The organism is Brevundimonas sp. SGAir0440 (assembly GCF_005484585.1).
GTDB lineage: Bacteria > Pseudomonadota > Alphaproteobacteria > Caulobacterales > Caulobacteraceae > Brevundimonas.
In genome coordinates, this window is the sequence record NZ_CP039435.1 from 2918160 (window position 1) to 3136236 (window position 218077).

Consider the following 218077-nt stretch of genomic DNA (forward strand, 5'->3'; position numbering starts at 1 on the left):
GCCAAGGCCGGGATGATCGGCTTCACCAAGGCGCTGGCGCTGGAAAATGCACGCAAGGGCGTGACCGTGAACTGCATCGCGCCGGGCTATATCGACACCGAAATGGTCGGCGCCATGGACCCCAAGGTGCTGGAGGGCATCATCAGCCACATCCCCGTCGGTCGCCTGGGCAAGGGCGAGGAGATCGCCGACATGGTGTCCTGGCTGGTGGGCGAGCGTGCCGGATATGTCACAGGCTGCACACTGTCGCTGAACGGCGGTCAGTACCTGGTGGGTTGAGGCGGGCTTCGCCCAAAATCCGCCGCGCGCGGGTTTCATCAAGTCTGTCATGAAGTTGTTGGGATCGGTCAGGGCGAAAAAATCGCCACGCGTGACCGCGATGGCGGTCGCCGCCATCGCGGTCATCGGCGTGGGCGTCGCCGCGCCCGTGGTCGTCCCGACCGAAAGCCAGGCCCAGTCCCGTCGGACCGTGCCGCCGACCGCCCGCTACGTCAGCAGCAGCGGCCAGGGGTTCATTCTGGACACCTCCGGGTCGCGGCCTTTGATGCGGCTGGAGCGCTCGACCGAGGTCTGGGTCTTGCGGCCGACGCCCGCGCCGCGCGGCGACATCATCTATCGCAACGACAATGGCGATCAGGTGCTGCGCGTCACGCCTGACGGCGCGATCACCCTTTACACGACCACCGCCCCGCAAGGCTCGCCCGCCTCGCGCGTTGGCGAGGCGCCGGGCTTGGCCAGCGCGACCATGACCGGGGCCCAGTTGGTCGATTATTTCATGCGTCAGAGCTACCGCGCCAGCCAGGCGATGGGCCGGCTGATCGTCATCGACGTGGATATCCAGCCCGGCTCGGAACAGGTCGCAGCGGACACCGTCTCGGCCGCCAGCGACGCCATTGTGCGCATGGCGCGGTCCTCCAACCTGCGCGCCCAGGTCGAGCGGGTACGTCGCGTCGTCGTGTCGGATCAGGGGCGTCCGGGCGTCAGCCTGGTCCAGGGCACGCTCCGGATCGTCATCGACGCCGACGCCGGCATCGCCGGCCGCCCGTCGTCGGCCCGGATCGTGCGGGTCGTGGGCGGGGACGCCCTGAACCGCTAGCCCTGGAAGCTGTCCTTGGCCGCCCGGCGCGCGGCGAACTGATCCGCATCCGTCGCGGTCAGGAACGGGTTGAACCGCTTCTCCACCCCCAGCGTCGTCGGCACGGTCGGCTCGCCCCGCGCGCGCGCCTCGAAGATCGCCTCGGCATGGGCGGCGGTCTCGGGCCGGTCATCCAGGCTCAGGGTGAAGCGCGCGTTGGACGCCGTATATTCGTGCGCGCACCAGATCACGGTCTGATCGGGCCAGGCCTTCAGCCGCTGCAGGCTTTCGAACATCTGCTCCGGCGTGCCTTCGAACAACCGGCCGCAGCCCAGGGCGAACAGGGTGTCGCCGGTAAAGGCCAGATCGTCCCCCGGCGCATGAAACACCACATGGCCCAGCGTATGGCCGGGCGTTTCGACGACCTCGAACCGCGTCTCGCCCACCATCACCACATCGCCGTCAGCGACCAAGCGGTCCAGCGGCGCGATCTTGCGCACCTCTTCCGGCCCGACGATTTCGCAGGCCCATTCGGCCTTCAGCCGCGCATTGCCGTCGGTGTGGTCGGGGTGCCAGTGGGTGTTCAGGATCAGGTCCAGCCGCCCCCAGCCCAGGCCTTCCAACGCCTCCAGAATCCGCGCCGCATCCGGCGTATCGACCGCCGCGACCACGCCGGTCGCCGCATCGCGGATCAGGAAGCCGTAGTTGTCGGCGCGGCAGGGAAACAGATGCACATCCAGGGTCATGCGCCCATCCTAGCAGCAGGGCCGCCGACAGGCCTATAGTGGGTCCATGCGGCGCAGCATCGACGAGCTTCGAACCTTCTACGGCGAGCCGACCGGGGCGCTGGCGCGACGGCTGGTGGCGCGACGGCTGGACGACGCCTGGGGCGAGGCGACCGATTGCGACGTGCTGGGCGTCGGTTACGCCACCCCTTGGCTGGACGCCTTCGTCGGCGCGCGGCGCGTCGTCGCGGCCATGCCGGGCGGACAAGGCGTCGAGCATTGGCCGACGGTCGGTCGCAACCGCACCCTGCTGGTGGACGACCGCCGCCTGCCCTTCCCCGCCGGATCGTTCGATCGCATCCTGCTGGTCCACGCGCTGGAAGAGGCCGACGACCCCGCCGCCCTGCTGCTGGAGGCGGTGCGCGCGCTTTCCCCCACCGGGCGGATCATCCTGGCGGCGGCGGCGCGCGGCGGCCTGTGGGCGCGGGCGGACAACACCCCCTTTGGTCACGGCCGACCCTTCACCCGGCGCCAGCTGGAACGACTGGTGCGCGATGTCGGGCTGGAGCCGATGGCCTGGTCGCAGACGCTTTATGTCCCACCCTGGGGGCCGATGCTGCCGCTGGCCGAAGGGTTCGAACAGGTCGGTCGCCGGGTCTTTCCCGGAACCGCAGGCCTGATCCTGCTGGAAGCCTCGCGCCACAGCTACGCCCGCATCCGCCCCAGCGGCCATGCCCAGCGCGTCGCCGCCCCCGCTCTGGCGCCCCAACCCGCCGCCTCCGTCTCTTCGCGGGGCGAACATCGCGACTGACGGCGAGTTGACCGTCGCCCCATCTGGCGGGCCGGGCGAAACCGCCTTATGGCGAAGGCCATGCACCGACTGATCCTGATGCGGCACGCCCAGGCCGAAGCCTCCGCCCCCTCCGGCGGCGACGAAGCCCGCCCCCTGTCCGCCGCCGGCCGCGCCGAGGCCCTGCTGATGGGGCGCGCCCTGGCCGAGCGGGGCCTGAAGCCGGACCTGGCCCTGGTGTCCACCGCCGTGCGCACCCGCCAGACCTGGGAGCAGATGCACGATGCCTTCGGCGATGTGGAAGTCCGCGACGAGGACGCCCTCTACAACGCCCCCTCCGATGTGATCCGCCGCTTCGTCGAGGCCAGCGAGGACGAGGCCGGCTGCCTGCTGATCCTGGCCCACAATCCAGGCGTCCATGTGCTGGCCGCCGAATATCTGATCGAAAGCGCCGCCTCGCCGGCGGTGGTGGACAAGCTGTCGGCCGGCTTCCCGACCGGCGCGGCGGCCCTGTTCAGCGTCGATGTCGCGGGGCGGTGCACCTACGAAGGCTTCCTGACGCCGCGGTCTCTGGGCGCGCCCTCGGCATGACCGACATCGCCTACAAGATCGTCGACGCCGCCGAATGGCGCGCCGCCGTCGCCGAGGGCCGATACGACGGCGCCCCGGTCGATCTGGCCGACGGCTACATCCATATGTCGACCGAGGCGCAACTGGCAGAGACTGCACGGCGGCATTTCGCCGGGCGCGGCGACCTGCTGCTGCTGACCGTCGATCTCGGCCGGTTCGGCGACGACCTGATCTGGGAGCCGTCGCGCGGCGGCGATCTGTTCCCGCATCTCTACGCCCCCCTGCCCGTCGCCGCCGTCACGGCTTCGCGCCCCTTTTCGGTCACGGCCGACGGCGAGATGGCCTTCGAGGACAGCCGATGAGCTTGGCTGATGTGGGCGCCGCCCTGTTGCGTCGGCTCGATCCAGAGCAGGCGCACCAGCTGGCGATCAAGGGGCTGGCGCTCGCCCCCCTGCCCGCCCCGCCCGCCGACGATCCGATCCTGAGAACACAGCTGGCGGGGCTGGACCTGCCCAATCCGGTCGGTCTGGCGGCGGGTCTGGACAAGAACGCCGACGCCCTGCGCGGCCTGTCGCGCCTCGGCTTCGGCTTCGTGGAATGCGGCTCGGTCACGCCCCGGCCCCAGCCCGGCAATCCCAAGCCCCGCCTATTCCGCCTCAGCGGGGACCGGGCCATCATCAACCGGATGGGGTTCAACAACGCCGGGCTCGACGCCTTCGCCGAGCGGCTGGACCTGCGCCCGACGAACGTCGTCGTGGGGGCCAATCTGGGGGCCAACAAGGACACTGAGGACAGGGCGGCCGACTATGTCGCCGGTCTGCAACGCCTCGCCGGCCGCGCTTCCTACTTCACCGTCAACATCTCCTCGCCCAATACGCCGGGCCTGCGCGCACTTCAGGGCCGCGAGCAGTTGGACGACCTGTTAGGTCGCATCGACGCCGCCCGTCCCGTCGCCGCGCCTGACCGCATACCCGTCTTCCTGAAGATCGCGCCCGACCTGATCGCAGACGAGATCGGCATGATCGTCGAGGCGTCTCTGGCCCACCGGATCGACGGTCTGATCGTGTCCAACACCACGCTGGAACGGCCCGAGACCCTGCGCTCGCCGGACGCTCACGAGACCGGCGGCCTGTCTGGCGCGCCTATCCGTCCGTTCGCGGAAAAGGCCCTGCGCGCGGCGGCCGACGCCGCCGCCGGCCGTCTGCCGCTGATCGCCGTCGGCGGCATCGACAGCGGGGCCGAGGCCTATGCCCGCATTCGCCTGGGGGCTTCGGCGGTCCAGATCTATTCCGCCCTGATCTACGAGGGGCCGGGCCTGGTCGCCCGCATCAAGCGTGACCTGGCCGCCCGCCTGCGCGCCAACGGCTTTTCCACAACGGCCGAAGCGGTCGGTTCCGCCCGTTGACGGAGCGTTAGTGTCGATAGGCCTAGGGTGACCGATGCGAGCGATCTGCGTTCGTCATTCGAGGGCCTGAATGAAATCGACCGCCGTCGATATCGCTGAAAGCAGCTGGACCGCCGCCGTTCGTCAGCGCACGGGCGCGGCGGTGCAACGGGTCGTGGCGGCGGCGGCTGTCGCCCTGGTCGTGACCCCGATGGTCGGGGTGCGGTTCACCCTCGGCTGGGTCGTCCTGTATATGGCGGTCCAGGCCATGGAGGTGGTCGTCTATCGACCGATCCTGAAAGGTCCCGACGAGCTTTCGACAGGCCGCAAGCTGGCGATCCTGGCCGTCGTCTTCGCCAATTCGACCGTCTTCTCCTCGCTTTCCCTGGTACTGTGGTGGATCGGCGGCGCGTTCGGCGGTGTTTGCGCCGTCCTGATGCTGACCGCGGTCATGCTGACGGCGATCGTGAACGCCACCCGATGCCAAGCCGTGATGGTCGCCGGCCTCGCACCCCAGGTCGGCTTCCTCTTGGCGACCCCCTTCTTCGTCTATGCGCTGCACGCCCCCGGCCCGCTGGTCATGTCGGCCGCAGCGGCCGTGGTGCTGTTCACCTTCTATGTCGCCATCACCGGCCAGCGCATGGTCGAGGCCAGCGTCACCGTCGTTCGCGCCCACGCCCTGGCCGAAGAATCCCGTCTCAGGGCCGAGCGCAGCCTGGCCGACCACACCACCTTCCTGGCCGCCATCGGCCATGACCTGCGCACCCCGATCGGCGCGATCCTGGCCGGCGCCGCCGAGTTGCGCGCGCCCGACGCCCAGTCGCGCAACAGCGCCAACCTGATCACCGACGCCGGCCTGATGATGAAGGCCCTGCTGGACGACCTGCTGGACCACACCCGGATAGGCGCCGGACGGATGACGGTCGAGGCCAAGGATTTCGACCTGCGGCAAATGCTGGCCCAGACGCTGATGCTGTGGCGCGGCGTCGCCGACGCCAAGGGTCTGAAGCTGCGCATCGAGGGCGCCTCGGCTATGCCCCGCCACGTCAAGGGCGACGTCATGCGCATCCGTCAGGTGCTGAACAACCTGATGTCCAACGCCATGAAGTTCACCGAGCAGGGCCAGATCACCCTGCGGGTCCAGGCCTGGCCCGAGGAACCGTCGGGATACGCCCTACTGTTCGAGATCGTGGACACGGGTCCGGGCATGACGAGCGATCAACTGGCCCGCCTGTTCACCCCGTTCGACCAGACCGCGGACGGCGTCTCCGCCCGCTACGGCGGCTCGGGCCTGGGGCTGGCGATCAGTCGCAACCTGATCGACTTGATGGGCGGCCGACTGACCGTGCGCAGCGCGCCGGGTCAGGGCTCGCGCTTCACCGTCTCACTGATCCTGCCGCGCGGCGACGAGGCGGCGCAGATCGTCGAGGTCGTCGACGAAAGCCGCCTGGACATCGCCCGCTCGCTGACACCCTCGGTCGCGCCCGCGCCCCAGCCCGCGTCCGTCGCCCCTTCGCCCGCACCTGAGCCCGAGCCGGTGGCCGCGACGCCTGCGGTCGCCGAAGAGGCCGAAGAGGCCGAAGATCAACCGCTGCGCCTGCTGGTCGTGGACGATCACGACATCAACCGCCGCGCGGTGCAGCTGATCCTTCAGCCGCTGGGTTGTGAGATCACCACCGCCGCCGACGGCATGATCGCGCTGGAACGCTGTCAGGAGGCGGTGTTCGACGTCATCTTCATGGATGTGCGCATGCCCGAGTTGGACGGGCGCGAGACGACTCGTCGCCTGCGCGCCGGCGGCGGACCCAACGCCGCCACCCCGGTCGTCGCCGTCACCGCCGACACCGCGCCCGAGGACGTCGCGGCCTGTCAGGCGGCCGGCATGGCCTATTTCGTCTCCAAGCCCCTGACGCCGCCCGCCCTGATCGGCGCCTTGCAGCACGTCCTGAACGACACCGCCGCTCAGGCTGCGACCGAGGCCGCCTGACCCCGGACGGCCGCGATAAGGCGCGCGGCGAAATCAGGCTGTTTCATCTCACATTCCCAGACGACGACCACGCGCCAGCCTGACGCCTCCAAAGCCGTTACGGCGGCGGCGTCGCGCGCGCGGTTCCGGTCGATCTTGGCGATCCAGTAATCGGCGTTGGTCTTGGGCTGGCGTGAGCCACGGGCGCAATCATGGCCGTGCCAGAAGCAGCCGTGGACGAACAGGGCGACCTTGCGCCCCTTCATCACCACATCCGGGCGGCCCGGCAGACCCATACCGCCCAGCCGATAGCCGATCCCGGCCGCACGCAGGATCCCGCGCACGGCCAGTTCCGGCGACGTATCCCGCCCCTTCACGCGACGCATCACGGCGCTGCGCTTCTCGGGGCTGAACACATCCGCCGTCATTGTTTGTCGATCCAGGCTATCGCTTCGCTACTTGAGCCTGGATCGACGGATTTCAAACCAGCTTAAAGCTGCGCCAGCAGATGCTCGGCGGAGGACACCTTGAACTCGCCGCCCTGTTCGATGTTCAGTTGCTCGACCACGCCGTCCTTGACCAGCATGGAATAGCGCTGCGAGCGCTCGCCCAGGCCGAAGCCCGAACCGTCCAGCACCAGACCCAGGGCGCGGGTCAGTTCGCCGTTGCCGTCGGCCAGCATGACGATGCTGTCGTCGGTGATGCCCTGGCTCTCGCCCCAGGCCTTCATGACGAAGGCGTCGTTGACCGAGATGCAAGCGACCGTATCGACGCCCTTGCCCTGGATATCGGCCAAGTGATCCTTGAAGCCCGGCAGGTGGCGCGCCGAGCAGGTGGGGGTGAAGGCGCCGGGCACGGCGAACAGGGCCACGGTCTTGCCCGTGAAGATGTCGTCGGTGCTGACGGGCTTGGGGCCCTCGGCGGTCGCTTGGGCGAGGGTTGCGTTCGGGATGCGATCGCCGATCTGAATGGTCATGTCTGTCTCGCTGAGGTTTGAGGCCGGCGCGGTTTGAACGGCCGTGTGCGACACATAGACACCACGGGCGACACCGCAAGCGCTGGTTCGGCTTGCTTGCGCCGCTTTCCGGACGGATGATGCCAGGATCATGAGCCAAGCCTCCACCCTGACCGGCCGACTGCTGGTCGCCATGCCCGGGATCGACGACGCCCGGTTCGAACACGCCGTCATCCTGATCTGCGCCCACGGGCCGGATCACGCCATGGGCCTGCGGCTGGACCGGCCTGCGCCGGGCGTGGATCTGAAGACGGTTCTGGACAAGCTGGATGCGCCGGCGCCCGATCAATCCATCGGTCGCGCGGTCCTGATGGGCGGACCGGTCGAGCGCGAGCGCGGCTTTGTGCTGCATACCGACGACTGGACGGTGGGCGACGACACCCTGGCTTTCGGCGACGGTCTGGCGATGACCGGTACACGCGAGGCGCTGGCCGCCATGACCGACGAGATCGCCGGTCCGCGCCGCTCGGCCCTGCTGCTGGGCTACGCCGGCTGGGGCGAGGGGCAGTTGGAGGAAGAGTTGGCCGACAACGTCTGGCTGACCGCCGACGCCGATCTGGACCTCATTTTCGACGGCGAACACACGTCGAAATGGACACGCGCCCTCGCCCAGTTGGGCGTGGACGCGGCCATGCTGTCGAGCCAGGGCGGCCGGGCCTGAGGCCAGACCGCCCGCTTGGCGATTAGAAGCGGTAATTCATGCCAATGCGGAACATGTGGGTTCCGAACTTGCCGTTGCCGCGCACCATGTCCGTGCCCGTCGTGTTCGGCGCCAGGACGAACGGGTTGGTGGCGGGCGCCGTGCCGCGGCCGACGCGGATCACCGGGCTATCGACGTCCAGCGAGGTGTAGAGGTATTCGCCGCTGACCGTCAGGCCGCGACCCAGGGCGTATTCCACGCCGCCGCCGGCCTGCCAGCCGTCGCCGTCATCGCCCTCGCTGGTTTCGGTGAAGCTGTTGGCCAGGTTCGAGGTGCGGAACTTGTTCTCGAACTTGCCGTAGGCGTAACCGCCGGTGCCGTAGATCAGCGCCGGGCCGACTGCATAGCCCAGCTTCAAACGGGCGGCCGCCGTGCTCTGCAGCTCGCGCGTGAAGGTGTAGAAGGCCGGGGTGGTCGAAAAGCCGGTCACCGAATCCTGAACATTGTTGACGCTGTATTCCGCCAGGGCGCCGACGACGAAGTTGCCGAACTGCATGTCATAACCGGCGCGAACGCCCGCTTCGACACCATCGTTGTCATCACGGCAGCCGGTTCCCGGCGCGGTGCTGGTCGCCATGCCGCCGCAGAAGCCGGGGCTGAAGGCGTTGGTTCCGACGGTGGCGGGGGCGACAGGCGCAGTGGTGATCTGGTCGCCATAGTTGCCGTCCAGATTGCGGTCGAAGCGCAGGATCTCGTCGCCGTCATCGTTCGACTGGTTGTAGCCGCCGAAGATGCCGATGTAGGGGCCGGACCAGTCGGGGGCGACGGACTGCGCCAGGGCGGGGGTGGAAACCATGGCCAGGGCCAGGGCGCTGGAGGCGAGGGTCTTGATCATTTGGGGAGGCTTTCGTGCCGAAAGTGCGGGCGCGACATCCCCGCTCGCCGTCACAAAAGCCGAAGGCGGCCACAGGTTCCCTCCAGTTCCCATCGCCAAATGTCGCACATCCAAAGGCTTCGGTTGAACGTAGGCCGCCCTAGCGCGTCGCCATCGACACCAGAAAAGCGATCAGCAGGACCAGGCTGACCCCCTGCCAGAACCGCACCGGATCACGCTCGATCAGGGACAGCTGACGCGGCGGCGGGGCGGCGACGGCGCTGCCGGTTTCCAGCACATGGATCAGTTCCTCGACATCCTCGAACCGCTCGTTCGGATCGATGGCGATGGCGCGCATGATGGCCGCCTCCAGCCAGGCGGGCATGTCCGGACGGTGTCGCGTCGGCGGCGCGGGCGCCCGGTCAAAGCGCGGCGCATCGGCCGGATCCACCTCGCCCCACGGATAGGTGCGGGTGAACAGGCGATACAGCGTCACCCCCAGGGCGAACTGATCGGTGGCGGCGTTCCCGCTCTCGCCCCCATACATTTCCGGCGCCTTGTAGCCGGCGGTGCCCGGCGCCTCGGCCTCGGCGAACTCCTCGGCCAGCCGCAGGCGCGCAACGCCCAGATCGACCAGTTTCAGCCCGCCCTGTGTCTCCAGGATCACATTGTCCGGTTTGATGTCGCGGTGCGTCACCCCCGCCCGGTGAAGGGCCGAAACCGCCCGCGAGAGGCGCAGCGCCACGCCGATCCCCTCGCCGATCTCGAACGGCCCCTCCTGCGCCAATCGCGCATGCAGGGTCTGACCAGCATGAAAGGGCTGGGCGATATAGAGCCGGCTCTGGCGACCCGCATCCAGGCTCAGCACCTTGCCGACGAAGGGGCTGTCGATGCGCCGCCCGATAAAGGCCTCGCGCAGAAAGGCGGTGCGCGCGCCGCGCTCGGACACCACGGCGGGCTTGGGAAACTTCAGCACCACCATGCCCGCGTCGCCCAGCGTATCCTTGGCCAGGAACAGGGTCGTATAGCGCCCGTCCGCCACGACCCGCTGAAGCGCGAAGCCGTCAACGTTGTCGCCGACGGCGGGCGGCGGCAGGATGGCCAGCCCTTCCGCCTCCGCTGTGATCGCTTCCCAGTCGGGCGCGCCGGTGCGGACCACGTCGATGACGATGGCGGTGGCGTTGTCGCGCGGCCCCGCCGCCTCGACCTCGGCCAGGATCGCCTTGGCGTCCGCATCGGGTGAACTGCGCCGCCCCAACAGGCTCGCGATCGCCGCATCGGCCAGCACCCCATGCACCCCGTCGGTGGTCAGCAGCAGCCGGTCGTGCGGCTCCAGCCGCACTTGTCGGACATCCAGCTTCACGTCCGCCTCGATACCGACGGCGCGGTACAGCACATGGCTCAGCCCCTGCTGGGCCCGCGTGTGGTCTTCGGTCAGCCGCGTCAGAACCCCGTCGCGGAAATGCCAGGCCCGGCTGTCGCCCACATGAAGCGCCGTCGCCTCGCGCCCTCGCAGGATCAGGGCCGTAAAGGTTGTCGCCGCCCCCTCCATGGCCGGATCGATGCGTCCGCGCGAATGGAGCCAGCGATTAAAACCCCTCAGCGCCTTGACGCCGTTGGCGGCGATGCCGTTCAGCGGGTTCTGATCCAGATAGCCGTCGATGAAGCTGCGCGTCGTCAGCTCCGCCGCCATCCGCCCGGCCTTCGATCCCGACACCCCGTCGGCGATCACCGCCACGACCCCGTGTTCGCGCTGCTCGGCCGCCGTGCCGATATGGACGCCGCCGAAATCCTGATTATCCGCCTTGGGCCCCTGCAAGGTCGCAAAGCCGGCGGCGATCTCCAGTCTGGCGTCGGTCATGGGCGCAACTGTCGTCGAAAGACGGCCCGCTGAACAGAGGTCTCAGAGCGCCAGGATCGCCCGCACCGCGACATAGGCGGCGACCACCAGGATCAGGCCCGCGAACAGGATGCGCCCAAGCCGGGCGTTCGACCCCAGCCGGCGCGCCAGCGGCAGACCCGCCGCCGTCCCGGCGACCCCGCCGACCGCCATGGCGGCGACGAGGCCCGGATCGACCCAGCCCGACAGCGCATAGTTGCCCGCCGTCGTCGCCCCGAACGCGGCGACACTGAGCAAAGACGTCGCTTGGGCGGTCGCCAGGCTCATGCCCGTCGACGCCATCAGGCCGGGCACGATCAGAAAGCCGCCGCCGATGCCGAAGAAGCCTGCGGCCGAGCCGACGCCGGCGCCCGCCATGCCGACGCGCGGCGACATGGACCAGTTCAGCCGGGGCTCGTCCCGCGCGACCGCCGCCTTGGGACGCAGCATCGACACGCCCACGGCCGCCATGGCCACGGCGAAGATCAGCAGCAGCTGATGGCCGTCGATTATCTTGGCCAGGGACGAACCGAACCAGGCCCCGGCCGCGCCGGTGATGGCGAACAGGGTCGCGCAGGGCCAGCGCACCCGCCCTGCCCTGGCCTGACCGGCCAGAGCCGTCAGGGCGTTCAGCGCCACCCCCGCCGCCGACACGCCGATGGCGACATGGGGATCGGCGACGCCGACGACATAGAGCAGCAGCGGTACGGCCAGAACCGACCCGCCGCCGCCGAACAGGGTCAGCAGCAGGGCGACGACGCCGCCGCTGAAGGCGGTCAGGACCAGCGGGGTCAGTTCGGTCGTCATCGGATCAGACCGCTCTTGTCACGGGCCGGGTCGCGGTTCTGTTCCACGGCATGACGGCCAGCAGCCGCGCCATGCCGCAAAAGCCCGTCGCGCCCGCGACGAACAAGCCCGCGCCGACGAAGGCTGACAGACCCCAGAAGGCCGGATGCACCAGCAGGCCCAGCGCCGCGCCGAGCAGGATCAGGCCGCCCGCGACCATCTGCACCTGACGCATCAGTTCGATCGGCTTGGAGCGGTCGGCGTGGGTGGCCAGGCCCTGCGCCTTCCACGCGTCCAGCCCGCCCTCCAGAACAAAGGCTTGGCCCGTCGTCTTGGCCGCCAGACGGTCGCAGTTGACGCCCGTCCGATTGCCGGTCCGGCAGGTGAAGATGACGTCGCGGCTGTCGACGCCGGCGGGCGTAAAGGCGTCGAAGGCCGACAGCGGCGCATGGACGGCGCCGACGACATGCTCTCTGGCGAACTCATCCGGCTCGCGGATGTCGATCAGCACGGCTGTATTCTGCTTCAGCCGGCGCGAAACCTCGGCGGGGGAGAGGGGGGTCAGGACGCTCATGGGAGTCATGCCTTTTCGGAGGAAACAGGGGGACAATAAATTTCGGCCAGCACGGCGATGACCTTCAGGACGGCCGGATCGGCGATGCGGTAGAAGATGGTCGTGCCGTCTCGACGCGTGCTGACCAGCGCCTCTTCGCGCAGCTTTGCTAGGTGCTGGGACAGGGCCGATTGCGACAGGCCGACCTGGGGCAGCAGTTGGCCTACGGACATCTCGCCCTCGCCCACCTGACACAGGATCATCAGCCGCTTCTCGTTGGACAGCGCGCGCAGCAGCGCCGCCGCCTCGCCGGCGCTGGCCTGGAAACGCTCAAGTCCGATGGTCTGAAGGTCGATCATGGGGCGCAATATATGCGCACTTGCTAAATAAGCAATGCCTAATATATTGGATCGCGAAAGGAGCGTTCTCCATGGCCCAATCTCCCGACGTCCGCGGCTTTTTCGATCCCGCGACCCACACCGTCACCTATCTGGTCAGCGACCCCGCGACGGGTCAGGCAGCGATCATCGACCCCGTCCTGGACTTCGACGCGGCTTCGGCCCGCACCTCGACGCGGTCGATCGACGCCGTCATGGCGGCGCTGCGGTCGGAAGCGCTGACCTTGGCCCTGGTGCTCGAAACCCACGCCCACGCCGACCACCTGACGGCGGCGGCGCACCTGCGTGCGACGACGGGAGTGTCGATCGGCATCGGCGGGCGGATCACCCAGGTTCAGTCCGCCTTCGGCCCCCTGTTCGACGCCGACGACGTGCGCCCGGACGGCGCGGTTTTCGATCATCTCTATGCGGACGGCGACGCGTTTGCCCTGGGCGATCTGAAGGTCGAGGTGATCCACACGCCCGGCCACACCCCCGCCTGTGTCAGCTATCGGATCGGCGATGCGGTCTTCACCGGCGACACCCTGTTCATGCCCGACTATGGCACGGCGCGAACGGACTTTCCTGGCGGCGACGCCCGGACCCTGTATCGCTCGATCCAGCGCCTGCTGAGCCTGCCCGACGGGACCCGCGTCTTCGTCGGCCACGACTACCTGCCACAAGGCCGCACCGACTACCGGTTCGAGACCACCGTGGCCGAACAACGCGCGCACAATATCCACATTGGCGGCGGCGTATGGGAAGACGCCTTCGTCGCCATGCGCGAAGCCCGCGACGCCACCCTGGGCGCGCCGCAACTGATCCTGCCCTCGCTTCAGGTCAACATCCGCGCCGGCGACCTGCCGCCCCCCGACGCCAACGGCCAGCGCTACCTGCGCCTGCCGCTAAACGCGATCTGAGCCTTACGCCGACCGCTGCTTCAGCGGCGCGGTGCCGTCGGCCAGGCTTTCGGCCAGATAGACCTCGGCCTCCTGCGCCGGCAGGGCGGGCGCATAGCCGAAGCCCTGACCATAGTGGCATTGCGCGTCCAGCAGCAGGCGGGCCAGTTCGGCGTTCTCCACCCCCTCGGCGACGACCTCCAGCGACAGGTCGCGACCCAGGTTGACCACCGACTTGACGATCTTGGCAGAGCCCTCGTCCTTGTTCATCGTCAGCACGAAATAGCGGTCGATCTTCAGCGTATCGAACGGCAGGCGCGCCAGATAGGACAGGGACGAGAAGCCGGTGCCGAAGTCGTCCAGCGCCAGCGAGGCCCCGACGTCTTTCAGCGATTGCAGCACCTCGGCGGCGCGGGCGGTGTCGCGCATGATGTCGCCTTCGGTGACTTCCAGCTTCAGCGCGCCCCTGGGCAGGCCCGTTTCCTTGATGATGCGCGCCACGTCCTCGCACAGATGCGGGCGCTCGATCTCGCCGACCGACAGGTTGACGCTGCAGAACAGCTTGCCGGCCAGCGGATGGCGTTCGATCCATTCGGCCAGCTGCCGCGCCGACTGGGTCATCATCAGCAGGCCCAGGTCGTTCATCATGCCCAGGTCGGCGGTCAGACCCAGGAACTCGTCCGGCGGCACCAGACCCCGGCGCGGGTGACGCCAGCGCGCCAGGGCCTCGAAACCGGCGACGGCGCCGGTGTTCAGGTTCACGATCGGCTGGAAGAAGGGCACGATCTCGCCGCGCACGAAGGCGTTCCTCAGATCCGCCTCCAGCGCCAGACGGCTCAGGCTGTCGCTTTCAAGCGCCCGGCCATAGGCGGCCGATCCGCCGCGCCCGGCGCCCTTGGCCGATTCCACCGCCAGCTCGACCCGGCGCAACAGTTCGGCGGCGTCGGGCGCATCCGGCCCGCCCTCCACCATCACCGCCCCGATGGAGACGGTCGGATAGATGTCGAAGCCCGCGACCCGCAGCGGCTGCTCCAGCGCGTCTCGAACGCGGTAGCTGGTGTGCGAGGCGGTCTTGGGCACGATGATGGCGAACTCATCCTCGCCGATCCGCGCGGCCGAGGCGTCCTTGTTGAAGGCGGCAGCCAGACGCGAGCCCAAGGCCGACAGCACCAGGTCGGTCCGCTCGTGCCCCAGCGCCTCGTTCAGGCGCCGCAGCCGGTCCACGTCGCCGACAACGATTTCGTATTCGCCGGGCTGGGTCAGCACCTCGCTGACGCGGGCCAGAAAGGCGCGACGATCCAAAAGGCCCGTCAGCGTATCACGGTCCGATCCGGCGAACTTGGTCTCCAGCGCCACGACGCCGGCGGCGCGCAGGCCGTCCTCCAGCCAGACGCCACGCCACAGACAGGTCTCGGACCCACGCATGCGCAGACGTACGGCGATCTCGGCGCCCTCGTCCTGGGGTTTGAGCATCCGCTCGGCCAGGCTGCGATCCTGCGGCATGGCCAGGGCGACAAATCCGGCGGCCGTGCATTCCGGCGCCAAAGGTCCCAGGCCCAGCGATCGTGTAGCCCCGGTGAAACGCAGTTCGTCCGCCGCGGGCGTCCAGACCCACAGAGCCGTTTCGGCGGCGGCCAGCGCCTCGATGGCGGTCGTGGCGTCCCAGGCCAGCGATCGGGATCGTGGTGTCACGCGTCTCGCCCTTCCAGACGGCCCCCGGCCGTCAACGCTCGTCCTCGACCAGGCCGAACAACAAATGGTCTGCCCACTCGCCGTTAATTTTCAAATAAGCGCGAGCCCGACCTTCGTTGCGAAAACCGGATTTCTCCAGCACCCGTCGCGACCCGTGGTTGGTGGGCAGACAGGCCGCCTCCAGCCGGTGCAGCTTCAGCTTGTCGAAGGCGTAGCCGACGACGGCCCGAACGCCCGCCGTCGCCACGCCCTGACCGGAAAACGGCTGACCGATCCAGTAGCCCAGCGTCCCCGTCTCGGCGACGCCGCGCCGCACGTTCGACAGGGTCACCGCCCCCGCCAGGGCCTTGCCGTCCTGCACGAAGACGAAGAAGGGCCAGGCGTTGCCTAGCTCCATCTCGCGCGCATAGATCGACAGCCGGCGCCGGAAGGCCGCCTTGGTCAGGTCGTCCTCGGGCCAGGCCGGCTCCCACGGCTGCAGATAGTCGCGCGAGCCGTCGCGCAGCGTGGACCAGGCGGCGTAATCGGCGGCGCGCGGCGGGCGCAGCATCACGCCGTCCCCCCGGATTACGGGGCCGGCCACATCGCTCATCCAGTCCAGAAGCGCCATCGATGGAGACTATAGCATCAAGATTCGGCTCTGAACCTTACGGTTCGGCCAAAAGTGTCGCGGTCAGCTTCAGCGCCAAGTCGCGTCCGAACCCCTCGGGCGCGCCCAGCATCGGCGTCAGGATGTCCCCGATCAGCCCCTCGGCGAAGGCCATATAGGCCGCCGTCACCACCAGGGCCTTGGCCCGCTCGGCCGCCCTGGGATCATCGGGCGCCATGGCCGCCAGCCGTTCGGCCAGATCGCGCACCACCTCGGCGAAGCTTTCCGCCCGGCCCTGCTCGCGCGCCAGCGCCAGCCAGGCCGCCATCTGCGAAGCCCCGCCCGGCCCGAAGGCGTCGAACACCACGCTCATCAGCCGCCCTGGCTCGACGCCGTCGCGCCCTTCTCCCGAGCCCTCGTTCAGGCCCGCCTCGATCCGTTGCGCCAGATCGCGCACCATCGCATCCATCAGCGCGCCCTGAAGCCCGGCCGCCGAGCCGAAATGGTGAATCAGATTGGCGTGACCCACCCCCATCCGCTCGCCCACCGCCTTCAGCGTCACCGCCGCTGGCCCGCCCGACAGCAGCAGGTCGCGCGCCGCCTCCAGCGCCTCTTCACGCGCCACCGCCCCGCGTCGTCGCTTCACCGGACCATTAGTTGACATTGATGTCAGTTAACTCCATCCTCCGCTTGAAATCGAGGAGCAGAACCATGGCGAAATCCGCCACACCCGCCGACCTCCAGATCAAGCCGCGCGACCTGCATATCGACCGCGAGGCTCCGACGCCACGCTGGTGGCTGAACGGCGACCCGTTCGGCACCGCCGTGATGAACGCGCTCAGCCTGACCTTCCCCGACGGCGAGCGGTTCTTCATCCAGTCGGTCAAGCGGTTCGCCAAGGACGCGCCCCCGGCCCTGACCGCCGACATCCGCGCCTTCACGGTCCAGGAAGGCGCCCACACCCGCGAACACATGGCCTTCAACGCCATCACCGAACGCGCCGGCTACGACACCGCCGAGATCGAGGCCTATGTCACCGCCCGTCTCGACATCGCCCGCGCCCGTCCGGCCCTGGCCCAGCTGGCGGCGACCATGGCGCTGGAGCATTTCACCGCCGCCTTCGCCCATCGGCTGCTGGCCGATCCGGAGCTGCTGAAGGGCTCGCCCCACGACCTGGCCCGCCTGTGGCGCTGGCACTCCATCGAGGAGATCGAGCACAAGGGCGTGGCCTATGACGTCTTCCTGCACGCGACCCGGGACCTCAGTCCGCTGAAGCGCTGGCGCATCCGGCGCTGGGCCATGTTCCTGACGACCCTGCTGTTCACCCGCACGGTGCGCGAGACGACCTTCATGCTGCTGAAACAGGACGGCATCGTCGGCTGGCGCGCGCGTCTGGGCCTGTTCCGCTGGCTGTGGCTGAAGCCGGGTCTGTATCGCCGGATGATCGGCGACTACCTGGCCTTCTACAAACCCGACTTCCACCCGTGGCAGGTCGACGACCGCGACCTGATCGCCGACGCGGAGGCCGGTTTGGCCCAACCGGCCTGATTGGCCGCCTACCCTCAAATCCGACCCCGCGACGGAGTTTTCGCCCAAAGGCGTTACAGTGTGCGGGGGACGGACGAGGAGAAAGCCATGGCTTCATCACCGACCGACGCCGCCGTCGCCCTGACGCGCCTGGGTCTGGGCGCCCGGCCCGGCGAGATCGACCGCGTCGCCGCCGATCCGCGCGGCTGGGCCATGGGCCAGATCCGGCCCCAGGGCGCGCCCCAGCCGACCGGCCAGTTCGCCGACACCGCCGAACGCGTCGCCCAATATATCGACTATCAGAGCGACGCCGGCCTGATCCGTCGCGACCGACGCGCCGCCGCTCCGGCGATGGCCGAGGCCGCCCCCTCCCCTGCCCCCGCTGCCGGCATGCCGGACGCGGCCGATCCGCAGGCCGTCGCCCGGCGCGAAGCCCGTCAGGCCGCCCGCCGCGATATCACCCAGGACACGGCGCAGGAGTTCCTGGCCCGCGCCCAGCTCGGCGCGACCACCGACGACGGCTTCGCCGAGCGCTGGGCCCTGTTCTGGTCGAACGCCCTGACCGTCTCGGCCGCCAAGTTCGCCAGCGGCGCCTTTGTGGGTCAGTATGAGCGCGAGGCCATCCGCCCCCACGTCTTCGGCCGGTTCGAGGATCTGGTCCTGGCCGCCGAACAGCACCCCGCCATGCTGCTCTATCTGGATCAGGCCCGCTCTGTCGGTCCCGACAGCCTGGCCGGCGCACGCCGCAACACCGGGCTGAACGAAAACCTCGCCCGCGAGATGATGGAGTTGCACACGGTCGGCGCCGACGGCGGCTATACGCAAGGCGACGTGACCGAACTGGCGCGCGCCCTGACCGGCTGGTCCGTCCCCGCCGCCCGCGACCAGCGCCAGCCGGCTCGCCCTCAGCGCGCGCGCAGGATGGCCGCCCCGGCCGAGCCCAGTCCCGACGGCTTCGTTTTCCGCGCCAATGTTCACGAACCCGGGCCCCGCACCGTGATGGGCAAAACCTATCCGGCGGCGGGCCTGGCCCAGGGTCAGGCCATCCTGCGCGACCTGGCCCGGCATCCGGCGACGGCCAAACGCCTGTCGCGCCGTCTCGCCGCCCATTTCGTCGCCGACGATCCGCCGCCCGCCCTGGTCGCCCGACTGGAAGCGGCCTGGACCGGCTCAGGCGGCGATCTGGCCCAGGTCGCCCGCGCCCTTGTCGACGCGCCTGAGACCTGGACGCCCCAGCCCGCCAAGATCAAGACGCCCTACGACTTCATCGTCTCAGCCCATCGCGCGCTGAGTACCCAGCCCCAGCGCGTCCAGCCGTTGCGCCAGGCCCTGCTCGACATGGGCCAGCCGCCGTTCGCGCCCCCGTCGCCCGAGGGCTGGCCGGACACGGCCGCCGACTGGGCCGGTCCCGACGCCCTGGTCAAACGGCTGAACTGGTCGCGCACCGCCGCCGATCTAGCGCAAGCAAGCGACCCCAATGCGGTCGCCGCCTCCGCCCTCGGCCCGCGCCTCGGCGAACGCACTCGCCTCGCCGTCGCCCGCGCCGAAAGCCGGCCCGAGGCCCTCACCCTTCTATTCATGTCGCCGGAGTTCCAACGCCGATGACCGCCCTCAATATCAACCGCCGCCATCTGCTGGCCGCCGCCTCGGCCGGGATCGGTCTGGCCTTCGCCGGCCGCGTCGCCGCCCAGACCAACGGCCAGGCCAACAAGATGGTCGTCGTCATCGCGCGCGGCGCCATGGACGGCCTGTCCGTCACCGTGCCCTACGCCGATCCGAACTACGTCCCCTTGCGCGGCGGTCTGGCCATCGCCGCGCCCGGCGAGGCGAATGGCGCCCTGGCCCTGAGCGAAGGCTTCGGCCTGCACCCGGCGCTGGCGGGCCTGCACGCCCTCTATGGTCAGGGCCAGTTGCGCTTCGCCCCCGCCGTCGCCCTGCCCGTGCGCATCCGCTCGCACTTCGACGCCCAGGACGTGCTGGAGAACGGCGGCGAAGGTCTGCGCCAGCAATCCGACGGCTGGCTGAACCGCGCCATTGTCGCGGCCGGCGGAACGTCGCTGAAGGGCCTGTCGATCGGCGCCCAGACCCCGCTGATCCTGCGCGGCGACGCGCCGGTGTCCAGCTGGGCGCCCGGCGGTCTGGTGCGCGACGGCGACCGCATCGCCTCCCTGCTGCAGGACCTCTATGTCGAGGATCCGATGCTGGGCCAGAACCTGGCGCGGGGTCTGGCGACCGAGCAGCTGGTCAGCATGGAGGGCGGCGACCAACGCCTGCGTCGCAACGACGTGCAGGGCCTGGGACAGGCCGTCGCCAGGCTGATGACCGGACCGGAGGGCGCCGACATCGTCGCCGTCTCGCTGGACGGCTGGGACACCCATGCGGGCCAGCGCGCGCAACTCCAGACCCGGCTGACGGGCCTGGATCAACTGGTCACGGGCCTGAGGGACGGTTTGGGCGACGCCTGGTCGCGCACGGCGGTCATCGTCGCCACCGAGTTCGGCCGCACCGCCCGCGCCAACGGCACCCAAGGCACCGACCACGGCACCGGCTCGTCGCTTCTGCTGGCAGGCGGCGCGGTCAAGCAAGGCGGCCCCATCGGCGACTGGCCGACGCTTGCCGACAATCGCTTGTTCGAAAACCGCGACCTGGCCCCGACCCTGGACATCCGTTCAATCTTCAAGGGCGTGTTGCGCGATCACATGGGCCTCGACCGCGCCGCCCTGGACGCCCGCGTCTTCCCCGGCAGCGCCGCCGAGGCCCCGACGATGGACGGTCTGGTCTAGCCGCCACGCTTGCTTTTTGCGGCGCAACATCGCATCAGGACGCCATCACCTTGGACCCGGCCCTGTTCGCAGGCGACGGGTGGCTATCCCCGCCGCCGATCCGCTGGGAAACCGAGCCGCCGGAAACCGAAGCATCGGTCAGGCTCATCCAGATGAAATCCTGAAATGTCCATCATCGCCTCCGCGCGCCAGCAATGGCTCGCCAATCCTCGCCGCGATCTTCTGGCGGGGACCGTCGTGGCCCTGGCCCTGATCCCCGAAGCCATCGCCTTTTCCATCATCGCCGGCGTCGATCCCGCCGTCGGCCTCTACGCCAGCGTGGTCATCGCCGTCACCATCGCCTTCGTGGGCGGGCGGCCGGCCATGATCTCGGCCGCGACCGGCGCCATGGCCCTGCTGATGGTCACGCTCGTGCGCGACCACGGGCTGGAATATCTGTTCGCCGCCTCGATCCTTTGCGGCGTGTTCCAGATCGTCATCGGCCTGCTGAAGCTGGGGCGCTACATCAAATTCGTCAGCCGCAGCGTCATGACCGGCTTCGTCAACTCCCTGGCCATCCTGATCTTCCTGGCCCAGATGCCTGAGTTGATCGGCCGAGGCTGGATCACCTACGCCCTGGTCGCGGCGGCCCTGGTCGTCATTTACGGCTTCCCCCGCCTCACCAAGGCGGTGCCCTCGCCCCTGGTCGCCATCGTCGCCATCAGCGCCCTGGTGATCGTGATGAAGCTGGACGTGCGCACCGTCGGCGACATGGGCCAGATGCCGACCAGCCTGCCGATGTTCCACCTGCCCGCCGTCCCTCTGACGTGGCAGACGCTGGTCATTATCGCGCCCATTTCGGCGACCCTGGCCTTCGTCGGCCTGCTGGAAAGCCTGCTGACCGCGAACCTGATCGACGACATCACCGACACCCCGTCGGACAAGGATCGCGAGACGCGCGGCCAGGGGATCGCCAACATCCTGTCGCCGCTGTTCGGCGGCATGGCGGGCTGCGCCATGATCGGCCAGTCGATGATCAACGTCACCTCGGGCGCGCGGGGCCGACTATCGACCCTGTGGGCCGGGTTGTTCCTGCTGTTTCTGATGCTGGCGCTTCAGACCTGGGTCGCTCGGATTCCGATGGCTGCTCTGGTCGCCGTAATGATCATGGTCTCGATCGGCACCTTCGACTGGTCCTCGGTCATGAAGCTGCGCTCCACCCCGCTTCAATCGTCCATCGTCATGATCGCCACCACCGTGACGGTCGTCGCCACCCACGACCTGTCCAAGGGCGTGATCCTGGGGGTGCTGCTGTCGGCGATCTTCTTCATGCGCAAGGTCGGCAAGACCATCGCGGTGACAGAAGTTCCGACGCCGGAACCGGGCGTCTTGCGCTACCGCGTCTCAGGCCAGCTGTTCTTCGCCTCGGCCGATCTATTCGCCGCCAGCTTCGAGCATCACGGCCAACCCACGCGCGTCGAGATCGATCTCAGCGACGCCCATCTGTGGGACCTGACCGGCGTCGCCGCCGTGGACAAGGTCGTCTTCCGCTACCGCCGTCAGGGCGCGGACGCTCAGGTCACGGGCATGAACGACGCCGCCCGCACCCTGGTCACGCGCGTGGGGCGGTTCGAAAAGATGCATCTGCCGGACGGCGCCGGCGCGCATTAGGGCTCAGGCGGCTTCGGGCTTCGGCATCTTGCAGATGCGGTTCAGGTCGGCGCGGATCGAGCTGCCCTGGAAGTGCGAGATTTCGGCGCCCGAATAGCCCTCGCCCGACAGCGCCTTGACGACGTCGCCGGTGTTCAGACAATCGTTGGTGCGGGCGAGCTGATAGGCGCGCTCGACGACGTGGGTGCGGTTCATGGGAATGGCCTTTCGTGCTGTTCGGTAACGCACCCCAAGCTAAACCGTTCCGATCATTGGATTTTCGGACCCGTCGCCCCAAGCTTGCATCCGCAACCAATATCTGCGCACATACGGCTCGTCGATCTCTCTGCGTAACGCCCACTCTCTCTGCGAACGCACGAGTCAAGGCCGCTCCCATTCAGACCCGACAGGCCGCAGGGACGTTCCCTCGGTCAATTTCTAACGGAGGTCTCAAAATGGCTACCGGCACTGTCAAATGGTTCAACGCCACCAAGGGCTACGGCTTCATCCAGCCTGAGGACGGCGGCAAGGACGTCTTCGTCCACATCTCGGCTGTCGAAGCCGCCGGCCTGCGCGGCCTGGACGAAAACCAGAAGGTTTCCTACGAGCTGGAACGCGACAAGCGTTCGGGCAAGGAATCGGCTGGCCAGCTCCAGACCCTCTAAGGTCGGACAAATCCGATAAGGGAAACGGCGGCTCCTGACGGAGCCGCCGTTTTCAATTGCCTATCTCCCCAAGCCGTTCGCGCGGGTCCGCATTCAGCGGCCTTGGATCGTCGATCCCGCCCTGGGTCATCGACACACCGTCGCGGGTGACAGCGTTCACGCCCGGCAGCGTTTGATAGAAGGCGATCTCACGATCGACATCGTCGCCGTCCTTCACCCGCAGGGCTACGACGTTCATGTTGGTCAGATCGTAGAAGACGCGCGCACCACGCGCCTGCGCCGCCGCCTTGATCGGGCCGGATTGTCCGGAGTGATAGATGATCAGACTGCGACTGGCGCCGGCCGCCGATATGTCGGGTGTGCGTTCGACCGGCGTCACGCAGGCGCCCAAGGTCAGAACGCCGGCGCTTAAGGTCAGGGTTCCGATAAGGGCGACGATGCGGTTCATGAACGCTCCTTGGCTGAAGCTTGACTTGTGACGGACCTCGGTGACGCCATTGGGGCGCTTGAATCTTCGAGATCAGCCGCCCGCCCTACGCCTTCGTCTTGTCAATCCAGGCGGCGAAGGCGTCGGTGAAGCTTTTCAGGAAGGCCTTGGTGTCGTCCTTCTTCAGCTTGCCGTTCTGGTCCAGCAGGTCGGCGACATTGCCGATATAGGCCTCAGGCTGCTGCATCGTCGGCATGTTCAAAAACACCAGCGGCTGGCGCAGGTGGTGGTTGGCGCCGAAGGCCGCGACGGCGCCGGGCGAGACGCTGACGATGGCGGCGGGCTTGCCCTGCCAGATGCTGTGGCCATAGGGGCGAGAGCCGACGTCCAGGGCGTTCTTCAGCGCGCCGGGGATGGAGCGATTGTATTCGGGCGTGACGAACAGCACCGCCTCGGTCGTCGCCACCTCCTCGCGGAACCGCTCCCAGGCCGGCGGCGGGTTGTCGGTCTCCAGATCAGGATCATAGAGCGGCAGCCCGCCGATCTCGACCGGCTCGATCTCCAGCCCCGGCTCGGCCAACGCCTTCAACGCCATGCCGATGGCGCGCGAATAGGAGCCTTTGCGCAGGCTGCCGACGATCAGGGCGACGCGGACGGTCATGGAAGGTCTCCGGGCTGGACGGGTTCAAGCGCCAGCATAACCGATACCGGCGCTCGGATGTTCAGTTAGGCCGGCCACTCATCCGCGCGCGCATGAAGCGGACATTGCGACGTGCCGTTAGAAGTGGAAAGCGGACACTGACTGAGGCAACTAAGCTATCTCAGTTGGAAGAAAGGCATCGTGGCCATGAGGCTAAGTATTGCTCAGCTAACGGCGGGTTTAGTCATCGCGTTGCTTTTGTCAGCTTGCGTGCCCTCAGTTTCATACACTCGCTCGGCTCCGAATGCCGATTCGGCGCTCAAAGCTTTGGCGGCAGAGCGTAATCTAACGCACTATCAAGCACAGCTTTCTAGGCAGATCGATCCTGATTTCACCGAGCTTTCGTTTTGCTCGGCAGATGGCAGCCGGATTGTAATTCATGCGGTTAGGGTCACAGACGACGGGGTGTGCGGTAGAGAGATGCGCCTCGAAACAACGGAATCCTCTGAGCAGAAGCCAGAGCGATGCTGGGAATTCAAAGAAATCTCGACTGTCGGACAGCCTCGGGACGCTATGGTTGTCGGATATTATCCTGTAAGGGGCTACCTTCGCTGCCCAAACGGATAGGCCGCAGCAGCTCGTCCGCACGTCGGCTTTGGGTCGTGGAGAGATCTTAGCCCCATCCCCTGATCCGGACATTCAGACGGCCGCCGCGGGATAGTCTGTTGCGCTGAGCCTCCGCGCGAGAGTGATCGGAACTAGGAACGAACAACCGACACCCTAGCCCGCGAACAGGGCCGCCGCGAAGGCTTGGCCCGCCGGTGCGGCCGGCTTCGGGCCCAGGACGGCGCTGGCCGCCTGCCCTGAGGCCAGCAGCCGGCCGCCGACCGCGCGCACGTCATCGATCGTTTGGGCTTGCAGTTGTTCGGTCATCGACAGGCTGGAGCGCGGGGCGCCGAAGATCAGGGTCTGGGCGGCGTTGCGGCCGGCCCGGCTCATCGGGTTCTCGTCCGACATCCACAGGCCGGCCTTCATCACCGCCTTGGCCCGCGACAGCTCCTTGTCGGTCGGCCCGACCTCGGCCAAGGCCCGCACCTCGGCCGCGGAGACCTCGGCCAGTTCCTTCGCCCGGTCCGCCGCCGCCCCTGCGTAGATGCCCAGCACGCCCGTATCCTCGTACGGCTCCTGATAGGCGTCGATGGCGTAGGCCAGGCCCCGCTCCTCGCGCGCGCTCTGGAACAGGCGCGAGGCCATGCCCCCGCCCAGGATCTCGCCGAACAGCCGCATGGCCGACAGCGCCGGATCGGTCGCGGACAAGGCCGGCAGCTGGAACACCAGATTGGCCTGCTCGATCTTGCGCGTCAGCTTGGCATGGCCGCCGACGAAGGCGGCCGGCGCGGGCGCATCGGCCGGCGTCGCGACCGCATCGCCGAACCAGCGCTCGGCCAGGGTCAGCAGTTCGGTCTCGTCCACCGCGCCCGAGACCGACACCACCATCCGGTCGGGCGAATACAGCCGCGCACGCCACGCCTCGACCGACGCCTTGTCGGCCGGCTTCAGGCTGGCGACCGAGCCCAGGATGGGGCGGCCCAGCGGCTGTTTGGCGAAGGCGCGCGTCTGGACCATCTCGAACACATGGTCGTCGGGCGTGTCGAAGGCCTCGGCGATCTCCTGGGCCACCACGTCCTTCTCGCGCTCGATCTCGGCTGGGTCCAGCATGGGGCGGAACACCAGGTCCGACAGCACCTGCATGGCCAGCGGCAGCGAACCGTCCAGCCCCCGCACCTCGAAACTGGTCCGCTCATAGCCGGTGGAGGCGTTGATCGTGCCGCCCTCGGCCTCGATCCGCTCGACGATCTCGCGCGCGGCCATGTCGCCGGCGCCCTTGAACACCAGATGCTCCAGCAGGTGCGACCAGCCGGACCGATCCAGCGGCTCCCACCGCGCCCCGCCCTTGACGGTGACGACGACGGCCAGGGTCTTCAGCCCCGGCATCGGATCGCAGATGACGCGAACGCCGTTGGACAGGGTGTGCAGAGAAGAAGTCAGGAGATGCCTTTCTTCATTCGACGGCGAAGCAGCGCCACATAGAAACCCGCAAGCGCGATCGCCAGTCCGAACCACGTCAGGGCGTATCCGAAATGGTTGTTGGAAAAGGCCGCAGGCGGCGCGGACGGCCTCAGCGCCGGGAACTCGGGATTGACGGCGGTGATGGCGAACACGGCCTCAGGCCGGACCGGTCCCGCGACGTTCAGCGCCCTGGCCATCGCCGCCGTGTCGCGGGCGTAGAAGCGGCCGTCGCGCGGCGCGGGGCTCATGGCGCCGGGCTTGTCGAAGGTGCGGAACTCTCCGACCATGACCAGCGGCAGGGTGGTCTCGACCACGCGCGGACGCGCCGTTACGCCGTCGCCGACAAAGCCGCGATCGACCAGCAGGGTGAAATCCGCCCCCGCCGGCTTGCACGCCGAGATCAGCCGCACCCCGGCCTCGCCGTCATGGATGCTTTGAAGCTCGACGAAGGGCGCGCTGGCCAGGCCCGGACAGACGATCAACGCCTTCCTGAACTCCAGATTCCCTTCCGCCAGCACCTGCTCCAGCGGCGCAGGCGGTTTCGCCGCCGCCGCATCGGCCGCCGCGATCAGCCCTTCCTTCCACTTCAGCCGCTCGACCTGCCACACGCCCAGCCCGATCAGCAGGATCAGGCCCAGCACCGTCAGCACGGTCAGGATCCAGGGAAAACGCTTCATCGCTGGTTCCGATATTGCAGTCCGATCATCAGTCCCCGCCCCGGCCGCATCAGGGCCAGTGACAGGGCGACCACCAGCGGCAACCAGACGATCAGATGCACCCACATGGGCGGATGGTATTTGATTTCGACGAACAGGGCCGAGAAGCCGACGATGAAGCCGGCGATCTGCATGATGAAGCTGGCGGGGCCGTCGCCCGTCTGGATGGTGGAATAGTCCAGACCGCAGGCCGTGCAGCCAGCCGCCACCTTCAGAAAGCCCGCGAACAGGGCTCCCTGGCCGCACCGGGGACAAAGCCCCCGCAGCGCCCATCGCACCGGCGTGTCGAAAACGACGACGGCGCGGGACGATGGCTCGTCCCGCGCCGCTGCGATGTCTTCAGGGCCGTCTTGGATCAACCGAAAACGACATAAACGAAGGCGAACAGGAACAGCCAGACCACGTCCACGAAGTGCCAGTACCAGGCCGCGGCCTCGAAGCCGAAATGCTTCTGCGGGGTGAAGTCGCCCTTCAACAGGCGGATCAGGCAGACCGCCAGGAAGATGGTGCCGATCAGGACGTGGAAGCCGTGGAAGCCGGTCGCCATGAAGAAGATCGAGCCGTACAGGCCCGAGTTCACGGCCTCTTCGTTGAAGAACAGCTTCTCGTGCAGGATGTGGTTATACTCATAGGCCTGGACGCAGGTGAACAGCACGCCCAGAGCCACTGTGATGATCAGGGCGATCTTGGCGCCCTTGCGGTCGCCGACCTGGATCGCGTGGTGGGCCCAGGTGACGGTGCAGCCCGACAGCAGCAGGGTCACGGTGTTCAGCAGCGGCAGTTGCCACGGCGACAGGACCTCGACGCCCTTGGGCGGCCAGGTCGACCAGGCCTTGGCGGTATCGGCCCAGGTGCCGACTTCCGGCGTCAGCGCCCGCGATTCATGGAACAGGGCCATGTCGAAGAACATCCAGAAGAAGGCGACGAAGAACATCACCTCCGACGCGATGAACAGGATCATGCCGTAGCGCAGGCCCAGCGACACGACCGGCGTATGGTCGCCCGCCTTGGATTCCTTGATGACGTCCGCCCACCAGCAGAAGGCCGAGATCAGAACGCCCGCCAGACCGGCGAAGAAGACGCCCGGCTTGCCTTCGGCCAGGAAGTTGGCGGCGATCGGGCCGCCGTCCGCCGGGGCTAGGCCCTTCATCCAGATCACCGCGCCGATGAACATGATGGTCGCAGCGACCGAGGACACCAGCGGCCAGGGGCTGGGCGCCACCAGGTGGTAGTCGTGCTGCGGAGTGGCGTGGGCGTCAGCCATGAATCGCGTCTCTTCGTCGGCCAGAGTCGGTTGTTATAGCGGCTATAGCGTTCGATTTTCCCCGACGCCAGAGCCGTGCCGCTATTCCGCCTTGTTCAAGGCTCTGAACGCCTTGGCCGAAAAGGCCGACAGCGGCTGGGGCAGGTCGTCCAGCGCGAACCAGCCGATCTCCGACAGCTTGTCCGGCTCGGTTAGCGTCGGCTCGCCGGTGAAGTCGCGGGTGACATAGATCAGCGACACCCAATGCTGGCCGTCGGCGGGAATGATCTCTTCGGCCAGGCACAGGAAATCGACCGCGCCGATCGTCAGCCCGCTCTCCTCCTCGGCCTCGCGCCGCGCGGCGTCGATGGAGCGCTCCATCAGGTCGACCTTGCCGCCGACGATGTTCCAGAACCCGGCCTCGGGCGCCTTCAGCCGCTTGCACAGCAACACCCGCCCGTCGGCGCGCTGGATCACCAGGCCGCAGCCGACGCCGGGAAAGTCCACGCCCGGCTTCATGGTCACGCCTTGGGCGCGTCCACGGACGGATAGAAGGTGTAGCTCAGGGTGATGTCGCGCGCGCCCTTGGCTTCACGGTCGGTGGCCAGTTCGGGGGCGATGAAATACTGGACCGGGAACTGGCGCGTCTCGCCCGCCGCCAGCGTCTGGTCGGTGAAGCAGAAGCATTGCAGCTTCTGGAAATACGGCCCCGTCTGCTCGGGCGAGACATTGTAGCTGGCGCGCACCTGGATCGGCTTGTCCGAGGTGTTGGTCACGTCGAAATAGGCCAGGCCCGTCTCGCCGATCCGCACCCGTTGGGTCGACTGTTCGGCGCGGAAGGTCATCGGCAGGCCGCGCACATTGGTGTCGAACCGCACCATGACCGTCTCGTCCAGCACGGTGTCGGAGGCCTTGTCAGCCTTCATCGTCGTGCCGCCAAAGCCCGTGACCTGGCAGAACATCCGATAGAGCGGCACCGCCGCGAACGCCGCCCCGGTCATGCCCATCACCCCGAATACGCAGATGATGGCGATCAGATTCTTGCGGCCCGCCTTCATGGCTGGGACGTCTCCACCGCCGTGGCCAGCGCGCGCTCGGCCGCCTGGTTCTGTTGCAGGCGCAGCACCGTGGTGGCGAAGACCAGCACGATGAAGGCCACCAGCGCCGAGGCGATCCAGACGTTGCGACGCTTGCGCGCACGAAGTTCCTCAGGCGTCAGACGCATGGTTTTACGCTCCCAGACCGGACAGGGCCTCGACCAGCAGCGCCGAGAACAGCGCCATCAGATAGAGGATGGAAAAGGCGAACAGGTCCCGCGCCGGTTTGGCCTGGACCTTGACGTCATACAATGCGGCCTCGCGTCCCACGGCCTCGGCCTTGTCCGGCTCGTCGCCCGCGCGTGAGCGATAGAGACGCACCGCCAAGCCCAGGAAGCCCAGGCCGCCCGCGACCGACACGACCAGATAGATGATCCCCCCCAGGCCCGCGAAGGCCGGGGCGATCGCGACCGGCACGAAGACCAGGGTGTAGAGCAGGATTTGCAGCCGCGTGGACTTGGCGCCGCGCGCCACCGGCATCATCGGAATGCCCGCCTTGGCGTAGTCGCCGGCCGAATAGAGCGCCAGCGCCCAGCTGTGCGGCGGGGTCCACAGGAAGATGATCAGAAACAGCAGCCAGGCCTGCCACGGCGCATGGCCCGTCGCCGCCGCCCAGCCGATCACGGGCGGAAAGGCGCCCGCCGCCCCGCCGATGACGATGTTCTGGGGCGTCCGGCGCTTCAGCAGCAGGGTGTAGAAGCCGGCGTAATAGACGATGGTCATGGCCAGCAGACCCGCCGCCAGCCAGTTCGCATTCATCCCCAGCAGCATGACCGAAAACAGGCTCAGGATGACGCCGAACGCCATGGCGTCGTTCTTGCGCACGCGTCCCGCCGCCACCGGCCGGCCGCGCGTGCGCCGCATCAGGGCGTCGGTCTCGCCTTCCAGCGCCATATTCAGCGCCCCGGCCGCCCCGGCCCCAACGGCGATGCACAGGATGGCGATGGCTGCGACCAGCGGATTGACCGATCCGGGCGCGACGATCAGCCCGGTCGCGGCGGTGAACACCACCAGCGACATCACGCGCGGCTTCAGCAGCTGGAAGAAATCCTCCGGCTGGGCGGTCGAGATGGCGGGGCGGGTCTGAACTTCGGTCATCGGTGAGGGCCGCATAGCATACCCGAATGAAGAAGGCCGCCCCTTCCGACGGAAAGAGCGGCCTTCGATTTCAGATCGCTGGAAAGGCTTAGTGCTCTTCCGCCTTGATGACCGGCAGTTCGTTGAACTGGTGGGCCGGGGGCGGCGAGGACAGGGTCCACTCCAGGGTCGTGGCGCCTTCGCCCCACGGATTGGCGACGCCCGGACGACGACGGATCGCCGCCTCGACCAGCATGATCAGGAAGACGATCACGCCAACGACGGTGACGGCATAGCCGATCGACGAGACGTGGTTCCACAGGGTGAAGGCTTCCGGATAGTCGATGTAGCGACGCGGCATGCCCTGCAGACCCAGGAAGTGCTGCGGGAAGAACACCAGGTTCACGCCCACGAACATGATCCAGAAGTGGGTCGCGCCCAGGAACTCGTTGTACTTCACCCCGAACATCTTCTCGAACCAGTAGTAGAAGCCCGCGAAGATGGCAAAGACGGCGCCCAGCGACAGCACATAGTGGAAGTGCGCCACGACATAGTAGGTGTCGTGCAGGCTGTAATCGATGCCGGCGTTCGACAGGACCACGCCGGTCACGCCGCCGACGGTGAACAGGAAGATGAAGCCGATCGCCCACAGCATGGGCGTCTTGAAGCTGATGGACCCGCCCCACATGGTGGCGATCCAGCTGAAGATCTTCACGCCCGTCGGCACCGCGATGATCATGGTGGCGGCGATGAAATAGGCGCGCAGATTGATGCTCATGCCGACCGTGTACATGTGGTGCGCCCACACGATGAAGCCGACGAAGCCGATGGCCACCATGGCGTAGGCCATGGCCAGATATCCGAACACCGGCTTGCGGCTGAAGGTCGAGACGATGTGGCTGATGATGCCGAAGCCCGGCAGGATCAGGATGTACACTTCCGGGTGACCGAAGAACCAGAACAGGTGCTGGTACATGATCGGGTCGCCGCCGCCGGCGGGATCGAAGAAGTGGGTGTGGAAGTTGCGGTCCGTCAGCAGCATGGTGATGGCGCCGGCCAGCACGGGCAGCGACAGCAGCAGCAGGAAGGCGGTGATCAGCACCGACCAGGCGAACAGCGGCATCCGGTGAAGCGTCATGCCCGGCGCGCGCATGTTCAAAATGGTGGTGATGAAGTTGATCGCGCCCAGGATCGAGCTGGCGCCCGCGACGTGCAGGGCGAAGATGGCCAGGTCGAAGGCGGGGCCGACGTGGCCCGTGGTCGACAGCGGCGGATAGGCCGTCCAGCCCCCGCCGAAGCCCTTGCCCGGTCCGCCGTCGGTGAACATCGACAGGATCAGCAGGCACCAGGCGGCGACCAGCAGCCAGAACGAGATGTTGTTCATGCGCGGGAAGGCCATGTCCGGCGCGCCGATCATGATCGGCACGAACCAGTTGCCGAAACCGCCGATCATGGCGGGCATGACCATGAAGAAGATCATGATCAGGGCGTGGGCCGTGACGACGGCGTTATAGCCGTGCTTGGATTGCTCCACGAGACCCAGCAGCTGGATCGACGAGCCCTCCTTGAAGATCTGGATGCCCGGCTCGGCCAGTTCCCAGCGGATCAGACCCGACAGGGCGCCGCCCACGATGCCCGCCATGATGGCGAACATCAGATACAGGGTGCCGATGTCCTTGTGGTTGGTGGACAGGAACCAGCGGGTGAAGAAGCCCAGCTTGTGGTCGTGATGGTGGTCGTCGTGAGCGTGACCGATGTGGGTCGCGTCGCGGGTTACGGTAGCGTCAGCCATGTGTCTCTGTTCGCCTCTTACTGGGCGGCCGGCGCGGCGGACGCCGCGGCGGGAACGGGTTGGTCGGCGGTGGCGCCGACGGGGGCGGCGACCGGGGTCGCGGCGTCGGCGGCGGGCGCAGGCGCGGCTGCGGCCGGAGCGGCGGCTGCGGCGACCTTGGGCGTCATCGAGCCGCCCTTGGAGGCGATCCACTGTTCGAACTGGGCCTGGGTCACGACCCGGATCTCCAGCGGCATGAAGGCGTGGTCGACGCCGCACAGTTCCGAGCACTGGCCATAGAAGACGCCGGTGCGCTCGGCCTTGAACCAGGTGGTGTTGATGCGGCCGGGAACGGCGTCGGTCTTCAGGCCGAACGCCGGCAGGGCGACGGCGTGGATGACGTCCGAGGCGGTGATGACCAACTGCACCGTTTTGCCGACCGGCACGACCATCGGCTCGGTCGCGGCCAGGCGATAGGGCACGCCCTTGGCCTTGGCTTCCTCTTCCGGGAGCATGTTGGAGATGTATTCCGCGACGCCCTGGTCCGGATACTCATAGGCCCAGTTCCACTGGTTGCCGGTCACCTTCACCGTCAGGTCCGGCGACGGCATGTCGTGATAGGCGAACAGCAGGCGGAACGAGAACAGGGAGATGAAGACCAGGATCAGCACCGGCAGCACGGTCCAGATGATCTCGATCGTGGTGTTGTGGCTCCAGCGCGCGGGCGTCGGATTGGCCTTCTTGTTGTAGCGGAACACGATCCACGCCAGCAGGCCCAGCACCAGCAGGGTGATGGCCGTGATGATCGGCATCAGGATCACGTCGTGGAAGAAGTGCGCATCATGCTTCAGCGGCGAGGCCGCCGGTTGCAGCGTGATGCCGCCCGGGGTCGGCTGACCCATCAGGTCCTGCGCCCACGTCGGCGCCGCAGCGAACATCGCCAGTCCGGCGCCCAGAACGATGGAGGACGCGCAAGTCGCGGCCTTCTTCAACGTCCCTTGGGCTCGCTTGCCCATCCCCATATGAGACTTCCCCATAAAACCGTTATGCAGCAGATACTTGCGAATGGCTCGCAAGAGATCACGCTGGCGCGATTCCCACGCCCGGCGTTCTCGGTCACCTATCGGATCGCTTTCGGCTTGCCAAGCGATCAACGGCGCCCACGCCGCAAAGCCGCCTTCAGCCGGCCTCGATTAAATCGCTGTCATGTTTCGACAGCTACCTTGCGTCACAAGATACCTTGCCGTAGTCAATGGCTATCAACGGGAGAGCCGAGGTGCCAGAAACTATCGAGATACAGCTGAAGAAGGGCGTGTTGGGGCTTTGCGTCCTGGCCCTTCTGAACCGGGCGGACAGCTACGCCTATGAGATCGCCAGCCGCCTGTCGGACGCGATCGATATGGGGGAAGGCACGATCTACCCCTTGATGCGCCGCATGCAGTCCGAAGGACAGGTCGAGACCTATCTGGTCGAATCCTCCGCCGGGCCGTCACGCAAATACTATCGACTGACCGAAGCGGGCCGGGGGGCCCTCGCCGCCCAGACTGCCGAATGGTCCGCCTTCACCAAGGCCGTCGACGCCATCGTGGCGAACGACGCCGATCAGGGAGCCGCTCAATGACGCGCGCCGAATTCATCGATCGTCTGAAGGAAGGCCTCGTCGGCCTGCCGACCACGACCGCCAACGACATCATCGCCGACTATCAGACCCACTTCGACGACGGCATCGCCGCCGGCCGCACCGAGGCCGAGGTCGCCTCCGCGCTCGGCGATCCGGTCCGCCTGGCTCGCGAACTGAAAGCCGAGGCCGGCATCCAGCGCTGGCATCAGGAGAAGAACCCTTCCGCCGCCGCCGGCGCCGTCTTCGCGGTCTTGGGCCTGGGGGCGCTGGACATCCTGATCCTTCTGCCCCTGCTGATGGGCGTGATCGGGACCGTGTTCGGCTTCTTCCTCGCCGCCATCGGCCTGTTCATCGCAGGCGGCGTGATCATGGTCGCCGGTCCCTTCGCCGGCTTCCCCGGCGGGCCGTTCGCGGCGATCCTGATGGGGTTGGGCCTGATGGCCGGCGCCGTCTTCATCGGCGCCCTGCTGACCATCTTCACCATCTGGCTGGTCAACGGCGTCGTCTGGTTCGCCCGCCTGCACTACCGCCTGCTGAAGCCGGCGCTTGAGCCGACCAGCGTTCAATCCAACTCGACCTCGGGAGTCTCGGCATGATCCGCACCCTGTTCATCATCGCCGGCGCCGCCCTGGTGCTATGCCTGGTCACCGTCGGCGGCGCGCTGGCGATCGGCGGCCACGACCTCCAGCGCCACGGCTGGGCCTGGACCATCAAGGACCAGGACGGCGAGACCATCCGGTTCGAGCGGGTCAAGGGCGGCGGGACCGACGATCTCGGCCCGCTCACCACCCGCACCCTCCCCTGGACCGGCGGCGAGACCCTGACCGTCGATTCCAGCATCGACGTCGAATACATCCAAGGCGACGCCAACACCGTCGTCATCACCGGGCCCAAGGGTCTGACCGACCGGGTCCGGCTGGTCGATGGCCGCCTCGATCTGGGCGACGGCGACGAGCGGGTCGTTTTCGGCTGGAGCAACGGAAACTTCTCCGCCCGCTCCGAGCGCGACGAACTGAAGGTCGTCATCACCGCGCCCAAGGTGAACCGCTTCAACACCAAGGGTTCGGGCGACCTGCAGATCACCGGCTATGACCAGCCGTCGCTGACGCTCGACATCGCCGGCTCGGCCGAGGTCACCGCCTCGGGTCGCACCGACGAGCTGAAGCTGGACATCGCCGGCTCGGGCGATGCGTCCCTCGGCGACCTGGCGACCCGCGACGCCTGGGTGGACATCGCCGGCTCCGGCGACGCCCGCATCGCCCCGACCGGCGACGTCAAGGTCGCCATCGCCGGCTCCGGCGACGTGGCCCTGGCCACCCGCCCCGCCAACCTGAACAGCACCGTCTCCGGCTCCGGCGACGTCTATCAGGACTGACGGTCACACCGATCAGCGTGGAAAGGGGCTGGATCCGCCAGCCCCTTTTTCATACGCCATCCTTCGAAACAGGGAGCGACGCCTTCACCCCTCGGGCCCTACGCGCTAAGTCAGCCGTATGACTTTCGCTCCCCTCCCCGACGCCGGCGCCAACTGGGTCGACCGCCATGCGCCGGAGGGGCTGAAGCCGTGGTTGAAGCTGGGACGGTTCGACCGGCCCATCGGCATCTGGCTGCTGCTGCTGCCCGGGTGGCAGGGGATCGCCCTAGCCCTGGCGCAATATCGGCAGGCGCCGGGTCTCTATGATCTGTGGCTGTTCGTCGGTTTCGGCATCGGCGCCTGTCTGATGCGAGCGGCCGGGTGCGCCTTCAACGATATCGTCGATCGGGATTTCGACGCCCAAGTCGCCCGCACCGCCCAGCGCCCCATTCCGTCTGGCCGCATCTCCGTGAAGCAAGCCTGGGCCTTCGTCGTCGCGTGCAGCCTGATCAGCCTTTTGATCCTGCTGACCCTGCCGACCGTCGCCATCGGGCTGGGCGTCGCGTCGCTGGGCCTGGTCGCGGCCTATCCGTTCATGAAGCGGATCACCTGGTGGCCCCAGGCCTGGCTGGGCCTGACGTTCAACTGGGGCGCCCTGATGGGGTTCGCCGCCGCGCTGCCCTTGGCGGCGGCCGCCTTGCTGCTGCCCGCCGATCTCGCCGGCGAGTTCCGGCCCTTTCTGTGGTCCCCGGCCAGCGACAGCGGTCATGCGATCGCCTTGGCCTGGCAGGCCTATCTTCCCGCCGTCCTGCTGTGGATCGGCGGCGTCTTCTGGACCTTGGGCTACGACACCATCTATGCGCTTCAGGACATCGAGGACGACGCCATGATCGGGGTAAAATCCTCGGCCCGCCGCCTGGCCTCGGCCGTGCGACCCGGCGTGGCGGTCTTCTATGGCCTGACCGTAATCCTGGCCGCCCTGGCCGGCTTCGCCGCGGGACTTGGGCCGCTGTTCGGGCTCTGCCTGGTGATCTACGCCGTTCATCTGGCGTGTCAGGTCATCCGACTGGACCGCAACGACGGCGCCCTGGCGCTGAAACTGTTCAAGTCCAATCGCGAGGCCGGCCTGATCCTGCTGGCCGCCATCGCCCTTGGCTCGATCTCCCTGTGATCCCCCCCGATGATGGAGTTTCCCATGTCGCGCACCGCCCGCATCCTGCTTTTGTCCGCCGCCATCGCCGCCACCCTGGCTGCCTGCCAGCGCACGGAAGACAAGGCCCAGGCGCCGGCCGCACAGGCCCCGGCCGCTGCGCCGGCCATGTCGAACACTCCCGTCGGCTATGACAGCAAGACCCCCTATGCCGCCGTCAAACTGACCCTGCCCCAGGCGATCAAGACCTCGCCCGCCCTGCACGCCGCCCTCTATGCCGACACGGTGCGCGATCTGAAGCAGTTCGAGGAAGGCGCCCAGGCCGATCTCAGCGAGGCCGGCGGCGGCCCCAACCCCTATGAGAAGACCATCGCCTTCGCGCCGGGCGCCGAGACCGGCAAGCTGGTCAGCCTGGCCCGCACCGATTTCGAGTTCACCGGCGGCGCCCATCCCAACACCAGTTTCGACGCCGTGATCTGGGACAAGACGACCAACAAGCGGCTGGGCTTCGCCGACCTGTTCCGGCCGGGCGCCGACCTGTCGGTTCTGGACAAGGCCCTGTGCGCCGCCGCCAACGCCGCCAAACAGGCCCGGTCGCCGGGCTCGGAGGCCGCGACCCTGGACGGCAAGATGTGGACCTGCCCCAAGGCCGTCTCGACCCCGTTCGTGCTGACGCCGGGCACGACGCCGGGCAAGGCGGGCGGCGTGACCTTCCTGATGGGGCCGTATCAGATCGGCCCCTATTCGGACGGCCCCTACTGGATCGCCCTGCCGCAGAGCGTCTTCCGCGCCCTGCTCAATCCCGCCTACGCCGACCAGTTCGACGGCGCGCCGGTCAAGGCCGGCGACGTGACGCCGAAAAACGGCTGAACCAATCCTCCCCCGCCTGCGGGGGAGGATCGTCAAGGCTCACTTCGCCAGAAACGCGTCCACCAGTTCGGCGAACCGCTCGGGCTGATCGGCCATGATGAAATGCCGCGATCCATCGACGCGGATCAGGGTCACGCCGGGCAAGGCCGCATACTCTTTCGTCCACATCGCATCGGCCACCGCCGCCGGCGCCCCGCCGTCTGCATCGGCGGCGTAAAGCGCCGTCACCGGCGTCGTCATGTCCGCCAGCCCCGGCCGCGCATCGGTGGTCATCACATCCTTCATCGCCGAGGCCATGGCGTGTCGGTCGGTCGCCAGCGACCACGCCATGATCCGAGCCTGTTCCGACAGGGTGCGCGACAAGCCCTGCGCCGTCGCTTCCTGCTGGGCGCGGAAGCTCGCCGTGTCCGCCGAAAGGATCATGCTGGCCGCCTGATCCGCGAAAGGCCTTGCGCTCTCTGCCGTCGCGGTCGGCCCAAACATGGCGCTGTAGAAGGGCAGCGAGTCGACCGTCATCACCCGCCCGACCAGATCAGGCTGCTGTTGCGCCAGCAGAAGTCCGCTCAGACCGCCCATCGAATGGCCGATCACCGCGGGCCGATCCAGCCGCGCCTGGCGGATGTAGCGCGCCAGTTCATCCACCTCGGGCTGGACGAAGGCGCCGTCGCCGTGCGTCCAGGGTTCGCCGGCGAACCCGGCCAACTGCATCAGATGCACGCGGTGCGTCGCCTTCAGCCGATCCGCTGTCGCGCGCCACACTTCACGCGAAGACGCCAGTCCGGGGATCAGGATCACGTCAGGGCCTTGGCCCACCACCTCGACCGACAGCCGGTCCGACACGAAGGGCGCGGCGACAGACGCGACAGGGGGCGCGGCTTGGGCGCGGGCCTGGTCTCCGGCCACAGCACAGGCGATCACGACGCCCAGGATGACGGCAAGGCGCGACGGGGCGAAGACGCCCCAGCAAGGGCGAATGAGGTTCGACATCACAGTCTCCAATTGTAAGGTTATTCTGACTTTTCGCTCAGCCCGCGTGCGGGTTCTCGAATATCTCTTCGACTGGCCGTTCGAAGACGGCGGCGATCCGGTAGGCAAGGTCCAGCGACGGATCGTGCCGCTCGGTCTCCAGCGCGATCACCGCCTGGCGCGACACCCCCAGCGCCTGCCCCATCTGTTCCTGGGTCCAGCCGCGCTCGACGCGTAGAAGCTTGAGGCGGTTCTTCATCGGCTGCTCCGGATGAAGGGCGAAACGAGGCCGTACAGCGCCCAGAAGACCGGCACGATCAGCCAGGTCTGCATGTGCGGCGCGCCGGCGAAACTCTCGCCGAAGCCCCAGAAGGCGGCGACGGCCAACGCCAGTCCGGCCGCGATGATGAACTGTTTGGCCGTCATGCCGCGCACGAACTCGTCGCTCTCGCGCATCAGCGCCAAGGTCGCCCAGATCTGCCCGATCACCGGCGCAGACACCGCCGCCGCCAGGATCCAAGCCGCCGGCTTGCCCATCAGTTCGTCGAAGGCGTCTGTCGTCATCATCGCCACGCAAATCGCGACGTATGGGACTGTGAACGCCATCGTGCGGATAAGATAGCGCCGATAGGCCGGTGTGCCGCTATTCCATGCTTTCATCATGCGTTGTCTCCCTCTGTAAGGACAACCTGACATCATGCCCATGTCATGTCAACCTGACTTTTTGTCAGGCGCGCCCAACATTTCTCGGTTGCTTTTCCAGAGGGGCTTCCGCGGCTAGACTCGTCTCATGTCCGCCGCCCCACGCATCGCCCCGTCGGCCTTGTTCACACCGCAGGAGTGGAAGCCTTTTCAGAGGCGCTCGGCCTGGGCCGGCCCGTTGTTGGTGGTCCACTGCTGGGCGGTTATTGCCCTGGCTGTTCTCGTCGGCGTGCTGATCCCATGGCTGATCCCGCTGTGCATCATGATCGTCGGCGCACGTCAGCTGGGCCTCGCCATTCTGATGCACGAAGCGGCGCATGGCGGGCTGTCGAAGTCGAACCGGCTGAACGATTTTCTTGGCCACTGGCTATGCGCCGTGCCGATCGGCGCCAGCCTGAAGGCCTATCGCCCCTATCATTTGACGCATCATCGCTTCGCCCAGCAGGCTGAGGATCCCGATCTGATGCTGTCGGCGCCCTTTCCCGTCAGCCCGACCTCGCTGCGCCGCAAGCTGATCCGTGACCTGACCGGGCAGACCTTCTTCAAGCAGCGGGTGCTGCTGCCGCTGGCCAAAGCGCGCTCAAGCGGCCCCCGAGATGATGGCGCCCCTGATTACGACTCGATCGTGACGGGCCGATCCGTCCTGCCCTTCCTCGCCTTCAACGCGGTCCTGCTGGCGGGCTTCATCGCCGCCGGCGTCTGGTGGGCCTTTTTCGTGTTGTGGCTGCTGCCGATGGCGACGTGGTTTCCGATGGTGACCCGCCTGCGAAACATCGCCGAACACGCCTGCGTCGAGGGTTCGTCGGCCGACCCTTTTCGCGCCGCTCGCACTACCAGGGCCAGCCTGTGGGAACGCGCCTTCATCGCGCCCTACTGGGTCAACTACCACGCCGAGCATCACCTGTTCATGCATGTGCCCTGCTGGAAGCTGCCGCGCCTGCACCGCGCCATTCATGCGAAGCCGCAGGCCGGGGCCATGGAGGTCGCGCCCGGCTATGCCAGCGTGCTGAAGGCTGTTACGCGCCAGCCGGAATGACCGTTCTCGATCCCGCCGCCTTCATCCGTGAGAACACCCGGCTTCAACCCGTGCCGCACGCGCCGGAGATTTGCTTGTGGCTGGCCGATGAGATCACACCGATCTGGCGGCTGACGGAAGAAGAGCTGGGCGAGATGGGCGTGCCGCCGCCCTTCTGGGCCTTCGCCTGGGCGGGCGGACAGGCGCTGAGCCGGTATTTGCTGGATCATCCGCAGGAGATAGCCGGCAAGCGCGTCTTGGACTTCGCCGCCGGTTCGGGCCTGGTCGGCGTGGCGGCGATGAAGGCGGGGGCGGCCCATGTCCTGTGCGCCGACATCGATCCCTTCTGTCAGGCCGCCGTCGCCGCCAATGCGACGGCGAACGGCGTGACGCTGGACTTCACCCAGACCAATCTGCTGGACGCCGCCCCGCCGGATGTGGAGGTCATCTGCGCAGGCGATATCTGCTACGAGCGTCCGATGACCGACGCCGTTCTGTCTTGGCTGGCCCAGGCCCGCGCCAGGGGAACGCGGGTCCTGATCGGCGATCCGGGACGCACCTATTTCCCACGCACGGGCCTGGATTTTCTGGCCGAGTACCGCGTCCCGACTTCGCGCGAGCTGGAGGACCAGGAGATCAAGCGATCCTCCGTCTGGGCGATGCCTTAGGCTGCGGCCCTCCTTTAAGCGGCGGCCTGCCCCTCGTGGCGGCCTTCGGCGAATTCCTCGATCATCTTGGCGTTGAAGGCCGGAATGTCGTCGGGGCAGCGGCTGGTCACCAGGCCCTGATCCACCACCACCGCCTCATTGACCACGTTGGCCCCGGCGTTCTTCAGGTCGGTGCGGATACTTTCGAACGACGTCATGGTGCGCCCCTCGACCACGCCCGCCTCGATCAGCAGCCAGGGCGCGTGACAGATGGCGGCGACCGGCTTGCCGGCGTCGAAGAAGGCCCGAACGAACTTCACGGCGTCCTGGTCCGCCCGCAGCAGGTCCGGGTTGGCCACGCCGCCCGGCAGCAGCAGGGCGGAATAGGTCGAGGCGTCGACCGCCGCCACGGCCTTGTCGGCCGTGACCTTGTCGCCCGGCGTCAGATGGTCGAAGCCCTGGAACTCGCCGGCCTTCAGCGACACGATCTCCACCACCGCGCCCGCATCCTTCAGCGCCTTCATCGGTTCATTCAGCTCGACCAGCTCGACGCCGTCGGTCGCCAGGATGGCGACGGTCTTGCCGGAAAGGGATTGGGCCATGAGGAATGCTCCGTTCGTGAAAAGGGTTCGGCGGGATGAACCCACAAAGACTCAAAGGGTTGCGGTTCCGCTTGGCGATGATGACCCGCGCCCCCACATCGTATCCATGCGATCGCTCCTGACCCTGACCGCCCTGTTGGCCGCTGCCGCTACGCCGGCCTTGACCCAGACCTATCCGCAGGCCGGCCGCCCCTACGGCGCCTATCCGGGGGGCGTCCCCGCCGCCATCGCCGACCAGCACCGCTATGAGAACGACCGTCTGCGTTCTCAGGCGCAGTCGAACGCCGATCAGGCGCGTCAACAGCAGATCGAGACCCAGCTTCGCCTGCGCGCCATCGAAGGCGCACGCGAACCGACCGTCGCCCAGACCTTGCCGCCCCGCCCGCTCTACAGCCCCGAGCAGGAGCGGGCCCTGCGCCAGTCCGCCGCCGAACGCCGCCAGCAGACAGCCCAAGGCATGAGCCAGATCGACAACTGGCTTGCCCGCCCCCAATGAAGCGTCCGAACTGACGCATCCCTTCCCTTGCACCCGCGTTCCTGCCTAGCTTAACCAGGATCGGGCGGAGGATAGGGCATGCGCTGGCAGGGTGGACGGACGGGCGGCGGCGTCGAGGATCGACGGGGTCTAGGAGGCGGAGCCATCGCGGGCGGCGGCCTGGGCGTCGGCGTTCTGGCCATTATCGGCTATCTGGTCTTCGGCATCGATCCTTCGACCACGACTCAACTCGCCAGCCAATTCGGCGGCGTCGGCGCCGAGCAACAGCAGGGTCAGGTCGGCACGCCGAAGGATCAGGCCGGTCGTTTCGTCGATGTCATCGGCGCCAACATCGATGATGTCTGGTCGCAGAAGCTTGAAGGCTATCAGCGGCCCAACGTCGTCATCTACGAACAAGGCACACCCACCGGCTGCGGCTATGGCCAGTCGGCCATGGGCCCCTTCTACTGCCCGACCGACAAGACGGTCTATCTCGACCTCGGCTTCTGGCAGGAGATGGAGAACAAGCTCGGGGCCTCGGGCGCCGACTTCGCCCGCGCCTATGTCATCGCCCATGAATTCGGCCATCACGTCCAGACCCTGACCGGAACCTCGGATCAGGTTCGCCAGGCCCAGCAGCGCGCCTCCGGTCAGGCCGAAGCCAACCAGTATTCGGTGGCGCTGGAGCTTCAAGCCGACTGCTACGCCGGCGTCTGGGCCCGGAACGCCTCGGCCGTTTCCAACGGTCAGGTCGCGCTCGAGCCCGGCGATATCGAAGAGGGGATGAAGACCGCCCAGGCCATCGGCGACGACACCCTGCAACGGCGCAGCGGCGGCCGCGTCTCTCCCGAGAGCTTCACCCACGGCTCTTCGGCGCAGCGCGTCGAATGGCTGCAGCGCGGCTATCAGTCGGGCGACCCTGCCTCGTGCGACACCTTCAGCGGCGCCTGATCGCCGCGCCCCTTCAGAACGATTGATTGACTGACGATGCATGACCGCGCCGGCACGACCGCACGCCCCGAAGACCTGATCGATCTCGACGCCCTGCTCGGCGCCTATGAGACGACCCGTCCCGACATGGGCGATCCTCAGCAGCGGGTCGTCTTCGGCACCTCGGGCCACCGGGGATCCAGCCTGGACGGCGCCTTCAACCAGGCTCACATCCTGGCCATCGCCCAGGCGATCGCCGAATACCGCGCGGCCCAGGGCGTTGATGGCCCGCTGTTCCTCGGTCGCGACACCCACGGCCTGTCGGAGCCCGCCTTCCGCACGACGCTGGAGGTGCTGATCGCCAACGGGGTCGAGGTGCTGATCGACGCCCGTGACGGCTTCACCCCCACGCCGGCCGTTTCGCACGCCATCCTGACCCACAACCGCACGAATAGCCGGCAGGCGGACGGCGTCCTGATCACCCCGTCGCACAATCCACCCCGAGACGGCGGCATCAAATACAATCCCCCCTCCGGCGGCCCGGCCGGAGGCGAGGCGACCTCCGCCATCGCCGCCCGCGCCAACCAGCTGATCGAAGGCGGCCTGACCGAGGTGCGCCGCATTCCCTTCGCCCGGGCGCATGCGGCGGCGGGCCGGTTCGACTACCTGTCCGCCTATATCGACGACCTGCCCAACGTGCTGGATCTGGACGCCATCCGCAACGCCGGCGTCCGTATCGGCGCCGATCCTCTTGGCGGCGCGGCCGTGGCCTATTGGGGCGAGATCGCTGAGCGCCACCGACTGGACCTGACCGTCGTCAACGACGCCGTCGATCCGCGCTGGGCCTTCATGCCGCTGGACGCCGACGGCAAGATCCGCATGGACTGCTCATCGCCCAGCGCCATGGCCGGTCTGATCGGCATGATGAAGGGCGGCTCGGCCTATGACGTCGCCTTCGGCAACGACGCCGACGCGGATCGCCACGGCATCGTCACGCCCGACGCGGGCCTGATGAACCCCAACCATTTCCTGGCCGCCGCCATCGCCTATCTATTCGCGAACCGACCCGGCTGGGGCGCGGACGTGGCGGTGGGCAAGACCCTGGTCTCATCGTCCATGATCGACCGCGTCGTGGCCGGCCTAGGCCGTCGCCTGCTGGAAGTTCCCGTCGGCTTCAAACACTTTGTGCCCGGCCTCTTGGACGGAACAGTCGGTTTCGGCGGCGAGGAATCGGCCGGGGCCTCCTTCCTGCGCCACGACGGCACAGTCTGGACGACCGACAAGGACGGCATCCTCCTGTGCCTGCTGGCCGCCGAAATCCAGGCCCGCACCGGCCAGAGCGCCAGCCAAATCTACGACGGCCTGACCGACCATTACGGCGCCCCCGCCTACGCCCGCGTCGATGCTCCGGCCAATCGGTCGGAAAAGGCCCGGCTTGCCGCCCTCAGCCCCTCGGACGTGTCCGCGACCACCCTGGCCGGGCAGCCGATCACCGACATCCTGACGAAGGCCCCCGGCAACGGCGAGGCCATCGGCGGGCTGAAGGTCGTCACCGCCGACGCCTGGTTCGCCGCCCGCCCCTCGGGCACTGAAGACGTCTATAAGATCTACGCCGAATCCTTCCTCGGCCCCGACCATCTGGCGACCGTTCAGGCCGAGGCCAGGGCCGTGGTGGCGACGGCGCTGGCGGGCTGATCGCCTAGCCGACCCTAATCTCCATCGGCCGTTCGACGAACAGGCCGGGGCCGCCCAGGTCCAGCGCAAGACGCCGGTTCTCGAACGCGGCCATGCCGACCAGGGCCTTGGGGAAGCCCGGGACCGCGACGTCGTCATAGATGGCGACCGTCGCCTGACGATACAGTTCGTCGCCGATGGTCAGGGTGCGCACGACGACGGTCTCTGCGCGCACCGTGCCGCCCAGGACGATGCTCTGGCCCGGCGTGCGTTCGCGGCCGTCCAGCAGCCCGGCGGCCTCGGCCGTCTCGCGCGTCACGGCCAGCACAGCCGAGGCGCCGGTGTCGATCACCGCATTGACCGTCGCCCCTTCCAGGGTGATGCCCGCCTGCAGGGCCTTGCCGGCCCGCGTCACCGGCACGGGCTTCAGCGACGACGGCGGCGCCCAGCCCTCGCGCGGTAGGAACCGGACCCGATGCTCGGCCGTGTCCAGCTCCAGCACCAGTTCGCGCAGCACGTCCTGTCCCAGGATCAGCGCCGCGCCCAATCCCTGATCGCTGGCCAGCGGCCCCAGGCCGAGGATCGCCGCGCGCAATCCGGTCAGCCGCAAGCCGCCGATCGCCACATCCAGCGTCGTCCCCCGTCCCACTTGGGCGTCGCCGCCGACGCCATAAGCCACCATCGGGATGTCAAAGACGTTGGTCAGGCCCAGCCGCTCGACCAGCGACCGGTCGATGACCGAATACTGCGCCCCCGAATCGATCAGGGCCCGCACCGGTTGTCCGTTCACGGTCACCTCGACCGTCGGGGTCGGCGCGCGCGGCTCGGCATAGGGCAGCCAGCCGCTGGAGCCGTTCGCTGCGAAGGCGACCGTCGGCCCGCGCCAGACCACATGGTCGCGCAGCCACCAGGCCCCGCCCACGCCGCCGGCGACCAGCCCCAGCCGGATCAGAAGATCGCGTCGTCTCATGGCTCCTGACATGGACCGTCGCGGCGATCCGCGCCAGCGGGGCGATGTCGCAACCATTCTTGCAGGACCGATGACGTTGCGGCCGAAGCGGCAAAAATGTGCGCCTGAACCACCACTTCTAAGCTCGGAAGCGGATTGTCCGGCCACAGCCCGCGAAAACCCGACAAAATCATCCAAAAAGCGGGTGACGCCGCCGCCTCGTCTGGCTACGACCATCGGCGTCATGAGCACCTCCAGCGCCCGCTACGTCTCGACCCGAGGCCAATCGCCCGAAACGGATTTCACCGACGCCCTGCTGCGCGGCATCGCGCCCGACGGCGGCCTCTATATGCCGACCGCCTGGCCCAGCCTGTCGCCCGCCGCCTGGACCGGAAAGGCCGACTACCAGTCCATCGCGCTGCAAGCCATCGCCCCCTTCATCGGCGACGCCCTGCCCGACGGCGCGCTGGAGCGTGCGCTGGACCGACTGACCGCCGGGTTCGACCATCCGCTGGTCACGCCTCTGGTCGAGCTGGAGCCGGGGCTGTTCGTGCTGGAGCTGTTCCACGGCCCGACCGCCGCCTTCAAGGACCTGGCGATGCAGCTGGTCGCCAGCCTGACGGACGACGCCCTGGACGCCTCGGGCGAGCGCCTGACCATTCTGACCGCCACCTCGGGCGACACCGGCGCCGCCGCCGTGCGCGCCTTCGCCGGCGCCAAGTCAGTCGATCTGGTCGTGCTGCACCCGCTGGACCGCGTCTCGCCGATTCAGCGCAAACAGATGACCACCGTCGAGGCCGACAATGTCCTGAACCTGGCCGTCCGCGGTGATTTCGACGACTGCCAGCGTCTGGTGAAGGGACTGCTGGCCGACGAGGCCTTGCGCGAACGCGGCCGCCTGTCCTCGGTCAATTCGATCAATTGGGCGCGGCTGGCCGGCCAGATTCCCTACTATGTCTCCGCCACGGCCCAGTTGGGCGGGGCCGCGACCTTCGTCGTGCCGACCGGCAACTTCGGCGACGCCTTCGCCGGCATCGCGGCCACGAAAATGGGCCTGCCGTCGAACGGCTTCGTCGCGGCCGTGAACCAGAACGACGCCTTGGCCCGCGCCCTGAATGACGGCCTGTATTCGCGCCGTCCGGCGGTCGAAAGCGGTAGCGTTTCCATGGATGTGCAGGCGCCGTCCAACTTCGAGCGGCTGGTGTTCGAGGCGACGGGCCGCGACGCCGAGGCGACGCGCACCGTGTTCGAAACCTTCGCCCGCGACGGCGCCATCGCCTTCGGTCCGGACCTGCTGGCCGCTCTTCGCGCCCAGGTCTCGGCGGTCTCCATCGACGAGGACGAGACGCGCGCCGAGATCACCCACGCCTATCAGGCTTGGGGTCGTGTCATCTGCCCGCATACGGCTGTGGCGCTGGCCACCGCGCGTCGCCAGGACCGCTCGAAAGGCCCCGTCGTCGTTTTGTCCACCGCCCACCCGTCCAAGTTCGGCGACTTCGTCTCGAACGTCCTGGGCTTCGAACCGGAACCCTCAAACGTCATCGCCGCCCTGGGCGACAAGCCCGAGCGGTTGACGATCGTCGATGGGACGATGGACGCAACGCGTGACGCCGTGGCGGCCTTTTCAGACCGCCACTAAAACGTCTTAGCGACGACCGCCGCCGGTCAGGGCGCGCAGCAGAAGCAGGCCGACGCCGGCGACCGACAGGGTCGTGACCAGGGGACGCTTGCGCGCCTCGGCCGCGACGGTACGGGCCTTGTCGCGGTAGTCGGCGGGGACCTTCTCGACCAGGCGATCGACCGAATCCATCGCCTTGCCGAAGGTTTCCAGCGAGCGGCCCTTGGCGTCGTTATAGGCGCCTTCGACCTGCAGCTTCTGGTCGCCGACCAGCTTGCCGACGCCTTTTTGGAACTTGCCTTGCGCCTGCGAGGCGGCGCCGTTGATGGTTTCGTCAGTCATGATCTTCGTCCTCGGGGAGCGGCGGACTTCGCCGTTGCACCATCAAAATCCCGGCCAAGCTTTCGGTTCCAGCGACGCGCGGACGCAGGGCGTCTCAGCACCATACCCCTCACTCTCGCCGTCATCCTCGGGCTCGACCCGAGGACCGGACGCAGATCGGGCTGTGCATCACCATTGGCGCAAAGCGGCGTGGAGCCCGCCCCTCGGATCAAGCCCGAGGGTGACGGATTATGTGACATCCATCCTATTCTTCCGCACATTGGCATTGTGCATACAATCACTTGCCGACCACCAGCGACAATCGACCATACAGACCCAAAACCGTGAGACACTGCCGCTCCGGTCTTTGACATCACAGTCCCGCAAGATTGCACTTTCTTACACTTTGCACCTGTTTTCCCGGTGCAGCGCAATTTCCCGATTAAGACGAAGTGCACACATTGCACTCTGTTTCTTGGCCCGCCTCAGGCCGGCTCGACGGCCCGCCAGTGGTCCATCCGACGCAGGAAGACCGCCGGATCCTTGGGCGTCACCAGATTGGCGGGATCGTGGAATATCCGGTCGTGCAGCCGCGTCACGGTGAACCGCAGGGCCGCCGCTTCGCCCAGGCGCGGCAAGGCCGCTCGCTCGGCGGCGTTCAGCGGCCGCACGGATTCATAGCCGCGCTGAAACGCCGCCAGCGCGTCAGGCATGGCCCGCCCCTCGGCGTCGAAGCCCCAGGCGGACAGGGCGATGGCGAGGTCATAGGCGAAGGCGCCCGTGCAGCCGAAATAGAAGTCGATCACCGCCGACACGGCGCCGTCCTCGAACAGCACATTGTCGGGGAAATAGTCGGCATGGATCGCCCCGCCCGGCAGATCGGCCGTAAAGGGATCGCCCAAGCGCGCCAGCGTCGACTGGACCTGTCCAATCAGCGCGCGATCCGCGTCGGACGCCCGCCCTTCCCCCTCGACGCAGCGATCAGCCAGCCGACGCCACATGGCCGGCTCGACCGGATTGGCGCGTTCCAGATCAAAATCAGCCGCCGTCAGATGAAGCCGCGCCAGAACCGCGCCCGCCGCCGCTTGATCGGCCGATGACGGCGTGCGCAGCCAGGCGCCGGTCTTCCATTCGATCACCGCCGCCGCCCGGCCGTTCAACCGCCCGAGCCACGCTCCCGACCGGTCCTCGATCGGCGTCGGGCAAGGAAAGCCGCGCGCCGCCAGATGCGCCGTCAGCCCCAAACAGAAGGGCAGCGAGGCTTCGTCCGTCCGCCCCTCGAACAGGGTCAGCACAAACCGGCCGCGCGTCGTGTCCAGCCGATAGTTGGTGTTCTCCACCCCCTCGGCGATGGCCGTCAGCTCGACCATCTCGCCGATGTCGTAGCCGGCCAGGAACGCGTCAGCGTCGGCGGTGGAAACGGGGGTGAAGACGGCCATGGCCTTAGTTTAGGCCCGCATCGGCGCGCCGTGCACGCACGATCTCGGCCAGGTCCGCCATGATGCTCTCGGTCGTGGCCCAACGCCCGGCGCCCCGGCCCCGGCAGCGCCACACGCGGCCGTCGGCGCCGTAGACCTTCAGCGCATTGCCCTCGCCGCGCAGGGTCGAGAACAGCGGATCGCCATGATCGGCGTTCAGAGACACCGACGGGCGGATCACCCCGTCCTTCAGATGGGCGGCGCCGATCTGGCGCACGCCGCCTGCGGCCGAGGTCGTTTCCGTCAGGTGATCGCGCGGCACCTCGCCGTCGGGCGAACGGCCGAACGCCTCATGGCACAGCAACCGCACCTTGGCCGCCGCATCCAGGCCTTCCAGATCCGAGGAGGGATCCTCCTCCGCAAAGCCCGCCGCACGGGCGTCCGCCAGGGCTTCGTTGAAGGCCGCTCCGTCGCCCAGCCGCTCCAGCATGAAGTTGACCGTGCCGTTCAGCACCGCCTCGAAGCCGACCACCTCGCCGGCCGCACGGGCCGCGCGGACCGTCTCGATCATCGGCGATCCGCCCCCGACCGAGGCCGACCAGAAGATGCGCCGTCCGTTGGCTTTCGCCAGTTCTTGCAGACCGCCCGGATCGCGGCTGACCGCCTGTTTGTTGGCGCTGGCGACATCGCAGCCGGCCTCGAGCGCGGCGCGGATCACCGCGTGGCCCGCCTCGCCTTCCGACAGGGCCTCCAACACGATGTCGGGCTTTTTGGCCCACAGGTCCGCCGGGTTCGAGGTGAACAATGACGCCGGACAGTCCACGTCGCGGGCCTTTGTCGGGTTGCGCACCAGCACGCCCACGACCTCGTAGCGAGGATCGTCGAGCAGCCTGGCCAGCACGCCGCCGCCGACCACGCCGCATCCGGCGACCGCGACCTTCAGCGGCGGCAGGGCGGGCGCGGGGCCGGGCGGCGCCGATTTGTCGCCGATCACCGTGCCGTCGGCGCGATCCAGCGCCGCCACCTCGATCTCGACCCCGCGGCCTTCGCCCAGGTCGATGGCGTCATGCTGGACCAGAGCGCCGCCCAGCTTGCGCGCCACGTCCCACGACGCGCGGCGATAGCGCAGGGCCGGGGCGGTCTTGTCGTTGGGATCGTGGTCGTAAAGGCCGTCCACGTCCTTGACCAATCGCACCTTCTTCAGCCCCAACTCGGCTGCGAGGAAGACCGCCGTCAGGTCCGATCCGCCGCGTCCCAGCAGGGCCACCTTGCCGTCCGGCCGCACCGCGCCGAACCCGGGCACCACCACCACCTCGTGCCGATCCAGCGCCTGTTTCAGGTGGTCGGGGCGCAGGCCGCAGGGGCGCGAATGCTCCGGCTCGCCCTCCGCCACGATGCCCAGTTCCCGCACCGACAGGGCGCAGGCGTCCAGCCCGATACGGTCGCAGGCGATGGCCACCAGGGCCGCCGACTTTTCCTCGCCCAAGGCCACATAGCCGGGCAGCAGGTCGTTGGAATGGGCCAGACCCAGCGCCCTCGCCTCTCCCAACAGTCGGTCCGTCGCCCCGCCGAAGGCCGAGACCACCGCCACCACCTTTCGGCCCGCCCGCACATGGCCATAGACGGCCGAGGCGACCAGCGGCGCCTCCGCCGGGCTGCGCAGGATGGACGAGCCGAACTTCAGCACCACGACCTCCGGCGCAGGCTGACTGCTGGGATCGAGGCTTTCGGATTTTTCTACGACGGCGAGTTGGGCGGACATCGGGGTTCTCGGGAATAGTCGGGATGGGGTGGGGTGAAAAGAAAAACCCCGCCTGGCGGACCGGGCGGGGTTCGGGTTCTGCGGTTGCCGGGGTTCGGCGCGCTAAACTCGTCCCGCCCGTTCGGGCATGGTGGTGGTGCCGGTGGTACCGCCGATAATCGCGCCGCCGAGGATCATGCCGAAACGCGTCGCGGCGAGGCCGGCGACGGTCGAAACTTCGGCGATGAGCGAGCGCTGTTGCACAGGGCAGGTCCGGTTGAAATCTGATGTCAGGGTGATCGGACGACCCCCGCTCTGTCAAGTCGTCGTGGATGATTTTTTCACGACAAGACGCTTATGGTGCGTTTTCACCCCCACGGTGTCGACAGATGCCGTCAATGAGGTTGAATTTTTCGCTTGACCGGCGCCGCCTCGGTCATCAACGTAAAGTCACTCATCAAGACCAGCCGAGGGATTAGGCCCTTTGACGCTGGGGCAACCATCGGGTCTCACAGCTCGAAACGGTGCCAACTCCTGCGGGGTCCTTCGGGGTCGCGAGAGATGAGTGGAGCATCGACGAGACGACGCTCCACGCTCTGTCACCGCATCGAGACTTGCTGAGCGAGAACGATGCGGAACGACGATGACACTGGCCGAAACCACCCTGCTCGAAGACCCCGACTGTCGCCGCGCGACAGCCATCACCCCTGTCCGCGAACCGCCGCGTGAGCGCGGCGGCGCCCGCGACGTCATCGTTCCCATTCCCGCCGACTTCCGCCTCGCCTCGGGCGAAAAGCTGAACCAGCCCAATATCGTCGGCCGCCTGCACGGCCGGATCGGCGCCCCCGTCGTTGTGGTCGCCGGCGGCATCTCGGCCGGCCGCTTCGTCCACCGGACGGAAACCAACGGCCTGGGCTGGTGGTCAGGCGCCGTATCGGTGCGCGGGCCCATTGATCTTAGCCGGCTTCAGGTCCTGGCCGTCGATTTCGCCCCCGGCGCCGAGTTCCTGGACAAGCCCGTCACCATCACCACCCAGGATCAGGCCCGCCTGCTGGCCCTGGTGCTGAACCATCTGAAGATCGAGCGCGTCGCCGCCTTCGTCGGCTGCTCGTACGGCGGCATGGTCGGCCTGGCCTTCGCCGAACTGTTCCCCGATTGGGCCGAGCAGCTGATCATCGTGTCGGCCGCCCACCGCGCCCATCCCCAGGCCACCGCCTGGCGTGGCATCCAGCGCCGCATCCTGCAGTTCGCCGTCGCCGCCGGCCGTCCCGAGGAGGGCGTGGCCCTGGCCCGCGAACTGGCCATGACCACCTATCGCACGGCCGAGGAGTTCGACGACCGCTTCGACACCACCGCGCCCACAGCCGTCGGCGGCGCCTATCCCGTCTGCGACTATCTGACGGCGCGGGGCCAGGCCTACCGCACCCACACCACCCCGGCCCGCTGGCTGTCGATGTCCGACTCCCTGGATCGCCACAGCGTGACGCCCGAGGCCATCAAGACCCCCGTCACCCTGATCGGCTTCACCTCCGACCGGCTGGTGCCGATCGACGACATCCGCGAACTGGCCGCGCGGTTGCCGACCCTGTGGCGCTTCGTCGAGGCGCCCTCCCTGTATGGCCACGACGCCTTTCTGAAGGAGGACGCCTTCGTCGGCGACATCCTCCGCGCCGCCTTGAAGGATATCAAAGCATGACCGCCCGCCCCGCCAATCCGCACACCATCGCCGCCCGCACGGGCGTGGATACGGACACGGCCCATGGCGCGGTCATGCCGCCGCTGTATCTTTCGTCCAACTATTCCTTCGCCGGCTTCGATCAGAAGCGGAAATATGACTACAGCCGTTCGGGCAATCCGACCCGCGACGTGCTGGCCGAAACCCTGACCGAGCTGGAGGGCGGCGCCGGCTGCGTCATCACCGCCACCGGCATGGCGGCGGTTGACCTGCCGCTGACCCTGCTGGAGCCGGGCGACCTGCTGATCGCGCCGCACGATTGTTACGGCGGCACCTGTCGCCTGCTGAACGCCCGCGCGAAGAAGGGGCATTTCGAACTGCTGCTGGTCGATCAGGGCGATCCCGTCGCCTTCGAGGCCGCTTTGGCCCTGAAGCCGAAACTGGTTCTGGTCGAGACCCCGTCCAACCCGCTGCTTCGCCTGGTCGATGTCGCCGACATCTGCACCCGCGCCCATGCGGCGGGCGCCAAGGTGGTCTGTGACAACACCTTCCTGTCGCCGGCCTTGCAGAACCCGATCAAGCTGGGCGCCGACTTCGTCGTCCACTCGACGACCAAGTTCATCAACGGCCATTCCGACGTGGTCGGCGGCGCCGTCATTTCGGCCGACGCCGAGGATCACCAGACCCTGGCCTGGTGGGCCAACTGCACCGGCGTGACCGGCTCGCCCTTCGACGCCTATCTGACCCTACGCGGCGTGCGCACCCTGTTCGCGCGTATCGAGCGGCAACAGGCCACGGCGGGCAAGATCGCCGAAAAGCTGGCCGCCCATCCGGCGGTCAAGGCTGTCCATTATCCGGGACTGAAGTCCCACCCCAACAACGCCCTGGTCGCGGCCCAGCAGGCCGGACCCGGCGCCATGCTCAGCTTCGAACTGCAGGGCGGTACGGACGCCGTGCGCGATCTGGTCGAGACGCTGGAGATCTTCACCTTGGCGGAATCGCTGGGCGGCGTCGAAAGCCTGATCGCCCACCCGGCCACCATGACCCACGCCGCCATGACGCCGGAACAGCGGGCCACCGCCGGCATCGGCGATGGTTTGGTGCGCCTGTCGGTGGGTCTGGAGCATGTCGAGGATCTGATCGCCGACCTGTTCCCGGCGCTGGACGCCCTCGTGCCCGCAACCGCCGCGGCCGCGTAACTTTTTGCTTGCAGGAGGGGCCGAACCGGGGCAAATGCGCCGCCCCGGCCGCGGTCCCTTCGTCTATCGGTTAGGACGTCAGGTTTTCAACCTGAAAAGAGGGGTTCGACTCCCCTAGGGACTGCCACCGGCGGCGCCTTTTCAGCGCCCTTCCCGGACATCGTCGAGCGAACGCTCCGACCCCGGATTAAGATTTTGGTAACCATTTTGTCCGGAAACAGGCAGTAAGCCTTTCGATTCATGGACTTTTTTCGGACGCAGTCAGGAACTATCCACAGGCACTGTGGTTAACCCCTCGTTAGCTCGGCGCAGAAGCGCCTCTTCCTCCTGCACCGAGATCCTTATGTTCATCGCCATCGCCCGCCCGGCGGTGGAGCCCAAAGGCCCCGACGCCGTCGCCGTCCCCGGCTCTCCCGCCATCGCCGAACTGTCGCCCCGCGCCCTGCATGCGCGCCTTCTCCAGAACGCCGCCCTGCGCCGCCTGCGCGGACTGGAGCGCCGCAGAGAGCAGCGTCTCGAAGACGCCGACTACTGGCTGCATGCCGCACCGATCGCCGTCCGGAAAGCCAGCGCCCTGCGCGAAGAGCGCAGCTTCTCGCCAATCCCCTGAGGGTCGCCGCACACCCCTGAATACATGCGCCGGTGATTTGGGGTTGATTTACCGACCATTGGTATCCGACAAGGGCGGATGGGCGAAGTCGGATCGGCGCTGACATCTGCGAAGACGATCCTGGTCACAGGCGGGGCGGGTTATATCGGCGCCCATGTGTGCGAGGCCCTGGCGGCCGCCGGCTATCGGCCCGTCACCTATGACAATCTGTCGACGGGCCGACGCCGGTTCGTGCGTTGGGGACCGCTGGTCGAGGGCGATGTCTAGGACGCGGACAAGGTGCGCCACACCCTGATCGCCCACGACATCAGCGCCGTCATGCATTTCGCAGGCTCGTCAGTCGTCCCAGAATCCGTGCGGGCGCCGCTGGACTATTACCGCAACAATGTCGGCGGTCTGTTCGGCCTGCTGGGCGGGATGCGGGCGGCGGGCGTGAACAGGCTGGTCTTTTCCAGCACCTGCGCCGTCTATGGCGATCCCGGCGACGATCCGATCACCGAGGCGACGCCGCTGGCGCCCGTCACCCCTTATGGCCGTTCCAAACTGGGCTGCGAACAGATTCTGTCGGACGCCTGCGCCGCGCACGGGCTGAATGTGATCGCGCTGCGTTATTTCAACGCCAGCGGCGCCTCTGCGTCAGGCCTGATCGGCGAAGATCGGCCGGTGGAGACCCATCTGATCCCGCGCGCCATGATGGCCCTACGCGGCCAGGTCGACAATTTCGCCGTTCATGGGACCGACTATCCGACGCCCGACGGCACGGCGGTGCGCGACTATGTTCACGTCTGCGACCTGGCCCAGGGCCACCTCGCGGCGCTAGATCAGTTGCTCGGCGACCGACGCAGCTTCTTCGCCTGCAATCTGGGCGCAGGTCGCGGCCATTCGGTGCGGCAGGTGCTGGAAGCGATCATGGCGCACAGCGGCCTTCGACTGCCAGACGCAGCCGGGGCGCGCCGCGCGGGCGACCCGCCGCATCTGGTCTCAGACATCACCGTGGCGCGCCACGCGCTGGGCTTTGCGCCCCGCCGGTCGGACCTGGCCTCCATCGTCGCCAGCGCCTGGGCCTGGCACGGCCGGCTCAGCGCAGTTCGGGCATCCGGCGGCGCAGCGAGGCTTTCAGCTTTTCGAACTTCTGCCCCGCCGACTTGGGCCTTACCCGCCGACGCAGCTCCAGCCCGCCACCCCACAACGCATGGACCGGCGCTTCAAGATGCGGATGGCGATCATGCTGATGGACGATGGGGCTGACGCTGGCGTCGGGATTGACGACCTTTCCGCCTTCGAACCTCAGCGTTTCGCCGGGCGTCAGGCCCAGGGTCGCCACGCGCCCGTAGTTGGGACGCACGGTCATCGCCGTCAGACCCTGATTGATCGCCATGTTAAAGGCCGCCTGATCGGCGCCGAACGCCCCGCCGATCTCGGATCTCGGCGTCGCCGCCAGCGACAGGATCAGTCGCGACAGGCGCGAGACGTCGGCGCGCGGCCCGACGATGGTGCCGACGCAAAGACAGGCCTTGTCAGCCAGTTGCCGCGCCTGCGCCTCACCGAACAGGGCGCGCAGATACTTCATGTTGAAGGCGTGATCGGCCAGCGGCGTCTCCGCCTCGACATAGGCCTCAAGCCCCTCGGGCGCCGGATCGAAGGGCGGCGCCTGGAAGATCACGTCGCGCACGTCGCAGGCCAGGGCCGCGCCGGGTCGGTCACCGAGAAGACCGGCGAAGGCCACGAACCGCTGCATCACCGGATGCGGCGCCCATCCGCGCCAGACCGGCGCATCGACAGCGGTCACCCGATGCTGTGCCAGAAAGGCGCGCAAATCCGGGTCGGCGTCGACCACCAGGGCCACAGGACCGTCGAACACGGCCCGCAGCGACAGGACGAAGGGTGCGATGTCGGCCGCGTCGTATCCGGTGGCGTAGCCGACGACGACATCGCCGTCCGGCAGGGGCGTAAACCGGCGACCGACCTCGAACGCCTCGGCCAGCCAGTCCAGATAGTCCGACCGAACCGCCCCCTGCTTCATGGCCTCAGCGCGCGCCCATCAGATCGGCGAACCGGTCGAACAGATACAGGCTGTCGGTCGGCCCGGGCGAGGCCTCGGGGTGGTGCTGGACGCTGAAGATCGGCTTGTCCTTGACGGCGATGCCGCAGTTGGTGCCGTCGAACAGGCTGACGTGGGTCTCGGTCACGGCGTCGGGCAGGCTGTCGCGATCGACGGTGAAGCCGTGGTTCATCGACACGATCTCGACCTTGCCGGTGGTCAGATCCTTGACCGGATGGTTGGCGCCGTGGTGGCCCTGATCCATCTTCACCGTCTTGGCGCCGAGCGCCAGGGCCAGCATCTGGTGGCCCAGGCAGATGCCCATCAGCGGCTTGCCGCTGGCGACCAGCTTCTGGATTTCAGGTACGGCGTATTCGCCCGTGGCGGCCGGATCGCCCGGTCCGTTCGACAGGACCACGCCGTCGGGATTGCGGGCCAGAACCTCTTCCGCCGTCGTCGTCGCCGGGACCACGGTGATGCGCGCGCCGGTCGAGGCCAGGGCGCGCAGGATGTTGCGCTTCACGCCGTAATCAATGACCACCACGTCCTTGCGGCCTTCGGTCTTGGGGTGCCCTTCTGGCCAGTCCCACAGACCCTCGTTCCATTCGAACGCCTGCAGCGTCGAGGCGGGCTTGGCCAGGTCCAGACCGACCAGGCCGGTCCAGCCCTTGGCCTGGGCGACCAGGGCCTCCAGGTCGAAGTTTCCGTCCGGGTCGTGGGCGATGACGGCGTGGGGCGCGCCCTTGTCGCGGATGATCTTGGTCAGCGCGCGGGTGTCGACGCCGGCCAGACCCACGACGCCGCGCCGCTTCATCCAGTCGTCAAAACTGGCGTCCGAGCGATAGTTGGCCGGATCGGTCGGCACGTCGCGGAAGATGGCGCCCCGCGCCGAGGTGTCGGACCCGCCGCCCATCTGTTCGATGTCCTCGACATTGGTCCCCACATTGCCCACGTGCGGGAAGGTAAAGGCCAGGATTTGGCTCATGTAGGACGGGTCAGTCAGGATTTCCTGATAGCCGGTCATGGCGGTGTTGAAGACCACCTCGCCCAATGCCGAGCCTACGGCGCCCACGCCAATGCCCTGCAGGATCGTGCCGTCCGCGAGCGCGAGAACGCCGGTGGCGCCCGGAAGAATCTTCGTCGTCATGGGCGCGCTCCTAAAATCGAATCCGGCCGATACGAAGGCCGAAGGCAAACGGCGGCGTCGTTAAGCCCTGCCGCCTGCCCCGTCAACGTGGCGCGCGTCACCGCCCGTCGGTGATCGACGCCGGACCGATCAGCTGGAACGTCGCCTTGGCCCCGCCCTGGGCGTGCGGCGCCAGCCACACGTCGAACAGACCGGGCTCGATGCGCCAGGTCTCGTCCGCGCCGATGAAGCCCAGTTGGCGGGCGTTGAGTGTGAAGGTCACCTTCGTGCTCTGGCCCGGCTTCAGCGACACGCGCTTGAAGTCCTTCAGCAATCGGCCCGGCTGGGTCAGGCTGGCGACCCGGTCGTGGATATAGAGCTGCACCAGCTCCTCGGCCGGATGCGATCCGGTGTTGGTCACGGTCACGGCCAGATCCAGCGTGCCGGCCCAGGCCAGCTTGTCGCTCTCCATCTCGACCGGCCCATAGCTGATCGCGCCATAGGTCAGGCCATAGCCGAAGGGATACAGCGCCGTATTGGTCGTCTCGCGATAGCGGGCCTTGTATTCCTCGCTCGCCAGATCGGGATTGGCCGGGCGGCCGGTGGTCTTGCGGTCGTAGGAATAGGGCTGCTGGCCCGACTTGTGCGGGAAGCTGACCGGCAGGCGCGCCGACGGGCCGTGATCGCCGAACAGGACGTCGGCGACGGCATGGCCCATCTGTTCGCCCAGGAACCAGGTCACGACGATGGCCTGGGCGTTCTTCACATTGCCTTCCAGCGCAAGCGCCCGGCCGTTCCTCAGCAGGATGACCATGGGCTTGCCCAGCGCCGCCATGGCGTCGACCAGGGCGACCTGTGGGGCGGGCACCACGATCTCGGTGCGCGACTGGGCCTCGCCCGACATGTTGGTCGCTTCGCCGATGGCCAGGACGATGACCTCGGCGTCGCGGGCGGCGGCGACGGCCTGCTCGATCCCGCCGTCCAGCGGCGTCTCGACGCCCGAGCCGCGTGCAAGGGTCAGGTTCTGCGGATCGCTCATGGCCGCGCGGAAGCCGGCTTCCAGCGAAACACGTCGCTCGGGCGCGCCCCAGATGGTCCACGGCCCCCAGACATTGTCCACGTCGTCGGCGAACGGGCCGACCAGGGCGATCTTCTGGCTCTTCTTCAGCGGCAGCAGGCCGTCAGCGTTCTTCAGCAGCACGACCGACTTGCGGCCCGCCTCGCGCGACAGCTCGACGTGCTCGCGCGACCCGACCACCGCCTTTTCACGCACCGGATCGGTGCCGCGATAGGGATCGTCGAACAGGCCCAGCGCCGCCTTGGTGTTCAGGACGCGGCGCACCGCCTCGTCCAGACGCGCCATCGACACCTCGCCCGAGGCGACCAGGCTGGGCAGATGTTCCAGATACAGACCCGACACCATCGACACATCGACCCCGGCGTTGAAGGCCAGGCGGGCGGCGTCGCGGCCGTCCTCGGCGAAGCCGTGGGCCACCAGCTCCTGCTCTGAGGTGTAGTCGGAGACGACGAAGCCCTCGAAGCCCCATTCGCCGCGCAGGATGTCGGTCAACAGCTTGCGGCTGCCCGACGCCGGCACGCCGTTGACGTCGTTGAAGGCGCTCATGATCGACAGGGCGCCGGCGTCCACCGACGCCTTGAACGGCGGCAGGAAGACCCCGCGCAGCGTCTGCTCGCTCATGTCGGTGGTGTTGTATTCGACCCCGCCCACGGCGGCGGAATAGGCGGCCATGTGTTTGGCGGTGGCCAGGACCGCGTCACGGTCGTCCAGACCCTTTTCACCCTGGAAGCCGCGCACGCGGGCGGCGGCGAGCAGGTTGTTCAGCAGAACGTCCTCGCCTGCGCCCTCGACGTTGCGGCCCCAGCGCTGGTCGCGCGCCACGTCCACCATGGGGGCGTAGGTCTGGTGAACGGCCGACGCCGCCGTCTCGACCGCCGCCGCCCGCGCGGTGCGCCGCGCCAATTCGGTGTCGAAGGCCGCCGCCTCGGCCAGGGGCACCGGGAAGATGGTCGACAGGCCGTGGATCACGTCCGCCGCGAACAGCAGCGGGATCTTCAGCCGGCTCTCCTCCATCGCCACGCGCTGGATGCGACGGCCCGCCTCGGCGCCGATGCCGTTGAACAGGCTGCCGACCTTGCCTTCGCGGATCAGGGCGGTGACGCGCGCGGGATCGCCCGTGCCGTCCAGCGGGTTCACCGCCGTGGGCATCCAGCGGAACGGATCGGCCAGCAGGTTCAGCTGGCCCGCCTTCTCCTCGACCGTCATGGCCGCGATCAGATCCTCGATCTTCTGGCGGTGACGGGCGACGGTGCGGGACGCTTGGGCGGAAACAGGCATGGGGAACACTCCGGCGCCCATCAGGGCCAAAAGCCCCAGGCCAGACAAGAAATTTCTACGGGAAGCCGCAGGCTTGAGAGGTCGCGTCATTTAGGCTGGCGCTCCTTTCGGGGGACAATCGAGCAGCGAAGCGAGAGGCCTAGCCTCTCGGCCCCGACGGCTTCAACCCCCGCCCGCCATGTAAATCGATGTAACGCCCCGCTGCGCGGTCACGCCGCGTTTCGCCTGCGTCATCCCAGGGCGATGTCCAGGAACATCATTCCGACCAGACCGATCATCAGGCCGATCATGGACCCCTCGCCCTTGGACTTCTCGCGGGTTTCGGGAATGATCTCGGCGGTGACGACATAGATCATGGCTCCGGCCGCCAGGCCCAGGCCCCACGGCAGGGCGCTGGGCAAGAGATCGACCACGCTGGCGCCGATCAGGCCGCCGACCGGCTCGACCAGGCCCGAAGCCAGCGCCGCCGCGAACGCCGGCCAGCGGCCGTATCCCAATTTCGCCATCGCCGCCGACACCGCCAGCCCCTCGGGCATGTTCTGGATGCCGATGCCGAGCGCCGTGGACAGCCCTTGATGCATGTCGCCGCCGCCGAAGCTGACGCCCACCGCCGCGCCCTCGGGGAAGTTGTGCAGGGTGATGGCGATGATGAACAGCCAGATGCGCCGCGACAGGTCGCGCGATCCCGCCGGCCCGATGGCCAGCATGTCTACCGGCGCGAACCGGTTCATCAGTCCGATCACCGTCGCCCCGATCAGCACCGCCGCCCCCATGACGCCGGCCGCCGCCGCCTGGCTGGCCCCGCCCGCCTGCAACACGTCCACGCCGGGGATGATCAGCGAGAAGAAGGAGGCCGCCAGCATGACCCCGGCGGCGAATCCCAGCAGGGCGCTCTGGGTCTGCACCCCCGCCTTGCGGAAGAACAGCAGCGGCACGGCGCCCACCGCCGTCATCATGCCCGCCGCCAGACTGCCCAGACCGCCTGCGGCGATGGGGGAAAGGGATTCCATCATCCGTCTGCATTGCGGCGAGACACGGCAAGAGACAAGCCCGAACCGTGGCGTTACAGAAAGCTTCATGTCCCAGCGCGCCCCCCTCCCCGTCGGCCCGAACGCTGCGTCGGCGCTGGGCGCCGCCCGGCGGGTCGTGGTCAAGATCGGATCCTCCCTGCTGATCGACGCGGCCACGCGCCAGCCGACGCGCGCCTGGCTGGCCGCCATCGCCTCGGACCTGGCGGCGCTGAAGACCGAGGGGCGCGAGGTCATCGTCGTCTCATCCGGCTCGATCGCCCTGGGCCGGGGCCGGCTGCCCGCGTTGGGCGCACGGCTGGAGGACAAGCAGGCGGCGGCCTCGGTCGGGCAATCGCTGCTGATGGCGGCCTGGTCAGGGGCGCTGGACCCTCATGGCCTGATCGCGGGCCAGGTGCTGCTGACGCGCGACGACACCGAACGCCGTCGGCGGTGGCTGAACGCCCGCGCGACCGTCGAGGCCCTGTTGACCCACGGCGTCATCCCCATCGTCAACGAGAACGACACGGTGGCGACCGAGGAAATCCGTTACGGCGACAACGACCGGCTGGCGGCGCGCACGGCCCAGTTGGCGCGCGCGGACCTGCTGGTCCTGCTGTCGGACGTGGACGGCCTGTACACCGCCGATCCGCGCCGTGATCCCAACGCCGTCCACCTGCCTCTGATCAAGACGCTGAGCCCCGACATCCTGGCCATGGGCGGGGGCGCCAACGCCGATGCCGGCGTCGGGACAGGCGGCATGGCGACCAAGCTGGCGGCGGCCCAGATCGCGCGCTCGGCGGGTTGCGCCACCATCATCGCCTCGGGCCAGACGCTGTCGCCGCTCAGCGCCATCCGCGACGGCGCGCGCGCCACATTGATCGCCGCCCCCGACGGACCGATGGCCGCCTATAAGCAGTGGATCGCCGGCAGCCTGTCGCCGACGGGGGTCCTGACGCTGGACGCCGGGGCGGTCACGGCGCTGAAGGCGGGCAAGAGCCTGTTGCCGGCCGGGGTGACGGGCGTGTCCGGCGCTTTCGAAAAGGGCGACTGCGTGCGTCTGATCGACCCGGACGGTCGGGCCGTCGGCGTGGGTCTGGCCGCCTACGCCGCCGACGAGGCCGCGCGCCTTTGTGGCCGCCGCTCGGACGAGATCGAGACCCTGCTGGGCTATCGCGGGGCCTCGGTTCTGATCCACCGCGACGACATGGTGCTGGACGACGGATGACCGACCTGAAGACCCGTATGTTCGATCTGGGCCAGCGCGCCCGCACCGCCGCCGCCGCCCTGCGTGAAGCTCCCGCCGCCGCCCGCACCCGCGCGCTGGAAATCCTGTCCGCAAAACTGACGAGGGCCGAACCCGACATCCTCGCCGCCAACGCCCGCGATGTGGAGGCCGCCCGCGTGAACGGCATGACCGAGGCCCTGATCGACCGGCTGTCGTTGAGCCCCGCCCGTATCGCCGGCATGGCCGAGGCGGTGGCGACCATCACCGCCGTGCCCGATCCACTGGGCGTCGAGACCGAACGCTGGACCCCCGCCAACGGACTGGACATCGCCCGCGTCCGCACCCCCATCGGCGTGCTGGGCGTCATCTACGAGAGCCGCCCCAACGTCACCGCCGACGCCGCCGCCCTGTGCATCCGCTCGGGCAATGCCGCCATCCTGCGCTGCGGTTCGGACTGTCTGCATTCGTCCCTGGCCATCGCCGCCCTGATCGCGGAAAGCCTGGCCGAGGCCAGCCTGCCCGCCGACGCGATCCAGTTGGTGGACACCCCCGACCGTGAGGCCGTGGGCCTGATGCTGACCGGGCTGGAAGGGACGATCGACGTCATCGTGCCGCGCGGCGGCAAGAGCCTGGTCGCCCGCGTCCAAGCCGAGGCGCGAACGGCCGTGCTCAGCCACCTGGAAGGCCTGAACCACACCTATCTGCATGAGGCAGCGGATCTGGAGACCGCCCGCGCCATCGTTCTGAACGCCAAGATGCGCCGCGTCTCGGTCTGCGGCGCGACCGAAACCCTGCTGGTGGACCGGGCGGCGGCCCAGCGCCTGCTGCCCCCCGTCGCCGCCGACCTGATCGCCGCCGGTTGCGAACTGCGCGGCGACGCCGACGCCCGCGCCCTGGTCCCCGTCATGACGCCCGCGACCGAGGCCGACTGGACCACCGAATATCTGGCCCCCATCCTCGCCGTCCGCGTCGTCGAGGATCTGGATGCCGCGACCGACCACATCGCCCGCTACGGCTCGGGCCATACCGAGGCCATCGTCACCACCGACGCCCAGGCCGCCGAACGGTTCGCCGCCAAGGTCGACAGCGCCATCGTCCTGATCAACGCCTCGACCCAGTTCGCCGACGGCGGCGAGTTCGGCTTCGGCGGCGAAATCGGCATCTCCACCAACCGCCTCCACGCGCGCGGCCCGGTCGGGGCGGAGCAGCTGACCACCTACAAATACGTGGTGCGCGGCCAAGGCCAGATCAGGCCCTGACTTGCCGCCGGTAAGGAAATTCCTTACTCTAAAGCCATGATCAAGAGCCGCCTGACATCGAAGGCCCAGACCACCATTCCTCAGGCCGTGCGCGCCGCTCTGAGCCTGCAGGACGGCGATGAGCTGCAATACGACCTGGACGGCGACCGAGTGATCCTGCGCAAGGCCCGCAGGGCGTCGGCCGAAGACCCCTTCGCGGCGTTCGACGAATGGGACAGCGACGCGGACCGCAAGGCCTATGCCGGACTTTAGGCGCGGCGACGTCGTCCGCGTCCCCTTCCCTTACACCGACCGCAGCACCCGACAGCATCGTCCGGCCCTGGTCGTGTCCGATGGCCCGCTTGGCGATGGCGACAGGCTGTTGTGGGTCGTAATGATCACCAGCGCCGACAACCGGTCTTGGGCCGACGATGTGTCATTGGCGGAAACCTACGCCGACGCCGGATTGCCCGCGCCCTCCGTCATTCGAGCCGCCAAAATCGCGACAATCGACGTCGCCGTTGCGACCCGTCTTGGACGCGTCGACGACGAGCGGTTGGCGCGGACGATGCAAGCCATCCGCGCCAACCTCTGACGTCCAATTCGGCCTCAAGCAGCGCGAAGCGCGATAGGCCCGGCGAGAGAGCCTATGCTTTGCCCTTGGGCAAAGCATAGGCGATCACGTAATCGCCCTCAGGCGTTTCCATGAAGTGATGGCCCGCCGCCACGATCACCAGATACTGGCGGCCGTTCTGCTCATAGATCATCGGGTTGGCCTGACCGCCGGCGGGCAGGACATCGGACCAGACGGTCTTGCCCGTCTCGATATCGATGGCGCGGATCAGGTCGTCGGTCGCGGCGGCGATAAAGATCAGGCCGCCCGCCGTGACCACCGAGCCGCCGTTGTTCGGCGTGCCGATCTCCAGCGGCAGCATCGAGGGGATGCCGAACGGCCCGTTCTTGCGCGCCGTGCCGAATGGACGGTCCCACAGGGTCTTGCCGCTTTGCACGTCGATGGCCCGGATGCCGCCGTACGGAGGCTCCTTGCACAGCAGGCCGGTGAAGGGCATCCGCCAGCCGGCGTTGACGTCGATCGCATAGGGCACGCCCATCTGCGGATCGCCCGCGCCCTCGGCCTTGGCGCCCTCGCCGTTCGTCTCGGCCTGATAGCGAGGGTCGTCGCGGGGGAACCAGCCCCGCTTGTTCGCCTCGGCGCGCGGCACCAGACGGTTGTAGTTGGGCATGTCGTTATAGTTGGCGATGATCACGCCGCGACGCGGATCCAGCGCCACGCTGCCCCAGTCCGAACCGCCGTTGTAGCCCGGATATTCGATGAAGCGACGGTCGGCGGTCGGGGGCGTGAACTGGCCCTGATATGACGCCTTCTTGAACTGGATGCGGCAGATCATCTGATCGATCGGCGACATGCCCCACATATCGACTTCGCGCAGATCGGGCTTGGCTAGGGTGTTGAACAGCGAATACGGCTGGGTCGCCGCGCGTTGGGCCGGTTCGACGCCGCCGCGCGGGGCCGGACGATCCTGAACGCCGTGCAGGGGCTGGCCCGTGCGGCGATCCAGCACGAAGATTTCGCCGCGCTTGGACGGCAGGATCACCGCCGGCGTCACGCCCCCTGCGGTCGGCATGTCGACCAGCGTCACCTGTGAACCCAGGTCATAGTCCCAGACGTCGCGGCGCACGGTCTGATAGCTCCAGCGCGGCTTACCCGTCGTGACGTCCAGCGCAACCAGGGCGCTGGAATACTGGTTCTCCTGAGGCCGGCGCAGCGACGAATAGTAGTCGGCGGCCGAGTTGCCCATCGGCAGATAGACCAGGCCCAGGGCTTCGTCGCCCGTCGCCGTCGTCCACATGTTCGGCGTGCCCGGCGTATAGGTCTGGCCCGCCGGCGGGGCGGTGGTGATGTCGGGACGCATCATGTCCCAGGCGAAGCGCAGCTGACCCGTGACGACGTCATAGCCCTGGATCACGCCCGAGGCGTTCCAGCGTTTCTGGCCGTCCAGCACCTGATGGCCCGTGACGATGACGCCGCGCACGACGACGGGCGGCGAGGTGATCGACACCATGCCGGGATAGGGATTGCCCATCCCCTCCTTGATGCTGACGGCGCCGTTGGTTCCGAAGGCGGGACAAGGCACGCCGGTGCGCGCATCGACCGCGATGATGCGCCCGTCCAGCGTGCCTTCGATGATGCGCGTCGCGCAGGGCTGAGCCTGATCGACGTTGGGCGCGGCGTAATAGGTCACGCCCCGGCAGGCGGCGGTGTAGGGGATCTGCTCGTCCGCCACCTTGGGATCATAGGCCCACTTCTGCCGGCCGGTGTTTGCGTCGAGGGCGAACATCTTGTTGCGACCCGAGCAGAGATAGACGGTGTCGGCGATCTTCAGCGGCGTGGTCTCGGCGCCGAACCGTTCGCCGGGCAGGTCGCCGGTGCGGAAGGTCCAGGCGCGCTCCAACTGGCCGACGTTGGTCTTGTTGATCTGGTTCAGCGGCGAATAGCGCTGGGCCGCATCCGAGCCGCCATAGGCGGGCCAATCCATGCCGGCCTTGATCAGGGCGGGGTCGCCGAACGGTCCGCGCGCGCCGGGCACTGGGCTGTCGACGCCGGGCGTGTTGATCTGACCGACCACCAGGCCGAACACGATCGTCAGCGCCGCCAGCCCGAGCGCGCCGAAGCCCGCCGTCTTGCCGCCGCCGCGCGACCGCAGCACCGGCAGCGTCGCCAGCACCAGGAACATCAGCACCAGCGGCCCGACCAGGCGTGGGATCATGGCCCAGCCGTTCAGGCCCTTCTCCCACAGCGCCCAGATCACCGTGGCGACGAAGACTGCTCCATAGAGCCAGGCTCCGCGCACGTCGCGCCAGACAAGCAGAAGGCCCGACACGATCAGCCCCAGGCCTGCAATCAGATAATACCAGGAGCCGCCCAGCATCGCGAGCTGAACGCCGCCGACCGTCAGCACCAGACCGATCACGGCCAGCAGCACCCCGAGCAGCAAGGTCAGCCATCCCCCAAGGCCGGTCGGGGTTGTCCATCGGGGCATGGGCGCACTCTCTGTAGTCGGCTGAAATCCGTCTTTCGAACGCCTCGAGGCCGCGCCGGTTCCTATTGTCGCACCCCTGGAACAAAATCCTGTTGCGGCGCAAACGTCCACCATCGGCAACTTTTGACGACGAAACGCGTCCGATTGGATGATTTATTCTTTTTGTTTCGCTGAGAACACCGCGCGGCAATAATATTTGCCTCTAACGCGTCGTTTGCGGCATATGCGAGATATGCATAAGACCCTGAAGCAAGGCGGGACATTCGTCGTCGAACCTCGCCGCCTGTCCAAGGCCTCAGCCGAACTGCGCGCGCGCGGTTTCGGCGAGATCACGATTCCGCCCTCGACCGAGACGGCCGAGAAACAGGCGTCGCGCTGCACCGACTGCGGCGTGCCCTTCTGCCAGAACGCCTGCCCGCTTCAGAACAACATCCCCGACTGGCTGCGCCTGTCGGCCGAGAACGAGCCGCGCGAGGCCTGGCGCGTCGCGTCCCTGACCTCGACCATGCCCGAAATCTGCGGCCGCATCTGCCCGCAGGACCGGCTGTGCGAGGGGTCGTGCACCTTGAACCAGTCCGGCTGGGACGCCGTGACCATCGGCTCGGTCGAGGCCTGGCTGGGCGATCAGGCCTTCGCCAACGGCTGGGTCGAGCCGATCCGCCCGGCGGCCGAACGCGGCGAAACCGTGGGAATCGTCGGCGCCGGCCCGGCCGGTCTGGCCGCCGCCGACCGCCTGCGCTGCGAGGGCTATCAGGTGACGATCTATGACCGCCACGACCGCGCCGGCGGGCTGCTGATCTACGGCATCCCCGGGTTCAAGCTGGAGAAGCACGTCGTCCAGCGCCGCGTGGACCGGCTGATCGACGGCGGCGTCCAGTTCGTGCTGGGCTGCGAGGTCGGCAAGGACGTGACCCTGACCGAGCTGCGCGAGCGCCACGACGTGGTCCTGTTGGCGATGGGCGTCTATCAGCCGCGCCTCCTGTCCGCGCCCGGTCGCGGGCCGGATTCGACCGTCGCCGCCCTGTCCTATCTGACCCATCAGAACCGCCGCGACCTGGGCGACGCCGAACAGGACGGCTGGCACGAGGCGCGCGGCAAACGGGTCGTCGTGATCGGCGGCGGCGACACCGCCATGGACTGCGTCCGCACCGCCGTGCGGCAAGGCGCGGCCAGCGTCACCTGCCTGTATCGTCGTGACCGCGACAACATGCCGGGCTCGGCCCGCGAAGTCGTCAACGCCGAGGAAGAAGGCGTCGTTTTCGAATGGCTGGCCGCGCCAAAGGCCCTGCTGTCGCAAGGCGACCAGGTCACGGGCGTGCGCGCCGCGCGCATGCAGTTGACGGAAGCCCTGCCCGGCCAGCGTCGCGACATCGTGCCGGTGCCCGGCGCCGACTTCGACGTGCCGGCCGATATCGTCATCGAGGCGCTGGGCTTCACGCCCGAGCCATTCGCGGCGCACGAGCCGAACCTGCGCCTGCGCGACGACGGCACGATCAAGGTCGGCTCTGTCAGCTTCGCCACCAGCCTGCCCGGCGTCTTCGCCGCCGGCGACGCGGTGCGCGGCGCCTCGCTGGTCGTCTGGGCCGTCCGCGAAGGCCAGGACGCTGCCGCCGAGATCGACCGCTACTTCAAGACCCGCACCGAGGAGGTCGCGGCATGAGCGCTCATGCAGGCCAAGGGCCGATAGCGCCCCAAAAGGGTGACTGGTTAGACAAGTACACCGACACCCGCGACCGGCTGGAAGCCGGTAACGCCTATGACCGTAGCTCGGAGCGGGACGCCTGCGGTGTCGGCCTGGTCTGTTCGATCGACGGCACGCCCCGCCGCGACGTGGTCGAATATGCGATCCGCAGCCTGAAGGCCGTGGCCCACCGGGGAGCGGTCGACCCTGACGGCCTGTCGGGCGACGGCGCGGGCATCATGGCCGAGCTGCCGCAAGCCTTCTTCGCCGAACAGGTGGCCTCCATCGGCCAGTCCCTGCGTCCTGGGCCCATCTGCGTCGGCCAGGTCTTCCTGCCGCGCACCGACCTGGGCGCCCAGGACCGCGCCCGCGCCATCGTCGAGACCGAGGCCCTGCGCGCCGGCTTCTGGATCTATGGCTGGCGCCAGACGCCCATCGACCTGTCCGTCGTCGGGACCAAGGCCGGCGCGACCCGGCCCGAGATCGAACAGATCATGCTGGCCCCGCCGCTGGACGACGCGGGCCAACCGCTGGACGGCGAGGCTTTGGAGCGCGAACTGTATCTGTGCCGCCGCCGCATCGAGAAGACGGTCAAGACCGAGAACCTGGCCGGCGTCTATATCTGCACCCTGTCCGCGCGCTCCATCGCCTACAAGGGCATGGTGCGGGCCGAACTGCTGGGCGACCTGTATCCCGATCTTGAGGACCCGCGCTTCGTCTCGGCCTACGCGGTCTTCCACCAGCGCTATTCGACCAACACCTTCCCGGAATGGAAGCTGGCCCAGCCCTTCCGGATGATGGCCCACAACGGCGAAATCAACACGCTGAAGGGCAATCTGAACTGGATGAAGTCGCACGAGATCCGCATGGCGGCCGGCGCTTTTGGCGACCGCGACGGCGAGGTCAAGCCGGTGGTCCAGCCGGGCGGATCGGACTCGGCGGCCCTGGACAATGTCATGGAGGTGCTGGTCCACGCCGGTCGCCCTGCGCCGATGGCCAAGGCCCTGCTGATCCCCGAGGCCTGGGCCAAGGACGACGTGGTCATGCCCGCCGAACACCGGGCCTTCTACGCCTATTGCAATGCGGTGATGGAGCCGTGGGACGGCCCGGCCGCCATCTGCGCCGCCGACGGCCGCTGGATCGTGGCGGGCAAGGACCGCAACGGCCTGCGTCCCCTGCGCGCCGTCGAGACGGTGGACGGCCTGCTGATGGCGGGCTCCGAGGCCGGTCTGGTGCCGATCCCCGAGAGCCGGGTGAAGCGCCGCCTGCACATCGGCCCCGGCAAGCTGATCGCCGTCGATATGAAGCATGGCCGCGTCTATGACGAGCACGAGGCCGTCGACGCCCTGGCCGCCGCCCACCCCTATGAGGCGTGGCTGGACAATATGGTGGATCTGGAGCCGATCATCGGCCCCGGACCCGAGCCGCGCTCGGCCTCGGGCGAGGCCCTGACCCGCCGCCAGATCGCCGCCGGCTACAGCCGCGAGGATCTGGACCTGCTGCTGGACGCCCTGGTCCGCGACGGCAAGGAGGCGGTCGGCTCCATGGGCGACGACGCCCCGCCCGCGGTGCTGTCGGCCCTGCCCCGCCCGTTGAGCCACTACTTCCGCCAGAACTTCTCCCAGGTCACGAACCCGCCCATCGACCCGCTGCGCGAAGCGGGGGCCATGAGCCTGAAGACCCGGTTCAAGAACCTGGGCAACATCCTGGCCGAGGAAGAGGCCCAGACCGACGTCTTCGTGCTGGACAGCCCCGTCCTGACCAACGGCATGTACGAGCGGATGATCGACACGGTCGGCGCCGGTTCGACCGTGGTGATCGATTGCAGCTACGCCCTGCCGTCCGACGACGCCCGCCCGGGCGCGGCCCTGCGCGCCGCGCTGGACCGCATCATGGACGAGGCCGAGGCCGCCGCCCGCGACGGCGCCGCCTTGATCGTTCTGACCGACCAGGCCGGATCGGCGGATCGTCTGGCCGCGCCCATGATCCTGGCCACCGCCGGGGTCCACGGCCGTCTGACCAAGGCGGGCCTGCGCTCCTACTGCTCGATCGTGGTGCGCACCGCCGAGACGCTGGATCCGCACGGGTTCGCCGTCCTGGTCGGGGTCGGCGCCACCACGGTCAACGCCTGGCTGGCCCAGGACCTGTTCCAGGAGCGTCTGGATCGGGGCCTGTATCCCGGCCTGATGCTGCGTGACGCCTGTCTGAACTACAAGGCCGGCATCGAGGCGGGCCTGCTGAAGACCCTGGCGCGCAAGGGGATCAGCGTCATCTCCGCCTATCGCGGCGGCTGCGAGTTCGAGGTGCTGGGCCTGTCGCGGGCGCTGACCGCCGAGTTCTTCCCCGGCGCCCCGTCGCGCATCTCCGGCATCGGCCTGGCCGGTCTGGAGCAGGCGGCGATGAAGCGGCACCGCATCGCCTGGGGCGAGGCTGTCCCTTCCCCGGCCATCGGCGGCTTCTTCAAGATCCGTTCGGGCGGCGAGGCTCACGCCCACGAGGCCAGCACCATCCACCTGCTGCAGGACGCCTGCAACCGCGGCGACTACCGCCGCTTCAAGCAGTTCTCCGAGGTCGTTCGCGCCCAGGCCGACCTGTCCCTGCGCGATTTGCTGGACTTCCGCGAAGGCACGCCCATTCCGCTGGACCAGGTCGAGAGCGTGTCGGACATCCGCCGCCGCTTCCTGACCCAGGCCATGTCGCTGGGCGCGCTTAGCCCCGAGGCGCACGAGACGCTGAACATCGCCATGAACCGCATCGGCGCCCGCTCGGTCTCGGGCGAGGGCGGCGAGGATCCCGAACGCTATCACCCGCGTCCGAACGGCGATGACGCCAACTCGGCGGTGAAACAGGTGGCCTCGGGCCGGTTCGGCGTCACGGCCGAATATCTGAACCAGTGCCGCGAGATCGAGATCAAGGTGGCCCAAGGCGCCAAGCCCGGCGAGGGCGGCCAGCTGCCCGGCTTCAAGGTCACGGAATTCATCGCCCGGATGCGCCACGCCGTGCCCGGCACGACCCTGATTTCGCCGCCCCCGCACCACGACATCTATTCGATCGAGGATCTGGCCCAGCTCATCTACGACCTGAAGGCCATCAACCCCGATGCGCGGGTGACGGTGAAGCTGGTGTCCGCCTCGGGCATCGGCGCCATCGCTTCGGGGGTAGCCAAGGCCAACGCCGACGCCATCCTGATCGCCGGCCACAACGGCGGCACCGGCGCCTCGCCCCAGACCTCGATCAAGCACGCCGGCCTGCCGTGGGAGATCGGCCTGGCCGAGGCCCATCAGGTGCTGACGCTGAACAATCTGCGCGGCTCGGTCACGCTGAGGACCGACGGGGGCGTCCGCACCGGCCGCGACGTGGTCATCGCCGCCATGCTGGGCGCCGAGGAATACGGCGTCGGCACCGCCGCCCTGATCGCTATGGGCTGTCTGATGGTGCGTCAGTGCCATTCCAACACCTGCCCGGTCGGCGTCTGCTCCCAGGACGAGCGGCTGCGCGAGAAGTTCACCGGCACGCCTGACAAGGTGGTGAACCTGTTCACCTTCATCGCCGAGGAGACGCGAGAAATCTTGGCCTCCATCGGCGCGCGCACGATGGACGAGATCATCGGCCGCACCGACCTGCTGCGTCAGGTCCGTCGCGGCGGCTCGCACCTGGACGACCTGGACCTGAACCCGCTGCTGGTTCAGGTGGACGAGGGCGCGGCCGGCAGATGGGCCGACAAGACGACGCGCAAGCCCATCGCCGACAGTCTGGACGCCGCCGTGCTGAAGGACGCCGTGCGCTTCCTGGATCGCGGCCAGACGCTGGAGCTGTCCTATCCGCTGAACAACACCCAGCGCACGGTTGGCGCGGCCCTGTCCTCGGCCATCGTGCGCCGCTTCGGCGCGCAAGGCCCGGCGGGCCGTCTGAAGCTGCGGTTGGAAGGCATCGCGGGCCAGAGCTTCGGCGCCTTCGCGGCCAAGGGTCTGGAACTGCACCTGACGGGCGAGGCCAACGACTATGTCGGCAAGGGGCTGTCGGGCGCCGAAATCTCGATCCGCACGCCCGAATGGCGCGAGGATCAGCTGATCTGCGGCAACACTACCCTGTATGGGGCGACCTCCGGCCGTCTGTTCGTCGCCGGGGCGGCGGGCGAGCGGTTTGCGGTCAGGAACTCGGGCGCCGAGGCCGTGGTCGAGGGGCTGGGCGCGCACGGCTGCGAATATATGACCGGCGGGCGCGTGGTCGTCCTGGGGGCGGTCGGCTGGAACCTGGCGGCGGGCATGAGCGGCGGCGAGCTGTTCGTGCTGGACCAGCCGGGCCATGCCGAGCGCGCCCTGAACGGCGACCTGGCGGGGGTCACCGACATGGACGCAGAGGCGGCCGATCGACTGAAGCGCCTGATCGAGGCCCATCTGGCCGCGACGGCCTCGCCCCTGGCGCGGCGTCTGCTGGCGGATTGGGACAACAGCCTGAATCGCTTCGTCCGCATCGTGCCCCTGACCGACATCGTCGCCCGCACGGAACGCCTGAAGACCTCCGCCTGACACCGAACCGCCTGCCTTAGAAAGCCGCCATGACCCGATCCGCCGCCCTCGCCGTCACGCTCGTCGCCGGGGCGGCGGCCTTGGCCTCACCGGCCCTGGCGGCCTCAACCCTGGCGGACCCGGCCCTGCTGGCGCATCAGGCGCCGCTGGTCATCGACACGGCGGCGACGGCGTGGATCCTGACCTCGACGGCGCTGGTCCTGCTGATGACCCTGCCGGGCCTGGCCCTGTTCTACGGCGGCATGGTCAGGAAGAAGAACATCATCAGCGTGGTCGCCCAGTCGGCGGCCGCCTTCGCCATCGTCTCGGTCCTGTGGTTCCTGGTCGGCTACAGCCTGTCGTTCGGCAAGGGACCGGACGCGATCAACGGCTTCATCGGCGGCGTTCAGGCGGCCTTCCTGAACGGCGTCACCGCCCAGACGGCCCACAGCCTGCTGCCCGGCCTGCCTGAGCTGCTGTTCGTCGCCTTCCAGATGACCTTCGCCATCATCACCCCGGCCTTGATCGCCGGCGCCTTCGCCGAGCGGATGAAGTTCTCGGCCAGCCTGCTGTTCTTTGGCCTGTGGCACCTGATCGTCTATGCGCCGATCTGTCATCAGGTCTGGGGCGGCGGCTATCTTGGCGGTCTGGGCGTGCTCGACTTTGCGGGCGGGGCGGTCGTCCACGTCAACGCCGGGATCGCCGGTCTGGTCTGCGCCCTGGTGCTGGGGCCGCGTCACGGCTTCGGGCGCGACAACATGGCCCCCGCCAACCTGGTCTATAGCGCCATCGGCACCGGCCTGCTGCTGGTCGGCTGGCTGGGCTTCAATGCGGGGTCAGCAGGCGCGGCGGACGCGCTGGCCGCGACCGCCGCGTTCAATACGATCCTGGCCGCCGGCAGCGCGGCTCTAGGCTGGATGACCATCGAATGGTTCGATCGCAAGCGCCCGACCCTGCTGGGCCTGCTATCGGGCGTCGTCGGCGGTCTGGTCGCCATCACCCCCGCCGCCGGTTTCGTCGACCCCAAGGGCGCCTTCTTCATCGGCCTGATCGGCGGTCCGGCCTGCTATGCGGGCGCGGTCTGGCTGAAGCACGCGCTGAAATACGATGACAGTCTGGACGCGTTTGGCGTGCACGGCGTCGGCGGCATCGTCGGCGCCCTGCTGACCGGCGTCTTCGCCACAACGACCGTCAACGCCCTGTCGGAGGGGGCGACCGTGTGGAAACAGGCCGTCGGCCTGGTCGGCGTCATCGCCTGGAGCGCGGCGGGCACCTTCGTCGTCCTGATGATCTGCAAGTTCACCACGGGCCTGCGCGTCACCAAGGACGAAGAAGTCGAGGGGCTGGACTATACCCAGCACGGCGAGGCCATCCACTGACCCCACAGGCGCTGCCGGTTGATCCCGCCCTCGCCAGCCCCCATCTTCATCTGTGACGGACGGTCTTGCCGATTGCGGGAGACCGACCGCTCGGTCGCTGACGCAAGGACCCCAGATGACGACGACGCGCACCCTCCTGTTCGACAGCCCCTTTCTGCTGGGCTTCGACCACACCCGCGCCCTGATCGACCGCGCCGCCAAGGCCGCGGCCGAAAGCTATCCGCCCTACAATGTCGAACAGATCGGCGATGCGGGCGTCCGCATCAGCCTGGCCGTCGCCGGGTTCGCGCCCGAAGAACTGGCCATCACCCTGGACGGCCGCCAGCTGACCATCGCCGGCAAGCGCGACGATGCGGGCCGAGGCGAACAGGCCTTCCTGCATCGCGGCATCGCGGCGCGCGGCTTCGTGCGCAACTTCGTCCTGGCTGACGGGCTGGAGGTCGAGGGCGCCCGGCTGGAGCATGGCCTGCTCCACGTCGATCTAATCCGGCCCGAGGCCGAACGCCAGGTGCGACGCATTCCGATCACGGCTGGCTGAAAACTACAGCCATTCGAACCGCCCGGCGATCCGGGCGTTGTCAAATATGAAGGAGGCGGTCCTAATGACGCCGATGACGATGACCAAGGAAGACTTTGCCGGACTGGGCGCCCCCGACCTGGTGTATGTGCGCGAGATCAAGGCCTCGGACCTGCTTGAAGAGGCGGTGGAGATCAAGGACGTGGATCTGAACCCCGGCCAGATGCTCTATGCCGTCCACAGCGCCGACGGCGAGCGTCTGGCGGTCATGATCGACCGCGACACCGCCTTCGCCGCAGCCGTGGCGCACGAGCTGGAGCCGGTTTCCGTTCATTGATCTGATGAATGGCGGCGTGCAGGCGCCGCCGTTCAGGCCGCCGTCGCGGCCGTGGCGTCCTTGACGAACAGGGCGCGGATCGCATCGGTCGTGCGCGCCTGTCTCAGCTGCTCTCGCAGTTCGGGCGACCGCAGCGCGCGCGACACTGCCGCCAACGCCCTCAGATGCTCGGCGCCCGCCTTGGGCGGCGCGAACAGGCCGACGATCAGATCGACCGGCCGGTCGTCCACCGCATCATAGGCCACAGGCGTATCCAGTCGCACGAACACCGCCGTCACCTTCTCGACCTCGGTGAGACGCGCGTGCGGCACCGCGACGCCGGCCCCCAGCCCGGTCGATCCCAGCGTCTCGCGTTCCATCAAGGCGTCGAAGATGCGCGCTTCGTCGAGGCCCAGCGCATGCGACGCAGCCTCGGCCAGCGCGTGGAGCGCCTGTCGCTTGGACGACGCGCCGCTGCGCAGCACCACGCCCTTGGGCGCGAGCAGATCACCGATGTCCATTACACAACCTCGATACACGCAGCAGACAACGGCGCGGCCGCCCGTTTAGAGACAACCGCGCCGAAGTCAAACTGAGGCTTAGTTCACAGAACCGTTGGACTTGGCTGTCCGCTCGGGATCAATCCATCCCACATTGCCGTCCGGGCGACGATAGACGACCGCCAGACCACCGTGGGCCGCATTGCGGAACAGCACGACAGGATAGCCCGTCATGTCCAGCTCCAGCACGGCCCGTCCGACCGTAATGGTGCGGATTTCGTGCTCCGTCTCGGCGATGACCATGCCCACCGGCGGCGGGCCGTCGTTCTCGCTCGCGTCGCCGAAGACATCGTCCTCCACGCTGTCGGGATCACGCAGCACGATGCTGCGTGCGACTTCGCGGGCGGCGTTTTCGGTCTTCTCAGGCGACAGACCCTTTGGCCCGATGTGGTGGTCCTTAAGCCGGCGCTTGTAGCGACGAACCCGCTTTTCCAGCCGATCCAGCGCCTCGGTGAAGGCCGAGTGGGCGTCGCCGCCCATGCCGGTCGTCACCAGGGTCTGGCCCGACGCGAGGCGGACCCAACAGTCCACCTTGAAGTTGTGGCCGTCCTTGGACACCACGACCTCGGCGTCTTCACCGCCGCGGGCGAAGTATTTTCCGACCCCGTCTTCGAGTTCCTGGGAGATGCGCGAGCCTAACGCTTCGCCGACATCCACTTGCTTGCCGCTGACTTGGACTTGCATGCCGATAGAACGCGCCCGACCCGATTTGGTGTCAATCCAGATCACCGATTTGTGGTCACGCTTGGCTGTGGATTTCAGCCCGTCTTCATCATCCGGCGGCGCTCGACCGAGGACGGAATTCTCAAGGCTTCCCGGTATTTGGCCACGGTGCGCCGCGCGATGTCGATGCCCGTTTCCTTCAGGATTTCGACGATCCGATCGTCGGACAAAACGTCGCCCTCCAGCCCCTCACCGTCGATCATGGATTTGATCTTGTGACGGACGGCTTCGGCCGAATGGGTCGATGCGCCGTCCACCGACTGGATGGCGGCGGTGAAGAAGAATTTCAGCTCGAACACGCCCCGCGGCGTGGCGATATATTTGTTCGAGGTGACGCGGCTGACGGTGGATTCATGCATGCCGATGGCGTCGGCGACGGTCTTCAGATTGAGCGGCCTCAGGAACTCGACACCGAAGGCCAGGAAGGCGTCCTGCTGGCGCACGATCTCGGATGAGACCTTCAGAATGGTCTTGGCCCGCTGATCCAGCGACTTGACCAGCCAGTTGGCCTGGGCGGCGCAGTCGGCGACGAAGGTCTTTTCGGTATCCGAGCGCGCGCCGGCCTGAACCAGGCCATGATAGCGTTTGTCGACCAACAGGCGCGGCAGGGTGTCGGCGTTCAGTTCGACCCGCCAGCCGCCGGCGGGATCGGGCCGCACATGCACGTCGGGCACGACCGTCTGCGCCGGCTCGCCGCCGAAGCCTGCGCCCGGACGCGGCGTCAGCGCCCGCAGTTCGGCGATCATGTCGGTCAGGTCCTCGCCATCGACCTCGCAGACACGGCGCAGGCCCGCCAGATCGCGCTTGGCCAGAAGGTCCAGATTGTCCAGCAGCGCCGCCATCGCCGGATCGAACCGGTTGCGCTCGATCAGCTGCAGCTTCAGGCATTCCGGCACCGACCGCGCCATGATCCCGGTCGGCTCGAAGCCGTGACAGACGCCCAGCACCGCCTCGATCCGCTCCAGCGGCACGCCCAGCCGGTCGGCGAACTCGGTCAGTTCCCCGCGCAGATAACCGCCCTCGTCCGTCGCATCGATCAGGGTCAGGGCGATGCCGTGGTCGGCCGGCGACAGGCCCGCACTCGACGCCTGCGCCTGAAGATGCTCCCACAGGGTCAGCTCGTGCGCGTCGGGCCGCTCGCCCTCGCCTTCGAACATCTGGCCGCCCTTGCCAGCGCTGGACCAGTCCGACAGCCCCGGCTGGGCCTCGTCGGTCATCCGGTCGCTGGTGCGCTCGCCCGGCGCGGCGTCGCCGTAGACATCGTCGGAACCGGCGTCCATCGACGACGCCGCTGCGTCCGCGACCCCGTCGCCGAACGACATTTCGCTATCCGAAGCCGCCTCGACGCGCTCGACCGGTTCGGGCGTCTCGCTTTCCGGCTCCTCGCGTTGCAGCAGCGGATTGCGTTCCAGCTCGGCCTCGACGAAGTCCTCCAGCTCGAGGTTCGACAGTTGCAGCAGCTTGATCGCCTGCTGCAGCTGGGGCGTGATGACCAGCCCCTGCCCCTGCCTGACCTCTAACCTTTGCCCGATCACGTCCGAAATCTTCCCGCCCGGCCGTCGAGTGGCCCGGAACTTGCTGGGACAGAATGTCGCCGAACCGGTTAACGCGAGACGAACGCGCTTTTTGTCTCCTCCCCATTTCATGGGGAGGTGGCGCGGCGCTTCCTTCAAGCGCCGTGACGGAGGGGTCTTCAGCGCATCGCTAGCGCCGCCGGTGGGATTCAAAGACCCCTCCACCACGCTGCGCGCGGTCCCCCTTCCCGCATCGCAGGGAGGAGACGCTAATCGTCAGATGTAGTTTTCGCCCAGATAGACCCGACGCACTTCGGCGTCGTGGATCGCCTCGTCAGACGTGCCTTCGAACAGCACCGCGCCGTTCGAGATGATCGACACCCGGTCGGTGATGTCCAGGGTCTCGCGCACATTGTGGTCGGTGATCAACACGCCGATGCCCTGGCTGGCCAGATAGCGGATCACGGTGCGGATGTCGGCGATGGCCAGGGGGTCGATGCCGGCGAAGGGTTCGTCCAGCAGCATGAAGGACGGCCGCCCGGCCAGCGCCCGCGCGATCTCCACTCGCCGACGCTCGCCGCCCGACAGCGCGGTGGCCCGCGCATGGCGTAGATGGTCGATGTGCAGTTCGTTCAGCAGCCGGTCGGTCTCGGCGCGGATCTGGTCGCGCGGATAGTTCAGCTCGACCACCGCCTTGACGTTCTGCTCGACCGTCATGCCGCGAAAGATCGAGGCTTCCTGCGCCAGATAGCCCAGGCCCATGCGGCTGCGCTGATACATCGGCTGGCCGGTGATGTTCTCGCCGTCCAGCCAGATCGCGCCTGAATCCGGCGGGATGAGGCCGGTGATCATGTAGAAGCAGGTCGTCTTGCCGGCGCCGTTGGGACCCAGCAGGCCCGCGACCTCGCCGCGCTGCACCGTCAGGGATACGTCGCGCACCACCTGACGCTGGCCGAACGACCGGGCCAGGTTCATCACCCGCAGGCCCTTTTCCGCAGGCGCGGGCGCCACGGCGGCCGGTTGCGGCCGCTCGTCCAGGTTCAGGGCTGACAGTTCCTTGCGCGCCAAATGCTCAGGTCCGTGACGGCCAGACGGCCTCAGTTCGAGTTGGGATAGAAGACGCCCTGCACGCGGCTTCCGGCGGCGCCGCGCGGCGCGCCGTCCATGCGGGCGGTCTCGGTGTTGATGTTGTAGACCAGGCGCGAGCCGGTCAGGACGTTCTTGCCCTGGGTCAGGATGACGTTGCCCGTCACCACGATCTCGCCGTTGCCCAGGTTGTAGACCGCGCGGTCGCCGCGCATCGATTGGTCCGGCGTCACGAAATAGACCGTGCCGCTGGCCTCGGCGCGTTGCAGATCGCCGCCCTCGCCGCTGACCAGGGTCAGGGTGTCGGCGCGAAAGCGGTTGCCGCCCTGCGTCGCCTCGGCCCTGCCGCGCAGGATGATGCGGTTGGGCGCGTATTCGACCGAGTCCGCGCCATAGGCGACGGGCTGATTGGTCGCCTGAGCCTGGGCATCGACCAGGGCCGGCATGCCCACGACGGCCGCCGCCGCGACGACGGCCAGCGTCTTCGAAATCTTCGTCACGATCATCCGCCTGACCCCTTGGGCGTCAGAACGCCCTTCACCTTGTTGTCGCCTGCGCCGTCGAACACGACGCGCTGTCCCTGATCGTAGATCGCATAGGACGATGCGTTGATGGTTCCAATAGGGCCGGAACCCTGAACGCCCTTTGAACCGGTGACGTTTCCGGTCGAGGTGTCAACCACCGCCTCGGGCGTGGTCAGGACGAAGCCCGTGCCGCCGTCCGAAATGCGCACGTTCGGACCGATCGTCACCGTCTTGGCCTGCTCGTCATAGATGCCGCCGTCGGCGGTCAGTTCGGTGACCTTGCGCCCGCCCAGGTTCAGTTTCAGCGCTGGGCCGATCAGTTTGAACTTGCCGGTATTGGGGTCGCGCACAGCGCCTTGCGCGCCGACGGTGAAGGCGCGGCCTTGCGCGTCCTGACCGTGGAACAGGGGGGCGTCCAGGCGAACCTCCTGGCTCTGGCTGGTCTTGCGCTCCACCCCCGACATGACGGTGCGGAACACCGTCCAAGTCAGGGCGCCGCCCGCCAGCACCAGAATGATGATCGGCAGGACGCGGCGATACAGCTTCACCCGCCGCGAGCGCGCACGCCACCGCGCCCCGGCCAGGGCGACCCTGGCCTCGTCGGCCTCGATGCGGGACTGTTCGCCGTGTTCGGTCAAGCGCGCCTCAGCTGTGGGCGAAGATGTCGGTCTCGTCCCAGCCGGCCAGGTCGAGCGCCGACCGCGTCGGCAGGAAGTCGAAACATTCGGCGGCCAAATCGGTTCGCCCTTCGCGCGCCAGCATCATGTCCAGCTTGGCCTTGGCCGCATGCAGATAAAGAACGTCCGACGCCGCATAGTCCAGCTGCGCCTGGCTCAGCGTCTCGGCGCCCCAGTCCGAGGACTGCTGCGCCTTGGACAGGTCCACGCCCACCGTCTCGCGCACCACGTCCTTCAGCCCGTGCCGGTCGGTGTATGTGCGCGCCAGCTTGGAGGCGATCTTGGTGCAATAGACCGGCCGCGTCTCGACGCCGAGGTGCAGCAGGAACATGCCGATGTCGAACCGGCCGAAATGGAAGATCTTGGTCACCGCCGGATCGGTCAGAACCCGCTTCAGGTTCGGACAGTCATAGGCGGGCCGGTTCAGCCGCACGACATGGGCGTTTCCATCGCCCGACGACAGCTGCACCACGCACAGCGGATCGCGGCGAAAACGCAGGCCCATCGTCTCGGAATCGATGGCGACCTCGGACCCCAGGTCCAGATCGTCGGGCAGGTCGCCCTCATGCAGGTAAACGGTCATGCTCAGGCTCTTACACGGCGAACACGGCGCGCGAAACGGGCAAGCTTATTCCCGAAACGGCCTCAAGCAGGAATGCGCCGCGCGCATTCCGATAGGCCACAAAAAATCCCGTCGCGCGCGAGGCGATAGGCCAAAACAAAGAAAGCGCCGCACCGTTCGGTGCGACGCTTTCTGAAAAATGGTGCCCAGAAGAGGACTCGAACCTCCACGGCCGTTAAGCCACTGGCACCTGAAGCCAGCGCGTCTACCAATTCCGCCATCTGGGCCCCGTCGGCAGCGCCTTGCGGCGTTTCCATCGGGAAGGCGCGGACCTCTAAGGGAGGCTCCGGGCGGGGTCAACAAGGATTTTTCGCCTTTGCGAGATTTCTTGCGCACGCGGCGCGGCAAGCCTGGCCGCACGTCGTTTTCGATCCGCGTTCGACGACGACTTAATGGGCGCTAAGCCTGTTTTCTAACCCCGTCTTGAGGCCAGCTCGCCTACAAGCGCCGCATGGCGGACCCGTCTCTCAGCTCCTCTGCGCCGGAGCGCTTCGTCACGGAGCGCCGCGTCCGGCCGCGCGCGCCGTTCCGCCAGAACCGGCGCGCCTACGAGCGAGTGACGATCCTGGGTCAATCGATGGATCTGGTGAAGCCGGAAGAGGTGCTGCACCACATTCAGCAGGCGGTGCGACAGGGCGCAAAGAGCCTGATCGCCAATCATAATCTTCACAGCCTGTATCTGATGCAGAAGCGGCCTGAACTCGGCGCCTTCTACGACAAGGCCGATCTGATCGAGGTCGATTCGACGCCGCTTCTGGCCTTCTCGCGCGCCCTGGGCCTGCACAGCCGGGGCTTTCACCGCTGCACCTATCTGGACTGGCGCGACCATTTCTGGAGCGTGGCGAACCGTCAGGGCTGGCGTGTCCTGTCCGTCGGCGGCGCGCCCGGCGTCGGCGACGAGGCGGCCCGCCGGCTGAAGCTCCGCTATCCCGACGCCGACATCGCCATCCACCACGGCTTCTTCGACGCCCGGCCCGGGTCGTCCGAGAACGCCGCCGTCCTGGATCGGATCACGGCCTTTAAGCCCCATATCCTGTTCGTCGGCATGGGGATGCCGCGCCAGGAGCTATGGATCGCCGACAACTTCGAGCGCCTGCCTGATTGCGTCATCCTGTCGGTCGGCGCCGCTTTCGACTATGAGGCGGGGGTTCAAAGCGCGGCCCCGCGCTGGATGGGACGCGCGGGCGTCGAATGGGCCTATCGCCTGCTGCACGACCCGAAACGGCTGTTCGTCCGCTACTGCGTCGAGCCTTGGACGCTCCTCCCGCTGGTCCTGCGCGACATCCTAAAGGCCAGGGGTCGCAACCGCTGATCACGTTATTCCTACTGTCAGATAGATATTTATCGCCATGATCCCTCTGGACCGCCGCGTGTTATCGACAGCGACGGAAACGAACAACGGGGGTGCGCGTGCCGCAGCAGAATGGACCGCATGTCGCCATCGTCGGCGCGGGTTTCAGCGGCCTGCTGACCGCCGTCAATCTGCTGAAGGCCTCGCGCGATGTGCGCGTCACCCTGATCGAACGGCGCGGCGTTTTCGGTCCCGGCACCGCTTATGACACCGGAAATCCCGGCCATCTGCTGAACGTCCGCCTGGACAATATGAGCGCCTTTCCCGACCAGCCCGCCCACCTCGCCGACTGGCTGGCCGAACAGCCGTCGTGGCGCGCCCAGGACGGCTTCATCACCCGCGGCGTCTATGGCGACTATCTTCAGGCCTTGCTGGACGAGGCGCTGGACGACGCCCCCGACCGACTGAACCTGATCGGCGCCGAGGCTCAGTCCATCGATCGCCAGGACGACGGCTGGCGTATCGTGACCAGCGACGGAGAGGTCGCGGCCGATCAGGTCGTGCTGGCGCTGGGCAATCTGGAGCCCGCCTCGCCCCCCGGCGTCGATGACGCGGTGCGCGCCTCCCCTGCCTATGTCGAAAACCCCTGGCGGTTCGATCCCCAGACGGCGCGCGACGCCCGCAATGTCCTGCTGATCGGTTCGGGCCTGACGATGGTGGATGCAGCCATCACCCTGCGCCGACCCGGACGCCGCCTGACCGCCCTGTCGCGACACGGCCTTTTGCCCCGCGCCCACGCGACCGTTCCCCCCACGCCCTATCTCGGCGCCTTTTCAGGCAGCCCGGCCGAAATCCTGCGTCAAATCCGCGCCGCGACGGCCGAGGCCGACTGGCGCGCCGTGTTCGACCGCCTGCGCCATTCCGCGCGCGACATTTGGCGCGGCTGGTCGCGGATCGAGCGCAGTCGCTTCCTGCGCCATCTGCGCCCCCTGTGGGACGTGCATCGTCATCGCCTGTCGCCCGGCCCGGCGCGCGACATCCATTCCATGCTGGCCGGCGGCGAGCTGACGATCCTGGCCGGCAAGCTGACCGAGCTGAAGGCCACCGACGTCATAGAGGTCTCGTGGCGTCCGCGCGGAAAGAAACGCGCCATCAAGGCGCGGTTCGATCTGGTCGTGAACTGCACCGGGCCGCTGGGCGTGATCTCCAAGAGCACCGAACCGATGATCCGCGACATCTTGGACAAGGGTTACGGTCGCCCCGATCCCCTAGGCCTGGGCCTGCAGGTCGATGACGAGGGCGGTCTGCTGGACGGGGTGGGCGCGCCCGCACGCGGTCTTCACGCCATCGGCCCCCTGACGCGCGGCGCCTTCTGGGAAATGACGGCCGTGCCCGACCTGCGCGGCCAGGCCCGCGATCTCGCCGCCCGTATCCTGTCGGACCGCCCCTAGACCCGAACAACCGACGCGTTTAGCCTTCACACCCGAAACGATCGGGGGCGATGACATGGGGGCAAGGACAGGCATCGGCCTGCTGATCGCGATCCTGTCGCTGGGCCTGACGGCCTTTGCGCCTCAGAGCGTGTCGGACTACCGCCTCGCCTCCGGCGACAAGGTGCGCATCGATGTCTTCGGCGAGGCGGCGCTGGGCGGCGAGTTCGTGATCGACGCCAACGGCCGGATCGCCCTGCCGTTGATCGGCGAGGTCCAGGCCGCCGGCCTGACGGGCGCCCAGCTTCAGGGCGCCGTCGCTCAAGCCCTGAGCCAGGGCTATCTGAACCAGCCGCGCGTCACCGCCCAGGTCCTGACCTATCGGCCGATCTACATCCTGGGCGAGGTCAATCGGCCGGGAGAATACCCCTATCTGCCGGACCTGACGGTGCTGAACGCCGTGGCGACGGCCCAAGGCTTCACCTATCGCGCCAACACGCGCCGTGTCTTCGTGCGTCGCGCCGGATCACAGGTCGAAGAGGCCCAGCCGCTGACCGCCGATGCGCGTGTTTCGCCCGGCGACACCCTGCGGATCGGCGAACGCTACTTCTGACCCGCTGTCAGATCGGCATCGCCATGATTTCCTTATAGGCGGAAATCACCTGATCGCGGACCGAGATCACCGTCTCCAGCGACGCCTCGGTCGAGCTCAGCGCCGTGACCACGTCGATCAGATTGCCCTGGCCCTGGACCGAGCGGGTCATCTGGGTTTCGGCCGCGCGCGACTGCTGGGTCATGTCGGTCATGGCGTTCTTGACCAGGTCGGCGAAGCCGCCGTCCCCGACGCCGGGCGCCTGGGCGGCGGTCGGCATGGCGCCGCCCTGAACGGCGGCATAGGCCTTGGCGGCCATCATCGGATTCATGGCCTAGCCCTCAGCGTTTGATGATGTCGAGGGTGCGGCTGTCCATCGACCGCGCCGTCTCGATGACGTTCAGATTGGCCTCATAGGCGCGCTGCGCCTCGCGCATGTCCATCGCCTCGACCAGGGTGTCGACATTGGGCCGCATCACATAGCCCTGCGCGTTCGCGGCCGGGTGCGACGGATCATAGTCCATCTTGAAGTCGCCCTGGTCAGGCCGCACCTCGGCCAAGGTGACGCCGGTCGCCCCATCGACCTCGCGCGCCTGGAAGACCGGGATCTGGCGGCGATAGGGTTCACCGCCCGGCGTGCGCGCCGTCGACTGGGCGTTGGCGATGTTCTCGGCGATCACGCGCATGCGCGACTGCTGCGCCTTCAGGGCCGAGGCCGCCACCGCCATGGCGCTGTTCGAAGGGGGGATGGGATCAAGCATGGGTCAGTCCTTCTCGGCCATCGGCTCAGGCGCCCGGCCGCTTGGCGGCCATGCGGATCATGGACATGGATTTCTGGTAGAAGCCGATGGCGGCGTCATAGGCCATGCGGCTCTCGGCCATTTTCAGCATCTGCTCTTCGACCACCACCGAATTGCCGTCCAGAGTGGTCTCCGAATCGGGCGCCTTGGTCGGAGCGAACCGCACCGGTGAACCGGCCGGCGCGATATGGGCCGCATTGGTGCGCACCATCTGCAGCCCCCCGCCCGAGCGCATGGCGGCGGCGAAGTCGGTCGGCTGTTTCAGGTCGCGCCCGACGAAGCCCGGCGTATCGGCGTTGGCGACGTTCTCGGCGATGACCCGCTGGCGGGCGTCCAGCCAGCCCAGCCGGCCCTTGATCTGCCCCAGCAGCGGAATGTCGGCGACGCCCATGGCGGTCTCCCGTGCGACGCGGATGCGCGCGATGGGCAGAAAATGCCGCCTGGATGGTTAATAGGGGGTTATCTCAACGGCTCGTTAACCGTGCTGGTTAACATTCAGGGTCTAAGCGCGGACTGCGCGGGGCCTTTGCAGCGTCATGAATTTCCTCGATCTCGCCCGGGCGGTCTTCGGCCTGGCCTTCACCCTCGGCCTGATCGGGATCGCGGCCTGGGCTGCGCGCCGCTATGCGCCGCAAATCCTGGCCCGGCTGAATGCAGAGCGCGGCGAGCGCCGGCTTCAGGTCGTCGAAACCCTTGTGCTGGACCCCGCCCGTCGCCTCGTTCTGGTCCGCGTCGATGACGAGGAACGGCTGATCCTGCTGGGCGAAGGCCGCGAACTGATCGAACCGCGTCAGCCCTCTCTCGGCAAAACAGGAGGCGGCCAGTGAAGCCCGCCGTCTTCGTCAAGCCGACCGGCGCCGAGCTGAAGCGCGCGGCCCTGCTGTCGCTGTTCACCACCCTGGTCTGTCTGGCCTGGCCCGTCGCGGCCCTGGCTCAGCAGGCGGCGCAAAGCGGCTCGGCTCTCAATATCGATCTGGGCACCGGCGCCGGCCTGACCCAGCGCGTGGTCCAGCTGGTCGGTCTGATGACCGTCCTGTCGCTGGCGCCGTCGATTGTCATCATGACGACCAGCTTCGTGCGGATCATCGTGGTCCTGTCGCTGCTGCGCACGGCGCTGGGCCTGCAACAGTCGCCGCCGAACGCCGTCCTGGTTTCCTTGTCGCTCTTCCTCAGCGCCATCGTCATGGCCCCGACCTGGCAGGACGCCTATGATTCGGGCATCCGTCCGCTGATGGATCAGCAGATCGAACTGCCCCAGGCCTTCGATCAGGCGTCCGAACCCGTAAAAACCTTCATGCTGGCCCAGGTGGACCGCGGGGACCTCGCCCTGTTCACCCGTCTGTCGAAGATCGACCCGCCCCAGAACGTCCAGGACCTGCCCCTGCGCGTGGTCACGCCGGCCTTCATGATCAGCGAGTTGAAGAAGGCGTTCGAAATCGGATTTCTCCTTTTCGTTCCGTTCCTTGTGATCGATCTGGTGGTGGCCAGCGTGCTGATGTCGATGGGCATGATGATGCTCCCTCCGGTGGTGGTCTCACTCCCCTTCAAGTTGATCTTTTTCGTGCTGGTGGACGGCTGGCGATTGGTCGCCGGAAGCCTGGTCGAGAGCTTCCAACGGGCGTCCGGTACCGGATAATCCCCCGCCCCATATGGCTTTAAGCGTCATCGGCGCTTGCAAAGCATAGGGAAATCCGTGTTGATCCCCCGGTCCTCGCTCGGAATCGGGCGACTAACACTGGAAACGCTTCTTATGACCACTCAAGCCGAACTGATCGCCGCCGTCGCCAAGGACGCTGGTGTTTCGCAGGCCGACGCCGGCAAGGTGCTGACCGCGATCGTCGAAAACATCCACTCGACCCTGAAGTCGGGCGGCGACATCCGCATCTCGAACCTGGGCGTCTTCGACACCGCCGACCGCGCCGAGCGCGAAGGCCGCAACCCGGCTACCGGCGCGACCATCAAGATCGCCGCCTCCAAGGCCGTGCGCTTCCGCGTCTCCAAGCCGCTGAAGGACGCCGTCAACGGCTAAGCCTTTTCGGTCCTGCGATGCAGGACCGGCAATGCTCGACGGGCGGGGGTCGCAACGCGATCTCCGCCCGTTTCAATTTCAGGCAGCGCTCTTGGCGTCAGCTTCTTTTCTGAACGCCTGTTTGGCGCTGTTGACCCAGCCGACGAAGGTGTCGGCCTGGCTGGACAGATTGGCGAAGTCGCCCGTCCCCGCCACGCCTGACAGATTGTCGTCCAGCGCGACCCGCAGCGCCGCCGCCGACCGCGCGCCGGGAACCATCGGCCCAAAGCGCCCGCTCAGCCGCTGCAACGCCGCCCGATCGCCCGCCAGCGAATAGCCGACGCCCGCCCGGATCAGCCAGCTTTCCTCGGCCGGCGTCAGCGGCGTGGTCGCGGTCTTATAGCGATCGCCCAGCCGCGCCTCATAGATCGGCGCCGCCTCGCCCCACTTCTGCTGCTTCCAGAAGATGTCGGCCCGCACCTCGCGCGCCGGGTTCGACTGATCCCGGTCCAGCACCTCCAACGCATGGTCGAACCGGCCCAGATCCATAAGGGCGCGCGCCTCCAGCGCCCGGCGCTCGCTGTTCATCGCATTGGGCAGCAGGGTGGTGCGCGAGCCCCAGATGGCCTGCAACGCCTTCTCCGGCTGGCGGTCCATCAGATAGACGGTGGCCAGATTGGTCGCGACCTGGGCCTTGGCCACCCCGTCCAGACGCTCGTCCACCTGGTGCTTCAGCAGTTCGGCGGCCTGATCCAGCAGGTCCACGTCGATCAGCCGGCGCGACAGACGCCGCACCATCTCGTCGCCGTCCGCCCCGATGGGGGTCAGTTCGCGGAAGTCATAGAACAGCGCCAGCGCCTGCACCGGCTGCAAACCGTCCGCCGCCCCGTCCAGGAAAAGGGCGCGGAAGGCGTTGGCCTGATCCGCCTGCACCTCGGCCGCGCCCGGCACGCCGGCCATCCGCTTGCCCGCGCCACGCAGGGCGTCCAGCGCCTCGCGGTATCGCCCCTGCTGCAGATAGATGCCCGACAGTTTGCGCACGACCGCCATCTCGGTCGCATCCCCGCGCCAGCGCCATTTCAGCTGTTCCAGCTGGGCCGTCGCCTGATCCGGCGTGATCGCGCCCTTGTCCAGCTCCAGGCTGATGGCGCCCAGTTTCGCCGGCGTAGCGATCCCATCCAGCGGCGCGCGCGCCACGGCCTTATAGACCGCCAGCGCCCGGTTCTTGTCGCCGTTCAGCTCGAACATCCGCGCCTGCACCAGCCGCGCCGTCAGTTGATCCACCGCCGGCGCATCCTGGCTGAACACATAGGCCAACAGCTGCTGGGCGGCGGCGAGATCATTCAACTGGATCGCGGCCATGGCGTGGGCCGCGCCAAACCGCGCGCGCCATTCCTTGGGGAAGCTGTCGATGGCCGGAGCGCCGGCGGTGAAGTTGCGACGCGCCCCCTCCCAGTCGCCCATTTCCGAGGCGATATAGCCCAGCCAGACCTTGGTCGCCGGATCGTTGGCCAAGGCCGCGCCCGCGAAATCGACCTGGGCCTCTTCCAGCCGCCCGACGCCGACGCGCGCCACGCCGCGCAGGCCGCGCACCTCGGGCTCGCCTTGCAGGTTGGGCGCCTTGGCGATCAGGGCGTTCAGCACCCCGATGGCCTCATAGTTCAGGCCCGACCCGACCAGGAACCGCGCCAGCGCCATCCGCGCCTCGATCGGCGCGCGCGGATTGTCCGCCGCCGCGATCGTCTCCAGCCCGGCCGCATCCTGCAGCCGGCGATAGCGGTCCGAGAAGCCTGCCTCGCCGGTCGCGGCCCAGGTCTCGTCGATCAGCGCCGGATAGGCCGCCCGCTTGGGCGCATCCGCATTGTGGTCGCCCGTCTCCAGCCCGGCCGCCGGCGACGACAAGGCCAACCCCTTGGGCCGGCTCAGGGTCACCAGGTCGCCCGCCGCCTCGATCTTCAGGTCGTCGACCGACGTTTCGACCGCCAGGCCCTGCGCGGTCGGGATCAGGCTTAGATCGACCGTGCGCCGTCCGCCGGCGTAGCCCTTGCCGGGCGCCAGGGCCGTCACCGCCGCGAAGCGGTCGCCAACCAGCGGATCGGTCAGCCAGACCGCCTTGGTCGCCCCGGCCATCCGCGCCACCAGCACCGGCGCGCCGTCGTCGGACCGACCGACCTCGACCCCGCCCGCCGCGCCGTCGGGACCGCCCAGGGTCACGGTCCAGGTCCCGCCCTGGCCCTGCGCCGAGACGCCCAGCCCTTCGGGTTCGGCGATCCTCAGGGCCGTATAGCCCGGCCCGGCCGCCCACTGGGCGTTCTTGGCCGACCCCAGCGCCTTGGCGCCGCTCATATCCATGCGCGCGGCCGTGTCGAACACGACCCAGACCGCATCGCCCCGGCGGAAGACCGCCGCCCCTACCGGCGCGCCCCAGTCGAAGGTCAGGACGGTCTTGCCGCCAGCCGTCTCGGCCCGCACCGGCACCACGGCCTTGGTCGTCTGCGGCTTGGCGGCGTCCCCGCCCTCCGGCGCCTTGCCGGGCGCATAGAGGTTCAGCCACACCGCCCCGTCCGCGACTCCCGAGCGCGCATCCGCGCCCTGTTCCAGCGTCAGGATCAGGTCCGTGCCGCCCGCGCCCCGGCTCGGCCGCGTCTCGACCGACTTCACCCCCGCCGGCGGATCGACCTTCAGTCGCGAGACATCCGGCGCGGCGGTGGTCCCCAGCCGCACGACGACCTTGTCGCCCTCGCGGCTCACGCGCGAGCGCACGCCGATCACGCCGCCGAACTCGACCCGCGTGAACTCGGCGTTGGCGCCGATATTGATGGACAGCGGATCGCGCGACCTGCCGACTTCCTGGGCCAGCGGCGCCATCGGCGCGAACACGACGGCGCCGGCCGTGGCGGCGGCCACGGTCGTCTTCAGGATGCGCTTTGTCGGCGAGGCCCCGTACATATCTCCCGACCCATGCCGCACAAGGCCTTTAATCGCAGTTAACCGCCGTTCACCGTGATGATTGATGGCGTTAGGACAACCGGTCCACGCGACAGCGCCGTTTTAAGCGCCCATAGTCGCCGCATGACCGATTATCCGCGCCTCAGCACCCTGAAGACCGGCCTGGCCTGTCGCTGCCCCCGCTGCGGCAAGGGACCGCTGTTCAAGGGCTATCTGACGCTGCAGACGGAATGTCCGGCGTGCGGGCTCAGCTACGCCTTCGCCGATCCGGCGGACGGCCCGGCCTTCTTCGTCATGACGGCCGTCGGGGTGGTGGGGATGATCCTGCTGATGGTGTTCGACTTCACCGTGCATCCGCCGATCTGGGTGCATCTGGTCGTGACCCTGCCGATCCTGGTCGCCCTGTGCCTGGGGTGTCTGCGCCCCTTCAAGGCCTGGCTGGTCGCCGAACAATATGTCCACAAGGCCGCCCCGCCCGAGTTCTCCTCGAACGGCAAGCACGGCCCCTTCTAGGGTTCGATCACCGTCAGCTCGGGCCAGCGCGCCCGCGCGCTGTCGACGGCCTTGGCCCAGCCCCTGGCCACCGGCCGGTTCGGGTTGGGCCGGATCGTCAGGGCGAACACGTCGTCCAGCCCGAACGGCGCGGCGACGCTGAGGCTGTCGTCCGCCTCCAGCCGCACCCCGACCGCAAAGGTCGGCGCCACGAACCGCCCCAGCGCCTCGTCCGTCGATCCGAGCGCCTCATAGGGTTCGCCGAACCGGTTCTGGAACCACAGGCGCACCCGCGCCTGGTTGCGGACCTCGACCTGGCTGCGGAACGGTTCGTCGAAGGCGGCGGCGACGCGTTTGATGACGACGTCCTCGGCCTCGTAGGACAGGTCCGACGCGTCGAAATAGGCCAGGTCGTAGTCCTTGACCCCATAACCCGCCGGTCGCCCCGTCCGGGCGTTCCAGACCGCCTGATAGACCGCCCCCGACACCAGCCGCCAATCGGGCAGGTCCAGCGCCCTGACGGTCGTCAGCACATGCATCAGCCCGGCATCGGCGCGCACGATGGCGGCCAGTTCCGCCTCCAGCTCGCTCATCCTCGCACCGGCCAGCCGTGATCCAGCGGGCCGTGTCCGCCGCCCAGGCCCGGCGCCCGGCGGATCGCCTCGCCGACATAGGCCCAGGCCTCGGCCACCGCGACCTCCAGCGGCCGCCCCAGCGCCAGCTCGGCGGCACAGGCGCTGGCCAGGGTGCAGCCGGTGCCGTGGGTGTGGCGGGTGTCGACCCGCTCGGCCTCCAACACCGTCTCGCCGTCTGCGGTCATCAGCAGGTCGATCACCGTCGGCCCCGACACATGCCCGCCCTTCATCAGCACCGCCCGCGCCCCCAGGGCCAGCAGCGCCTCGCCCGCCCGCCTCTGGCCACCTAGGTCGTGGACCGCAAAGCCTGTCAGGGCCTCGGCCTCGGGCGCATTGGGCGTCAGCAGGGCTGCGCGCGGGATCATCAGGCGCTTCACCGCTTCGACCGCCGCATCGGGCAGCAGCGGGTGCCCCCCTTTGGCCACCATGACCGGATCGACCACCGCCGGGGCGTCGGCTTCGTCCAGCAGGGCCGCAACCGTCTCGACCACCTCGACCGAGCCCAGCATGCCGGTCTTAACCGCGTCAGTCCCGATGTCCTCCAGAACCGCGCGGCCTTGCGCCGCTATCAGATCCAGCGGCAGCGGATGGACGCCGTGGACCCCCAGGGTGTTCTGCACCGTGATGGCCGTGATCGCGGTGGCGGCGAACCCGCCCATCATGGTCACGGCCTTGATGTCGGCCTGGATGCCCGCGCCGCCGCCGCTGTCCGACCCGGCCAGAATGAGCACCCGACCTTGATGACGCGCGCTCATGCCGCCGCTCCCGAAAACAGTTTCAGCCCGACGATGCCCGCCACGATCAGCAGGATGCACACGGCCCTGACCGCCGTCGCCGGCTCGCCATAGACCAGGATGCCGACCACCGCCGCGCCCACCGCCCCGATGCCGGTCCAGACCGCATAGGCCGTGCCGATCGGCAGCTTCTGCGTGGCGACCCACAACAGGATCATGCTGCCCGCCAGCGCGATCACAACCCCCAGCGAGGTCCACGGCCGGCTGACGCCCACATTCTTGAGGCCCGAGGCCCACAGGACCTCCAGCAGACCGGCGACGACCAGCGTCGCCCACGGATTGATCGACATCACCCAGGACATGGCGACCAGATGGAACAGGCCGCGGTCCGGAGCAAGCCGCGATCAGCCGCCCAGCGGCCCCTTGAAGATGAAGAAGGCCCCAAGCGCGATGAAGGCGAAGCCGACCAGGTGGTTCACCGTCAGCTTCTCGCCCAGATACAGGACCGAAAACCCGGCGAAGACCAACAGGGTGATCACCTCCTGCATCGTCTTCAGCTCGGCCGGCGAATAGACCTGGATGCCGATCCGGTTGGCTGGCACGGCCAGCCAGTATTCGAAGAAGGCGATGCCCCAGCTGGCGATCACCAGGATCCACAGCGGCTTGTGGTCGAACTTCAGATGGCCGTACCAGGCGAAGGTCATGAAGACGTTCGACAGGCACAGCATGACGATGGGGGCGATGTAGGCGGTCAGGGGCATGGGGCGCATCAAGGCTGTTGCAGACCTGTCCTCTACACCGGCTGCGACCGTCCGTCGCGGACCTTTAAGCCGCCGCCTTCACCGCCGCCTGAACCTTCAGCGCCTGCACCGTCTCGCGCACGTCGTGGACCCGCACCATCCGCGCCCCGCGTCGCGCGCCTTCCAGCGCCAGGGCCAGCGACCCGCCCAGCCGGTCGGTCGCCAGGGTCGCCGTTGGATCGATGGCCTGGATCGTGCGCTTGCGGCTGGCGGCGTAAAGCACCGGAAAGCCCAGATCGACCAGCGCGTCCAACCGCGCCGTCAGCGCCATGTTATGCGCCAGCGTCTTGCCGAACCCGATGCCGGGATCCAGCCAGATCCGCTCGCGCGCCACGCCCGCCGCCATCGCCGCCTCGGCCCGGCTGCGCAGATAATCCCGCACTTCGCCCACCACGTCCTCATAGCGGGGGTCAGACTGCATCGTCCGGGGCTCGCCCTTCATGTGCATCAGCACGACGTCGCAACCCAGTTCGGCCGCGACCGCCGCACTGTCGGGCGCGTGGCTCAGCGCGGTCACGTCGTTCCACATCGTCGCCCCGGCCGCGACGGCGGCGCGGGCGACGGCGGGCTTCATCGTATCGATGCTGATCGCCCCGCCCCAGCGCGCGCGGACGCCGGCGATGACCGGGGCGACCCGCGCGATCTCCTCGGCCTCGCCCACCGGCTCGGCGCCCGGCCGGGTGCTCTCGCCGCCGATGTCCAGCACGTCCGCTCCGTCCGCGACCAGACGCATGGCCTGATAGATCGCGCCTTCGGTCGAGGCCCACCGCCCCCCGTCCGAGAAGCTGTCGGGCGTCACATTGACGATGCCCATCACCTGCGGAATCGACACGGTCACGCCCTCTTCTGCGGGTGGGGCGTCTCGCCCCGTTTCAGCATCTCCACCAGGCGGGCGATGGCCTTGACGCGGCCCGCCGGGGTCTTCGGCGCCTCGGTGCGATAGGTCAGGGCGAACCGGTTCTGCGCCGTCAGGGTGTCGAACGTCGCCCGAGCCTGCGGCTCGGCGTCGATGGCGGCCATCAGGTCGTCGGGCGCGGTCGAGCCCTTGATGCGGTAGGCCGCGTCCCAGCGCCCATCCGCCTTGGCCGCCTCGACGTGTTTCATCCCGTGCGGCGTCATCCGCCCTTCCTCGATCAGGCGCGCGACATTGGCGACGTTGATCTGGCTCCAGACGCTCTTCTTACCGCGCGGCGAGACACGTTGCAGGAAGCTTTCAGCATCCAGGCTTTTCTTGATCCCGTCGATCCAGCCCCAGCACAGGAGCACATCCACCGCCTCGACCCAGGTGATCGAGGCGACGCCCGACTTGACCTTGAAGATGCGGATCCAGAGCTCGGTCTCGCGGTCGTGGTTCGCCGCCAGCCAGGCCTCGAACGCATGGGGCGTCTCGAACGCCTGCACCTTGTGCGGATCAACGACCGGCGGCGCCATCAGGCCGACCGCCCGATCAGGCCGCCCAGCGCCTCCAGATAGGCGGCGAAGGCCTTTCGCCCTGACGGAGTGATGGACACGCGGGTCAGGGGCTTGTTGTTAACAAAGCTCTTGGCCACGGCGACGTATCCCGCCTCCTCCAGCTTCCTGATGTGGACAGACAGATTGCCCTGCGTCGCCTCTAGCACCGTCTTCAGCTCGGTGAAGTCGGCGGCCTCGGCGTCGGCCAGATAGACCATGATCCCCAGCCGCATCCGGCCGTGGATGACCTCGTCGATCTTGCCGAGCGCGTCCAGCCCCATGGATCAGCCGGCGTCCGTATCGACGGCGCGGGCCTTCAGCGCCGCACGCGTCATGATCCAGCCCGGTCCTGCGAAGAGCACGAACAGGCCGAGGGTGCAGACGTAGAGATAGACCACCGCGTCGCGCACCAGCACGCCCAGCGCGACCGCCGTGATCCAGCCGCCCAACGACGTCGCCAGCATCCATGGCTTCTTCTTCAGACTGTAGGCCACGAACCAGGCCGCCGACTGCAGCGCGAAGATCATCGCCGGATAATAGAGCCAGACCGCGAAGTCCTGATCGCGGCGCGCGCCCACGCCGAACACGATGATGATCGCCAGATTGGCCATGCCCGCGCCGCTGAAGGCGGCATTCAGCGTGCGGGTGACGATCGGGCCGGCCGTCCCAGCCTTGCGGTCCTCACGCACGGCCCAGGTCAGGACGATCAGGAAGGCGACCGTAATGGCGACCACGAAGCTGAGATTTCCAAGCGGCGGCCAGCGCACGATCCCCCACACCTGACCGATATGGAACAGGCATTGCAGACCGTAGAGCAGACCGCCCGCCAGATAGGCGACGCCCAGCGTCAGGGTCGCCCTGGGATTATTGCCGCCCTGAACAATGGCCTTCATGAAGGCCAGGTCGGCCTCCGGGCCGGTGCGGGACTTGTCGGACATCGCTGTGTGATTCCTGTGCGACGGGCGCGTCCCTCGGATGGACGCCGCCGGAAGGGTTTGCAAATTATTCGGCGGGGATCAGGGCAGGCGCAGGCCGGTTGCGCCACGGCACGCGCCGGCCATTCAGCCACCGCCCCATGAAACTGTGACGGATCAGCAGTTCGTAGGACGCCAGGCACACGGCGAAGACGCCCGCCGACACGCCGATCAGCTTCACCCACCACGGCCCGGCCCAATCCTGCACCCAGACCTGGGCCAGCATGACCAGCGGCAGGTGAACGATATAGATCCAGTAGGAGGCGTCGGAGAGGTAGCGCCGGGCTGGACTGTGGCCCGAGGCGAACCGCAGGCACAGTCCCATGGCCGCCAAGGCCGAGGCATAGATGGCGACCGCCGTGACGGCGGCGGCCAGGGCCTTTCGGGCCGCCGGCTCGCCCATGGGCGCGATGTTCGGTCCGCCCGCCAGCACATAGGCCGCGACGCCCGAAACCAGCGCCATGCTCAGGAACAGCGGCGACGCCTTGGCGATACGGTCTAGCAGATCACGCCGCCGGTCCAGCACGAAGCCCAGGCCGAAGGCGAGGCCGAATCCGACCAGGGCGGAGGTGTTCGGGATCACGCCCGCGTCCGGCGTCGGCACGGCGAAGAAGGCGATCCACTTCGGATCCAGCCATAGCGCAAAGGCGAGCGGGGCCGCCAGCACGGCAGGCGTCCACGGGCCGATCAGCGCGCCGGTGATCCTGTCCACGACCGGGCCCGCCCGTCCCTTGCGATCCAGCACAGCCAGCGCCGCCCGCACGATCAGGACGACGGCGTAGAACAGGGTCAGCACCCACAGAAACCACAGGTGGGTCAGTGGAAAGTTGGTCCAGTCATAGGTCGGCGGCGGAGGCGGCGGCGCGCCGGGCGTCACCAGACCATTGGCATGAGCGTTCCAGACCAGGGCCGTGACGATCCCTGCCATGACCGGAAACCAGAAGGCCGCCAGCGGCCCGGCGATCCGCACCACCCGATCCTTGGCGAAGGCGACCCAGCCCTGCCGCGTCAGCATCCTGCGCGCGAACAAGCCCGCGATGAGGAAGAAGGCCGTCATGCGAAACAGATGGCTGGCGAAGAATAGCCAGGCGGCGCCGATCGACCGGCTGTCGTCCGCCACGATCCAGATCTGCTGCGGAAAGAAGGACAGGCTGGCGTGAAGCAGCACCCCCAGCAGCAGCGCCCCGGCGCGCAACGCATCCAATCCGTGCAGCCGCTCCTCCTGCTCTGCTCTCGATATCAACATGACGTCCCTCCCACGATTGAGACCGCCATATCTCACAGACATGTTTGTGATGCAAACTTGTTCGTCAGAATGGTTGTTGCTCCGGCCAGTGGGTCAGCAAGACGCCCAAAGAAAAACCCGCCGGGAGATGGCTCTCCCGGCGGGCTTTCCGCATTCAGATCAGGCCTGGGTTCAGTGAACCGTCGGCACGCTCGTCGCGGCCGGCGCGGCGACCGGAACCTCGATGTCCGTGCCGTCGGACACCGGCGTCACCGGCACCGAGACCGAAGGCCCGGCGTTGGGGAAGTTGTTCTCGTCGCGGTTCGGCGCGACGCCCTTCTCCAGCAGGTCCTTGATCTCCTCGCCCGAAAGGGTCTCATATTCCAGCAAGGCCTGAGACAGTTTCTCGTGGTCCTCGGCCTTGGTCGTCAGGATCGTGCGCGCCTCGTCCCAGCCCGAGGTCACCAGGCGACGGACTTCCTCATCGATGGTGCGCGCCGTCTCTTCGGAGATGTTCTGGCTGCGGGCGACCGAGTGGCCCAGGAAGACCTCTTCCTGGTTTTCGCCGTAGGCCACAGTGCCCAGTTTGTCCGAGAAGCCCCAGCGGGTGACCATGGCGCGGGCCAGCTTGGTCGCCTGTTCGATGTCCGAGCTGGCGCCCGAGGTGATGTTCTCCGGCCCGAAGATCAGCTCCTCGGCGACGCGGCCGCCCGCCATGATGGCGATCCGGTCGATCATCTGCTGATACTTCATCGAATAGCGGTCGCCCTCCGGCAACTGCATCACCATGCCCAGCGCCCGGCCGCGCGGGACGATGGTCGCCTTGTGCACCGGGTCGGCCATCTTGACGTTCATGGCGACGATGGCGTGACCAGCCTCGTGATAGGCGGTCAGGCGCTTTTCTTCCTCGTTCATGGCCATGGAGCGACGTTCCGAGCCCATCAGCACCTTGTCCTTGGCGTCTTCGAAGTCGCGGTGGGTGACCATGCGACGGTCCTTGCGCGCCGCCATTAGGGCCGCCTCGTTAACCAGATTGGCCAGGTCGGCGCCCGAGAAGCCGGGCGTCCCGCGCGCGATGGTCTTGACGTTGACGTCGGCGGCCAGCGGCACGTCCTTCATGTGGACGCGCAGGATGCGTTCGCGGCCCGAGACATCGGGGTTCGGCACCACCACCTGGCGGTCGAAGCGGCCGGGACGCAGCAGAGCCGGATCCAGCACGTCGGGACGGTTGGTCGCGGCGATCAGGATGATGTTCTCGCTGGCCTCAAAGCCGTCCATCTCGACCAGCAGCTGGTTCAGCGTCTGCTCACGCTCGTCATTGCCGCCGCCCAGACCCGCGCCACGGTGACGACCCACGGCGTCGATCTCGTCAATGAAGATGATGCAGGGCGCATTCTTTTTGGCCTGTTCGAACATGTCGCGCACGCGGCTGGCGCCGACGCCGACGAACATCTCGACGAAGTCCGAACCCGAGATGGAGAAGAAGGGCACGCCCGCCTCGCCCGCGACCGCGCGCGCCAGCAGCGTCTTGCCGGTGCCGGGAGGGCCGACCAGCAGGGCGCCCTTGGGGATCTTGCCGCCCAGACGCTGGAACTTGCCCGGATCCTTCAGGAAGTCGACGACCTCCTGCAGTTCGTCCTTGGCCTCGTCCACGCCAGCGACGTCGTCGAAGGTCTTGCGGCCCTTGTGCTCGGTCAGCAGCTTGGCCTTGGACTTGCCGAAGCCCATGGCGCCCTTCGCCCCGCCCTGCATCTGGCGCATGAAGAAGATCCACACCCCGATCAGCAGCGCGATCGGCAGGATGCCCAGCAGCAGGCTCATCCAGATCGACTGGCCGCCCGACTTGGCGTCGATCTCGACGCCCGCCTGCAGCATCTGGGCCACCAGCTGTTCGTTCGGATAGACGGTGGTGGAGGTGAAGCGTTCGCCGTTCTTCAGCTCGCCGTTCACCTTGTCCAGGCGGATGGTTACCTGTTTGACCTCGCCCGCATTCACGCGCTGCACCAGCTGGGAATAGCTGATGGCCTCGGGCTTGCCGGCCGGCTGGCCCGTCACGCCGTTCATGGCGCCGCCCTGCGACAGCGCCGCATAGCCCGCCAGCAACGCCAGAATGATCACGCCGGTGATCGCCAGATTACGCAGGTTCATTGAGGTCCTCGGTCGTCCGCGACCCGGGTGGGATCGACGGTCTGGATGTGTCTGTCTGGGAAAATAGGGGCTTAATCAGCGTTACGCTATCGGGTGGCGGAAATCAGGTCGTCTTCGTGCGTCGTTTCGTCCAGCGCCAGCCTGAGCCGTTCCGCGACAAGACCGCGCCGTTCGACCCCTTCGCCTGCAAGAACCGGGGCCACAGCGCCGTCCCTGATCAACACAGGCCAGGCCCCGCGCGTCGCCGCCGGCAGCCGATTGATCTCGGTCCTGTCGGCGTCCGACAGGCTGGCCAACCGCCCCCGCGCCGCCACGACGGACCAACCGGCACGATCGGCGCAAAAGACGAACCGGCCGTCCCACACCGCCTCGACGCCGGGCCTCAGCGCCAGCGGCGAAATGTCTCGTCTGCCCAGCTCGCCGGCCTCGCGCATCAGCCGCACCGCCGGCCCGACAGCCTCGATCCGCGCCCCGCACAGGGTCGCCGCGAAGTCCTGACCCGCCTTCAGCCGCGCCGTCAGGGCGTCCAACCGCGCGCCCCGAGGCGGCGTCGATCCGCCGCCGACGCAGACCAGAGCCGCCGCCATCGCCCGCGCGACCACGCCCCGGTCCACGCGCGCCATGGCCTCGCCGTCCATCGTCGGCCGCGCCCCGGTTTTTAGCGGCGACTGATCGACCGGTTGCGGCGCCGCGCCCGCCAGCGCCTGCCGCGCCCGGCTGCGGCCGAATCGAGGATCGGCGTTGGCGGGGTCCTCGATCCAGTCCGCCCCCTGCCCCGCCAACCAGTCGCGCAACCCCGCCCGCCGCTCGCCCAACAGTGGCCGCAACAGCATCAGGCCTCGTCCCTCGGGCCAGGCCGGCGACGGCGACCATTCGCGGACCCGCCCCAGGGTCGAGCCTTCGCTTCGCATCAGGTCGGCCTCGGCGATGTCGTCGGCGGTGTGGGCGAACAGGACGACCGACGCCCCCGCCTCGCGCGCCGCATCCGCCATCAAACCATGCCGCGCCGCGCGCGCCGCCGCCGTCAGCCCGGTCGCGGGCTTGTCCCCATCCCAGCTCAACCGACGCCAGTCGGCTCCGGCGTCCCGCGCCGCCCGGCCCGCAAAGTCGGTCCAGCGGCCGCTGTCCGCATTCAGCCGATGATCGACGGTCAGGGCCAGCACCGAACGCCCGCGCGTCCGCGCCCACTCCGTCGTCAGCCGCAACAGAGCGATGGAGTCTCCGCCCCCCGACAGGGCGAGCGCCAGCGGCCGGCCCGTGTCCCGCGTCAGTCGCGCATCCAGCCGCGCGAACGCTCGCGCTCTGAGATTCGGGTCAGCCGTCAGGCGCAGGAACCCGTCGTCTTCAACTGGGCCGCCCGCGCCTTTTGCGGGTCGGAGGCGGCGGGCGCATAGCGGCGCGTGAACTCCGCCAGGGCCGCGCACCCTTGCGGCTTCCGCTGCGTCGCGAACAGGGCGTCGGCAAGTTTCAGCGTCGTATCCGCCGCCCAGCCGATGCGCGGCCAGTCCTTCAGCGCGGCGGCATAATAGGGCACCGCCCCGGCCTTGTCGTTCGCCGCCACCCGCAGGTCGCCCAGACGCGAGTTGGCCTCACGCGATTGCGGCGTATCGGGCCAAGCCGCGATCACCGTTTCCAGCGCCCGCTCGCCGCGCGGCTTGTCGGTCGCCAGCAGGGCCGCCGCCGCCGCCAGATCGCGCGTCGCGTCGCCGGTGGGCGAGGTCGCCTCGATCGGCGCATTCAGTTCGGCCTGGGTTTCCAGCTTCTGCAACCGGCCCTCGGCGTCCGCCAGACGCGTCTTCAGCGTCTCGTTCTCGCGCGTGGCCTCGTCCAGCTGAAAGGTCAGCCGCTCGTTGTCGCCGTTGATCCGGCGCACCGTGGCCTCCAGGTCGCCCAGGCGTCGGTCCATCAGGGCGAACTGCCCCTGCAGCGTCACCACCTCGGGGTCCGGCTCGACCAGCACGGGCTGGCCGACGGCGTTCCTCTGGGTCAGGGCGCGCTCAAGCCGGCGCACATTGCGGTCCAGCTGGTCCAGGCGGCGATTGTCCCACTCGGTCCGCTCCATGATGTTGGGCTGGACCTGCTGGGCGACCGCGCCGCCTCCGATCAGGACAACCCCGAGGGCGGCGGCGGCGAGCAGATGAACGCGAGAAATCGAGAGCTTGGTCATGCGTCTAGCTTTCACCGATTTGGGGCCGCCGCAAGGCCGAGCTAGTGCCCCAGCCCCAGATAGACCATGGCCGCGATGAACAGGCCGACCACGATGTTGCAGAACACCAACAGCGCGATCGTCCGCCACAGGGCCGAGAACCAGGACAGCGAATAGGCGCCCTTCATCTGGGCGAACATGTGCACCGGGATCGATAGCGCCGCCAGATTGATCACCACCAGGCCGAATGTCCCCCAGAAGGTTCCGGCGATGACCATCAGCATCAGCAGCATGGCCATGAAGGTCAGCGAATACAGAACGAACACCCCGTGGTCGTACAGGGTGAAGCTGCGCTTCCACAGGAAAAGCAGGGCCACGAACGGGATCGACAAGGGCACCAGCAGGAAGGCGAACTTGTACACCGTCTGCTGGAACTTATAAACCGCCAGGTCCGGGTTCTGCAGCTTCTTCAGGACCGTGGCGCCGATGCCGTGCCCCTCCTTCTCGGCGTCCTTGCCCATGACCTTCAGCTTGGTTTCGCCGGCCTCTTCGGTCGCCATGTCCTTGATCCCGGCCTGCCAGCTGCCGGGCTTCAGACCGTCGGCGCGACCGTCGCGCTGCTCGGTCTCCAGCCGGGCCAGGGCCGCGCGGCGATCGTCGACCAGCTTCTGTCCGGCGTTGATCGCCATCTGCATCGTCGGGTCCGGCTGGGCGCCGCTTTCGGCCCGCATCTGGATCAGGGCCTTTTCCGCCTCGGCCAGACCGACACGCTGGGACGCGATCCGTTCGGCCATCTCGGCGCCCTCGGCCTTGGATTCCGGGTGCGGCGCAAAGCTGAGCGCGAAGAACATCACGAACAGGGTGAACAGGAAGATCGCCAGCGGGGAGACGTAGCGCGTGCGCTTGCCCTCGACCCACTCGCGCGTCAGCTTTCCCGGGTTCAGCCACAGCAGCGGCAGGGTGCGCCAGATCCGGGCGTCGAAATGCATGACCCCATGCAGCAGCTCTTCGCCAAGGTGCAGCAGGCTGCGGTGGACGTGGGTCGGCTGGCCGCAGTTTGCGCAGAAGTTGCCGCTCGTTTCGGCCCCGCAGTCGGAACAGACGCCGTGGGCGTGGGCCTCGCCGGCCTTGCCCGTCGGCTTTTCGATCGCGCCTGCGACCAGTCCGGCCGTGACGACGGCGCCCGCCCCTTCGATATCCATTCGCTGATCCCCCGATCCCTGTGACGACGGTTCTGCCGCCAGCCCGGCGTCAGGACAAGCGCGGAAACGAAAAGAGGTGCCTACCCTGCGGCCGGCGCCTCCTTCAGATCAGCCGATCAGCCGGTCGTCAGCGCGGCGCGCCCGAAACGATGGCGGTGTGGGCGTTGCGGTTGCGGGCGAAGGCGTCTTCGTTCGAACCTTCCGCGATCGGCCGCTCCTTGCCGAAGCTGATGGTGTCGATCCGGCCGGCCGGAATGCCCCGATTGATCAGATAGGTGCGCACTGATTCTGCACGGCGGGCGCCCAGCGCCAGATTGTATTCGCGCGTGCCGCGTTCGTCGGCGTTGCCTTCGATGCGGACCGTCACGGACGGATAGCGCTGCAGCCACTGGGCTTGGGCGTCCAGGCGCGGCATGGCCTCGGGACGGACCTCATAGGAATCCAGGTCGAAATAGATGCGGTCGCCGACGTTGACGACGAAGTCCTGTTCGGTCCCCGGCGCGGCCGAACCCATGTTGCCGCCAGTCACCGGGCCGGTGGGCGCGGTCGGATAGGCCGGACCCGTCGGTTGCGTCGTGCCGTCGTTCGGACCGGGCACGCCGGTCTCGACCGGGGGCTTTCGGGTGCAGGCGGCCATGGCGGCGACGGCGCAGCCGACCATCGCCAGTTTGAGAATGCGGGAAGTCTTCATGGGGTCGTCTCCTGACGTATCGTTTCTGGCGAGGGGCGGGCCTCAAGCTTGGCTTTACTGTCTGCCTCGGCCGATTTTTCGACGCTAGAGGCGATAACGCACAGTTGAGCTTTAAGGCTCCGACGGTGTCGGTGCGGCGTTTAGGCGGGGCAGCTGTCGGCGCCCTGGTTCACGCCCAGATTGCTCGGGCCACGGTCGAGCAGCGGCGACCAGGCCGGGTCGGTCCCGCGCCCGTTATAGCCCGCCTGCGACACCACGCGCCCCGACAGGTCCACGGTCCACAGACGCGTGTCGCCGCCCGGCGTCTGGCGCGCGAACATGACGTATCGACCGTTCGGCGCCCAGTTCGGGCCTTCCTCGAAATAGCTGGAGGACAGGATGCGCTCGCCCGAACCGTCGGCGTTCATCACCCCGGTCGAGAACCGGCCGCCGCCCTGTTTGGTGAAGGCGATCAGATTGCCGGTCGGGCTCCACGACGGGGCCGTATAAATGCCGCCGCCGCGCGAGATCGGCCGCTGGCCCGATCCGTCCGACCGCATGACATACAGGCGCGCCGAACCCGAACGGTCCGAGGTGAAGACGATCTGGCTGCCGTCCGGGCTGAACGACGGCGAGGTGTCGATGCCCGGATCGCTGGTCAGACGCGTGATCTGACGGCTTCTCAGGTCCATCACATAGACGTCGGTATTGCCGCCCCGAATGATCGAGAACGCGATCTTGTTGCCGTCGTTGGAGAAGCGCGGCGCCAGCACCTGACCGTCGAACTCGCCCAGGCTCTCGCGCCGGCCGGTGGTCAGATTATACAGATAGATGCGGCTGTAATCCTTGCCCAGCGCCACATAGGTGATCTCGTCCGGCTGCGACAGCGAGAAGCGCGGCGACATGATCACCTCGTCGCCCTGCGTCAGATAGGTCGGATTGAACCCGTCCTGATCGGCGATGGTCAGGCGGTTGATCCGGTTCAGTTGCGTGCCCTCCTCGGACACGAAGATCACGCGGCTATCGAAGAAGCCCGCCTCGCCGGTCATGCGCTGATAGATGACGTCGGAAATCTTGTGCGCGATCCGGCGCCATTGCTCCTGGGTCGCGGTGAACTGATAGCTGACCAGCTGGCACTGACGGTAGGGATCATACAGCCGGAAGCCGACGTCCAGCCGCCCGTCGCCGCGCAGCGTCACCCCGCCATACAGCACCGCCTGCGCGCCGATCTGGGTCCACTGAGGGAAGTTCGGCGCATTGGCCAGGGTCAGGCCGGTCTCGATGAAGCTGGACGGGTTCAGCGGCTCGAAGAAGCCCGACCGCTTCAGATTGGCGCTGACCACATTGGAGATGTCCGACCCGTGCGTCCCGGCGAACGGCACAACCGCGATCTGAAGGGGACGCAGCACGCCGTCATCAACCACCACATCCTGCGTCTGCGCGTTCTGAGGCGCAGCTTGGGCGTTTAAGGGATTAAGCGATACTGGCCCAGCGACTAGGGCGACGGCGGCGGATGCCATCAAAAGGTTCAGACGCATAATTTGCTCCCAAGCATTGGAAAGACAGTCTCGCCCTTATCATCGGACGTTATGACAACCGCCAGCTTCATGGCGATTGGGGCGACATTCGGTCGGGAACAGGCCTCTTTACCTGACCTCTATCGATTTCCGCATTTTCTAGCGGTTTCAAACCGGAAGGGCACTTCTTGTGCCTGAAAACCTGCGGGCACCCTAAACGGAGAGGCAGCGCGCAATGCTCTGAGCATTGCGTCCGATGCTGCACGCCACGACGCATCACTTTGTGGATTCTGCAAAGTGGGAGAACCCACAATATTTCCATCTGCCGTCAAGCGAACAGTCACCCTGATGACCATTCTGTCCATGCCCGGCATTTCACAGTTGATGTTCCAGTGCGGGCTTACTTGACCAGCAAGCGCGGATAGCTGCGGGCCCGTGGCCTGGGACGCCGCGCCTGCCCCCTGCTGACCCGTCGCCGGTCGGCCGCGATTGTTGGTCGGGCGCGTCGGTCCGGCCAGGGCGTCCAGATCCAGGCTCGGCTCTGTGCGCTGGGGCGCCGGGCGGGCGGGCGCGGGCGTCGCCGGGCGCGGAGTCGGCTGGGCCTTGGTCGGCGGCGCAGGCGTTGGCGGCTGGGGTCGAGGCGTCGGACGCGGCGGCGTCGGGGTCGGCGTGGGCTTCGGCGTTGGCGTGGGCGTCGGCGCCGGGCGCGGCGGCGTGGGCCGCGGCGGCGTCGGGGTCGGGCGCGGCTGGGGTTGCGGCGGCGTCGGTTCCGGCGTCGGCGGCACGGGATCGGGCTGCTGCACCGGGGCGGTTGCGGCGTCGTCGGGCGAGGGTTCGGGCTGCGGATTGTCCGCCGGCGCCGCCTGGATCACCTCTTCCGACACGATGGTCACCGGCACCGAGGCGACCAGCGGCGTCTCGTCCTCGTCCGTCTTGTGCGACACCATCACGAAGGCGAGCGCGATCACCCCGGCGTGCAGGGCCAGTGATCCGAGGATGGCGGGGCTCGGCCGACGCAAAGGATTCAGGCCTCCGGCGCCGTGTCGGTGATCAGGTTCAGCTTGGTGAAGCCCGAGGCGCTCAACCGCGCCATCACCCGCGCCACCGCCTGATAGGGCGCGCGCCCGTCGGCCCGCACGAACACCGGCCGCTCGGCCGCCTTGTCGGCGCCGCCGGCCTCGGTCAACAGGCGCGTGGACAGGGCGTCGAACGCCGTCTCGCTGTCGCCGACGAAGATCGCGCCCTGCTGATCGATGCTGACCGACAGGGGTTCGGACTTGATCTCGACCGCGCTGGCCTCGGTCTTGGGCAGTTCGACGGGCACGCCCACCGTCAGGAGGGGCGCCGAGATCATGAAGATGATCAGCAGCACCAGCATCACGTCCACCAGGGGCGTGACGTTGATCTCGGTCAGGGGGCCTTTGCGCCCCCTGCGCCCGCGGCGCCCGCCGCCGCTCGCACCACCACCGCCCAGGGCCATGGCTCAGACGCCCCGCTTCAGGCTGAGGTCGCTGGACGGCGGGGGCGGAGGCGGCGGGGCCGACGGGCTGCCCAGGCGGCGCGCCACGGCGGCCTGCAGATCGTCGGCGAAGGCCTCCAGGCGCCCCGTGAACTTGCCCGCGTCGATCGAAAACTTGTTGTAGGCGATATAGGCCGGGATGGCCGCCGCCAGGCCGATGGCCGTGGCGAACAGGGCTTCAGCGATGGCCGGCGCCACCGTGGTCAGATTGGTGTTGCCCGCCGCCGCGATCCGCCCGAACGCATTCATGATGCCCCACACCGTGCCGAACAGGCCGATGAAGGGCGAGGCCGTGGCCACCACCGACAGCACGCCCAGGCCATTCTCGATCCGCTGGCCCTCGCGCGAGATCAGGCTGTTCATCGCCTTGTCGATCCGCACCAGCAGCAGTTCGCCCTGATGTTCGTTCAACACCCCGCGCTGACGCGCCTCGCGCCAGTCCGACAGGGCGATCACCAGCATGCGCGGCAGGGCATGGTCCGGCTCGGGTCCGGCCTGGGACGCCACCTCTTCCAGCGACCGGCCCGATTGAACCGACTTTTCGAACTCGTCGGCGCGCTTATTCAGCGCCGTGAACCGAACCGCCTTGTCGATGATGATCGTCCACGACCAGACCGAGGCCGCCGCCAGCCCGATCATCACGCTCTTGACCACCCAGTCGGCGGTCAGGAACAGCTCGACCGGGTTCATCATCGCGGCGTCGACAGGCGTGGTCATTCAGGCGCTCCGGGCGGAATCGAGATCGTCACGTCCCCTCTTCGACCGAGCGGACGTGACCATTGTGTGGCGTCCGGCCCGTTTAGCCCCGACCCGTCCGCCCGTCATCTGACAGGCGCGTCATAAGGGTTAACAGCGAGTTACTCGGACGCCGTCCGCCCCGCGTTCGGATCGACCGCGACCGACACGGGTGCGCCGACGCTGATGATGACGCCCTCGTGGCCTTCCTTGGCGATGGAATAGGTGGCGGCGTCCTTCAGCAGCTGCTCCTCGCACTGGCGATCGCCCGCCCGGCCCAGTTCGGCGCAGCCGCGCTTGGCCGCATCGGTCCAGCCCAGGACCCGGCGCGTCGCCGCCTCGGCCCGCTTGATCGCCGCCTCGTCCTCGGCGGCGGCCTGCGCGATCAGGGCCTGGCGCGCGCCCTGCTGGTATTGCAGCTCGGCCTGGCCCGCCATCTTGCGCTCCCAGACCTTGTAATAGGGACAGCCCACCAGCCCGCCGCCGATCAGCAGCACGAACAGCAGGATCATGACGATCACCGCGCTGGCGGACATCTTGTAGGTTTCTGCGGCCATGACGTTTCCCCTCGTTGGCGCGATCCTAGTCGGCGGTCCCGCCGGCCGCCAGCCACGGCGTGACCTTCTCGACCAGACCCTTCGACGGCCGTCGCGGCCGCCCGTCCAGATGGATGCACACCGCCGTCACCTCGGCGCGGCACAACACCTCGCCGGCCCGCTCCACGCTCTGGCGGATGATCAGCCGCACGCCTTTCACCTGCTCATAGACGGTGCGCACCACCAGGGCGTCGTCGATCCGCGCGGGCTTGAGATATCTGATATTTAACTCTGACACCACGAAGGCCAGCGGCTCGGCCTCCTCCAGCAGATCGGCGTGCCCCACCCCGATGGCGCGAAGAAAATCGGACCGCCCCCGCTCGAAATAGCGCACATAGTTGGCGTGATAGACCAAGCCGGTGAAATCGGTGTCCTCGTAATAGACGCGCACCGGCAACAGGTGATCGCGCCCCTCGAAACGGCCGGCGGTGGGTTGGTCGGAGATTGCGGTCACTGAAACCTCGTGCGTCGTGCAGTCGCCATAGCCAGTCCGATCGCGACAAGCCATCCGATCACCGGCGAAGCGCCATATCCCACCACCGGCGCCGGATAGGCGCCCAGCAGATTGCCCGCCGACAGACCGATCCAGAACCCGGCCATGGCCAGTCCGACGGCGGCTCCGGAGCCGCGCGCGCGCCATCCCATCCAAAGAAACGGGGCCGACAGGACGACCAACGCCAGGCCCGCCGCCACGCCGAGGATCGGCGACATGGCCCAAACCGTCGGCACGACACCCTCGACATAGGGAACGCGCGGCAGCGCCTCCGAACGCGTCAGGCTCCAGAGCGCCAGAATCCAGGACAGGGCCGCCAGCGGCGCCAGCGTCTTCCACGACCCTCTCGCCGCCGTCAGCAACCCGGTCGTTCCCACCGCGAAGGCCAGGCTGGCGGCTGCGTCGAAGCCGACTCCGAACGTCAGGATCGTCAGGGCGGCGACGCCTGCCGTCCACACATCGTCTGCGTCCTGCGCCACGAGCCAGAGCAGCGGCGCGCCCAGGACTGAGGCGGGGTGGATCAGAACCGGCCCCAGCGCCAGCCAGCGATGCGCGCCCTGCATCTCCACGCCCATCGTCAGCATCAGGACGGCGACGACCAGGATCGCCGCCGCCGAGATCAACCTCGGGCCCCGGCCCGGCCGCGCCATCCGCGACGCCGCCAACAGCGCCACCGCCCCGATCAGAAACGCCGCGGCCTGGACCGCAATCGACGCCGTCCCCGCCCCGGCCGCCCGGATCGCCAGCAGGCTGATCGCCGCCGTCGCCGCGATCTGGGCGATCAGGGCGAGTGCTGGCCCCTTCAAACGACGACGGATCACGGCTGGCGGTTCGGCGCGGCCATAAAGCCGGGGCAGTAGCTTTGGCGCATTTCGCGGAACTCGGTCGGCAGGGGGTCGTCGCTGAACAGGATGCGGTTGGGGATGGAGACGAAGCCCACCGCCGGTCCGCCCGCGACGCGCCCGACATAGCCGCACACCGATCGCCTTTCGCCGTTCTCGGCGTAGCGCAGCTCGGCGCCGCGCCCCGCCTGGGTGCGGATCTGGCGCATCACCCGCGCATCGGCGGGCTCGGGCGACGGGGTGTTCGCCGGCTGCATCAGCACCCAGACGCCGACCGCGCACAGGGCCAGAACCAGCGCCGCCGCGATCATCAGACGCTGCTGAAGCGGGCTGCGATGGCGCATCACCCTCATGCGGCGGGCGCTTCCAGGGTGAAGTCCAGCGGCGTGTCGGCGGCGGGCAGGCAGGTTCGATCCACCGGCCTGGACGGATCGCGCAGGAAGTCGCGCGCCATCTTGCGCGTGCAGGGGCTGGCGTTGATGACGCCGTGGGTCGCATTGGTCACGATCACGACCTGGCTGTTCGCATAGCCCTTGGCGGCGGCCTCGGTCAGCGGCGGCGGACAGCCCGGATCGATCTCGGCGGCGACGAACAGGGTCGGGATGTCGGTCTGGACCGGCAGGTTCTCGATCGGCGCCGCCGGCCGTTCGCCCACCGCCGCGCAGACGTCGAACAGCCGCGACAGCGACGGGACCAGCACCTCGGCGACCGGATCGCCCGCCGCCCCGGCCGCCAGCCGCGCCTTGGATTCGAACGGCAGTTCTTCCTTGCACAGATGGGCCATGTGCTGGCCCTCGAAATAATAGGTCCGGTCCTCGGCGATCTCGGCGACCGGCGTCAGGTCGCCGGCGATGATCTTGTCCAGATCGACCGGCAGGCTGCGCACCCCCGCCGCGCTATAGGTCGTGTCCATCAGGAAGGCCGACAGGTCGTCGACGTTGAAGTTGCGCCGGTCCTTGCCTGTCACCGGACCGGCCAGCCATTTGCGCGCCTCGGCCTCGAACCGCGCCTGAAGGTCCGGATGCTGCGCCGCGCAGGCCGGCTGGGCCGCGCATTTGGCCAGGATGATCTTGACCGCCGCCGACACCTGTTCGGGCGTGCCGACGGCCCAGTTGCCCTCTGGCGGCCAGGGGCTGTCCATCACGGCGGCGCGCACGATCTGGGGCTGATGGGTGATGACCGCCGCCTCGATGCGTGGCCCGTACGATCCGCCCCACAGATCGATCTTGTCCAGACCCAGGGCCTGGGCCATGTCCTTCACATCGTCGGCGATGGCGGCGGCGTTGTACTGGTTCAGGTCGATCCCTTGCGCCTGATAGCCCTTCAGACAGGCGATCAGCCCGTCGCGATCCTTGTCGGACGGCGGCCCCGCATCGGTCAGCTCGACGCCTGGACAGTCCATCGACGGGTTGCTCGCGCCGCCGCCCCGCTGGTCGAACAAGATCACGTCCTGATCCACCGCAAAGGCTTCCGGATTGCGACGCAGCGCCGCCAGCATCCGTCCCGCCCCCGGCGTCAGGGCGCCGCCCGGCCCGCCGTGGAACATCACCATCGGCGGCAGCGTCTGACCCGAGGCGTCCTTGTAGGGCGCGCTGGCCTTGAAGATGACCACCGCGATATCGATACGCCGATCGCTGACCGAGCCGTCGCGCGCCTCGTCCACCGTCAGGGTTCCGCACCGCACCTCGCGCAGACCCGTCGGCCAATCACCGGGACAGGGCTTGTCGGTGAAGACGGGGGCCGCCGCCCTCGCAGGCGGCGCCAGACCGGTCAGGCCGGCCGCAAACGCCATCACGGCCAGGGTGCGCAGGATCATGGGACGACGGCTCCGGTTCTCCCCCAGCAAACCCCCGCCCGCCTCGCTTGGCAACGCCTATTCGAACAGGTCGCCCGGCACGGGTCCGGCGGCGAGTTGCGCCGGCGCGCTGAGGCCGAGATGCGCATAGGCCTTGGCGCAGGCCATGCGGCCGCGCGGGGTGCGCATGATGAAGCCCTGTTGCAGCAGATAGGGTTCGATCACGTCCTCGACCGCGTCGCGCGCCTCGGCGATGGCGGCCGCCAGGGTGTCCATCCCCACCGGCCCGCCGCCATAGTTCTCGATCAACGCCTTCAGGAACCGCCGGTCCAGGCTGTCCAGCCCGGCCTCGTCCACCTCCAGCCGCGCCAGCGCCCGCGCCGCCACCAGTTTCGAAATCGTCTCGGCGCCTTCGGCCGAGGCGAAATCCCGCACCCGGCGCAGCAGACGCCCGGCGATGCGCGGCGTGCCGCGCGCCCGCGACGCGATCTCGCGCGCGCCGGCCTCGTCGATCCCCGCGCCCATCTTGCGCGCCGTGCCGCGCACCACCGCGGTCAGTTCGTCGGGGGTGTAGAACTCCAATCGCAGCGGAATGCCGAAGCGGTCCCTCAGCGGCGTGGCCAACAGGCCCGCCCGCGTCGTCGCCCCCACCAGGGTGAACGGCGCCAGATCGATCCGCACCGAGCGCGCCGATGGCCCCTCGCCGATGATCAGGTCCAGCACATGATCCTCCATGGCCGGATACAGGATCTCCTCGACCTGGGGGCTCAAGCGGTGGATCTCGTCGATGAACAGGACGTCGCGCGGCTCGAGGTTGGTCAGGATCGCCGCCAGATCGCCCGCCTTGGCCAGGATCGGCCCGGAGGTCGCACGGAACCCCACGCCCAGCTCGCGCGAGACGATCTGCGCCAGCGTCGTCTTGCCCAGTCCCGGCGGTCCGAACAGCAGCACATGGTCCAGCGCCTCGGCCCGCCCGCGCGCCGCATCGATGAAGACCTTCAGATTGCCCTTGGCCTGCGACTGGCCGACGAACTCCGACAAGGTCTGCGGCCGCAGCGCGCGATCGAAGGATTCGCCGGTCTCGGCCTCGGGGGAGATGACGCGGGTCATGGCTGGCCCGAGTGGCGAGTGGCGAGTGGCGAGTGAAGAGTGAAGAGTGAGCCGGGAAGTGAGCGCAGAGGTGAGCCGATCCGAAAGACCGCAGACGCGTCGCAGCTCACCTCTTGCTCACTAGCACTTCTCACTTCTCGCCACTCGCCACTCGCCACTCGCCACTCCCTTCTCACCGCCCCAACTCCTGCAGCGCCGCGCGGATCACCGCCGACAGCTCCGCCTCTTCGCCCAGACGAATCAACGCCTGATCCACGGCCCGACGCGCATTGACCTCGGCGACGCCCAGCCCAAGCAAGGCCGACACGGTCTCGCCGGTGATGGACGGAACGGGCGGTGCGATCTCGACGTGCATGCCAGGTGCGACGGGTGCAAAGCTGGCGTCGCCCAACGCCTTGCCCTTCAGCTCGGTCACGATCCGCAGCGCCAGCTTGGGCCCCACGCCGTTGGCCCGCGCCACCGCCGCCTTGTCCTCGCGCGCCACCGCCGACGCCAGTTCGCCGGGCGGCAGAACGTCCAGCACGGCCAACGCCGCCTTGGGCCCCACGCCCTGAATGGCCAGCAGGGTCGTGAAGGCCCGCCGCTCATCGCGCGTCAGAAATCCATACAGGCGCGGCCCCGCATCCTCGCTCCACTGCGAATGGACATGCACCGTCGCCTCGTCGCCCGGCGCCGGCAGCCGCCCCAGCGTCCGCGCCCCGCACGACACGACATAGCCCACGCCGGCACAGTCGATCAGGCATTCCGCCTCGCCGACCTCGGCCAGCACGCCTCTCAACCGCCCGATCACGCCGCCCCCCGGTGCATCGCTTCCAGCAAGGACCGCTTCCTCAGTTGCGCATGGGTGATCGCAACCGCCAGGGCGTCGGCCGCATCCGCCTTCACCTCGCCCGCGGTCGGCAGCAGCCGTTTGACCATGAAGGCGATCTGGCTCTTGTCGGCATGGCCTGCGCCCACCACCGCCTTCTTGATCAGGTTCGGCGAATATTCCGCCACCGTCAGACCCGCCTTGGCCGGGGCCAGCATCACCGCCGCCCGCGCGTGACCCAGCTTCAGCGTCGAGGACGGGTTCACATTGACGAACACCTCTTCCACCGCCGCCTCCTCACAGCCGTGGTCGGCGCAGATCGCTCCCAGCGCCTCGAACAGATGCAGCAGCCGCTCGCTGAACGGCGCGGCCTCGGGCGGCGCCACGACCCCGTGCGCGATCCAGCGCAGGCGCGCACCGTCGGACGTGATCACGCCCCAGCCGGTGCGTCGCAGACCGGGGTCCAGGCCGATGATTCTGACAGGTTCGTTCGCCATCCGTTCCCCTCATGCCGCAAAGAGGGTTATCGGGCAATAAACGGTTTCAGTCGTCGCGCGGGTCCAGGCTGTAGGCGACCACGCCCGGTATGGCGCACAGCTGTTCCGCCAGCCGCTTCAGCTGGCTTTCCTCGGCTGCCTTCAATCGCCAGGTCCGTCGAACGGTCTGGCCATCGATCAGCTCGAACCGGTCGTGTCGCGCGTCCGCATCGATGGCTTTCAGCGCCGCCTCGATCGCCGGCTCGGGCGAAGCTTCGCGCCGTTCCCAGCAGACTTCGGCGTCCACGACCGTGCGCGCCGGCAAACGCCCGCTGATCAGCTTCAGCCCGATCAGGATCAGGGCCGTGACCACCGTCGCCGCCGCGCCCAGCGCATAAAGGCCGGCCCCGAATAAAATGCCGATCGCCGAGGTGATCCACAGCGACGCCGCCGTGGTCAGCCCATGGATCGAAAACCCGGTGCGGAAGATTACCCCGGCGCACAGGAACCCGATCCCCGTCAGCACGCCGTGCGCCATCCGCGTCGGGTCTGTGACGATGTTCTCGTCGGGCAGGGCGCGGAACGCCCAGTCCGCCTGCGACATGGCCGCCAGCATCAGCAGGGCCGACGCCAGGCTGACCAGGATGTGCGTTCGCAGGCCCGCCGCCCGGCCTCGCCATTCGCGCTCGAAACCGATGACCCCGCCCGCGATCACCGCGCCGAGGATCGGCAGGACGGCGCCTTCCAGACTACCCAGATTCATCCGCGCTCAACGACGGGCCGAGCGCGGATGTTCCTTTCACGGACGATGCTGCGACATCGTGGTCGCAGCGACCGCCTCAGCCGTGCTTTTCGATATAGGTCTCCGGGTCCTTGTTCACCGGCTTGACGCCGGTGATGTACTCGGCCTCGAAGGCGGCGAACTTGACCGCCAGCGCATGGCGCGTCTCGACGTCGGCGTTCATGCGGAAGTCAGTCAGCCCCTGCCGCTCTTCCTCGCCCATGTGTTTGGAGTTGACGACGTTCGCCTCGCCCACGGCGTCGAACCAGGCCTTGGTGCCGACCTTGTGCTTTTCGACCGCCTTGACCGCGTCGCGCAGCTTGTTGTGATCCTCGATGGCGTCTTCGGTCTCGCCCTCGACCGTGCCGTCCTCGGCGTCGTTGGCGCCCTCGCCCTGCTTCAGCAGCTCGGGATAGAAGAGCCGCTCCTCGGCCTCGGCGTGCACATCCAGGAACGCCGACAACCGCGACCAGACGGCGCTCAGCGCATCGGTGTCCTTGGGGTCGATCTGTTCAATGATCGCAAACAGCCGACGCTGTTCGGCATGGTCGTCGAGGATCAGCTGGGTGATGTCCATAGGGGGCTCCAGGCGTAACGGTGAAGCCTCGTTACGCCCGGCGCACGACCCGGTTCCGTGCGAACGACTCGCGGTCGTTCGGGATCAGCCCGCGTATTTGGCCGCGTCCTCGTCGGAGATGTCCTCGTTCGAATAGACCGCCGACACGTCGTCCTCGGCGTCCAGCGCGTCCAGCAGCTTGAACAGGGTGCCGACGGCCTCGCCGGTCACCGGCACTTCGGACTGCGGCTTCCACACGATGGCGGTGGACTTGGGATCGCCCAGCACCTTGGACATGGCCTCGGCCACGTCGTTCAGGTCTTCGAAGGCGGTCCAGATCGTGTGGCCCGGCGCGTCCTCATAGATGTCGGGCTTGACCAAGTCGCTCTCGACGTCCTGGGCGCCGGCCTCGATGGCGGCCTCCATCACGGCGTCTTCAGAACCGGCCTCGGCGGCGTAGGTGATCTTGCCGACCTTGTCCCACATGAAGGCGACCGAGTTCATCTCGCTCAGGGCGCCACCGTTCTTCTTGAAGGCCGCGCCGATGTTGGACGCCGCGCGGTTGCGGTTGTCGGTCAAGGCTTCGACGATGATGCCCACGCCGCCCGGACCCCGGCCCTCGTAGCGGACCTCTTCCATCGTATCGACGTCGCCGCCGGAGGCCTTGTTGATGGCGCGCTGGATCACGTCCTTGGGCAGGCTTTCGGCCTTGGCGTTGTTGACCGCCAGGCGCAGGCGCGGGTTGGCCGCCGGATCCGGCAAGCCCGACTTGGCCGCCACGGTGATGTCGCGCGACAGTTTGGAGAACAGCTTGGAGCGCTGCGCATCGGCGCGCCCCTTGCGGTGCATGATGTTCTTGAATTTCGAGTGGCCGGCCATGGGATCGTCTTTGAGCGTTCTGAACCTGAGCGGGCGGTCCTAAACGAAGAGCGTCATCCTGTCACGATAGGCAGCGGGGGTGGAACCTCGACCGTTTGGGCGTATTGATCCGGGCGAGACAGACGGAGCGTAAAGTCATGACCGCCGACGACACCATCTATGAAGCCGAAGGCTATATGGACGAGGACCTGCACGAGGCCGACATCGTCGAGTGGTACGAAGCCCGCCCGGTGACCGTCTCCACCGCCGTCGCCACCGGCGCCATCGTCACCGCCTTCACCCTGGGCGCCCTGACCGCCGTCGGCGCCCTGTTCCTGATCGGCCGCCTGGACGACTGAGGCGCTAGACGCTCAAGCGTAAGGCCAGGGCCGCAAGGGCGACGCCTAAAACCGGCAGGGTGAGCACCATGCCCACCTTGAAATAATAGCCCCACCCGATCTTCACGCCCTTCCGCGCCAGGACGTGCAGCCACAGCAATGTGGCCAATGAGCCGATGGGCGTCATCTTCGGCCCCAGGTCGCTGCCGATGACATTGGCGTAGATCATCGCCTCCCTCGCTGCGCCGGTCGCGCCCGAAGCGTCGATCGACAAGGCGCCAATCAGGACCGTCGGCATATTGTTGGCGATAGCCGACAGGAAGGCCGTCAGGAACCCGGTTCCGAAGGCCGCGCCCCAGACCCCGCCCTGCGCGAATCCGTCCAGAAGGCCGGCGATCTGGCGTGTCAGACCGGCGTCGCCCAGCCCATAGACGACCAGATACATCCCCAGTGAGAAGATCACGACCTGCCACGGCGCCTCGCGCAGCACCTTCGTCGTGCTGACGACCGCGCCGCGCCCCGCCACGACCAACAGGACGACCGCCCCCGTCGCGGCGACGGCGGACACCGGGACCCCTCGCGGCTCCAGCACGAAGAAGCCGATCAGCAAAAACGCCAGGATGATCCAGCCCCAGAGGAAGGTCGCCCGGTCCTTGATCGCGCTGGACGGCGTGGCCAGGCGCTCCACGTCATAGGCCTTGGGAATATCGCGCCCGAACACCACAAACAGCACCATCAGCGTCGCCGCGATGCTCGCCAGGTTCACCGGCGCCATGACCGCCGCATAGCGGTCGAAGCCGATGTCGAAGAAGTCGGCCGAGACGATATTGACCAGGTTGGACACCACCAGCGGCAGGCTGGCCGCATCCGCGATGAAACCCGCCGCCATCACGAAGGCCAGCGTCGCCTTGGGGCCATAGCCGAGCGCCAGCAGCATGGCGATGACGATGGGCGTCAGGATCAGCGCCGCCCCGTCGTTGGCGAAGACCGCCGACACCGCCGCGCCCAGCAGGACGAACAGGACGAACAGCCGGCGCCCATGGCCGCCGCCCCATCGCCCGACATGCAGCGCCGCCCATTCAAAGAAGCCGGCCTCGTCCAGCAACAGGCTGATGATGATGATCGCGACGAAGGTCGCCGTGGCGTTCCAGACGATGTCCCAGACCACGGGGATGTCGGCTAGGGTGACGACGCCAAGCAACAGCGCCGCCGCCGCACCGCCCATCGCGCTCCAGCCGATCTGCAGGCCCTTCGGCTGCCAGATCACCAGGGTGATGGTGACCGCGAAGATCAGAAAGGCGACGATCATGGGCGGCTCCATCCCGGTCGACCAACGACCGCAGCACCCCTCTAGCTTGCACGAAACCATATTTCCAGTATCTTGGAATAATGGAATCCGAACCGGCTATTCTCGCGCTCGCCGCCCTGGCGCAATCCACGCGACTGGACGCCTTTCGGCTGCTTGTCCGCCATGCGCCGGACGGACTGCCGGCCGGAGAGATCGCGGACCGGCTCGCCGTTCCGACCAATACGATGTCGGCGCATCTGGGCGTGCTGTCGCGCGCCGGACTGATTGTGTCCCAGAGGCGCAGCCGGTCGATCATCTACCGGGCTGATCTGGATCGACTGGGCGAGGTCGTGCTGTTCCTGCTCAAGGACTGCTGCCAGGGCCGCGCCGAGCTTTGCCAACCCCTGCTGGCCGAACTGGCCCCCTGCTGCGACTGAGGCCAATGGACGTCGTCATCTATCACAACCCCGCCTGCGGCACGTCGCGCAACACCCTGGCCCTGATACGCCACGTCGGGATCGAGCCGCATGTGATCGAGTACCTGAAGACCCCGCCCAGCCGTGCGCTGCTGGCCCAACTGGTCGAACGGATGGGCGGATCGGTGCGCGATATCCTGCGCGAAAAGGGCACGCCCTACGCCGACCTCGGCCTGGACGACGCCGCCCTGTCGGACGACCAACTGCTGGACGCCATCGCGGCGCATCCGATTCTGATGAACCGCCCCATCGTCGTCTCGCCCCTGGGGGTGAAGCTGTGCCGCCCGTCCGAGGCGGTGCTGGACCTGCTGCCCGACACTCTCTCCAAGCCCTTCGTCAAGGAAGACGGCCAGGTCATTCTCGACGCCTAGGGGCGGGCGCGAGGTCTATGACGCGCGTTGCCCGTCCAGCCAGTCCAGGCGGCTGAGCTGCAGACTGATCGCCAGTTCGATGCGGGGACGCTCGATCGGGTCCAGCGACACCACATACTGACGCAAGGCGGCGATTTCCGCCTCCACCGTGCGCCTCAGGGCCGCCAGGGCCTCAGCCTTTCGGACAGGCGGCAGACGGTCCCACATGCCTGAGCGCAGGCGGAAGGGGTCTAGACCGACGCTGGCGGCGCGCTCGGCGTCGCAGATCCAGTCTTCCATCACCGCGACTCCCTGTGGCGTCAGGGACAGAAGAACCGTGCCCCGGCCCGAACCCGTCTCGGCCGCGTCGATCACGCCACGATCCGTCAATCGTCGAATGGCCGGATAGACGGCGCCCGCGCTGCCCCTCCATTCCAGAGACATCGAATCCTGGAACGCCTTGCGGACCTTGAAGGCGGTCGAGGCGCCGCGATGATGGATTTCCGACAGGATGGCGCCTTCCAGCTCCGTCAGGCTTCCTTGCCGATTGTTCATTTGACCCGATCCGACTCGATAGTCCTAATCGGACTATCGACGTCCATGGAGGAATGCATGATCCGGTCCTTGTTCAAACGCGCCACGGCAGCGGCCTGCCTGGCCGGAGTCAGCCTATCGGCTGGCCTTGCTGCGGCGCAAGCCGCGCCTGTCTCTCAAGCGCCCACTCAGGCGCCCCCTCTGGCGACCGCCCCCGCGCCGGCGGCCGCTGTGGCCCGCATCCCGCTCTATGTTTCGGACGGCCGGGCGCTTCTGATGATGCGGATCAACGGCGGCCATCCTGCGCCCGTCGTCTTCGACACCGGCACCAACGGCAACCTGATCTACAAGTCTTACGCCGACGACATGGGCATGCCGAATGTGGGCCCGTCCCAGTCCAGGGACGGCAGCACGGGCCTGATGGTGCCCGGCTATACGACCAGTCTGAAGGGGGTGACCCTGGGCGGCTATGCGATCACCGAGGGCCCCGCCACCGTCTTCGAGTTCAGGGACGAGGACGAAGTCGGCATCTTCGGTCCCAACAGCTTCCCCGGGAAACTGGTCGAGATGAACCTGGCGAAGGGCGAGCTTCGCATCATGGCGCCCGATGCGCCCCAGCGCCCCGAGGGCCCCGGACACGCCTATTCCGACGACGAACGCCTGCCGGTCGTCGCCTTGGACCTGCCGGGCGCCTCGGTCGAGGCCACCCTGGACACCGGCAACGACAGCGCCTTCCTGCTGCCGCTGTCTCTGGTCAGCCAGATCAAGTTGAAGGGCGAGCCGCGCAAGATCGGCATCGCGACCTCCGCCGCCGGAACCCAGCCGGTGTACGAGGCCCAGGCCGACGGCCCGGTCAAGGTCGGCGGCGTCGTGGTCGACAGCCCCAAGCTGCGTTTCATCGAGGGCGGAACCCCCAATGTCGGCCTGCCCATGATGCGCAAGTTCCGATTCGTCTTCGACCCCACCAACGAACGCACCTGGGTCCTGGCGGGCGACTGACGGTCAGGGCGGTCCGATGTCGTCAGGCGTCGGACCGTTCGGGCGTCTGCGGAATACGGTCCGTCAGCAGTTTCAGGACCTTGGCGGTAATGGCCAATTCCTCGTCGGTGACGCCGGCCAGCAGTCGGGTGCGATCCTCACGCGCCACACGATCGGAGGCGTTCAGCGCCTCCAGCCCCTTGGGTTCCAGCCGGATCAGGTTGGCGCGTCCGTCGCCGCAAAACGGATGGCGTGACACCAGCCCCTCTTCGATCGACAGCTTGATGCGGCGCGACAGCGACGCCTCCGATATCCGCAAGATCGCCGCCAGCTCCGACTGCGTCAGACCCTTGGGCTTGGACGCCAGAACATACAGGTGCGCACGCTGCGCCGCCGTATAGCCTCGGCCGCGAAACAGCGCATTGGCCCGCGTGATCCACGCCCGGGCCACGAAGGCGATGCGCATCGACACGACCAGTTCCAGGCTTCCGCGCGGATCGTCCCCGGTCGTCGCTGCATCCGCCTCCGTAAAGCTTAGATAGAAGGCGTCATCGAGATCGGCGGGGTGGGAAGACATGGGCGTCACGCAAACAGGCGCTGGATATCAGGCGAAGAGCGAAAGCCTTTACCCCGCGCGCAGGTTCTCCACCACGCTTCTCAGCCGCGCCGGCAGCGGCTTGGGCCGGCGGGTTTCGGCGTCGACATAGACGTGGACGAAATGGCCGATGGCGGCGGGAACATCGACGCTGCGCTTGAAGACCGCAAAGCCGTAGGTAACGCTGGAGGTGCCGATCGCATCGACCTTGATCCCGACTTCGATCACATCGGGAAACTTCAGCGACGAGGTGTAGCGGCAGCCCGAGTCCACCACCAGGCCGATCGATTCCGTCAGCGCATTGGCGATCAGCAGGTGGGCGTTCACCGCAGAGTCCACGAACTCGTAGAATTTGGCGTTGTTGATATGGCCGTACTGGTCGTTGTCGGCCCAGCGGGTGGAGACCATGTGAAAGGCCTTGTAGGTCGCCCGTTGCGCCAGCGCGCCCTCGTCTCGTTTCGGCATCGTCGTCTCCCTCGGCGACGCGAACCGTCGCTCTCGATCCCGACGCTCTAGCTTGGACGACGTTAGGTCAAGCGCCTATCGGTAGGAGTCTGATCACGAACGCGCTGGCCGACAGCGCCCCAGAGGGCAGACCGATATGAGCCTCCAGACCCGCGCCGCCGTCCTGTCCCGCATGGGCGCCGTCCACCCTTACGCTGACAGCCGCCCCCTGTCGGTCGAGACCGTGACGCTGGACCCGCCCGGCCCGGGCGAGGTGCTGGTCGCGATCAAGGCGGCGGGCCTGTGCCATTCGGACCTGTCGGTCATCAACGGCGACCGCCCCCGTCCCCTGCCTATGGCCCTGGGTCACGAGGCGGCGGGCGTGGTCGAGGCGCTGGGGGACGGCGTCACCGATCTCGCCATCGGCGATCACGTCGTCATGGTCTTCATGCCGTCCTGCGGCCATTGCGACCCGTGCGCCGGCGGCCGTCCCGCCCTGTGCGAGCCCGGCGCCGCCGCCAACGGCCGGGGCGAACTGTTGTCCGGCGCCCGCCGCATCTTCCGCGAGGGCGAGCCCGTCAACCACCACCTGGGCTGCTCCGCCTTCGCCGAGCGGGCCGTCGTCTCACGCCGCTCCCTGGTCAAGATCGATCCCGACCTGTCCTTCGAGGAGGCGGCCCTGTTCGGCTGCGCCGTCCTGACCGGCGTCGGGGCCGTGGTGAACACCGCCCAGGTCCGCGCGGGTCAGAGCGTCGTCGTCATCGGCCTGGGCGGCGTGGGCCTGGCCAGCGTGCTCGGCGCCCTGGCCTCCGGCGCCAGCCCCGTCGTCGCCGTCGACCTGTCCGAGGACAAGCTGGCCCTGGCCCGCACCCTGGGGCCCGTCCACACCGTCAACGCCGCCGACCCCGACGCCGTCGATCAGGTCCGCACCCTGACGAACGGCGGCGCCGACGTCGCCTTCGAAATGGCCGGCGCGGTCCGGGCGCTGGAGGCGGCGTGGAAGATGACCCGGCGCGGCGGAACCACCGTCACTGCCGGCCTGCCGCCGCCCGATTCGGCCCTTGCCGTCAATATCGTCTCCCTGGTCGGCGAGGAGCGCACGCTGAGGGGCTCCTACATCGGAACCTGCGTCCCCAGCCGCGACATCCCCCGCTACGTCGCCCTGTATCGCCAGGGCCGCCTGCCCGTCGATCGCCTGATGAGCGGCATCATCCCCCTCGATGACATCAACACCGGTTTCGAACGCCTCCACGCCGGCGAGGTCGTGCGGCTGATCGTCAGACCCTGACGACACTGTAATCCCGCCGCCCGCTTTCGGCCGCAAATCCGCAGACCAATGTCCGCTCAAGCTTCAGCGGAGATCTTCCATGCGCCCGTCTCGCCTGTCCTGCGCCGCCGCGATGTCGGCCGTCGTCCTCGCCTTCGCCGTTCCGGCCTTGGCTCAAGAGACTCCGCCTCAGAACAACGCCGAGATGGCCGCCATCTTCGCCGCCGATCAGGCGATACGGCAGAACCTGACCCCGGACTTCTTCAAGGACCGCGCCCGCGTCACAGCAATGCTCGCCGAAGACGCCGCGCGCCGGGTCCAGACCCGCGCCCTGCTGGACGCCGGCGCGCTCAGCACCGGCGAGGACTATCGCGCCGCCGCCTTCGTCTTCCAGCATGGCTCCACGCCCGAGGATTATCTGCTGGCCCATAGTCTGGCCGTCGCCGCCGTGGCCAAGGGCTCGCCCGAAGGCGCCTGGATCGCCGCCGCGACGCTGGATCGCTATCTGCAGATGACCGAAAAGCCGCAGATCTACGGCACCCAGACCCGCAAGACCCGCGACGCCCCGGCCACCCTCGATCCCTATGATCGCGCCCTGATCCCCGACAGCCTGCGCGCCGTCTTCGGCGTCCCGCCCCAGTCGGAGCAGGACGCGCGTCTCGCGGCCGTCAACGCCGCGGCGGAGGCCGCGGCGTCCCAGCCCTGATCGCTCAGTTCGCCGCCGGCTTCGGCGGGGCGTTCTTCACATACTGGTCCAGCCAGCGGGTCATTTCCCACAGGGTGTGGCCCACCGATTCCCGCGCGCGGTATCCGTGCGCCTCCAGTGGCAGGATGACGTAACGCGCGGTCGCCCCCAGCCCCTTCAGCGCCGCATAGAACCGCTCGGACTGGACCGGGAAGGTGCCCGAGTTGTCGTCCGCATCGCCGTGGATCAGCAGGATCGGCTCGTTCAGCTTGTTCGCATAGGTGAAGGGCGACATCTCGGTATAGACCTCGGTCGCCTCCCAATAGTTGCGCTGCTCCGACTGGAAGCCGAACGGCGTCAGGGTGCGGTTATAGGCGCCCGACCGCGCGATCCCGGTCCGGAACAGGTCGGTGTGAACCAAGAGGTTCGCCGTCATGAAGGCGCCGTAGCTGTGGCCGCCCACGGCGATCCGGTCGCGATCCGCCACCCCCATCGCCACCACCGCATCCACGGCGGCCTGGGCGTCGGCGGTCAGCTGCTCGACATAGGTGTCGTTCGGCTCGGCCCCGTCCTTGCCGATGATGGGCATGGAGGGGTTGTCGAAGATTGCATAGCCCTGGGTCAGCAGGAACAGATGGCTGGACCCGCCCGGCCGCACGAAGCGGTTCTGCACATCCACTGTCTGGCCCGCCACCGCCGCATCGGTGAACTCGGCCGGATAGGCCCACATCAGCATCGGCAGCGGCCCGTCGCGGTCCTTGTCGTAACCGGCCGGCAGATACAGCGTCCCCGACAGCTTGACCCCGTCGGCCCGCTCATAGGTCACCAGTTGCCGCGTCGCCTCGGCCAGCTGCGGCGCCGGATCAGGGAAGTTGGTCAGCCGCGTCGTCTGGCCCGTCGTCAGGTCGCGGATCTGCAGGTTGGGCGGATCCAGCCGCGTTTCGCGCTGCGTCACCACCCGCTTGCCGTCCGCATCCAGGAAGCCGACCACATATTCGTAGTCCGTGTTGGCCGAGGTCCACAGCCGTTCGCTGCGTCCCGTCGCCGGGTCCATCGCGGCCAGGAAGGGGAACTCGCCCTGCGGCGTCGCGCCCGCGCCCGACATCAGGATGCGCCCCTGCGGATCGAAGCGGATCACCGACCGCCCTTGAGCATTCGGCTGGGTCACCGGCTGGCCCGGATTGTCGTAGCGGGCCTGATAGTTCCGCTCCAGCAGCACCCGGCCCTCGCCGGGGTTGGACGGATCGACGACGAACCGCGTCTCGTGCCGGGTGTTGAACCAGCGGCTGTTGACGATGGCCAGGTCGTCCTTGCCCCACACGATCCCGCCGAACCGTTCCTTCAGGTCGATCAGCTTGACGGGCTCGCCCGTGAAGGGCGCAGCCTGCATGAAGACCCGATCCCGGAACTCAGCCTCGCGGCGGATGTCGCCGCCGTCCAGCGCCTCGACCCAGGTCAGGGTCGCCGGCGCATCGGCGCGCCAGCCGACCGCGCGCGGCCCCGGCGCCACCGCGTCGAAGGCGGTCGGCACATCGTCCCGCAGCGGCAGGTCGGCGACCGTGCGCACCACGCGACCGTTCAGATCCGTCACCACGATCTCGGTCGGGAACAGGTCGTCCGGCACCGCATAGGAATAGGGCCGCTTGGCGATCTCATGCAGGATGTATTGACCGTCCGGCGACACCGACGCGTCCAGATAGACCGCCGGCGACCCGATCGTCCGTGCACGGCCGTTCAGCGGAACCAGCGTCAGCTGGCTGGTGAAATAATGGTCGAACAGGGCCTCGTCGCCGGGGTTGGACAACAGGTCCTGATAGGTCCGCACCGGCGCGACCCGCCCGGCCGTCTCCTCGATATTGGGCCCCGTGGGCGCCGCCGTCACGTCCGGCGCCGGACCGCGTCCCGCCGGCACCGCCTCGACCAGCAGGCCCGAACTGTCGGGCAGCCACTCATAACCCGTCCCGCCCGTCATATTGACCACCGGATCGGTCAGCTTCCTCGCCCGCGCCGAGGCCACGTCCACCACCCACAGCTCCAGCCCCGTCGGACGATCCAGCACGAAGGCCAGCGACTTGGCGTCCGGCGAGAACCGCGGCGCCGTGAACCGCGCGCCGTCGGGCAGGGCCACGACGCGAGGTTGCCCCCCGTCCACCGCCTGCAGGCTCAGCCCCGTCAGCCACGCCACCCGGCTTTCGGCCGCGCCGTTGTTTCTCGGATTGATCCGCGTCCCCGCCAGCCTCAGCATCGGCTCGGCCAGGGCCTTGATGCTGGGTAGGTTGGACCGGTCCATCAACACCAGCGTCCGCCGATCCGGGCTCAGCATCGACGACGGCGTCGGCTTGGCGTCCAAGATGTCCGCGATCGGCGCCGGCGGCTGCTGATAGACCATCGGCCCCACAGCCGGCGCCGCGTTCTGGGCCCCCGCGTTCTGGGCCAACGCCCCACCCGCCACGCCGCTCATCAGCACCGCCGCCAGAACCAGCCCAACCCCACGTCCACGCATCATCATCGTCTGAAGTCCCCACAAATCCCGAACCCCAGACCTACCCCCGCCGGCACGCCGACGCCAACCCGTTTTGGGGTCAAGCAGTCATTAGGTCGCTGGCGGCGTCAGACGACGATTTCCCCGAATGCCGGTTCAATCCCTCGCGTCGTTTCCAACCGCAGAACATAGGCGCCGGGCCTGAGCATCATGGTTCCCCGCGCCTGGCCCGCCTCCAGCAGAAAGTGGTCTGCCGGGATGACCATGCCTTCCTGCATATGCAGCGCTTGCAACAGGGCCGGGCCTTCAAAAGCCGGGATCGAGACCTCGACCGCCTTTCGCAGGGGGTCAGCCGCCAGCCAGCCCGGCCGTCCAGCCACGCGCTCCAGTCTCGGATGAAAGACGCTCAGGTCCACTCGACCTTCGAAATCGCTGTTGGCGAAGGCGATCCCGTTGCGCGACACAACGATAGGCGCGGTCGGCTGGAAGCGCTTCAAGACAGCGGCGACATGCGGCGCATCGGCTTGCGGCCGCGTTGCAGGCCAGTTCCAGGACTGCTCGATGGTCAGGGGATCGATGCCGGTCAGCGCCTTCAGCCGAGCGGCGAACCACAGGCCCCCGCGCCCTTCAAGCTCCATGGCATGACTGTAGCCGCACAAGACGAAGATCCGCGCATCCGGTCGGCCCTTCAGCACAGTTTCGACCAGATTTCCGGCCTGTGCCGCTTCTCGCGCGGCGATCTGCTCATCACCTGACGCCGTCGCCGGCGGCCTTTGGTCCCACCGCCATTCGTAATCCGCGAACGTATAACCGAGCTCCGCCGCCTCCCTTACGGCCTCCGCATAGACCGGGTCGGCGATGTAGTATCCGAAACTGGAATGCAACGGATCTCCCCGCCTGTATCTGCGTATGCTAGGCGCCGCCTCTTGCTGTGGCTGGAGGAAGGTTTCGGCGGCGAAGGTGTCGAAACCCAGCGGGCTCAAAGCCCGCATGACGCGCGTCGCGAAACCGCGATGGCCCGATATGTTGTGGGCCTCGTTGAGTATGACGATCTGCCTGTCTGTCGCGGCTTCGACGATGGCGGACAGGGCATCACGGCTCTCGGCGTCCGACAGGTCTGGCAACTCGGCGTCGGCCGGCCGATCCTTTTCGTCGCCGCCGATCGCCGTCGTCTCGTCGCCAAGGAAGGCGGCATACTGCGCCAGAAAGCCTCCAGCCGCCGGACGGCCCGCAGCCGCCTGCGCCTTCAGCTCGAGATACTGCGGCAGATACCGCCCTTCGACCATGAACTGCTGCTCGGCGCTCAATGGCGTCTGCGACCAAGCAGGTCGCACAGCCAGCGCGCCCGTCGCAACGGCCGCCAGCCCTAATCCTCGTCGTGTCAGCATTCGCCCCTCCATCTCCCTTAAATCGCAGGTTGTGCTGGGCGGAAGTATGGCGAGCTGTCGCCGCGTCGAAGGTTTGCGTGTGAACGGCGCCTCTTTCGGCCTTGTTGCGCATCGTTCCGATTTTGACTGCCACAAGAAAATCGTAGCGGCCTGCGGCGTCTTCGGAGTTTCCGCTCTCGGCGCCTTTGCCTAGGAACGACAGGCATGTCCGTTCGGCGCCAATCCATGTCTCTAAATCTCGATCGTCTCACCGCCCAAGAACAGGACCTGCTGCGTCTTCTGGCTCAGGGTCATACCGCCAAGACCATAGCCAATCTGACGGGCCTGTCGGTCAATAGCGTCAACGAAAGGCTCCGATCGGCACGGCGTAAAACCGGCGCAGTCAGCAGCCGCGAGTTGGCGCGCCGTCTCGCCGATCAAGCTCCACAGCCGCCACAAGAAATTCGGCCCAAACTATTCGGTGTTGGCCGCCAGACGCCCGAGCGGCACTGGTCGGGCTCGGATCGAGCGGCGACCGGCAAGGTCAGTTTGCGGAGAACAGCGATGGCGTTCGCAGTAATTTTTGCGGCCGCATTGGCGGGCCTTGTCACCAGCAGGTTTCAATATCCGGCTGTCTCATCCTCTCAACCCACATCACCGCCAGGGTCGGCTGCGCATAGCTCTGGAGGGGAGGAATGGAGAGGACTCTTCAGTCCCAACGTTCCGGCCGTCGCCTTCCTGGTTCCCGATCCGTCCAAACCGTACAGTGCGACCCCGCAGGTCATGCTAATCTGCGAAGGCCTTTCCATGACCACCATCGTGCGGGGATTTTCACCGCGCGATGCATGGCCCCAACCTGAAATGGACCTGCGGGTCGGCGATGTTGTGGTCAGAACAGGCTCGCCTCAGGTGAAAGGCGATGCTGACGATCCCGCCCTTGAATACGCATTTTCGATCGCAGACGAAATTTTGGAGCCCTTGGCGCAGGGCGCATCCATCGCCTTCACCTTTGATGGCCAGACCATTTCAGCGCCGACAATTTCTGAACCCTGGCGCAGCCGTTTCGTGAAGGCGTGCGGTGATCTGGTTCATCCCGGCATGCGCCGACGCGGCGCCGTCAGCGCCCGCGTCTATTGAGCGTTGAGCAGCGCCTTGACCTGATCGCGCTCCGGCGCCGAGGGTTGCGCACCCGGGCGGGTTGCGGCGAAGGCTCCGGCGGCGCAGGCGAAGCGCAGCGCCTCGGCCGGGTCCATGCCTTCCAGCAAGGCGACGGTGATGGCGGCGACGAAGGCGTCGCCCGCGCCTGTCGCATCGACCGCCTCGACGGCGGGCGGGGTCGCCCAGGCCATCTCGACGCCGCGCTGATACATGGCCGCGCCTCGCGCGCCCTTGGTCACCACCACTCGACCGCCGCCCCGATGCAGTCCATCGCCATAGAAGGCCGCCTCGGTCTCGTTCACGACGATCAGGTCGGCGCGGCGCAGCAGCAGTTCCGACACCGGCGCGGCGGGCGCCAGATTGGCGCAGACGAAGCCCGTCGCCCGGCCCACCGCCGCCTCGACCGTCTCGATCGGCAGCTCCAGCTGTACGATCAGCGCGCCCTCGATCCGCTGCGGCAGCTGTTCAGGGGTGACCATGTGGTTGGCGCCGGCCGCGACCACGATCTGGTTCTCGCCGGTCGGATCGACGGCGATCAAAGCGACCCCCGTCGGGGCCGCCACATCCACCTCCACCCCCGCCAGATCGACGCCCAGGCCCTCCATCAGGGCCAGGGCCTCGCCGGCCATGGCGTCGTCGCCGACCCGCCCGATCAGACAGACCTCGGCCCCCAGCTTCTCGGCCGCGAGAGCCTGGTTGGCGCCCTTTCCGCCGGGATGGCGCGCCAGGGTCGCCCCGGTCACCGTCTCGCCCGGCGCCGGCAGTTGGGGCGCGGTGGCCACCAGATCCAGATTGATCGAGCCGACGACGGTGATCCTCATGCGCCGGCCTCCAGCGCCTGAGCCTTCAGAGCTTGGGCCTCCAGAGCTTGAGCCTTCAGCTTGGCGACGATCAGATCGAACACCCCTTGCGCGTCCGCCGCGACCGCCCAGCGATGCCGCGCCGTCGCCGGATCGATCCGGAACTCGACCGCCGTATGCCCGCGCGTCAGGTCCGAACCCGTCTCCACCTCGATTCGGCAGGGCTTCGTCTCGAACAGGTCAGGCTGGATCAGCCAGGCGATGGGACACGGGTCATGCAACGGCGCTGCATCCCAACCCACGATTTCGCGCTCCACCCGCTGCGAGAACCGCAGCGTCGACGCCGCCGCCCGCGCGGCCTCGCTGTCGATGGCCTCTATCGCCGCGATCCGGTCCTCGGTCGCGCGCACCTGATGGGTCGCATCCAGGCCGAAGGCGACGACCTGACAGCCCGATCCGAACACCACCGCCGCCGCATCCGGATCGGCCCAGATGTTGAACTCGGCCGATGCGGTGACATTGCCGCCTTCCGACCGCGCCCCGCCCATGACGACCACCGGCCCCAGCCGTTCGGCCAGCCGCCGTTCGCGCCGCATCGCCAGCGCCAGATTGGTCATCGGCCCCAGGACGGCGATGGCGACCGAACCTTCGGGCCGGCTCATCACCAGATCGACGATGGCGTTGGCGGCCGGTCCGTCGCCGACGATCCCCGTCGGTTCGAACGGCTCCAGATCGCCCAGACCCTCGACGCCGTGAAACTCGCCCGCCCCCGCCGGCGGACGTTTCAGCGGCCGCTCCGCCCCGCCGAAAACCGGCACGTCCTCGCGCCCGGCGATCTGGCGGATGATCCGCGCATTGCGCTGGGTCTTGGCGACGGGGACATTGCCCCCGACCGTGGTGACGGCCAGCAACTCCAGCTCGGGCGCGGCGAAGGCCAGAAACAGCGCCACGGCGTCGTCCACGCCGGGGTCGCAATCGATGATCAGGGACTGAATAGACACCGCCCATGACTAGGCAGGCCGGCCGCGCGGAGCAAGCCGCAACCGCGCCTCAGACCCGACACGCCGTCACGCACGCCTGGGCCAGCACCTCGGCCGAATCCGTCAGCGGGATCGGCGCATCCTTGGCCCTCAGCAGCAGCGGCACTTCGGTGCAGCCGGCGATCAGCCCGTGCGCGCCCGCATCCGCCAGGGCCTGCGCCAGCCGCAACATCCCTGCCCGCGCCGCCTCGCCGACATCGCCGCGCTTGACCCCATAGACCAAGCCCATGAAGGCCTCGCGGTCCGCACCCTCCAGCAGCACAGTGTCGACCCCGCGCGCCGCCAGCGCCTGCGTGTACAGCCGCTCGCCCCCCGGCGTCGCCAGCACCCCGATCCGCTTGGCTCCAGAGGCCGCCGCCGCATCCGCCGTCGCCGCAATCATGTCGATGAAGCCCAGCCCCTTCGCCTCGCACGCCGCGCGGATCGCACCCGCCTGGGCGTGGGCGGTGTTGCAGGGCATGGCGATCACCTCGGCTCCCGCCGCCGCCAGCCCCTCGGCCATCTGTCCCAGCACCAACTCGGCCTCGCCCGGCCGCGTGTTGCGATCGGGAACGTGGGGGTTCAGGTCCATCACGACCCGGATATGATCGGCGTCGCCCTCCGCCGGCGTCAGCGCCTGCACCCGCGCCAGAAACGCCACGGTCGCCGCCGGCCCCATGCCGCCGATCACGCCCAGGATCTTGCTCATCGCATCACGCCCCATCCCACGACCGCCGCGGCGGCCAGAACTGCCGGCACGGCGTAGCGGCTCTGCCAGGCCCACGCCACCGCCAGGGCGCCCGCAAAGATCGCTGCAGCCGCCGCCATCGACGGCGCCCGCTGCAAGGTCGCCCAGCCCAGCTCCACGCTGGTCGCGGCGATGATCCCTACGACGGCGGCCGCGACCCCGGCCAGACCGTCGTGCAGCCGCCGGTCCTCGACCACCGCCTCCAGCCGTTCATAGAAGATCATTGAAAAGGCGAAGGCGGGCGCGAACACCCCGGCCGTCATCGCCAGCGCCCCGCCCCAGCCCGCGACCACGAAGCCGACAAAGGTGCAAAAGATCACCAGCGGCGCCGGGATCACTCCCGCAAAGGCGATCCCGTCCAGAAACGCCCCATCGTCGATCAGCCCGCGCCCCACCGTATCGGCGCGCACATAGGGAATGGCGGTATAGGCGCCGCCGAACGTCAGCAGCCCCGCCTTCAGCCCCGTCCAGAACATCGCGACCCAGCCGCCATCGCCCGCCGGCCCCGCCGTCTGTCCAAATACCGGCCCGCCGTCCCCCAGCCCGTGCATCGCCAGGGCTGCGAGAACCGCCAGCGCCACGACCCCGACGGCCAGGCCGACCCGCCCGACCCGGACCAGCAGATAGGCCGCCCCGCCCGCCGCCAGCACGATCCAGAAGGCCGCTCCCGCCAGGGTCGCCGCAAAGCCGACGACGGCGACGGCCCACAGCCAGCGATCCTCCAGAATATGCGATCCGATCTTGCAGACGGCGCGCACGATCACCGCGACCACCGCCGACTGAACCCCCAGGAACGCCCCGGCCAGCAGGCCCACGACCGGCGACAGCGCCACATAGGCCCAGCCGATCCCCAGCATCAGGATCAGCCCCGGCAGCATGAACCCCAGGCCCGCCAGCAGACCGCCCATCCGCCCCCGCGCCCGCATGCCCATATGCACGCACAGCTCGTGCGCCTCCGGCCCCGGCAGGATCTGCAACACCGCCAGCAGCCGGTTGAACCGCGCGCTGGACATCCACCGGCCCTGATCGACCAGCTCGCGCCGGATCATCGCGATCTGCGCCACCGGCCCGCCAAACGCCAGCAGCCCGAACCGCAGGAACCGCAGAAACACCGCCGTCAAGGACAGCGCCGGCGGAACAGGTTCGATCTCGCGCACCGTCACCCGCCGCCCCCGTCTTCACCGCTTCGAGCCCGCGCGATCCGATAGGGCCCCGCGCGCAGCGCCAGCGGCCGTCCCTTCCAGCTCAGTCGCACCGCGCCCTCGTCCACCAGGGCGTCCACCGCCGCGTGAACGTCAGGCATCGCCTCGCGCCACGCGCCGTCTTCGCCCGCGACCGCCCGCGCAACCTCGCTGGGGCAGACAGTGGCGTCCTCGGCCCGGGCGGCCAGAAGCGCCAGCGTGGCCTCGCGCGGGTCCATGACGGACGGCGCGCCTACAGCGCCCCTTCGATCTCGGTCTGATAGCCGAACAGCCCCTGCGCTCCGCCAGTGTGCAGGAAGACCACTGTCTCGCCATTGAATTGTCCGGCCCGCGCCAAGGCGATCAGCCCCTTCATCGCCTTGCCCGAATAGACCGGGTCCAGCACGATCCCGTCCAGACGCGCGGCCAGGGTCAGGGCGTCGATCACCCCCTGGTCGATCAGGCCATAGCCCTCGCCGACATAGTCGCAATCGGCGACCACCATCTCGCGCGTCACCCGGCCCGGTTGGCCCAGCAGGGCGGCCGTCTCCTCGGCCAGTTTGAAGACGTTCGCCTCCTGCCTGTCCTTGGGCGCCCGCACCCCGATGCCCAGCACGAGAATGTCCGCCCGCATGACCGCCAGCCCGGCGACCAGGCCCGCGTGGGTGCCCGCGCTGCCCGTCGCCGTCACGATGCGGTGGACCTCCAGATCCATCTCATCGGCCTGGACCAAGATCTCGCGCGCGCAATCGACATAGCCCAAAGCCCCGATCGGGTTCGATCCGCCGCCGGGAATGACATAGGGCTTGCCGCCCCGCGCCCGCACCTCGTCCGCCGTCTTCTCCAGCTCGGCGACCATGTCCGTCCCGCCCGGCACGGTGCGCAGGGTTGCGCCGAACAGCCGGTCCAGCAGCACATTGCCGTTGCCGACATAGTCCGTCGCCTTGGACCCCGTCCGCTCTTCCAGAATGATCTCGCAGGCCAGGCCGTGGGCGGCGGCCGCCGCCGCCGTCTGGCGCACATGGTTCGACTGCACCGCCCCTTGCGTCACCAGGGTGTCGGCGTCCTGTTCGAACGCCGCGCCCAGCAGGAACTCCAGCTTGCGGGTCTTGTTGCCGCCGCCGGCCAGGCCGGTGCAGTCGTCGCGCTTGATCCACAGATCCAGACCCAACTCCTCCGACAGGCGGGGCAGCGGCTCCAGCGGCGTCGGCAGATGGGCCAGGCGGATACGGGCGAAACGGGCGAGATGCATGGGACGGTTTCCTGTTCGCCGTCTTGATAGCCCGCGCCCATGACATTCAAAAGCGTCCAGCCCCAGCCGCCCGCCCCTTCGCGCGCCCTCGGCCTCAGCCCGGCGCGCCGGCCTCGGCCACACGCGTCGGCGCAACGAAGGCGGCGTCGCACAGGGCCTGGGCGAAGGCGTGGGACGTGACCGCCTGCCGGTCCATCAGGGCGTCCAGCACCCCGGCCCCCGCATCCACCGTCACGACCAGCGGATAACGCCCGACCACCTGACCGCCCTGCGCCGGGTCGCGCAATTCGGCAGTCGCCCGCATCCGGTGTTCGGCGCGATCGCCCGCCAGAATGGCCAGGCGCGGCGCCCGGCTCAGCGCCTCGACATGGATGTTCAGGTTCAGCCGATGCCGACCACCGGCGCACAGCCCCATTTCGTTCAGCACCTCGTCGTTGAAGGTGTCGGCGAAGTCGTCCTCGGCGTCCAGCCAGCCGGTCGTCGTCGTGACGCTGCCGATCCGCGCCTGTTCGGCCATGGCGGGCGACAGGGCCATCGGCTCGCCGCCGACCTCCACCGAGGCGCAGGCCGTCAATCCCGCGCACACCATGACCGCCAGGATGGCGGTCGTCTTGATCTGTTTCATCGTTCCCTCTCCCTCGATGACGCGACTAAGCTTGGCTGCGAATGAACGCCGCCTGAACGCCGTTCGACAAGCGGTCCGGAGCCAAAGCCGGCGTCCAAGCGTTGCCGCCGCATGACCGCCGCCGCGCCGCCCTTGGATCTGCAACGCGAGCGCGCCTATGTCCGCGATCTGGGCCGCGCCTTCGCCGGCGCCCTGGTGTTCAACATCCCGCTCTTGATGACGATGGAGATGTGGGCGCAGGGCGTGATCATGGACCGTTGGCGGCTGCTGACCTTCATCGTCGCCGGCCTGCCGCTGCTTTACGGCCTGGCCTATTACGCCGGCTTCTCCAAGCGACGCGGGCCGGTCAACGATGCGCTGGACACCGCCGTGGCCCTGGCCGTCGGCTTCATCACCGCCTCGGTGCTGCTGATTCTGTTCGGCGTCGTCGAATGGGACGCGCCGCCGCGCGAGGGCCTGGGCATGGTCGCGCTTCAGGCGATTCCCGGCGCCATGGGCGCGCTTCTGGCCCGGCGTCAGCTCAGCGGGGATGGCGGAGGCGACACCGATGAAGATCAGGCCTCCTATTTCGGCGAACTGTTCCTGATGGCGGCCGGCGCCCTGTTCTTCGCCCTGAACGTCGCTCCGACCGAAGAGATGATCCTGATCGCCTACAAGGCGACGCCCGCCCACATCCTGACCCTGATCGCCGTCTCCATCCTTCTGCTGCACCTGATCGTCTTCAAGGCCGGCTTCGCCGGTCAGGAAGAGGCCGAACATCCGATCAAGGCCTTCCTGCATTTCACCTTGCCCGGCTATGCCATCGCCCTGGCCGTCAGCCTGTTCACCCTGTTCCTGTTCGGGCGCACCGACGGCCATGCCGTCGCCGGCGTGGTCCAGACGATGGTCGTCCTGGGCTTCCCCGCCGCCATCGGCGCCGCCGCCGCCCGTCTGTTGGTCTGACCCCATGCCCACAAAGAAAAAGCCCGCCGCGTCGACCCGCCCTCTGTTGCAATGGGGCATGGCCCTGCTCGGCGCCGTCATCACCCTGACCGCCATCGGCATTGTGGTGTGGGAGGCGCTGCAGCCCACGGCCCCGCCCGCGCTCAGCGCCCGCATCGTCGCCGTGGACGTCACCGCCGCAGGCCAGGTCGCAACCGTCCGGGTCCAGAACGACGGCGACGACACCGCCGCCGCCGTGGATATCGAAGGGGTTCTGGGCGACCAGACCGCGACCGCCAGCCTGGACTACGTCCCCGGCCACGGCCACGCCAAGGCCTTCCTCCGCTTCGACGCAGATCCGCGCGCGGCGGTCGTCTCGGTCAAGGGCTGGTCGGCGCCCTAGGGGGCGTTCAGGCCGCCTGGGCCAGCACCGCGTCCTGCATCCGCTCGACGGTCTGCTGGGGCGCGCCGGCGCCGTCCACCGTGGCCCGCAGCGTCTCCTCCAGCGCCGGGGTCACGCGCACGCTGGCCATGGCCCAGCCGGAAAAGCCGCGCGCCGGGATCGACTTACGCTCGATCACCACCACCTCGTCATGGCGCGGATCGCTCGCCAGCCGCGTCATCAGCCGATCCAGATCCTGCGCCGCGCCCTCCAGCACCTGCAGGAACCGCCCGTCGTGGATCAGCAGCGCGCCGGTCAGGTCGTCGCGCGCATTGTTCCGCTGCGAGGTGGCCAGGATGTCCACCTGCATCATCAGGCTGTCCGAATTGCCCCGCGCGCGGCTGGTGTAGAGGACGCGTTCCAGGTTCAGGCTCATATCCTCGTTTCACTCACGCGACGCCGGCGCCCGGCCCAGGCTTTGCGCATAGCCCAATAAATCCATCGCGCCTACAGAGACTTATGTGCGGTGTCGGACAACTCGACATCCGCCGCGACGCGGGTTAGCCTGCAGGCGTTCTCCGGGGGGTCGCAATCGAGCGGCTGAGATTGGCGTAGCCGCCTGACCCGTCGAACCTGATCCGGGTCATGCCGGCGAAGGGATGAGTAACGCTACCGGTCCTGACGTCACAGGACCCTCGCGCCCGACGTCGGCGGACCTCAAACCGTTTGAGGCCGCCATGAACATCCAAGTCACCCCGCCCGCCCTGCCCGAAGAACCCAATGTCGAGTTGGCTCTGAAAGACGCCCGCGAGCAGGTCATGCGCGAGACTGGGACCATCCCGACCGGCGAACGGGCCGGCTCGCGCAAGGTCTATGTCGCCGGCGAACTCTATCCCGACATCCGCGTCCCCTTCCGCGAGGTCGCCGTCCATCCCAGCGCCAACGAGCCGCCGGTGACCATCTATGACTCGTCCGGCCCCTACACCGACCCGACCGTGACCATCGACATCAAGCGCGGCCTGCCCCACGTCAAATCCAGCTGGCAGCGGGATCGCGGCGACATCGCCCCGGTCGCCAATCCGCGCGAGGTCAAGCCCGAGGACAACGGCCATGCGTCCGGCCGCCATCTGGCCCCGCGCTTCGACACCTCCAACCACCGCGTCTTCAAGGGCGTCGAGGGCCGCCCGGTGACCCAGTACGAATACGCCAAGGCCGGGATCATCACGCCCGAGATGGAATATGCCGCCATCCGCGAGAACCTGCGCCGCGAGCAGAACAGCCCCTGCATCCGCGACGGCGAGGACTTCGGCGCCGCCATCCCCGACTTCGTGACGCCCGAGTTCGTGCGGCAAGAGATCGCGCGCGGCCGCGCCATCATCCCGCACAACATCAACCACCCCGAGGTCGAGCCGATGATCATCGGCCGCAACTTCCTGGTGAAGATCAATGCGAACATCGGCAACTCGGCCGTCCTGTCCTCCGTCGACGACGAGGTCGACAAGCTGGTCTGGGCCACCCGCTGGGGCGCCGACAACGTCATGGACCTCAGCACCGGCCGCAACATCCACAACATCCGCGACTGGATCATCAGGAACTCGTCCGTCCCCATCGGCACCGTGCCCATCTATCAGGCGCTGGAGAAGGTGAACGGCGTCGCCGAGGACCTGACGTGGGAGGTGTTCCGCGACACCCTGATCGAACAGGCCGAACAGGGCGTGGACTATTTCACCATCCACGCGGGCGTGCGCCTGCCCTTCGTGCCGATGACAGCCAAGCGGGTGACGGGCATCGTCAGCAGAGGCGGCTCCATCATGGCCAAGTGGTGCCTGGCCCACCACAAGGAGAGCTTCCTCTACGAGCATTTCGAGGACATCTGCGACATCATGCGCGCCTATGACGTCAGCTTCAGCCTGGGCGACGGCCTGCGCCCCGGCTCCATCGCCGACGCCAATGACGAGGCCCAGTTCGCCGAACTGCGCACCCTGGGCGAACTGACGAAAATCGCCTGGGCCAAGGGCTGCCAGGTCATGATCGAGGGCCCCGGCCACGTGCCGATGCACAAGATCAAACAGAATATGGACGAGCAGCTGAAGCACTGCCACGAGGCGCCCTTCTATACGCTCGGCCCCCTGACCACCGACATCGCCCCGGGCTATGACCACATCACCTCCGCGATCGGCGCGGCCATGATCGGCTGGTTCGGCACGGCCATGCTCTGCTACGTCACGCCCAAGGAGCACCTGGGCCTGCCGGATCGTCAGGACGTCAAGGACGGCGTCATCACCTACAAGATCGCCGCCCACGCCGCCGACCTGGCCAAGGGCCACCCCGCCGCCCGCCTGCACGACGACGCCCTGTCACGCGCCCGGTTCGAGTTCCGCTGGGAGGATCAGTTCAACTTGGGTCTGGACCCCGAAACCGCCCGCAAATACCACGACGCCACCCTGCCCAAGGAGGCCCACAAGACCGCCCACTTCTGCTCCATGTGCGGCCCCAAGTTCTGCTCGATGAAGATCAGCCAGGACATCCGCGACGCCGCCGCCGCCCAGAACGACGCCGGCGCCTCCCTGTCGGAAGCCGAAGCCGGCATGGCGGAGATGAGCGCGAAGTTCCGCGCCGGGGGCGGGGTGGTGGAGGTGAAACTACCCTAGCCCTCTCGCCTGCATTCGCTAACTATGGGTAGTGATTCGGGGAATCCTATGAGCGACACAACCTATTCAAGCCTCTTGATGGACGAACGCGTCCACTGTTGGTCCTTGATGACCACAATGGTGGTTGGGGATTACATCAACCTTGTCGAAAACGCCTATCGCGCCCGGGGTGGCATTAAGTACCAACGCGAGGCCCTGAAAACTACATCTGGGCGGCGTATTCGCGAACGTATGATCGACGATATCAAGAAGGGTGCCATTCTACCGCCTGTCGTCATAGGCGCGGTTGTGAATAGAGACGACATGGTCAGCCTGAAGGATTGGCCTGCGAACAAAATCCTCGATCACGTCAAGGACGAATGGTCGGGAAGCATCTCGATTATTGATGGTATGCAAAGAACGACAGCGTTGATGGCGGCCGCTGAGGATGAGAATAACGTATACAATCAAACAGTACGCATAGAGTGCTGGATATCAGAAAGTACTGACAGTCTGATATACCGGATGCTGGTCCTCAACACGGGACAGGTCCCATGGAACCTAAAACGTCAACTTCAAGTAGTATATGCCCCTTTGATTGAAGAGATGAAGCGGCGCATCACTTTTGAGCGTCTCCTTACCATGGAGAAAAGTGAACGACGGTACAAAGGTGGCGAATTTAGTGCTGACAGTTTAGTCGAAGCATACTTGGCTTTCGGACTTCGAAAGACTGAAATAGACACCCAAGAATCTCTGGCCGATGAGTTCTCTCGCCTCGATATGGCGGAGGCGATTACAGCCTCAAAGTACAATGATTTCTTCTATCCCATTGTACAAGTCCTAGTGGATATCGACAAAGCGTTCTCTCGACACGATACTGTTGCTGAGCAGATGGAAGGCGCGGACATTAATGATGGCGTGACGCCCTCCAAATTCCGTTTCGGTCGCAACATCTTCGACAGCCAGCCCGCACGCGTCGGGTTCATTGTCGCGTGTGCTGTCGGCGTTCTCGGACGTCTAGGAATGGATCGTGACCCGGCGGCCAGCGCTGCAGCGATGGACAGACTCAAGGCAGGCTCGTCGGCCTTGGTCGCGCACCTGGAAACCCTTAGCCCAGCGGAACTGGGCCAATTCCTCAGTTTGGACGTCCTAAGCGAAAAAATAGGCGTCCAGAAACGGTCGGGCGTGGGCCGGCAGGAACGAGCATTCTTCGAAACTGCATTCAAAGCGCTCATCGACGAGAATTTCGCCATACCCCGAATGGAGGTGTGCTGGAGAGCCTGATGTGGCCCGGAACAGAATGGCTATGAGCAACGTAATTTTCGGGCGGCTTATCGCGTTTGCAGACGCGCTCGGCGTACCGATAAACGACCCCACGACGACTAGGTTTTTGGCTCGCCATTCGGATGAAGATGCCGACCTTATGGCCAAGGCCAAAGTCACTTTCTACGACGTGACGCGAAAAATACGGCTATTCAGGTTGGTCCATAACGAATGCGTATACTTCTGCGTCTTCGGCTTGCCCAAACTCGAAGAGTTGCCAACCGGCTTGGACGAACACCCGTTGACGCCTGGCATACTTCAATCATGCATCGTTGAAGGCGATATTCAGCCTCGCCGAACAGTCAGCGGCTATGACATCAAGGATGCAATAGAGATAGTTCCTTTAAATGATGAGGGAAGATATGTCGGGCATGACTTCGCGCCGGTAGCTGCGCTTTTTCCGCCTGCGGCCGTATTCAAAGCCTCCACAAATGAAGATTTTCATTCGTCAAACCTGCGGGTTATTTCGGCACTGATCGCCCAGTCATATGAAGACGGTCCTCTGGAACTCGGCGAACAGAATATACGCAGCTTGGTTGGAATCATTGAGGGCGGATCGCCACATATTCCGTTCGAAAACTTACTTCAAGGGATGCTCTCAATATATTGGAGCAGCCTGTTCCTAGAGTTGTATAGATGCATCGAACAGCTTTACGCAGCTCCTCGCATAATAAAACTGTGCGAACATTGGCCGTCTAAATTGCCAATCCACGATCTCGCAAGACAAATTGAGAAGTCATTGGGATGGCGGCCGAAGGAAGATGAGGCGTTGGCGGGGTTGCTCGCGGAATGTGACACAAGCACGGTTGAGGCCGCCTGCTCTGCCTTCAACGTTTTAGAGGCCGATGAAGATCAGAAGAGCACGCCCTCGGAACGGCTCGCGAAAACCATTTACAAGCTGAGAAATAGTATTGTCCACTTTCGACCTGCGACGAAGGTCGAGAAGAAGGGTGATGCCGAGTGGCGCGTCATCACCGATGCAATGATTAACTTGGTGGACGAACTTTACGCGAAGCACGGCGAACGATTTTTCCCACCGTTGGCCGCCTAGTTATTCAACCATCCCCCGAAACACCTCCTTAAGCACCGCCGCAGGCTGCTCGCCCCGCCCCTCCCCGCATGCCCACCCTCGCCCTCCTCGCCGGACCAAACGGCACCGGCAAGACCACCTTCATCAAACGCTTCCTGCGTCAGCGGCGGAGGCGTTTCGGTTCGTGGACCCGGACGCGTCCTCCCTCTCCTGTTGGGAGAGGGCTTAAGCGCCTGAGAGCCTTCAGACGATCAGACTTGCGCGAAAGGGTGAGGGTCGGACCTCGCCGCAGACGCACGACCCTCACCCTTTTGGCTGGCGCATCGCTGACGCTCTGCGAGCCTCAAGCCCTCTCCCAACGGGAGAGGGAATGCACAGCTAGCCCTCCTACCTATGCACGACGTCCCTGCCCCGTCCGTTGAAATCCCTCGCCTTTCGCGAAATCGACGCCCTCTACCCTATCACGGTTCGGTGCGGCCTTAGACTGGCGGGGCGTCCTGTGTCGGGCGCGGGCGACAGGCCGGGGATGGGATGGACGACGACCACAGCTATGACGACGGCGGGTTCGAGGGGCCGCGCGATCCGTTTTACGATGCGATGACCCAGCAGGCGCTGGATCAGATCCGCATCCTGCGCGAGGCGGGTCTGGAGCAGACGTATCGCGACGCCCTGCATCATGATTCCTCGCCCGAGGCCGAGGCGGCCTTCTGGCGCGCGCACGGCCTGCCGATGCATCTGTTGCGGCTGCCCGATCTGGTCACCTCGGACCCCGCCGCGCGCGCGGCCGACCGGGTGCAGAACCGGGCCTATCGCCGCCTGTCGAAAGAGGCGTGGGAAGCAGCGGGCACGGCCTATCTGGCCGGCTCCACGGCCGAGGAGGTCAGCGCCGTCTATGGCATGGCGGTCAGCACCTTTCGCGCCCGCGCCAAGGACGCGGGCTGGCGGCGCGAGGATCAGCCCGATCCGCTGCGCGAGCCGATCGACCTGGAGGCCGAGACGGCCGACGGCTTGCCCGACTACGGCGCCATGGCGGCCCACGCCCTGGTGCGGCTGAACCGGGCGCTTCAGGCCGGGCGCGCGCTGGAGGCCGCGCGCTGGGTGCGGCTGCACGCCGACCTGACCCGGATGGCGGCCGCCCCGCCCGCACCTTCGTCTGCGCCCCCGCCGAAGCCGCCGGCGCCGCCCCCGGTGCCGGCCAAGGAGCCCGACCTGGGCGAACGCGCCGCCGCCGTCGCCGAACAGGTCGGCCAGATCGCCCGCGAGGCCTGCGCCCTCAAACGCGGCGACTACGCCGGCCGCGACACCCTGATGGCCCGCCTCAAGGCGCTGGACGACCTGAAACCGGCCCCAAGATCAGACGAATTAGACGAAATAGACGGTGTTTTTTCAGGGGCAGTGGCGAGTGGTTAGTGGCGAGTGGCGAGAGCGCCGCTAACCACTCGCCACTAACCACTCGCCACTCTTCGCTCACACCTCCGACGCGATCTTGCGCAGGGCCTCTTCGAACACCGAGGCCGGCTGGCCGCCCGAGATCAGGTATTTGCCCTCGACCACCACGGCCGGGACCGAGGTGATGCCGCGTGCGCGCCACAGGTCCTCGGCCTGGCGCACGGCCTGGGCGTAGCGGCCCGAGGCCAGCACCTCGCCCGCCTCGGCCCGGTCCAGCCCGGCCTTTTCGGCGGCGGTGGTCAGGACCCCGGCGTCGGTCAGGTTCTTGTTCTCGGTGAAGTGGGCGGTGAACAGCGCTTGTTTCAGGGCCTTCTGTTTCTCAGGCGCGGTCTCGTGCGCCCAGTGCAGCAGCCGGTGGGCGTCGAAGGTGTTCCAGATGCGGCTGTCGTCGGTCATGCGCATGTCGAAGCCGACCTCGCCCGCCCGCTCGCGGATCATGGCGCGGTTGGCGGCGGACTGCTCAGGCGAGGCGCCGTATTTGCGGCCGATGTGTTCGACGATGTTCTCGCCCTCGGGCGCGATCTGGGGGTTCAGCTCGAACGGCTGGAAGGCGATGTCGGCGGCGATCCCCTCGTCCTTCAGCGCGTCCAGGGCCGTGTCCAGCCCGCCCAGGCCCACCACGCACCAGGGGCAGACGACGTCGGAGACGAAGTCGATCTTCAGGGTCTTGAGCGGAGCGTTCATGGCGCGGCCTTCTGGAACAGCGGGTGTTGCTTTCCGGATATGGCGACGCTGCGCCGACCGGCAAGGGCTAACCCAGGCTGAAATCCCGGGGCGGACGAATGCGGCGCCAGCGCGCCTCCACGAAGGCGAAGGCGCCGAAGGCCATCAGCCCCGCCGCCGTCAGCCCCAGGATCCACGATCCGCCCGGCTGGGCCTCCAGCGCATCCAGCGCCGCCGCCGTCGTCGTCACCTCGCCCGAGCGTGCATGCAGCCCCGCCAGAACCACGAACACGCCCAAGGGCAGGTAGGCGAACCCGCGCGCCGCATAGCCCGCCCGCGCCAGCGCCGTCGCCGTGCCGCAGAAGGCCTTGGGGCAGGCCAGGGCGTCGTCGAAGTCGTCGCGGATGGCCCTGACGATATTGCCGACGCCGACGCCCAGTACCACCAGCCCCGCTCCGATCAGCAGCACCTCTCCGAACGGCATCCCCAGCAGCATGGCCGCCTTCTCCTGGTTCTCGGCCACGCTCTCGGCTTGGGCGGAGGATGCGCTGGTCGCCTCGCCGAACTCGTCCAGATATTCGAACACCCCCGACGCCAGCACGCCATAGAACAGGCCGCTGACGGCCTGGCCCGCCCGGGTCGTCCACCCCTTCAGGTCCGTCCCTTCATGGTCCGCGTCGAACACCGCCTGCAACACCCGCCAGCCGACGAAGGCCCAAAGCCCCAGCCCCAGCAGCACCAACCAGACCTTGCCGAACGGCTGCTCGGCCAGCCAGCCCGCCGCCCCGCTGGTCCCCACAGCATCGCCGATCCGGTCGGTCGCCGCCAGCAGGGTCAGCGCACCGGCCGACAGGTAAACGAAGCCCCGCGCCCCATAGCCGACCCGCGCCGCCCATTCGATCAGGGTCGCCAGCGGCGGCAGGCGAAGGGTCTTGGCGGCGTTCATGATGTCTCCCACGTCAGGACGCCCTCAACGCGTCGGCCTCGGCAAAAGCTCCGCTTAGACCCTGTGTCGACATCCGACAGACTCCGACGGGCGTATGCCGCTAGGGTTCGCGCCCTTGGGGAGCCGTTCGCTTGAACATCTACGAGTTTCACTTCTTCGACGAGGCGGATCGCCGTCCGATGCTCGACTTCTTCGACGGCGCCGACGATGCGGCGGCGCTGGAAGCCGCGCGGTCTCAACTATCGCGTCACGCCTCCTGCACGGGTGTCGAAGTGCTGGAAGCTGGCCGCCTGGTCGGCCGCGTCACCCGCTGAGCCTCGATCACCCTCTGCCCGATCGCGTACACAACGCGGTAAAGACACGACTTTTCCCCAGAAAGCCGCGTGATATATAGCAACGCTGTGTCGAGTTTCGACAGACGCCACGCTCAGATCGCCTTATGCGCGAACTCATGAACCGCCTCTCGCCTGGCAACCGATTGATCCAAGGGCTGAACCCCGACGATCGCGACGCACTCCTCGCCATCGCCACCCCGGTGGACTTCGCGCCCGGCCATGTGTTCAGCGAGCCTGACGACCCCATCGAACACCTGCATTTCATTGACAGCGGCTTCTGCTCGTCGGTCGCAGTGCTGGAGGACGGCCGGACCGTGGAGACTGTGATGATCGGGCGCGAGGGCGTGCTGGGCGTCGTCGCCTCGGTCGTGCCGCACCATGCCCATACCCGGAGCGTCGCCCAGGTCGCTGGTACGGCCCGCCGGGTGGACGCCGCCAAGTTCCGCGCTCTCTCGGCCCAACGGCCGGGCGTGCGCGACGCCGTCGCCGACTATATGGCGCGGCTTCAGGGCGAGTTGGAGCAATCGGCCGCCTGCAACGCCCTGCACCACGCCGGGCAGCGGTTCGCCAAATGGCTGCTGCGCTGCCACGATCGGGTCGAGGGCGACACCCTGAACCTGACGCAGGAGTATCTGGCCTCCATGCTGGGCTCGCAGCGGACCACGGTGAACGAGGCGGCGCAGGGGCTTCAGAAGGCGGGGGCCATCGCCTATTCGCGCGGCCGGATCACGGTGCTGGATCGCGCCGCCTTGGAGCGGGCGGCATGCGAATGCTACCGCCGGGGCGACGACCTGCAGCCCTAGTCGACCTGGGCGGCCGGCAGTTCGAGCACCGCCTTCAGCCCGCCCATGTCGCTGTCCGACAGCATCAGCCGACCGCCATAGGCGCGCGTCAGGTCGTCCACGATCGACAGGCCCAGGCCCGAACCCGGCGCGCTCTCGTCCAGCCGCGCGCCGCGCTGCATGACCGTGTCGCGCTGATCCGCCGGCAGCCCCGCGCCGTCGTCCTCGACCACCAGGATCATCTGCCCCAGGCCGCTGCCGCCCGCCGAAACGCGCACCCGGCGTTCCGAGAATTTGGCGGCGTTCTCGATCAGATTGCCCAGGATTTCCTGCAAATCCTGACGCTCGCCCAGGAAGGACAGGCTGTCGGGCGCACGCCAGTCGATCTCGACGTTCTTGTCGCGGAACACCTGTTCGATCATGACCGCCAGTTCGTCCAGCACCTCGGCGACGGGCGTGGTCTCGCCCAGACCGTGGGCGGCGCGGGCGGCGGCGCGGGCGCGGCGCAGGTGGTGATCGACCTGGCCCTGCATGATCTTGGTCTGGCGCCGCACCAGTTCGGGCAGATCGCCCTCGCTCGTCCCCGCCTCGGCCAGCATGACCGAGATCGGAGTCTTCAGCGCATGGGCCAGATTGCCGACGTGAGTGCGCTGGCGATCCACGACTTCCTGATTGTGATCCAGCAGGCGGTTCACCTGCTCGGCCAAAGGCTGGATTTCCTGAGGATAGGAGCGGCCGATCCGGGCGGACTTGCCCTTGCGTACGTCCGCGATCTCGTTGCGCAGGTCGAACAGGGGACGCAGGCCGATGCGCACCTGGATGAAGACCGCCGATACCAGTCCGAGGCCCAAGATGAGGAAGGCGATCCAGGTCACGCGCGCGAGCTGGCGCGTGTCGGCGTCGACGTCGGAACGATCCAGCGCGGCGATGAAGATGACCGGATGTTCGTGCCGCGGGATGGACTTCATGCTGGCGGCGACGCGCAGCGGCTCGCGCGTCTCGGCGTCGTCCTTGGGGCCGGTGGTGTTGAAGGTGATGACGTCGCCGAAGGCCGCATCCAGACGCGCGGGCAGGTCAGCGGGCAGAGCCAGGTCATAACGCCACAGCGAGGTCGAACGCGCCAGGCTGACCAGCCGTCCGTCGGGGCGAACCTCCATGATCTGCCAGTATTTGCCCGACAGCAGACGCAGGGTTCTGGCGTCCTGGATTTGCGGAATGGCTTCGCCTTGCGGCGTGCGACTGGCGCCGACCACGATCTCGTCGATCGTCTCGTTCAGCATCGCGCCCAGACGCCGCAGGGCGGATTCCTGAAACGCCTGGGTCAGCACCAGCGCCGAAATCACCAGAGCGACGAGGATCCAGGCCGAGGCCAGCCAGATCAGCCGGCGCGTCAGGGAGCGACCGGGACGACCGAACCAGCGACCCCAGTCGTGGAGCCCGTCGGCATTGGGTTTCGAAGCCGTCGCCTCGGTCACGCCGGGTCGGATTCGCCCGCCAGCGGCGTCAGCCGATAGCCGAGGCCCCGCACGGTCTCGATGCGGTCCGATCCGACCTTCTTGCGCACCCGGCCGATGAAGACGTCAATGGTATTGGAATCGCGGTCGAAGTCCTGATCGTAGAGGTGCTCGACCAGTTCGGTGCGGCTGATGACGCGGCCCTGATGCATCATCATGTAGTGCAGCAGCCGGTATTCCAGCGAGGTCAGGCGCAGGGGCTCGCCATTGACGCTGGCCCGCGCCGCGCGCGGATCCAGCCGCAGGCCGCCGCACGACAGGGTCGCCGAGGCGATGCCAGCCGAACGGCGCAACAGCGCCCGCAGGCGCGCCAGCAGCTCTTCGGTATGGAAGGGCTTGGTCAGATAGTCGTCGGCCCCGGCGTCGAAGCCCGCCACCTTGTCCGACCAGGCGCCGCGCGCCGTCAGGATCAAAACCGGCGTCGTCTTGCCCTCGCGCCGCCAGCGCTCCAGCACCGACACGCCGTCAATCTTGGGCAGGCCCAGATCCAGGACGATGACGTCATAGGGTTCGTTCTCGCCCAGATAATGGGCTTCCTCGCCGTCCGGCGCATGGTCCACGGCATAGCCCGCGTCGCCCAGCGCCGCCTTAAGCTGACGCGACAAATCCGCGTCGTCCTCGACCAGAAGCACGCGCATCAGTTCGGCCTGCGACGTTGATTGTTGTTGTCGGGACGCGCCTGTCCGGTCTGGCCGTCGACCACGACCTCGCGCACGCGTCCGTCGCGTTCGACCAGGACGGAATAGTTGCCGTCGCGGCGCGGTTGGGTGTCGATCGGGCGACCGCCGCCGGCCTCGCCGCCACGACGACGGGCCTCGTCGGGACTGACGCGCGGACCACGGTCCTGCGAGCGCTGATCCTGGTCGCGCGACTGGGCCTGCGCCGACGTCGTCATGACGGGCGCAAAGGCCAGACCGAGAGCCAGAGCCAAAGCCGGAGGGGCGATCAGGAGAGGGGCGGGTTTACGAAACATGGCGACCGATCTAGTCCCGATCATCTGAACGGGCGCTGAATACGTCGTATAGTTTAAAGCGAACGCTGCTCCAAACCGGAGACCAAATCCGAAGACGGCGGCGTGACGTCCTTTTCATCCAGATGAACCGAACCTGATCGATCCTGTTCAGAACCGGCTCAGTCGCCGGGTGCTCAAATGCCTTCATCGCTGGTCACCCCGACCGGCAGAACATTTGAGGAGATCGCCATGCGCAAGCTCATCGTCCCCGCCATCGCCCTGGTCGCCGCCTCGGTCGCCGCGCCGTCCTTCGCCCAGTCCTACCACCGCCCGGCCCCGCCCCATCACGCGAGCTATGGCTCGTGGCAGTCGATCAACGCCCGCCAGGCCAACCTGGATCGCCGCATCGATCAGGGCGTCCGCAACGGCCAACTGAGCCGCCGCGAAGCCACCCGTCTGCGCGGAGAGTTCAACAGCCTGCTGCGCCTGGAGGCCAACTACCGCCGCGGCGGCCTGACCGCCTGGGAGCGCCAGGACCTGGACCGTCGCTTCGACCGCCTCTCGGCCCAGATCCGCTACGAACGCCGCGATTACGACAACCGTCGCGGCTGATCATCTCGACGAAGACAGTTGGAAGCGCGGCCGCAAGGCCGCGCTTTTCTTATTTGATCTGAAGCCGCACGGCCGGGGCTGCGCGGCGCATCCTGAAGCGCGTCCCTGCATTGGAAAGTCCGCCCGCCGGCCCTTCACACGTCGCCCGCGCTGCGACCGACCCAGCTTCTCTGTTTTATGAATCCTTTAGGTCGGCGGCCCGGACTCGCATCGCGCCATTATGCCGCCCGGTGGTCTGTTCCCGCTCGAACTTGAGCGAGGAGGCCGGATTGGCCGATGTGATTTTTCTGGCGGTGGGTGCGGGGGCGTTCGCCGTCTTCGCCTTGCTGGCCACAGCGTTGAAACGGGTATGACGATGATCGCCATGCTCTGGGGGGCGGGGGCGCTGGTCGTCGCCGTTTATATGGTCGCGGCGCTGCTGCGACCCGAGCGGTTCTGAGGAACCGGGACGGATTTCATGAACATGCAAGGATGGGGCGAGATCGCCCTGACCCTTGGGCTGGCCGTAATGCTCGGCTGGCCCATCGGCGTTTATATGTCGCGCGTCTGGAATGGCGAGCGGACCTGGCTGGACCCGGTGCTGAAGCCGGTCGAGGCCGTCTTCTACGGCGCCGCCGGCGTCGATCCGAAACGCAGCCAGGGCTGGCTGGGATACGCCGGCGCCCTGTTGGCCTTCAACCTGGCGGGCTTTGTCCTGCTGTATGCGATCCTGCGTCTGCAGGGCGTGCTGCCGCTGAACCCGCAAGGGTTCGCGGGCGTGTCGCCGCATCTGGCCTTCAACACCGCCGTCAGCTTCGTGACCAACACCAACTGGCAGAGCTATGGCGGGGAAGCGACGCTCTCGACCTTCACCCAGATGGTCGGGCTGACGGTGCAGAACTTCGTCTCGGCGGCGACGGGCGCGACGATCGCAGCGGCCCTGGCGCGCGCCTTCGTGGCCAATCGCGGCGAGGGGGTCGGCAACTTCTGGGCCGATCTGACACGCACGACCCTGTACGTCCTGCTGCCCGCCGCCCTGATCCTGGCCGTGGCCCTGTCGGGTCTAGGCATCGTCCAGAGCCTGGCGGCCCATGTGATGGCGACCGGCGTCGAGGGCGGATCCCAGACCTTGCCGCTGTTCCCGGCGGCCAGCCAGGTGGCGATCAAACAGCTGGGCATCAACGGCGGCGGCGTCTTCAACGTCAACGGCGCCCATCCGTTCGAGAACCCGAACGCCATCACCAATCTGCTGACTGCCGTGGCGATCAACGTCATGGGCTGGGCGGCCTTCTTCGCCTTCGGCCGTACCGCCATGGCAGGACGCGACATCCGCGCCCTGGCGGCGGCCGCCCTGATCCTGCTGAGCGCCGCCAGCGCGGCCATGTATGTGATCGAGACCCAGCCGGCCCCCGCCCTGGTCGCGGCCCAGGTCGACGCCTCGGTCAATATGGAGGGCAAGGAGGTCCGCTTTGGCGCGCCGGCCTCGACCGTCTGGTCCGTGGTCACCACCGGCGCCTCGAACGGCTCGGTCAACGCCATGCACGCCAGCTTCATGCCCTTGGGCGGCGGGTTGCAGATGTTCCTGATGCAGTTGGGCGAGATCCTGCCCGGCGGGATCGGATCGGGCATCGCCATCATGGTGGTCATGGCCCTGCTGTCGGTCTTCGTCGCCGGCCTGATGGTCGGGCGCACCCCCGAGTATCTGGGCAAGAAGATCGAGGCGCGCGAGATCCAGTTCGCCATGATCGCGGTGCTGATCCTGCCGCTGGCCATCCTGGGTTTCACCGCCGTGTCGGCCGTCTTCCCGACGGCGCTGGCGGGCCTGCTGAACAAGGGGCCGCACGGCCTGTCGGAGATCCTCTACGCCTACACCTCGGCGGCGGCGAACAACGGCTCGGCCTTTGCGGGCCTGACCGCCAACGCCCCCTGGTGGAACACGACCCTGGGTCTGGGGATGCTGTTCGGGCGGTTCATTCCGGCCGTCGCCGTTTTGGCCATCGCCGGCAGTCTGGTGGCCAAGCCCAAGCTGGCGCCCAGCCCCGGCACCCTGCCGACCGACAATGGCCTGTTCATCGGCCTGCTGATCGGCGTGATCCTCATCCTTGGCGGCCTGCAGTTCCTGCCCGCCCTCGCCCTGGGACCGATCGTCGAGCACTTCCAGGTGCTTGCGGCGGTCGCCGGCGCCTGATCCTTCGGACATCCTGACATGACACAAATAACTCTGGATCCGCGCGAGGGCGGCCGTGCGTCGCCTCTCGCGGGCGGCCTCTCGGGACAGATGATCGGACGCGCCGTCGGCGACGCCTTCGTCAAGCTGAACCCCGTCAAGCTGGTCAACAACCCAGTCATCTTCACCACCTGGATCGTGGCGCTGCTGTCCACGCTCTCGGCGGCGGCGGCCATCGCGGGCGGTCAGTCGGCGGGCTTTGCGGTGCAACTGGCGCTGTGGCTGTGGGCCACGGTTCTGTTCGCCAATGTCGCCGAGAGCATCGCCGAAGGGCGCGGCAAGGCGGCGGCCGATTCCTTGCGCGCCACCCGCGTCACCACCAAGGCCAAGCTGATCGTCGATCCGAAGACCGGCAGCGTGGTCCCGACCAACGCCTCGGAGCTTGAAGTCGGATCGATCATCCTTGTCGAGGCCGGCGACGTGATCGCCTCGGACGGCGAGATCGTCGAGGGCGTCGCCTCGGTCAATGAGGCCGCCATCACCGGCGAGAGCGCCCCGGTGATCCGCGAAAGCGGCGGCGACCGTTCCGCCGTCACCGGCGGCACGACCGTCGTCTCGGACTGGATCAAGGTGCGCATCACCGCCAAGCCCGGCTCGACCTTCCTCGATCGCATGATCGCCATGGTCGAGGGCGCGGATCGCAGAAAGACGCCGAACGAGCTGGCCCTGGCCGTGCTGCTGGCCGGCCTGACGCTTATCTTCCTGATCGCGGTCGTGACCCTGGTGGGCCTGGGCGCCTATTCCGGCGTCGATCTGGATCCGATGGTGCTGGGCGCTCTGTTCATCACCCTGATCCCGACCACGATCGGGGGCCTGCTGTCCGCCGTCGGCATCGCCGGCATGGACCGGTTGCTGAAGGTGAACGTACTGGCCACCTCGGGCCGTGCGGTGGAGGCGGCAGGCGACGTCGACACCCTGCTGCTCGACAAGACCGGCACCATCACCTTCGGCAACCGCATGGCGACCGAGGTCATCCCGGTTCCCGGCGTGCGCCCCGAGGCCGCCCTGGCAGCCGCCGTCATGGCGTCGCTCGCCGACGAAACGCCCGAGGGCCGCTCCATCGTCGAGCTGGGCCGCAACGCCGGCGTCTCGGTCGATCAGCCCGCCGGCGCCGTCGCCATTCCCTTCACCGCCGTCACCCGCCAGTCGGGCCTGGACGTCGGCAAGGACAGTTGGAGGAAGGGCGCGGTCGATGCGGTGCTGAAGGATCTGAACCTGACCGACGGCGCGGCCCCGGCCGAGTTCCGCCAGGCCGTCGACCGGATCGCCCGCTCGGGCGGCACGCCCCTGGCCGTGACCCAGAATGGCGTCCTGGTCGGCGTCATTCACCTGAAGGACGTGGTCAAGCCGGGCGTGAAGGCGCGCTTCGCCGACCTGCGCCGCATGGGCCTGCGCACCGTCATGATCACCGGCGACAATCCGGTGACCGCCGCCGCCATCGCTTCGGAGGCCGGGGTGGACGACTACCTCGCCGAGGCGACGCCCGAGGACAAGATGCGCCTGATCAAGGCCGAACAGGCCAAGGGTCGCCTTGTCGCCATGTGCGGCGACGGCGCCAACGACGCCCCGGCCCTGGCCCAGGCCGATGTCGGCGTGGCCATGCAGACCGGCGCCCAGGCCGCACGCGAGGCCGGCAACATGGTCGATCTGGACAGCGACCCCACCAAGGTCATCGAGATCGTCGAGGTCGGCAAGCAACTGCTGATCACGCGCGGCGCCCTGACGACCTTCTCGGTCGCCAACGACGTGGCCAAATATTTCGCCATCATCCCGGCGATGTTCGTGTTGGCCCTGCCATCGCTCGGCGCGCTGAACGTCATGCGTCTGCACAGCCCCGAGAGCGCCATCCTGTCGGCGGTGATCTTCAACGCCCTGGTCATCGTCGCCCTGATCCCGCTGGCGCTGAAGGGCGTCAAATACCGGGCCATCGGCGCCGGCGCGCTTCTGGGTCGCAACCTGCTGATCTACGGCCTGGGCGGCCTGATCGCCCCGTTCGTCGGCATCAAGCTGATCGACCTGCTCATCTCCGGCCTGGGTCTGGCGTGATGCGTCGGGAGGTCTCTCGCATCCTGCAACTCGTCGTGGCGGTGCTGGTCATCGCCGTGATGTGGGGCGTGGCGACGCTGCAGCAGACCAATCCGCGCACGCGCTCCAACCCCATGGCCATTCATCCTGTTCGAATAGAGAAATCCAATGCGTAAATCCTTCTCCAAGGCCTCGGGCCGCAACGACGCCTGGTTCGCCGCCGCCTGTATCGTCGGCCTCGCCGGTCTGGGCCTGTGCAGCGAAGCCAAGGCCCAGGACGTGTCGGCGAACGTCGCCGTCACCTCCGACTACGTCTTCCGCGGGGTCAGCCAGACCCAGGAAAACCCCGCCCTCTCGGCCGGCGTCGATCTGACCAGGAACGGCTTCTACGCCGGCGGCTGGGCCTCCAACGTCGATTTCGGCGACGACACGGACGCCGAGGTCGATCTTTATGCCGGCTATCGGCCCGAGGTCGCCGGCTATGCGCTGGACTTTGGCGTGATCGGCTATCTCTACGCCGGTCAGCCCGACGGCGCCGACTATGACTATGTCGAGTTCAAAGCCGCCGCCTCGCGCGCTTTTGGCCCCGCGACCCTGGGCGCCGCCGTCTATTATTCGCCCGACTTCTTCGGCGCGGCCGAGGACGAGGCGACCTATGCCGAGGTCAACGGCGCGGTCAGCCCGGCCGACAAATGGACCGTCTCGGGCGCCGTCGGGCGTCAGTGGGTGTCGTCGGACCTGGACTACACCACCTGGAACCTGGGCGCGGCCTATCAGCTGACCGACACTCTGGCGCTGGACCTGCGCTATCACGACACCGACCAACACGACTTCGGCGACATCTACGGCGCGCGCGCCGTAGCCACGCTGAAGGCGACCTTCTGAGGCGACGACCATGGTCAACCAACTTCGCCCGGCCCTCGTCATGACGGCCCTGTTCACCCTGCTGCTGGGCCTGGCCTATCCGCTGGCCGTCACCGGGATCGCTCAGGTCGCCTTCCCGGACCAGGCCAACGGCAGCCTGGTGCGCGACGCCAGCGGGCGGGTCGTCGGCTCGTCCCTGATCGGCCAGCCCTTCGTCGGCGCCACCTATCTGCATCCGCGCCCGTCGGCGGCGGGCGACGGCTATGACGCCGCCGCCTCGTCCGGCTCCAACATGGGGCCGCTGAACCCGGACCTGATCGCGCGCGTCGCCGAAAGCGCCCAGACGATCCGCGCAGAGGACGGCCCAGGCGTCATCCCGGCCGATGCGGTGACGACCTCGGGTTCGGGCCTCGACCCGGACGTGTCCCCGGCCTACGCTCGGCTTCAGGCCGCGCGGATCGCCCGCGCCAGAGGCGTTCCCGTGCAACAGGTCCAGAGCATCATCGACGCGCACATCGAGGGGGCCTTCCTGGGCTTCATCGGCCAGCCGCACGTCAATGTCCTGCTGACCAATCGCGCGCTGGACGCCCGATTCGGGGCGGGGGGCTGATTGCCCCAAACGGCGCCCGAAACGCCCGCGACTTCAGCCGTTCCGCGCCGCAAGCGCGGGCGGCTGAAGGTGTTTCTGGGCATGTCGCCCGGCGTGGGCAAGACCTATGAAATGCTGCGCGCCGCACGCCGTCGAAAGGCCGAGGGGCTGGACGTCGTCGTCGGCGTGGTCGAGACCCACGGCCGCAAGGAGACGATGAGCCTGCTGCGCGGGCTGGACGTCATGCCGCGGGCGCCCATCGAACACCGCGACCGCGCCCTGATGGAGTTCGACCTCGACGGCGCCTTGGCGCGACGGCCCGAACTGCTGCTGGTCGACGAATACGCCCATTCCAATGCGCCCGGCTCGCGCCATCCCAAGCGCTGGCAGGATGTGGAGGAGCTGCGCGACGCCGGCATCGACGTCTGGACCACGCTGAACATCCAGCATCTGGAAAGCCTGTCCGACGTCATCCTGCGCATCACCGGCGTGCGCCAGCGCGAGGCGGTGCCCGATAGCGCCCTGACCGGCGCCGACGACATCGAGGTCATCGACATCACGCCCGAAGACCTGCGGGCGCGTCTAGCCGAGGGCAAGGTCTATGTGCCCGAAACGGCGCGGGTGGCCTCCGAGAACTTCTTCAAGATAGAGAATCTGACGGCGTTGCGCGAACTGGCCCTGCGGCGCGCGGCCCAGACGGTGGACGACCAGCTTCTGACCCACCTGCGCGAGCGAGGCGTGTCGGGGCCGTGGGCGGCGAACGAGCGGATCCTGGTTCTGGTTGGCGGCGACGCCATGACCGCCTCCCTGGTTCGGACCGGTCGGCGGATGTCGGACATGATGATGGACGCCCCCTGGTCGGTCGCCCATGTCGAGCGGCCCAGCGGATCGCGCGCCGACGCGCGGTCGGCGGGACGGTTGTCCGAGGCCTTCAAGCTGGCCGAGCAGCTGGGCGGACGGCCCGTGACGATCAGCGGCGATGACGTCGTGCGCGCCGTTCTGGACCACGCCCACCGCAACAATGTCACCCAGATCGTCATCGGCAAGACGCGCGGCGGGCGCTTCGCCGAATGGACCGGCCGGGCGCTGGCGACCGAACTGCTACGCAAGGCGCAGGGCGTCGCCGTCCACGTCGTGACCGAGGGCGATCTGGCTGCCCCCGAACCCGCGTCCAAGTCGGGCGTCCGGGCGGCGCTGGACTGGCGCGGTTATCCGGCCGGGGCGGGGTTCGTCCTGGCGGCGACGGGGGCGGCCCTGTTGCTCGATACCCGGTTCGAGCGGGTCGATTTGGGCGTCATCTATCTGGCGGCGGTGGTGGCGGCCGGGGTGCTGAACGGTCTGCGGCCTGCGCTGGCGGCGGCGACCCTGGCCTTTTTGACTTACAACTTCCTGTTCCTGCAGCCGCGCTACAGCTTCCTGATCGGTTCGCCGACCGACTTTTTGACGCTGCTCCTGTTCTGGGGTGTGGCCCTGGGCACCGGCGCCCTGGCGGGGCGAGTGCGCGAACAGGCCAGAGCCGCCCAGCGCCGCGCCGCCGCCGTCTCGGCCCTGTTGGCCGCCAGCCAGACCCTGTCGGCCGGCCAGGATCGCGCGACCACGGCCCGCAGCCTGGCCGAACAGGCCTCGGCCGCCGCCGGCGCGGGCGCCGTCGTCCTGCTGCCCGACGGCGAGGACATCGTCCTGGCCGCGGCCAGTCCCGAAGGCGTGACCCTGGCCTCCGACGCCATGGCCGCCGCCCGCTGGGCCTGGACCCACGGCGAGGTGACGGGACACGGCACCGGCACCCTGCCGCAGACCCACTGGCGGTTTCAGCCGCTGCAGGGCGTGCGCGGCCGGGCCGGCGTGGCGGGCGTCGACGCCTCGGCCGTGGCGGCGGGCTCGGACGAGGAACGTCTGGCCATGGCTCTGCTGGACCAGGGCGCCGTGGCGCTGGAGCGCGCCGATCTGGCCGGTCAGGCGCTAGAGACCGAGACCCTGCGCCGCGCCGACCGTTTTCGCGCCGCCTTGATGAACTCGGTCAGTCACGACCTGCGCACGCCCCTGTCCACCGTCCTGGGCTCGGCGACGACCCTGATCGACTATGGCGCGACCCTCAAACCCGAGGTCCGCGACGACCTGCTGCTTAGCATCCGCGAAGAAGCCGAACGCCTGTCGCGCTATGTCGGCGACTTGTTGGACATGACCCGGCTGGAGGGTGGCGGCCTGAACGTGCGCACCGACTGGACCGATGTGCGCGACATCCTGAACACCGCCGCCGACCGGGTGTCGCGCCGCCTGGGCCAACGCAAGGTCACGCGCGATTTTCCGGCTCAGCTCAGCATGGTCGAGGCCGATCCGGGCCTGCTGGAACAGGCCGTGGTCAACATCCTGGAAAACGCCATCGCCTACAGCCCCGACGGCACGACCATCGAACTGGCGGCCTATGAGGATCGCAGCGCGGTCGTCATCTCCATCGAGGACGAGGGACGCGGCATCCCGACCGCCGAGCTGGAACGGGTGTTCGACAAGTTCCGCCGCATGGAAGAATCCACCGACCGCGCCAAGGGGGCAGGTCTTGGTCTCGCCATCGCCAAGGGCTTCGTCGAGGCCATGCGCGGCCGTATCGCCGCCGCCAGCCCGATCCAGGACGACGCCGACGGCAAACGCGGCACCCGCATCCTGATCAGCCTGCCCAAGTCCATCGCCACCCACCCGGATCTGCTGTGATGTCCGCCGTTCGCCCCCAGGTTCTGGTCATCGACGACGAGCCGCAGATCCACCGCTTTCTGGCCCCCGCCCTGGACGCCGCCGGCTATGAACCGCGCCGCGCCGACAGCGGTCAGGAGGGCCTGCGCGCCATCGCCCTGTGGAGTCCGGACGCCGTAGTTCTGGACCTCGGCCTGCCCGACATGGACGGCAAGGACGTCCTGACGCGGGCGCGCGACTTCTATCAGGGGCCGATCATCGTTCTGTCCGCTCGCGACCGCGAGGCCGAAAAGATCACGGCCCTGGACCTCGGCGCCAACGACTACGTGGAAAAGCCGTTCGGCGTCGGCGAACTGCTGGCCCGCATCCGCGCCGGTCTGCGTCAGGGCGCGCTGACGCCGGTCGCGGGCGGAGTGGTCACGGCCGGCGATGTCGTCATCGACCTGGACCGCCGCATCGTCACCCGCGCCGGCGAGCGGGTGAAGCTGCGCCCCAAGGAATACGACGTCCTGGCCTACCTCGCCCGCAACGCCGGCAAGGTCCTGGGTCACGCCGACCTGCTCAAGACCATCTGGGGCGCCGGCCACGCCGACGACGTGCAGTATCTCCGCGTCGTCGTCGGCCAACTCCGTCACAAGCTCGAGGCCGACCCGGCTCAGCCCGTTCTTCTCGTGACCGAACCGGGCGTAGGCTATCGGCTGGCGGACTGAGCCCTTCGACGAGAGGGTTCGGCTGTCTTTTGAGATGCAGCCTCATAATGGCCGGCGCGTTGTCTGCGAAACCCATGTATAATCCAGGCCCCCTCCCCCCGATCGTCTTTCACCCGGCCTACAGCGCCGAACTGCCATCGGGTCATCGCTTTCCGATGCAGAAGTATGCGCGCCTGGTGGAGGTGCTGAGAGAGGAAGGGCTGATCGGACCGGAGGGGCTGTGGGAGCCCGAACCTGCGGACTATTCACTACTCGCCGCCGTGCATGACCCCGACTATGTGCGCCAGGTCCTGGACGCCCGCGTTCCGCCGAAGGTCGAGCGGGTCATCGGCCTGCCCATCACCCAAAGCGTTGTCAAACGCACGCAGACCGCCGTCGGCGGCACGCTGACGGCGGCCCGTCTCGCCCTACGCCATGGCCTCGCCTGCAACACGGCCGGCGGCAGCCATCATGCCGGCCCCATGGGCGGCGCCGGCTTCTGCGTCTTCAACGACATCGGCGTCGCCGCGCGAGCCCTGATCGATAATGGCGAAGTCGGACAGGTCCTGGTCGTCGATCTGGACGTCCATCAGGGCGATGGAACCGCCTTCATCTTCGAGCACGAGCCCCGCGTCTTCACCTTCTCCATGCATGGCGAAAAGAACTTTCCGGTGCGCAGGGGGCCCAGTGATCTGGATATCGACCTGCCCGACGGAACCGGCGACGCAGCCTATGTCGCTAGGCTCAAAGCCGTTCTGCCCGACCTGCTTCGACGCGTTGCGCCGGATCTCGTCTTCTACATCGCCGGCGTCGATCCGCACGAAAGCGACCGGCTTGGGCGGCTGTCGCTGAGCGACGCGGGCTTGGCTGAGCGCGACGCCTATGTGCTGGAAACCTGTCTGGCGGTCGCGCCGGTCGTCGGCGTCATCGGCGGTGGATACGACCACGACATTGATCGTCTGGCGCGCCGCCATGCGACACTCCACCGCGCGGCCGCCCAGGCCTGGCGGCGCAGTCTGGCCCGGCGGGAGGCTTGATCGTGGCAGACCCGGCGCCGCTCATCATCACCGCAGCCCTGGACGACGGCGCCTTCGACTGGTTCGACGGCTTGCGCCAGGCGCACTTTCCCCGCCACCGCAACGTCGTCCCGGCCCATCTGACCCTGTTCCACGCCCTCCCCGGCGCGCAGGAAGACTTCGTGTTGGAGACGCTGAAGTCTGCGTGTCGGCGACAGGCGCCCATCCGTCTCGATGTGCGCGGCCCGTGGTCCCTGGGGCGCGGCGTGGCCTACCGCCTGGCGTCCGCCGATCTGGACCGACTGCGTGGACAACTCGCGGATGCCTTTTCGCCCTGGCTGACCCGCCAGGATCAGGCCCCGTTCCGACCGCACATCACGGTCCAGAACAAGGTTGAGCCCGCAGACGCCAAACAGCTGCTTGAGCAGCTTCAGCTAGAGTTCGAGCCGTTCGACATTCTCGCTGACGGCCTGCTCGTCTGGCGCTACCTGGGCGGCCCGTGGGAAGTGGTCGACAAGATCCCGTTCAAGGGCAAACCGACATTTGACGACTAAAATGCACCGACAGTGCGTGTTCATACAATTTAAGACCAAGCATCGTAACTAGCTGAATCGGCACTTTCTAAAGTACTTAATTCAATTCAGAGCCAACCTAAGACTTTCATTCACTCAGTTTTCCGTCATCGCGCCGTTGTCAGACATTCATGCTGCGCCGAAAAACCGTCATTTGGACATCGGCCTTCGTCACCACCCTGCACGTATGCGACTACGCTATCAGAGCCTCACGTCAGCTCAGACAGGTGCAAACCTCGGTTCGGCCCAGCCAGCATGGAAACAATCCTCTGATCCCCTTTGAGTAACTTGATCGCGAAGCGGTAGCGTTCCGCGCCGACGTCAGTGGTAGGGACGGACCTGGACATCGGGGGGCGGCTCAGCGTCAGCAGCGGACTTTTTTTGGGAACACGGATTTCAACGTCGAATCTTGAAGGAAAATAATATACCCCAAGTTGTGAACTGATGACATGCTTCCAGATCTGGAGGAGTGGCTCATGATCAACGCCATGGCCGAAGGGCTTGCGAAATCGAAGGAGACGACAGGTGTCTCAGAAGACTTCGATCGCGACTGGATGATCCACGCCGTCGAGTCGATGCTGCGCCAAGCGTTTCCAACCCTCATTGTCGTCCGCGCCGGGGCGTCCATCTATTTCAACGACGCATGTCGCGCTTTGCTGCCCCTGTCGGCGGTGCAGGGCGGGGTATTCTCTGAAATGGCGCCCTCGTTATCGACGCAACTTGCAGCAACTGTAGCCAAAGCTTGGGGCGGGGATGCAGGAACGGCGGACGATATCAAGATTCATATCGACCGACCCGAGGGTGCTCGAGAGGTGTGGGTGACTGCCGCTGTCACCCCTATTGCTCGAAACGGCAAGGTTCACGCTGTGCTTTGTGTTCTTCGCGACGTCACCGAAGAAAGAAGTCTAAGAGCGCGTCTGCTGACCGCGGAGTCCACTCTCGATTCTTTGGCGAGGCTTGCTCCCCTGTTGCTGTGGCGTTTGGATAGCCGCGGTGTAATCCGATGGATGAATGAGCGGTGTCGGACGTATCTAGGTGCTGATCTGCGCCAAGCGCGGACAGACGGATGGATGGACTGGCTGCACCCCGCTGAGAGAGACCGTATCATCGCCGACTGGGGTCGCGCTCTCACCTTGGCCAGACCCTTCGAAAGCCGGCATCGACTTCGCAGCGCGGACGGCGCTTACCGCTGGTTCACTGTACAGACGCTTCCCCAGTTCGACGCGGGCGGGGAGTTGTCCGGATGGCACTCGGCGGCTGTGGAAGCGCTGGATGCTGAGACAATCGCGCCCGAACGCCGCTTGCTCTGGACCGTCGATGTCTCCGATTGGACTCGTCGCTTCCTCAACATCGACACCCAGGCCGCCTGGTCCAGTGATCGCCCCTCCGTCATGGCTTGGAGCGATCAACTCGCTGCGGTCCTGGAGGAGGATCGCCCCGCGTTCCGGGCCGCACTCGAGACGCTTATGACAGGCAGGTCCACGGAGGCTGCCTATCGTGTGCGTGACAAGAGCGGGAGCCTGCTGTCGGTCGAGGACACGGCCTTCCCGTTGATCGAGGCGGACGGAACCATCAGTCGGTTCGTCGGCGAGTCCCGGATCCGCACCCAAGCTGGCAGGGCGGTTCTGTTCATCGATCCTGCTCGTCGGGGTTGTCAGGTGCGTCGCGCGCTCGAGCGAGAGGAGATTCGCGTGGATGTAGCCGGCGCGCTGGATCAGACGCTCAGGACACGCACCGGCGTCCAAACCGTCGTCTATTGTTCCGACTCGACCGTCGTGGACATTCTGCGAGTGACCGAGGTGGTTGGTCGCGAACTGCCAGATACGCCGCTGGTCATACTGGGGGATCCGCTGGCCACGCCGCGCGAAATTATCGCCCTTCACAACGCTGGGGTCGCAGACCTGCTGTCCTATGCAGATAGCGATGACACCAATGTTTGCGCCATTTTAGCGCACTGCAAATTGACTACAATAGACAATGACTTATCCCTACCTAGTAGACCTACCAAGCAGGCCTTGGCACGGTTGTCCCGCCGTGAACAAGAGATCCTGGAACTGGCGGTTGAAGGCGGTACGTCCAAGACGATCGGACGGGCGTTGGGGATCAGCCCCAGGACCGTGGATTACCATCGCGGCAAGGCGCTTGATAAGCTCGGTTTGAAGTCGGTCAGCCAGGCGGCTGACCTTTTCACCCCCGCTCCGGTCCGACTCCAGCGCCGATACTAAGCACGCAAAGTATGTCCCTCGCGCAAGCGCCAGGGAATCGCAAACACGTCACGATTGTGTCGAAGCCCGCATTAGCCTCTCTGTTCGGGAGCCGTCGATGAGCTCCCGCCGCTGGGAGGATCACGATGCACACCCGCCCGACGACCGACCGACGGCCGTCTATCAGCAGCGCCACTTTGGCCACGCGCCTGCTGGTCGCCGCCGTCTACGCCCTGGGCGTGATCGCCCCCTTGGGTCTTTTCACCGTGGCCGGCCCCGCTAGGGCGCAGACGAGCATCGTCGATGTGTGCACAGGCGTGGCCCTGCCGCGCTCAGCGGTGACGGAGATCATGCGCCCGGTGATCACCGGGATCGCCACCCCTCTGGAGACGTCGATCAACGGTCTGCTCTCGGTCCTCGCGCCGCGTCTCAATCTGAACGCGACCACCCTTCTGAACAACGCGGCCAGCGGTCAGGATATTCGCTTGGGCGTCCTCGATGTGAACGGCAATGTCGTCAATGCGCCGGACGCCTGCATCAATCAGGCCGACGCCTTCACCCTGGCGGACGAGCAGGGGATTTCGATCGGTGGCAATCGCATCACCGGCTTGGGATCCGGCGGCGCCGTGGCCATCGCCGGCGAACTGAACTCCATCGCCTTTGGCAACGGCGCCCTGACGGCCGCCACGGCGGTCGATGCGATTGCGCTCGGCCGCGAAGCGGAGATTCTGGGCGGGGCCTCGGGCTCCATCGCTCTGGGCGCGGACGCGTCCGTGGCGGTCGCCAACAGCCTGGCCCTCGGCGCCAACAGCGCCGCCCTGCGCGGCGCCTTGGCGAACTATGCCGCCCTGGGGCTTTCGACGCCGCAGACCTCCGTTGGCGAGGTGTCCTTCGGCGCGGTCGGAGCGGAGCGCCAACTGACCAACATCGCGGCCGGTTCGGCTTTGACCGACGCGGTCAATGTCGGTCAGCTTCAGGGCGTCTCCACGAGCCTTCAGGCCCTGGCAGACCTGGCCGTCACCTATGACGACGCCACGGCCGCCACCCTGACCTTGGGCGGGACAGGAGGCACGCGCATCACCAATCTTTCGCCGGGCCTTCTGGCCCTCGGCTCCGCCGACGCCGTCACCGGCGGCCAGCTGTTCGGCTTGGGCTCGAGCCTGGCGGCCGAGATCGGCGGCAGCACCGTTTTCAACCCCGCCACCAGCACGATCGACATCGGCCTCACCTATGACGGTGTCATCTACGGCAGCGTCCAGGAGGCGCTGGACGCTATCTTCACGACACCCGGCGGCGGGACGCCCTTCCTGTCGGTAAACTCTAGCCTCGGCGGCGCCTTGGCCGGCGGACTGAACTCGACCGCCGTCGGCCCCGCCGCCTCAGCCAGCGCCGACAACAGCGTCGCCCTGGGCGCATCCAGCACGGCCGACCGGGGAGCCCTGATCGGCTATGCCGCCCTCGGCTTGGATGCGGTTCAGACGTCGGCGGGCGAGGTCTCGATCGGGGTTGCGGGCGGCGAGCGTCAGCTGACGAACGTCGCGGCCGGCTCGGCTCTCACCGACGCGGTCAATGTCGGCCAGCTGTTGGGCGTCTCCGATGACCTGCAGGCCCTGGCCGACATCGCCGTCGCCTATGACGACCCCACGGCGTCCAGCCTGACGCTGGCCGGCATCGGCGGCACGGTCATCGCCAATGTGGCGGCGGGCGACCTCAGCGCCGGCTCCACCCAGGCCGTCAACGGCGACCAGCTGTTCGCCACAAACACCCAGGTCGGCTTGAACACCACAGCCATCACCAACCTCACGACGGACCTCGGCGTCCTGTCCGACACGGCGGTCATGTATGACGATTTGCTGGCCGGTCGCGTGACCCTGGCTGGCGTAGACGGCACCGTGATCGGCAATGTCGCCGCCGGCGCCCTGTCGGCGACGTCGACCGAGGCCGTCAACGGATCTCAGCTTTTCGCCACCAACACTCAGGTCGGCATCAACACCACGGCGATCACCAATCTTACGACCGACCTCGGCGCCCTGTCCGACACGGCCGTGATGTATGATGATCTGCTGGCCGGTCGCGTGACCCTGGCCGGCGTCGATGGCACCGTCATCGGCAATGTCGCCGCCGGCACCCTGTCGTCCACGTCCACAGAAGCCGTCAATGGCGCCCAGCTGTTCGCCACAAATGCCCAGGTCAGGATCAACACCAATGCCATCACCAATCTGACGACGAACCTTGGCGAACTGTCCGACACCGCCGTCATGTACGACGATCTTCTGGCAGGCCGCGTCACCCTGGCCGGCGTGGACGGCACCGTCATCGGCAACGTCGCCGCCGGCGCGCTTTCGGCGACGTCGAGCGAGGCCGTCAACGGCGCACAGCTGTTCGCCACCAATACCCAGGTGGGCATCAACACGACGGCGATCGCCGACATCGCCGCCGTCTCGGCGCTGGCGGTCGTCTACGACGATCCCAGCTTCGACACCCTGACGCTGGCGGGCGCTGCGGGCACCACGATCAGCAATGTCGCGGCCGGGAACTTGAGCGCGGGCTCGACCGACGCCGTCAACGGCGCCCAGCTGTTCGCGACCAACGCTCAGGTCGCAGACAACACCGCTGACATCATCACCAACACGACGGCCATCACCACCATCACCAACAACCTGAACAATGGCGCGATCGGCGTGGTTCAGTATTCGAACGCCGCAAACCCCACGGTTCCCAACGGCGGCGTGGCGACCAATGACGTGACCCTTGTCGGCGCCCTGACCGATCCGGTCGGTCTGCATAATGTCGCCGCCGGTCTGATCGCCTCGGGGTCCGCCGACGCCGTCAACGGCGGCCAGGCCTTTGCGCTCGGCCAGAGCCTCGCAACCAGCTTCGGCGGCGGCTCGATTTTCAACCCGCTGACCAACACCCTGGACGTCGCCATCATCTACCAAGGCGTCCAATACGCCAGCATCCAGGCCTTCCTGAACGCCCTGTCGGCGGCTCCGGTCGGGGGCGGGTCGAGCGTCTATCTGGCCGTCAATTCGAACCTGGCGCCGGCGACCGCTCAAGGTCAGGACGGCGTCGCCGTCGGCCCAGAAGCCCAGGCCAACGCCGACAACAGCATTGCCCTTGGCGCAGGCAGTGTCGCCGATCGCGCCGCCCAGACCGACTATGCGGCGCTGGGCGTCACGGGCCTTCAATCGTCGGTCGGTTCGGTCTCATTCGGCTCGGCTGGCGCCGAACGGCAGCTGACCAACATCGCTGCGGGCACGGCCGCGACGGACGCCGTCAATGTCGCCCAGTTGCAAGGCGTCTCCGACAGAGTGGACGCCCTGGCCGGGACCGCCGTTTCTTACGACACGACCACCCGCGACACCCTGACTCTGGCCGGCGCCAACGGTACGACCATCACCAATGTCGCCGCAGGACAGGTCAATGCGACCTCGACAGACGCCGTCAACGGATCGCAGCTGCACGCGACCAACACTCAGGTCGCGCTCAACACCACGGCGATCACCAATCTGACGAACAACATCGCCAACGGCAGCCTGGGCCCCGTTCAATATAGCGACAGCGACGACCCCGAGACCCCGAACGGCGGCGTGCGCTCCGACGACCTTACCCTGGTCGGCGCCAGCGGCGGCGCGGTGGGTCTGCACAATGTCGCCAACGGCCGGATCGCCGCCGGCTCGACCGACGCCGTCAACGGCGGCCAGATCTACGAGCTGGCCTTCGCGGCGACCAATGCGGTCCAGTACGACACGGACGCGAATGGTGCACGCACGAACAGCATCACCTTCCAGGGCGGCGACGTCTCGGCGCCGGTGACGCTGAACAATGTCGCGGCCGGCGCGGTGACGGCCACCTCCACGCAAGCCGTCAACGGATCGCAGCTCTTCCAGACCAACCAGGCCGTCGCAACGGCCCAGGCTACGGCCGACAACGCCCTGGCCCTGGGTCAGAACTCGCTCCAGTACGCCGACCAGGGTCAGACCCGCGTCGTCCTGGGTCGCAGCAACGGGCCGGCGGTCACCGTCAGCAATGTCGCCGCCGGGGTCGCCGACACCGACGCCGTCAATATGCTGCAGCTTCGGGAGAGCATGAACGAAGCGATCCAGCAGTCGAACACCTACACCGACATGCGGCTGGCGGCGGTCAACTACAACGTCCAGGAGGTGCGAAAGCTGGCTTTCGCCGGCACGGCGGGGGCTTTGGCGGCGGCCGGGATGCCGCAGATCGCCGAGCGCGGCAAGTCGATGTTCGCGGTCGGCTACGGCACCTACGAAGGCCAATCGGCCATGGCGATGGGCTACTCCCGCGCCCTGGGCGACGGCTCCATGGTCTTCCGGGCCGGCGCGACCTTCGACACCCAGAACCATGTCGGCGCGAACGCCGGCATCGGCTGGAGGTTCTAAACCGGAGTGGGGGAGCTAAACCTCCCGCTGCCTTCAGGCCCAAGATGGATCAAGCCCGATATGCAGACCTCCCCTTCTGCCACAATGAGCGATGACGATTTTGAGGAGATGAAGCCGCGTTTCATTGCTGCGGGCGACAGACTGACGGGTCTGCAACTGTTGGATCTGGCTGACTGTTATCACACGATGCTCAGGCAAAGACGCGCCATCTGCGCACGTCATCCCTCGCTTGCGCCGACTGCGGTCTTGGGTATCGCAGACGAGCGTCGGACGTTCTGAACCCCTGCCGCTTATCGAAAGCCGCCGTCTCTGGTCAGTCGCAACCGGCGCTTCTGAGGCCGCCTGCTATGATGGCGACTCCACATTCGTCGGCCTGCGTGTCAGGGTTCGGCCGGGAGGACCGACTGATGGCGACACGCAAGACCCTCATCAGATCGCGCGCCGGCGTTCGCCTGCAACGCATCGAGCATCTGGCCCGGCAGCAGGTGGTCCAGTCGTCCTGGCGGCTTTCGACCCTGCGCCAAAACCCGCCACGCTCATTTGCCGATGAGATGGAAGCGGAGGACGCCTTCGACATGGAGGTCATCGCTTCGCTGACCGATCCCATCATCATGGACATGCAGCGTCGCGGACTGATCGACTGACATGGCGGCCAAGCTGAAGGTCTTCACCTGGTCCGACGGCTTCCATGCCTTCACCGTCGCCACAAGCTCGCGACCCAAGGCTTTGGAAGCCTGGGGCTCAAAGCAAGATCTGTTCGCAACCGGCCTGGCGAGCCAGCTTTCCGGCGGACCGGATTACGAGGCCGCCCTAGCCTCTCCTGGCGAGGTCATCGAGCGCGGGCTTGCGATCGATGTCGGCAAGATCGGCAAGGCGAAACCCGCGAAACCTCGGGGACCATCCAAGGCGAAGGCCGCCAAAATCGAAAAGCTGCAGGCGGCGCTAGCCGATCTGGATCAACGCCATCAGGCGGTAAGGGCTGATTTCGAAGAACAACAGGCCACGCTGAATCAGGCGCGTCAGGAGGCGGAGACGACCTATGAGGCGGAGCGCAAATCCCTGGCTGCGGCTCTGAAAAAGGCCAGAGCCTGATGTGCAACCTGTACCGCCAACGCTCCGGCCCCCAAGCCATATTGGATGCGGCGAACGCCATGCGGTCGACTGTCGGCAACCTCGCGCCAAGCGACCTCTATCCCGACTATCCCGCGCCGATCGTGCGCTGGGAGGGCGCAGAGCGCATTCTGGCTTCGGCGCGCTGGGGCATGCCGTCATCCCAGAAGATGATCTTCGACAATGCCACAAAGCGCGCCGACAAGTTGCGCGCAAAAGGCGGCGAAGTCGACTTCCAGAAGATCCTCGAGTTCGAACCCGACAGCGGCACGACCAACGTCCGCAACACCAGCTCCGGCCATTGGCGCCCATATCTGTCGCCGGCATCTCGATGCCTGGTGCCTTTCACCGCCTTCAGCGAACCGGGCCGGGACGCGGCCGGAAAATACCGGCCCGTCTGGTTCAAGCTCGCGGGAGACGAACCCGAGCCGCTCGCCTTCTTCGCCGGCATCCACCTCCAGGCCCACACGAGCGTCCGCAAGATCAAGACCGGCATGGAGACGATCGACGTCTTCGCCTTTCTGACGACCGAACCTAACGCCGAGGTCGGCGCGGTTCACCCCAAGGCCATGCCGGTGATCCTGACGCAGTCCGACGAGATCGAGGCCTGGATGACGGCGCCGTGGGAGACGGCCAAGGCGCTGCAGCGCCCGCTGCCCGACGGCGCTTTGTCAGTTATCGACGCCTAGGCCACGTAAAGCGGCCGATATTTGATTAAAGACGATCCGGTCCCGCCCTGGCGATCGACACAAGTTCTGCGGTCAACGGATCAGGCGAAAGGCCCCAACGTGCGAGCGCCGCATCGAACACACTCGGATCGGGCGCCACGGCGGCAAACAGGGTCATCGACGAGCGGAATTTGAGGTCATCGGGCGATCCGAACAGCTGATGCACCGAAACCGCCGGCGCTGTGGTCGCGCTCTGGGCAGCGCGGATGAGACGCGCCCCTAGAACGGGATGCAGCAGATAGGCTTGCGCCTCCGCGAGCGATCCGATCCCATACAAGGCAGCCGTCGAAGACAGTCCCAACGACCGCGCCTGGGGGAAGACGAACCACATCCAGTGGCTTGTCTTGCGACCCGCCGCGAGCTCGGCCATCGCCGTTTCGAACACGGGGTCTTGAGCTAGGACGAAACGGTCGAGTGCTGTGGTCATTCGCCTGTCTCGCCCAGACCGGCGAACCAGTCCGCATAGGGGGTGTTTCGCGCCATGTGTCGATTGAGATCCGGCGAGCCGTCGGTCCACCACACCGGGCCCCGCTCTCCCAATCCGACCTTGGCCTTGTCAACGTTTCGCCGCGCTGCGGCCAGGGCGTCCGTATCCTCAGCCGCCAGGGCCGTCCGCACCGCCCGGCGCGCCGACATCAGATCACGCACCCGTTCGTCCCTTTTCTCAACCGACAAGGCTGGATTGGAGCACCGCCACAGCCGGCCTCGCACCACGAAATAACGGCCGTCCGGAGTCGTGGGGTATCGGAAGGGCTGCATCATCGTCGGGCTAACGCGCAGCGGGCCGGGATGGCGCCGCCCACAGGGCGATCCACAACGCCGTTGCGATCCGGCTTGACTCTCGCTCGCTCGAATAAGAACAAATGCGGAACATTCAGACCGCGATCGGTTTCAGGAGATCATGTCCGCCGCCTCCCCATCCTTCCAGGCGCTCCGCGCGGAGATCGCCCGCATCGAGGCGGGGCGACGTTCGCCAAGCGGCGTGCTGCCGTTCGGCCTGGCTGCGCTTGATGGGCGGCTGCCCGCCGGCGGCCTGGCGCTCGGGGCGCTACATGAGGTGGCCGGCGGCGGCGACGGGGCCATCGACGGCGCGGTCGCCGCATTGTTTGCGGCCGGTGTCGCAGCGCGCACCCAGGGACCGGTGCTCTGGTGCGTAACACGCCCGGACCTGTTCGCGCCGGCGCTGGAGCAGGCGGGACTGTCCTCGAACCGGGTCATTTATGTGGAGGCCGGTGACGAGGCCGGATTGCTGGCCGCCTTCGAGGACGGCCTGCGTCACGGCGGGTTCGGCGCGGTCGTCGGCGAAGTGGCCCGCCTGTCCATGACGGCGTCCCGGCGGCTGCAGTTGGTCGCCGAGGACACCGGCTCTCTTGGTCTGGCCGTGCGACGATGGCGTCGTCAGGCCGAGGCGGCGGACTTCGGCCAGCCGACCGCCGCCGCCACCCGCTGGCGGGTCACCGCCCTGCCCTCCGCCCCCCTGCCCGTGCCCGGCGTCGGCCGCCCGCGCTGGTTTGTCGAACTGATCCGCTGCCGCGCCGGAGCCTGCGCGGATTTCGAACTGGAAGCCTGCGATGAGACGGGTCGTCTCGCTCTACCTCCCCACCTGGCCGACCGATCGGCTGCGACGCCGGCTTGGACCCGACGCGCCGTCGCCTGATACGCCGATGGTCCTGATCGGGCGCCAAGGCCGCAAACGCGTGGTGCTGGCCGCCGACCCCGCCGCCCGCGCCTATCGTCTGCATCCCGGCATGGCCGCGACCCAGGCCCGGGCTTTGGTCGCAGATCTCGTCGTTCATCCCTTCGACCCCGCAGGGGATGCGGCCGCTCTGGACGAGCTCGCCCTCTGGGCGCTGCGCCGCTATGCGCCGATCGTCGCCGCCGACCCGCCGGACGGCCTGGTGCTCGATGTCACCGGGGCCGGTCACCGCTACGGCGGCGATGAGGGCCTGCTCGAGGATCTGATCGCCCAGACCGCCGCTGTCGGCCTGGGCGCCCACGCCGCCCTCGCCGACACCTGGGGCGCCGCCCATGCTTTGGCCCGCAACCTCGCCGAACCAACGATCGTCGTCGCGCGCGGAGGGCCTGCCATCCGTCGCCTGCCTTTGCGCGCCTTGCGCCTGCCCTCTGACATGGTCGATGGCCTGGGACGTCTGGGGATCGACACCATAGGCGAACTGGAGGCCAAGCCTCGCGCGCCTCTGGCCCTGCGCTTCGGGCCGGAACTGATCCGTCGACTGGATCAGGCCTACGGTCGCGCCCAGGAGCCGATCACCCCGATCGACGCTCCGGAACTGATCCAGGTCCGGCGGGTCTTCGCCGAGCCGATCGGCGCGCCCGAGACCCTGGCACGCTACACGCTGAAACTGGTCGAAGCCCTGAGCGAGGCGCTCGAAGCTCAAGGGCTTGGCGCGTCGCGACTCGACCTGCGGTTTGAACGGATCGACAACCGGACCGAGGCCATCCGCGTCGGCCTAGCGCGCCCCGTCCGCGATGTCGCGCGGCTCACACGCCTGCTCTGCGACAAGATCGAAAGCATCGATCCTGGCCTCGGCGTGGAGGCCATGGTCCTGGCGGCGCCGGTCGTCCTGACGCTGGACTGCTCGCCCGCCGCTGGCGATCTAAGCGGCCCGGCGACGCCGGACATCGGCGATCTCGTCGATCTGCTGGCCAATCGCCTGGGCCCGCAGAACCTGTATCGGATGGCCCCGGCGCAGAGCGACGTGCCCGAACGCTCGATCCGCAAACTGCCGCCGACCGCGCCGCCGGTGCCGGAAACCTGGACGCGTCGCTGGCCGCGCCCTTCGCGTTTGCTCGCCCGTCCTGAAGCCATCGAGGCTGTCGCGCTCCTGCCCGATCAGCCGCCGGTCGCCTTCAGCTGGCGCGGCGTTCGTCATCGCGTCAGGCGCGCTGATGGTCCTGAGCGGATCTTCGGCGAATGGTGGCGGCGTGACGGCGAACGCGATGCGGTGCGCGACTATTTTCAGCTGGAGGACGAAGCTGGCGCGCGCTTCTGGGTCTTTCGACGCGGCGATGGCGAACAGTCTCAGACCGGCGATCTCAGCTGGTGGCTCCACGGGCTCTTCGGCTGACACCTTTCGACCGGGGTCAATGTCAATCTCGAGTGGTCCGCGCTGTCTCGGAATTGCTGACCGTCGGCCTTGGCTGCCGCTTGTTGATCGGACAACTAGCATGTCTGCATGGCCCTCCCCAGCAATACCGGTTGTACCGGGCCACGTCTGACAGGCACGGGCAAGGCGAGGGATACGCGGTAGCCGGTAGATGCAACCTAATGCCCGTCAGGATCGCCATCGCGAAACCGCCACTTCATGATCAGGACGCAGGCCGCCATGACCAGGGCAAAACTGTTCGACACAGCCACCGGCCAGGCTCGGGTCATGACGCCATAGACCACCCAGAGGATGAAACAGGTGACGGTGAGCGAATAGGTCTTGAGGCTGACCGAAGACGCGTCGCGCTCTTTCCAGATCTTGAGGGCTTGGGGCGCAAAGCTCGTGATCGAGCAGACCGCCGCCGCTGTACCCACAATGTTGGCTGTCAGGTCGCTCATGGAGGGGCAACGGCGCCCCTTGGGTCACCGTTCCTGTGTGCGAAAACGCACCTCTACAGTGGCGAAGCCGCGCGGGGATAGGACGTTTCCAATCCCGATTTCTGCCCCCGTCGCGGCGCCGGCCTGTCCTCTCAACGACGACGCCTCAGCTCTCGCAAAAAAGAAGGACCGGGTTGCTGAACCGTTGACCCGTCTTGGGGTTGACCCTCGGCAGGGAGCGCTGACCGCCATGACCATCGTCAATCCATTGGGCGTCGCCCCGATGCCTTCGTTTACCAATGCGGCCGCCCTTGCCGGCATCGCGCTGTTCGATCCGGACGGGCACAATCCCGGCAATCTGCACGATCAGGCGTCCAGAGAAATGCTGGTGTCTCGCCTGGCGCGCCTTCTGCGGCTCCCGGTCATTGATGTGGTTGAAGACGCGGAAGACGTCGGACCTGATGTCTTGCTGGTGCCTCGCGACACCTTGATCGGCGAAGACATGACCTCGCGCACGGTCTTCACCGCAGGCAATCTGTTGGGCGGCCGCGTCCCCCACCGCTTCATCGCCACCAAGGCGATCACCCACGGCCTGATCGATCGGTCCGCGACCTGCCCGACCGGCTGGTCCAACACCATGGCCGAACGTCTGGGCGATGCGGCTCTGGAAGGCTACACCGCCTTCTCCATCGCCGATGCGATCGAAGCCGGTCGACGCCTCCTCGAGACGGGACCTGTCCGCGTCAAGGACGTCCTGGCCAAGGCAGGGCTGGGCCAGACAGTCGTCGAGACGACTGAGGCGCTCGCCGCCGTCATCGCCGAGCAGGATGAGGCGCAAATCGCCGCCTTTGGCGTCGTCCTTGAGGAAAACCTGCTCGGCGTCGAAACCTACAGCGTCGGAACCCTGTCGGTCGGCGGACTGCGCATCAGCTATGTCGGCGATCAGCGGGAAACGACGGACCACAGGGGACGCGAGGTGTACGGCGGATCCCGTTTGAGGTGCGTCAGGGGCGATCTCGATCGATTGACTCACCTCGGACTGCCCCCCGAGGCGGTGGAAGCGGTGCGTTGCGCCGCCGTGTTCGACGACGCCGCCCAGCGCGCCTATCCGGACTTGGTTCTGACCCGCCGGAACTACGATGTCCTCGCCGGCAAGGATGCGCGAGGGCGAAGGCGAGTAGGCGTGCTGGAGCAGTCCTGGCGGGTCGGCGGGGCGACGGGCGCCGAGATCGCCGCCCTCGAGGCGTTTGCCGCCTCGCCGGCGCTGACTTCCGTCGAAACCGCCACGGTCGAAGTGTACGGCCTCGCCGATGTCGGGCCGGAAGATGTCGTCTATTTTCGGGGTGAGGACCCCAAGGTCGGGCCGATGACGAAATATGTGACGAGGACAGCGTGATTGAACCTGACGACGTCGAGGAAGGGCGGGTGCGACTGTCTGTCGACGGACAGAAGCTGACCGGCACGCTTCTGACGCCGGAAGCCCCCGTGCCGGGTTTTCTATTTGTCCACGGCTGGGGCGGCGATCAGGAAGAGGATCTGGGCCTGGCCGAGGATCTCGCCCGACTGGGCTGCATCTGTTTCACCTTCGACCTTCGAGGCCATGCCGAAAGCGATGCGAGCCGAGACGAGGTCACCCGACAGAATGGCCTGGACGACGTCACTGCGGCCTATGACTATTTGGCGTCCCAGCCGCTGATCGATCCCGGCGCGATCGGCGTGATCGGCACAAGCTACGGAGGCTATTTGTCGGCTCTGCTGACGAGCATCCGAGACGTTCGCTGGTTGGCGCTGCGCGTGCCGGCGCTTTATCCGGACGCGCACTGGGACGTCCCTAAGGCCAAGCTCGATAAGGATGCGGTGCGCGCCTATCGACAGCAACTGCGAACGCCGCAGGAAGACAAAGCGCTCTCGGCCTGCGCCGCGTTCGAGGGCGACGTCCTCATCGTGCAGTCGGGCAAGGACGATCGCATTCCGCCCGAAGTCATCGCCTCCTATCAGGCCGCCTTCAAGGACGCGAACTCGTTCAGCCACCGGATCATCGCCGAGGCGACCCATGCGATGCGCGATCCCGCCCATCAGCGGCTTTACGCCACTCTGCTGATCAGCTGGGTTGAGGAAATGGTGCGGGCGAGCCGCCGGTCTTATCGGTAAGCCTGTCGCCAACGCCCAGCCCAGACGCACGTACGCAGCCCGCTGCTTTCGTCTCTGGAACGCCGCGCGTCGCGCCTCGTTGATGGCGTAGGTAAACGGAGACCCACCATGACCGACCTCTCGAACATCAAAGAGCATATGGAAGTGATCGGCGCTGACGGCGTCCATCTCGGCACCGTCGACAAGGTCGAAGGCGATCGCATCAAGCTCACCAAGGCCGACAGCGGATCGCACAGCGATCACCATCATTACCTTTCTGGCGGCCTTGTCGCCGAGGTCGAGGGCAATCGGGTGCGCCTGTCCGCAAACGCCGACAATGCCGCTCTCCTCGAGGAAGAAGAGGCCGGCGAAGCGATCGCAGACCTGAAATAGTGTCGGTGATCCAGAATAATGATGCTGTCGCCGCCCGGCTTTTGGCCATCCGCGAGCAGCTGACAACCGAAGTGTGGTCGACCGCGGTGGCCGCCGCGACGTCCGGCCACCACGAGGACATCCGTGATCTGGTGAAGTTGAAGGTGGATATCGAAGCCATCGACTTCGCCCTCGGACACCGGCCGGCCGGCACAGTTGACGAAGACGAGAGATGATCGACCTCAACACCGCCAGCGCGGACACGTTAGACGGGATTGAGATGTTGCGCGGCCATGGGTTTGAGATCGTTCGCTATCGTGAGGAAAGAGGTCGTTTCACCAGCCTTCGCCAGCTCGATGAGGTACCGGGTTTGAGCGGCAAGACTGACGGCGTTGAAGCGCACGTTTCGGTCAAAGCCACGAGTTCATCGGCCTAGCCAGCTACGCAATAACGGTCCAATGCGTGGCCGTCGCCTGATCAAGATCGCTTGCTCATTAGAGAAGACGGACATTGAACTGCGTCGCCTCGTTGAGTTTCATACGTACGGCGAGCCTGCGCTTTGAAAGACGGCAATCCTAAAAGGGATTTGCAGGATTTTTTCGTGCGGCGGCAATTTCGGCCGGCGTTGGGTCGCGTCGGATAATCAAATCATCCGACGACCAGTCGACCAGTCCGAGATCCGCCATCGCCGTCAGCCAACCGTCCATCGGCCAGATCGACCAGACGGCGTGGAAGCGTTTGGCGTTGGCGATTAGGGCGCGGAAATGCTGCACGGGCGGATCATAGCCGTCATGATGTTGGTGGAAGACGGGCACACCGCCGGCGAAGAGCAGCGGCAGGCCCTCTCGCGCAATGCGAAACCCCAGATCCGTGTCTTCGGCGCCGTAGCCGACGTAGGTCTCGTCGAACCCGCCAAGCCGATGGAAGGTCGAGCGACGGAGCGCGAAAGCCAGAGACCAGAACAGGCCCGGATTGCCCTCCGGGCTTTCGCCTTCCCGTGGAAAGGGGCGCACGGGATGGGGTCGCCCGGCGGCGCTCAGATCAACTTCCGACAGGGGTCCCGGCCGGACGGCTCCGGCGGGAAGATAGAGCACCTCTGGACAGATGACGGCGTCATGCTCGGCGAGCACCGCCTGCATCCGGTCGCAAACTGCCGACGACACGATGCAATCCACATCCAGAAACAGCAGAATATCGCCCGACGCCAAGGCGGCCGCCAGATTTCGGGCGGCGGCCAGAGGCAGGGCGTCGCCCGCCAGACGTTCGACGCGGACCGGAAAACCCACTGGCGGCAGCCTCACGGGCGTATCGCTCATGTCGACGACGATCAGTTCGTCGGGCGGCGAGGCGCTGATCATCAGTCCCTCGACCAATCGGTCCAGATGCGCCTGCCGGTTGCGAACCAGTGTCAGAGCGGACAGCGTCGTCATCGCCGGCTCCACAAATCCAGCCGATAGTTCGGACGCCGTTCGGCGAGATCCACTTGCATGAAGTCCGATAATCCGAGCCAGAGGCGCTCCACGGCGTCGTCAGCGGTCTGGGGATAGTCGGTATCGCCGGTCCAGTGCACCAGAAGAACGCGTCCGCCCTCGACCAGGCCATCGGCAATGCGTTGGGCAGCAAGGTCCAGATCGGCGTCGCTCCAGTAGTAGGCCACTTCGGACAGGACGACGAGATCCAGCCCGTCCAGAACCGGACAGTCCCGGGGGAAGGCCGCGGCCTCGAACCGGACGTTAGGCCGCCCCGACAGATGCTGGCGCGCTCGCTCCAAGGCGGTCGGGCTGACGTCGATCGCCAACAGATGATCGCAAACTGCGCTCAGCCGCTCGGTCAGGACGCCGCCCGCACAACCGACCTCGAGCGCAAAAGCCGCTCGCCGCACCGACAGAGCGGCGATAGTGCGATCGAACTTGGCCGCCTCATAGGGGCTTGAGGCCAAACCCCATGGATCGGCGTCCCCGGCGAAGATGCCTTCGAAATAGGCGGCGGGAAGCGAGCGTTCAGCCATAGGCGTCGCACCGATAAAGGGTGTCCGAGGCGGCGCGCAGCCCCGTATCCTTCTCAAGCCGGAACCCTTCGCCGAACATCGGCGTCAACTGACTTTGATGGCTCGATAAGGCGTACGCTCTGAGGCCGGCCCTTAGAGGTCGCGTCGTGATCCGCAGTTTCGACCCGGGCGGAGCCGCCCCCCACACGACATAATCGAACACGGCGACCGGCCGGCAGGCTATACGGGCCGCGCGGCGCGCCAGCTGGGCCGCTGCCTGATGATCGCAATGGGGATCGTCTGGTCCAGTGACGGCGATCGCATCGACGCGCCGATCACGGCACAGGGCGGCCAGACGACGCGCGGTCGCCTCGAATACCGTGCTGCCAGGAGAAGCCGGCTGCGCATCAGGCCAATCCAGAAACACGGGTGCCGCAGCCGCATCCCCCGCCAACCGTCGAACCGCACGCCCCGCCTCCAGGCGTCGGGTCCGGACAAGCCTCGCATGGGAAGCCGTGTCCGGATGGTCGTGCGAACCCGCGCCGTCGGTGAGGATCACGACGCCTGCTAAATGTTGCGTCGCCGCCGCCTGATGGATCAAAGCTCCGACGCCCAACGTCTCGTCGTCGGCATGCGGAGCAACGACCAGCCACCGCGCGGATCGCCAGGGCGAACGCTCCAGCGCCAAGGTCGCCAGTCGACCGGTCTTCTCGCTCACCATAGGGCGTCGCCCTCGCCCCAGAGATCGCGATCCAGCCAGGTCTTGGCCGCCTGATCCTTCGCATAGTCCGGTCCGGCCTGCCGAAGATAGAGGCTGAGATCGCGGGTGATCTTGTCGATGCGCTCGCCGTCGAAGGCGCTGCGTGTCCCGACCGACCGCGCCGCCAACTCCATGACATCCAGGGCGCTGCGTTCGACGACGCCGCGCGTGGCGCGGGCGAAATCGCCGGCGTCCGGCGCTTCGGACGCCGCGCGGATCGCGGCTTCGCGGACCCAGAGCCAGGCCGTTCTTGCCGCAACGACCGCGTCGGCGAAGCGCGCGCGCTGGATGGGATCGGCGCGGGCGGCGTCGGACAGTGCGTCGCGCATCGCCATGACCAGGCCTTCGACGCCGCCCAACTGCACCGCCGTGAACCGCCACGCGCCGGCCGTGAAACGCGGTTCGCGATCATACTCTCCGGGACATCCGAGCCGCTGATCGGCATTGACCATCAACCCGGTCACCTCATAGCGCCCGCTGGTCGTCGCGCGCATGCCGCGGACGCGCCACCCGCTCAGATCAGCCCTCTCCGGGTCGTTCGCCGGCACGACGATCAGCTGGCGTTCGCCCTGTTCCGGCTGGGCGGTGATGATGGCATATTCCAGGCCGCCCGCGCCGGTCGCGAACATCTTGGCGCCCTGCAGCCGGTCGCCGCCCAGACGAACGCCGGGCGGCGGCTCCGTCGCCCAGACGCCGAACCAGCCCCCCTGCGCAAGGACCTTGCCGAGCCAAGCCTTCTGGGCCGGGTCCGCGTACCAGTCGAACAGCGCCAGGGCGTTGACGTGTCCTTCGAACAATCGGCCGACGCTGAGATCCGACCGCCCCACACTTCGTAAAGTGCCCATCAAGGCCAAGGCCTTTTGGACTGGATCGTCATAGGCCGTTCCGCCGCTTTGAACCGGAGCGAACCGCCGACCCCAACCCTCCGAGGCGAGCAGCGTCAGACTCTCGGCGGGATATCGCGGCGCAGCGTCGTAGCGCGCACCGAGCGCCGCCAATCTAACCTCAAGTTCCAGAGGCGATGACGCGGTCGGCGTTGTTTCCAGAGCTGTCATCAGCGTGCCTCAAGCTCTGATGCGAGGTCGACAAGCCAGGGTCCGGCGGCGCCGAGTCCCTGCCCGCTGATCTGCTGCCGATCAGCGGGCGACAGTGCGAGTGCTGACTGAAGGATGCCCGACCATTGCTGTGCCTGCGGCCATTGCGCCAGGACGATGGACGCCCCAAGCGCCGCGAGCCGTTCGGCCTTCGCGATCTGCTCATTGTAGGCGCGAGGCTCGGGAAGACAGACGAAGGGCTTGTCGGCCGAAATCACCGCATTCAGCAGGCCGTCTCCCGCGCCTCCGACGACGATCTCCGCCTTTTCGATCTCGTCGCCGATGGCGTCGATCCAGCCCGCCAGCTTCAGGTTCGGCGGCATGATCGGCGGCGGCTCGATCGGCCCAACACCGGTCCACATCTTCTCGGGCGTCGCCTCCGCAGCCGCCGCCAGCTTGCCGCCATCCAGCGGATCGCCACCCCGCCCATGAACGACCAGGACGCCTGATCCACGCTTCAATCCTGAATCGCGCCGGGGGGCGAAGTAGTGCGTCTTGTCCCGCGCCTCGCTGGCCCCCATTCCATCCAGCCGCTCATGGAACGGTGCAAGCAAGGCTTCCGCGCCGCGGAAGGCGTCCAGATGCGCCGGGTCCGATCGATCCCCCGCTAGACGGACATAGACCACAGGCGTCGCACACAGCCGGGCCAGCATCGCCATCTCGACCGACACATCGATCACCATCAGAGCCGGCTTGGTGTCGCTGATCCACTGAGCGAACCGAGCGGTTCGCGCCCGGACGCCCGCGTGATGATAGGGGGCGTAATGCAGCGCCTGAGGCCGGACAGGCGCTTCATCCTGGCCGGAAAAGCGGTCTCCCTTATGGGGCCTGTCATCCCCCAGATCCACGCAGGCGATGTCTCCTGTTCGCCCCTTCAGTCCCGTTCCGAGCAGGACAAAGCGCTCGGGCGCGGCGGCGGCGATTTCCAGAGCCCGCTGACGGTGGCCGTCGCCCTGATGATGGACATAGTAGCCGATCGGAGCCCTCACGATGCGGCTCTCGCAACGCCGTCGGCCCAACCTCGTAGATCCATGTCGAGCGGCATGGCGGGCAGCTGGGTTTCCAAAGCCGACAGCCGCCTGGCGCTCGCCGCGTCGTGACGCTGCTCCCGGCGCCACATCGCCCGCTGCCGCCAATGCGAAAAGTTCGGCGCCATGATCGGACCGCCGTTCCGCGCCTGATCCAACAAGCGGGACATATCCTCCGCCATCCCCCCGGCGGCGCGGCCCGTAGTTCGTGCCGACACTCGTGTCCACACCGCCAAGGGGTGCACAAGCCTGGCCCCCTGCGCTTGAGCGGCGATCACAAGCGCCCGATCCTCGCCCGTCGGCTGTTCAGGCACGCCGCCGGCTGATCGATAGGCCGCCGTCGTGATGGCGAGGCTGGCCCCGGTGTGATCGCCATGGCGAGGCGCCGGGTCATGCGGCGAAGGGTCGATCTCGTCCTCGATCGCGCGAACTTCACACCAGTAGGCGTCCCACATCTGGCGCAGAGCCGCGACATCCGCCGAGATCGGTTCCGCTTCATCCAGCACCAGTCGTCCGCCCACCAGATCCGCTCCATCCACGATGGCTGCGAGATTGGCGGACAGCCAGTTCGGCGGCGGTCGCGTGTCGGCGTCCGTCGAGATCAGAACGCCATTGGATCGATCTCCGAGATGCTCGAGACCGGCAGACATGGCCGAACGCCTCGCCGCGCCGGCATGCGCCCGATGCTCCGGGAAGGTCTGCAGATCGACGACGATGTCCAGTCGATCCTTCCACCGATCGGCTGCGGCCTGCGCCTGAGGGAGCGAACCGTCCGTGGAGTTATTGAGGCAGAGCGCGACCGAAATCCTGCCCGGAAGATCCTGCGCGTCCAGGGCGGCGAGAAGCACGGGAAGACGCCGTTCCTCATTCCGCACGGGCACGCAAACGCAGAAGGCAGGTTCGTCCTTCATGCGATCAGCCGATCTTCCAGCGAGTCATTGGCCTGCATCTGTCCCGCCGCAGCCGCTTGGATCATCTCGCCATAGAGCCCTTCATAGGCCGTGATCATCCGGCGCACATCGCAGGCCGTCTCGGCGCGCGCGCGGCAGGCTGACCGAGACAAGCCGACCGCCCGGGCGATCGCGCGCGCCAGATCCTGCACATCGTCCGGGCGCGCCAGGGCGCCGCAGTCGGGGGTCAGGATCTCGGGTATGGCGCCCCGCGCGAAGGCGGCGACCGGCGTTCCGCACGCCAGCGCTTCGGCCACCACCAGCCCGTAGGGTTCGTCCCAGCGCGGCGTGCAGACGAAGGCGGCCGCCTGTCCGATCTCCTGCGAGAGCCTTTCGTGATCGAGGTGGCCGAGATAGGTGGTTTCGCGCGTCAACCTCGAAGCGATCTCGGCATCGAAATAGGCTTGATCCAGGATCGGGCCTGCGAACCGCAGGGCGATACCCGCCAATGCCGCCGCGTCCAGCGCCAGATGCAGACCCTTCTCGGGCACGATCCGCCCATACCAGATCAAATGCCCAGGATCGTCGTGATGCGCACGCCAGGGAAAGCGCTCCAGGTCGATCCCGTTCAGAATGACCTGATCGATCGGCCGCACCCGGCTCCATTGCTCACGCATCGCCTCGGAAACGCCGACAAACCGCGCGAAGGGCGCGCTCGCTTCGCGGATACCGCTTTCCAGCCAGCAAAATGGCGGCGTGTGGAGCGTAGTGACCATCGGCATCGGCAAGGTCTCCGCCATCGAGACCGGCAGATAGTGCAGGCTGTTGTTGTGGATGACGTCGAACGAACTGCGACGAAGCCGGCCCATCAACGACAGATAGGCGTGATGCTCTCGGAAGAAGGCGACGTCGCCCGCCTCCGCCGTCCCGACCTTGGCGATTTCCGTCTGGTCGCAAATCGCCTCTAGGCCTAACTCGGGGTCGGAGAGGGTCGCGGCAAACAGAGTGACGTCGTGGCCGTTTAGCCGCAGTTGGCGACAGAGCAGATGGGTATGCATCTCCAGCCCGCCGGCGAAGGGTTCTGCGATCGGATATTTGAGATGTGCGATGACGCCGATGCGCATCCATACCGCCGTGATCGACAACCCGACCCCCCTCGGATCGGTCCATGGCATAAAGCCTGAAGGTCAAAGCTATGCCGCGGCTATTCGTTCCTGTGTTCGATAATGGTCTCAAGCCGATCGGAGGCGTTCGGGCTTCTATGAGCCAGCAGAAACCGGCGTATTTTGTTTGGGATGACCCAATGAAAACGCGCGAGCGCTGCTGAAAGCGGTCAGCCCCGGAGCGATAAATTACTCGGCGCGTTCTCTGGACTAGCTAAAAGGACCCAACCATGACCAACCTTGTCGCCTCCACATTTGCAACACGTCGAGACGCCGAGCTTGTGGTCGAACGGCTCGTTCAAACCCATGGCATGGAACGAGACGCCATTCAGGTCGCCCCTGAAGGCGAGGCGAACACGGTTGGAGACAGGCCTTCGGGCGGAGATGTCGAAGGCGACAGCCCCAGCGTCGACTCTCGGTCGGACGTGCCGGTCGCCGGGCGTGTCAAAGTCGTCGTGTCTGCAGAAACCGATGACGAGGAACAGGCGATACGCGCCGCATTCGCCGAACTCGGCGCCAAGGACGGGTGACCCTCATGCGAGCCGGTCATCGGCTGCGTCGCGTTGATCCTATGATGAGGGCCGAAGCGTCCCGCCGCCTCTGCTCGCAAGGATGACGTCCGTGGAATCGCTCATCGACGCCAAGCTTCATCGCCTCGGCGACCTCTCGAACGACGATCGCGGACGACTTGCAGGACTCCTGAATGGACGCCGTCGCGCCGCAGCCGGCGAGGCCTTGGTGGAAGAAGGCAGTCGACCCACGTTCAGTACGCTGCTGCTCTCGGGATTTGTCGGCCGAGTCTCGACCCTGGCGGACGGCGGTCGTCAGATCACAGCGATCAGCGTTCCCGGGGACTTCATCGATCTGCATGGCTTTCTTCTGAAAACGATGGATCACAGCCTTGTAGCCTTGTCTGACGTCACCGTCGCGGTTGTCCAGCACGCCGACTTGAGGCGCGTGACGGAACACGCCCCTCGCCTTGCGCGAGCGCTTTGGCTTGAAACGCTGATAGATGCGGCCATCCACCGGCAGTGGCTGGTGGCGCTGGGACGCAGAGACGCAGGGACAAGACTGGGCCAGTTGATCTGTGAACTCTACCTCCGTCTGGAAGCCGTAGCCCTCGCCCAAGACCACACCTTCGAATGCCCTCTGACCCAATCGGACCTAGCGGACATGCTGGGGATGTCGAGCGTCCACGTGAACCGCTCGCTCAAGGTCCTTCGCGACACGGGCCTGGTGCGATGGCGGAATGGTCAGGTGTCGATCGACGACTGGACGGCGCTGACCGAGCGCGTCGCCTTCGACGCCTCCTATCTCGATCTGAAGCTGTCTAGGTCCTCAAGCGGCGCGCCGATCGCGAGACGGCGGACGGCCTAAATCTATCCGAAGCTCATTAGCGCGCGGCCGCTGCGCCTCCATCTCCGCGCCTGCGGCGTCAGACGCTCGTGATCCGGTTGGGACCGGACACATAGCGCCTGACGGGCAGCCCAGCGATACGGCGAAGCCGATCAACATCGAGCAGGGAAATCGTCTGGTCGGACCGTTTGATCAGATTCAGGCGATCCATCTCGCGAAGGGTTCTGTTCACATGCACCGGCGTGATCCCGATCAGGTCGCCGAGATCGCGCTGGGTCAAAGGCATATGGAACATGCCGCCCGGCGCATCGCCGCGTTCGGACAATCGATCGAACAGATTGGTCAGCGTGGCGGCGATGCGAACGTGAGCGGGCGCCTGACCAACCACGGCCAGACTTTCCATCAACGCGACACGCTCTTTCTGCGCGCTCAGAAAGAGTGAAAGCGCAATCCGCGGATAGGCCTCAAATGTCGCTATCAGCCTGGACCTCGATATCGCGTGCACAGCGATGGGCGTCATGGCGGTCAGGCAGTCGACCGTTGTCGTCAGGCACAGGCTCGGCGCTCCCAGGAGATCGCCCGGAAGATGGACCTTCACAATCTGCTGCTTGCCCGATGCAAGCGCGATGGACGACGCGACCCAGCCCTGGGTCAGCAGATAGAGATGCGAAGGTTCAGCCGCCTCATGACGCAACACATGGTGGCGAGGCCAATGCTGGACCGGCTCGAGAAGCCCGGCCAGCGCTGCACGCTCGCGAGATGACAGAGTGACGAATTCCCCCAACCGCCCCGGCGCATCGGATTGCGAATCGTTTGGGGGCGGCAGGTCCTCATCCATGCCCCGCGTTCCCCCAAACCCGGCATGCCTGCACTAACCCATGTAAAGGGCTGTCCGACGCGCCTTCGGGGGTACTCTCGACAGGCTAGAAGCCTGTCCAAAATCGGACCTATGAAACTCAGCGGACGCACCAGGATTGGTTGTCTTTTGATCCGGCGAGAAGGCGACATGACCCGACATACGCCACACAGGGACAAGATTGATCATACGCGCGGCTTGGCGCAGGGCGGTCTAGGTGGTCCAGAGGACGAAATACTCGACGCGGGCCAGGAGGAAGTCTTCTCCCGCACCGAAGTCGAACGGGGCGAGAGCGAACACTACCGGGGCGAAGAGACGCCGGAGCACAGGCCGTGACACGCGGCCTGAAGACGCGCATTCCGGAAACAGCGGCGCACCTTTGCATCGACATGCAGCGCATGTTCGTGGAAGGGACCGAGTGGCATACGCCGTGGGCAGCCAAAACGCTTCCGGCCATCGAGACGCTATGCGCTGCAAGGCCTGAAAAGCTGTGGCTCACCCGATTCATCCCCGCCGCAACGCCCGATGAGGCGGAAGGCACCTGGCGCGACTATTGGCGGCGTTGGTCGACCATGACGAAGAACGCTCTTGATCCGGCGATGTTGGATCTGGCGCTTCCGCTTCAGCGGTTCGCGCCGCCCGCCCAGATCATCGACAAGACGGTCTATTCCGCCTGGTCAGGCACACGCCTCCACAAGGCGTTCAAAGATCAGGGTGTTGATACGCTCGTCGTAACGGGGGCAGAAACTGACGTTTGCGTTCTCTCGACCGTGCTCGGAGCCATCGATCTGGGCTATCGCATCGTGGTGGTCAGCGACGGGGTCTGCAGTTCGGCTGATCAGCCTCACGATCACCTTTTGGCGCTCTACAGCGACCGCTTCAGTCTCCAGGTCGAAACTGCCGAATGCCGAGAGGTGCTGGAGGCCTGGGTGGCATGACCGTCCATCCTCCCGTTCTGCGCTATCAGATCCGCTACCGTGATGGCGGAGAGCCTGAGACCCTGATCTCAAACGACATGGCTGACGCCATGGCCCAGGCGTCTCAGCGCGCAAAAGCGGTGGGTCAGGCTGTCGCCCTGTGGTGCGATGGTCGGTGGATCGCCGACGTCGATTCAGCCCCGTCGCTCCTCTCGCCCGACTTGATCGCAAAGCTCGTCCATGCCGGCATCTATGTATTCGGCGCACCGGTCCGAGACCGGTGACGAGCTGATCTAGGCCGCCTCGGCCGCGATGGCTTCGGCGAACGCTGGAGACTGCGGACGATAGTGACAGCAGGCCACGCTCGCGAGAACGGCCTCATCCTTCAAAAGGATTCGTCCCCGCACGGTGCGTAGGGCGCCGGCGGCGCGAAGGCTCTGACACGCCTGATTGATGCTGGATCGGCGCAGGCTCAGCAACGCTCCGATATTTGATTGTGACAGAGCGATCTCAAAGCCACCGGTAGCGCGATGAATATCCAGAAGAAAGCTGGCGACGCGAGAGATCGACCCATGCGACATGGCGCACCTCAAACGCGTCTCCATCGCCCTCAATCGCTTGACGCCGCCTGAAAGCAGAAATTGAACGCCTTCCTCACCCGCTTCCCGGCAGAAAGCCGCAACGGGCGCCCGGTACACCAAGCCGTTCGACAGCCAAAGCCCTGGGCTTCCCCCTGCGATGTCGATCAGATCGCCCGCCGCAGCGACGCCACAATGGGTTCCTCGTTTCCCGTCATCAAGAAGAAGACAACCGTCGAGAACGACAGCGATCTCGCCATCCGGACGATAGGGTCCGCCCGACACGACGGGAATGATCTCTCCCAGGCGTAGCGCGCGACTGCGACTTTCGAAGGAGAGCGGATCAAACGCCCGCCACAACGAAAGAATTTCCTCGCGCGGCTCTAGACATGGCGAGGTCTCGCCGGACGGTGTCGCAGGATCGAGCATAGGCGCATCCTGCGACTTTCCGGGCGTCGCGCACTTACATGGGTTAACTGACGCCTTCGTCTTCGATCAGTTCGGTCGTGGTCCCTGCCCCAGGTCCCGCCCCTAGATCAGCCCCGGTCACAGGATTGCCGTCGAGGTCAGAGGCTGTTCGGGCCGCGAAGGCCTGGACAGCGGCGGCGTCCCGTTCGCCCAGTGAGACGCTGGCGGAGCCGTCGCCGCCGTCCACGGCGCCCTGCTGTTCACGGTCGTTGATGAACTCCCATTGCTCCCCCTCATTCCAAGGTCCGCGGACATCGCCCTCCCCTTGGGACATGTCGTAGTATTTGTCAGCGAAGGAAGGCAGGCCGACCAGCTTGCCTGCCGGGAAGTTCGGCTCCATGGCGTAGAGGGCCTTCTCGAAGGACTTCTGATGCGCCACTTCGCGCGTCATCAGGAAGTTCAACGCGTCCTTCACGCCGGGATCGTCCGTGCAGTTGATCAGACGTTCATAGACGATCTTGGCCCGGGACTCGGCGGCGATGTTGGAGCGTAGGTCGCAAGCGGGATCGCCGATCGAGTCGATGTAGGCGGCGGTCCACGGGACACCGGCGGAATTGATCAGGGCCGGCGCGCCGCCATAGAGAATGGAGGTCGTATGGCTCTCACCACCGCTGTTCAGCGAGGCGTAGAGATCGGCCTCCTCCATCGCGGCTTCAGCCATCTGGCCTTTCACGCCCCGGTTCAGCATGGACACGATCGAGCCGATGACCTCGAGGTGGCTTAACTCTTCCGTGGCGATGTCGAGCAGCATGTCTTTGCGGCCCGGATCTTCATCCGCCAAAGCCTGTGTGAAGTAGCGCATGGCGGCGGCGAGCTCGCCCTGCGGCCCTCCGAATTGCTCAAGCATTAGGGTGGCGAGACCCGGGTTTGGTTCGGATACCCTGACCGTATACATCAGGCGCTTGTTGTGCATGAACATGGTTGGCTCCTTGGGGTTGAAGCCGAGCTAACCGGGCCATTCCGAGTGCTGTTCCGAAGGTCGGCTTTCCGACCTTGAAACGTTTTACTTTCGAGCGCGGCCATCGGTTGTGCCCGCTATTGGACAGTCGGAACGGACAACTCCGAGCGGCTCTTGAACCTTCTTTCACGGGAGGTTTGATGTCCCTCATCGACAAGGCGCTCGCCGCCGTCACCCCGCAGCCTGACGATCAGACGCGCAAGGCGGCGACGGAAAAGGCCCGCGCCGCATCTCAGACTGGAGACTGGCTTTCGCTGGTGCTCGATCATCACGACGCCATCCGCGCCGCCTTCGCCTGCGGCCGAACGGCCAAGACCGCTGTCGAAAGAAACACCGCTCGCGATGCCCTCGCCGTCGTGCTGAACGGCCATGCGCTGGCCGAGGAGCTGGTCCTCTATCCCGCCCTTGGTCAGGCCGGAGAAAAGATGCACGCGGCCCACGCCTATCTCGAGCAGACGACCACAAAGGCTCAGATGGCGGAGCTTGAAAACATCGCGCCCTCGAAGCCCGCCTGGCTGGAAAAATGGGCCCACATCGAAGGCGCCGTTCTCACCCATATGTTCGAAGAAGAGAGCGATTGGTTCCTGACCCTGAAGGTTAAGGGTCACCACCAGGTCCGTCTGGCCTCGCGTTACGCCGAAGAGTTCGAACGCTACGCTGGCGCCCCCCAGTCCTGAGCCGCCTGATCCCGACCGTCCAACATCAAGGAGGCATCAACGATGTCCGCCCCCCTTTCGACAGACGCCGACGTCCAGTCACCAGCATTCCACGACGACTATGTGGAAGGCGCCTACGACTCCACCAGCATCCAGGCCGTCATGATCAACCAGCCTCGTCAACGGCTTTATGACTACTGGCGCGACTTCCGAAACCTGCCCAGTTTCATGGAGAATGTGAGGTCGGTGGATCTTCTGGACGACCTCCGATCAAGTTGGAGCGTTGCAGGTCCGGCCGGTGCGGAGATCGAGCTTGTCAGCGAGATCACCGAAGATCGTCCCGGCGAATACATCGCCTGGCGGTCGACCGAGGACAGCGATGTCGATCACGAGGGCTGGATCGCGTTTCGCGACAACGCCTTCGGCCGCGGAACCGAGGTGCGTGTCCTGATCAGCTACGACCCGCCGGCGGGCGCCGTCGGCAAACTGGTCGCCAAGGTGATGCAGCGCGAGCCCCGGGTCCAGGCCCGGCGCGAGCTGCGACGTTTCAAACAGCTGATGGAAACGGGCGAAATCTCGACGTCCAAAGCTCCCGACGCGGCGCCGCGCGCCGACCGTCATTTCTGATCCCGGAAGGAATTCCCATGCGCGCCCTGACTTGGCACGGCAAACACAATGTTCAGGTGGACACGGTCCCCGATCCCCAGATCGTCAATCCCCGCGATGCGATCATCAAGATTACGGCGACCGCCATCTGCGGATCGGACCTGCACCTCTACGATAGCGTGATCCCCGGCATGTCCAATGGCGACATCCTCGGCCACGAGTTCATGGGCGAGGTCGTCGAGATCGGCCGTGGCAACACGAGCCTTCAGGTCGGCCAAAAGGTCGTCGTCCCCTTCGTGATCGCCTGCGGCTCCTGCTTCCATTGCGGCAAGCAGCAGTTCTCGGCCTGCGACAACTCCAATCCCGCCGACAAGTCCGACGCATCCGAGATCGCCTACGGTTACCCGGCTGCCGGGCTGTTCGGCTATTCGCATCTGACCGGCGGCTATGCGGGCGGCCAGGCGGAATATGTCCGCGTCCCCTATTCCGACGTCGGCCCGATCGTGGTGCCGGACGGGATTGAGGATGAGCGGGTCCTGTTCCTGTCGGACATCTTCCCCACGGGTTGGATGGCGGCCGAAAACGCGGAGATCGAGCCCGGCGACACGGTGGCGATCTGGGGCTGCGGGCCCGTCGGTCTGTTCGCCATCAAGAGCGCCAGATTGATGGGCGCCGGCCGCATCATCGCCATCGATCATCATCCACGCCGACTGGAGCTCGCCAAGGCGAATGGCGCGGAAGTCCTCAACTATCATGAGGTCAAGGTTCGCGAAGCCCTGATGGAGATGACCGCCGGCATCGGGCCGGATGCCTGCATCGACGCCGTCGGCATGGAGGCGCATGGATTTTCGCCCGACAACATCATCGATGCGGTGAAGCAAGAAACGAAGCTGGGAACGGATCGCCAACATGTCCTGCGCGAGACGATCATGGCGTGTCGCAAGGGAGGACGCGTTTCAATCCCCGGCGTGTATGGCGGGATTGGCGACAAGCTGCCGATCGGCGCCCTCATGCAGAAGGGTCTGACGATCAAGACCGGCCAGACCCATGTGCAGAAATACCTGCCGCAGCTCCTTGAGCTGGTCATGGACGGCAAGATCGACACGACGGATCTGATCAGCCATCGCCTGCCGCTTGAGCAGGCGCCAGAGGCTTACAAGAACTTCCACGACAATCCGAACGAATGGACGAAGGTGGTGCTGAAGCCGCACGGCTGATCGAAGGCCGTCGTTCGAGCCCTACCGCCATGACACGATGGACAGCCAGACATCCGATCGCACCATAGCGAAGTCCGTGATTGTTTCACGAGGCCTGGCAGGAACAGGACGGGTTCAGCGAGCCTTTGGGTAAGCCATGACGCTACACCCGCTGCTCGCCGATCGCTTAGAATCCGGTCTCGGCCTGCCCACCTCATCATCCCGCGACGGAAGAGCATTTTCGTGATCGACGCTGAGCAGGTCGTAACGCTTCTCGGCGACTCGCTCACCGCCGGCTATGGCCTCAGGCCGGCCGAAAGCTTGCCGCGCCAACTGGCGGCGCGATTGGCGAGCGGAACGCCTCCGGTTCGCGTCATCGGCGCGGGCGTGTCCGGCGATACGACAAGGGATGGCTTGCGACGGCTCGATCGGGACGTGCCGGCGCAAACGGATCTTTGCGTCGTCGCCTTGGGCGCCAACGACATGATGCAGTTGGTCCCGGCCGATTACGTCAGGAATAATCTTCTGTCGATCATCGACAAACTCCAACAGCGCAACATCCCCGTTTTGCTGAGCGGCATGCGGGCGCCGCCCTGGTTTGGCGCCTACGCCTGCGCGTTCGACGCGGTCTACCCCGAGGTCGCTCGCGCAGCGAGCGTGCCCCTGATGCCCTTCCTGATGGAGGGTGTAGCGTTGCAGCCGGCCTATGTCTTGCCGGACCGGATCCATCCCAACGCCGCCGGCGTGGGCAAGATGGCCGACACCCTTGCACCCCATGTGCGATCCGCCCTGGCGGCCCTGCGGACGCCGTGACGGGATGCGGCTGGCCACCTTCAACATCAACGGCGTCAATCGTCGCCTGCCCAATCTCCTCGCCTGGCTTGAACAGGCCCAGCCGGACGTGGTCTGCCTTCAGGAGCTGAAGGCGACCGACAGCCAATTTCCGAATGCCGAAATCAAGGCGGCCGGCTACGATGCGGCCTGGGTTGGCGAACAGCGCTGGAACGGCGTCGCAATCCTAAGCCGCATTGGCGAGCCGGTCGTGACCCGACGCCGGCTGCCCGGCAACGCCACTGATCCCCAGGCCCGTTATATAGAGGCGGCAGTCAATGGCGTGTTGATCGGCTGCCTCTATTTGCCCAACGGCAATCCCAGGCCCGGGCCCAAGTTCGACTACAAGCTTGCCTGGGCCGACCGGCTGATCGCCCATGCGGGGACCCTCTACGCCACTGCAGCGCCGGTCGTGCTCGCCGGCGACTACAATGTCGTCCCGACCAACGCCGACATCTACAACACCAGTTCGTGGAAGGCCGACGCCCTGCTTCAGCCCGAGAGCCGCGCGGCCTTCAAGCGCCTGCTGGACCAGGGCTGGACCGACGCCCTGCGCGAGCGTTTCCCGCACGATCCGCCGCCCTGGACCTTCTGGTCCTATTTCCGCGAGGCCTGGTGCCGCGACGCCGGTCTGCGGATCGACCATGTGCTGCTCAACGGTCTCGCGGCCGAACGGCTGACCGACGCCGGCGTCGATCGCGCGGTGCGCGGCGCCGAGGGCGCGAGCGACCACGCGCCGGTCTGGATCGAGCTTGCCTGACCCAGCCGATCCGGACCGCTGGACGTCAGTCGACCCAACAATCGTCAAGCCGTCAGGGTCCGGAAGGTGATGGAATAGCGCAAGGCTGTCATAGGTGTGATAGAATGCTCCCAAGCAGCGCGCGCCTCTCCTGACAGGCGATAGACCGAGCCGCTCGCCAGCGCCGCATTTCGACGCAGAAAGCCCGTCCCCTGGCGACGGCGCAGCCGCATCACGCAGGGCGCAAGTAAGGACACGCCCAGGATTTCCCCATAGACGGGGCGGTCGCGATGCCAGCCGATGCCGGCGCCCGGCGCATATTCATTGACCAGAACCTGCACAAAGGCCGCGCCGTTCAGATCGAGGCGGCCCGCCAAGCGCGCCATTAAGGTCGAGAGAAACGCCGGCCAACCCGCGCCATCACCCCCGCGGTCGAAGGCGGCGATCCGGCGATGACCCAGGTAGCCCAGATGTTCATAGGGTTTGAACGCCAGAGTCTGGAGCGCGGCGACAAGCGCGGCCTGTTCAGGCGCCGACAGGACGCCGGCCCAATAGTCAAAGCCCGCCACCACGGGCGTGCGCGCGGGTGCATCGTCGAACAGGTCGATTTGCGATAGTTCGGTCACGCCAGGACCAGTTGGTTCGCCGCGGCGCCGGTCGTCTCCAGATTGGACAGGCTTACCCCGACCAGGCGCACGCCCCGGCTTGGCGGGTAAAGGGACCGGACCAGCACCCGACTGACCTCGTGCAGGGCTTGGCGGGAGGCCACAGGCTCGGACAGGGACCGGCTTCGCGTCGATTGCTGGAAGTCCGCCCATTTGACCTTGACGGTGACCGTCCGTCCCCGGCTGCCGGTCTTCTCGCACCAGGCCCAGACATCGTCGGCCATGGCCATTACCCCGGCCTCGATCGCGTCCGGATCGGTCAGGTCGGAGGCGAAGGTGGTTTCCGAACCGCTCGACTTGCGGGTCCGGTCGGGATTGACCGGACGATCGTCCTCGCCGCGGGCGATGGCGTAATACCAGGGCCCGGACTTGCCGAAATGATGCTGGAGAAAGGCTCGGGATTGGCGGCGCAGATCCGCGCCGGTGCGGATCCCCAGCCCTTCCAACTTCGCGGCCGTCACCGGCCCCACGCCGTGGAAGCGCCTGACCGGCAAATCCTCGACGAAGGCCTCGCCACGCCCGGGCGCCACGACAAACTGGCCGTTCGGCTTGTTCTGGTCCGACGCCAGCTTGGCCAGAAACTTGTTGTACGAAATGCCCGCCGAAGCCGTCAGGCCGGTCTCCTCGAGGATCCGCCGCCTGATTTCCTCCGCCGTCGCCGAGGCGGTCCCCAGGCCTCGTCTGTCCGCCGTCACATCGAGATAAGCCTCGTCCAGCGACAGGGGCTCGATCAGGTCGGTGTAGTCCGCAAAGATCGCATGGATCTGCGCCGAGACCGCGCGATAGACCTCGAAGCGCGGCGGGGCGAAGACGAGGTCCGGGCATTTGCGCAGGGCGGTTGTGGAGGGCATGGCCGAGCGCACCCCAAACCGCCGCGCCTCATAGCTGGCGGCGGCGACCACGCCGCGCGCCGCCGCGTGCCCCACCGCCACGGGCCGACCGCGCAGGGCGGGATCATCCCTCTGTTCCACGGAGGCGAAGAAAGCGTCCATGTCCACGTGGACGATCTTGCGGGTTGCGACGCCGGACATGCAGCCTGCATATCAAGACGAGAACAAAAAGAAAACATTTGTCCAAGGCGACGCTTGCCATTCGGCTCGCCGGAGTGCTGTCGGGGAGATCGAACAGCCGCTCAATCCCTATGTCTTACGTCGAGCTTCAAGCCACTTCGCACTTCTCCTTCCTGCGCGGCGCCAGCAGTTGCGAGCTGCTGTTCGAACAGGCCCGGCTGTGCGGGCTGGACGCCCTGGCCATCGTCGATCGCAACTCGCTGGCCGGGATCGTGCGCGCCCATGAGGCGGCCAAGGCCTCCGGCGTACGGCTGATCGTTGGCTGCCGGCTTGACCTGATCGATGGGACAGGCGTGCTTGTCTATCCGACCGATCGACCGGCCTATTCCCGACTGACGCGCCTGCTCTCCCTGGGCAAACGCCGCGCCGGCAAGGCGAAATGCCACCTCGACTGGTCGGACCTGAAAGACTGGTCGGAGGGCCTGATCGCCATCCTGGTTCCGGACGAGGCGGACGAGGCCTGCGCCGCCAATCTGCGACGGCTGAAGGCGACCTTTCCCGCAGGCGCCTATCTCGCCCTGACGCTGCGACGACGCCCAGGGGACGCATTGCGACTGCATGACCTGTCGAACCTCGCCGTCCAGGCCGGCGTGCCGACCGTCGTGACCAACGACGTCCTCTTTCATCATCCTGACCAACGCCTGTTGCAGGACGTGGTCACCTGCGTGAGGCACGGCTGCACCATCGACGAACTGGGCTTCCGGCGCGAACGCCATGCGGACCGCTATCTGAAGCCGCCCCACGAAATGCACCGCCTGTTCAAGGCCTATCCCGAGGCCCTGGCCCGCTCGGTCGAGATCGCCGACCGCTGCCGGTTTTCGCTGGATGAGTTGGCGTATCAATATCCGGACGAGGTCTCGACGCCGGGCATGACGCCGCAGCAGACGCTGGAACAGCTGACCTGGGCCGGAGCCGCCGAGCGCTATCCGGAAGGGCTGCCGGATAGGGTGCGCAAGACGCTTCGGCACGAACTCGATCTGATCGGCCAGCTCGGTTACGCCCCCTATTTCCTGACGGTCCATTCGATCGTTCGCTTCGCCCGCAGCCAGGACATTCTGTGCCAAGGACGCGGCTCGGCCGCTAACTCCGCCGTCTGCTATGTCCTGGGCATCACCTCGATCGACCCGGGCCGCAATGATCTGCTGTTCGAACGCTTCGTCAGCCAGGAGCGTCGCGAGCCCCCGGACATCGATGTCGATTTCGAGCACGAGCGGCGCGAGGTCGTCATGCAGTGGATCTTCGAGACCTACGGCCGCAACCATGCGGCCCTCTGCTCCGTCGTCACCCGCTATCGCTCGCGCGGCGCCCTGCGCGATGTCGGCAAGGCGCTGGGGCTCAGCGAGGACCTGATCAAGACCCTGTCGTCCCAGGTCTGGAGCTATTCCAGCGAGGGTGTCGAAGACAAGCATGTCGCGGATCTCAATCTCAATCTGGAGGACCGGCGGCTTCGCCTGGCGCTGGAGCTGTCGCGTCAGCTGATCGGCGCCCCGCGCCACCTCAGCCAGCACCCCGGCGGCTTCGTGCTGACCCACGACCGCCTGGACGACCTGGTCCCGATCGAACCGGCGGCGATGAAGGATCGCCAGGTCATCGAATGGGACAAGGACGACATCGACGTCCTGAAGTTCATGAAGGTCGATGTGCTGGCGCTCGGCATGCTCAGCTGCATGAAGCGCGGCTTCGACCTCTTGGCCGAGCACAAGGGGATTGCGCTCGACCTCGCCACCATTCCGGCGGAGGACCCCAAGACCTATGCGATGATCCGCAAGGCCGACACGCTGGGGGTCTTTCAGATCGAGAGCCGGGCCCAGATGGCCATGCTCCCGCGCATCAAGCCGCGCACCTTCTACGATCTGGTCATCGAGGTCGCCATCGTCCGTCCCGGCCCGATTCAGGGCGACATGGTCCATCCCTATCTACGCCGCAGAGAGGGCAAGGAGGACGTCGTCTATCCCAAGCCCGAGCTCGAAAAGGTGTTGGGCAAGACCTTGGGCGTGCCGCTGTTCCAGGAACAGGCCATGCGGGTCGCGATCGAATGCGCCGGCTTCACCGCTTCGGAGGCCGACCAGCTTCGCCGGGCCATGGCGACGTTCAAGTTCACCGGCGGGGTCAGCCATTTCAAGGACAAGCTGATCAGCGGCATGGTCGAGCGCGGCTATGACGCCGCCTTCGCCGAGAAGACCTTCAGCCAGCTGGAAGGGTTCGGCTCCTACGGCTTTCCGGAAAGCCACGCAGCCTCCTTCGCCCTGATCGCCTACGCCTCCTCCTGGCTTAAATGCCATCACCCGGATGTCTTCTGCGCCGCGCTGCTGAACGCTCAGCCCATGGGCTTCTATGCGCCGGCGCAGATCGTCCGTGACGCCCAGCAGCACGGCGTCGAGATCCGGCCCATCTGCGTCAACGCCAGCCGCTGGGACTGCACCCTGGAGCCAGCAGGCGACGATGGACGCTTCGCCGTCCGCCTGGGTCTTCGCATGGTGCGCGGCCTGGTGAACGGCGACGCTGCCCGCCTCCTTGCGGCACGGACGGACGGCGCCTTCCGCTCTGTCGATGACCTGTGGCGACGCGCCGGCGCCCAGGTCGCCAGCCTTGTCCGCCTGGCGGAGGCGGACGCCTTCCGTCCAGCCCTTTCCCTCGACCGCCGCGACGCGCTTTGGGCCATCAAGGGGCTAAGAGATGAGCCCCTTCCCCTATTCGCCGCCGCCGATGCCCACGACCAGAAGCCGGAAATCTCCGAGCCCGATCCGGGCCTCAAGCCGATGACGCCCGGGCGGGAAGTCGTTGAGGACTACAGCCACATCGGCCTGACCCTGCGTGATCATCCGCTGAGCTTCCTGCGCGGCGATCTGCAGTCACGCCACGTCATGACCTGCGCCGATGGGACCGCCATGCGCGACGGTCGGCTGACGCGCGTGGCAGGCCTCGTGCTGGTTCGTCAGAAGCCCGGCAGCGCCAAGGGCGTCATGTTCATCACCATCGAGGACGAGACCGGCGTGGCCAATCTAGTCATCTGGCCGAGCCTCTACGAACAGCAGCGCCGCATCGTGCTGTCGGCCTCCATGCTCGTCGTCGACGGCAAGGTTCAGCGCGAGGGCGACGTCGTCCACATCGTCGCGACCAGACTTCATGACGCATCGGCCCTGCTCGCCTCGGTCGGCGACCGGGGCGAGGTCTTCCCCCTGCCCCACGGGCGCGGCGACGAATTCCATCGCGGCGGGTCGCCGGATGCGCGCGACGCTCCCCCTCGCGCGATCAAAGTCCGGGACATCTACATTCCAGATCTTAATCTCGACACGATCAGACCGAAGACGCGGGATTTCCGGTAGCTGGGCTTAGGGTGCCGCCCAAATGCGTGCCGCTGAAGGCGTCAGAGAAACACCGTCAAGAACGAACCACACCTCCCATTATCGGGAAGCGTATGCTACAAAGTTGAAAGGGGAGAAGCGATGATGGCGCATAAAAGGGACGCTAAAATCAAAAATGTGGGGGGCCTATTTAAATCGGCTATCAGGCCTATATTTTAGCGCTGCGATATTCGGTGCCTTCGACATCCGTATCATCGATCATCAGGTCAAAATCGGCTTGATTGTGGGCGTGGTGCTGTTCCTCATGCGAATGCATGTAGTTAGATATCTCTCACCTCCCGAAGATTTTGAAGGTCCCAACTAACAAGTTGGTCCGCCCCGCTTTAACTGGTCTGCATTGCCCTCGTTCCCAAAATCAGGCGCGCCCTCTCGGCAAATCTGAAGTCATCTTCGACCTCGGGAGTATCGTAGGCCTCAGCCCCCGACCAAGCTGGCATAGGAAGGCCGAACTCAGCCGCATTCCAAACCCCGAATATGAACGGAAAGCAATCCGTTCGGCCCGGAGAAATCCTGCCGCCACCAAGACCCTGCACACTTGCGATCATACCCTAGTCGCTTCATCTCCTTGTCTACGAATCGGACCTCAAGTTTTGTCAATTGGCTGATCTCACGCGTGCATATGAAGGATGCAGCAAAATTCATAACGTGCCGGGTCGCGATAGCACTTCGACAGCCGGGCGCTGACAGCAGATGCCCTCAGCCCTCACAGCATTAAAGTCCGGAGGCGAGCAGTTGAGTAGCTCCTCGACTTCTGTCCTGCTCATCACTGATGGCCAATACACACCGAACGCCGCCTTCGCCCATGCAGTAAAGCTGCGGCGCTCCACTCACTGCGCGAAGAGAGATATCGTCCGCGACCGAACGGTGTATGAAAACGCGCGATAGGAGGCCGCGAAAACGTTGCCCTCTCAATCATTCCGGCAAGCCACCAGACAACGCTACATGCAATATCGGCCCTAATGGTTTGTGAGCACCTCCGATGGCAGCAAGGGCTTGAGGCAGCAGAACCCAGTCAGATTGGTCTTCGTCGGCGAAACTAATAGCCTCTTGCAGACTGCGCCTGAACTGATCGACGCTGTCACTTGAAAGCTGAAGACCGCCAAATAAGCTTCTCTTCGGCCCAGGCGCGGGCTCTGCGACCAACCCCAATTCGAGAAGCTGTCGCACATAGCCGTGGCACAGCCCTACTTTCGAGGACCAGTGCTGTGCTCCCACGCGGCTGTCTCTAAACGCTTGGCCGCGTTCGACATCACTCTGTGAAAACCACCCATACGATCTAAGGGCTCCACGAGTGGGAAGTTCGCCGAAGATCTTGTGATCCAACATCTTTTTCACGACCGATCGTTCAAGTCGCAGCTCAGCCGCGACATTCGAGATGGTCATCAATTTGTTCTGAACCCGAGCCTGCTTCAGGCGGCTCACACCTCTGTGGGACGTCCTAAGATCATCGACCTCCGCAACAGGTCAGCGACCGGTCCTTCACGACTCTGCGCAACCGCCGTCAGTCTACGAAACAACGCTCGGTCCGCTTGGTTCAGCCCCCCGCCCTGCATAGCAAATACGCTCTCGGGGTAGCCCTTGAGGACCCTTACGCCAGCGGCGAGATCGCGTGGATCCAAGCCCAGCAGCGTTTTTCGTGAAATCCCCGCGACTGGAGCAGCGAGCGCCCACCTAAACTGGACGGCAAGATCGAAGGCGTCTGCCGGCGTCAGCGCCGCGATTTTGGGGTCAACATCCCTGAGTATGTCGCGGACGGAACGGCCTTCCGGCGACGCCAAGCCCTCGGCTTGCAGCAGCGTTGGCGTTAAGCTCTTTGCAACCCGGTCGGTCTTCGCCGCCGAGAGCGCGAAATCGCAGCGCCGGCAACGCGACATGGGATAGTCATCCCAGCGGAGCCGGACGCGGCACTTGGGGCAGCAGTCGATCAGCCTATGCGCGCCCACGTCCTGCCACAACGGCGCTTTGGAGAAGCGCATGAGCATCATCGTCGCAGTCACGAGCCTCTGGATGACGGCGCAGGCCGTTCCGCCGCCGATAGAACAGACGACCGCAGACTGCGATCGGCCGGTCTATGCCTCCGATCGCTTCATCTGCACCGATCCAGATTTGTCCCGGCAAGAGCAAGACATCGCCCGACGCTGGCAATCGGCCGAAGCCGCTTTGCCCGAAAGCCCTTGGATCGAACGCCAATCGGCTTGGTTCAAACGACGTGCGGTGTGCGCCTTTCAGGAGGACCAGGGCGCGTGTCTTCGGGCCGCAAATTCTGAGCGCGAACAACTCTTCCGCGCAGTTCTCGATCCCGCCGACGGCGCGCTGAGAACAGCCCGATGCGTGGGCGATGGACGCCGCCAGACGCTTCGGCTCGATACGCGTGGCGGCGCTCTTGCGGCCTATGGAGACGAAGGGCTCGCCTGGGTGGCGGGCCCGAAGACCGGCGGATGGTCTCCCTTCAACCGCATCATTTCGGGGCGCACTATGATGATCCAGCGACAGGATGGCGTGCGGATTTCATGTCGATTTACCCGCTGACGTCTACTGCGCCGGACGCTTTGGCACAGACACCAGAACGACCCCTTCGTATTCGCCGACCACCCGGCCTGCCGCTCTGACCCGTGGGTCCTGCATCGCGTTGCGCGGACAGCCAAGCAGATCGGCGCTATCGTCTAGAAGCTCTGACGTGGCGAAGGTTTCGCCGAGAAGTCGGCACGGCCCACCTACGTAGGGGTAACCGCCTTCCATGATTTTCAATCCCTCGGGAAACACGAACTCGTCGGAGGTCATGTCCGTCGTCGAGGCGCATGCGCCGAGGAGTGCTGTGGCAGCGCCAGCGAGAATGAGTGCGCGCATGGAAAATCCCTGAAAACCGGAAAGTCGTGGAGCAAACAGTGCATGTCATGCAGGCTGCCGCAAGCGCAACCTACCCATTATTCAACCGGCTTTCCTCGATCTGACGACATAGCCCAGACCCGACATTCCGGAAGTCAGCTAAGAGTCAGAAGCGGCGCTTGAAAGCGAATGTCTGAGAAGCTCCAGTAGCGGCTGTTGCCTCATGCCCGATACACAGCCATGCGCTGCCTGCGCAGCTCTTAGCTTGTTCTGAGCAAGTTTTTACTTGTCTCGACAGTGCGATGGCGACCCCGGCAGGACTCCAACCTGCGACCTCGGCTTTAGGAAAGCCTTGCTCTATGCAGCTGAGCTACGGGGCCACGCCCGACGCCGTAGCGGGTCGGGGCGGCGGGGGGAAGTCGGGGCGACGAAAAAGTCGGGCGGCGGTCGGTTGATTGCGGCGTCGGGCGTTTGTGGTTAAGGGGCCTTAACCTACAAGATGTCGCGGTGAACAAAGGACGAAACGGGCGATGTCAGCGATTCGGTCCTGATTCGTTTCACCCTTGTTCCGCGAGAACGGAACGGCCGTTAACCGACGGGCGGAACGTGGGCGGTCAGGGCGCGCAGACCCTCCAGAAGGCGGTCGGAATCGGCGCTGGTCTGGCCTTGGGCGGCCAGGGTCAGGCGGAGCGCGCGCACGTGCACCTCGACCGAGGGCCAGGACCAGCTGCCGGCGCTCTTCATCCTGTCGGCGATCTCGCACAGGCTGAAGGCGGCCTCGAAGAAGGTCGGGACGTCCAGATAGCCGGCCATGTCGACCATGGCGGAGGCGAAGGCGTAGATTTGGTCCGGCGCATCCGAGGGGCGGGTCGCGCACAGGGCCTCGATGGCGTCGACGTTGGCCGTCAGCAGGGTGAAGACATGGTCACGCTGTTCATCCAGCGCCTGGTTGGCGCGCGACTCGGCCTCGATGATCAGACGGCCGCCGGGCCGCGCCATCTGACGCTGGAGCGAGGTGTGGACGCGGCGGACGGTGGAGGGTTTGGGCGCGGCGACAGGCTCGGTCACAGGCTGACCTTCATCGGCTTCATCAGCATGTCGATCTCGTCCTGATCCATGTTTTCCTCGACCGCCTCCCCCAGATCACCGGTCAGGTCGCTTTCGCGACGACCATCGGTGCCGGGAGGCGGCCCATAGTTGTGCACCCGGCGGTCGGGGCCGATGTAGTATTCGGACTCGACGAAATCCCGGTCCTCGCCGCCCAGCCAGATGATCCGCTTCAGCAGCAGAGACGGCGACAGGGGCTTGGCGACGATGAAGCTGGCGCCGCAGTCGCGGCCTTGGTGGACCTTGGCCTGGGAGGCGTGACCCAGGATCATGATAACGGGCACATAGCGGGTCGGCGTCGGGGCGTCGCGCCGCAGCCAGCGCACGAAGTCATAACCGTCCATGTCCGGCATGATGCAGTCGATCAGGATCAGATCGACCGAGCGGCGCGCCAGCAATTCGACGGCGGCCTGGGCCGAGGCGCATTTGATCTGCTCCTTGCAGCCGAAGCCTTGGACGATGGAACCCAGCATATCCAGCGACGTGGGCTGGTCGTCGATCAGAAGGACCGTCGTGTGCGCCAGATTGACCCGATCGCTCTTGGCCATGGCGTCAGAACAGCATGAGGTCGCCGGCGTCGGCGTTCGATTGCGGGCGATGCTCGCCGGCGGCGGGACGAAGGCGGCCGGCCATGTCGGCCAGCGACAGGCGGCTGACGGCCTCCGACGGACTGGCGCCGCCGCCCAGCATGCGCAGCACGCCGGACAGAGCCTCGAGACGCTGGGTCAGGGCGTCCAGGGCCTGGGCCTGGGTCAGGGCGTTGGGCCGTTCCTCCGGCGGCGCGCGGCGGACCAGATCGCTGACCAGGGCCTCGATCCCGTCAATGCCTTCGCGCACCAGCATCAGCTCGTCGGCGACGGCGGCCAGCAGATCGGCGTGTTCGGGAGGGGCGCTCATCTTCAGAACAGTTCCAGGGCGCCGGTGTCGACCGGGGCCATGACGGGCACGGGCTTGGGCGCGACGACGTCGGTGACGGCGCGTTGCAGGGCGCGGCCGGTGACGGGCCAGTAGTGCAGGCGCCGACCGCCGTCGCCGCGCAGGCTGCCGCCGACGACGGGAATGCCTTCGTCGCGCAGGAATTTCTCGGCGAAATCGGCGTTGCTGCGGCTCACGTCGCGCAGGCTGTCGAACATGCGGCCGCCGCCGAACAGCTTGGCCTCCAGCCGATCGCGCCGGGCACCGGCCTTGAGCATGTCGTTGATCAGAAGCTCCATCGCATAGGCGCCGTAGCGACGCCCCGCGTCGGTGCCTGCGCCCGAGCCTTCGGGCAGCAGGAAGTGGTTCATGCCGCCGACGCCCGCCAGCGGATCGCGCACGCACATAGCGACGCAGGACCCCAGGATGGTGCTGAGCACGACATTGGGATCGGACGTGATGAAGTGCTCGCCCTGACCGACGTGAACGCGCTTTTCGACCGTGTCCTTCAGGGCGGCGAAACTCATGTCAGGGGACCGAAGACGGCTTCCAGCTTGCCCTTCAGCTGGACGACGGTGAAAGGCTTGACCAGGTAGTTGTTGACGCCGAACTGCACCGCGCGCTGGACCAACTCGCGGTCGGCGCGGCCCGTCAGCATGATGAAGGCGGTCTTGGAGGTCGGCGGGTGGGCGCGCACAGCGCGCAGCAGGCCCAAGCCGTCCAGGTTCGGCATATTGTAGTCGGAGATGATCAGGTGCGCGGGCTTGGACACGATCTCGCGCAAGGCGATTTCGCCGTCGGCGGCCTCGCGGATCTCGCGCACGCCGAGCTGTTGCAGGCTGGTGCGAACCAGCGAGCGCATCGTCATCTGATCATCGACGACCAGGCAGTGAAGTGAGGCGGCGGCGGGCATAGGTTACGCTCCCGATTAGGCGACAGACCGCGCAGCCGGATCGGCGCACAGTTCGAGAATGGCGGTGGACAGGCGGTGCAGCGGCAACTGCCGCTCCACGGCGCCGATTTCATGGGCGGCCTTCGGCATGCCGTAGACGACGCAGGTCGCCTCGTCCTGACCCAGGGTGCGGCCGCCGGCCTGGCGCATGGCCAGCAGGCCCTTGGCGCCGTCGCGGCCCATGCCGGTCAGGATGACGCCGGTCATCGGACGTTTCAACCGGGCGACGGAGTCGAACATCACATCCACCGACGGACGGTGGCCGTTGACGGGATCGCTGGCGATCAGGCGGCAACGGGGCGTCAGGCCGCCCGAGACCTCAAGATGGGTTGCGCCTCCGGGGGCCAAGTAGATGTGGCCTGGCTTCAGCGGCGCGCCGTCCACCGCCTCGGTCACGGTCGGGGCGCAGACGCGGTCCAGGCGGGCGGCGAAGCTGGCGGTGAAGGTCGCCGGCATATGTTGGGTGATGACGGTCGCGGGGCAATCCAGCGGGAAGCCGCTGAGCACCGTCAGCAGGGCCTCGACCCCGCCGGTGGACGAACCGATGGCGAGAATCTGATTGGGATCGGCGTGATAGGCGCGCGGCGCCTCGGCGGCGGCGGGCGTGTCGCCGCGGGCGCGGACGCGCGAACGGGCGGCGGTCTTCACCTTGCCGATCAGGTCGTGGAAGGCGTCAACGCTGGCGACCGCCGGTTTGGCCACCGCGTCCACAGCGCCGATCTCCAGCGCGGCCAGGGTCACGTCCGTGCCCGCCGCCGTCAGGGTCGAGACCATGACCACCGGCATGGGCCGCAGCCGCATGATCTTTTCCAGAAACTCCAAGCCGTTCATGTTGGGCATTTCGACGTCGAGCGTAATGACGTCGGGGTTCAGGGCCTTGATCGCGGCGCGGGCCTCGATGGGATCGGCGGCGGTGCCGACGACCTCTATCTCAGAATCCGACTTCAGGGCGGCCGAGATCAGCCCGCGCATGGTCAGGCTGTCGTCGACGACGAGGACGCGGACGGGGCTCATGCGCCACCCAGGCGATAGGTGGTCAGGCCGGCGGTCTGAAGCTGGCTGGTCGCCGGGCCGGAGACGCGTTCGGAGTGACCGATGTAGAGGGTTGCGCCGGGGTTCATCAGCGGGGTGAACCGCTTCCACACCCGTTCCTGGGTCGCGTCGTCGAAGTAGATGACGACGTTGCGGCAGAAGATGACGTCGAACTTGCCCTTCATGGGCCAGTCGCCGATCAGGTTCAGCTCCTTGAAGCTGACCAGGCGTTTCAGCTGGGCGCCGGCGACCCACTGGCCGCGATCGGCGCGGTCGAAATATTTGCGCCACAGGGTGACGGGCGCGGGCTCCAGCGCCTCTTCGGAATAGACGCCGTCATGGCCTTGGGCGACCATGTTGGGATCGATGTCGGTGGCCAGGATGCGCACATCCAGCTCGGCCGCCTCGGGCAGGGCCTGCAGCACGGTCAGGGCCATCGAATAGGGCTCCTGCCCGTTCGAGCAGGCCGCCGACCACAGACGGACCCGGCCGCCGGCGCGGGCGCGCGCCGCCAGTTCGGGCATGACCCGGTCACGCAGGTCGTCGAAATGGTGCGGTTCGCGATAGAAGCGGGTAACGTTAGTGGTCAGGGCCGCCGTCATCTTCTGACGCTCGTCCACGCCGTCCACGCCCTCGACCAGGGCGCAGTAGTCGCGGAAGCTGGTCAGACCCAGGGTGCGCAGGCGCTTGGCCAGGCGCGAATACACGAGCGCGGCCTTGCCCTCGTTCAGGGCGATGCCCGCATGGGCGTGCAGCATCTGGGCGATGTGGCGGAAATCCTCGGCGGTGAAGACGAACTCGCCCTCGACGATGGATCCCCGGCCGGCGGCGGCGGTCATGCGGCTTCGGCCTCGACTTGCGGCAGGATGTAATCCAGTTCGATCAGGCTGATCATGCGGCCGTCGATCGAGAAGATGCCTTTCACGAAGGTCTTCACCTGATCGCTGGCGACGTCGGGCGTCGGCTGGACCGAGGCCTCGCTCATCTGCAGGATGTCGGACACGGCGTCGACCAGCAGTCCGACCATGCGGCCGCCGATGTGGGCCACCATGATGACGTGGCGCGCCGTCGGTTCCGAGGTCGTCAGGCCGAAGCGCGCGCCCAGGTCGATGATCGGCAGGACCGTGCCGCGCAGGTTGATGACGCCCTTCATGTATCCCGGCGAACGGGGCAGAGGCGTCGCCGGCGTCCAGCCGCGGATTTCGCGCACCGACATGATGTCGACGCAGAATTCCTGACTGCCGATGCGGAAGGCGATCAGTTCACGCTGGAGATCTTTGGCTTCGGTCATGGTTCAGCTCGCGAGCTTGAAGTCGGGACGGACGGATTTGCGGCGCATGTCGGTGACCAGCACATCGACATCCAGGATCAGGGCGACGCGCCCGTCGCCCAGGATGGTGGCGGCGGCGACGCCCTCGACCTGCTGGTAGTTGGTTTCCAGGCTCTTGATAACCACCTGGCGCTGGCCCTGGATGGCGTCGAACAGCAGGGCCGCCTGCTGGCCGCCTTCGGTTTCGACGACCACGGCGACGCCTTCGGTCGGGTTCATCGGCTGTTCGCGGAAGCCCATGATCAGGGCCACGTCGATCAGCGGCAGGAAGCGGTCACGGAAGCGGATGACGGGATCCACCCCGCCGACGAAATGCAGGTCGACGGCTTGCGGGGTCAGGCTCTCGACGATGGCCGGCAGCGGCGCGATCAGCGTCTGTTCGGCGGCGGCGACGACCATGCCGTCCAGCACCGCCAACGTCAGCGGCAGGCTGAGGGTGAAGGTCGAGCCCTTGCCGGGCACAGAGCTGATGGAGATGCGGCCGCCCAGCGCCTGGATCGAGCGTTTGACCACGTCCATGCCCACGCCCCGGCCCGAGATGTCGGACACGACGGCGGCGGTGGAGAAGCCCGGCGCGAAGATCAGATTGTCGATCTGTTCGTCGGTCAGGGGCGCGTCGGCGGCGATCAGACCCTTGTCGACGGCGATCTTCTTGACCCGTTCGCGGTTGATGCCGCGGCCGTCGTCGGAGATTTCGATGACGATCCGACCCGAGCGGTGCAGGGCCGCGAGACGCACCGTGCCCTCGGCCGGCTTGCCGGCGGCGACGCGCTCCTCGGGCGTTTCCAGCCCGTGGTCGATGGCGTTGCGCAGCATGTGGGTGATGGGCTCGGCCAGGCGTTCGACCACGGTCTTGTCGACCTCGGTGTCCTCGCCGGCCGTGACCAGACGGACCTGTTTGGAGACCATGTCGGCGACTTCGCGGACCAGGCGCGGCATGCGCTGGAACACCGACTTCACCGGCTGGGCGCGGATGGCCATGACGCTGTCTTGGATCTCGCGGGTCAGCAGTTCCAAATCTTCGAGACCGAGCGCGATGCCCGACGAGCGGGCCAGGCCGCTTTCCAGCACGCGTTGCGACAGCATGGCCTGCTGGATGACCAGTTCGCCGACGACGTTGATCAGGCGATCCACGCGATCCAGATCGACGCGGATCGTCACCGGCGCGGGCGCGACAGGAGCAGAAGCCGGCGCGAGCGTCGCCGCCACGGGTGCGGCGACAGGGGCGGCCACCGGCTCAACAATGGGCGCAGCGGCGATCGGGGCGGGCGCGGGCTCGGGCTCCAGGGGAGCGAAGGGCACGACCTCGGCCGCCGGCTCGGCGGCGGCGCCGGAAGCCTTGGCCAGAAGAGCGGCGATATCCAGGTCGTCGCTGGCGGGCAGGACGGCGGCCGGTTCGTCTTCGAACGCAGCGAGTTCATCACCGCCGGCGCCCAAGGGCGTGATGGTCAGATCGCAGTCGCTTTCGACGAAGTCGAAGACCTCGCGCACGGCCGCCTCATCGACGGCGGCGGCCAGATCGACCGTCCAGGTCAGGCAGCCGTCCTCGATCGACAGCGCGTCCAGCGTCGGCGTCTCGCTGTCGTCCACGACGACCGTGACCGGGCCGAGGCGACCCAGTTCGCGCAGCAACAGGCTGGTCTCGTTGGCGTTGACGTACATCCGGCCCATCGGCTTGAACACGATGCGCCAGCCGACCGACGGCGCGTCGGCGCCTAGGTCGGCGATAGGCAGGGGCGCAGGCTCGTCCAGCGCCATGTCGAAGGCCATGGGGGTGAAGCCGAAATCGTCCTCGTCTTCCTCGACCTCGACCGGCGCCTCGCCGCCGTGGGTCAGGACCTGCATTTCGGCGACCAGGGCGGCGGACCGCGCCTCGTCCACCGGCGGGATCAACCCTTGCGCGGCCTGGATGTGGTCGGCCAGCACGTCGGAGGCGCGCAGCAGAGTCTTGATGGTGATTGCGTCGCACGGCTTACGGCCCGCGCGCAGTTCGTCCATCAGGGTCTCGAAGACGTGGGCGAACCGAACCAGGGCCTCCAGGCCGAAGGCCCCTGCCCCGCCCTTGACCGAATGGACGGCGCGGAAGACGGCGTTGATCGTCTCCAGGTCGGTCTGACCCTGTTCAAGCAGCATCAGCTTGGCTTCCAGGTCCGCGAGCAGTTCGTCGCACTCCTGGAAGAAGGTGGCTTTGATGGCTTCGAAGGCGTCCATTAGGTCGAGGTCCGGCGGGCTTCAGCGATCAGAGTCGGGCGATCAGGCGGCGACGCGGCGGACGGCGTCCACCAGCTTTGCGGGGTCGAACGGCTTGACGATCCAGCCGGTGGCGCCGGCGGCGCGGGCGCGCGCCTTCTTCTCGACGTCGCTTTCGGTCGTCAGCACCAGCACCGGGGTCGTGCGGTGGTTCGGATCGGCGCGCACGCCCTCGATGACGCCGAAGCCGTCCATGCGCGGCATGTTGATGTCGGTGATGATGACGTCGGCGCCCTTGGACGCCAGGGTCTCCAGACCGTCCACGCCGTCCACCGCCTGGATCACGGTATAGCCCGCGTCTTCCAGCGCCATCAGCAGCATGTCGCGCATGGTGCGTGAATCGTCGATCGTCAGAACGGTCTTGGTCATGCCAACGCCCCCTCGGTGTTGAAGTCCGGCGCGCCATAGGCCGCCCATTGTTCCGTCCAATATTGGGACACAGACCCTAAACTTAGGTTGACGCCGTCGGCCGCCCACGTCTTTCGCGCCGACAGCAGGATCTGCAGGCACAGGCCGCCCAGGCGCTGGACCGCAGAGGCGTCCAGGACCACCGGATGACCGCGCAGGGCCAGCATCTCGGCTTTCAGAGGCTCGGCCGCGTTCAGGTCCAGCACGTCGGACAGGATCAGGGTTTCGGTCATCAGAACTCCTCCCAGCCGTCTTCGACGGCGGCGGCTTGAGGCTTGGGCGCGGCGCCGCCACGGCCGATGGTCTTCAGCGCGGCGACCATGTGGCTGGAGCGAGCAGCGGGCTTGGCGACGGGCGCAGGCGTGCGAACCGGCGAAGGCGCAGCGGCGCGCGGCGACGAAGCGCCGACACGGAACTGGGCGACAGAGGCTTGCAGGCTCTCCGCCTCCTGGGCCAACGAATGGCTGGCGGCGGTGGACTGCTCGACCATGGCCGCGTTCTGCTGGGTCACCTGGTCCATCTGGTTCACGGCGGTGTTGACCTGGGCCAGACCGACGGCCTGTTCTTGGGCCGAGGCCGCGATTTCGGTGACCAGGCTGTCGATTTCGGCGACCCGGTCCACGATGCGTTGCAGGGCCTCGCCGGTCTCGCCGACCAGTTTGACGCCCGAGCCGACCTGACCCGTCGAGGCCGAGATCAGGGTCTTGATCTCCTTGGCGGCCTCGGCCGAACGCTGGGCCAGCGCGCGCACTTCGGAGGCGACCACCGCAAACCCGCGACCGGCCTCGCCGGCACGCGCGGCCTCGACGCCGGCGTTCAGGGCCAGCAGGTTGGTCTGGAAGGCGATCTCATCGATGACGCCGATGATCTGATTGATCTGAGTGGACGAGCTTTCGATGGCGGTCATGGCCTGGACGGCGTCGCGAACGATCACGCCGCTCTTCTCGGCGTCGCCGCGCGCGGCCTGGACGACGTCCGAAGCCTGGCGGGCGCCCGAGGCGGTCTTGTTCACGGTGGCGGTGATTTCATCCAGGGCGGCGGCCGTTTCCTCCAGCGAGGCGGCCTGCTGTTCGGTGCGGCGCGACAGGTCGTCGGCGGCCTGCGAGATTTCGCCGGCGCCCGAGCGAATGCCCGAGACATTGTTGACCACGACCGAGACGGCCTGCTGCAGCTGGGAGATCGCAGCGTTGAAATCGGTTTTCAGCTGAGCGGACTTGGCGCTGAATTCGATGTCGATGCGGTGAGTGAGATCGCCGTTCGACATGGCCGACAAACCTTGACCCAAGGCTGCGATGGCGCGGGCGTCTTCGGCGGCTTCGCGCGCCTTTTCGGCCTCGCGTTCGGCGCGTTCCTGCTCGGACATAGAACGCTGCGACAGCGCATCTTTTTCGACGCGAACCTTCTCGATCGCGGCGTCGCGGAAGGCCACGATAGCCTGGCCCATCTTGCCGAACTCATCCTTGCGCTCGGCGCTGGCGACCTTGATGTCGGTGTCACCGGCCATCAGCTTTTGCATATAGCCGATCATCGTGAAGATCGGGCGCACGATGGAGCGCGTCGCGACGAAACCGGCGATGACGGCGATCACCAAGGCCGAGATCAGGCCCACGATCGTGGCGATCAGCGCGGTGCGGCTGGCGGCTTCCTGGGCGTCGGTCGAGGCCTTGCGCGCCACATCGTTGGCGCTCTTGATCTGGTCGATCGTGTCTTCGATCGGCGCGACGTAGTTGTCGGCCGTTCCGTTGCGCCCGACCATCTGAACGGCCTGGGCCGCGCGACCGTCTCGGACCATCGCAGAACCGGCTACCACGACATTCTTGTACCAGGTCGCATTGCCTTCCACGGCCTTGTCGACCAGGGCGGCGCGATCGGCGGGCAGTTCGCCGCGCAACTCGTCCATGGCCGCCAGGAACTTGGCGCGGTGCGCATCGACGCGTTCAATGTAGTAGGGGTCCTGAGACAGGAGGTAGCCACGGAAGGCGTTCTCCTGGCGCGCCATGTAGAACTCGGCCGTCGCCGTGGTGCGATTGACCTGGTTTTCCACCGTGCGCACTTCGCCGGCCTTCTCCAGCTGGAGCAGGCTGGTGACGACGACGACGCCCATGACGGCGATCGCCGCCAAAACGAGACCAAAGGCCGCGAACAGCTTGCGGCCAACGGGCATATTCTCAATCAACTTCAACTCAGCATCCCCCGGTGAATCGGTAACTCAGAACGAATAGGTGGCGGCGGCGACGAGGCGACCCTCATAGGGTTCGCCTGCGCTGTGGCGGTCGGTGTCGTACCAGCGCAGATCGACGGCCAAGGCGTCGGTCAGCTTCTGTTTGGCGCCGACATTCCAGGCGTTGTAGTCGACGCCGCCGTCCGCCATGCGGTTGGCGACGGCAGCCGAAATCTTTGTCTTGGCGGCGACGGCGACCGTGCCTTGCAGCTCCAGCCACCAGGCCTCTTTCGTCGCCGCAAAGCCGTCGGGCGAATAGTTGACGCGCAGGCGCGTCGCCACGGGGCCCAGCTTGCGTGAAGCGTCCGCCTGATATTCCCAGTAGTTTTTGTCGACGCCGGCGCGCGACCCTGGCAGGTCGCGGTTCATGATCCCCAGATCGAAGGTGAAGCCGCCCGCCTTGGGCCGCCAACCGACCATGCTGACGATTTCCAGGTCGTAGCCTTGAGATCCGGCGGCGTCAGAGACGAAGACGCTGGCGTAGCCTTCGCCGAAGCCGGCTTCGGCCTTGGCGAAAGGCGCAACGTCCTGATTGCTCTTGCCCAGCCCTTTGCCGACATACTGGCTGGCGACACCGACATCGAGGCCGAACGATTGGGCCTGGGACGTGATCGGTGTTGCGAGGCCTACTGCCGCGACAACAAAGAAGGCTGACGAACGAAACATGGTGATCCCTGAAGCTTCTGCATTCTGAAGCCCAAGGATGAGGCGATGATTAATATTAAATCTGAACCGGACCGTATGTAGGATTGCGTAACCCATAAGGTGTGTCGCCCAGCGTCCGAGCTGCGTCATCGGCAGGGGTGCAGGTCACTTCAAACCGATTTTGAGCGAATACGTATGTTCACGTAGTCGAAACGAGCCTATACAAAAGTTGTCAGAAAAGCGGCGACGCCCGGCAGCCCAAGGTTTGGCGAGTTCTCGCATCCCAATTCATATTCCGGTGAAATATATCCAGCGGCCCAGGAACAGCACGAAGACATGATCTTCAGGTCCAGGACATGGTGGAGCGGGGTCTTGATCGCGTGCCTGGCTGTCCTGCTGGCGACGCTGGTTCGTAGCGCGCTCGAACCGTTTGGAAACTTCTATTATCTGCCGCTGGTCCCGGCGGTGATTGTTACGGCTCTGCTGGCGCAAAGAGGGGCGGTTGCGCTGTCGATCCTGTTGGCCATCGGGGCCAATCTATGGCTGGTGCATCGCGAAAGCGTGCTGGATGCGGCGACCAACGCCGCGCTTTTTGCGGTCATCGCCTGGGTCATCGCCGAGGTCTGTCGTCGGCTGATCGACGCGTTGGAACAGGCCCGCGCCCTGACGCGCGATCTGGCGCTGCGTGAGATGCTGCTCGACACCATCGTGGCCACGACGCCGATCGTGACCCTAGACCGTGAAGGACGCACGCGCCGCGTGACCCCGGCCGCCGCCGATCTGCTGCGTGTGGATCGAGAGGCGGCGATGGCGCAGCCTTTCGGAACGCTGCTGCCCGGCTTCGACGATGCGGCCCTGGCGAAGGCTCGCCAAGGGGGCGAGGTTCTGGGCCCGTCCTCCGGACCTTGGACGAGCGGCAATATAAATACACCCGGGCCGTCGCTGACGCTTCACGCCAATGTCCTGCCTGACGACATCGCTCCCGAACACATCGTCCTGACGCTGGGCGATCAAAGCCAGGCCGAGACGATCCGTAAGGGCGAGCGCGACCTGAACGACAAGCTGAGCAGCGTCTGGCGTCTGAACTCGATGGGCGAAATGGCTGCGACCCTGGCCCACGAACTGAACCAGCCGCTGACCGCCGCCACCGTTTATTTGCATGCCGGCCAGGCCGAACTGACCCGGCTGGGAACGGTCGCGGAAGGGCCGGCCAAGACCATCGATCTGGCCAAGACCCAATTGCTGCGTGCGGGCGACATCATCCGGCGCATGCGCGAACAGGTGGCGACAGGTTCGCGGTCCTTTACCGAGGAGCGGGCCTCGCTGATCGTCCTGGACCTGGCGCCGGTCTTCGCCCTGACGGGACAGGACACCGACACGACGATCGCTCTGGATGTCGAAGAGGACGACGATCAGGTTCTGGCCGACCGCATCCAGATTCAACAGGCGCTGGCCAATCTGGTGCGCAACGCCGTAGACGCCGTCATCGGACGCGAAGGCGCGCGCGTGACGGTGACCGGCCGGACGCTGGGCGCGGACGGCTATGAGATCGCGGTGTGCGACAATGGCGACGGCATCCCCGAAGACAGAATCGACAGCATCTTTCATCCGATGGCGACGACCAAGGCCGGCGGCATGGGCCTGGGGCTGTCGGTCACGCGTTCTATCGTCGAGAGCCATGGCGCGACCTTGGTCGTCAGCCGAAACTCTCAGGGTGGAGCGACCTTTTCGTTTCGTCTGCCGCGTCCCACGGAGTTCGAAATCTGGCGAGCCCGCACTCTGTTTTCATCATCGACGACGACCCTGCCATGCGCGACGCCCTGGTGCTGATGCTGCGCGGGGCGGGCTATCGGGCGCGCAGTTTCGTCAGCGCCGACGACTTCCTGGACAATCTGCCCGAAGACCGCAGCGCCTGCGTCATTACCGATGTGCGGATGCCGGGGCTTCAGGGTTCCGAGCTGGTCGGGCGTCTGAAAAGCCTGCGCGGCGACACCTGGCCGGTGATCGTCATCACGGGTCATGGGGAGGTGACGCTGGCGGTTCAGTTGATGAAGGCGGGCGTCGTAGATTTCGTCGAAAAGCCGTTCGATCCGCAGCGAATGCTGGACGCGGTTTCCAGCTGCCTGGCCTCCTTGACCAGTCTGGAGGCCGAGCGGATCGCGCGCGAGGACGCCAAGGCCCGACTGGACACCCTCACCCCGCGCGAACGGCAGGTCTTCGACGCCCTGATCGACGGCTGTTCCAACAAGGAAATCGCGCAAAGGCTGGAGATCAGCCCGCGCACGGTGGAAATCTTTCGCGCCAAGGTGATGACGAAAATGCAGGCCGCGAACCTGTCCACCCTGGTCCGGATCGGAATGCGCGCCGGCGACGCTTGAGCCGGACGAGATTCGTCGCCACCTTAGTCGCGACATGAGCGACCGGTCCGCAGGCCTCGCCCCGTCCCGCGTGACTGCGGTCCTGGGGCCCACCAACACTGGCAAGACCCATCTGGCGGTCGAGCGGATGCTGGGTCACGCCTCGGGCATGATCGGCCTGCCCCTGCGCCTGCTGGCCCGCGAGATCTATGAGCGGATCGTCAAACAGCGCGGCGCGGCGGCCGTCGCCCTGATCACCGGCGAGGAAAAGATCGTCCCGCCGCGCCCGCACTATTTCGTCTGCACCGTCGAGGCCATGCCGCTGGAGCGGTCGGTCGAGTTTCTGGCCATCGACGAAATCCAGCTGGTCGCCGACCCCGAACGCGGCCACGTCTTCACCCAGCGGCTGCTGCACGCGCGCGGCCGGTTCGAGACGATGTTCCTGGGCGCTGGCGCCATGGAGCCGCTGATCCGCCGCCTGGTGCCGGACGTGGAGATCGTGACGCGCGACCGGCTATCCACCCTGTCCTATGCGGGCTCCAAGAAGCTGACCCGCCTGCCGCGCCGCAGCGCAATCGTCGCCTTCTCGACCGACCGGGTCTACGCCATCGCTGAACTGATCCGGCGTCAGCGCGGCGGGGCGGCCGTGGTGATGGGCAGTCTGTCGCCCCGCACCCGCAACGCCCAGGTGGCGCTGTATCAGTCGGGCGAGGTCGATTTCCTGGTCGCCACCGACGCCATCGGCATGGGGCTGAACATGGATGTGGACCATGTCGCCTTCGCGGGGCTGAGAAAGTTCGACGGGCGGCGCACCCGCTGGCTTTACGCCCATGAGATCGGCCAGATCGCCGGGCGGGCCGGCCGGCATCTGCGCGACGGCACCTTCGGCGTCACGGCGGAGGCCGAGGATCTGGACCCCGATCTGGTCGAACAGGTGGTCGAGCATCGGTTCGATCCGATCGAGGCGGCGGAGTGGCGGAACGCCCGGCTGGATTTCGACACCCTGCCCGATCTTCTGCGCTCGCTGACGGTGACGCCCCAGCGTTCGGGGCTGAGCCTGACGGCCGAGGCGCTGGACGAGACCCTGCTGCGCCGCCTGATCAAGGACGAGGACATCGCGCGCGTGGGGCGCTCGCGCGGGGCGGTCATGCGTCTGTGGGAGGCGTGCCAGTTGCCCGACTTCCAGAAGACGACGCTGGATGAACACGCCCGGCTGGCCAAGGACGTTTTCCACGCCCTGACCGGCAAGCGAGGCCGGCTGACCGACGACTGGATGGCGCCGCGATTCGCCTTCGTGGATCGCGACGACGGTCAGATCGACCAGCTGTCGGCGCGGCTGTCGGCGGTGCGCACCCTGTCCTACATCGCCAACCGCCCGGACTGGGTCCACGACGCGCAAGGCTGGCGCGACAAGACCCGCGCGCTGGAGGATCGGCTTTCCGACGTGTTGCACGAGCGGTTGACGGCACGGTTCGTGGATCGTCGCACCACCGCCCTTATGCGGGCGCTGAACGTGCGCGAAGACACGTTTGCAGGCGTCGCCGAAGACGGGGAGGTCACGGTCGAGGGACAGGTCGTCGGCCAGCTGGAGGGCGTGCGCTTCCACATGGAGAAGGGTTCGTCGGCCCTGGAAGACCGCACCCTGCGCCAGGCGGCCGTGCGTGCGGTGACGCCCGAGATCAATCGACGGCTGGGACGTCTGGCGGCCGAGACCGACGACGGCTTTTCGGTCACGCCGGACGGGGCGGTGCTGTGGCGCGGCGTGCTGACGGCGCAGATCAACGCGACGCCGCAGGGCGTCGATCCGTTTACGCCCTCCGTGCGTCTGCTCGGCGATCTGGGACCGACGCCCGCCCGCGAGCGCGCCCAGCGCCGGATCGAAGCGTGGCTGGCGGCGGAAGCGGGCCGGGCGCTGCGCGATCTGCGACGACTGCGTCAGGCGGTCGAGTCGGGGACATTGAAGGGCCTGCCGCGCGGCGTCGCCTTTCGCCTGATCGAGGCCGGCGGCGTGATCGACCGACGCGAGGTCGAGCGCGATCTGGCCGCGCTCAGTCAGGTCGAGCGCCGCACGCTGCGCAGCTTCGCCATCCGCATCGGGGTGCATTCGGTGTGGCTGCCCGGCCTTCAGAAGCCGCGCGCGCGCCACTTCGCCCAGGCCTTCGTCGCCGCGCCGCTGATTCCGGCGACGCCCGATCTGATCCCGGCGCCGGTGGAGCCGCCGTCGGCGCGGCTGTTGTCCGCGCACGGATTGCGATTGGCGGGACGGTGGCTGGCGCCGGTCGAGACGCTGGAGAAGATGGCCGAGCTGCGGGCCGCCAATCACGGTCGGCTGTCCGACGAGGCCCTGACCGATCTGGGCTGGCGCGCCGATCAGGCCAAACAGATCATCGCCGCCCTGAAGGTCGAACGCGCCCGCCTGCCCGACAAGCCGGGCGCAGCGCCGAAGATCGTCAAGGACTCGCCCTTCGCTGCGCTCGCCGCCCTGACGGAGGCGCCCCCGGCGCGGCCCAAGCGTCGTCGTCCGCGCAGGAAGACCGCGACGTGATCGCTCCCTGTTCCGTCATCCTCCGGCGAGCGCAGCGAGACCGGGGGACCCAGCGGCGCCGAAGGCGAAATCCATCCGCCGCATTAGATTCGAAGATCGAGTCCGCGACAGGTTCGCGCATTCGCGCGCCGCTGGGTCCCCCGGTCTGCGCCGCTGCGCGGCTTACCGGAGGATGACGAAAGAGATGGAGATAAACGCCTGTCGCATCGACATCTGGCTGTGGCGCGCGCGGTTCGTGAAGACGCGCGGCCTGGCGGCCGGTCTGGTGGAGCGGGGGGCGGTGCGGCTGACGCATCAGGGGCGCGAGACTCGGCTCGATAAGCCCAGCCGATGCGTTCACGTCGGGGATCTGCTGACCTTCGCCCAGAACGGACGCGTCACCAGCCTGAAGGTCGAGGGGCTGGGCGAAAGGCGCGGGCCTGCCGAGGAAGCCCGCGCCCTGTATTCGCTTACGGTCTAAACGGCCTCAAGTCGCGCGAAGCGCGGTAGGCCCAAAAGAACCGCCTCAAGTCGCGCGCAGCGCGGTAGGCTCTATTTCTGAATGACGAACTCGCCTTCGATGTGCAGCTTCACCTCGTCGGAGACGGCCGGCAGGGCGTAGTTGATGCCGAAGTCCGAGCGTTTGATGGTCGCTTCGCCGTCGAAGCCGGCCTTGTAGGCGCCCATGACGGTTCCGGCGCCGTTGAACTCGACCTCGATGGTGACGGGCTTGGTCACGCCCTTCAGGGTCAGATCGCCGACCACTGTCGCCTCGTTGGCGTCATCGGCGTCGACCGTGACCGAGCGCGAGACGAAGGTCGCCGTCGGATATTTAGCGGTGTCGAAGAAGTCGGCGGTCTGCAGGTGGGCCTTCAGACGGTCGTCGTTGGGCGCCACGTCGGTCAGTGCGATCGTCGCGGTCAGGGTCGAGGCCGAGGGGTTGGCCGGGTCCAGCTTCAGCACCGCCTTCACGTTCACGAACTGGCCCGTATAGGTCGACAGGCCGAAGTGATTGACCGACCAGGTGATCTTGCCGTGGCCGGAATCCAGATCGTAGGTCCCGGCGGTGACTTCGGCGGGGTTCTTGGTCAGGGCGGCCTGAGCCACGACCGCGCCGCCGGCGATCAGGCTGAGGGCGGCCGCTCCGGCGACGGCGTATTTCATGAAGGGGGTGCGCATGGGGAGTTCCTGTCGATGGGCGGATATGCAATCAATACAGTTGCGATTAGACGCCGTTCTGTCAAGGCGCTGCGAATGGCTCTCGCCTTAAGCCGCGCTGTTGACAGTTGGTTGCGTGGCCGCCATGTCGCAGGCCTCCCGCCCACAGACCGACACCCGTTTTTCGCCCAATGACCTACATCGTCACCGACGCCTGCGTGAAATGTAAGTTCATGGACTGCGTCGAGGTGTGTCCGGTGGACTGCTTCTACGAGGGTGAGAACTTCCTGGTGATCGCGCCGGACGAATGCATCGACTGCGGCGTGTGCGAACCGGAATGCCCGGTCGACGCCATCGTGCCGGACACCGAGGACGAGCCCGACGGCAAATGGCTTCAGGTCAACGCCGAATACGCCAAGGTCTGGCCCAACATCACCGTCAAGGGCACGCCCCCCGCCGACCGCGAGCAGTACGAGCGCGAAACGGGCAAATACGAGAAATACTTCAGCCCCAAGCCGGGCAAGGGTTCCTGATTTAAGGACTGGCGGCGCTCAAGCCTTGCCGTATTTGCACGTCCGCCCTGTGGACGTTTTGAAATTCCGCAGATTTGTGATAGGTTCTGTTTCATTGGATCGGGCGGTCCGCGAAATCTTCGCGCCGCCCGTGTTTGCGACAGAATCCCGCCCTAGACGGGATCGGCCAGAGGTTTGGTGATCCGTTTCCGCTTTTGACGCCTGACATCATCCCCTCCGACGGAGCGATCCGGCGGATGAGATTCTGTTTGCGTTTCCTGCGCCTTCGTTTCGCCCGGCCCTGACCGGGAAAGGACGATTATGACGAGCAAGACTGGTCTGGAGTTCAAGGTTGGCGACGCGGTCGTCTATCCGGCGCACGGCGTCGGCAAGGTGGCGGCGATCGAGACCCAGGAAGTCGCGGGCATGTCGCTGGAGGTCTATGTCGTGACCTTCGACCACGAGAAGATGACCCTGCGCGTCCCGACCAAGAAGGCCGTGACGGCCGGCCTGCGTTCGCTGGCCGCCGACGACGTCGTGACCAAGGCCCTGACCACCCTGAAGGGCCGCGCGCGCATCAAGCGCACCATGTGGTCGCGTCGCGCCCAGGAATACGAAGCCAAGATCAACTCCGGCGACCTGATCTCCATCGCCGAAGTGGTCCGCGACCTGCACCGCGCCGACACCCAGCCGGAACAGTCCTATTCGGAGCGCCAGCTCTATGAATCGGCCCTGGACCGCATGGCCCGCGAAGTCGCCGCCGCCAACAAGATCGACAAGGACGCCGCTGTCGAGCTGCTCGCCAAGTCGCTCAGCGCCAAGAAGCCGGTCCCGACCGCCGAAGCCGCCTAAGCTTCGACCTCGGACAAAAGAAAAGGCCCCGGAGCGATCCGGGGCCTTTTTTGATGCTTCGCAGAGCCGCTGTCAGAAGTATTCGGCGTTGGCCGGGCACTGGGCGCTGATGCGGCGCGCCGTGATGCTGGCGGGGATATAGGGCGTGCCGCGCACGATCTGGGCGCCGCCGCGGAAGCTGAAGCTGGTTTCCGTGTAGGTCCCATTCAGGCGAACGGCGATGCGACGGCCCTTGCGATCCTGACAGGTCCCTTCGAAGCGGGCGTTGCCGTTGCCGACCGCGCGAGTCGGATAGGTGCAGCGCCATTTGTTGGTCGACAGGCCGCCGAAGAATCGGTTGATCTCGCTGGGCCGCACGCACTTCTGCTCAGTGTCGCGCTGGCCCACCGCGCTGGTGGTGTATTCCCAATAGCCGGGCAGAACTTCGGTCTGGGCGGCGGTCTGGGCCGGGGCGATGGCGGGCGAGGCCAGCATGAAGCCGCCGGCCATCACCGGGGCCAGGACGGCGAGCGCGCGCTTGGGCAGGCGATCGATCAAGGACGGACGGGACATGGAAGCCTTCTGTTCTGCTTGGGTCTCTTTTGAGGTCGTCATCATATGGGCCATACAGGGCGGCATTTGAATGACGGCTGAACGAGGCGTGGGGACGATGGGTCCAGACTCGGCTTGACGCCGAACCGCCTCTTCCCTTATACGGCCCCCTCTCGCGCGGGCTGGTTCCCGCGCGCAACTGTTTCATGCGTCCTCTCCCCCGCTCGGGCCGGACGCCGCACCTTAAGGATCTGACGATGTCGCGTCGTTGCGAACTCACCGGTATCGGCCCCATGGTCGGCCACAACGTGAGCCACTCGAACATCAAGACCAAGCGCCGCTTCCTGCCGTCGCTGAAGACGGTCAAGGTCACGTCGGAAGCCCTGGGCCAGACGTTCAGCCTGCGCATCTCGAACGCCGCGCTGCGCACCCTGGACTACAAGGGCGGCCTGGACGTCTTCATCGTCAAGGCCCGCGACGAGCAGCTGTCGATCGCCGCTCAGCGCATCAAGCGCCAGATTCGCGCCAAGCTGGCCGAACAAGCCGCCGCCTGATCGGCGACCGCGACATAGAGTTCTGGAAGAGGCCGGTGGAAACACCGGCCTTTTTCTTTGCGCCATTGACCGCTCGCGCTAGCCTGTCGCCTCGGACGGGGGACGGCTTCATGCGCATCAAGATCTTGCTTTTGGCCGCGACCAGCGCCCTGACTTTGTCGGCCTGCGCCACCGTGGCCCAGCCGGCCCCGGCGCCGCGCGAATCGACCGCCTTCACCCTGGCCACCGATCAGCCGCTGACGCCGGAACAGCAGGCGATGCAGTTCGACAAGGCCGATTTGTCGATCAAGGTCCTGCCCGACGACAAGGCCATCGACGCGGTCGCCGTGCTGGACTTCACCGCCAAGGCGCCCCTGACCGCTCTGGTCGTCGAACTGGACACTCTGCTGACCATTTCCTCGGTCCAGATCGACGGGGTCGAGGTCGCCGTCGATCGCTGGTCCAACCCCGAAGGCCGGTTGACGGTGCAACTGCCCGAGACCCTGGCCACGGGCCGGTCGGTGGCCCTGCGCGTCGCCTACGCCGGCCAGCCGCGCGTGGCGCCCCGCGCGCCGTGGGACGGCGGCTTCGTCTGGTCCACCGCACCGTCGGGCGAGCCATGGATCGCCACCGCCGTTCAAGGCGAGGGCTGCGACATCTTCTGGCCCTGCATTGACAGCCCGCACGGTGAACCGGGCCGGGTCGACCTGCACATCACCGTGCCATCCGCCCTGTCGGCGCCGTCCAATGGCCGCTTCCTGGGCAAGGTCGATCACGGCGACGGCTGGACGACCTGGAACTGGTCGGCGAAATCGCCCAACACCTATGCCATCGCGCTGAACGTCGGACCCTATGAAGAGGTGTCGGGCGAATACGCCAGCCGGTTCGGCAACACGATTCCGATGCGCTACTGGCATCTGAAATCGGACACGCCCGAACAGGTCCAGGGCCTGTTCGCCCAGTTCCCTAGGATGCTGGACTTCTTCGAAGCCACCGTCGGCCCCTTCCCCTTCGGCGACGAAAAGATGGGCGTGGTCGAGACCCCGCACCTGGGCATGGAGCATCAGACGATCAGCGCCTACGGCAACGGCTACAAGATCGACGGGCGGGGTTACGACTGGCTGTTGCAGCACGAGTTCGCGCACGAATGGTTCGGCAATCAGCTGACGAACCAGAACGCCGACGACATGTGGCTGCATGAAGGGCTGGGGTCGTACATGCAGCCGCTCTATGCCCGCTGGCTGCTGGGTGACCGCTATATGCAGCGCGAACTGGCCAATCAGCGCGAGGGGTTGATCAACACATATCCCGTCGTCTCAGGCACGCCCAAGACCGAGGACGAGGTCTACAAAGGCGACGTCGGGCCGGGGCTCGACATCTATAACAAGGGCTCGCTGATCAGCCATTCGCTGCGGATGCTGATCGGCGACGCCGCCTTCCATCAGGCGGTCACCCGCTTGGTCTACGGACGACCCGACCCCAGACCAGGCAACTTCGCGCCGCTTTATCGTTCGACTGGAGACTTCCTCGCGATCATCAATGACGTTACGGGCCGGGACTACGGCTGGTTCTTCCGTGGCTATCTCTACAACGCCGCCCTGCCGATGCTGACCCAGACCCGCGACGGCGATGGGCTGAAGCTGGAGTGGACGACGGGCGACGGCGGCGTCTTCCCCATGCCGCTGGAGGTCGAGATCGACGGGCGCGTTGAGACCGTGCCCATGACCGACGGTCGGGGCCAGATCGCGGTTCCGGCCAGCGCCCATGTCCTGATCGATCCGCAGAACAAGGTGCTTCGCCAGATGGACGTGATCGACGAACTTCAAGCCTACAAGGCGGCGCAGAAGGCGAAGTAGCGGCCAGTCAGGCCTCGGCCACCGTCACCGACTGGCGCACCATCTGACAGCGCTCCTGCGTCGTCAGGAAGGCGATGTCCGCGGCATCGCGCCCGCAGGCGATCCGCACCAGCCCCTCGACCGGCGCCAGGCCCGTCGGATCGACCAGCCACCAGCCGTTGTCCAGCCAGACCTCGAAGATGGCGTGGAAGTCGGGCGGGCTGAGTTGGTGGGCGAAGGCGCTGACCGCGCGCGCAGGAATGCCCGACGCCCGGCATAGCGTCATGCCCAGATGGGTGAAGTCACGGCACACGCCTGCGCGGTCAATGAAGGTGCGCGCCGCCGTGGTTTCGGTGTCCGACACCCCGTGCTCGTAATCGACGTTCTCGGTGATCCAGTTCAGGATCGCCAGCACGCGCGCGCCGCCCGCCGTGTCGCCGAACTCGCGCGTCACGAAGCGGCCGAACTGGTCCGACGGACAATAGCGGCTGGGCTGGAGATAGGGCAGGACCTCGGCGGGCAACTCGCCCCAGTCATGCTGGGATACGTTGGGCGGCAGGCCCTTCAGCACGCCGTTCTCGACCACCGCCTCATAGGTCAGCTTGACCTCGCCCTCGACATGGCACCGCAGGGTGCGGGCGCCGAAATCGATGTCCTCGTCCTCGTGAAAATCGACCGGCGGGTCGAAGGTGAGGGTCTCTTCCAGGATGTCCTGACCCGGCCAGTGGGCGACCTGGATCTTGTAGATGGCGTCCGTCGGCGGATCGAAACGATAGACGAGTTCGGCGCGGACGCGCAGTTTCATGAAAATCCGCCGGTCAAAGGGAGGTGAGAGGGTCGCTGGTGAACGCCACGCGGTCTGGGCCGTTCCGTGGTGGTCCGCGCCTTCTGGCCTGTGCAAATCGACAAGACAAGACAATGTGTTAATCTGAGCCCCATGATCGCTTCCCCTGCCCTTCTCGCTCTTCGGGAAGCCACCGCCTCAGCCCACGAAACCCTGGAAGTCCAGGCCCGGATCGAGCCGCGTCTGTCGGACCCCGCCACGCGTGGGGCGACCGTGGCGGCCTTTTACCGCTTCCATGCCGGACTGGAGCCGCTCAGCCATCCGCTTACAGCGGCGCTGAACGCTGAACTGGACGCCGATTTCGAACCGCGATCACGCGCGAACGGGATCGCCCAGGACCTGACGATACTGGGCCAGCGCATTCCTTCGCCCGCGCGTCCGGCTGCGCCCGCCTCGGCCGGCGAAGCCCTGGGCTGGGTCTATGTGGCCGAAGGATCGATGCTGGGCGGTCGGATCATTCGACGTCGGCTGGCCGCCGAGGGTCGCGATCTGGACGGCCTCGGCTTTCTGGACCCCTATGGCGAAGAGACCGGCGCACGCTGGCGCGCCTTCATGGATTTGCTGGACCGGGCCTGCGCTGGCGGCCTTGTCACGATCGATCAGGTGGTGAAGGGCGGCATCGACGGTTTCGCCTTCGCCCACCGCACCTTGCAACCCCAGCCGCAGGAGGCCGCGGCATGACCGAGACGCTCGACCTGACCGACACCGCGCTGAACGAGTGCGATCGCGAGCCGATCCATATTCCTCAATCGATCCAGCCGCACGGCTTCATGCTGGTGCTGGATCTGGAATCCCTGACGATCCGCCAGGGGGCGGGCGCCATCGAGGAGCTGACCGGCCGCAAGGTCTGGATCGACCGCACCGTCGCCGACGTGCTGGGCGATGTCGCCGACCGGGCCGTGCGCGCCATGGCCGCGCATCAGGAGGCCGGCTTCGCCTGTCGCTGGCGCGCGACCAACCGCCTGGAATACGATGTCGTCGTGCACCGCGCGCCCGGCGCGATCAACGATCTGATGATCATCGAGGTCGAGCAGAGCTCGCAGCAGGCTCGGCTCGGCGTCGATCTGATCGCCAGTCTGGACGCCGCCGGCGCCGCGCTGGAACGGGCGGTGACGATCCAGACGGTGTGCGAACGGGCGGCGGACGCCTTCCGCCGCCTGACCGGTTTCGACCGGGTGATGATCTATCGCTTCCAGGACGACGAGGCGGGTCAGGTCGTGGCCGAAAGCCGCGCCGATGGCTCCGGCTCCTTCCTGAACCACCATTTCCCCGCGACCGACATCCCGCAGCAGGCGCGCGCCCTTTATCTGCGCAACCCGGTGCGGGTCATACCCGACAGCCGCTACACGCCCCACCCCCTGCGCCCCATTGCGCCCGGCGAGGCGCCGCTGGACATGAGCGACAGCGGCCTGCGCTCGGTGTCGCCGATCCATCTGCAATATCTGCGCAACATGGACGTTCGGGCCTCGGCGTCCGTGTCGATCATCGTCGATGACGCTCTGTGGGGGCTGGTGGCTTGCCACAACGCCTCGCCCAAACTGCTGCCCTATGAGCTGCGCGTGGGCTGCACGGCATTGGCCCGCAATCTGGCGCGTCAGCTGAAGTCACGGAGCGACGTCGACCTCTATCGCGAGCGCACGCGCCTGCGTCGGATGGAGGACGAACTGCTGTCGCGGCTGTCGCCTGACCGGCCGATGCGAGAGGCGCTGGGCGAAAAGGCCGACGCCTTGATGCAGTTGACCAGCGCGGACGGTCTGGCCATCGTCAGCGAGGGCGACATCCAGACCTTCGGCCATACGCCGCCCGAAGACGGCGTGCGCGCCATCGCCGCCTGGGTCGCGGGACGACCGGGCCTGCGCCCCGTCTCGTCGCATCACCTGTCCTCGATCCTGCCGGCCGCCGAGGCGTGGAAGACGCACGCCAGCGGCCTATTGGCCGTCACCCTGCCGCTGGATCAGCCGGTTTCGCTGCTGTGGTTCCGCTCTGAGGTGCTGGAGACGGTGCGCTGGGCCGGCAATCCGGCGACAGCGGAGAAGACGGGCCCCAACGCCATTCTGACGCCGCGCGCTTCGTTCGAAAGCTGGTCGGACACCGTCTCGGGCCGCGCGCACCGGTGGGGCCCCGCTGCGGTCGAGTCCGCCGCGCGGCTGAGGGACGCCCTGGCCGACTATGCCGCCGTCCATCAGATCCGCCGGCTGAACCGATCGCTGCAGGATCGCCTGTCCGAGCGCGATCTGCGGCTGGAGCAGCAGCAGTATCTGATCCGCGAGGTGAACCACCGGGTTCAGAACAGCCTGACGCTGGTGTCCAGCTTCCTGGGCCTTCAGGCGCGAGAACAGGCGGGCGGATCGGCCACGACCGCGCTGAACGAGGCGCGGCGACGGGTGCGCGCCGTGTCCGCCGTCCACAGTCGACTGTATCTGAGCGATCAGGTCACGACCATCGACATGAGCCGCTACGTCGGCGATCTGATCGACGATCTGGGCTCCAGCATGGGGCCGGACTGGGTTGCGGCCCTGGAGACGGACCTGGATCCGGTCTGCATCGAGCCGGGCCGCGCCATCACCATCGGCCTGATCCTGACCGAACTGATCATCAACGCCCAGAAATACGCCTATGGCGGCAAGCCCGGCCCGCTCTGCATTCGGTTCGAAGAAGACGGCGCCTTCTTCCGCATGACGGTGGAGGACGAGGGCGCCGGTGGGCATTTGGCCGGCAAGGGTTTCGGCTCGATGATGATCAAGAGCCTGGTCGGTCAGCTGGACGGGACGATCGATTATCGCGACCGCGCGCCGGGCCTCAGCGTCGTGCTGCGGGCGCGGATCGACCCGCTCGTTTGATGTCAGGGCCGGCGGCGCCTGTGGCGTCAGGTCGCAGGGCGTCGTAAGAGCCGGGCCATGTCCGCCATGGCCTTTCGCCCCTCCTCGCGCGCCTTTGCGCTGATCGTTCTGCTGATCGCCGCCAGCGTGCTGGGCCTGGCGCCCATTCTGGTGCGGTTGAC

General features: G+C 67.1%; 236 protein-coding genes, 3 tRNA genes, 1 pseudogene, 2 riboswitches and 1 other annotated feature (2 of these 243 only partly in view). Of the genes and pseudogenes, 108 read left to right on the plus strand and 132 right to left on the minus strand.

Going from position 1 to position 218077, the window contains the following annotated elements; genetic code table 11:
• Both phbB and E7T10_RS14355 read left to right on the plus strand, forming a co-directional pair.
• Positions 1–279, plus strand: the 3' end of a protein-coding gene (phbB, locus tag E7T10_RS14350) for an acetoacetyl-CoA reductase (protein WP_137722324.1). The gene continues 447 nt to the left of window position 1, outside the view; 279 of the gene's 726 nt are visible here — the last part of the coding sequence; its start codon lies off the left edge, out of view; the stop codon is at positions 277–279.
• 100 nt (positions 280–379) lie between these two features.
• Positions 380–1096, plus strand: a complete 717-nt coding sequence (locus E7T10_RS14355) for a DUF4908 domain-containing protein (RefSeq protein WP_246846163.1) — start codon at positions 380–382, stop codon at positions 1094–1096.
• Here E7T10_RS14355 and gloB read toward each other — a convergent pair.
• Entirely contained in the window at positions 1093–1821 is a 729-nt protein-coding gene (gene gloB / locus E7T10_RS14360) for a hydroxyacylglutathione hydrolase (RefSeq protein ID WP_137722326.1), read from the minus strand. The genes E7T10_RS14355 and gloB overlap by 4 nt on opposite strands.
• A gap of 46 nt (positions 1822–1867) precedes the next feature.
• Between gloB and E7T10_RS14365 the strand changes: the two genes are divergently transcribed.
• The 5 genes from E7T10_RS14365 (at position 1868) to E7T10_RS14385 (ending at position 6531) form a co-directional block, all read left to right on the plus strand.
• Positions 1868–2611: a methyltransferase domain-containing protein gene (locus E7T10_RS14365; protein WP_137722327.1), complete on the plus strand. Its 744-nt coding sequence runs from the start codon at positions 1868–1870 to the stop codon at positions 2609–2611.
• A gap of 60 nt (positions 2612–2671) precedes the next feature.
• Positions 2672–3181, plus strand: a complete 510-nt coding sequence (locus tag E7T10_RS14370; RefSeq protein WP_026108519.1) for a histidine phosphatase family protein — start codon at positions 2672–2674, stop codon at positions 3179–3181.
• Positions 3178–3522 carry a DUF952 domain-containing protein gene (locus E7T10_RS14375; protein ID WP_137722328.1) on the plus strand — a complete coding sequence of 115 codons (345 nt, stop codon included), beginning with the start codon at positions 3178–3180 and terminating at the stop codon, positions 3520–3522. The genes E7T10_RS14370 and E7T10_RS14375 overlap by 4 nt, the downstream gene beginning before the upstream one ends.
• Complete coding sequence (locus E7T10_RS14380; RefSeq protein WP_137722329.1) at positions 3519–4565, plus strand: quinone-dependent dihydroorotate dehydrogenase; 1047 nt, start codon at positions 3519–3521, stop codon at positions 4563–4565. The genes E7T10_RS14375 and E7T10_RS14380 overlap by 4 nt, the downstream gene beginning before the upstream one ends.
• A gap of 70 nt (positions 4566–4635) precedes the next feature.
• Positions 4636–6531 carry an ATP-binding protein gene (locus tag E7T10_RS14385; RefSeq protein WP_137722330.1) on the plus strand — a complete coding sequence of 632 codons (1896 nt, stop codon included), beginning with the start codon at positions 4636–4638 and terminating at the stop codon, positions 6529–6531.
• Here the strand turns inward: E7T10_RS14385 and E7T10_RS14390 are convergent.
• Positions 6507–6938, minus strand: coding sequence for a very short patch repair endonuclease (locus tag E7T10_RS14390; RefSeq protein WP_137722331.1), 432 nt, complete (start codon positions 6936–6938; stop codon positions 6507–6509). The two genes, E7T10_RS14385 and E7T10_RS14390, sit on opposite strands and share 25 nt — an antisense overlap.
• Positions 6939–7000: 62 nt before the next feature.
• Positions 7001–7486: a peroxiredoxin gene (locus E7T10_RS14395; RefSeq protein WP_137722332.1), complete on the minus strand. Its 486-nt coding sequence runs from the start codon at positions 7484–7486 to the stop codon at positions 7001–7003.
• Between the two features lie 130 nt (positions 7487–7616).
• Between E7T10_RS14395 and E7T10_RS14400 the strand changes: the two genes are divergently transcribed.
• Positions 7617–8186 (plus strand): YqgE/AlgH family protein, encoded by a 570-nt coding sequence (locus E7T10_RS14400; RefSeq protein ID WP_137722333.1) that lies wholly within the window; start codon positions 7617–7619, stop codon positions 8184–8186.
• Positions 8187–8208: 22 nt separating this feature from the next.
• On the opposite strand, the gene E7T10_RS14405 is transcribed toward E7T10_RS14400, so the two are convergent.
• From E7T10_RS14405 to E7T10_RS14425, 5 genes are all read right to left on the minus strand, one after another.
• The gene (locus tag E7T10_RS14405; protein ID WP_137722334.1) at positions 8209–9060 is read right to left on the minus strand and encodes an outer membrane protein; all 852 of its coding nucleotides are present in this window, start codon (positions 9058–9060) and stop codon (positions 8209–8211) included.
• Between the two features lie 139 nt (positions 9061–9199).
• Positions 9200–10900 carry a bifunctional protein-serine/threonine kinase/phosphatase gene (locus E7T10_RS14410; protein ID WP_137722335.1) on the minus strand — a complete coding sequence of 567 codons (1701 nt, stop codon included), beginning with the start codon at positions 10898–10900 and terminating at the stop codon, positions 9200–9202.
• Between the two features lie 42 nt (positions 10901–10942).
• A complete protein-coding gene (locus E7T10_RS14415) occupies positions 10943–11725 on the minus strand; it encodes a sulfite exporter TauE/SafE family protein (protein WP_137722336.1) in 783 nt (260 codons plus the stop codon).
• A gap of 4 nt (positions 11726–11729) precedes the next feature.
• Complete coding sequence (locus tag E7T10_RS14420) at positions 11730–12278, minus strand: rhodanese family protein (RefSeq protein WP_371275720.1); 549 nt, start codon at positions 12276–12278, stop codon at positions 11730–11732.
• A gap of 5 nt (positions 12279–12283) precedes the next feature.
• Complete coding sequence (locus E7T10_RS14425; protein ID WP_137722338.1) at positions 12284–12616, minus strand: helix-turn-helix transcriptional regulator; 333 nt, start codon at positions 12614–12616, stop codon at positions 12284–12286.
• A gap of 71 nt (positions 12617–12687) precedes the next feature.
• Between E7T10_RS14425 and E7T10_RS14430 the strand changes: the two genes are divergently transcribed.
• Positions 12688–13554: an MBL fold metallo-hydrolase gene (locus E7T10_RS14430; protein WP_137722339.1), complete on the plus strand. Its 867-nt coding sequence runs from the start codon at positions 12688–12690 to the stop codon at positions 13552–13554.
• Positions 13555–13557: 3 nt separating this feature from the next.
• On the opposite strand, the gene E7T10_RS14435 is transcribed toward E7T10_RS14430, so the two are convergent.
• From E7T10_RS14435 to E7T10_RS14445, 3 genes are read right to left on the minus strand one after another with little or no spacing between them, the layout of a single operon-like run.
• Positions 13558–15225 (minus strand): bifunctional diguanylate cyclase/phosphodiesterase, encoded by a 1668-nt coding sequence (locus tag E7T10_RS14435; protein ID WP_137722340.1) that lies wholly within the window; start codon positions 15223–15225, stop codon positions 13558–13560.
• A gap of 31 nt (positions 15226–15256) precedes the next feature.
• A complete protein-coding gene (locus tag E7T10_RS14440) occupies positions 15257–15835 on the minus strand; it encodes a GNAT family N-acetyltransferase (protein WP_137722341.1) in 579 nt (192 codons plus the stop codon).
• Positions 15836–15872: 37 nt separating this feature from the next.
• Positions 15873–16460: a TetR/AcrR family transcriptional regulator gene (locus tag E7T10_RS14445; protein WP_246846048.1), complete on the minus strand. Its 588-nt coding sequence runs from the start codon at positions 16458–16460 to the stop codon at positions 15873–15875.
• A 65-nt stretch (positions 16461–16525) separates the two neighbouring features.
• Between E7T10_RS14445 and E7T10_RS14450 the strand changes: the two genes are divergently transcribed.
• The 4 genes from E7T10_RS14450 (at position 16526) to E7T10_RS14465 (ending at position 21774) form a co-directional block, all read left to right on the plus strand.
• Positions 16526–17362 (plus strand): metal-dependent hydrolase, encoded by an 837-nt coding sequence (locus E7T10_RS14450; protein WP_137722343.1) that lies wholly within the window; start codon positions 16526–16528, stop codon positions 17360–17362.
• Positions 17363–17449: 87 nt separating this feature from the next.
• On the plus strand, positions 17450–18946 hold the full coding sequence (locus E7T10_RS14455; RefSeq protein ID WP_137722344.1) for a DUF1800 family protein: 1497 nt from the start codon (positions 17450–17452) through the stop codon (positions 18944–18946).
• The gene (locus E7T10_RS14460; protein ID WP_137722345.1) at positions 18943–20124 is read left to right on the plus strand and encodes a DUF1501 domain-containing protein; all 1182 of its coding nucleotides are present in this window, start codon (positions 18943–18945) and stop codon (positions 20122–20124) included. The genes E7T10_RS14455 and E7T10_RS14460 overlap by 4 nt, the downstream gene beginning before the upstream one ends.
• A 49-nt stretch (positions 20125–20173) precedes the next feature.
• Positions 20174–20237, plus strand: a sequence feature (sul1 is cis-regulatory element that is thought to sense ions involved in sulfur or methionine metabolism; They are found in Alphaproteobacteria).
• Between the two features lie 58 nt (positions 20238–20295).
• A complete protein-coding gene (locus E7T10_RS14465; protein ID WP_371276317.1) occupies positions 20296–21774 on the plus strand; it encodes a SulP family inorganic anion transporter in 1479 nt (492 codons plus the stop codon).
• A gap of 3 nt (positions 21775–21777) precedes the next feature.
• On the opposite strand, the gene E7T10_RS14470 is transcribed toward E7T10_RS14465, so the two are convergent.
• The gene (locus E7T10_RS14470; protein ID WP_017505732.1) at positions 21778–21969 is read right to left on the minus strand and encodes a hypothetical protein; all 192 of its coding nucleotides are present in this window, start codon (positions 21967–21969) and stop codon (positions 21778–21780) included.
• Positions 21970–22208: 239 nt separating this feature from the next.
• Between E7T10_RS14470 and E7T10_RS14475 the strand changes: the two genes are divergently transcribed.
• A complete protein-coding gene (locus E7T10_RS14475; protein WP_039244872.1) occupies positions 22209–22418 on the plus strand; it encodes a cold-shock protein in 210 nt (69 codons plus the stop codon).
• Between the two features lie 52 nt (positions 22419–22470).
• Here E7T10_RS14475 and E7T10_RS14480 read toward each other — a convergent pair whose 3' ends face one another.
• The 12 genes from E7T10_RS14480 to coxB all read right to left on the minus strand — a co-directional run bounded on the left by E7T10_RS14480 (position 22471) and on the right by coxB (position 32475).
• Positions 22471–22866 (minus strand): hypothetical protein, encoded by a 396-nt coding sequence (locus E7T10_RS14480; protein ID WP_137722346.1) that lies wholly within the window; start codon positions 22864–22866, stop codon positions 22471–22473.
• An 85-nt stretch (positions 22867–22951) separates the two neighbouring features.
• Positions 22952–23506 (minus strand): NADPH-dependent FMN reductase, encoded by a 555-nt coding sequence (locus E7T10_RS14485; RefSeq protein ID WP_137722347.1) that lies wholly within the window; start codon positions 23504–23506, stop codon positions 22952–22954.
• 759 nt (positions 23507–24265) lie between these two features.
• Positions 24266–25480 (minus strand): pitrilysin family protein, encoded by a 1215-nt coding sequence (locus E7T10_RS14490; RefSeq protein ID WP_137722348.1) that lies wholly within the window; start codon positions 25478–25480, stop codon positions 24266–24268.
• A gap of 50 nt (positions 25481–25530) precedes the next feature.
• A complete protein-coding gene (locus E7T10_RS14495; protein WP_137722349.1) occupies positions 25531–26232 on the minus strand; it encodes an SURF1 family protein in 702 nt (233 codons plus the stop codon).
• On the minus strand, positions 26229–26630 hold the full coding sequence (locus tag E7T10_RS14500) for a DUF983 domain-containing protein (RefSeq protein ID WP_137722350.1): 402 nt from the start codon (positions 26628–26630) through the stop codon (positions 26229–26231). The genes E7T10_RS14495 and E7T10_RS14500 overlap by 4 nt, the downstream gene beginning before the upstream one ends.
• Entirely contained in the window at positions 26627–27535 is a 909-nt protein-coding gene (locus E7T10_RS14505) for a cytochrome c oxidase subunit 3 (protein WP_055806286.1), read from the minus strand. Before E7T10_RS14505 ends, E7T10_RS14500 begins: the two co-directional genes overlap by 4 nt.
• 81 nt (positions 27536–27616) lie before the next feature.
• Positions 27617–28033 (minus strand): NUDIX domain-containing protein, encoded by a 417-nt coding sequence (locus E7T10_RS14510; protein WP_137722669.1) that lies wholly within the window; start codon positions 28031–28033, stop codon positions 27617–27619.
• A gap of 2 nt (positions 28034–28035) precedes the next feature.
• On the minus strand, positions 28036–28572 hold the full coding sequence (locus E7T10_RS14515; protein WP_137722351.1) for a cytochrome c oxidase assembly protein: 537 nt from the start codon (positions 28570–28572) through the stop codon (positions 28036–28038).
• Positions 28569–28739 carry a hypothetical protein gene (locus tag E7T10_RS15805; RefSeq protein WP_017505721.1) on the minus strand — a complete coding sequence of 57 codons (171 nt, stop codon included), beginning with the start codon at positions 28737–28739 and terminating at the stop codon, positions 28569–28571. Before E7T10_RS15805 ends, E7T10_RS14515 begins: the two co-directional genes overlap by 4 nt.
• Positions 28740–28743: 4 nt before the next feature.
• Positions 28744–29709: a heme o synthase gene (gene cyoE / locus E7T10_RS14520; RefSeq protein ID WP_039244888.1), complete on the minus strand. Its 966-nt coding sequence runs from the start codon at positions 29707–29709 to the stop codon at positions 28744–28746.
• Positions 29710–29797: 88 nt separating this feature from the next.
• Positions 29798–31480 (minus strand): cytochrome c oxidase subunit I, encoded by a 1683-nt coding sequence (ctaD, locus tag E7T10_RS14525; RefSeq protein WP_017505719.1) that lies wholly within the window; start codon positions 31478–31480, stop codon positions 29798–29800.
• A gap of 17 nt (positions 31481–31497) precedes the next feature.
• The gene (gene coxB / locus E7T10_RS14530; RefSeq protein WP_137722352.1) at positions 31498–32475 is read right to left on the minus strand and encodes a cytochrome c oxidase subunit II; all 978 of its coding nucleotides are present in this window, start codon (positions 32473–32475) and stop codon (positions 31498–31500) included.
• Between the two features lie 260 nt (positions 32476–32735).
• On the opposite strand from coxB, the gene E7T10_RS14535 reads away from it, so the two are divergent.
• From E7T10_RS14535 to E7T10_RS14555, 5 genes are all read left to right on the plus strand, one after another.
• On the plus strand, positions 32736–33080 hold the full coding sequence (locus E7T10_RS14535; protein WP_039244893.1) for a PadR family transcriptional regulator: 345 nt from the start codon (positions 32736–32738) through the stop codon (positions 33078–33080).
• Positions 33077–33676: a DUF1700 domain-containing protein gene (locus E7T10_RS14540; RefSeq protein ID WP_137722354.1), complete on the plus strand. Its 600-nt coding sequence runs from the start codon at positions 33077–33079 to the stop codon at positions 33674–33676. The genes E7T10_RS14535 and E7T10_RS14540 overlap by 4 nt, the downstream gene beginning before the upstream one ends.
• Positions 33673–34455, plus strand: coding sequence for a GIN domain-containing protein (locus tag E7T10_RS14545; RefSeq protein WP_137722355.1), 783 nt, complete (start codon positions 33673–33675; stop codon positions 34453–34455). Before E7T10_RS14540 ends, E7T10_RS14545 begins: the two co-directional genes overlap by 4 nt.
• A 118-nt stretch (positions 34456–34573) precedes the next feature.
• Positions 34574–35605 (plus strand): UbiA family prenyltransferase, encoded by a 1032-nt coding sequence (locus tag E7T10_RS14550; RefSeq protein ID WP_137722356.1) that lies wholly within the window; start codon positions 34574–34576, stop codon positions 35603–35605.
• A gap of 24 nt (positions 35606–35629) precedes the next feature.
• On the plus strand, positions 35630–36454 hold the full coding sequence (locus E7T10_RS14555; protein WP_210416119.1) for a DUF3298 domain-containing protein: 825 nt from the start codon (positions 35630–35632) through the stop codon (positions 36452–36454).
• A gap of 39 nt (positions 36455–36493) precedes the next feature.
• Here E7T10_RS14555 and E7T10_RS14560 read toward each other — a convergent pair whose 3' ends face one another.
• The 3 genes from E7T10_RS14560 to E7T10_RS14570 are packed head-to-tail and all read right to left on the minus strand — an operon-like array spanning position 36494 to position 38083.
• Positions 36494–37441 carry an alpha/beta fold hydrolase gene (locus E7T10_RS14560; RefSeq protein WP_137722358.1) on the minus strand — a complete coding sequence of 316 codons (948 nt, stop codon included), beginning with the start codon at positions 37439–37441 and terminating at the stop codon, positions 36494–36496.
• A 37-nt stretch (positions 37442–37478) separates the two neighbouring features.
• A complete protein-coding gene (locus E7T10_RS14565; protein WP_039244155.1) occupies positions 37479–37679 on the minus strand; it encodes a helix-turn-helix transcriptional regulator in 201 nt (66 codons plus the stop codon).
• Positions 37676–38083, minus strand: coding sequence for a hypothetical protein (locus E7T10_RS14570; RefSeq protein WP_137722359.1), 408 nt, complete (start codon positions 38081–38083; stop codon positions 37676–37678). The genes E7T10_RS14565 and E7T10_RS14570 overlap by 4 nt, the downstream gene beginning before the upstream one ends.
• A gap of 127 nt (positions 38084–38210) precedes the next feature.
• On the opposite strand from E7T10_RS14570, the gene E7T10_RS14575 reads away from it, so the two are divergent.
• Positions 38211–39158 carry a fatty acid desaturase family protein gene (locus E7T10_RS14575; protein ID WP_137722360.1) on the plus strand — a complete coding sequence of 316 codons (948 nt, stop codon included), beginning with the start codon at positions 38211–38213 and terminating at the stop codon, positions 39156–39158.
• Entirely contained in the window at positions 39155–39805 is a 651-nt protein-coding gene (locus E7T10_RS14580; protein ID WP_137722361.1) for a methyltransferase, read from the plus strand. Before E7T10_RS14575 ends, E7T10_RS14580 begins: the two co-directional genes overlap by 4 nt.
• 14 nt (positions 39806–39819) lie before the next feature.
• On the opposite strand, the gene E7T10_RS14585 is transcribed toward E7T10_RS14580, so the two are convergent.
• The gene (locus E7T10_RS14585) at positions 39820–40386 is read right to left on the minus strand and encodes a type 1 glutamine amidotransferase domain-containing protein (protein WP_091749881.1); all 567 of its coding nucleotides are present in this window, start codon (positions 40384–40386) and stop codon (positions 39820–39822) included.
• A 106-nt stretch (positions 40387–40492) separates the two neighbouring features.
• Here E7T10_RS14585 and E7T10_RS14590 point away from each other — a divergent pair, with 106 nt between their 5' ends.
• The 3 genes from E7T10_RS14590 to pgm all read left to right on the plus strand — a co-directional run bounded on the left by E7T10_RS14590 (position 40493) and on the right by pgm (position 43486).
• On the plus strand, positions 40493–40882 hold the full coding sequence (locus tag E7T10_RS14590) for a hypothetical protein (RefSeq protein ID WP_137722362.1): 390 nt from the start codon (positions 40493–40495) through the stop codon (positions 40880–40882).
• A 78-nt stretch (positions 40883–40960) separates the two neighbouring features.
• Positions 40961–41812 (plus strand): neutral zinc metallopeptidase, encoded by an 852-nt coding sequence (locus E7T10_RS14595; RefSeq protein WP_039244150.1) that lies wholly within the window; start codon positions 40961–40963, stop codon positions 41810–41812.
• 36 nt (positions 41813–41848) lie between these two features.
• A complete protein-coding gene (gene pgm, locus E7T10_RS14600) occupies positions 41849–43486 on the plus strand; it encodes a phosphoglucomutase (alpha-D-glucose-1,6-bisphosphate-dependent) (protein ID WP_137722363.1) in 1638 nt (545 codons plus the stop codon).
• Between the two features lie 4 nt (positions 43487–43490).
• Here pgm and E7T10_RS14605 read toward each other — a convergent pair whose 3' ends face one another.
• On the minus strand, positions 43491–44435 hold the full coding sequence (locus tag E7T10_RS14605) for a retropepsin-like aspartic protease (RefSeq protein ID WP_137722364.1): 945 nt from the start codon (positions 44433–44435) through the stop codon (positions 43491–43493).
• 184 nt (positions 44436–44619) lie between these two features.
• On the opposite strand from E7T10_RS14605, the gene thrC reads away from it, so the two are divergent.
• Complete coding sequence (thrC, locus tag E7T10_RS14610; protein WP_246846049.1) at positions 44620–46053, plus strand: threonine synthase; 1434 nt, start codon at positions 44620–44622, stop codon at positions 46051–46053.
• A gap of 6 nt (positions 46054–46059) precedes the next feature.
• Here the strand turns inward: thrC and E7T10_RS14615 are convergent, their stop codons facing one another.
• The 4 genes from E7T10_RS14615 to E7T10_RS15810 form a co-directional block, all read right to left on the minus strand.
• On the minus strand, positions 46060–46374 hold the full coding sequence (locus tag E7T10_RS14615) for a CsbD family protein (RefSeq protein WP_017505700.1): 315 nt from the start codon (positions 46372–46374) through the stop codon (positions 46060–46062).
• Positions 46375–46838: 464 nt separating this feature from the next.
• Entirely contained in the window at positions 46839–47792 is a 954-nt protein-coding gene (thrB, locus tag E7T10_RS14620; protein ID WP_137722365.1) for a homoserine kinase, read from the minus strand.
• 4 nt (positions 47793–47796) lie between these two features.
• A complete protein-coding gene (locus E7T10_RS14625) occupies positions 47797–49533 on the minus strand; it encodes a Gfo/Idh/MocA family oxidoreductase (protein WP_137722366.1) in 1737 nt (578 codons plus the stop codon).
• Between the two features lie 102 nt (positions 49534–49635).
• Positions 49636–49776, minus strand: a complete 141-nt coding sequence (locus tag E7T10_RS15810) for a hypothetical protein (protein WP_168189957.1) — start codon at positions 49774–49776, stop codon at positions 49636–49638.
• A 187-nt stretch (positions 49777–49963) separates the two neighbouring features.
• A riboswitch (SAM riboswitch) is annotated at positions 49964–50080 on the plus strand.
• A 75-nt stretch (positions 50081–50155) separates the two neighbouring features.
• On the opposite strand from E7T10_RS15810, the gene E7T10_RS14630 reads away from it, so the two are divergent.
• The 5 genes and pseudogenes from E7T10_RS14630 to galE form a co-directional block, all read left to right on the plus strand.
• Positions 50156–51208, plus strand: a complete 1053-nt coding sequence (locus tag E7T10_RS14630; RefSeq protein WP_137722367.1) for a homoserine O-succinyltransferase — start codon at positions 50156–50158, stop codon at positions 51206–51208.
• Complete coding sequence (gene metB / locus E7T10_RS14635; protein ID WP_137722368.1) at positions 51205–52386, plus strand: cystathionine gamma-synthase; 1182 nt, start codon at positions 51205–51207, stop codon at positions 52384–52386. The genes E7T10_RS14630 and metB overlap by 4 nt, the downstream gene beginning before the upstream one ends.
• A 52-nt stretch (positions 52387–52438) precedes the next feature.
• Positions 52439–52513, plus strand: a tRNA-Glu gene (locus tag E7T10_RS14640).
• Between the two features lie 216 nt (positions 52514–52729).
• Positions 52730–52996 (plus strand): hypothetical protein, encoded by a 267-nt coding sequence (locus E7T10_RS14645; protein WP_039244738.1) that lies wholly within the window; start codon positions 52730–52732, stop codon positions 52994–52996.
• 78 nt (positions 52997–53074) lie between these two features.
• A pseudogene (galE, locus tag E7T10_RS14650) lies at positions 53075–54064 on the plus strand (UDP-glucose 4-epimerase GalE); the annotation flags it as partial.
• 10 nt (positions 54065–54074) lie between these two features.
• On the opposite strand, the gene E7T10_RS15985 reads toward galE, so the two are convergent.
• From E7T10_RS15985 to E7T10_RS14665, 4 genes are all read right to left on the minus strand, one after another.
• Positions 54075–55019, minus strand: coding sequence for a hypothetical protein (locus tag E7T10_RS15985; protein WP_246846050.1), 945 nt, complete (start codon positions 55017–55019; stop codon positions 54075–54077).
• A gap of 4 nt (positions 55020–55023) precedes the next feature.
• Positions 55024–56184, minus strand: a complete 1161-nt coding sequence (carA, locus tag E7T10_RS14655; RefSeq protein WP_055806363.1) for a glutamine-hydrolyzing carbamoyl-phosphate synthase small subunit — start codon at positions 56182–56184, stop codon at positions 55024–55026.
• Positions 56185–56281: 97 nt separating this feature from the next.
• The gene (locus E7T10_RS14660; protein ID WP_137722369.1) at positions 56282–58519 is read right to left on the minus strand and encodes a glycoside hydrolase family 3 N-terminal domain-containing protein; all 2238 of its coding nucleotides are present in this window, start codon (positions 58517–58519) and stop codon (positions 56282–56284) included.
• Positions 58520–58749: 230 nt separating this feature from the next.
• On the minus strand, positions 58750–59529 hold the full coding sequence (locus tag E7T10_RS14665; protein ID WP_168189958.1) for a ZIP family metal transporter: 780 nt from the start codon (positions 59527–59529) through the stop codon (positions 58750–58752).
• A gap of 67 nt (positions 59530–59596) precedes the next feature.
• On the opposite strand from E7T10_RS14665, the gene proB reads away from it, so the two are divergent.
• Genes proB through E7T10_RS14685 form a run of 4 tightly spaced genes read left to right on the plus strand, consistent with a single transcriptional unit; the run spans position 59597 to position 62587 of the window.
• Positions 59597–60754: a glutamate 5-kinase gene (gene proB, locus E7T10_RS14670; protein WP_137722370.1), complete on the plus strand. Its 1158-nt coding sequence runs from the start codon at positions 59597–59599 to the stop codon at positions 60752–60754.
• On the plus strand, positions 60751–62013 hold the full coding sequence (locus E7T10_RS14675) for a glutamate-5-semialdehyde dehydrogenase (protein ID WP_137722371.1): 1263 nt from the start codon (positions 60751–60753) through the stop codon (positions 62011–62013). Before proB ends, E7T10_RS14675 begins: the two co-directional genes overlap by 4 nt.
• 36 nt (positions 62014–62049) lie before the next feature.
• Complete coding sequence (locus tag E7T10_RS14680) at positions 62050–62265, plus strand: AbrB/MazE/SpoVT family DNA-binding domain-containing protein (RefSeq protein WP_137722372.1); 216 nt, start codon at positions 62050–62052, stop codon at positions 62263–62265.
• Positions 62252–62587, plus strand: a complete 336-nt coding sequence (locus E7T10_RS14685) for a type II toxin-antitoxin system PemK/MazF family toxin (RefSeq protein WP_137722373.1) — start codon at positions 62252–62254, stop codon at positions 62585–62587. The genes E7T10_RS14680 and E7T10_RS14685 overlap by 14 nt, the downstream gene beginning before the upstream one ends.
• 52 nt (positions 62588–62639) lie before the next feature.
• Here E7T10_RS14685 and E7T10_RS14690 read toward each other — a convergent pair whose 3' ends face one another.
• Positions 62640–65054 (minus strand): membrane-bound PQQ-dependent dehydrogenase, glucose/quinate/shikimate family, encoded by a 2415-nt coding sequence (locus tag E7T10_RS14690; RefSeq protein ID WP_137722374.1) that lies wholly within the window; start codon positions 65052–65054, stop codon positions 62640–62642.
• A 232-nt stretch (positions 65055–65286) separates the two neighbouring features.
• Here E7T10_RS14690 and E7T10_RS14695 point away from each other — a divergent pair, with 232 nt between their 5' ends.
• The 5 genes from E7T10_RS14695 to E7T10_RS14715 all read left to right on the plus strand — a co-directional run bounded on the left by E7T10_RS14695 (position 65287) and on the right by E7T10_RS14715 (position 73476).
• Entirely contained in the window at positions 65287–66714 is a 1428-nt protein-coding gene (locus E7T10_RS14695) for an NAD(P)-dependent oxidoreductase (RefSeq protein WP_137722375.1), read from the plus strand.
• Positions 66711–71264 carry a glutamate synthase large subunit gene (gene gltB, locus E7T10_RS14700; protein ID WP_246846051.1) on the plus strand — a complete coding sequence of 1518 codons (4554 nt, stop codon included), beginning with the start codon at positions 66711–66713 and terminating at the stop codon, positions 71262–71264. Before E7T10_RS14695 ends, gltB begins: the two co-directional genes overlap by 4 nt.
• Positions 71265–71293: 29 nt before the next feature.
• Positions 71294–72622, plus strand: a complete 1329-nt coding sequence (locus E7T10_RS14705) for an ammonium transporter (RefSeq protein WP_137722376.1) — start codon at positions 71294–71296, stop codon at positions 72620–72622.
• Positions 72623–72737: 115 nt separating this feature from the next.
• Positions 72738–73160 (plus strand): Hsp20 family protein, encoded by a 423-nt coding sequence (locus E7T10_RS14710; protein ID WP_137722377.1) that lies wholly within the window; start codon positions 72738–72740, stop codon positions 73158–73160.
• A gap of 64 nt (positions 73161–73224) precedes the next feature.
• Positions 73225–73476: a DUF1150 domain-containing protein gene (locus E7T10_RS14715; protein ID WP_017506777.1), complete on the plus strand. Its 252-nt coding sequence runs from the start codon at positions 73225–73227 to the stop codon at positions 73474–73476.
• Between the two features lie 32 nt (positions 73477–73508).
• On the opposite strand, the gene ptsN is transcribed toward E7T10_RS14715, so the two are convergent.
• The 8 genes from ptsN to E7T10_RS14755 form a co-directional block, all read right to left on the minus strand.
• Positions 73509–73976, minus strand: coding sequence for a PTS IIA-like nitrogen regulatory protein PtsN (ptsN, locus tag E7T10_RS14720; protein WP_137722378.1), 468 nt, complete (start codon positions 73974–73976; stop codon positions 73509–73511).
• A gap of 78 nt (positions 73977–74054) precedes the next feature.
• The gene (hpf, locus tag E7T10_RS14725; RefSeq protein WP_112861301.1) at positions 74055–74699 is read right to left on the minus strand and encodes a ribosome hibernation-promoting factor, HPF/YfiA family; all 645 of its coding nucleotides are present in this window, start codon (positions 74697–74699) and stop codon (positions 74055–74057) included.
• Between the two features lie 74 nt (positions 74700–74773).
• Complete coding sequence (rpoN, locus tag E7T10_RS14730; RefSeq protein WP_137722379.1) at positions 74774–76273, minus strand: RNA polymerase factor sigma-54; 1500 nt, start codon at positions 76271–76273, stop codon at positions 74774–74776.
• 255 nt (positions 76274–76528) lie between these two features.
• Positions 76529–77320: an LPS export ABC transporter ATP-binding protein gene (gene lptB, locus E7T10_RS14735; protein WP_174087076.1), complete on the minus strand. Its 792-nt coding sequence runs from the start codon at positions 77318–77320 to the stop codon at positions 76529–76531.
• Between the two features lie 29 nt (positions 77321–77349).
• The gene (locus tag E7T10_RS14740; protein ID WP_045809724.1) at positions 77350–77844 is read right to left on the minus strand and encodes an LptA/OstA family protein; all 495 of its coding nucleotides are present in this window, start codon (positions 77842–77844) and stop codon (positions 77350–77352) included.
• Positions 77841–78500 (minus strand): LPS export ABC transporter periplasmic protein LptC, encoded by a 660-nt coding sequence (gene lptC / locus E7T10_RS14745; RefSeq protein WP_137722380.1) that lies wholly within the window; start codon positions 78498–78500, stop codon positions 77841–77843. The genes E7T10_RS14740 and lptC overlap by 4 nt, the downstream gene beginning before the upstream one ends.
• Before the next feature lie 7 nt (positions 78501–78507).
• Positions 78508–79122 carry a ribonuclease D gene (locus E7T10_RS14750; protein ID WP_045809722.1) on the minus strand — a complete coding sequence of 205 codons (615 nt, stop codon included), beginning with the start codon at positions 79120–79122 and terminating at the stop codon, positions 78508–78510.
• Between the two features lie 179 nt (positions 79123–79301).
• Positions 79302–79388, minus strand: a tRNA-Leu gene (locus E7T10_RS14755).
• Between the two features lie 224 nt (positions 79389–79612).
• Between E7T10_RS14755 and E7T10_RS14760 the strand changes: the two genes are divergently transcribed.
• From E7T10_RS14760 to E7T10_RS14770, 3 genes are all read left to right on the plus strand, one after another.
• Entirely contained in the window at positions 79613–80473 is an 861-nt protein-coding gene (locus E7T10_RS14760; protein WP_137722381.1) for a WecB/TagA/CpsF family glycosyltransferase, read from the plus strand.
• 98 nt (positions 80474–80571) lie between these two features.
• On the plus strand, positions 80572–81903 hold the full coding sequence (locus E7T10_RS14765) for an FAD/NAD(P)-binding protein (protein ID WP_168189959.1): 1332 nt from the start codon (positions 80572–80574) through the stop codon (positions 81901–81903).
• 55 nt (positions 81904–81958) lie between these two features.
• The gene (locus tag E7T10_RS14770) at positions 81959–82495 is read left to right on the plus strand and encodes a polysaccharide biosynthesis/export family protein (protein ID WP_137722383.1); all 537 of its coding nucleotides are present in this window, start codon (positions 81959–81961) and stop codon (positions 82493–82495) included.
• Between the two features lie 7 nt (positions 82496–82502).
• On the opposite strand, the gene E7T10_RS14775 is transcribed toward E7T10_RS14770, so the two are convergent.
• From E7T10_RS14775 to flgB, 3 genes are read right to left on the minus strand one after another with little or no spacing between them, the layout of a single operon-like run.
• Complete coding sequence (locus E7T10_RS14775) at positions 82503–82805, minus strand: flagellar hook-basal body complex protein FliE (protein WP_137722384.1); 303 nt, start codon at positions 82803–82805, stop codon at positions 82503–82505.
• Positions 82806–82815: 10 nt separating this feature from the next.
• Positions 82816–83202 (minus strand): flagellar basal body rod protein FlgC, encoded by a 387-nt coding sequence (gene flgC / locus E7T10_RS14780; RefSeq protein WP_039244962.1) that lies wholly within the window; start codon positions 83200–83202, stop codon positions 82816–82818.
• A gap of 58 nt (positions 83203–83260) precedes the next feature.
• Positions 83261–83665 carry a flagellar basal body rod protein FlgB gene (gene flgB, locus E7T10_RS14785; protein WP_017506835.1) on the minus strand — a complete coding sequence of 135 codons (405 nt, stop codon included), beginning with the start codon at positions 83663–83665 and terminating at the stop codon, positions 83261–83263.
• 145 nt (positions 83666–83810) lie between these two features.
• Here flgB and E7T10_RS14790 point away from each other — a divergent pair, with 145 nt between their 5' ends.
• The 3 genes from E7T10_RS14790 (at position 83811) to E7T10_RS14800 (ending at position 85303) form a co-directional block, all read left to right on the plus strand.
• A complete protein-coding gene (locus E7T10_RS14790) occupies positions 83811–84101 on the plus strand; it encodes a flagellar biosynthetic protein FliO (RefSeq protein ID WP_039244767.1) in 291 nt (96 codons plus the stop codon).
• The gene (gene fliP / locus E7T10_RS14795; RefSeq protein ID WP_039244769.1) at positions 84098–84910 is read left to right on the plus strand and encodes a flagellar type III secretion system pore protein FliP; all 813 of its coding nucleotides are present in this window, start codon (positions 84098–84100) and stop codon (positions 84908–84910) included. Before E7T10_RS14790 ends, fliP begins: the two co-directional genes overlap by 4 nt.
• 114 nt (positions 84911–85024) lie before the next feature.
• A complete protein-coding gene (locus E7T10_RS14800) occupies positions 85025–85303 on the plus strand; it encodes an HU family DNA-binding protein (RefSeq protein WP_017506838.1) in 279 nt (92 codons plus the stop codon).
• Between the two features lie 78 nt (positions 85304–85381).
• On the opposite strand, the gene E7T10_RS14805 is transcribed toward E7T10_RS14800, so the two are convergent.
• Positions 85382–88231, minus strand: coding sequence for a lipopolysaccharide assembly protein LapB (locus E7T10_RS14805; protein ID WP_137722385.1), 2850 nt, complete (start codon positions 88229–88231; stop codon positions 85382–85384).
• A 123-nt stretch (positions 88232–88354) separates the two neighbouring features.
• Between E7T10_RS14805 and E7T10_RS14810 the strand changes: the two genes are divergently transcribed.
• Entirely contained in the window at positions 88355–88744 is a 390-nt protein-coding gene (locus E7T10_RS14810) for a DUF983 domain-containing protein (protein WP_039246144.1), read from the plus strand.
• Here the strand turns inward: E7T10_RS14810 and E7T10_RS14815 are convergent.
• From E7T10_RS14815 to tolB, 15 genes are all read right to left on the minus strand, one after another.
• Positions 88741–89316, minus strand: a complete 576-nt coding sequence (locus tag E7T10_RS14815) for a nucleotidyltransferase family protein (RefSeq protein ID WP_137722386.1) — start codon at positions 89314–89316, stop codon at positions 88741–88743. The two genes, E7T10_RS14810 and E7T10_RS14815, sit on opposite strands and share 4 nt — an antisense overlap.
• Positions 89313–90113 carry a bifunctional hydroxymethylpyrimidine kinase/phosphomethylpyrimidine kinase gene (gene thiD, locus E7T10_RS14820; RefSeq protein WP_137722387.1) on the minus strand — a complete coding sequence of 267 codons (801 nt, stop codon included), beginning with the start codon at positions 90111–90113 and terminating at the stop codon, positions 89313–89315. Before thiD ends, E7T10_RS14815 begins: the two co-directional genes overlap by 4 nt.
• Positions 90110–90454 carry a multidrug efflux SMR transporter gene (locus E7T10_RS14825; protein ID WP_137722388.1) on the minus strand — a complete coding sequence of 115 codons (345 nt, stop codon included), beginning with the start codon at positions 90452–90454 and terminating at the stop codon, positions 90110–90112. The genes thiD and E7T10_RS14825 overlap by 4 nt, the downstream gene beginning before the upstream one ends.
• 42 nt (positions 90455–90496) lie before the next feature.
• Positions 90497–90853: a DMT family protein gene (locus E7T10_RS14830; RefSeq protein WP_017506765.1), complete on the minus strand. Its 357-nt coding sequence runs from the start codon at positions 90851–90853 to the stop codon at positions 90497–90499.
• A 64-nt stretch (positions 90854–90917) separates the two neighbouring features.
• Entirely contained in the window at positions 90918–91706 is a 789-nt protein-coding gene (gene folP / locus E7T10_RS14835) for a dihydropteroate synthase (protein WP_137722673.1), read from the minus strand.
• Positions 91707–91726: 20 nt separating this feature from the next.
• A complete protein-coding gene (locus E7T10_RS14840; RefSeq protein ID WP_137722389.1) occupies positions 91727–92323 on the minus strand; it encodes a YdeI family protein in 597 nt (198 codons plus the stop codon).
• On the minus strand, positions 92323–92625 hold the full coding sequence (locus tag E7T10_RS14845; protein ID WP_137722390.1) for a transcriptional regulator: 303 nt from the start codon (positions 92623–92625) through the stop codon (positions 92323–92325). The genes E7T10_RS14840 and E7T10_RS14845 overlap by 1 nt, the downstream gene beginning before the upstream one ends.
• Before the next feature lie 3 nt (positions 92626–92628).
• Entirely contained in the window at positions 92629–93282 is a 654-nt protein-coding gene (locus E7T10_RS14850; protein ID WP_137722391.1) for a hypothetical protein, read from the minus strand.
• A 64-nt stretch (positions 93283–93346) separates the two neighbouring features.
• The gene (locus E7T10_RS14855; RefSeq protein WP_168189960.1) at positions 93347–94564 is read right to left on the minus strand and encodes an acyltransferase family protein; all 1218 of its coding nucleotides are present in this window, start codon (positions 94562–94564) and stop codon (positions 93347–93349) included.
• Between the two features lie 171 nt (positions 94565–94735).
• The gene (gene ftsH, locus E7T10_RS14860) at positions 94736–96691 is read right to left on the minus strand and encodes an ATP-dependent zinc metalloprotease FtsH (RefSeq protein WP_137722393.1); all 1956 of its coding nucleotides are present in this window, start codon (positions 96689–96691) and stop codon (positions 94736–94738) included.
• Positions 96692–96777: 86 nt separating this feature from the next.
• Positions 96778–97896, minus strand: a complete 1119-nt coding sequence (locus E7T10_RS14865) for a tRNA lysidine(34) synthetase (RefSeq protein ID WP_246846052.1) — start codon at positions 97894–97896, stop codon at positions 96778–96780.
• 116 nt (positions 97897–98012) lie between these two features.
• Entirely contained in the window at positions 98013–98858 is an 846-nt protein-coding gene (locus E7T10_RS14870; protein WP_137722394.1) for a tol-pal system protein, read from the minus strand.
• 41 nt (positions 98859–98899) lie between these two features.
• Positions 98900–100039, minus strand: a complete 1140-nt coding sequence (locus E7T10_RS14875) for a DUF3667 domain-containing protein (RefSeq protein ID WP_137722395.1) — start codon at positions 100037–100039, stop codon at positions 98900–98902.
• A gap of 127 nt (positions 100040–100166) precedes the next feature.
• Entirely contained in the window at positions 100167–100730 is a 564-nt protein-coding gene (gene pal, locus E7T10_RS14880) for a peptidoglycan-associated lipoprotein Pal (RefSeq protein ID WP_039246161.1), read from the minus strand.
• A gap of 140 nt (positions 100731–100870) precedes the next feature.
• Positions 100871–102247 (minus strand): Tol-Pal system beta propeller repeat protein TolB, encoded by a 1377-nt coding sequence (gene tolB / locus E7T10_RS14885; RefSeq protein WP_137722396.1) that lies wholly within the window; start codon positions 102245–102247, stop codon positions 100871–100873.
• Between the two features lie 522 nt (positions 102248–102769).
• Here tolB and E7T10_RS15815 point away from each other — a divergent pair.
• On the plus strand, positions 102770–103276 hold the full coding sequence (locus E7T10_RS15815; RefSeq protein ID WP_168189961.1) for a hypothetical protein: 507 nt from the start codon (positions 102770–102772) through the stop codon (positions 103274–103276).
• On the opposite strand, the gene E7T10_RS14895 is transcribed toward E7T10_RS15815, so the two are convergent.
• The 13 genes from E7T10_RS14895 to E7T10_RS14955 all read right to left on the minus strand — a co-directional run bounded on the left by E7T10_RS14895 (position 103251) and on the right by E7T10_RS14955 (position 112816).
• Positions 103251–103706 carry an ExbD/TolR family protein gene (locus tag E7T10_RS14895; RefSeq protein WP_039246166.1) on the minus strand — a complete coding sequence of 152 codons (456 nt, stop codon included), beginning with the start codon at positions 103704–103706 and terminating at the stop codon, positions 103251–103253. The genes E7T10_RS15815 and E7T10_RS14895 overlap by 26 nt on opposite strands.
• A gap of 3 nt (positions 103707–103709) precedes the next feature.
• The gene (gene tolQ / locus E7T10_RS14900) at positions 103710–104462 is read right to left on the minus strand and encodes a protein TolQ (RefSeq protein ID WP_137722397.1); all 753 of its coding nucleotides are present in this window, start codon (positions 104460–104462) and stop codon (positions 103710–103712) included.
• Between the two features lie 140 nt (positions 104463–104602).
• Entirely contained in the window at positions 104603–105037 is a 435-nt protein-coding gene (locus E7T10_RS14905) for a hypothetical protein (RefSeq protein ID WP_137722398.1), read from the minus strand.
• A gap of 25 nt (positions 105038–105062) precedes the next feature.
• Positions 105063–105521: a tol-pal system-associated acyl-CoA thioesterase gene (gene ybgC / locus E7T10_RS14910; RefSeq protein ID WP_137722675.1), complete on the minus strand. Its 459-nt coding sequence runs from the start codon at positions 105519–105521 to the stop codon at positions 105063–105065.
• A 5-nt stretch (positions 105522–105526) separates the two neighbouring features.
• On the minus strand, positions 105527–106390 hold the full coding sequence (locus E7T10_RS14915) for a hypothetical protein (RefSeq protein WP_137722399.1): 864 nt from the start codon (positions 106388–106390) through the stop codon (positions 105527–105529).
• Positions 106387–106755: a hypothetical protein gene (locus E7T10_RS14920; RefSeq protein WP_137722400.1), complete on the minus strand. Its 369-nt coding sequence runs from the start codon at positions 106753–106755 to the stop codon at positions 106387–106389. Before E7T10_RS14920 ends, E7T10_RS14915 begins: the two co-directional genes overlap by 4 nt.
• Before the next feature lie 5 nt (positions 106756–106760).
• Positions 106761–108227: an alpha/beta hydrolase gene (locus E7T10_RS14925; protein WP_137722401.1), complete on the minus strand. Its 1467-nt coding sequence runs from the start codon at positions 108225–108227 to the stop codon at positions 106761–106763.
• Between the two features lie 57 nt (positions 108228–108284).
• Positions 108285–109316, minus strand: coding sequence for a Holliday junction branch migration DNA helicase RuvB (ruvB, locus tag E7T10_RS14930; protein ID WP_137722402.1), 1032 nt, complete (start codon positions 109314–109316; stop codon positions 108285–108287).
• Positions 109317–109488: 172 nt separating this feature from the next.
• Complete coding sequence (ruvA, locus tag E7T10_RS14935; RefSeq protein WP_137722403.1) at positions 109489–110106, minus strand: Holliday junction branch migration protein RuvA; 618 nt, start codon at positions 110104–110106, stop codon at positions 109489–109491.
• A complete protein-coding gene (gene ruvC / locus E7T10_RS14940; RefSeq protein WP_137722404.1) occupies positions 110103–110621 on the minus strand; it encodes a crossover junction endodeoxyribonuclease RuvC in 519 nt (172 codons plus the stop codon). Before ruvC ends, ruvA begins: the two co-directional genes overlap by 4 nt.
• 46 nt (positions 110622–110667) lie before the next feature.
• A complete protein-coding gene (locus E7T10_RS14945) occupies positions 110668–111363 on the minus strand; it encodes an MgtC/SapB family protein (protein ID WP_137722405.1) in 696 nt (231 codons plus the stop codon).
• Between the two features lie 76 nt (positions 111364–111439).
• Positions 111440–111958: a hemerythrin domain-containing protein gene (locus E7T10_RS14950; RefSeq protein WP_137722406.1), complete on the minus strand. Its 519-nt coding sequence runs from the start codon at positions 111956–111958 to the stop codon at positions 111440–111442.
• A gap of 84 nt (positions 111959–112042) precedes the next feature.
• Positions 112043–112816 carry a YebC/PmpR family DNA-binding transcriptional regulator gene (locus tag E7T10_RS14955; RefSeq protein WP_045809692.1) on the minus strand — a complete coding sequence of 258 codons (774 nt, stop codon included), beginning with the start codon at positions 112814–112816 and terminating at the stop codon, positions 112043–112045.
• A gap of 137 nt (positions 112817–112953) precedes the next feature.
• Here E7T10_RS14955 and E7T10_RS14960 point away from each other — a divergent pair, with 137 nt between their 5' ends.
• Positions 112954–113154, plus strand: a complete 201-nt coding sequence (locus E7T10_RS14960; RefSeq protein ID WP_055753936.1) for a hypothetical protein — start codon at positions 112954–112956, stop codon at positions 113152–113154.
• Between the two features lie 4 nt (positions 113155–113158).
• Here the strand turns inward: E7T10_RS14960 and E7T10_RS14965 are convergent, their stop codons facing one another.
• Positions 113159–114442: an arsenic transporter gene (locus E7T10_RS14965; protein ID WP_137722407.1), complete on the minus strand. Its 1284-nt coding sequence runs from the start codon at positions 114440–114442 to the stop codon at positions 113159–113161.
• An 80-nt stretch (positions 114443–114522) separates the two neighbouring features.
• On the opposite strand from E7T10_RS14965, the gene E7T10_RS14970 reads away from it, so the two are divergent.
• Both E7T10_RS14970 and arsC read left to right on the plus strand, forming a co-directional pair.
• Positions 114523–114858 carry a helix-turn-helix transcriptional regulator gene (locus E7T10_RS14970; RefSeq protein WP_137722408.1) on the plus strand — a complete coding sequence of 112 codons (336 nt, stop codon included), beginning with the start codon at positions 114523–114525 and terminating at the stop codon, positions 114856–114858.
• Between the two features lie 5 nt (positions 114859–114863).
• The gene (gene arsC, locus E7T10_RS14975) at positions 114864–115268 is read left to right on the plus strand and encodes an arsenate reductase (glutaredoxin) (protein WP_137722409.1); all 405 of its coding nucleotides are present in this window, start codon (positions 114864–114866) and stop codon (positions 115266–115268) included.
• A gap of 15 nt (positions 115269–115283) precedes the next feature.
• Here the strand turns inward: arsC and E7T10_RS14980 are convergent, their stop codons facing one another.
• A complete protein-coding gene (locus E7T10_RS14980; RefSeq protein ID WP_137722410.1) occupies positions 115284–115802 on the minus strand; it encodes a PadR family transcriptional regulator in 519 nt (172 codons plus the stop codon).
• Between the two features lie 57 nt (positions 115803–115859).
• On the opposite strand from E7T10_RS14980, the gene E7T10_RS14985 reads away from it, so the two are divergent.
• Positions 115860–116780 carry a retropepsin-like aspartic protease gene (locus E7T10_RS14985; protein WP_168189962.1) on the plus strand — a complete coding sequence of 307 codons (921 nt, stop codon included), beginning with the start codon at positions 115860–115862 and terminating at the stop codon, positions 116778–116780.
• Positions 116781–116802: 22 nt separating this feature from the next.
• Here E7T10_RS14985 and E7T10_RS14990 read toward each other — a convergent pair whose 3' ends face one another.
• Positions 116803–117336, minus strand: coding sequence for a MarR family winged helix-turn-helix transcriptional regulator (locus E7T10_RS14990; protein WP_137722412.1), 534 nt, complete (start codon positions 117334–117336; stop codon positions 116803–116805).
• A gap of 48 nt (positions 117337–117384) precedes the next feature.
• Entirely contained in the window at positions 117385–117819 is a 435-nt protein-coding gene (locus E7T10_RS14995; RefSeq protein ID WP_017506452.1) for a thioesterase family protein, read from the minus strand.
• 136 nt (positions 117820–117955) lie between these two features.
• Here E7T10_RS14995 and E7T10_RS15000 point away from each other — a divergent pair, with 136 nt between their 5' ends.
• Complete coding sequence (locus E7T10_RS15000; protein ID WP_137722413.1) at positions 117956–119086, plus strand: zinc-dependent alcohol dehydrogenase family protein; 1131 nt, start codon at positions 117956–117958, stop codon at positions 119084–119086.
• A 79-nt stretch (positions 119087–119165) separates the two neighbouring features.
• A complete protein-coding gene (locus tag E7T10_RS15005; RefSeq protein ID WP_137722414.1) occupies positions 119166–119771 on the plus strand; it encodes a hypothetical protein in 606 nt (201 codons plus the stop codon).
• Positions 119772–119775: 4 nt separating this feature from the next.
• On the opposite strand, the gene E7T10_RS15010 is transcribed toward E7T10_RS15005, so the two are convergent.
• Positions 119776–122259 carry a prolyl oligopeptidase family serine peptidase gene (locus E7T10_RS15010; protein ID WP_168189963.1) on the minus strand — a complete coding sequence of 828 codons (2484 nt, stop codon included), beginning with the start codon at positions 122257–122259 and terminating at the stop codon, positions 119776–119778.
• A 101-nt stretch (positions 122260–122360) separates the two neighbouring features.
• A complete protein-coding gene (locus E7T10_RS15015; RefSeq protein ID WP_137722415.1) occupies positions 122361–123620 on the minus strand; it encodes a hypothetical protein in 1260 nt (419 codons plus the stop codon).
• A 204-nt stretch (positions 123621–123824) separates the two neighbouring features.
• Here E7T10_RS15015 and E7T10_RS15020 point away from each other — a divergent pair, with 204 nt between their 5' ends.
• The gene (locus tag E7T10_RS15020; protein ID WP_246846053.1) at positions 123825–124736 is read left to right on the plus strand and encodes a helix-turn-helix transcriptional regulator; all 912 of its coding nucleotides are present in this window, start codon (positions 123825–123827) and stop codon (positions 124734–124736) included.
• On the opposite strand, the gene E7T10_RS15025 is transcribed toward E7T10_RS15020, so the two are convergent.
• From E7T10_RS15025 to E7T10_RS15055, 7 genes are all read right to left on the minus strand, one after another.
• Positions 124730–125578 (minus strand): ribokinase, encoded by an 849-nt coding sequence (locus E7T10_RS15025; RefSeq protein ID WP_137722416.1) that lies wholly within the window; start codon positions 125576–125578, stop codon positions 124730–124732. The two genes, E7T10_RS15020 and E7T10_RS15025, sit on opposite strands and share 7 nt — an antisense overlap.
• Positions 125575–126558, minus strand: a complete 984-nt coding sequence (locus E7T10_RS15030) for a nucleoside hydrolase (protein ID WP_137722417.1) — start codon at positions 126556–126558, stop codon at positions 125575–125577. Before E7T10_RS15030 ends, E7T10_RS15025 begins: the two co-directional genes overlap by 4 nt.
• 49 nt (positions 126559–126607) lie before the next feature.
• A complete protein-coding gene (locus E7T10_RS15035; RefSeq protein WP_137722418.1) occupies positions 126608–127285 on the minus strand; it encodes an aspartate/glutamate racemase family protein in 678 nt (225 codons plus the stop codon).
• The gene (gene chrA, locus E7T10_RS15040; protein ID WP_137722419.1) at positions 127282–128481 is read right to left on the minus strand and encodes a chromate efflux transporter; all 1200 of its coding nucleotides are present in this window, start codon (positions 128479–128481) and stop codon (positions 127282–127284) included. Before chrA ends, E7T10_RS15035 begins: the two co-directional genes overlap by 4 nt.
• A gap of 2 nt (positions 128482–128483) precedes the next feature.
• On the minus strand, positions 128484–128744 hold the full coding sequence (locus tag E7T10_RS15045; protein ID WP_137722420.1) for a DUF3253 domain-containing protein: 261 nt from the start codon (positions 128742–128744) through the stop codon (positions 128484–128486).
• Positions 128745–128758: 14 nt separating this feature from the next.
• Complete coding sequence (locus E7T10_RS15050) at positions 128759–129757, minus strand: D-cysteine desulfhydrase (RefSeq protein ID WP_137722421.1); 999 nt, start codon at positions 129755–129757, stop codon at positions 128759–128761.
• A 94-nt stretch (positions 129758–129851) separates the two neighbouring features.
• Positions 129852–130382, minus strand: a complete 531-nt coding sequence (locus E7T10_RS15055; RefSeq protein WP_137722422.1) for a hypothetical protein — start codon at positions 130380–130382, stop codon at positions 129852–129854.
• Between the two features lie 111 nt (positions 130383–130493).
• Here E7T10_RS15055 and E7T10_RS15060 point away from each other — a divergent pair, with 111 nt between their 5' ends.
• Together E7T10_RS15060 and E7T10_RS15065 are read left to right on the plus strand one after the other, a co-directional pair.
• The gene (locus tag E7T10_RS15060) at positions 130494–131324 is read left to right on the plus strand and encodes a TIGR02587 family membrane protein (protein WP_137722423.1); all 831 of its coding nucleotides are present in this window, start codon (positions 130494–130496) and stop codon (positions 131322–131324) included.
• Positions 131325–131328: 4 nt separating this feature from the next.
• On the plus strand, positions 131329–131706 hold the full coding sequence (locus E7T10_RS15065; RefSeq protein ID WP_137722424.1) for a hypothetical protein: 378 nt from the start codon (positions 131329–131331) through the stop codon (positions 131704–131706).
• A 7-nt stretch (positions 131707–131713) separates the two neighbouring features.
• Here the strand turns inward: E7T10_RS15065 and E7T10_RS15070 are convergent, their stop codons facing one another.
• Positions 131714–132121, minus strand: a complete 408-nt coding sequence (locus tag E7T10_RS15070; RefSeq protein WP_137722425.1) for a BLUF domain-containing protein — start codon at positions 132119–132121, stop codon at positions 131714–131716.
• A gap of 133 nt (positions 132122–132254) precedes the next feature.
• Positions 132255–132363: riboswitch (TPP riboswitch) on the plus strand.
• Positions 132364–132503: 140 nt separating this feature from the next.
• Between E7T10_RS15070 and thiC the strand changes: the two genes are divergently transcribed.
• The 4 genes from thiC (at position 132504) to E7T10_RS15090 (ending at position 138078) form a co-directional block, all read left to right on the plus strand.
• The gene (gene thiC, locus E7T10_RS15075) at positions 132504–134336 is read left to right on the plus strand and encodes a phosphomethylpyrimidine synthase ThiC (RefSeq protein ID WP_137722678.1); all 1833 of its coding nucleotides are present in this window, start codon (positions 132504–132506) and stop codon (positions 134334–134336) included.
• Positions 134337–134384: 48 nt separating this feature from the next.
• Positions 134385–135599 carry a hypothetical protein gene (locus E7T10_RS15080; protein WP_137722426.1) on the plus strand — a complete coding sequence of 405 codons (1215 nt, stop codon included), beginning with the start codon at positions 134385–134387 and terminating at the stop codon, positions 135597–135599.
• A gap of 22 nt (positions 135600–135621) precedes the next feature.
• On the plus strand, positions 135622–136689 hold the full coding sequence (locus E7T10_RS15085; RefSeq protein ID WP_137722427.1) for a hypothetical protein: 1068 nt from the start codon (positions 135622–135624) through the stop codon (positions 136687–136689).
• 510 nt (positions 136690–137199) lie between these two features.
• Positions 137200–138078, plus strand: coding sequence for a hypothetical protein (locus E7T10_RS15090; protein WP_137722428.1), 879 nt, complete (start codon positions 137200–137202; stop codon positions 138076–138078).
• Positions 138079–138135: 57 nt separating this feature from the next.
• Here the strand turns inward: E7T10_RS15090 and E7T10_RS15095 are convergent, their stop codons facing one another.
• Together E7T10_RS15095 and E7T10_RS15100 are read right to left on the minus strand one after the other, a co-directional pair.
• On the minus strand, positions 138136–138801 hold the full coding sequence (locus tag E7T10_RS15095; RefSeq protein ID WP_137722429.1) for a DsbA family oxidoreductase: 666 nt from the start codon (positions 138799–138801) through the stop codon (positions 138136–138138).
• A gap of 67 nt (positions 138802–138868) precedes the next feature.
• Positions 138869–139726 (minus strand): DUF1206 domain-containing protein, encoded by an 858-nt coding sequence (locus tag E7T10_RS15100; protein WP_137722430.1) that lies wholly within the window; start codon positions 139724–139726, stop codon positions 138869–138871.
• Positions 139727–139857: 131 nt separating this feature from the next.
• Between E7T10_RS15100 and E7T10_RS15105 the strand changes: the two genes are divergently transcribed.
• Positions 139858–140040 carry a hypothetical protein gene (locus tag E7T10_RS15105; RefSeq protein ID WP_045811576.1) on the plus strand — a complete coding sequence of 61 codons (183 nt, stop codon included), beginning with the start codon at positions 139858–139860 and terminating at the stop codon, positions 140038–140040.
• 125 nt (positions 140041–140165) lie between these two features.
• Entirely contained in the window at positions 140166–140864 is a 699-nt protein-coding gene (locus tag E7T10_RS15110; protein WP_137722431.1) for a Crp/Fnr family transcriptional regulator, read from the plus strand.
• Here E7T10_RS15110 and E7T10_RS15115 read toward each other — a convergent pair.
• From E7T10_RS15115 to E7T10_RS15125, 3 genes are read right to left on the minus strand one after another with little or no spacing between them, the layout of a single operon-like run.
• Complete coding sequence (locus E7T10_RS15115) at positions 140861–142318, minus strand: sensor histidine kinase (protein ID WP_137722432.1); 1458 nt, start codon at positions 142316–142318, stop codon at positions 140861–140863. The two genes, E7T10_RS15110 and E7T10_RS15115, sit on opposite strands and share 4 nt — an antisense overlap.
• Positions 142315–142995: a response regulator transcription factor gene (locus tag E7T10_RS15120; protein WP_137722433.1), complete on the minus strand. Its 681-nt coding sequence runs from the start codon at positions 142993–142995 to the stop codon at positions 142315–142317. The genes E7T10_RS15115 and E7T10_RS15120 overlap by 4 nt, the downstream gene beginning before the upstream one ends.
• Positions 142995–143330: a hypothetical protein gene (locus E7T10_RS15125; protein ID WP_055806585.1), complete on the minus strand. Its 336-nt coding sequence runs from the start codon at positions 143328–143330 to the stop codon at positions 142995–142997. The genes E7T10_RS15120 and E7T10_RS15125 overlap by 1 nt, the downstream gene beginning before the upstream one ends.
• 228 nt (positions 143331–143558) lie before the next feature.
• Here E7T10_RS15125 and E7T10_RS15130 point away from each other — a divergent pair, with 228 nt between their 5' ends.
• The 16 genes from E7T10_RS15130 (at position 143559) to E7T10_RS15200 (ending at position 162973) form a co-directional block, all read left to right on the plus strand.
• Positions 143559–143921 carry a hypothetical protein gene (locus E7T10_RS15130; protein ID WP_137722434.1) on the plus strand — a complete coding sequence of 121 codons (363 nt, stop codon included), beginning with the start codon at positions 143559–143561 and terminating at the stop codon, positions 143919–143921.
• Positions 143922–144270: 349 nt separating this feature from the next.
• Positions 144271–144360 carry a potassium-transporting ATPase subunit F gene (locus E7T10_RS15135; RefSeq protein ID WP_105625212.1) on the plus strand — a complete coding sequence of 30 codons (90 nt, stop codon included), beginning with the start codon at positions 144271–144273 and terminating at the stop codon, positions 144358–144360.
• An 18-nt stretch (positions 144361–144378) separates the two neighbouring features.
• Positions 144379–146088: a potassium-transporting ATPase subunit KdpA gene (gene kdpA, locus E7T10_RS15140; RefSeq protein ID WP_137722435.1), complete on the plus strand. Its 1710-nt coding sequence runs from the start codon at positions 144379–144381 to the stop codon at positions 146086–146088.
• Positions 146089–146106: 18 nt separating this feature from the next.
• Complete coding sequence (gene kdpB / locus E7T10_RS15145) at positions 146107–148173, plus strand: potassium-transporting ATPase subunit KdpB (protein ID WP_137722436.1); 2067 nt, start codon at positions 146107–146109, stop codon at positions 148171–148173.
• Positions 148173–148328 carry a hypothetical protein gene (locus E7T10_RS15820; protein WP_168189964.1) on the plus strand — a complete coding sequence of 52 codons (156 nt, stop codon included), beginning with the start codon at positions 148173–148175 and terminating at the stop codon, positions 148326–148328. The genes kdpB and E7T10_RS15820 overlap by 1 nt, the downstream gene beginning before the upstream one ends.
• Positions 148321–149037 carry a TorF family putative porin gene (locus tag E7T10_RS15150; RefSeq protein WP_137722437.1) on the plus strand — a complete coding sequence of 239 codons (717 nt, stop codon included), beginning with the start codon at positions 148321–148323 and terminating at the stop codon, positions 149035–149037. The genes E7T10_RS15820 and E7T10_RS15150 overlap by 8 nt, the downstream gene beginning before the upstream one ends.
• A gap of 10 nt (positions 149038–149047) precedes the next feature.
• Positions 149048–149626: a K(+)-transporting ATPase subunit C gene (gene kdpC, locus E7T10_RS15155; RefSeq protein ID WP_137722438.1), complete on the plus strand. Its 579-nt coding sequence runs from the start codon at positions 149048–149050 to the stop codon at positions 149624–149626.
• The gene (locus E7T10_RS15160; RefSeq protein ID WP_137722439.1) at positions 149627–152311 is read left to right on the plus strand and encodes a sensor histidine kinase KdpD; all 2685 of its coding nucleotides are present in this window, start codon (positions 149627–149629) and stop codon (positions 152309–152311) included.
• Positions 152311–153000, plus strand: coding sequence for a response regulator (locus E7T10_RS15165; protein ID WP_039246385.1), 690 nt, complete (start codon positions 152311–152313; stop codon positions 152998–153000). Before E7T10_RS15160 ends, E7T10_RS15165 begins: the two co-directional genes overlap by 1 nt.
• Positions 153001–153074: 74 nt before the next feature.
• Positions 153075–154016, plus strand: a complete 942-nt coding sequence (locus E7T10_RS15170; RefSeq protein ID WP_137722440.1) for a histone deacetylase — start codon at positions 153075–153077, stop codon at positions 154014–154016.
• A 2-nt stretch (positions 154017–154018) separates the two neighbouring features.
• A complete protein-coding gene (locus E7T10_RS15175) occupies positions 154019–154549 on the plus strand; it encodes a 2'-5' RNA ligase family protein (RefSeq protein ID WP_137722441.1) in 531 nt (176 codons plus the stop codon).
• 494 nt (positions 154550–155043) lie between these two features.
• Complete coding sequence (locus E7T10_RS15180) at positions 155044–156792, plus strand: PAS domain-containing protein (protein ID WP_168189965.1); 1749 nt, start codon at positions 155044–155046, stop codon at positions 156790–156792.
• A gap of 125 nt (positions 156793–156917) precedes the next feature.
• Positions 156918–161174, plus strand: coding sequence for a YadA-like family protein (locus E7T10_RS15185; RefSeq protein WP_137722443.1), 4257 nt, complete (start codon positions 156918–156920; stop codon positions 161172–161174).
• A 407-nt stretch (positions 161175–161581) separates the two neighbouring features.
• Positions 161582–161818 carry a hypothetical protein gene (locus tag E7T10_RS15190; protein ID WP_039247177.1) on the plus strand — a complete coding sequence of 79 codons (237 nt, stop codon included), beginning with the start codon at positions 161582–161584 and terminating at the stop codon, positions 161816–161818.
• Position 161819: 1 nt separating this feature from the next.
• Positions 161820–162266: a hypothetical protein gene (locus tag E7T10_RS15195; protein WP_137722444.1), complete on the plus strand. Its 447-nt coding sequence runs from the start codon at positions 161820–161822 to the stop codon at positions 162264–162266.
• Positions 162266–162973 carry an SOS response-associated peptidase gene (locus E7T10_RS15200; RefSeq protein ID WP_137722445.1) on the plus strand — a complete coding sequence of 236 codons (708 nt, stop codon included), beginning with the start codon at positions 162266–162268 and terminating at the stop codon, positions 162971–162973. The genes E7T10_RS15195 and E7T10_RS15200 overlap by 1 nt, the downstream gene beginning before the upstream one ends.
• A 25-nt stretch (positions 162974–162998) precedes the next feature.
• On the opposite strand, the gene E7T10_RS15205 is transcribed toward E7T10_RS15200, so the two are convergent.
• Positions 162999–163382 carry a DUF1810 family protein gene (locus E7T10_RS15205; protein WP_246846055.1) on the minus strand — a complete coding sequence of 128 codons (384 nt, stop codon included), beginning with the start codon at positions 163380–163382 and terminating at the stop codon, positions 162999–163001.
• 53 nt (positions 163383–163435) lie between these two features.
• Positions 163436–163660 carry a hypothetical protein gene (locus E7T10_RS15210; RefSeq protein WP_246846056.1) on the minus strand — a complete coding sequence of 75 codons (225 nt, stop codon included), beginning with the start codon at positions 163658–163660 and terminating at the stop codon, positions 163436–163438.
• 253 nt (positions 163661–163913) lie between these two features.
• Here E7T10_RS15210 and E7T10_RS15215 point away from each other — a divergent pair, with 253 nt between their 5' ends.
• Entirely contained in the window at positions 163914–164669 is a 756-nt protein-coding gene (locus E7T10_RS15215) for an ImuA family protein (RefSeq protein ID WP_137722448.1), read from the plus strand.
• Positions 164670–164676: 7 nt separating this feature from the next.
• Positions 164677–166101 carry a DNA polymerase Y family protein gene (locus tag E7T10_RS15220; protein WP_246846057.1) on the plus strand — a complete coding sequence of 475 codons (1425 nt, stop codon included), beginning with the start codon at positions 164677–164679 and terminating at the stop codon, positions 166099–166101.
• 197 nt (positions 166102–166298) lie between these two features.
• On the opposite strand, the gene E7T10_RS15225 is transcribed toward E7T10_RS15220, so the two are convergent.
• Complete coding sequence (locus E7T10_RS15225) at positions 166299–166580, minus strand: SemiSWEET family sugar transporter (protein WP_039248702.1); 282 nt, start codon at positions 166578–166580, stop codon at positions 166299–166301.
• Positions 166581–166809: 229 nt separating this feature from the next.
• On the opposite strand from E7T10_RS15225, the gene E7T10_RS15230 reads away from it, so the two are divergent.
• The 5 genes from E7T10_RS15230 to E7T10_RS15250 all read left to right on the plus strand — a co-directional run bounded on the left by E7T10_RS15230 (position 166810) and on the right by E7T10_RS15250 (position 169497).
• On the plus strand, positions 166810–167955 hold the full coding sequence (locus E7T10_RS15230) for a DUF3182 family protein (protein ID WP_168189966.1): 1146 nt from the start codon (positions 166810–166812) through the stop codon (positions 167953–167955).
• Positions 167952–168710, plus strand: a complete 759-nt coding sequence (locus E7T10_RS15235) for a S9 family peptidase (RefSeq protein WP_210416122.1) — start codon at positions 167952–167954, stop codon at positions 168708–168710. Before E7T10_RS15230 ends, E7T10_RS15235 begins: the two co-directional genes overlap by 4 nt.
• Before the next feature lie 108 nt (positions 168711–168818).
• Positions 168819–169082 carry a DUF2171 domain-containing protein gene (locus E7T10_RS15240; protein ID WP_055805667.1) on the plus strand — a complete coding sequence of 88 codons (264 nt, stop codon included), beginning with the start codon at positions 168819–168821 and terminating at the stop codon, positions 169080–169082.
• A gap of 5 nt (positions 169083–169087) precedes the next feature.
• The gene (locus E7T10_RS15245; protein WP_137722451.1) at positions 169088–169297 is read left to right on the plus strand and encodes a hypothetical protein; all 210 of its coding nucleotides are present in this window, start codon (positions 169088–169090) and stop codon (positions 169295–169297) included.
• Positions 169294–169497, plus strand: coding sequence for a helix-hairpin-helix domain-containing protein (locus E7T10_RS15250; RefSeq protein WP_137722452.1), 204 nt, complete (start codon positions 169294–169296; stop codon positions 169495–169497). The genes E7T10_RS15245 and E7T10_RS15250 overlap by 4 nt, the downstream gene beginning before the upstream one ends.
• A 139-nt stretch (positions 169498–169636) precedes the next feature.
• On the opposite strand, the gene E7T10_RS15255 is transcribed toward E7T10_RS15250, so the two are convergent.
• From E7T10_RS15255 to E7T10_RS15285, 7 genes are read right to left on the minus strand one after another with little or no spacing between them, the layout of a single operon-like run.
• A complete protein-coding gene (locus tag E7T10_RS15255; protein ID WP_137722453.1) occupies positions 169637–170491 on the minus strand; it encodes a glycosyltransferase family 2 protein in 855 nt (284 codons plus the stop codon).
• Positions 170488–171069 (minus strand): class I SAM-dependent methyltransferase, encoded by a 582-nt coding sequence (locus E7T10_RS15260; RefSeq protein ID WP_137722454.1) that lies wholly within the window; start codon positions 171067–171069, stop codon positions 170488–170490. Before E7T10_RS15260 ends, E7T10_RS15255 begins: the two co-directional genes overlap by 4 nt.
• Positions 171062–171766 (minus strand): PIG-L deacetylase family protein, encoded by a 705-nt coding sequence (locus E7T10_RS15265; protein WP_210416123.1) that lies wholly within the window; start codon positions 171764–171766, stop codon positions 171062–171064. The genes E7T10_RS15260 and E7T10_RS15265 overlap by 8 nt, the downstream gene beginning before the upstream one ends.
• On the minus strand, positions 171763–172863 hold the full coding sequence (locus E7T10_RS15270; RefSeq protein WP_137722456.1) for an acyl-CoA dehydrogenase family protein: 1101 nt from the start codon (positions 172861–172863) through the stop codon (positions 171763–171765). Before E7T10_RS15270 ends, E7T10_RS15265 begins: the two co-directional genes overlap by 4 nt.
• The gene (locus tag E7T10_RS15275) at positions 172863–173891 is read right to left on the minus strand and encodes a glycosyltransferase (protein ID WP_210416124.1); all 1029 of its coding nucleotides are present in this window, start codon (positions 173889–173891) and stop codon (positions 172863–172865) included. Before E7T10_RS15275 ends, E7T10_RS15270 begins: the two co-directional genes overlap by 1 nt.
• Positions 173888–174778: a glycosyltransferase family 2 protein gene (locus E7T10_RS15280; RefSeq protein WP_246846058.1), complete on the minus strand. Its 891-nt coding sequence runs from the start codon at positions 174776–174778 to the stop codon at positions 173888–173890. The genes E7T10_RS15275 and E7T10_RS15280 overlap by 4 nt, the downstream gene beginning before the upstream one ends.
• A gap of 59 nt (positions 174779–174837) precedes the next feature.
• Positions 174838–175944 carry a glycosyltransferase gene (locus E7T10_RS15285; RefSeq protein ID WP_137722458.1) on the minus strand — a complete coding sequence of 369 codons (1107 nt, stop codon included), beginning with the start codon at positions 175942–175944 and terminating at the stop codon, positions 174838–174840.
• 269 nt (positions 175945–176213) lie between these two features.
• Here E7T10_RS15285 and E7T10_RS15290 point away from each other — a divergent pair, with 269 nt between their 5' ends.
• Together E7T10_RS15290 and E7T10_RS15295 are read left to right on the plus strand one after the other, a co-directional pair.
• Positions 176214–176513 (plus strand): hypothetical protein, encoded by a 300-nt coding sequence (locus E7T10_RS15290; protein WP_137722459.1) that lies wholly within the window; start codon positions 176214–176216, stop codon positions 176511–176513.
• Positions 176514–176604: 91 nt separating this feature from the next.
• Positions 176605–177360, plus strand: coding sequence for a Crp/Fnr family transcriptional regulator (locus E7T10_RS15295; RefSeq protein WP_246846059.1), 756 nt, complete (start codon positions 176605–176607; stop codon positions 177358–177360).
• 58 nt (positions 177361–177418) lie between these two features.
• Here the strand turns inward: E7T10_RS15295 and E7T10_RS15300 are convergent, their stop codons facing one another.
• Positions 177419–178177, minus strand: a complete 759-nt coding sequence (locus E7T10_RS15300) for a Crp/Fnr family transcriptional regulator (RefSeq protein ID WP_137722461.1) — start codon at positions 178175–178177, stop codon at positions 177419–177421.
• 168 nt (positions 178178–178345) lie between these two features.
• Between E7T10_RS15300 and E7T10_RS15305 the strand changes: the two genes are divergently transcribed.
• Genes E7T10_RS15305 through E7T10_RS15315 form a run of 3 tightly spaced genes read left to right on the plus strand, consistent with a single transcriptional unit; the run spans position 178346 to position 179396 of the window.
• Positions 178346–178531: a hypothetical protein gene (locus E7T10_RS15305; RefSeq protein WP_137722462.1), complete on the plus strand. Its 186-nt coding sequence runs from the start codon at positions 178346–178348 to the stop codon at positions 178529–178531.
• Complete coding sequence (locus E7T10_RS15310; RefSeq protein ID WP_137722463.1) at positions 178528–179133, plus strand: cysteine hydrolase family protein; 606 nt, start codon at positions 178528–178530, stop codon at positions 179131–179133. Before E7T10_RS15305 ends, E7T10_RS15310 begins: the two co-directional genes overlap by 4 nt.
• Positions 179130–179396 carry a hypothetical protein gene (locus E7T10_RS15315; RefSeq protein WP_039248674.1) on the plus strand — a complete coding sequence of 89 codons (267 nt, stop codon included), beginning with the start codon at positions 179130–179132 and terminating at the stop codon, positions 179394–179396. Before E7T10_RS15310 ends, E7T10_RS15315 begins: the two co-directional genes overlap by 4 nt.
• 9 nt (positions 179397–179405) lie before the next feature.
• Here the strand turns inward: E7T10_RS15315 and E7T10_RS15320 are convergent, their stop codons facing one another.
• Both E7T10_RS15320 and E7T10_RS15325 read right to left on the minus strand, forming a co-directional pair.
• On the minus strand, positions 179406–180119 hold the full coding sequence (locus E7T10_RS15320; protein ID WP_084140461.1) for a Crp/Fnr family transcriptional regulator: 714 nt from the start codon (positions 180117–180119) through the stop codon (positions 179406–179408).
• 43 nt (positions 180120–180162) lie between these two features.
• Positions 180163–181077 (minus strand): manganese catalase family protein, encoded by a 915-nt coding sequence (locus tag E7T10_RS15325; RefSeq protein WP_137722464.1) that lies wholly within the window; start codon positions 181075–181077, stop codon positions 180163–180165.
• Positions 181078–181256: 179 nt separating this feature from the next.
• Between E7T10_RS15325 and E7T10_RS15330 the strand changes: the two genes are divergently transcribed.
• From E7T10_RS15330 to E7T10_RS15350, 5 genes are all read left to right on the plus strand, one after another.
• Positions 181257–181793: a hemerythrin domain-containing protein gene (locus E7T10_RS15330; protein ID WP_137722465.1), complete on the plus strand. Its 537-nt coding sequence runs from the start codon at positions 181257–181259 to the stop codon at positions 181791–181793.
• A 42-nt stretch (positions 181794–181835) separates the two neighbouring features.
• Positions 181836–182399, plus strand: coding sequence for an SRPBCC family protein (locus tag E7T10_RS15335; protein ID WP_137722466.1), 564 nt, complete (start codon positions 181836–181838; stop codon positions 182397–182399).
• A 17-nt stretch (positions 182400–182416) separates the two neighbouring features.
• On the plus strand, positions 182417–183595 hold the full coding sequence (locus tag E7T10_RS15340) for a zinc-dependent alcohol dehydrogenase (protein WP_137722467.1): 1179 nt from the start codon (positions 182417–182419) through the stop codon (positions 183593–183595).
• A gap of 222 nt (positions 183596–183817) precedes the next feature.
• Positions 183818–184387, plus strand: a complete 570-nt coding sequence (locus tag E7T10_RS15345) for an arylesterase (RefSeq protein WP_246846060.1) — start codon at positions 183818–183820, stop codon at positions 184385–184387.
• Between the two features lie 4 nt (positions 184388–184391).
• A complete protein-coding gene (locus tag E7T10_RS15350; RefSeq protein ID WP_137722468.1) occupies positions 184392–185165 on the plus strand; it encodes an exodeoxyribonuclease III in 774 nt (257 codons plus the stop codon).
• 44 nt (positions 185166–185209) lie between these two features.
• Here E7T10_RS15350 and E7T10_RS15355 read toward each other — a convergent pair whose 3' ends face one another.
• Together E7T10_RS15355 and dinB are read right to left on the minus strand one after the other, a co-directional pair.
• The gene (locus E7T10_RS15355; protein WP_137722469.1) at positions 185210–185770 is read right to left on the minus strand and encodes an alpha-ketoglutarate-dependent dioxygenase AlkB; all 561 of its coding nucleotides are present in this window, start codon (positions 185768–185770) and stop codon (positions 185210–185212) included.
• On the minus strand, positions 185767–186840 hold the full coding sequence (gene dinB, locus E7T10_RS15360; RefSeq protein WP_137722470.1) for a DNA polymerase IV: 1074 nt from the start codon (positions 186838–186840) through the stop codon (positions 185767–185769). The genes E7T10_RS15355 and dinB overlap by 4 nt, the downstream gene beginning before the upstream one ends.
• A gap of 110 nt (positions 186841–186950) precedes the next feature.
• On the opposite strand from dinB, the gene E7T10_RS15365 reads away from it, so the two are divergent.
• A complete protein-coding gene (locus E7T10_RS15365; RefSeq protein WP_137722471.1) occupies positions 186951–190205 on the plus strand; it encodes an error-prone DNA polymerase in 3255 nt (1084 codons plus the stop codon).
• 951 nt (positions 190206–191156) lie between these two features.
• Here E7T10_RS15365 and E7T10_RS15370 read toward each other — a convergent pair.
• Together E7T10_RS15370 and E7T10_RS15375 are read right to left on the minus strand one after the other, a co-directional pair.
• Positions 191157–191627: a hypothetical protein gene (locus E7T10_RS15370; protein WP_137722472.1), complete on the minus strand. Its 471-nt coding sequence runs from the start codon at positions 191625–191627 to the stop codon at positions 191157–191159.
• Between the two features lie 35 nt (positions 191628–191662).
• The gene (locus E7T10_RS15375; protein ID WP_137722473.1) at positions 191663–192220 is read right to left on the minus strand and encodes a hypothetical protein; all 558 of its coding nucleotides are present in this window, start codon (positions 192218–192220) and stop codon (positions 191663–191665) included.
• On the opposite strand from E7T10_RS15375, the gene E7T10_RS15380 reads away from it, so the two are divergent.
• Positions 192219–192773 carry a hypothetical protein gene (locus E7T10_RS15380; RefSeq protein ID WP_137722474.1) on the plus strand — a complete coding sequence of 185 codons (555 nt, stop codon included), beginning with the start codon at positions 192219–192221 and terminating at the stop codon, positions 192771–192773. The genes E7T10_RS15375 and E7T10_RS15380 overlap by 2 nt on opposite strands.
• A gap of 3 nt (positions 192774–192776) precedes the next feature.
• Here E7T10_RS15380 and E7T10_RS15385 read toward each other — a convergent pair whose 3' ends face one another.
• From E7T10_RS15385 to E7T10_RS15455, 15 genes are all read right to left on the minus strand, one after another.
• Positions 192777–193091, minus strand: a complete 315-nt coding sequence (locus E7T10_RS15385; RefSeq protein WP_137722475.1) for a hypothetical protein — start codon at positions 193089–193091, stop codon at positions 192777–192779.
• A gap of 282 nt (positions 193092–193373) precedes the next feature.
• Positions 193374–193450 (minus strand) — tRNA-Arg (locus E7T10_RS15390).
• A gap of 208 nt (positions 193451–193658) precedes the next feature.
• Positions 193659–194138, minus strand: a complete 480-nt coding sequence (locus E7T10_RS15395) for a hypothetical protein (RefSeq protein ID WP_137722476.1) — start codon at positions 194136–194138, stop codon at positions 193659–193661.
• A complete protein-coding gene (locus tag E7T10_RS15400) occupies positions 194135–194725 on the minus strand; it encodes a response regulator (protein WP_137722477.1) in 591 nt (196 codons plus the stop codon). Before E7T10_RS15400 ends, E7T10_RS15395 begins: the two co-directional genes overlap by 4 nt.
• Before the next feature lie 4 nt (positions 194726–194729).
• Positions 194730–195074, minus strand: coding sequence for a hypothetical protein (locus E7T10_RS15405; protein ID WP_045811565.1), 345 nt, complete (start codon positions 195072–195074; stop codon positions 194730–194732).
• Between the two features lie 2 nt (positions 195075–195076).
• The gene (locus E7T10_RS15410) at positions 195077–195619 is read right to left on the minus strand and encodes a chemotaxis protein CheD (RefSeq protein WP_137722478.1); all 543 of its coding nucleotides are present in this window, start codon (positions 195617–195619) and stop codon (positions 195077–195079) included.
• A complete protein-coding gene (locus E7T10_RS15415) occupies positions 195616–196005 on the minus strand; it encodes a response regulator (RefSeq protein WP_137722479.1) in 390 nt (129 codons plus the stop codon). Before E7T10_RS15415 ends, E7T10_RS15410 begins: the two co-directional genes overlap by 4 nt.
• Positions 196006–196020: 15 nt before the next feature.
• The gene (locus tag E7T10_RS15420; RefSeq protein WP_137722480.1) at positions 196021–197058 is read right to left on the minus strand and encodes a chemotaxis response regulator protein-glutamate methylesterase; all 1038 of its coding nucleotides are present in this window, start codon (positions 197056–197058) and stop codon (positions 196021–196023) included.
• Positions 197055–197915: a protein-glutamate O-methyltransferase CheR gene (locus E7T10_RS15425; protein ID WP_045811562.1), complete on the minus strand. Its 861-nt coding sequence runs from the start codon at positions 197913–197915 to the stop codon at positions 197055–197057. The genes E7T10_RS15420 and E7T10_RS15425 overlap by 4 nt, the downstream gene beginning before the upstream one ends.
• Positions 197912–198367, minus strand: a complete 456-nt coding sequence (locus E7T10_RS15430; protein WP_039246217.1) for a chemotaxis protein CheW — start codon at positions 198365–198367, stop codon at positions 197912–197914. Before E7T10_RS15430 ends, E7T10_RS15425 begins: the two co-directional genes overlap by 4 nt.
• Before the next feature lie 3 nt (positions 198368–198370).
• A complete protein-coding gene (locus E7T10_RS15435) occupies positions 198371–200617 on the minus strand; it encodes a chemotaxis protein CheA (RefSeq protein WP_137722481.1) in 2247 nt (748 codons plus the stop codon).
• A 42-nt stretch (positions 200618–200659) separates the two neighbouring features.
• Positions 200660–201025, minus strand: a complete 366-nt coding sequence (locus tag E7T10_RS15440) for a response regulator (protein ID WP_039246220.1) — start codon at positions 201023–201025, stop codon at positions 200660–200662.
• Positions 201022–201297 carry an STAS domain-containing protein gene (locus E7T10_RS15445; RefSeq protein WP_137722482.1) on the minus strand — a complete coding sequence of 92 codons (276 nt, stop codon included), beginning with the start codon at positions 201295–201297 and terminating at the stop codon, positions 201022–201024. Before E7T10_RS15445 ends, E7T10_RS15440 begins: the two co-directional genes overlap by 4 nt.
• Positions 201297–203228, minus strand: coding sequence for a methyl-accepting chemotaxis protein (locus E7T10_RS15450; RefSeq protein ID WP_168189967.1), 1932 nt, complete (start codon positions 203226–203228; stop codon positions 201297–201299). The genes E7T10_RS15445 and E7T10_RS15450 overlap by 1 nt, the downstream gene beginning before the upstream one ends.
• 45 nt (positions 203229–203273) lie before the next feature.
• Positions 203274–203951 carry a TorF family putative porin gene (locus E7T10_RS15455; RefSeq protein WP_137722484.1) on the minus strand — a complete coding sequence of 226 codons (678 nt, stop codon included), beginning with the start codon at positions 203949–203951 and terminating at the stop codon, positions 203274–203276.
• Positions 203952–204302: 351 nt separating this feature from the next.
• Between E7T10_RS15455 and E7T10_RS15460 the strand changes: the two genes are divergently transcribed.
• The 4 genes from E7T10_RS15460 (at position 204303) to E7T10_RS15475 (ending at position 209292) form a co-directional block, all read left to right on the plus strand.
• Complete coding sequence (locus E7T10_RS15460) at positions 204303–205760, plus strand: ATP-binding protein (RefSeq protein ID WP_246846061.1); 1458 nt, start codon at positions 204303–204305, stop codon at positions 205758–205760.
• The gene (locus tag E7T10_RS15465; RefSeq protein WP_246846062.1) at positions 205739–206308 is read left to right on the plus strand and encodes a response regulator transcription factor; all 570 of its coding nucleotides are present in this window, start codon (positions 205739–205741) and stop codon (positions 206306–206308) included. The genes E7T10_RS15460 and E7T10_RS15465 overlap by 22 nt, the downstream gene beginning before the upstream one ends.
• Before the next feature lie 34 nt (positions 206309–206342).
• A complete protein-coding gene (locus E7T10_RS15470; RefSeq protein WP_137722485.1) occupies positions 206343–208832 on the plus strand; it encodes a helicase-related protein in 2490 nt (829 codons plus the stop codon).
• Positions 208833–209016: 184 nt separating this feature from the next.
• Positions 209017–209292 carry an RNA-binding S4 domain-containing protein gene (locus E7T10_RS15475; protein ID WP_137722486.1) on the plus strand — a complete coding sequence of 92 codons (276 nt, stop codon included), beginning with the start codon at positions 209017–209019 and terminating at the stop codon, positions 209290–209292.
• A gap of 71 nt (positions 209293–209363) precedes the next feature.
• Here the strand turns inward: E7T10_RS15475 and E7T10_RS15480 are convergent, their stop codons facing one another.
• Positions 209364–209990: a YceI family protein gene (locus E7T10_RS15480; protein ID WP_137722487.1), complete on the minus strand. Its 627-nt coding sequence runs from the start codon at positions 209988–209990 to the stop codon at positions 209364–209366.
• A 170-nt stretch (positions 209991–210160) separates the two neighbouring features.
• Between E7T10_RS15480 and fdxA the strand changes: the two genes are divergently transcribed.
• On the plus strand, positions 210161–210502 hold the full coding sequence (gene fdxA / locus E7T10_RS15485; RefSeq protein WP_017505910.1) for a ferredoxin FdxA: 342 nt from the start codon (positions 210161–210163) through the stop codon (positions 210500–210502).
• 300 nt (positions 210503–210802) lie between these two features.
• The gene (locus E7T10_RS15490; RefSeq protein ID WP_017505911.1) at positions 210803–211333 is read left to right on the plus strand and encodes a CarD family transcriptional regulator; all 531 of its coding nucleotides are present in this window, start codon (positions 210803–210805) and stop codon (positions 211331–211333) included.
• 72 nt (positions 211334–211405) lie between these two features.
• On the opposite strand, the gene E7T10_RS15495 is transcribed toward E7T10_RS15490, so the two are convergent.
• A complete protein-coding gene (locus E7T10_RS15495; protein ID WP_137722488.1) occupies positions 211406–211885 on the minus strand; it encodes a DUF3617 family protein in 480 nt (159 codons plus the stop codon).
• Positions 211886–212121: 236 nt separating this feature from the next.
• Here E7T10_RS15495 and rpmB point away from each other — a divergent pair, with 236 nt between their 5' ends.
• Together rpmB and E7T10_RS15505 are read left to right on the plus strand one after the other, a co-directional pair.
• Positions 212122–212418: a 50S ribosomal protein L28 gene (gene rpmB / locus E7T10_RS15500; RefSeq protein ID WP_026108540.1), complete on the plus strand. Its 297-nt coding sequence runs from the start codon at positions 212122–212124 to the stop codon at positions 212416–212418.
• 110 nt (positions 212419–212528) lie between these two features.
• Positions 212529–214253 (plus strand): M1 family metallopeptidase, encoded by a 1725-nt coding sequence (locus tag E7T10_RS15505; RefSeq protein ID WP_137722489.1) that lies wholly within the window; start codon positions 212529–212531, stop codon positions 214251–214253.
• A 7-nt stretch (positions 214254–214260) separates the two neighbouring features.
• Here the strand turns inward: E7T10_RS15505 and E7T10_RS15510 are convergent, their stop codons facing one another.
• Complete coding sequence (locus tag E7T10_RS15510) at positions 214261–215037, minus strand: transglutaminase family protein (protein ID WP_137722490.1); 777 nt, start codon at positions 215035–215037, stop codon at positions 214261–214263.
• Positions 215038–215169: 132 nt separating this feature from the next.
• Here E7T10_RS15510 and E7T10_RS15515 point away from each other — a divergent pair, with 132 nt between their 5' ends.
• The 3 genes in view from E7T10_RS15515 to E7T10_RS15525 are tightly spaced (at most 57 nt apart) and all read left to right on the plus strand, a layout consistent with a single transcriptional unit that may run on beyond the window.
• A complete protein-coding gene (locus E7T10_RS15515) occupies positions 215170–215757 on the plus strand; it encodes a biliverdin-producing heme oxygenase (protein WP_137722491.1) in 588 nt (195 codons plus the stop codon).
• Positions 215754–217916 carry a histidine kinase dimerization/phosphoacceptor domain -containing protein gene (locus tag E7T10_RS15520; RefSeq protein WP_137722492.1) on the plus strand — a complete coding sequence of 721 codons (2163 nt, stop codon included), beginning with the start codon at positions 215754–215756 and terminating at the stop codon, positions 217914–217916. Before E7T10_RS15515 ends, E7T10_RS15520 begins: the two co-directional genes overlap by 4 nt.
• A 57-nt stretch (positions 217917–217973) precedes the next feature.
• On the plus strand, positions 217974–218077 hold the 5' end (the start) of the coding sequence (locus E7T10_RS15525; protein ID WP_137722493.1) for a DMT family transporter. It continues 805 nt past the right edge of the window; only the first 104 of its 909 coding nucleotides appear in the window; its start codon is at positions 217974–217976; its stop codon lies beyond the right edge, outside the window.

Excerpts from the sequence above, each read along its gene's own strand:
- E7T10_RS15095 (WP_137722429.1), bottom strand. The coding sequence starts at position 138,801 with ATGAACGCTCCGCTCAAGACCCTGAAGATCGACTTCGTCTCCGACGTC.
- E7T10_RS14590 (WP_137722362.1), top strand. The coding sequence starts at position 40,493 with ATGCGATCGCTCCTGACCCTGACCGCCCTGTTGGCCGCTGCCGCTACG.
- E7T10_RS14985 (WP_168189962.1), top strand. The coding sequence starts at position 115,860 with ATGATCCGGTCCTTGTTCAAACGCGCCACGGCAGCGGCCTGCCTGGCC.
- E7T10_RS15050 (WP_137722421.1), bottom strand. The coding sequence starts at position 129,757 with ATGCATCTCGCCCGTTTCGCCCGTATCCGCCTGGCCCATCTGCCGACG.
- pal (WP_039246161.1), bottom strand. The coding sequence starts at position 100,730 with ATGAAGACTTCCCGCATTCTCAAACTGGCGATGGTCGGCTGCGCCGTC.
- E7T10_RS14815 (WP_137722386.1), bottom strand. The coding sequence starts at position 89,316 with ATGAGCGAGCTGGAGGCGGAACTGGCCGCCATCGTGCGCGCCGATGCC.
- E7T10_RS14845 (WP_137722390.1), bottom strand. The coding sequence starts at position 92,625 with ATGGGGCTGGACGCGCTCGGCAAGATCGACGAGGTCATCCACGGCCGG.
- E7T10_RS14905 (WP_137722398.1), bottom strand. The coding sequence starts at position 105,037 with ATGGCCGCAGAAACCTACAAGATGTCCGCCAGCGCGGTGATCGTCATG.
- E7T10_RS15445 (WP_137722482.1), bottom strand. The coding sequence starts at position 201,297 with ATGACCGAAACCCTGATCCTGTCCGACGTGCTGGACCTGAACGCGGCC.
- E7T10_RS14965 (WP_137722407.1), bottom strand. The coding sequence starts at position 114,442 with ATGATCGTCGCCTTTCTGATCTTCGCGGTCACCATCACCCTGGTGATC.
- rpmB (WP_026108540.1), top strand. The coding sequence starts at position 212,122 with ATGTCGCGTCGTTGCGAACTCACCGGTATCGGCCCCATGGTCGGCCAC.
- E7T10_RS14800 (WP_017506838.1), top strand. The coding sequence starts at position 85,025 with ATGACCACTCAAGCCGAACTGATCGCCGCCGTCGCCAAGGACGCTGGT.
- E7T10_RS14400 (WP_137722333.1), top strand. The coding sequence starts at position 7,617 with ATGAGCCAAGCCTCCACCCTGACCGGCCGACTGCTGGTCGCCATGCCC.
- E7T10_RS14550 (WP_137722356.1), top strand. The coding sequence starts at position 34,574 with ATGACTTTCGCTCCCCTCCCCGACGCCGGCGCCAACTGGGTCGACCGC.
- E7T10_RS14380 (WP_137722329.1), top strand. The coding sequence starts at position 3,519 with ATGAGCTTGGCTGATGTGGGCGCCGCCCTGTTGCGTCGGCTCGATCCA.
- E7T10_RS14565 (WP_039244155.1), bottom strand. The coding sequence starts at position 37,679 with ATGAAGAACCGCCTCAAGCTTCTACGCGTCGAGCGCGGCTGGACCCAG.
- coxB (WP_137722352.1), bottom strand. The coding sequence starts at position 32,475 with ATGGGCAAGCGAGCCCAAGGGACGTTGAAGAAGGCCGCGACTTGCGCG.
- E7T10_RS15285 (WP_137722458.1), bottom strand. The coding sequence starts at position 175,944 with ATGCGCATCGGCGTCATCGCACATCTCAAATATCCGATCGCAGAACCC.
- E7T10_RS14475 (WP_039244872.1), top strand. The coding sequence starts at position 22,209 with ATGGCTACCGGCACTGTCAAATGGTTCAACGCCACCAAGGGCTACGGC.
- ftsH (WP_137722393.1), bottom strand. The coding sequence starts at position 96,691 with ATGAACCTGCGTAATCTGGCGATCACCGGCGTGATCATTCTGGCGTTG.
- E7T10_RS15135 (WP_105625212.1), top strand. The coding sequence starts at position 144,271 with ATGACGATGATCGCCATGCTCTGGGGGGCGGGGGCGCTGGTCGTCGCC.
- E7T10_RS15510 (WP_137722490.1), bottom strand. The coding sequence starts at position 215,037 with ATGAAACTGCGCGTCCGCGCCGAACTCGTCTATCGTTTCGATCCGCCG.
- E7T10_RS15450 (WP_168189967.1), bottom strand. The coding sequence starts at position 203,228 with ATGCCCGTTGGCCGCAAGCTGTTCGCGGCCTTTGGTCTCGTTTTGGCG.
- E7T10_RS14805 (WP_137722385.1), bottom strand. The coding sequence starts at position 88,231 with ATGTACGGGGCCTCGCCGACAAAGCGCATCCTGAAGACGACCGTGGCC.
- E7T10_RS15425 (WP_045811562.1), bottom strand. The coding sequence starts at position 197,915 with ATGACCGCCGCCGCCGGCCGGGGATCCATCGTCGAGGGCGAGTTCGTC.
- E7T10_RS14440 (WP_137722341.1), bottom strand. The coding sequence starts at position 15,835 with ATGGCGCTTCTGGACTGGATGAGCGATGTGGCCGGCCCCGTAATCCGG.
- E7T10_RS14495 (WP_137722349.1), bottom strand. The coding sequence starts at position 26,232 with ATGAAGCGTTTTCCCTGGATCCTGACCGTGCTGACGGTGCTGGGCCTG.
- E7T10_RS15430 (WP_039246217.1), bottom strand. The coding sequence starts at position 198,367 with ATGACCGAAGCCAAAGATCTCCAGCGTGAACTGATCGCCTTCCGCATC.
- E7T10_RS14775 (WP_137722384.1), bottom strand. The coding sequence starts at position 82,805 with ATGAATCCGATGATGGCCGCCAAGGCCTATGCCGCCGTTCAGGGCGGC.
- E7T10_RS15015 (WP_137722415.1), bottom strand. The coding sequence starts at position 123,620 with ATGCTGACACGACGAGGATTAGGGCTGGCGGCCGTTGCGACGGGCGCG.
- E7T10_RS14705 (WP_137722376.1), top strand. The coding sequence starts at position 71,294 with ATGACCCGATCCGCCGCCCTCGCCGTCACGCTCGTCGCCGGGGCGGCG.
- E7T10_RS15085 (WP_137722427.1), top strand. The coding sequence starts at position 135,622 with ATGAGCAACGTAATTTTCGGGCGGCTTATCGCGTTTGCAGACGCGCTC.
- E7T10_RS15375 (WP_137722473.1), bottom strand. The coding sequence starts at position 192,220 with ATGCGCTTCTCCAAAGCGCCGTTGTGGCAGGACGTGGGCGCGCATAGG.
- E7T10_RS15350 (WP_137722468.1), top strand. The coding sequence starts at position 184,392 with ATGCGGCTGGCCACCTTCAACATCAACGGCGTCAATCGTCGCCTGCCC.
- E7T10_RS15130 (WP_137722434.1), top strand. The coding sequence starts at position 143,559 with ATGCGCAAGCTCATCGTCCCCGCCATCGCCCTGGTCGCCGCCTCGGTC.
- E7T10_RS15090 (WP_137722428.1), top strand. The coding sequence starts at position 137,200 with ATGGACGACGACCACAGCTATGACGACGGCGGGTTCGAGGGGCCGCGC.
- E7T10_RS14995 (WP_017506452.1), bottom strand. The coding sequence starts at position 117,819 with ATGCCGAAACGAGACGAGGGCGCGCTGGCGCAACGGGCGACCTACAAG.
- E7T10_RS14685 (WP_137722373.1), top strand. The coding sequence starts at position 62,252 with ATGCCGGACTTTAGGCGCGGCGACGTCGTCCGCGTCCCCTTCCCTTAC.
- E7T10_RS14690 (WP_137722374.1), bottom strand. The coding sequence starts at position 65,054 with ATGCCCCGATGGACAACCCCGACCGGCCTTGGGGGATGGCTGACCTTG.
- E7T10_RS15475 (WP_137722486.1), top strand. The coding sequence starts at position 209,017 with ATGGAGATAAACGCCTGTCGCATCGACATCTGGCTGTGGCGCGCGCGG.
- E7T10_RS14740 (WP_045809724.1), bottom strand. The coding sequence starts at position 77,844 with ATGATCGTGACGAAGATTTCGAAGACGCTGGCCGTCGTCGCGGCGGCG.
- E7T10_RS15495 (WP_137722488.1), bottom strand. The coding sequence starts at position 211,885 with ATGTCCCGTCCGTCCTTGATCGATCGCCTGCCCAAGCGCGCGCTCGCC.
- cyoE (WP_039244888.1), bottom strand. The coding sequence starts at position 29,709 with ATGACCGAAGTTCAGACCCGCCCCGCCATCTCGACCGCCCAGCCGGAG.
- E7T10_RS14625 (WP_137722366.1), bottom strand. The coding sequence starts at position 49,533 with ATGTCCGCCCAACTCGCCGTCGTAGAAAAATCCGAAAGCCTCGATCCC.
- E7T10_RS14370 (WP_026108519.1), top strand. The coding sequence starts at position 2,672 with ATGCACCGACTGATCCTGATGCGGCACGCCCAGGCCGAAGCCTCCGCC.
- tolQ (WP_137722397.1), bottom strand. The coding sequence starts at position 104,462 with ATGACCACGCCTGTCGACGCCGCGATGATGAACCCGGTCGAGCTGTTC.
- E7T10_RS14605 (WP_137722364.1), bottom strand. The coding sequence starts at position 44,435 with ATGAGACGACGCGATCTTCTGATCCGGCTGGGGCTGGTCGCCGGCGGC.
- kdpB (WP_137722436.1), top strand. The coding sequence starts at position 146,107 with ATGACACAAATAACTCTGGATCCGCGCGAGGGCGGCCGTGCGTCGCCT.
- E7T10_RS14560 (WP_137722358.1), bottom strand. The coding sequence starts at position 37,441 with ATGTCGAACCTCATTCGCCCTTGCTGGGGCGTCTTCGCCCCGTCGCGC.
- E7T10_RS14510 (WP_137722669.1), bottom strand. The coding sequence starts at position 28,033 with ATGAAGCCGGGCGTGGACTTTCCCGGCGTCGGCTGCGGCCTGGTGATC.
- E7T10_RS15805 (WP_017505721.1), bottom strand. The coding sequence starts at position 28,739 with ATGCGTCTGACGCCTGAGGAACTTCGTGCGCGCAAGCGTCGCAACGTC.
- thiD (WP_137722387.1), bottom strand. The coding sequence starts at position 90,113 with ATGAGCGCGCGTCATCAAGGTCGGGTGCTCATTCTGGCCGGGTCGGAC.
- E7T10_RS14415 (WP_137722336.1), bottom strand. The coding sequence starts at position 11,725 with ATGACGACCGAACTGACCCCGCTGGTCCTGACCGCCTTCAGCGGCGGC.
- E7T10_RS15440 (WP_039246220.1), bottom strand. The coding sequence starts at position 201,025 with ATGACCAAGACCGTTCTGACGATCGACGATTCACGCACCATGCGCGAC.
- E7T10_RS14710 (WP_137722377.1), top strand. The coding sequence starts at position 72,738 with ATGACGACGACGCGCACCCTCCTGTTCGACAGCCCCTTTCTGCTGGGC.
- E7T10_RS15420 (WP_137722480.1), bottom strand. The coding sequence starts at position 197,058 with ATGAGCCCCGTCCGCGTCCTCGTCGTCGACGACAGCCTGACCATGCGC.
- E7T10_RS15325 (WP_137722464.1), bottom strand. The coding sequence starts at position 181,077 with ATGTTCATGCACAACAAGCGCCTGATGTATACGGTCAGGGTATCCGAA.
- E7T10_RS15250 (WP_137722452.1), top strand. The coding sequence starts at position 169,294 with ATGATCGACCTCAACACCGCCAGCGCGGACACGTTAGACGGGATTGAG.
- E7T10_RS15470 (WP_137722485.1), top strand. The coding sequence starts at position 206,343 with ATGAGCGACCGGTCCGCAGGCCTCGCCCCGTCCCGCGTGACTGCGGTC.
- E7T10_RS14830 (WP_017506765.1), bottom strand. The coding sequence starts at position 90,853 with ATGCCCCTGACCGCCTACATCGCCCCCATCGTCATGCTGTGCCTGTCG.
- E7T10_RS15060 (WP_137722423.1), top strand. The coding sequence starts at position 130,494 with ATGACCGCCGCCGCGCCGCCCTTGGATCTGCAACGCGAGCGCGCCTAT.
- E7T10_RS15305 (WP_137722462.1), top strand. The coding sequence starts at position 178,346 with ATGACCCGACATACGCCACACAGGGACAAGATTGATCATACGCGCGGC.
- E7T10_RS15240 (WP_055805667.1), top strand. The coding sequence starts at position 168,819 with ATGACCGACCTCTCGAACATCAAAGAGCATATGGAAGTGATCGGCGCT.
- E7T10_RS15225 (WP_039248702.1), bottom strand. The coding sequence starts at position 166,580 with ATGAGCGACCTGACAGCCAACATTGTGGGTACAGCGGCGGCGGTCTGC.
- E7T10_RS15335 (WP_137722466.1), top strand. The coding sequence starts at position 181,836 with ATGTCCGCCCCCCTTTCGACAGACGCCGACGTCCAGTCACCAGCATTC.
- tolB (WP_137722396.1), bottom strand. The coding sequence starts at position 102,247 with ATGCGTCTGAACCTTTTGATGGCATCCGCCGCCGTCGCCCTAGTCGCT.
- E7T10_RS14875 (WP_137722395.1), bottom strand. The coding sequence starts at position 100,039 with ATGGATATCGAAGGGGCGGGCGCCGTCGTCACGGCCGGACTGGTCGCA.
- dinB (WP_137722470.1), bottom strand. The coding sequence starts at position 186,840 with ATGTCCGGCGTCGCAACCCGCAAGATCGTCCACGTGGACATGGACGCT.
- E7T10_RS14540 (WP_137722354.1), top strand. The coding sequence starts at position 33,077 with ATGACGCGCGCCGAATTCATCGATCGTCTGAAGGAAGGCCTCGTCGGC.
- E7T10_RS14810 (WP_039246144.1), top strand. The coding sequence starts at position 88,355 with ATGACCGATTATCCGCGCCTCAGCACCCTGAAGACCGGCCTGGCCTGT.
- folP (WP_137722673.1), bottom strand. The coding sequence starts at position 91,706 with ATGGGCATCGTCAATGTGACGCCCGACAGCTTCTCGGACGGGGGGCGG.
- E7T10_RS15410 (WP_137722478.1), bottom strand. The coding sequence starts at position 195,619 with ATGAGTTTCGCCGCCCTGAAGGACACGGTCGAAAAGCGCGTTCACGTC.
- E7T10_RS14455 (WP_137722344.1), top strand. The coding sequence starts at position 17,450 with ATGGCTTCATCACCGACCGACGCCGCCGTCGCCCTGACGCGCCTGGGT.
- E7T10_RS14470 (WP_017505732.1), bottom strand. The coding sequence starts at position 21,969 with ATGAACCGCACCCACGTCGTCGAGCGCGCCTATCAGCTCGCCCGCACC.
- E7T10_RS14515 (WP_137722351.1), bottom strand. The coding sequence starts at position 28,572 with ATGAAGGCGGGCCGCAAGAATCTGATCGCCATCATCTGCGTATTCGGG.
- E7T10_RS15065 (WP_137722424.1), top strand. The coding sequence starts at position 131,329 with ATGCCCACAAAGAAAAAGCCCGCCGCGTCGACCCGCCCTCTGTTGCAA.
- E7T10_RS14485 (WP_137722347.1), bottom strand. The coding sequence starts at position 23,506 with ATGACCGTCCGCGTCGCCCTGATCGTCGGCAGCCTGCGCAAAGGCTCC.
- E7T10_RS15165 (WP_039246385.1), top strand. The coding sequence starts at position 152,311 with ATGTCCGCCGTTCGCCCCCAGGTTCTGGTCATCGACGACGAGCCGCAG.
- E7T10_RS15150 (WP_137722437.1), top strand. The coding sequence starts at position 148,321 with ATGCGTAAATCCTTCTCCAAGGCCTCGGGCCGCAACGACGCCTGGTTC.
- E7T10_RS14480 (WP_137722346.1), bottom strand. The coding sequence starts at position 22,866 with ATGAACCGCATCGTCGCCCTTATCGGAACCCTGACCTTAAGCGCCGGC.
- E7T10_RS15185 (WP_137722443.1), top strand. The coding sequence starts at position 156,918 with ATGCACACCCGCCCGACGACCGACCGACGGCCGTCTATCAGCAGCGCC.
- E7T10_RS15400 (WP_137722477.1), bottom strand. The coding sequence starts at position 194,725 with ATGGCCAAGAGCGATCGGGTCAATCTGGCGCACACGACGGTCCTTCTG.
- E7T10_RS15045 (WP_137722420.1), bottom strand. The coding sequence starts at position 128,744 with ATGGACCCGCGCGAGGCCACGCTGGCGCTTCTGGCCGCCCGGGCCGAG.
- E7T10_RS14790 (WP_039244767.1), top strand. The coding sequence starts at position 83,811 with ATGAATTTCCTCGATCTCGCCCGGGCGGTCTTCGGCCTGGCCTTCACC.
- E7T10_RS14925 (WP_137722401.1), bottom strand. The coding sequence starts at position 108,227 with ATGATCCTGCGCACCCTGGCCGTGATGGCGTTTGCGGCCGGCCTGACC.
- E7T10_RS14385 (WP_137722330.1), top strand. The coding sequence starts at position 4,636 with ATGAAATCGACCGCCGTCGATATCGCTGAAAGCAGCTGGACCGCCGCC.
- E7T10_RS14855 (WP_168189960.1), bottom strand. The coding sequence starts at position 94,564 with ATGTTGATATCGAGAGCAGAGCAGGAGGAGCGGCTGCACGGATTGGAT.
- E7T10_RS14920 (WP_137722400.1), bottom strand. The coding sequence starts at position 106,755 with ATGCGCCATCGCAGCCCGCTTCAGCAGCGTCTGATGATCGCGGCGGCG.
- E7T10_RS14630 (WP_137722367.1), top strand. The coding sequence starts at position 50,156 with ATGACACTGGCCGAAACCACCCTGCTCGAAGACCCCGACTGTCGCCGC.
- ruvB (WP_137722402.1), bottom strand. The coding sequence starts at position 109,316 with ATGACCCGCGTCATCTCCCCCGAGGCCGAGACCGGCGAATCCTTCGAT.
- E7T10_RS14895 (WP_039246166.1), bottom strand. The coding sequence starts at position 103,706 with ATGGCCCTGGGCGGTGGTGGTGCGAGCGGCGGCGGGCGCCGCGGGCGC.
- E7T10_RS15230 (WP_168189966.1), top strand. The coding sequence starts at position 166,810 with ATGACCATCGTCAATCCATTGGGCGTCGCCCCGATGCCTTCGTTTACC.
- E7T10_RS15505 (WP_137722489.1), top strand. The coding sequence starts at position 212,529 with ATGCGCATCAAGATCTTGCTTTTGGCCGCGACCAGCGCCCTGACTTTG.
- E7T10_RS15215 (WP_137722448.1), top strand. The coding sequence starts at position 163,914 with ATGTCCGCCGCCTCCCCATCCTTCCAGGCGCTCCGCGCGGAGATCGCC.
- E7T10_RS15180 (WP_168189965.1), top strand. The coding sequence starts at position 155,044 with ATGATCAACGCCATGGCCGAAGGGCTTGCGAAATCGAAGGAGACGACA.
- E7T10_RS15010 (WP_168189963.1), bottom strand. The coding sequence starts at position 122,259 with ATGATGATGCGTGGACGTGGGGTTGGGCTGGTTCTGGCGGCGGTGCTG.
- E7T10_RS14950 (WP_137722406.1), bottom strand. The coding sequence starts at position 111,958 with ATGGACATCACCCAGCTGATCCTCGACGACCATGCCGAACAGCGTCGG.
- E7T10_RS15190 (WP_039247177.1), top strand. The coding sequence starts at position 161,582 with ATGGCGACACGCAAGACCCTCATCAGATCGCGCGCCGGCGTTCGCCTG.
- kdpC (WP_137722438.1), top strand. The coding sequence starts at position 149,048 with ATGGTCAACCAACTTCGCCCGGCCCTCGTCATGACGGCCCTGTTCACC.
- E7T10_RS15055 (WP_137722422.1), bottom strand. The coding sequence starts at position 130,382 with ATGAAACAGATCAAGACGACCGCCATCCTGGCGGTCATGGTGTGCGCG.
- E7T10_RS15290 (WP_137722459.1), top strand. The coding sequence starts at position 176,214 with ATGACCAACCTTGTCGCCTCCACATTTGCAACACGTCGAGACGCCGAG.
- E7T10_RS15515 (WP_137722491.1), top strand. The coding sequence starts at position 215,170 with ATGATCGCTTCCCCTGCCCTTCTCGCTCTTCGGGAAGCCACCGCCTCA.
- flgC (WP_039244962.1), bottom strand. The coding sequence starts at position 83,202 with ATGGCGGTGGCGGCCTCGGCCCTGAAGGCGCAGCAGTCGCGCATGCGC.
- E7T10_RS15385 (WP_137722475.1), bottom strand. The coding sequence starts at position 193,091 with ATGCGCGCACTCATTCTCGCTGGCGCTGCCACAGCACTCCTCGGCGCA.
- E7T10_RS15340 (WP_137722467.1), top strand. The coding sequence starts at position 182,417 with ATGCGCGCCCTGACTTGGCACGGCAAACACAATGTTCAGGTGGACACG.
- hpf (WP_112861301.1), bottom strand. The coding sequence starts at position 74,699 with ATGCAAGTCCAAGTCAGCGGCAAGCAAGTGGATGTCGGCGAAGCGTTA.
- E7T10_RS14555 (WP_210416119.1), top strand. The coding sequence starts at position 35,630 with ATGTCGCGCACCGCCCGCATCCTGCTTTTGTCCGCCGCCATCGCCGCC.
- ctaD (WP_017505719.1), bottom strand. The coding sequence starts at position 31,480 with ATGGCTGACGCTACCGTAACCCGCGACGCGACCCACATCGGTCACGCT.
- E7T10_RS15110 (WP_137722431.1), top strand. The coding sequence starts at position 140,166 with ATGCGCGAACTCATGAACCGCCTCTCGCCTGGCAACCGATTGATCCAA.
- E7T10_RS14390 (WP_137722331.1), bottom strand. The coding sequence starts at position 6,938 with ATGACGGCGGATGTGTTCAGCCCCGAGAAGCGCAGCGCCGTGATGCGT.
- E7T10_RS15985 (WP_246846050.1), bottom strand. The coding sequence starts at position 55,019 with ATGAAGCAGGGGGCGGTTCGGTCGGACTATCTGGACTGGCTGGCCGAG.
- metB (WP_137722368.1), top strand. The coding sequence starts at position 51,205 with ATGACCGCCCGCCCCGCCAATCCGCACACCATCGCCGCCCGCACGGGC.
- E7T10_RS15455 (WP_137722484.1), bottom strand. The coding sequence starts at position 203,951 with ATGTTTCGTTCGTCAGCCTTCTTTGTTGTCGCGGCAGTAGGCCTCGCA.
- E7T10_RS14645 (WP_039244738.1), top strand. The coding sequence starts at position 52,730 with ATGTTCATCGCCATCGCCCGCCCGGCGGTGGAGCCCAAAGGCCCCGAC.
- E7T10_RS15120 (WP_137722433.1), bottom strand. The coding sequence starts at position 142,995 with ATGCGCGTGCTTCTGGTCGAGGACGACGCGGATTTGTCGCGTCAGCTT.
- E7T10_RS15480 (WP_137722487.1), bottom strand. The coding sequence starts at position 209,990 with ATGCGCACCCCCTTCATGAAATACGCCGTCGCCGGAGCGGCCGCCCTC.
- E7T10_RS15080 (WP_137722426.1), top strand. The coding sequence starts at position 134,385 with ATGAGCGACACAACCTATTCAAGCCTCTTGATGGACGAACGCGTCCAC.
- E7T10_RS14825 (WP_137722388.1), bottom strand. The coding sequence starts at position 90,454 with ATGTCCTGGGTGATGTCGATCAATCCGTGGGCGACGCTGGTCGTCGCC.
- E7T10_RS15435 (WP_137722481.1), bottom strand. The coding sequence starts at position 200,617 with ATGGACGCCTTCGAAGCCATCAAAGCCACCTTCTTCCAGGAGTGCGAC.
- E7T10_RS14660 (WP_137722369.1), bottom strand. The coding sequence starts at position 58,519 with ATGCCTGTTTCCGCCCAAGCGTCCCGCACCGTCGCCCGTCACCGCCAG.
- E7T10_RS14770 (WP_137722383.1), top strand. The coding sequence starts at position 81,959 with ATGGGGGCAAGGACAGGCATCGGCCTGCTGATCGCGATCCTGTCGCTG.
- thrB (WP_137722365.1), bottom strand. The coding sequence starts at position 47,792 with ATGGCCGTCTTCACCCCCGTTTCCACCGCCGACGCTGACGCGTTCCTG.
- E7T10_RS15205 (WP_246846055.1), bottom strand. The coding sequence starts at position 163,382 with ATGGCCGAGCTCGCGGCGGGTCGCAAGACAAGCCACTGGATGTGGTTC.
- E7T10_RS14990 (WP_137722412.1), bottom strand. The coding sequence starts at position 117,336 with ATGTCTTCCCACCCCGCCGATCTCGATGACGCCTTCTATCTAAGCTTT.
- ptsN (WP_137722378.1), bottom strand. The coding sequence starts at position 73,976 with ATGGACATCGGTGATCTGCTCGCGCCCAAGGGCGTGGTGCTGCGCAGC.
- E7T10_RS14395 (WP_137722332.1), bottom strand. The coding sequence starts at position 7,486 with ATGACCATTCAGATCGGCGATCGCATCCCGAACGCAACCCTCGCCCAA.
- E7T10_RS15490 (WP_017505911.1), top strand. The coding sequence starts at position 210,803 with ATGACGAGCAAGACTGGTCTGGAGTTCAAGGTTGGCGACGCGGTCGTC.
- E7T10_RS14425 (WP_137722338.1), bottom strand. The coding sequence starts at position 12,616 with ATGATCGACCTTCAGACCATCGGACTTGAGCGTTTCCAGGCCAGCGCC.
- E7T10_RS14970 (WP_137722408.1), top strand. The coding sequence starts at position 114,523 with ATGGAATCCGAACCGGCTATTCTCGCGCTCGCCGCCCTGGCGCAATCC.
- flgB (WP_017506835.1), bottom strand. The coding sequence starts at position 83,665 with ATGGGCGTCGCCGACATTCCGCTGCTGGGGCAGATCAAGGGCCGGCTG.
- E7T10_RS14450 (WP_137722343.1), top strand. The coding sequence starts at position 16,526 with ATGGCGAAATCCGCCACACCCGCCGACCTCCAGATCAAGCCGCGCGAC.
- E7T10_RS15100 (WP_137722430.1), bottom strand. The coding sequence starts at position 139,726 with ATGAACGCCGCCAAGACCCTTCGCCTGCCGCCGCTGGCGACCCTGATC.
- E7T10_RS14955 (WP_045809692.1), bottom strand. The coding sequence starts at position 112,816 with ATGGCCGGCCACTCGAAATTCAAGAACATCATGCACCGCAAGGGGCGC.
- E7T10_RS14695 (WP_137722375.1), top strand. The coding sequence starts at position 65,287 with ATGCATAAGACCCTGAAGCAAGGCGGGACATTCGTCGTCGAACCTCGC.
- E7T10_RS14575 (WP_137722360.1), top strand. The coding sequence starts at position 38,211 with ATGTCCGCCGCCCCACGCATCGCCCCGTCGGCCTTGTTCACACCGCAG.
- E7T10_RS15260 (WP_137722454.1), bottom strand. The coding sequence starts at position 171,069 with ATGGCTGAACGCTCGCTTCCCGCCGCCTATTTCGAAGGCATCTTCGCC.
- E7T10_RS15820 (WP_168189964.1), top strand. The coding sequence starts at position 148,173 with ATGCGTCGGGAGGTCTCTCGCATCCTGCAACTCGTCGTGGCGGTGCTG.
- ruvC (WP_137722404.1), bottom strand. The coding sequence starts at position 110,621 with ATGGCGAACGAACCTGTCAGAATCATCGGCCTGGACCCCGGTCTGCGA.
- E7T10_RS14665 (WP_168189958.1), bottom strand. The coding sequence starts at position 59,529 with ATGGAATCCCTTTCCCCCATCGCCGCAGGCGGTCTGGGCAGTCTGGCG.
- E7T10_RS14405 (WP_137722334.1), bottom strand. The coding sequence starts at position 9,060 with ATGATCAAGACCCTCGCCTCCAGCGCCCTGGCCCTGGCCATGGTTTCC.
- E7T10_RS14430 (WP_137722339.1), top strand. The coding sequence starts at position 12,688 with ATGGCCCAATCTCCCGACGTCCGCGGCTTTTTCGATCCCGCGACCCAC.
- E7T10_RS15370 (WP_137722472.1), bottom strand. The coding sequence starts at position 191,627 with ATGACCATCTCGAATGTCGCGGCTGAGCTGCGACTTGAACGATCGGTC.
- E7T10_RS15195 (WP_137722444.1), top strand. The coding sequence starts at position 161,820 with ATGGCGGCCAAGCTGAAGGTCTTCACCTGGTCCGACGGCTTCCATGCC.
- thiC (WP_137722678.1), top strand. The coding sequence starts at position 132,504 with ATGCGCGAGACTGGGACCATCCCGACCGGCGAACGGGCCGGCTCGCGC.
- E7T10_RS14870 (WP_137722394.1), bottom strand. The coding sequence starts at position 98,858 with ATGACCAAGCTCTCGATTTCTCGCGTTCATCTGCTCGCCGCCGCCGCC.
- E7T10_RS14410 (WP_137722335.1), bottom strand. The coding sequence starts at position 10,900 with ATGACCGACGCCAGACTGGAGATCGCCGCCGGCTTTGCGACCTTGCAG.
- E7T10_RS15380 (WP_137722474.1), top strand. The coding sequence starts at position 192,219 with ATGAGCATCATCGTCGCAGTCACGAGCCTCTGGATGACGGCGCAGGCC.
- E7T10_RS15070 (WP_137722425.1), bottom strand. The coding sequence starts at position 132,121 with ATGAGCCTGAACCTGGAACGCGTCCTCTACACCAGCCGCGCGCGGGGC.
- E7T10_RS14750 (WP_045809722.1), bottom strand. The coding sequence starts at position 79,122 with ATGACCGTTTACCTGCATGAGGGCGACCTGCCCGACGATCTGGACCTG.
- E7T10_RS15005 (WP_137722414.1), top strand. The coding sequence starts at position 119,166 with ATGCGCCCGTCTCGCCTGTCCTGCGCCGCCGCGATGTCGGCCGTCGTC.
- E7T10_RS15300 (WP_137722461.1), bottom strand. The coding sequence starts at position 178,177 with ATGGATGAGGACCTGCCGCCCCCAAACGATTCGCAATCCGATGCGCCG.
- E7T10_RS14715 (WP_017506777.1), top strand. The coding sequence starts at position 73,225 with ATGACGCCGATGACGATGACCAAGGAAGACTTTGCCGGACTGGGCGCC.
- E7T10_RS14760 (WP_137722381.1), top strand. The coding sequence starts at position 79,613 with ATGGCGGACCCGTCTCTCAGCTCCTCTGCGCCGGAGCGCTTCGTCACG.
- proB (WP_137722370.1), top strand. The coding sequence starts at position 59,597 with ATGTCCCAGCGCGCCCCCCTCCCCGTCGGCCCGAACGCTGCGTCGGCG.
- E7T10_RS14375 (WP_137722328.1), top strand. The coding sequence starts at position 3,178 with ATGACCGACATCGCCTACAAGATCGTCGACGCCGCCGAATGGCGCGCC.
- E7T10_RS14570 (WP_137722359.1), bottom strand. The coding sequence starts at position 38,083 with ATGATGAAAGCATGGAATAGCGGCACACCGGCCTATCGGCGCTATCTT.
- E7T10_RS15200 (WP_137722445.1), top strand. The coding sequence starts at position 162,266 with ATGTGCAACCTGTACCGCCAACGCTCCGGCCCCCAAGCCATATTGGAT.
- E7T10_RS14585 (WP_091749881.1), bottom strand. The coding sequence starts at position 40,386 with ATGGCCCAATCCCTTTCCGGCAAGACCGTCGCCATCCTGGCGACCGAC.
- E7T10_RS14365 (WP_137722327.1), top strand. The coding sequence starts at position 1,868 with ATGCGGCGCAGCATCGACGAGCTTCGAACCTTCTACGGCGAGCCGACC.
- E7T10_RS14580 (WP_137722361.1), top strand. The coding sequence starts at position 39,155 with ATGACCGTTCTCGATCCCGCCGCCTTCATCCGTGAGAACACCCGGCTT.
- E7T10_RS14490 (WP_137722348.1), bottom strand. The coding sequence starts at position 25,480 with ATGCCGGGGCTGAAGACCCTGGCCGTCGTCGTCACCGTCAAGGGCGGG.
- E7T10_RS14675 (WP_137722371.1), top strand. The coding sequence starts at position 60,751 with ATGACCGACCTGAAGACCCGTATGTTCGATCTGGGCCAGCGCGCCCGC.
- kdpA (WP_137722435.1), top strand. The coding sequence starts at position 144,379 with ATGAACATGCAAGGATGGGGCGAGATCGCCCTGACCCTTGGGCTGGCC.
- carA (WP_055806363.1), bottom strand. The coding sequence starts at position 56,184 with ATGACGACGAAGATTCTTCCGGGCGCCACCGGCGTTCTCGCGCTCGCG.
- E7T10_RS15000 (WP_137722413.1), top strand. The coding sequence starts at position 117,956 with ATGAGCCTCCAGACCCGCGCCGCCGTCCTGTCCCGCATGGGCGCCGTC.
- fdxA (WP_017505910.1), top strand. The coding sequence starts at position 210,161 with ATGACCTACATCGTCACCGACGCCTGCGTGAAATGTAAGTTCATGGAC.
- gloB (WP_137722326.1), bottom strand. The coding sequence starts at position 1,821 with ATGACCCTGGATGTGCATCTGTTTCCCTGCCGCGCCGACAACTACGGC.
- E7T10_RS14960 (WP_055753936.1), top strand. The coding sequence starts at position 112,954 with ATGACCGCCGACGACACCATCTATGAAGCCGAAGGCTATATGGACGAG.
- E7T10_RS15365 (WP_137722471.1), top strand. The coding sequence starts at position 186,951 with ATGTCTTACGTCGAGCTTCAAGCCACTTCGCACTTCTCCTTCCTGCGC.
- E7T10_RS15405 (WP_045811565.1), bottom strand. The coding sequence starts at position 195,074 with ATGAGCGCCCCTCCCGAACACGCCGATCTGCTGGCCGCCGTCGCCGAC.
- E7T10_RS15315 (WP_039248674.1), top strand. The coding sequence starts at position 179,130 with ATGACCGTCCATCCTCCCGTTCTGCGCTATCAGATCCGCTACCGTGAT.
- E7T10_RS14840 (WP_137722389.1), bottom strand. The coding sequence starts at position 92,323 with ATGGCGCCGCCGGTCGTTGATCCGCACAAGGTGCAGGCGTTCGAGACG.
- gltB (WP_246846051.1), top strand. The coding sequence starts at position 66,711 with ATGAGCGCTCATGCAGGCCAAGGGCCGATAGCGCCCCAAAAGGGTGAC.
- E7T10_RS15020 (WP_246846053.1), top strand. The coding sequence starts at position 123,825 with ATGTCCGTTCGGCGCCAATCCATGTCTCTAAATCTCGATCGTCTCACC.
- E7T10_RS14595 (WP_039244150.1), top strand. The coding sequence starts at position 40,961 with ATGCGCTGGCAGGGTGGACGGACGGGCGGCGGCGTCGAGGATCGACGG.
- E7T10_RS14460 (WP_137722345.1), top strand. The coding sequence starts at position 18,943 with ATGACCGCCCTCAATATCAACCGCCGCCATCTGCTGGCCGCCGCCTCG.
- E7T10_RS15520 (WP_137722492.1), top strand. The coding sequence starts at position 215,754 with ATGACCGAGACGCTCGACCTGACCGACACCGCGCTGAACGAGTGCGAT.
- E7T10_RS14545 (WP_137722355.1), top strand. The coding sequence starts at position 33,673 with ATGATCCGCACCCTGTTCATCATCGCCGGCGCCGCCCTGGTGCTATGC.
- arsC (WP_137722409.1), top strand. The coding sequence starts at position 114,864 with ATGGACGTCGTCATCTATCACAACCCCGCCTGCGGCACGTCGCGCAAC.
- E7T10_RS14945 (WP_137722405.1), bottom strand. The coding sequence starts at position 111,363 with ATGAATCTGGGTAGTCTGGAAGGCGCCGTCCTGCCGATCCTCGGCGCG.
- E7T10_RS14505 (WP_055806286.1), bottom strand. The coding sequence starts at position 27,535 with ATGGCTGACGCCCACGCCACTCCGCAGCACGACTACCACCTGGTGGCG.
- E7T10_RS14680 (WP_137722372.1), top strand. The coding sequence starts at position 62,050 with ATGATCAAGAGCCGCCTGACATCGAAGGCCCAGACCACCATTCCTCAG.
- E7T10_RS14355 (WP_246846163.1), top strand. The coding sequence starts at position 380 with ATGGCGGTCGCCGCCATCGCGGTCATCGGCGTGGGCGTCGCCGCGCCC.
- E7T10_RS15330 (WP_137722465.1), top strand. The coding sequence starts at position 181,257 with ATGTCCCTCATCGACAAGGCGCTCGCCGCCGTCACCCCGCAGCCTGAC.
- E7T10_RS15415 (WP_137722479.1), bottom strand. The coding sequence starts at position 196,005 with ATGCCCGCCGCCGCCTCACTTCACTGCCTGGTCGTCGATGATCAGATG.
- E7T10_RS15270 (WP_137722456.1), bottom strand. The coding sequence starts at position 172,863 with ATGACAGCTCTGGAAACAACGCCGACCGCGTCATCGCCTCTGGAACTT.
- E7T10_RS14615 (WP_017505700.1), bottom strand. The coding sequence starts at position 46,374 with ATGACTGACGAAACCATCAACGGCGCCGCCTCGCAGGCGCAAGGCAAG.
- E7T10_RS15025 (WP_137722416.1), bottom strand. The coding sequence starts at position 125,578 with ATGAGGATCACCGTCGTCGGCTCGATCAATCTGGATCTGGTGGCCACC.
- E7T10_RS14420 (WP_371275720.1), bottom strand. The coding sequence starts at position 12,278 with ATGAGCGTCCTGACCCCCCTCTCCCCCGCCGAGGTTTCGCGCCGGCTG.
- E7T10_RS14980 (WP_137722410.1), bottom strand. The coding sequence starts at position 115,802 with ATGAACAATCGGCAAGGAAGCCTGACGGAGCTGGAAGGCGCCATCCTG.
- E7T10_RS15465 (WP_246846062.1), top strand. The coding sequence starts at position 205,739 with ATGCGCGACGCCCTGGTGCTGATGCTGCGCGGGGCGGGCTATCGGGCG.
- E7T10_RS15125 (WP_055806585.1), bottom strand. The coding sequence starts at position 143,330 with ATGTTTCGTAAACCCGCCCCTCTCCTGATCGCCCCTCCGGCTTTGGCT.
- E7T10_RS15035 (WP_137722418.1), bottom strand. The coding sequence starts at position 127,285 with ATGAGCAAGATCCTGGGCGTGATCGGCGGCATGGGGCCGGCGGCGACC.
- E7T10_RS14850 (WP_137722391.1), bottom strand. The coding sequence starts at position 93,282 with ATGTCCGACAAGTCCCGCACCGGCCCGGAGGCCGACCTGGCCTTCATG.
- E7T10_RS15255 (WP_137722453.1), bottom strand. The coding sequence starts at position 170,491 with ATGACGACGCTGTCCGCTCTGACACTGGTTCGCAACCGGCAGGCGCAT.
- E7T10_RS15170 (WP_137722440.1), top strand. The coding sequence starts at position 153,075 with ATGTATAATCCAGGCCCCCTCCCCCCGATCGTCTTTCACCCGGCCTAC.
- pgm (WP_137722363.1), top strand. The coding sequence starts at position 41,849 with ATGCATGACCGCGCCGGCACGACCGCACGCCCCGAAGACCTGATCGAT.
- E7T10_RS15320 (WP_084140461.1), bottom strand. The coding sequence starts at position 180,119 with ATGCTCGATCCTGCGACACCGTCCGGCGAGACCTCGCCATGTCTAGAG.
- E7T10_RS15220 (WP_246846057.1), top strand. The coding sequence starts at position 164,677 with ATGGTCCTGATCGGGCGCCAAGGCCGCAAACGCGTGGTGCTGGCCGCC.